Source organism: Pseudonocardia sp. Cha107L01, from assembly GCF_052566575.1.
In genome coordinates, this window is record NZ_CP199579.1 from 2,381,369 (window position 1) to 2,608,042 (window position 226,674).

Annotated in this window: 214 protein-coding genes, 4 tRNA genes and 2 pseudogenes (2 of these 220 only partly in view); 133 read left to right on the plus strand and 87 right to left on the minus strand. The window is 70.9% G+C overall.

Annotation, left to right across the window (positions count from 1 at the left end; genetic code table 11):
- From ACTXG6_RS11350 to ACTXG6_RS11370, 5 genes are all read right to left on the minus strand, one after another.
- On the minus strand, window positions 1–205 hold the start of the coding sequence (locus ACTXG6_RS11350) for a thioesterase family protein (protein ID WP_445187734.1). Its footprint begins 242 nt before the window's first position; the window shows 205 of its 447 coding nt (coding positions 1–205); it begins with the start codon at window positions 203–205; the stop codon falls past the left edge of the window.
- Window positions 198–1,154: a 3-hydroxyacyl-CoA dehydrogenase NAD-binding domain-containing protein gene (locus tag ACTXG6_RS11355; protein ID WP_445187735.1), complete on the minus strand. Its 957-nt coding sequence runs from the start codon at window positions 1,152–1,154 to the stop codon at window positions 198–200. The genes ACTXG6_RS11350 and ACTXG6_RS11355 overlap by 8 nt, the downstream gene beginning before the upstream one ends.
- A complete protein-coding gene (locus ACTXG6_RS11360) occupies window positions 1,147–2,040 on the minus strand; it encodes a 3-keto-5-aminohexanoate cleavage protein (RefSeq protein ID WP_445187736.1) in 894 nt (297 codons plus the stop codon). The genes ACTXG6_RS11355 and ACTXG6_RS11360 overlap by 8 nt, the downstream gene beginning before the upstream one ends.
- 42 nt (window positions 2,041–2,082) lie before the next feature.
- Entirely contained in the window at window positions 2,083–2,937 is an 855-nt protein-coding gene (locus ACTXG6_RS11365; RefSeq protein ID WP_445187737.1) for a TetR family transcriptional regulator C-terminal domain-containing protein, read from the minus strand.
- A 231-nt stretch (window positions 2,938–3,168) separates the two neighbouring features.
- Entirely contained in the window at window positions 3,169–3,789 is a 621-nt protein-coding gene (locus tag ACTXG6_RS11370) for a superoxide dismutase (protein ID WP_445187738.1), read from the minus strand.
- Window positions 3,790–4,217: 428 nt separating this feature from the next.
- Here ACTXG6_RS11370 and ACTXG6_RS11375 point away from each other — a divergent pair, with 428 nt between their 5' ends.
- From ACTXG6_RS11375 to ACTXG6_RS11400, 6 genes are all read left to right on the plus strand, one after another.
- Window positions 4,218–5,444: a DUF222 domain-containing protein gene (locus ACTXG6_RS11375; RefSeq protein ID WP_445187739.1), complete on the plus strand. Its 1,227-nt coding sequence runs from the start codon at window positions 4,218–4,220 to the stop codon at window positions 5,442–5,444.
- 92 nt (window positions 5,445–5,536) lie between these two features.
- Window positions 5,537–6,505 (plus strand): threonine ammonia-lyase, encoded by a 969-nt coding sequence (locus ACTXG6_RS11380; RefSeq protein ID WP_445187740.1) that lies wholly within the window; start codon window positions 5,537–5,539, stop codon window positions 6,503–6,505.
- 119 nt (window positions 6,506–6,624) lie between these two features.
- Window positions 6,625–6,945: a MarR family transcriptional regulator gene (locus ACTXG6_RS11385; protein ID WP_445187741.1), complete on the plus strand. Its 321-nt coding sequence runs from the start codon at window positions 6,625–6,627 to the stop codon at window positions 6,943–6,945.
- Between the two features lie 32 nt (window positions 6,946–6,977).
- Window positions 6,978–7,643: a GntR family transcriptional regulator gene (locus ACTXG6_RS11390; protein WP_445187742.1), complete on the plus strand. Its 666-nt coding sequence runs from the start codon at window positions 6,978–6,980 to the stop codon at window positions 7,641–7,643.
- 66 nt (window positions 7,644–7,709) lie between these two features.
- Window positions 7,710–8,720 carry a 1-aminocyclopropane-1-carboxylate deaminase gene (locus tag ACTXG6_RS11395; protein WP_445187743.1) on the plus strand — a complete coding sequence of 337 codons (1,011 nt, stop codon included), beginning with the start codon at window positions 7,710–7,712 and terminating at the stop codon, window positions 8,718–8,720.
- A gap of 103 nt (window positions 8,721–8,823) precedes the next feature.
- Window positions 8,824–9,627, plus strand: a complete 804-nt coding sequence (locus tag ACTXG6_RS11400) for a class II aldolase/adducin family protein (RefSeq protein WP_445187744.1) — start codon at window positions 8,824–8,826, stop codon at window positions 9,625–9,627.
- A 3-nt stretch (window positions 9,628–9,630) separates the two neighbouring features.
- Here ACTXG6_RS11400 and ACTXG6_RS11405 read toward each other — a convergent pair whose 3' ends face one another.
- Window positions 9,631–10,329, minus strand: a complete 699-nt coding sequence (locus ACTXG6_RS11405; RefSeq protein ID WP_445187745.1) for a TetR/AcrR family transcriptional regulator — start codon at window positions 10,327–10,329, stop codon at window positions 9,631–9,633.
- 128 nt (window positions 10,330–10,457) lie between these two features.
- On the opposite strand from ACTXG6_RS11405, the gene ACTXG6_RS11410 reads away from it, so the two are divergent.
- From ACTXG6_RS11410 to ACTXG6_RS11420, 3 genes are all read left to right on the plus strand, one after another.
- Window positions 10,458–10,910, plus strand: coding sequence for a nitroreductase/quinone reductase family protein (locus tag ACTXG6_RS11410; RefSeq protein ID WP_445187746.1), 453 nt, complete (start codon window positions 10,458–10,460; stop codon window positions 10,908–10,910).
- Between the two features lie 86 nt (window positions 10,911–10,996).
- Window positions 10,997–11,776, plus strand: a complete 780-nt coding sequence (locus ACTXG6_RS11415; RefSeq protein ID WP_445187747.1) for an SDR family NAD(P)-dependent oxidoreductase — start codon at window positions 10,997–10,999, stop codon at window positions 11,774–11,776.
- A 53-nt stretch (window positions 11,777–11,829) separates the two neighbouring features.
- Window positions 11,830–12,459: a methionine adenosyltransferase domain-containing protein gene (locus ACTXG6_RS11420; protein WP_445187748.1), complete on the plus strand. Its 630-nt coding sequence runs from the start codon at window positions 11,830–11,832 to the stop codon at window positions 12,457–12,459.
- Window positions 12,460–12,575: 116 nt separating this feature from the next.
- Here ACTXG6_RS11420 and ACTXG6_RS11425 read toward each other — a convergent pair whose 3' ends face one another.
- A complete protein-coding gene (locus tag ACTXG6_RS11425) occupies window positions 12,576–13,238 on the minus strand; it encodes an HAD-IA family hydrolase (RefSeq protein WP_445187749.1) in 663 nt (220 codons plus the stop codon).
- 69 nt (window positions 13,239–13,307) lie between these two features.
- Between ACTXG6_RS11425 and ACTXG6_RS11430 the strand changes: the two genes are divergently transcribed.
- Entirely contained in the window at window positions 13,308–14,534 is a 1,227-nt protein-coding gene (locus tag ACTXG6_RS11430) for an ROK family protein (protein ID WP_445187750.1), read from the plus strand.
- 18 nt (window positions 14,535–14,552) lie between these two features.
- Here the strand turns inward: ACTXG6_RS11430 and ACTXG6_RS11435 are convergent, their stop codons facing one another.
- The 4 genes from ACTXG6_RS11435 to ACTXG6_RS11450 all read right to left on the minus strand — a co-directional run bounded on the left by ACTXG6_RS11435 (window position 14,553) and on the right by ACTXG6_RS11450 (window position 18,207).
- Entirely contained in the window at window positions 14,553–14,816 is a 264-nt protein-coding gene (locus tag ACTXG6_RS11435) for a hypothetical protein (RefSeq protein WP_445187751.1), read from the minus strand.
- 147 nt (window positions 14,817–14,963) lie between these two features.
- Window positions 14,964–15,578 carry a L,D-transpeptidase gene (locus ACTXG6_RS11440; protein ID WP_445187752.1) on the minus strand — a complete coding sequence of 205 codons (615 nt, stop codon included), beginning with the start codon at window positions 15,576–15,578 and terminating at the stop codon, window positions 14,964–14,966.
- A 187-nt stretch (window positions 15,579–15,765) separates the two neighbouring features.
- Window positions 15,766–16,551, minus strand: a complete 786-nt coding sequence (locus ACTXG6_RS11445; RefSeq protein ID WP_445187753.1) for a hypothetical protein — start codon at window positions 16,549–16,551, stop codon at window positions 15,766–15,768.
- Window positions 16,552–16,611: 60 nt separating this feature from the next.
- Window positions 16,612–18,207 carry a phytoene desaturase family protein gene (locus ACTXG6_RS11450; protein WP_445187754.1) on the minus strand — a complete coding sequence of 532 codons (1,596 nt, stop codon included), beginning with the start codon at window positions 18,205–18,207 and terminating at the stop codon, window positions 16,612–16,614.
- 160 nt (window positions 18,208–18,367) lie between these two features.
- Between ACTXG6_RS11450 and ACTXG6_RS11455 the strand changes: the two genes are divergently transcribed.
- Window positions 18,368–19,018, plus strand: coding sequence for a TetR/AcrR family transcriptional regulator (locus ACTXG6_RS11455; RefSeq protein WP_445187755.1), 651 nt, complete (start codon window positions 18,368–18,370; stop codon window positions 19,016–19,018).
- A 33-nt stretch (window positions 19,019–19,051) separates the two neighbouring features.
- On the opposite strand, the gene ACTXG6_RS11460 is transcribed toward ACTXG6_RS11455, so the two are convergent.
- The gene (locus ACTXG6_RS11460) at window positions 19,052–19,597 is read right to left on the minus strand and encodes a TetR/AcrR family transcriptional regulator (protein ID WP_445187756.1); all 546 of its coding nucleotides are present in this window, start codon (window positions 19,595–19,597) and stop codon (window positions 19,052–19,054) included.
- 106 nt (window positions 19,598–19,703) lie between these two features.
- Between ACTXG6_RS11460 and ACTXG6_RS11465 the strand changes: the two genes are divergently transcribed.
- Window positions 19,704–20,453: a hypothetical protein gene (locus tag ACTXG6_RS11465; RefSeq protein WP_445187757.1), complete on the plus strand. Its 750-nt coding sequence runs from the start codon at window positions 19,704–19,706 to the stop codon at window positions 20,451–20,453.
- Here the strand turns inward: ACTXG6_RS11465 and ACTXG6_RS11470 are convergent.
- Entirely contained in the window at window positions 20,450–21,430 is a 981-nt protein-coding gene (locus tag ACTXG6_RS11470; RefSeq protein WP_445187758.1) for an NAD(P)H-dependent flavin oxidoreductase, read from the minus strand. The genes ACTXG6_RS11465 and ACTXG6_RS11470 overlap by 4 nt on opposite strands.
- A gap of 87 nt (window positions 21,431–21,517) precedes the next feature.
- Window positions 21,518–22,132, minus strand: a complete 615-nt coding sequence (locus ACTXG6_RS11475; protein WP_445187759.1) for a TetR/AcrR family transcriptional regulator — start codon at window positions 22,130–22,132, stop codon at window positions 21,518–21,520.
- Window positions 22,133–22,219: 87 nt separating this feature from the next.
- Here ACTXG6_RS11475 and ACTXG6_RS11480 point away from each other — a divergent pair, with 87 nt between their 5' ends.
- From ACTXG6_RS11480 to ACTXG6_RS11510, 7 genes are all read left to right on the plus strand, one after another.
- A complete protein-coding gene (locus ACTXG6_RS11480; RefSeq protein WP_445187760.1) occupies window positions 22,220–22,978 on the plus strand; it encodes a 3'(2'),5'-bisphosphate nucleotidase CysQ in 759 nt (252 codons plus the stop codon).
- Window positions 22,975–23,874, plus strand: coding sequence for a sulfate adenylyltransferase subunit CysD (gene cysD, locus ACTXG6_RS11485; protein WP_445187761.1), 900 nt, complete (start codon window positions 22,975–22,977; stop codon window positions 23,872–23,874). The genes ACTXG6_RS11480 and cysD overlap by 4 nt, the downstream gene beginning before the upstream one ends.
- Window positions 23,874–25,712, plus strand: coding sequence for an adenylyl-sulfate kinase (cysC, locus tag ACTXG6_RS11490; protein WP_445187762.1), 1,839 nt, complete (start codon window positions 23,874–23,876; stop codon window positions 25,710–25,712). Before cysD ends, cysC begins: the two co-directional genes overlap by 1 nt.
- A 114-nt stretch (window positions 25,713–25,826) precedes the next feature.
- Complete coding sequence (locus tag ACTXG6_RS11495) at window positions 25,827–26,906, plus strand: DUF1214 domain-containing protein (RefSeq protein ID WP_445187763.1); 1,080 nt, start codon at window positions 25,827–25,829, stop codon at window positions 26,904–26,906.
- The gene (locus tag ACTXG6_RS11500) at window positions 26,903–28,057 is read left to right on the plus strand and encodes a sulfotransferase family protein (RefSeq protein ID WP_445187764.1); all 1,155 of its coding nucleotides are present in this window, start codon (window positions 26,903–26,905) and stop codon (window positions 28,055–28,057) included. The genes ACTXG6_RS11495 and ACTXG6_RS11500 overlap by 4 nt, the downstream gene beginning before the upstream one ends.
- A complete protein-coding gene (locus ACTXG6_RS11505) occupies window positions 28,057–28,833 on the plus strand; it encodes an SDR family oxidoreductase (RefSeq protein ID WP_445187765.1) in 777 nt (258 codons plus the stop codon). The genes ACTXG6_RS11500 and ACTXG6_RS11505 overlap by 1 nt, the downstream gene beginning before the upstream one ends.
- On the plus strand, window positions 28,830–29,306 hold the full coding sequence (locus ACTXG6_RS11510; RefSeq protein ID WP_445187766.1) for an SRPBCC family protein: 477 nt from the start codon (window positions 28,830–28,832) through the stop codon (window positions 29,304–29,306). Before ACTXG6_RS11505 ends, ACTXG6_RS11510 begins: the two co-directional genes overlap by 4 nt.
- Before the next feature lie 7 nt (window positions 29,307–29,313).
- Here ACTXG6_RS11510 and ACTXG6_RS11515 read toward each other — a convergent pair whose 3' ends face one another.
- The 5 genes from ACTXG6_RS11515 to ACTXG6_RS11535 form a co-directional block, all read right to left on the minus strand.
- On the minus strand, window positions 29,314–30,108 hold the full coding sequence (locus tag ACTXG6_RS11515; protein ID WP_445187767.1) for an ESX secretion-associated protein EspG: 795 nt from the start codon (window positions 30,106–30,108) through the stop codon (window positions 29,314–29,316).
- Window positions 30,105–31,373, minus strand: coding sequence for a hypothetical protein (locus tag ACTXG6_RS11520; protein WP_445187768.1), 1,269 nt, complete (start codon window positions 31,371–31,373; stop codon window positions 30,105–30,107). Before ACTXG6_RS11520 ends, ACTXG6_RS11515 begins: the two co-directional genes overlap by 4 nt.
- 18 nt (window positions 31,374–31,391) lie before the next feature.
- On the minus strand, window positions 31,392–31,994 hold the full coding sequence (locus tag ACTXG6_RS11525; RefSeq protein WP_445187769.1) for a DUF3558 domain-containing protein: 603 nt from the start codon (window positions 31,992–31,994) through the stop codon (window positions 31,392–31,394).
- Entirely contained in the window at window positions 31,991–32,458 is a 468-nt protein-coding gene (locus ACTXG6_RS11530) for a hypothetical protein (RefSeq protein ID WP_445187770.1), read from the minus strand. The genes ACTXG6_RS11525 and ACTXG6_RS11530 overlap by 4 nt, the downstream gene beginning before the upstream one ends.
- A gap of 970 nt (window positions 32,459–33,428) precedes the next feature.
- On the minus strand, window positions 33,429–34,373 hold the full coding sequence (locus tag ACTXG6_RS11535; protein WP_445187771.1) for an SDR family NAD(P)-dependent oxidoreductase: 945 nt from the start codon (window positions 34,371–34,373) through the stop codon (window positions 33,429–33,431).
- Between the two features lie 172 nt (window positions 34,374–34,545).
- Here ACTXG6_RS11535 and ACTXG6_RS11540 point away from each other — a divergent pair, with 172 nt between their 5' ends.
- Window positions 34,546–35,139, plus strand: a complete 594-nt coding sequence (locus tag ACTXG6_RS11540; RefSeq protein ID WP_445187772.1) for a TetR/AcrR family transcriptional regulator — start codon at window positions 34,546–34,548, stop codon at window positions 35,137–35,139.
- Window positions 35,140–35,570: 431 nt separating this feature from the next.
- On the opposite strand, the gene ACTXG6_RS11545 is transcribed toward ACTXG6_RS11540, so the two are convergent.
- The 3 genes from ACTXG6_RS11545 to ACTXG6_RS11555 all read right to left on the minus strand — a co-directional run bounded on the left by ACTXG6_RS11545 (window position 35,571) and on the right by ACTXG6_RS11555 (window position 38,253).
- Window positions 35,571–35,864 carry an STAS domain-containing protein gene (locus ACTXG6_RS11545; protein ID WP_445187773.1) on the minus strand — a complete coding sequence of 98 codons (294 nt, stop codon included), beginning with the start codon at window positions 35,862–35,864 and terminating at the stop codon, window positions 35,571–35,573.
- 278 nt (window positions 35,865–36,142) lie between these two features.
- Window positions 36,143–36,805 (minus strand): maleate cis-trans isomerase family protein, encoded by a 663-nt coding sequence (locus ACTXG6_RS11550; RefSeq protein WP_445187774.1) that lies wholly within the window; start codon window positions 36,803–36,805, stop codon window positions 36,143–36,145.
- Between the two features lie 116 nt (window positions 36,806–36,921).
- Window positions 36,922–38,253, minus strand: coding sequence for an MFS transporter (locus ACTXG6_RS11555; protein WP_445187775.1), 1,332 nt, complete (start codon window positions 38,251–38,253; stop codon window positions 36,922–36,924).
- 183 nt (window positions 38,254–38,436) lie between these two features.
- Between ACTXG6_RS11555 and ACTXG6_RS11560 the strand changes: the two genes are divergently transcribed.
- Window positions 38,437–39,120, plus strand: coding sequence for a GntR family transcriptional regulator (locus ACTXG6_RS11560; protein WP_445187776.1), 684 nt, complete (start codon window positions 38,437–38,439; stop codon window positions 39,118–39,120).
- 27 nt (window positions 39,121–39,147) lie between these two features.
- On the opposite strand, the gene ACTXG6_RS11565 is transcribed toward ACTXG6_RS11560, so the two are convergent.
- Together ACTXG6_RS11565 and ACTXG6_RS11570 are read right to left on the minus strand one after the other, a co-directional pair.
- A complete protein-coding gene (locus ACTXG6_RS11565) occupies window positions 39,148–39,804 on the minus strand; it encodes an efflux RND transporter periplasmic adaptor subunit (RefSeq protein WP_445187777.1) in 657 nt (218 codons plus the stop codon).
- A gap of 79 nt (window positions 39,805–39,883) precedes the next feature.
- Window positions 39,884–41,581, minus strand: coding sequence for a DHA2 family efflux MFS transporter permease subunit (locus ACTXG6_RS11570; protein WP_445187778.1), 1,698 nt, complete (start codon window positions 41,579–41,581; stop codon window positions 39,884–39,886).
- A gap of 135 nt (window positions 41,582–41,716) precedes the next feature.
- Between ACTXG6_RS11570 and ACTXG6_RS11575 the strand changes: the two genes are divergently transcribed.
- Both ACTXG6_RS11575 and ACTXG6_RS11580 read left to right on the plus strand, forming a co-directional pair.
- On the plus strand, window positions 41,717–42,406 hold the full coding sequence (locus ACTXG6_RS11575; RefSeq protein WP_445187779.1) for a TetR/AcrR family transcriptional regulator: 690 nt from the start codon (window positions 41,717–41,719) through the stop codon (window positions 42,404–42,406).
- 426 nt (window positions 42,407–42,832) lie between these two features.
- Window positions 42,833–43,291, plus strand: a complete 459-nt coding sequence (locus ACTXG6_RS11580) for a hypothetical protein (RefSeq protein WP_445187780.1) — start codon at window positions 42,833–42,835, stop codon at window positions 43,289–43,291.
- Window positions 43,292–43,327: 36 nt separating this feature from the next.
- On the opposite strand, the gene ACTXG6_RS11585 is transcribed toward ACTXG6_RS11580, so the two are convergent.
- Entirely contained in the window at window positions 43,328–43,801 is a 474-nt protein-coding gene (locus ACTXG6_RS11585; RefSeq protein ID WP_445187781.1) for an ester cyclase, read from the minus strand.
- Window positions 43,802–44,128: 327 nt separating this feature from the next.
- Between ACTXG6_RS11585 and ACTXG6_RS11590 the strand changes: the two genes are divergently transcribed.
- The 3 genes from ACTXG6_RS11590 to ACTXG6_RS11600 all read left to right on the plus strand — a co-directional run bounded on the left by ACTXG6_RS11590 (window position 44,129) and on the right by ACTXG6_RS11600 (window position 46,547).
- Window positions 44,129–45,175: a lipid II:glycine glycyltransferase FemX gene (locus tag ACTXG6_RS11590; protein ID WP_445187782.1), complete on the plus strand. Its 1,047-nt coding sequence runs from the start codon at window positions 44,129–44,131 to the stop codon at window positions 45,173–45,175.
- A gap of 80 nt (window positions 45,176–45,255) precedes the next feature.
- On the plus strand, window positions 45,256–46,197 hold the full coding sequence (locus ACTXG6_RS11595; RefSeq protein ID WP_445187783.1) for a hypothetical protein: 942 nt from the start codon (window positions 45,256–45,258) through the stop codon (window positions 46,195–46,197).
- Window positions 46,198–46,346: 149 nt separating this feature from the next.
- Window positions 46,347–46,547, plus strand: coding sequence for a hypothetical protein (locus ACTXG6_RS11600; RefSeq protein WP_445187784.1), 201 nt, complete (start codon window positions 46,347–46,349; stop codon window positions 46,545–46,547).
- Here the strand turns inward: ACTXG6_RS11600 and ACTXG6_RS11605 are convergent.
- The 3 genes from ACTXG6_RS11605 to ACTXG6_RS11615 form a co-directional block, all read right to left on the minus strand.
- Window positions 46,544–46,732: a hypothetical protein gene (locus ACTXG6_RS11605; RefSeq protein WP_445187785.1), complete on the minus strand. Its 189-nt coding sequence runs from the start codon at window positions 46,730–46,732 to the stop codon at window positions 46,544–46,546. The genes ACTXG6_RS11600 and ACTXG6_RS11605 overlap by 4 nt on opposite strands.
- A 1,114-nt stretch (window positions 46,733–47,846) precedes the next feature.
- Entirely contained in the window at window positions 47,847–49,184 is a 1,338-nt protein-coding gene (locus ACTXG6_RS11610; RefSeq protein WP_445187786.1) for a glycosyltransferase, read from the minus strand.
- Window positions 49,181–51,418, minus strand: coding sequence for a glycoside hydrolase domain-containing protein (locus ACTXG6_RS11615; protein ID WP_445189975.1), 2,238 nt, complete (start codon window positions 51,416–51,418; stop codon window positions 49,181–49,183). The genes ACTXG6_RS11610 and ACTXG6_RS11615 overlap by 4 nt, the downstream gene beginning before the upstream one ends.
- A 187-nt stretch (window positions 51,419–51,605) precedes the next feature.
- Here ACTXG6_RS11615 and ACTXG6_RS11620 point away from each other — a divergent pair, with 187 nt between their 5' ends.
- The gene (locus tag ACTXG6_RS11620; protein WP_445187787.1) at window positions 51,606–52,685 is read left to right on the plus strand and encodes a DUF2855 family protein; all 1,080 of its coding nucleotides are present in this window, start codon (window positions 51,606–51,608) and stop codon (window positions 52,683–52,685) included.
- Window positions 52,686–52,716: 31 nt separating this feature from the next.
- Here the strand turns inward: ACTXG6_RS11620 and ACTXG6_RS11625 are convergent, their stop codons facing one another.
- Complete coding sequence (locus ACTXG6_RS11625) at window positions 52,717–53,547, minus strand: helix-turn-helix transcriptional regulator (protein ID WP_445187788.1); 831 nt, start codon at window positions 53,545–53,547, stop codon at window positions 52,717–52,719.
- Window positions 53,548–53,648: 101 nt separating this feature from the next.
- Between ACTXG6_RS11625 and ACTXG6_RS11630 the strand changes: the two genes are divergently transcribed.
- Window positions 53,649–54,356: an SDR family NAD(P)-dependent oxidoreductase gene (locus tag ACTXG6_RS11630; RefSeq protein ID WP_445187789.1), complete on the plus strand. Its 708-nt coding sequence runs from the start codon at window positions 53,649–53,651 to the stop codon at window positions 54,354–54,356.
- Between the two features lie 32 nt (window positions 54,357–54,388).
- On the opposite strand, the gene ACTXG6_RS11635 is transcribed toward ACTXG6_RS11630, so the two are convergent.
- From ACTXG6_RS11635 to ACTXG6_RS11660, 6 genes are all read right to left on the minus strand, one after another.
- Window positions 54,389–55,126, minus strand: coding sequence for a DUF899 family protein (locus tag ACTXG6_RS11635; RefSeq protein ID WP_445187790.1), 738 nt, complete (start codon window positions 55,124–55,126; stop codon window positions 54,389–54,391).
- Window positions 55,127–55,181: 55 nt separating this feature from the next.
- The gene (locus tag ACTXG6_RS11640) at window positions 55,182–55,325 is read right to left on the minus strand and encodes a hypothetical protein (RefSeq protein ID WP_445187791.1); all 144 of its coding nucleotides are present in this window, start codon (window positions 55,323–55,325) and stop codon (window positions 55,182–55,184) included.
- Between the two features lie 78 nt (window positions 55,326–55,403).
- Window positions 55,404–56,630 (minus strand): RNA polymerase sigma factor, encoded by a 1,227-nt coding sequence (locus tag ACTXG6_RS11645; RefSeq protein WP_445189976.1) that lies wholly within the window; start codon window positions 56,628–56,630, stop codon window positions 55,404–55,406.
- Window positions 56,627–56,959, minus strand: a complete 333-nt coding sequence (locus ACTXG6_RS11650) for a YciI family protein (protein ID WP_445187792.1) — start codon at window positions 56,957–56,959, stop codon at window positions 56,627–56,629. The genes ACTXG6_RS11645 and ACTXG6_RS11650 overlap by 4 nt, the downstream gene beginning before the upstream one ends.
- A 256-nt stretch (window positions 56,960–57,215) precedes the next feature.
- Complete coding sequence (locus ACTXG6_RS11655) at window positions 57,216–57,896, minus strand: neutral zinc metallopeptidase (RefSeq protein ID WP_445187793.1); 681 nt, start codon at window positions 57,894–57,896, stop codon at window positions 57,216–57,218.
- A gap of 41 nt (window positions 57,897–57,937) precedes the next feature.
- Window positions 57,938–58,075: a hypothetical protein gene (locus ACTXG6_RS11660; RefSeq protein ID WP_445187794.1), complete on the minus strand. Its 138-nt coding sequence runs from the start codon at window positions 58,073–58,075 to the stop codon at window positions 57,938–57,940.
- Window positions 58,076–58,200: 125 nt separating this feature from the next.
- Here ACTXG6_RS11660 and ACTXG6_RS11665 point away from each other — a divergent pair, with 125 nt between their 5' ends.
- Window positions 58,201–59,553 (plus strand): SLC13 family permease, encoded by a 1,353-nt coding sequence (locus tag ACTXG6_RS11665; protein WP_445187795.1) that lies wholly within the window; start codon window positions 58,201–58,203, stop codon window positions 59,551–59,553.
- 9 nt (window positions 59,554–59,562) lie between these two features.
- Entirely contained in the window at window positions 59,563–60,114 is a 552-nt protein-coding gene (locus ACTXG6_RS11670; protein WP_445187796.1) for a limonene-1,2-epoxide hydrolase family protein, read from the plus strand.
- 2 nt (window positions 60,115–60,116) lie between these two features.
- On the opposite strand, the gene ACTXG6_RS11675 is transcribed toward ACTXG6_RS11670, so the two are convergent.
- The 3 genes from ACTXG6_RS11675 to ACTXG6_RS11685 are packed head-to-tail and all read right to left on the minus strand — an operon-like array spanning window position 60,117 to window position 62,597.
- On the minus strand, window positions 60,117–60,911 hold the full coding sequence (locus ACTXG6_RS11675; protein ID WP_445189977.1) for a class I SAM-dependent methyltransferase: 795 nt from the start codon (window positions 60,909–60,911) through the stop codon (window positions 60,117–60,119).
- Between the two features lie 5 nt (window positions 60,912–60,916).
- Window positions 60,917–61,693: an LLM class flavin-dependent oxidoreductase gene (locus ACTXG6_RS11680; protein ID WP_445187797.1), complete on the minus strand. Its 777-nt coding sequence runs from the start codon at window positions 61,691–61,693 to the stop codon at window positions 60,917–60,919.
- A 55-nt stretch (window positions 61,694–61,748) separates the two neighbouring features.
- Window positions 61,749–62,597, minus strand: coding sequence for an alpha/beta fold hydrolase (locus ACTXG6_RS11685; RefSeq protein ID WP_445187798.1), 849 nt, complete (start codon window positions 62,595–62,597; stop codon window positions 61,749–61,751).
- Between the two features lie 96 nt (window positions 62,598–62,693).
- Between ACTXG6_RS11685 and ACTXG6_RS11690 the strand changes: the two genes are divergently transcribed.
- The gene (locus ACTXG6_RS11690) at window positions 62,694–63,590 is read left to right on the plus strand and encodes a LysR family transcriptional regulator (RefSeq protein ID WP_445187799.1); all 897 of its coding nucleotides are present in this window, start codon (window positions 62,694–62,696) and stop codon (window positions 63,588–63,590) included.
- A gap of 226 nt (window positions 63,591–63,816) precedes the next feature.
- Window positions 63,817–64,560 (plus strand): hypothetical protein, encoded by a 744-nt coding sequence (locus ACTXG6_RS11695; protein WP_445187800.1) that lies wholly within the window; start codon window positions 63,817–63,819, stop codon window positions 64,558–64,560.
- A gap of 3 nt (window positions 64,561–64,563) precedes the next feature.
- On the opposite strand, the gene ACTXG6_RS11700 is transcribed toward ACTXG6_RS11695, so the two are convergent.
- Window positions 64,564–64,668: transfer RNA gene (locus ACTXG6_RS11700), tRNA-OTHER, on the minus strand.
- A gap of 197 nt (window positions 64,669–64,865) precedes the next feature.
- Complete coding sequence (locus ACTXG6_RS11705) at window positions 64,866–65,204, minus strand: hypothetical protein (RefSeq protein WP_445187801.1); 339 nt, start codon at window positions 65,202–65,204, stop codon at window positions 64,866–64,868.
- A gap of 986 nt (window positions 65,205–66,190) precedes the next feature.
- Here ACTXG6_RS11705 and ACTXG6_RS11710 point away from each other — a divergent pair.
- Both ACTXG6_RS11710 and ACTXG6_RS11715 read left to right on the plus strand, forming a co-directional pair.
- Entirely contained in the window at window positions 66,191–66,406 is a 216-nt protein-coding gene (locus ACTXG6_RS11710) for a hypothetical protein (RefSeq protein WP_445187802.1), read from the plus strand.
- Window positions 66,407–66,862: 456 nt separating this feature from the next.
- On the plus strand, window positions 66,863–67,789 hold the full coding sequence (locus ACTXG6_RS11715) for an ATP-binding cassette domain-containing protein (protein ID WP_445187803.1): 927 nt from the start codon (window positions 66,863–66,865) through the stop codon (window positions 67,787–67,789).
- 225 nt (window positions 67,790–68,014) lie between these two features.
- Here ACTXG6_RS11715 and ACTXG6_RS11720 read toward each other — a convergent pair whose 3' ends face one another.
- Window positions 68,015–68,272, minus strand: a complete 258-nt coding sequence (locus ACTXG6_RS11720; RefSeq protein ID WP_445187804.1) for a hypothetical protein — start codon at window positions 68,270–68,272, stop codon at window positions 68,015–68,017.
- A gap of 550 nt (window positions 68,273–68,822) precedes the next feature.
- On the opposite strand from ACTXG6_RS11720, the gene ACTXG6_RS11725 reads away from it, so the two are divergent.
- Complete coding sequence (locus ACTXG6_RS11725; RefSeq protein WP_445187805.1) at window positions 68,823–69,623, plus strand: ABC transporter ATP-binding protein; 801 nt, start codon at window positions 68,823–68,825, stop codon at window positions 69,621–69,623.
- Window positions 69,624–69,632: 9 nt separating this feature from the next.
- On the opposite strand, the gene ACTXG6_RS11730 is transcribed toward ACTXG6_RS11725, so the two are convergent.
- Complete coding sequence (locus ACTXG6_RS11730) at window positions 69,633–70,697, minus strand: ATP-binding cassette domain-containing protein (protein WP_445187806.1); 1,065 nt, start codon at window positions 70,695–70,697, stop codon at window positions 69,633–69,635.
- A 561-nt stretch (window positions 70,698–71,258) separates the two neighbouring features.
- On the opposite strand from ACTXG6_RS11730, the gene ACTXG6_RS11735 reads away from it, so the two are divergent.
- The 14 genes from ACTXG6_RS11735 (at window position 71,259) to ACTXG6_RS11800 (ending at window position 87,468) form a co-directional block, all read left to right on the plus strand.
- Window positions 71,259–72,014, plus strand: coding sequence for an MlaE family ABC transporter permease (locus tag ACTXG6_RS11735; RefSeq protein WP_445187807.1), 756 nt, complete (start codon window positions 71,259–71,261; stop codon window positions 72,012–72,014).
- Window positions 72,015–72,026: 12 nt separating this feature from the next.
- The gene (locus ACTXG6_RS11740) at window positions 72,027–72,881 is read left to right on the plus strand and encodes an MlaE family ABC transporter permease (protein WP_445187808.1); all 855 of its coding nucleotides are present in this window, start codon (window positions 72,027–72,029) and stop codon (window positions 72,879–72,881) included.
- A gap of 143 nt (window positions 72,882–73,024) precedes the next feature.
- Complete coding sequence (locus ACTXG6_RS11745; RefSeq protein ID WP_445187809.1) at window positions 73,025–74,281, plus strand: MlaD family protein; 1,257 nt, start codon at window positions 73,025–73,027, stop codon at window positions 74,279–74,281.
- On the plus strand, window positions 74,278–75,714 hold the full coding sequence (locus ACTXG6_RS11750) for an MlaD family protein (protein ID WP_445187810.1): 1,437 nt from the start codon (window positions 74,278–74,280) through the stop codon (window positions 75,712–75,714). Before ACTXG6_RS11745 ends, ACTXG6_RS11750 begins: the two co-directional genes overlap by 4 nt.
- A 3-nt stretch (window positions 75,715–75,717) precedes the next feature.
- Window positions 75,718–77,031, plus strand: a complete 1,314-nt coding sequence (locus ACTXG6_RS11755) for an MlaD family protein (RefSeq protein ID WP_445187811.1) — start codon at window positions 75,718–75,720, stop codon at window positions 77,029–77,031.
- Window positions 77,031–78,497 carry a hypothetical protein gene (locus ACTXG6_RS11760; RefSeq protein ID WP_445187812.1) on the plus strand — a complete coding sequence of 489 codons (1,467 nt, stop codon included), beginning with the start codon at window positions 77,031–77,033 and terminating at the stop codon, window positions 78,495–78,497. Before ACTXG6_RS11755 ends, ACTXG6_RS11760 begins: the two co-directional genes overlap by 1 nt.
- A complete protein-coding gene (locus ACTXG6_RS11765) occupies window positions 78,494–79,903 on the plus strand; it encodes an MlaD family protein (protein ID WP_445187813.1) in 1,410 nt (469 codons plus the stop codon). Before ACTXG6_RS11760 ends, ACTXG6_RS11765 begins: the two co-directional genes overlap by 4 nt.
- Window positions 79,903–81,189 (plus strand): MlaD family protein, encoded by a 1,287-nt coding sequence (locus tag ACTXG6_RS11770; RefSeq protein WP_445187814.1) that lies wholly within the window; start codon window positions 79,903–79,905, stop codon window positions 81,187–81,189. The genes ACTXG6_RS11765 and ACTXG6_RS11770 overlap by 1 nt, the downstream gene beginning before the upstream one ends.
- 195 nt (window positions 81,190–81,384) lie before the next feature.
- On the plus strand, window positions 81,385–82,482 hold the full coding sequence (locus tag ACTXG6_RS11775; RefSeq protein WP_445187815.1) for a peptidylprolyl isomerase: 1,098 nt from the start codon (window positions 81,385–81,387) through the stop codon (window positions 82,480–82,482).
- Between the two features lie 253 nt (window positions 82,483–82,735).
- On the plus strand, window positions 82,736–85,156 hold the full coding sequence (locus ACTXG6_RS11780; protein ID WP_445187816.1) for an RND transporter: 2,421 nt from the start codon (window positions 82,736–82,738) through the stop codon (window positions 85,154–85,156).
- A 147-nt stretch (window positions 85,157–85,303) separates the two neighbouring features.
- Window positions 85,304–86,095, plus strand: a complete 792-nt coding sequence (locus ACTXG6_RS11785; protein WP_445187817.1) for a hypothetical protein — start codon at window positions 85,304–85,306, stop codon at window positions 86,093–86,095.
- 16 nt (window positions 86,096–86,111) lie between these two features.
- Entirely contained in the window at window positions 86,112–86,690 is a 579-nt protein-coding gene (locus ACTXG6_RS11790; protein WP_445187818.1) for a cytochrome c oxidase subunit 3, read from the plus strand.
- A 4-nt stretch (window positions 86,691–86,694) separates the two neighbouring features.
- Window positions 86,695–86,961, plus strand: coding sequence for a cytochrome C oxidase subunit IV family protein (locus ACTXG6_RS11795; RefSeq protein ID WP_445187819.1), 267 nt, complete (start codon window positions 86,695–86,697; stop codon window positions 86,959–86,961).
- 111 nt (window positions 86,962–87,072) lie between these two features.
- A complete protein-coding gene (locus tag ACTXG6_RS11800; protein ID WP_445189978.1) occupies window positions 87,073–87,468 on the plus strand; it encodes an STAS domain-containing protein in 396 nt (131 codons plus the stop codon).
- Here ACTXG6_RS11800 and ACTXG6_RS11805 read toward each other — a convergent pair.
- Window positions 87,449–88,339, minus strand: coding sequence for a PaaX family transcriptional regulator (locus ACTXG6_RS11805; RefSeq protein ID WP_445187820.1), 891 nt, complete (start codon window positions 88,337–88,339; stop codon window positions 87,449–87,451). The genes ACTXG6_RS11800 and ACTXG6_RS11805 overlap by 20 nt on opposite strands.
- Before the next feature lie 112 nt (window positions 88,340–88,451).
- Window positions 88,452–89,129: a TetR/AcrR family transcriptional regulator gene (locus tag ACTXG6_RS11810; protein WP_445187821.1), complete on the minus strand. Its 678-nt coding sequence runs from the start codon at window positions 89,127–89,129 to the stop codon at window positions 88,452–88,454.
- A gap of 248 nt (window positions 89,130–89,377) precedes the next feature.
- Here ACTXG6_RS11810 and ACTXG6_RS11815 point away from each other — a divergent pair, with 248 nt between their 5' ends.
- Together ACTXG6_RS11815 and ACTXG6_RS11820 are read left to right on the plus strand one after the other, a co-directional pair.
- Window positions 89,378–90,097 carry an SDR family NAD(P)-dependent oxidoreductase gene (locus ACTXG6_RS11815; RefSeq protein ID WP_445187822.1) on the plus strand — a complete coding sequence of 240 codons (720 nt, stop codon included), beginning with the start codon at window positions 89,378–89,380 and terminating at the stop codon, window positions 90,095–90,097.
- Window positions 90,098–90,105: 8 nt separating this feature from the next.
- Window positions 90,106–91,263, plus strand: a complete 1,158-nt coding sequence (locus ACTXG6_RS11820) for an acyl-CoA dehydrogenase family protein (RefSeq protein WP_445187823.1) — start codon at window positions 90,106–90,108, stop codon at window positions 91,261–91,263.
- Between the two features lie 605 nt (window positions 91,264–91,868).
- Here ACTXG6_RS11820 and ACTXG6_RS11825 read toward each other — a convergent pair.
- Together ACTXG6_RS11825 and ACTXG6_RS11830 are read right to left on the minus strand one after the other, a co-directional pair.
- The gene (locus tag ACTXG6_RS11825) at window positions 91,869–93,410 is read right to left on the minus strand and encodes a tyrosine-type recombinase/integrase (RefSeq protein WP_445187824.1); all 1,542 of its coding nucleotides are present in this window, start codon (window positions 93,408–93,410) and stop codon (window positions 91,869–91,871) included.
- A 67-nt stretch (window positions 93,411–93,477) separates the two neighbouring features.
- Window positions 93,478–93,553 (minus strand) — tRNA-Arg (locus ACTXG6_RS11830).
- 229 nt (window positions 93,554–93,782) lie between these two features.
- Between ACTXG6_RS11830 and ACTXG6_RS11835 the strand changes: the two genes are divergently transcribed.
- Window positions 93,783–94,088 (plus strand): GIY-YIG nuclease family protein, encoded by a 306-nt coding sequence (locus tag ACTXG6_RS11835; RefSeq protein ID WP_445187825.1) that lies wholly within the window; start codon window positions 93,783–93,785, stop codon window positions 94,086–94,088.
- A 126-nt stretch (window positions 94,089–94,214) separates the two neighbouring features.
- Here the strand turns inward: ACTXG6_RS11835 and ACTXG6_RS11840 are convergent, their stop codons facing one another.
- Complete coding sequence (locus ACTXG6_RS11840; RefSeq protein WP_445187826.1) at window positions 94,215–94,919, minus strand: winged helix-turn-helix transcriptional regulator; 705 nt, start codon at window positions 94,917–94,919, stop codon at window positions 94,215–94,217.
- A gap of 107 nt (window positions 94,920–95,026) precedes the next feature.
- On the opposite strand from ACTXG6_RS11840, the gene ACTXG6_RS11845 reads away from it, so the two are divergent.
- The 8 genes from ACTXG6_RS11845 to ACTXG6_RS11880 all read left to right on the plus strand — a co-directional run bounded on the left by ACTXG6_RS11845 (window position 95,027) and on the right by ACTXG6_RS11880 (window position 101,982).
- Window positions 95,027–95,485: a cupin domain-containing protein gene (locus ACTXG6_RS11845; protein ID WP_445187827.1), complete on the plus strand. Its 459-nt coding sequence runs from the start codon at window positions 95,027–95,029 to the stop codon at window positions 95,483–95,485.
- Between the two features lie 164 nt (window positions 95,486–95,649).
- Complete coding sequence (locus ACTXG6_RS11850) at window positions 95,650–96,126, plus strand: glycosyltransferase (protein WP_445187828.1); 477 nt, start codon at window positions 95,650–95,652, stop codon at window positions 96,124–96,126.
- Window positions 96,127–96,325: 199 nt separating this feature from the next.
- Entirely contained in the window at window positions 96,326–96,544 is a 219-nt protein-coding gene (locus ACTXG6_RS11855; RefSeq protein WP_445190352.1) for a hypothetical protein, read from the plus strand.
- A 222-nt stretch (window positions 96,545–96,766) separates the two neighbouring features.
- Window positions 96,767–96,997 carry a three-helix bundle dimerization domain-containing protein gene (locus ACTXG6_RS11860; RefSeq protein WP_445187829.1) on the plus strand — a complete coding sequence of 77 codons (231 nt, stop codon included), beginning with the start codon at window positions 96,767–96,769 and terminating at the stop codon, window positions 96,995–96,997.
- 818 nt (window positions 96,998–97,815) lie between these two features.
- Window positions 97,816–99,252 (plus strand): FAD-binding oxidoreductase, encoded by a 1,437-nt coding sequence (locus ACTXG6_RS11865; protein WP_445187830.1) that lies wholly within the window; start codon window positions 97,816–97,818, stop codon window positions 99,250–99,252.
- A gap of 287 nt (window positions 99,253–99,539) precedes the next feature.
- Window positions 99,540–100,430 (plus strand): bifunctional 5,10-methylenetetrahydrofolate dehydrogenase/5,10-methenyltetrahydrofolate cyclohydrolase, encoded by an 891-nt coding sequence (locus ACTXG6_RS11870; protein WP_445187831.1) that lies wholly within the window; start codon window positions 99,540–99,542, stop codon window positions 100,428–100,430.
- Window positions 100,427–101,083 carry a 5,6-dimethylbenzimidazole synthase gene (bluB, locus tag ACTXG6_RS11875; protein ID WP_445187832.1) on the plus strand — a complete coding sequence of 219 codons (657 nt, stop codon included), beginning with the start codon at window positions 100,427–100,429 and terminating at the stop codon, window positions 101,081–101,083. Before ACTXG6_RS11870 ends, bluB begins: the two co-directional genes overlap by 4 nt.
- A gap of 11 nt (window positions 101,084–101,094) precedes the next feature.
- The gene (locus tag ACTXG6_RS11880) at window positions 101,095–101,982 is read left to right on the plus strand and encodes a lytic murein transglycosylase (RefSeq protein ID WP_445187833.1); all 888 of its coding nucleotides are present in this window, start codon (window positions 101,095–101,097) and stop codon (window positions 101,980–101,982) included.
- Between the two features lie 63 nt (window positions 101,983–102,045).
- Here the strand turns inward: ACTXG6_RS11880 and ACTXG6_RS11885 are convergent, their stop codons facing one another.
- A complete protein-coding gene (locus ACTXG6_RS11885; RefSeq protein ID WP_445187834.1) occupies window positions 102,046–103,218 on the minus strand; it encodes a metallophosphoesterase in 1,173 nt (390 codons plus the stop codon).
- A 147-nt stretch (window positions 103,219–103,365) separates the two neighbouring features.
- Here ACTXG6_RS11885 and ACTXG6_RS11890 point away from each other — a divergent pair, with 147 nt between their 5' ends.
- The 4 genes from ACTXG6_RS11890 to ACTXG6_RS11905 all read left to right on the plus strand — a co-directional run bounded on the left by ACTXG6_RS11890 (window position 103,366) and on the right by ACTXG6_RS11905 (window position 109,220).
- Window positions 103,366–104,247 (plus strand): NAD(P)-dependent oxidoreductase, encoded by an 882-nt coding sequence (locus ACTXG6_RS11890; protein ID WP_445187835.1) that lies wholly within the window; start codon window positions 103,366–103,368, stop codon window positions 104,245–104,247.
- 270 nt (window positions 104,248–104,517) lie between these two features.
- Entirely contained in the window at window positions 104,518–105,210 is a 693-nt protein-coding gene (locus tag ACTXG6_RS11895; RefSeq protein ID WP_445187836.1) for a response regulator transcription factor, read from the plus strand.
- A gap of 7 nt (window positions 105,211–105,217) precedes the next feature.
- Window positions 105,218–106,984, plus strand: coding sequence for a sensor histidine kinase (locus ACTXG6_RS11900; RefSeq protein ID WP_445187837.1), 1,767 nt, complete (start codon window positions 105,218–105,220; stop codon window positions 106,982–106,984).
- A 253-nt stretch (window positions 106,985–107,237) separates the two neighbouring features.
- Entirely contained in the window at window positions 107,238–109,220 is a 1,983-nt protein-coding gene (locus ACTXG6_RS11905) for a trypsin-like peptidase domain-containing protein (protein WP_445187838.1), read from the plus strand.
- 357 nt (window positions 109,221–109,577) lie between these two features.
- Here ACTXG6_RS11905 and ACTXG6_RS11910 read toward each other — a convergent pair whose 3' ends face one another.
- Both ACTXG6_RS11910 and ACTXG6_RS11915 read right to left on the minus strand, forming a co-directional pair.
- The gene (locus ACTXG6_RS11910; protein WP_445187839.1) at window positions 109,578–110,363 is read right to left on the minus strand and encodes a class I SAM-dependent methyltransferase; all 786 of its coding nucleotides are present in this window, start codon (window positions 110,361–110,363) and stop codon (window positions 109,578–109,580) included.
- The gene (locus ACTXG6_RS11915; protein ID WP_445189979.1) at window positions 110,360–111,088 is read right to left on the minus strand and encodes a TIGR04282 family arsenosugar biosynthesis glycosyltransferase; all 729 of its coding nucleotides are present in this window, start codon (window positions 111,086–111,088) and stop codon (window positions 110,360–110,362) included. Before ACTXG6_RS11915 ends, ACTXG6_RS11910 begins: the two co-directional genes overlap by 4 nt.
- A gap of 231 nt (window positions 111,089–111,319) precedes the next feature.
- Between ACTXG6_RS11915 and ACTXG6_RS11920 the strand changes: the two genes are divergently transcribed.
- From ACTXG6_RS11920 to ACTXG6_RS11970, 11 genes are all read left to right on the plus strand, one after another.
- Entirely contained in the window at window positions 111,320–112,063 is a 744-nt protein-coding gene (locus tag ACTXG6_RS11920) for a response regulator transcription factor (protein WP_445187840.1), read from the plus strand.
- A 5-nt stretch (window positions 112,064–112,068) separates the two neighbouring features.
- Window positions 112,069–113,124: a sensor histidine kinase gene (locus tag ACTXG6_RS11925; RefSeq protein ID WP_445187841.1), complete on the plus strand. Its 1,056-nt coding sequence runs from the start codon at window positions 112,069–112,071 to the stop codon at window positions 113,122–113,124.
- Window positions 113,125–113,234: 110 nt separating this feature from the next.
- Window positions 113,235–113,729 carry a MogA/MoaB family molybdenum cofactor biosynthesis protein gene (locus ACTXG6_RS11930; protein ID WP_445189980.1) on the plus strand — a complete coding sequence of 165 codons (495 nt, stop codon included), beginning with the start codon at window positions 113,235–113,237 and terminating at the stop codon, window positions 113,727–113,729.
- Between the two features lie 16 nt (window positions 113,730–113,745).
- Window positions 113,746–114,180 carry a hypothetical protein gene (locus ACTXG6_RS11935; protein ID WP_445187842.1) on the plus strand — a complete coding sequence of 145 codons (435 nt, stop codon included), beginning with the start codon at window positions 113,746–113,748 and terminating at the stop codon, window positions 114,178–114,180.
- A 274-nt stretch (window positions 114,181–114,454) separates the two neighbouring features.
- Window positions 114,455–114,976 (plus strand): MSMEG_0572/Sll0783 family nitrogen starvation response protein, encoded by a 522-nt coding sequence (locus ACTXG6_RS11940; RefSeq protein WP_445187843.1) that lies wholly within the window; start codon window positions 114,455–114,457, stop codon window positions 114,974–114,976.
- Window positions 114,976–116,106, plus strand: coding sequence for an MSMEG_0568 family radical SAM protein (locus ACTXG6_RS11945; protein WP_445187844.1), 1,131 nt, complete (start codon window positions 114,976–114,978; stop codon window positions 116,104–116,106). The genes ACTXG6_RS11940 and ACTXG6_RS11945 overlap by 1 nt, the downstream gene beginning before the upstream one ends.
- A gap of 1 nt (window position 116,107) precedes the next feature.
- Window positions 116,108–117,622: an MSMEG_0567/sll0787 family protein gene (locus ACTXG6_RS11950; protein WP_445187845.1), complete on the plus strand. Its 1,515-nt coding sequence runs from the start codon at window positions 116,108–116,110 to the stop codon at window positions 117,620–117,622.
- 157 nt (window positions 117,623–117,779) lie between these two features.
- Window positions 117,780–118,643, plus strand: coding sequence for a carbon-nitrogen hydrolase family protein (locus tag ACTXG6_RS11955; RefSeq protein WP_445187846.1), 864 nt, complete (start codon window positions 117,780–117,782; stop codon window positions 118,641–118,643).
- The gene (locus tag ACTXG6_RS11960; protein WP_445187847.1) at window positions 118,643–119,905 is read left to right on the plus strand and encodes an FAD-dependent oxidoreductase; all 1,263 of its coding nucleotides are present in this window, start codon (window positions 118,643–118,645) and stop codon (window positions 119,903–119,905) included. The genes ACTXG6_RS11955 and ACTXG6_RS11960 overlap by 1 nt, the downstream gene beginning before the upstream one ends.
- A 15-nt stretch (window positions 119,906–119,920) precedes the next feature.
- Window positions 119,921–120,844, plus strand: coding sequence for a carbon-nitrogen hydrolase family protein (locus ACTXG6_RS11965; RefSeq protein ID WP_445187848.1), 924 nt, complete (start codon window positions 119,921–119,923; stop codon window positions 120,842–120,844).
- The gene (locus ACTXG6_RS11970; protein WP_445187849.1) at window positions 120,841–121,983 is read left to right on the plus strand and encodes an MSMEG_0565 family glycosyltransferase; all 1,143 of its coding nucleotides are present in this window, start codon (window positions 120,841–120,843) and stop codon (window positions 121,981–121,983) included. Before ACTXG6_RS11965 ends, ACTXG6_RS11970 begins: the two co-directional genes overlap by 4 nt.
- Window positions 121,984–122,579: 596 nt before the next feature.
- On the opposite strand, the pseudogene mscL reads toward ACTXG6_RS11970, so the two are convergent.
- Both mscL and ACTXG6_RS11980 read right to left on the minus strand, forming a co-directional pair.
- Window positions 122,580–122,978: pseudogene (mscL, locus tag ACTXG6_RS11975) on the minus strand (large conductance mechanosensitive channel protein MscL); the annotation flags it as partial.
- Between the two features lie 54 nt (window positions 122,979–123,032).
- Window positions 123,033–123,713: an SAF domain-containing protein gene (locus tag ACTXG6_RS11980; RefSeq protein WP_445187850.1), complete on the minus strand. Its 681-nt coding sequence runs from the start codon at window positions 123,711–123,713 to the stop codon at window positions 123,033–123,035.
- 132 nt (window positions 123,714–123,845) lie between these two features.
- Here ACTXG6_RS11980 and ACTXG6_RS11985 point away from each other — a divergent pair, with 132 nt between their 5' ends.
- Window positions 123,846–125,363 carry an amidase gene (locus ACTXG6_RS11985; RefSeq protein ID WP_445187851.1) on the plus strand — a complete coding sequence of 506 codons (1,518 nt, stop codon included), beginning with the start codon at window positions 123,846–123,848 and terminating at the stop codon, window positions 125,361–125,363.
- Between the two features lie 40 nt (window positions 125,364–125,403).
- On the plus strand, window positions 125,404–125,619 hold the full coding sequence (locus ACTXG6_RS11990) for a hypothetical protein (protein WP_445190353.1): 216 nt from the start codon (window positions 125,404–125,406) through the stop codon (window positions 125,617–125,619).
- A 14-nt stretch (window positions 125,620–125,633) separates the two neighbouring features.
- On the opposite strand, the pseudogene ACTXG6_RS11995 reads toward ACTXG6_RS11990, so the two are convergent.
- A pseudogene (locus ACTXG6_RS11995) lies at window positions 125,634–125,774 on the minus strand (FmdB family zinc ribbon protein); the annotation flags it as partial.
- Window positions 125,775–125,833: 59 nt separating this feature from the next.
- On the minus strand, window positions 125,834–126,472 hold the full coding sequence (locus ACTXG6_RS12000) for a 5-formyltetrahydrofolate cyclo-ligase (RefSeq protein WP_445187852.1): 639 nt from the start codon (window positions 126,470–126,472) through the stop codon (window positions 125,834–125,836).
- Between the two features lie 152 nt (window positions 126,473–126,624).
- Here ACTXG6_RS12000 and ACTXG6_RS12005 point away from each other — a divergent pair, with 152 nt between their 5' ends.
- From ACTXG6_RS12005 to ACTXG6_RS12025, 5 genes are all read left to right on the plus strand, one after another.
- Window positions 126,625–127,536, plus strand: a complete 912-nt coding sequence (locus ACTXG6_RS12005; protein ID WP_445187853.1) for a UTP--glucose-1-phosphate uridylyltransferase — start codon at window positions 126,625–126,627, stop codon at window positions 127,534–127,536.
- 188 nt (window positions 127,537–127,724) lie between these two features.
- Window positions 127,725–128,951 carry a molybdotransferase-like divisome protein Glp gene (gene glp, locus ACTXG6_RS12010; protein ID WP_445187854.1) on the plus strand — a complete coding sequence of 409 codons (1,227 nt, stop codon included), beginning with the start codon at window positions 127,725–127,727 and terminating at the stop codon, window positions 128,949–128,951.
- A complete protein-coding gene (locus ACTXG6_RS12015; protein ID WP_445187855.1) occupies window positions 128,948–129,619 on the plus strand; it encodes a GNAT family N-acetyltransferase in 672 nt (223 codons plus the stop codon). Before glp ends, ACTXG6_RS12015 begins: the two co-directional genes overlap by 4 nt.
- Window positions 129,620–129,736: 117 nt before the next feature.
- Complete coding sequence (locus ACTXG6_RS12020; protein ID WP_445187856.1) at window positions 129,737–130,831, plus strand: hypothetical protein; 1,095 nt, start codon at window positions 129,737–129,739, stop codon at window positions 130,829–130,831.
- A 50-nt stretch (window positions 130,832–130,881) separates the two neighbouring features.
- Window positions 130,882–130,954 (plus strand) — tRNA-Ala (locus ACTXG6_RS12025).
- An 877-nt stretch (window positions 130,955–131,831) separates the two neighbouring features.
- Here ACTXG6_RS12025 and ACTXG6_RS12030 read toward each other — a convergent pair.
- Window positions 131,832–132,458 (minus strand): malonic semialdehyde reductase, encoded by a 627-nt coding sequence (locus ACTXG6_RS12030; protein ID WP_445187857.1) that lies wholly within the window; start codon window positions 132,456–132,458, stop codon window positions 131,832–131,834.
- 75 nt (window positions 132,459–132,533) lie between these two features.
- Between ACTXG6_RS12030 and ACTXG6_RS12035 the strand changes: the two genes are divergently transcribed.
- Together ACTXG6_RS12035 and ACTXG6_RS12040 are read left to right on the plus strand one after the other, a co-directional pair.
- Window positions 132,534–132,890: a winged helix-turn-helix transcriptional regulator gene (locus tag ACTXG6_RS12035; protein ID WP_445187858.1), complete on the plus strand. Its 357-nt coding sequence runs from the start codon at window positions 132,534–132,536 to the stop codon at window positions 132,888–132,890.
- A gap of 408 nt (window positions 132,891–133,298) precedes the next feature.
- Window positions 133,299–136,226, plus strand: a complete 2,928-nt coding sequence (locus ACTXG6_RS12040) for a BTAD domain-containing putative transcriptional regulator (RefSeq protein WP_445187859.1) — start codon at window positions 133,299–133,301, stop codon at window positions 136,224–136,226.
- Between the two features lie 449 nt (window positions 136,227–136,675).
- On the opposite strand, the gene ACTXG6_RS12045 is transcribed toward ACTXG6_RS12040, so the two are convergent.
- Entirely contained in the window at window positions 136,676–136,912 is a 237-nt protein-coding gene (locus ACTXG6_RS12045; RefSeq protein ID WP_445187860.1) for a hypothetical protein, read from the minus strand.
- Window positions 136,913–136,943: 31 nt separating this feature from the next.
- Window positions 136,944–137,750: an SDR family NAD(P)-dependent oxidoreductase gene (locus ACTXG6_RS12050; RefSeq protein WP_445187861.1), complete on the minus strand. Its 807-nt coding sequence runs from the start codon at window positions 137,748–137,750 to the stop codon at window positions 136,944–136,946.
- Window positions 137,751–137,864: 114 nt separating this feature from the next.
- Between ACTXG6_RS12050 and ACTXG6_RS12055 the strand changes: the two genes are divergently transcribed.
- Window positions 137,865–139,010, plus strand: a complete 1,146-nt coding sequence (locus ACTXG6_RS12055) for a fumarylacetoacetate hydrolase family protein (RefSeq protein WP_445187862.1) — start codon at window positions 137,865–137,867, stop codon at window positions 139,008–139,010.
- Here ACTXG6_RS12055 and ACTXG6_RS12060 read toward each other — a convergent pair.
- On the minus strand, window positions 138,987–139,484 hold the full coding sequence (locus ACTXG6_RS12060; protein WP_445187863.1) for a nucleoside deaminase: 498 nt from the start codon (window positions 139,482–139,484) through the stop codon (window positions 138,987–138,989). The genes ACTXG6_RS12055 and ACTXG6_RS12060 overlap by 24 nt on opposite strands.
- A 288-nt stretch (window positions 139,485–139,772) precedes the next feature.
- Here ACTXG6_RS12060 and ACTXG6_RS12065 point away from each other — a divergent pair, with 288 nt between their 5' ends.
- A complete protein-coding gene (locus ACTXG6_RS12065; RefSeq protein WP_445187864.1) occupies window positions 139,773–140,981 on the plus strand; it encodes a hypothetical protein in 1,209 nt (402 codons plus the stop codon).
- A gap of 21 nt (window positions 140,982–141,002) precedes the next feature.
- Here the strand turns inward: ACTXG6_RS12065 and ACTXG6_RS12070 are convergent, their stop codons facing one another.
- Window positions 141,003–142,478 carry an MFS transporter gene (locus ACTXG6_RS12070; protein WP_445187865.1) on the minus strand — a complete coding sequence of 492 codons (1,476 nt, stop codon included), beginning with the start codon at window positions 142,476–142,478 and terminating at the stop codon, window positions 141,003–141,005.
- 194 nt (window positions 142,479–142,672) lie between these two features.
- Window positions 142,673–143,110, minus strand: coding sequence for a CBS domain-containing protein (locus ACTXG6_RS12075; RefSeq protein WP_445187866.1), 438 nt, complete (start codon window positions 143,108–143,110; stop codon window positions 142,673–142,675).
- A 235-nt stretch (window positions 143,111–143,345) separates the two neighbouring features.
- Here ACTXG6_RS12075 and ACTXG6_RS12080 point away from each other — a divergent pair, with 235 nt between their 5' ends.
- Window positions 143,346–144,176 (plus strand): hypothetical protein, encoded by an 831-nt coding sequence (locus ACTXG6_RS12080; protein ID WP_445187867.1) that lies wholly within the window; start codon window positions 143,346–143,348, stop codon window positions 144,174–144,176.
- A 459-nt stretch (window positions 144,177–144,635) separates the two neighbouring features.
- Here the strand turns inward: ACTXG6_RS12080 and ACTXG6_RS12085 are convergent, their stop codons facing one another.
- Entirely contained in the window at window positions 144,636–147,641 is a 3,006-nt protein-coding gene (locus ACTXG6_RS12085) for an ABC transporter transmembrane domain-containing protein (RefSeq protein ID WP_445187868.1), read from the minus strand.
- A gap of 114 nt (window positions 147,642–147,755) precedes the next feature.
- A complete protein-coding gene (locus ACTXG6_RS12090; RefSeq protein WP_445187869.1) occupies window positions 147,756–147,938 on the minus strand; it encodes a hypothetical protein in 183 nt (60 codons plus the stop codon).
- Window positions 147,939–148,408: 470 nt separating this feature from the next.
- Between ACTXG6_RS12090 and ACTXG6_RS12095 the strand changes: the two genes are divergently transcribed.
- Complete coding sequence (locus ACTXG6_RS12095; protein WP_445187870.1) at window positions 148,409–148,897, plus strand: hypothetical protein; 489 nt, start codon at window positions 148,409–148,411, stop codon at window positions 148,895–148,897.
- A 56-nt stretch (window positions 148,898–148,953) separates the two neighbouring features.
- Here ACTXG6_RS12095 and ACTXG6_RS12100 read toward each other — a convergent pair whose 3' ends face one another.
- Entirely contained in the window at window positions 148,954–149,538 is a 585-nt protein-coding gene (locus ACTXG6_RS12100; RefSeq protein ID WP_445187871.1) for a histidine phosphatase family protein, read from the minus strand.
- Window positions 149,539–149,669: 131 nt separating this feature from the next.
- Here ACTXG6_RS12100 and ACTXG6_RS12105 point away from each other — a divergent pair, with 131 nt between their 5' ends.
- Window positions 149,670–149,879 carry a CbtB domain-containing protein gene (locus tag ACTXG6_RS12105; RefSeq protein ID WP_445187872.1) on the plus strand — a complete coding sequence of 70 codons (210 nt, stop codon included), beginning with the start codon at window positions 149,670–149,672 and terminating at the stop codon, window positions 149,877–149,879.
- Between the two features lie 13 nt (window positions 149,880–149,892).
- The gene (locus ACTXG6_RS12110; RefSeq protein ID WP_445187873.1) at window positions 149,893–150,747 is read left to right on the plus strand and encodes a CbtA family protein; all 855 of its coding nucleotides are present in this window, start codon (window positions 149,893–149,895) and stop codon (window positions 150,745–150,747) included.
- 42 nt (window positions 150,748–150,789) lie between these two features.
- On the opposite strand, the gene ACTXG6_RS12115 is transcribed toward ACTXG6_RS12110, so the two are convergent.
- Entirely contained in the window at window positions 150,790–151,185 is a 396-nt protein-coding gene (locus tag ACTXG6_RS12115) for an ArsR/SmtB family transcription factor (RefSeq protein ID WP_445187874.1), read from the minus strand.
- Window positions 151,186–151,439: 254 nt separating this feature from the next.
- On the opposite strand from ACTXG6_RS12115, the gene ACTXG6_RS12120 reads away from it, so the two are divergent.
- From ACTXG6_RS12120 to ACTXG6_RS12130, 3 genes are all read left to right on the plus strand, one after another.
- Window positions 151,440–151,631, plus strand: a complete 192-nt coding sequence (locus tag ACTXG6_RS12120; protein WP_445187875.1) for a CsbD family protein — start codon at window positions 151,440–151,442, stop codon at window positions 151,629–151,631.
- A 116-nt stretch (window positions 151,632–151,747) separates the two neighbouring features.
- Window positions 151,748–153,577 (plus strand): metallophosphoesterase, encoded by a 1,830-nt coding sequence (locus tag ACTXG6_RS12125; protein WP_445187876.1) that lies wholly within the window; start codon window positions 151,748–151,750, stop codon window positions 153,575–153,577.
- Window positions 153,578–153,704: 127 nt separating this feature from the next.
- Window positions 153,705–154,157: a GNAT family N-acetyltransferase gene (locus tag ACTXG6_RS12130; RefSeq protein ID WP_445187877.1), complete on the plus strand. Its 453-nt coding sequence runs from the start codon at window positions 153,705–153,707 to the stop codon at window positions 154,155–154,157.
- Here the strand turns inward: ACTXG6_RS12130 and ACTXG6_RS12135 are convergent.
- Together ACTXG6_RS12135 and ACTXG6_RS12140 are read right to left on the minus strand one after the other, a co-directional pair.
- Complete coding sequence (locus ACTXG6_RS12135) at window positions 154,154–154,939, minus strand: methyltransferase domain-containing protein (protein ID WP_445187878.1); 786 nt, start codon at window positions 154,937–154,939, stop codon at window positions 154,154–154,156. The genes ACTXG6_RS12130 and ACTXG6_RS12135 overlap by 4 nt on opposite strands.
- Before the next feature lie 38 nt (window positions 154,940–154,977).
- Window positions 154,978–156,546: a dolichyl-phosphate-mannose--protein mannosyltransferase gene (locus ACTXG6_RS12140; protein ID WP_445187879.1), complete on the minus strand. Its 1,569-nt coding sequence runs from the start codon at window positions 156,544–156,546 to the stop codon at window positions 154,978–154,980.
- Window positions 156,547–156,643: 97 nt separating this feature from the next.
- Between ACTXG6_RS12140 and ACTXG6_RS12145 the strand changes: the two genes are divergently transcribed.
- Both ACTXG6_RS12145 and rsmI read left to right on the plus strand, forming a co-directional pair.
- A complete protein-coding gene (locus tag ACTXG6_RS12145) occupies window positions 156,644–157,612 on the plus strand; it encodes an endonuclease domain-containing protein (RefSeq protein WP_445187880.1) in 969 nt (322 codons plus the stop codon).
- A 175-nt stretch (window positions 157,613–157,787) separates the two neighbouring features.
- Complete coding sequence (rsmI, locus tag ACTXG6_RS12150; protein WP_445187881.1) at window positions 157,788–158,687, plus strand: 16S rRNA (cytidine(1402)-2'-O)-methyltransferase; 900 nt, start codon at window positions 157,788–157,790, stop codon at window positions 158,685–158,687.
- A gap of 11 nt (window positions 158,688–158,698) precedes the next feature.
- Here rsmI and ACTXG6_RS12155 read toward each other — a convergent pair whose 3' ends face one another.
- Window positions 158,699–159,730 (minus strand): LLM class flavin-dependent oxidoreductase, encoded by a 1,032-nt coding sequence (locus ACTXG6_RS12155; protein WP_445187882.1) that lies wholly within the window; start codon window positions 159,728–159,730, stop codon window positions 158,699–158,701.
- Window positions 159,731–159,786: 56 nt separating this feature from the next.
- A complete protein-coding gene (locus tag ACTXG6_RS12160; protein ID WP_445187883.1) occupies window positions 159,787–161,202 on the minus strand; it encodes an esterase-like activity of phytase family protein in 1,416 nt (471 codons plus the stop codon).
- A 173-nt stretch (window positions 161,203–161,375) separates the two neighbouring features.
- On the opposite strand from ACTXG6_RS12160, the gene ACTXG6_RS12165 reads away from it, so the two are divergent.
- Window positions 161,376–162,149, plus strand: coding sequence for a VOC family protein (locus ACTXG6_RS12165; RefSeq protein ID WP_445187884.1), 774 nt, complete (start codon window positions 161,376–161,378; stop codon window positions 162,147–162,149).
- 25 nt (window positions 162,150–162,174) lie between these two features.
- Here the strand turns inward: ACTXG6_RS12165 and ACTXG6_RS12170 are convergent, their stop codons facing one another.
- On the minus strand, window positions 162,175–162,753 hold the full coding sequence (locus ACTXG6_RS12170) for a MarR family winged helix-turn-helix transcriptional regulator (RefSeq protein WP_445187885.1): 579 nt from the start codon (window positions 162,751–162,753) through the stop codon (window positions 162,175–162,177).
- Between ACTXG6_RS12170 and ACTXG6_RS12175 the strand changes: the two genes are divergently transcribed.
- From ACTXG6_RS12175 to ACTXG6_RS12215, 9 genes are all read left to right on the plus strand, one after another.
- Complete coding sequence (locus ACTXG6_RS12175) at window positions 162,745–162,834, plus strand: hypothetical protein (protein WP_445187886.1); 90 nt, start codon at window positions 162,745–162,747, stop codon at window positions 162,832–162,834. The genes ACTXG6_RS12170 and ACTXG6_RS12175 overlap by 9 nt on opposite strands.
- A gap of 66 nt (window positions 162,835–162,900) precedes the next feature.
- The gene (gene metG, locus ACTXG6_RS12180; protein ID WP_445187887.1) at window positions 162,901–164,694 is read left to right on the plus strand and encodes a methionine--tRNA ligase; all 1,794 of its coding nucleotides are present in this window, start codon (window positions 162,901–162,903) and stop codon (window positions 164,692–164,694) included.
- An 85-nt stretch (window positions 164,695–164,779) separates the two neighbouring features.
- Entirely contained in the window at window positions 164,780–165,634 is an 855-nt protein-coding gene (locus ACTXG6_RS12185) for a TatD family hydrolase (RefSeq protein WP_445187888.1), read from the plus strand.
- Window positions 165,635–165,778: 144 nt separating this feature from the next.
- A complete protein-coding gene (locus ACTXG6_RS12190; protein ID WP_445187889.1) occupies window positions 165,779–166,903 on the plus strand; it encodes a transglycosylase family protein in 1,125 nt (374 codons plus the stop codon).
- Window positions 166,904–166,910: 7 nt separating this feature from the next.
- Complete coding sequence (rsmA, locus tag ACTXG6_RS12195; RefSeq protein WP_445189981.1) at window positions 166,911–167,798, plus strand: 16S rRNA (adenine(1518)-N(6)/adenine(1519)-N(6))-dimethyltransferase RsmA; 888 nt, start codon at window positions 166,911–166,913, stop codon at window positions 167,796–167,798.
- A gap of 19 nt (window positions 167,799–167,817) precedes the next feature.
- Entirely contained in the window at window positions 167,818–168,825 is a 1,008-nt protein-coding gene (locus ACTXG6_RS12200) for a 4-(cytidine 5'-diphospho)-2-C-methyl-D-erythritol kinase (RefSeq protein WP_445189982.1), read from the plus strand.
- A gap of 22 nt (window positions 168,826–168,847) precedes the next feature.
- A complete protein-coding gene (locus ACTXG6_RS12205; protein ID WP_445187890.1) occupies window positions 168,848–170,722 on the plus strand; it encodes an ATP-binding cassette domain-containing protein in 1,875 nt (624 codons plus the stop codon).
- Window positions 170,723–170,745: 23 nt separating this feature from the next.
- Window positions 170,746–171,987, plus strand: coding sequence for a serine hydrolase domain-containing protein (locus ACTXG6_RS12210; RefSeq protein ID WP_445187891.1), 1,242 nt, complete (start codon window positions 170,746–170,748; stop codon window positions 171,985–171,987).
- Between the two features lie 123 nt (window positions 171,988–172,110).
- The gene (locus ACTXG6_RS12215) at window positions 172,111–172,530 is read left to right on the plus strand and encodes a DoxX family protein (protein WP_445187892.1); all 420 of its coding nucleotides are present in this window, start codon (window positions 172,111–172,113) and stop codon (window positions 172,528–172,530) included.
- A gap of 220 nt (window positions 172,531–172,750) precedes the next feature.
- Here ACTXG6_RS12215 and ACTXG6_RS12220 read toward each other — a convergent pair whose 3' ends face one another.
- Window positions 172,751–174,100: a dipeptidase gene (locus ACTXG6_RS12220; protein ID WP_445187893.1), complete on the minus strand. Its 1,350-nt coding sequence runs from the start codon at window positions 174,098–174,100 to the stop codon at window positions 172,751–172,753.
- 180 nt (window positions 174,101–174,280) lie between these two features.
- Between ACTXG6_RS12220 and ACTXG6_RS12225 the strand changes: the two genes are divergently transcribed.
- The gene (locus tag ACTXG6_RS12225) at window positions 174,281–175,957 is read left to right on the plus strand and encodes a fatty acyl-AMP ligase (protein ID WP_445187894.1); all 1,677 of its coding nucleotides are present in this window, start codon (window positions 174,281–174,283) and stop codon (window positions 175,955–175,957) included.
- A 203-nt stretch (window positions 175,958–176,160) separates the two neighbouring features.
- On the opposite strand, the gene ACTXG6_RS12230 is transcribed toward ACTXG6_RS12225, so the two are convergent.
- From ACTXG6_RS12230 to glmU, 6 genes are all read right to left on the minus strand, one after another.
- The gene (locus tag ACTXG6_RS12230) at window positions 176,161–176,814 is read right to left on the minus strand and encodes a pyridoxine/pyridoxamine 5'-phosphate oxidase (RefSeq protein ID WP_445187895.1); all 654 of its coding nucleotides are present in this window, start codon (window positions 176,812–176,814) and stop codon (window positions 176,161–176,163) included.
- A gap of 153 nt (window positions 176,815–176,967) precedes the next feature.
- The gene (pth, locus tag ACTXG6_RS12235) at window positions 176,968–177,561 is read right to left on the minus strand and encodes an aminoacyl-tRNA hydrolase (RefSeq protein WP_445187896.1); all 594 of its coding nucleotides are present in this window, start codon (window positions 177,559–177,561) and stop codon (window positions 176,968–176,970) included.
- A gap of 19 nt (window positions 177,562–177,580) precedes the next feature.
- Complete coding sequence (locus ACTXG6_RS12240; protein ID WP_445187897.1) at window positions 177,581–178,207, minus strand: 50S ribosomal protein L25/general stress protein Ctc; 627 nt, start codon at window positions 178,205–178,207, stop codon at window positions 177,581–177,583.
- Window positions 178,208–178,391: 184 nt separating this feature from the next.
- Entirely contained in the window at window positions 178,392–179,876 is a 1,485-nt protein-coding gene (gene lysA / locus ACTXG6_RS12245) for a diaminopimelate decarboxylase (protein ID WP_445187898.1), read from the minus strand.
- Between the two features lie 277 nt (window positions 179,877–180,153).
- On the minus strand, window positions 180,154–181,134 hold the full coding sequence (locus tag ACTXG6_RS12250) for a ribose-phosphate diphosphokinase (RefSeq protein WP_445187899.1): 981 nt from the start codon (window positions 181,132–181,134) through the stop codon (window positions 180,154–180,156).
- A 15-nt stretch (window positions 181,135–181,149) separates the two neighbouring features.
- Entirely contained in the window at window positions 181,150–182,805 is a 1,656-nt protein-coding gene (gene glmU, locus ACTXG6_RS12255) for a bifunctional UDP-N-acetylglucosamine diphosphorylase/glucosamine-1-phosphate N-acetyltransferase GlmU (RefSeq protein ID WP_445187900.1), read from the minus strand.
- Window positions 182,806–183,035: 230 nt separating this feature from the next.
- On the opposite strand from glmU, the gene ACTXG6_RS12260 reads away from it, so the two are divergent.
- Window positions 183,036–183,590: a L,D-transpeptidase gene (locus ACTXG6_RS12260; RefSeq protein WP_445187901.1), complete on the plus strand. Its 555-nt coding sequence runs from the start codon at window positions 183,036–183,038 to the stop codon at window positions 183,588–183,590.
- A gap of 583 nt (window positions 183,591–184,173) precedes the next feature.
- On the opposite strand, the gene ACTXG6_RS12265 is transcribed toward ACTXG6_RS12260, so the two are convergent.
- A complete protein-coding gene (locus ACTXG6_RS12265; RefSeq protein ID WP_445187902.1) occupies window positions 184,174–184,698 on the minus strand; it encodes a winged helix-turn-helix transcriptional regulator in 525 nt (174 codons plus the stop codon).
- A 93-nt stretch (window positions 184,699–184,791) separates the two neighbouring features.
- On the opposite strand from ACTXG6_RS12265, the gene ACTXG6_RS12270 reads away from it, so the two are divergent.
- The 7 genes from ACTXG6_RS12270 to ACTXG6_RS12300 all read left to right on the plus strand — a co-directional run bounded on the left by ACTXG6_RS12270 (window position 184,792) and on the right by ACTXG6_RS12300 (window position 191,804).
- Entirely contained in the window at window positions 184,792–185,334 is a 543-nt protein-coding gene (locus ACTXG6_RS12270; RefSeq protein WP_445187903.1) for a PaaI family thioesterase, read from the plus strand.
- Window positions 185,331–185,924, plus strand: a complete 594-nt coding sequence (locus tag ACTXG6_RS12275; protein ID WP_445187904.1) for a GNAT family N-acetyltransferase — start codon at window positions 185,331–185,333, stop codon at window positions 185,922–185,924. The genes ACTXG6_RS12270 and ACTXG6_RS12275 overlap by 4 nt, the downstream gene beginning before the upstream one ends.
- Window positions 185,925–185,967: 43 nt before the next feature.
- The gene (locus ACTXG6_RS12280; RefSeq protein WP_445187905.1) at window positions 185,968–187,605 is read left to right on the plus strand and encodes a glutamate--tRNA ligase; all 1,638 of its coding nucleotides are present in this window, start codon (window positions 185,968–185,970) and stop codon (window positions 187,603–187,605) included.
- 298 nt (window positions 187,606–187,903) lie between these two features.
- The gene (locus ACTXG6_RS12285) at window positions 187,904–189,238 is read left to right on the plus strand and encodes a ferredoxin reductase family protein (RefSeq protein ID WP_445187906.1); all 1,335 of its coding nucleotides are present in this window, start codon (window positions 187,904–187,906) and stop codon (window positions 189,236–189,238) included.
- A 54-nt stretch (window positions 189,239–189,292) separates the two neighbouring features.
- Window positions 189,293–190,468 (plus strand): DUF4142 domain-containing protein, encoded by a 1,176-nt coding sequence (locus ACTXG6_RS12290; RefSeq protein ID WP_445187907.1) that lies wholly within the window; start codon window positions 189,293–189,295, stop codon window positions 190,466–190,468.
- Window positions 190,469–190,597: 129 nt separating this feature from the next.
- Window positions 190,598–191,263: a hypothetical protein gene (locus tag ACTXG6_RS12295; RefSeq protein WP_445187908.1), complete on the plus strand. Its 666-nt coding sequence runs from the start codon at window positions 190,598–190,600 to the stop codon at window positions 191,261–191,263.
- Window positions 191,264–191,399: 136 nt separating this feature from the next.
- Window positions 191,400–191,804: an ATP-binding protein gene (locus ACTXG6_RS12300; protein ID WP_445187909.1), complete on the plus strand. Its 405-nt coding sequence runs from the start codon at window positions 191,400–191,402 to the stop codon at window positions 191,802–191,804.
- 151 nt (window positions 191,805–191,955) lie between these two features.
- Here ACTXG6_RS12300 and ACTXG6_RS12305 read toward each other — a convergent pair.
- Window positions 191,956–192,026: transfer RNA gene (locus ACTXG6_RS12305), tRNA-Gln, on the minus strand.
- A gap of 212 nt (window positions 192,027–192,238) precedes the next feature.
- On the opposite strand from ACTXG6_RS12305, the gene ACTXG6_RS12310 reads away from it, so the two are divergent.
- The 5 genes from ACTXG6_RS12310 (at window position 192,239) to ACTXG6_RS12330 (ending at window position 200,826) form a co-directional block, all read left to right on the plus strand.
- Window positions 192,239–193,186: an acyl-CoA desaturase gene (locus tag ACTXG6_RS12310; protein ID WP_445187910.1), complete on the plus strand. Its 948-nt coding sequence runs from the start codon at window positions 192,239–192,241 to the stop codon at window positions 193,184–193,186.
- Between the two features lie 127 nt (window positions 193,187–193,313).
- Window positions 193,314–193,952 (plus strand): TetR family transcriptional regulator, encoded by a 639-nt coding sequence (locus ACTXG6_RS12315; RefSeq protein ID WP_445189983.1) that lies wholly within the window; start codon window positions 193,314–193,316, stop codon window positions 193,950–193,952.
- A 126-nt stretch (window positions 193,953–194,078) separates the two neighbouring features.
- A complete protein-coding gene (locus ACTXG6_RS12320; RefSeq protein WP_445187911.1) occupies window positions 194,079–194,762 on the plus strand; it encodes a PIG-L deacetylase family protein in 684 nt (227 codons plus the stop codon).
- 154 nt (window positions 194,763–194,916) lie between these two features.
- Window positions 194,917–197,271, plus strand: a complete 2,355-nt coding sequence (locus ACTXG6_RS12325; RefSeq protein ID WP_445187912.1) for a hypothetical protein — start codon at window positions 194,917–194,919, stop codon at window positions 197,269–197,271.
- A 60-nt stretch (window positions 197,272–197,331) separates the two neighbouring features.
- Complete coding sequence (locus ACTXG6_RS12330) at window positions 197,332–200,826, plus strand: S41 family peptidase (RefSeq protein WP_445187913.1); 3,495 nt, start codon at window positions 197,332–197,334, stop codon at window positions 200,824–200,826.
- A 36-nt stretch (window positions 200,827–200,862) separates the two neighbouring features.
- Here ACTXG6_RS12330 and ACTXG6_RS12335 read toward each other — a convergent pair whose 3' ends face one another.
- The 3 genes from ACTXG6_RS12335 to ACTXG6_RS12345 all read right to left on the minus strand — a co-directional run bounded on the left by ACTXG6_RS12335 (window position 200,863) and on the right by ACTXG6_RS12345 (window position 203,045).
- Complete coding sequence (locus tag ACTXG6_RS12335) at window positions 200,863–201,273, minus strand: VOC family protein (protein WP_445187914.1); 411 nt, start codon at window positions 201,271–201,273, stop codon at window positions 200,863–200,865.
- A 4-nt stretch (window positions 201,274–201,277) separates the two neighbouring features.
- The gene (locus ACTXG6_RS12340; protein WP_445187915.1) at window positions 201,278–202,147 is read right to left on the minus strand and encodes a helix-turn-helix domain-containing protein; all 870 of its coding nucleotides are present in this window, start codon (window positions 202,145–202,147) and stop codon (window positions 201,278–201,280) included.
- 466 nt (window positions 202,148–202,613) lie between these two features.
- Window positions 202,614–203,045: an ACT domain-containing protein gene (locus ACTXG6_RS12345; protein WP_445187916.1), complete on the minus strand. Its 432-nt coding sequence runs from the start codon at window positions 203,043–203,045 to the stop codon at window positions 202,614–202,616.
- A gap of 256 nt (window positions 203,046–203,301) precedes the next feature.
- Between ACTXG6_RS12345 and mfd the strand changes: the two genes are divergently transcribed.
- The 8 genes from mfd (at window position 203,302) to ACTXG6_RS12385 (ending at window position 214,074) form a co-directional block, all read left to right on the plus strand.
- Complete coding sequence (mfd, locus tag ACTXG6_RS12350) at window positions 203,302–206,889, plus strand: transcription-repair coupling factor (protein ID WP_445189984.1); 3,588 nt, start codon at window positions 203,302–203,304, stop codon at window positions 206,887–206,889.
- A 31-nt stretch (window positions 206,890–206,920) separates the two neighbouring features.
- Window positions 206,921–207,916, plus strand: coding sequence for a SurA N-terminal domain-containing protein (locus tag ACTXG6_RS12355; protein WP_445187917.1), 996 nt, complete (start codon window positions 206,921–206,923; stop codon window positions 207,914–207,916).
- 31 nt (window positions 207,917–207,947) lie between these two features.
- A complete protein-coding gene (locus ACTXG6_RS12360; RefSeq protein WP_445187918.1) occupies window positions 207,948–208,952 on the plus strand; it encodes a MazG family protein in 1,005 nt (334 codons plus the stop codon).
- Between the two features lie 138 nt (window positions 208,953–209,090).
- Window positions 209,091–209,942: an iron uptake transporter permease EfeU gene (efeU, locus tag ACTXG6_RS12365; protein ID WP_445187919.1), complete on the plus strand. Its 852-nt coding sequence runs from the start codon at window positions 209,091–209,093 to the stop codon at window positions 209,940–209,942.
- A gap of 127 nt (window positions 209,943–210,069) precedes the next feature.
- Entirely contained in the window at window positions 210,070–211,221 is a 1,152-nt protein-coding gene (gene efeO, locus ACTXG6_RS12370) for an iron uptake system protein EfeO (RefSeq protein WP_445187920.1), read from the plus strand.
- Between the two features lies 1 nt (window position 211,222).
- Window positions 211,223–212,476 carry an iron uptake transporter deferrochelatase/peroxidase subunit gene (efeB, locus tag ACTXG6_RS12375; protein ID WP_445187921.1) on the plus strand — a complete coding sequence of 418 codons (1,254 nt, stop codon included), beginning with the start codon at window positions 211,223–211,225 and terminating at the stop codon, window positions 212,474–212,476.
- A 138-nt stretch (window positions 212,477–212,614) separates the two neighbouring features.
- Window positions 212,615–213,403 (plus strand): alpha/beta fold hydrolase, encoded by a 789-nt coding sequence (locus ACTXG6_RS12380; RefSeq protein WP_445187922.1) that lies wholly within the window; start codon window positions 212,615–212,617, stop codon window positions 213,401–213,403.
- Window positions 213,400–214,074, plus strand: coding sequence for a QsdR family transcriptional regulator (locus tag ACTXG6_RS12385; RefSeq protein WP_445187923.1), 675 nt, complete (start codon window positions 213,400–213,402; stop codon window positions 214,072–214,074). The genes ACTXG6_RS12380 and ACTXG6_RS12385 overlap by 4 nt, the downstream gene beginning before the upstream one ends.
- A gap of 54 nt (window positions 214,075–214,128) precedes the next feature.
- On the opposite strand, the gene efeB (ACTXG6_RS12390) is transcribed toward ACTXG6_RS12385, so the two are convergent.
- From efeB (ACTXG6_RS12390) to ACTXG6_RS12405, 4 genes are all read right to left on the minus strand, one after another.
- Window positions 214,129–215,424 carry an iron uptake transporter deferrochelatase/peroxidase subunit gene (gene efeB / locus ACTXG6_RS12390; protein WP_445187924.1) on the minus strand — a complete coding sequence of 432 codons (1,296 nt, stop codon included), beginning with the start codon at window positions 215,422–215,424 and terminating at the stop codon, window positions 214,129–214,131.
- Window positions 215,421–216,587, minus strand: coding sequence for an iron uptake system protein EfeO (efeO, locus tag ACTXG6_RS12395; RefSeq protein ID WP_445187925.1), 1,167 nt, complete (start codon window positions 216,585–216,587; stop codon window positions 215,421–215,423). The genes efeB (ACTXG6_RS12390) and efeO (ACTXG6_RS12395) overlap by 4 nt, the downstream gene beginning before the upstream one ends.
- Window positions 216,588–216,636: 49 nt before the next feature.
- Entirely contained in the window at window positions 216,637–217,467 is an 831-nt protein-coding gene (gene efeU / locus ACTXG6_RS12400; protein ID WP_445187926.1) for an iron uptake transporter permease EfeU, read from the minus strand.
- A gap of 184 nt (window positions 217,468–217,651) precedes the next feature.
- The gene (locus tag ACTXG6_RS12405; protein WP_445187927.1) at window positions 217,652–218,110 is read right to left on the minus strand and encodes a tetratricopeptide repeat protein; all 459 of its coding nucleotides are present in this window, start codon (window positions 218,108–218,110) and stop codon (window positions 217,652–217,654) included.
- Window positions 218,111–218,251: 141 nt separating this feature from the next.
- Here ACTXG6_RS12405 and eno point away from each other — a divergent pair, with 141 nt between their 5' ends.
- From eno to ACTXG6_RS12420, 3 genes are read left to right on the plus strand one after another with little or no spacing between them, the layout of a single operon-like run.
- A complete protein-coding gene (gene eno, locus ACTXG6_RS12410) occupies window positions 218,252–219,538 on the plus strand; it encodes a phosphopyruvate hydratase (RefSeq protein ID WP_445187928.1) in 1,287 nt (428 codons plus the stop codon).
- A 7-nt stretch (window positions 219,539–219,545) separates the two neighbouring features.
- A complete protein-coding gene (locus ACTXG6_RS12415; protein ID WP_445187929.1) occupies window positions 219,546–220,211 on the plus strand; it encodes an FtsB family cell division protein in 666 nt (221 codons plus the stop codon).
- Window positions 220,208–220,708, plus strand: a complete 501-nt coding sequence (locus ACTXG6_RS12420) for a DUF501 domain-containing protein (protein ID WP_445187930.1) — start codon at window positions 220,208–220,210, stop codon at window positions 220,706–220,708. Before ACTXG6_RS12415 ends, ACTXG6_RS12420 begins: the two co-directional genes overlap by 4 nt.
- Window positions 220,709–221,107: 399 nt before the next feature.
- On the opposite strand, the gene ACTXG6_RS12425 is transcribed toward ACTXG6_RS12420, so the two are convergent.
- A complete protein-coding gene (locus tag ACTXG6_RS12425) occupies window positions 221,108–222,856 on the minus strand; it encodes an acyl-CoA dehydrogenase family protein (protein ID WP_445187931.1) in 1,749 nt (582 codons plus the stop codon).
- Between the two features lie 80 nt (window positions 222,857–222,936).
- Between ACTXG6_RS12425 and ACTXG6_RS12430 the strand changes: the two genes are divergently transcribed.
- The 3 genes from ACTXG6_RS12430 (at window position 222,937) to ACTXG6_RS12440 (ending at window position 225,952) form a co-directional block, all read left to right on the plus strand.
- The gene (locus ACTXG6_RS12430; protein ID WP_445187932.1) at window positions 222,937–224,511 is read left to right on the plus strand and encodes a lytic murein transglycosylase; all 1,575 of its coding nucleotides are present in this window, start codon (window positions 222,937–222,939) and stop codon (window positions 224,509–224,511) included.
- Between the two features lie 119 nt (window positions 224,512–224,630).
- Complete coding sequence (locus ACTXG6_RS12435; protein WP_445187933.1) at window positions 224,631–225,584, plus strand: Ppx/GppA phosphatase family protein; 954 nt, start codon at window positions 224,631–224,633, stop codon at window positions 225,582–225,584.
- Between the two features lie 56 nt (window positions 225,585–225,640).
- Complete coding sequence (locus ACTXG6_RS12440; protein WP_445187934.1) at window positions 225,641–225,952, plus strand: hypothetical protein; 312 nt, start codon at window positions 225,641–225,643, stop codon at window positions 225,950–225,952.
- A 13-nt stretch (window positions 225,953–225,965) separates the two neighbouring features.
- Here ACTXG6_RS12440 and ACTXG6_RS12445 read toward each other — a convergent pair whose 3' ends face one another.
- On the minus strand, window positions 225,966–226,674 hold the end of the coding sequence (locus ACTXG6_RS12445) for a S10 family peptidase (RefSeq protein ID WP_445187935.1). Its footprint extends 767 nt past the window's final position; the window shows 709 of its 1,476 coding nt (coding positions 768–1,476); the start codon falls outside the window, past its right edge; it ends in the stop codon at window positions 225,966–225,968.

The window sequence follows — 226,674 nt, forward strand, 5'->3', positions numbered from 1 at the left end:
ACCGCACGTGCGCCTCGACGGTGTAGAGCGAGGCGCCGGTGGCGGACCGGTAGGCTTCGCCGAGCCCGGAGACCTCCATCAGGTTCGTCGTCGCGTAGCCGAACACCAGCACGTAGTACGGCTCGCTGAGGTGCCCGTTGTAGTCGATCCACTCCGGCCGGACGGTGTCGGAGTAGGTCAGCTCAGTCCTGCTCAGGTCAGCCACGGCGGGCCTGGGCCACCGCGCGCTGCACGGCGATGATCGCCCGGTCGCGCTCGGCGACCAGCTCGGCGATCGAACGGCCGGCGGCCTCGGCGTCGCAACCGTCGACCATGGCGTTCCGGAGCTTGGGGGTCAGCTCCGGCGCTTCGAGTCGGGTCCACGGTGATTTCAGCGACGGCCCGAAGTGGTCGAGCATGTGCGCCATGCCGCCCTCGCCGCCGGCCAGGTGGAAGGTCAGGAGGGGTCCCTGTGCCGGCCAGCGCAGCCCCGGGCCGTCGGTGATCGCGGTGTCGATCTGCTCGACGGTCGCTTCGCCATTGGCGACCATGTGCAGCGCCTCCCGCCAGAGTGCCTCCTGCAGCCGGTTGGCGATGAACCCGGGCAGCTCGTTCTCCATGGTGATCACCGACTTGCCGACGTGGCGGTAGAAGTCGGCGGCCCAGCTCGTCGCCCACGCTTCGGTCAGTCGGCCGCCCACCACCTCGACCAGCGGGATCAGGTACGGCGGGTTGAACGGGTGCCCGACCACCAGACGCTCCGGGGTGGCCGTGTCGACCTGCATCTCCGACATCGAGTAGCCGGAGGTGGAGGACGCGATGACCACGCCGGCCGGGGTGGCGGCGTCGATCTCGGCGAGCAGCCGCCGCTTGAGCTCGAGGTCCTCCGGGGCGCTCTCCTGCACGAAGCCGGCCTCGGCGACCGCCTCGACCAGCGTCGGCACCACGGTCAGGTTCGCCTGGCTGGCGCCGTCGGCGAGGCCGAGCTCGGTCAGCGCCGGCCAGGCGTTGCCGACCAGGCGGGTGAGCTTCTCGGCGGCGTCCGGCGCCGGGTCCCAGGCCAGCACCCGGTAGCCGCGGGCCAGGAAGTGCGCCACCCAGCCGCCGCCGATCACGCCGGCGCCGATGCACGTCACCGTGCGCACGCCGGCCACCTCGTAGGTCGGTTCAGACATGCGCCGCCGCCTTCAGCTTGAGCAGCTCGCGGGCCCGGTCGGGGGTGGCGATGGTGGCGCCGAGGTCCTCGACGATGCCGACCGCGCGCTCGACAAGCTGGCCGTTGGTGGCCTTGACGCCCTTGCCCAGGTACAGGTTGTCCTCCAGGCCGACCCGGACGTGCCCGCCGAGCAGTACCGACTGCGCGACCCACGGCATCTGGTTGCGCCCGATGGCGAAGGAGGCCCACTGCGCGCCCGCCGGCAGCAGCTGGACCATGGCCTGCAGCAGGTTCGGCTCGGCCGGCGCGCCGTACGGGATGCCCATGCAGAGCTGGAACAGCGGCGGCGCGTCGATCAGCCCCTCCTCGACCATCTTGCTGGCGAACCACAGGTGGCCCGTGTCGAAGATCTCCAGCTCCGGCTTCACGCCCAGCTCCTGGATCCGCTTCGCGCCGATCCGCAGCATGTCCGGGGTGGAGATGTAGAGCTGGCTGCCCTCGCCGAAGTTCAGCGAGCCGCAGTCCAGTGTGCAGATGTCCGGCAGCAGCTCCTCGACGTGCGGCAGCCGGTCGTTCGCGTTGACCAGGTCGGTGCCGTCGATCGGCTTGAGCGGGTCCTCCTGGTCGATCACCAGGTCGCCGCCCATGCCGGCGGTCAGGTTGATCACGACGTCGACGCCGCTGTCCTTGATCCGCCGGACCACCTCGGCGTACAGCGCCACCTCGCGGGACGGCCCGCCGGTCTCGATGTTCCGCACGTGGATGTGCACCACGGCGGCGCCGGCGTTGGCCGCCTCGACCGCGCTCGCGGCGATCTGCTCCGGGGTGACCGGGACGTGCGGGCTCCGGCCGACGGTGTCGCCGGCGCCGGTGAGCGCGCAGGTAACGATGACTTCCTGGTTCAAGGCCGACCTCTCCTCAAGTCAGACGTGCTCTCGGACGTGCCTTCAGACTTGCTTGATGATGTTGCGATCGATGAAGTCGTGCAGCAGCTCGCGCATGGTGGCGACCGAGCTGCCCGGCCGGCAGGTGAGCACCTGGATGCCCAGACCGTCGATCATGGCGGTGAGCTGCGCGGTCACCTGCTCGGCGTCCAGCTCACAGAAGACCCGCTGTTGCTGCCCGGTGCGGATGGTCATCTCGACGGTGCGGTACCACCGGTTATAGGAGTCCCAGTAGAGCGAGCGCATCTCCGGGTTGACCGCACTCTCGTTCCAGACCTGTAGCCAGACCGACCACTCCGCCCGCAGCTGACCTTCGGCGGGCAGTTGCAGCTCGATCAGCCGCAGCAGCCGCTCGTGGGCGTCCGCGATGGTGTGCAGCTCGGCGACCTGGCGGTCGAAGGCCAGTTTGACGGTGTAGCGCAGCGCCTCGTTGAGGACGTCGTGCTTGGTCGGGAAGTGGTAGTGGATGGCGGCGGTGCTGGTGCCGCAGACCTCCGCGATGTCGGAGATGCGGACCCGGTGGTAGCCGCGCTCGGCGATCAGCCGCCAGGCGGTCTCCAGGATCCGGCGCCTCGGTTCGGTGTGCCCGAGCTGGCCGTTGGCCGCGCGCGACGCCGGTGCGGGCGCCGCCGCGACGGTGGCCGCGTCATCGCTGCCGTTGAGCAGCCAGTTGACCGTGACGCCGCAGTGCTCGGCGACCCGGATCAGCTCGTGCGGCGAGAACCGGCGGGTGCCGCTCAACGCCTTGGACAGTTTGGTTTCGTCCAGGCCGATCGCGCGGGCGAAGTCGCGCTGCGCCCCCGGCATGGTCCGGATGAGCACGCGGACCCGCTCCCGCAGCTCGTCCGTCTCGGCCATAGCGGCGACGCTAGCCGGAACTTGCGATTATCGCAATGCCTTGAGGGTGAAGTGAGATGGCTTTGCGCCGGTCAGTGGCTCGTTTCGGGTGAAGGCCCGAGCTCTCATGGTGGGGCGAACTGATTGATCAGTCAGTATCTTGCGAAGGCGGTCAATGATCGAGCTAGACCCGGTCCCGGTTGCGGGCCGTCATCCCTCGGGCGACCCACAACCGGACCAGATCGGTTCGCCTCAGGGCGTGATGAGCCCGGTGGTCGAGCGGGCGGCGTCGAAGCGGGCCTGCGCGTCGGCCCAGTTGACGACGTTCCACCAGGCCTTCACGTAGTCCGGCTTGACGTTCTTGTACTGCAGGTAGAACGCGTGCTCCCACATGTCGAGCATCACCAGCGGGATCTGACCGGCCGGCAGGTTGGCCTGCTGGTCGTAGAGCTGGTGGACCAGCAGTCGCGAGCCGAGGGTGTCCCAGCCCAGGATCGCCCAACCGGAGCCCTGGATCGTGGTAGCGGCCGCTGTGAAGTGGGCCTGGAAGGCGTCGAACGAGCCGAACTCGTTGTCGATGGCGGAGGCGAGGTCGCCGCTGGGCTTGTCACCGCCGTCGGCGGAGAGGTTCTGCCAGAAGATCGAGTGGTTGACGTGCCCGCCCAGGTTGAAGGCGAGGGTCTTCTCCAGCCCGACGATCGCGTCGAACGAGCCGCTGGACCGGGCCTCGGCGAGCTTGCCGATCACGCCGTTGAGGGCGGTGACGTAGGTCTGGTGGTGCTTGCTGTGGTGCAGCTCCATGATCTGCCCGGAGACGTGGGGCTCCAGGGCTCCATAGTCGTAAGACAGATCGGGCAGCGTGTACTCGGACACGTGTCTCCTCCCAGATGTGGACTTGTCGTCGATGCCATCATCTTGCAGTAGCCAGAAGTTCGCACTCGACAAAGGGGGTTCACTAGCGAGAAGGCTCTCGATCACCTAGGCTCTTGCCAGATGCTTGCAGTAGCAGCCGGTGCTGCGCGGTAAGGATCCGTGCTGGTGATCGTTCCGACAGACGGACGCCGGCATCGAGCGGGGCCGGACCGAGCGGGGCCGGCCCCGCTCGTATATCCCCCCTTGGTGTGGCTGGGCGCGGTTTGGTGGCTGGGCGCGCTTTACTGAAGCTTTGGACGGGACAGTGGTCGGTTAGGTCGTCGGGAATCTCACCTTTTGGTCTAGGTATCGGTCCGAAACTGTCGGGGTCCTTCGGCATAATTCTGGGTATGTCGGAGAGTTCGATTGTTGCGGCGCGGCGGGTGGTCATGGATTCCATGGCCGCGCTGCGCGCACTCGAACGCTCCGGTGATGCGGAGTGTCGGATTGATGGGTTGAAGAGTTACCAGGTTTTGCGGCGCCAATGTGAGTACGACTCGTTGATGCTGGTCGCGGGGTTGGATCGGGACGGGGAGTTTCTCGAGCGTGGGATGCATTCGGCGAATGCGGTCAGCGATCTGCTCGGGGTGAGTCAGCGGGACGGCCGTCGGATGGTCGCGGTCGCGTCCAGTGTGTTTCCGACGCGGTCGTTGGTGGGTGAGGTGTTGGAGCCGAAACTGCCGGCGACGGCGATGGCGTTGGGTGCGCTGGAGATTGATCTGGCGCATGCTGAGGTGATCGAGTCGGTGTTGGCTACGGATGCCGCGCGGCGGATCACGGTGGAGCAGTGGGTGGCGGCGGAGGTGTTGTTCGCCGACTGGGCGCGGCAGTACAGCCCGGAGTTGTTGGCCCGCAAGGCCCGCGAGGAGCTCGACCTGCTCGATCAGGACGGTGCGCCGCCCGGTGAGGACGATCCGCAGGTCAACGAGCTGCATCTGGCCAAGTCCCGCCACGGGGTGGGCGGGAAGATCAAGGGCCAGTTGGACTCGGCGACGTATGAGACGGTGGCGCGGGCGATCGGGGCGATCCTCAAACCGGCCGCCGACGAGAACAAGTCGTTGGGCCAACGCCAGGCTGATGCGCTCGGGGAGATCTGTGCGCACGCCCTGGACGAGGGCCGCCTCCCCGCACAGGGCGGCGAGCGCCCGCATGTGGCGATCACGATGGGTTTGGAGGCGCTGAAGGCCGGGTTGCGTGGGGCGAATCTCGAGTTGGGCGGGCACATCGGGCCGGGTGAGGTGCGCCGGCTGTGCTGCGACGCCCAGATCACCCCGATCGTGCTCGGGGCGAACAGTGAGCCGTTGGATGTGGGGCGGGAGAAACGGTGTGCCACGTTGGCGCAGCGGCGGGCGGTTGCGGTTCGGGATGGTGGTTGTGCCCATCCGGGGTGTGACCGGCCTCCGAGTTCCTGCGAGGTGCACCATATTGTGCACTGGGTCCACCATGGTGAAACAAAGCTCGACAATTTGGTGATGTTGTGTTGGACGCATCATCGGATGGTGCACCAGTCCGACTGGGAAGTCCGAATGCACGACGGACTCCCCGAATTCATCCCGCCCAAATGGATCGACTACTCCCAGACCCCCCGCCGAAACCCGCTCCTCCTTCGTACCTGAGCTGACGGTGGGGAATCTGTGCTGGCCTGCCGTGCCGGAGCGCGCTGAAATAGAACATGCCACCGACGTCGCAGCGACGGCATGATCGGGGCATGCAACTGGTGACGATCGAGGACATCCGCGCGGCGGCGCGGCGGATGAGCGGTGCCGTGGTGCGCACACCGTTGGTGCCGTGTGTGTGGTCCGACGACGACAGGCCGCTGTGGCTCAAGCCGGAGAACCTCCAGGCGATCGGTGCGTTCAAAGTGCGTGGTGCGCACAACGCACTGGCCAAGCTCGCTCCGGAGGTGCGGGCCCGAGGTGTGGTGGCCTACTCCAGCGGCAACCACGCGCAGGCCGTCGCTTATGCGGCCCGCGTTGCCAGCGTCACCGCGACGATCGTCATCGATGACACCGCCCCGGGGCTCAAGGTGGCCGCGACCAGGGCACTCGGCGCCGAGGTACGGCTGGTGCCACTGGACCAGCGGGAGGCCGTCGCCGTTGAACTGGCGCGTGACCTGGGAGCCACGCTCATCCCGCCGTTCAACCACCCGGACGTGATCGCCGGCCAGGGCACCATCGGGTTGGAAATCGCCGAAGACCTCCCCGACGTCGCCGTGGTGCTGGTCCCGATCAGCGGCGGTGGGCTCGCGTCCGGCATCGGCGTGGCGATCAAGGCGCTGTGCCCGGGCGCCGCGGTCTTCGGCGTCGAGCCGGAGTTGGCGGCCGACACCAGGGACAGCCTGCGGGCCGGCGAGCTGGTGCGGTGGCCGGCCGCGCAGCGGGTGCGGACCAGCGCGGACGGGCTGCGCGCCGAGCCGTCCGAATTGACCTTCGCCCACCTGCGCGAGGTTCTCGACGGCATCCTGACCGTGTCCGAGGCCGAGATCCGCTCGACCGTCGGCCTGCTGGCCCGGCGCGCCCGGATCGTCGCCGAGCCGTCCGGTGCGGTCGCACCGGCCGCCTACCTGCACCGGGCCGACGAACTGCCGGCCGGCCCGACCGTCGCGGTCGTCTCCGGTGGCAACATCGACCCCGTGTTGTTCGACGAGATCCTGCGGGAGACCCCCGCCACCGGCTAGACCGTATGTGGGGCCCGAGTCCGCCGGCGGCTCAGGCTCAAGCCAGTTTCACGCGGCGCCACCTCGACGCGGTGGTCGGTGCGCCAGATGTTGAACGTCAGCAGGCCGAACGCGGACCGATGGCGGTGGGGCAGCTGGCCGAGCGGGCCCGCGTCTCGCAGCCGACCGCCACCCGTGCGCTCAAACAGCTCGAGGCCAGCGGCATCGTGACCCGGACCAGGGTGCCCGGTGACGACCGCACGGTGCTGGTCAGCCTCACCCCGCGCGGGACCCTGGCCTGGCAGTCCGCCGTCGAGCAGATGCGCGCGCGGCTCGCCCTGGAGCACACCGCCCCCGAGCGCCGCGCCGGGCTGGTCGAGGCGCTGAGCGAGCTCGCGCAGGCAATCGACAAGACGAGCGAGAAGCCCCCGCGCACCGGCCGCTTCGCGGCGGCAGCTTGACACTGCTCGATGTGCAATGTGCAATATATTGCATGCCGGTGCCGGAACGCAGAGGTCTCGTCGCCCGGTCACTGTTGCGCGACGACGCCTACCGCGCCCTGCGCAACGCCATCGTGGACGGCACGCTCGCGCCGGGTGAACGGCTCAACGACGGCGAGCTGGTGAGCTGGCTCGGGGTGAGCCGGACGCCGATCCGCGAGGCGCTGGCCCGGCTGGAGCAGTCGGGGCTGGTACAGACCAGGCCGGGGCGGTTCACCATCGTCAGCCCGGTCGACCTCAGGGAGACCAGGGCCGCCCAGTCGGTCGTGGCGGCCATGCACGAGTTGGCGGTCCGCGAGGCGGTGCCGTTGCTCGGCGGGCGCGAGCTGGACGCGATGCGCGCGGCGAACCGGGACTTCGCGGCGGCGCTGCGGGGGAGCCGGGTCGACGATGCGCTGGCGGCCGACGACGCGTTCCACGCCGTCGCGGTGGACGCCTGCGCCAACCCGGCGGTCCGCGCGGTGCTCGAGCAGTACGGGCCGGTGTTGCGCCGGGTCGAACGGCTGCGGTTCTCCTCGCTCACCGGTCGGGCATCGGTCGCCCAGCACGAGAAGATCATCCAACTCTGCGCGGCCGGCGACGCCGACGGCGCCTCAGCTGCCGCGCGGGCCAACTGGCAGACACTCGCGCCACTGCTCGAAGTCGCCGCCGACGCATAACTCCAAGCCGCCACCGACTCATAGCTCGAAGCCGCCACCGAACCCTCGGTCGACAAAGGAACCGCCATGCCACTGAGCGACTTTCCGCGCCATCCCCTGACCTTCGGCCCGAGCCCGGTACATCCGCTGGAGCGGCTGTCCCGCCATCTCGGCGGCGCCGCGATCTGGGCGAAGCGGGAGGACTGCAACTCCGGGCTCGCGTTCGGCGGCAACAAGACCCGCAAGCTGGAGTACCTGGTGCCCGACGCGCTGGCCCAGGGCGCCACCCACCTGGTCTCGATCGGTGGCGTGCAGTCCAACCACACCCGACAGGTCGCGGCGGTGGCCGCCCGGATCGGGCTCAAGGCCCTGCTGGTGCAGGAGAGCTGGGTGGACTGGCCGGACGCGGTCAACGACCGGGTCGGCAACATCCTGCTGTCCCGGATCATGGGAGCCGATGTCCGGCTGGTCGACGCGGGTTTCGGCATCGGCTTCAAGTCCAGCTGGGAGCGGGCGCTGGCCGAGGTCCGCGACAGCGGCGGCGTGCCCTACCCGATCCCCGCCGGCGCCTCGGACCACCGGCTGGGCGGGCTCGGCTTCGCCAACTGGGCTGAGGAGGTGCGCCAGCAGGAGCGGGAGCTGGGGATCTTCTTCGACACCATCGTGGTCTGCAGCGTCACCGGGTCCACCCAGGCCGGCATGATCGCCGGATTCGCCGGGCAGGACCGGCCACGGCGCGTGCTGGGCATCGACGGCTCGGCGAAGCTGGAGGAGACGGCCGCGCAGGTCGCCAAGATCGCCCGCAACACCGCGGCGCTGATCGGGCTGGACGGTGAGCTGTCCGACGACGAGATCACCGTGCTGGCCGGCTGGGCCGGTGACCGCTACGGCATCCCGGTGGAGTCCACGCTCGACGCGATCCGGCTCTCCGGGCGGCTGGAGGGGATGATCATCGACCCGGTGTACGAGGGCAAGTCGATGGCCGGGCTGATCGACCTGGTGCGTACCGGCGAGATCGGCAAGGACTCCACAGTGCTCTACGCGCACCTCGGCGGACAGCCCGCGCTCAACGCCTACAGCGCGCTGTTCCGGAGCTGACCGCCGGTTCGAAACGGGCCGCGAGCTTGACTTCGGGGCATCGGAGAGCAGTCTGATGACCTGCTGTATTCGCCAGCGCAGGCCCGACGAGGGAGAGCGACCGATGAGCACGGCTGAGGTGCACCAGACGGATCTGGACGACGTCGAGCAGTTGGACCTCCCCGAGCTGGCCCAGAGCCAGCCGACCGTCGAGGCCGAGCGACTGCACCGCAAGCGTCAGCTCGCCGCCACCTTCCGGGTCTTCGCCCGGTACGGCTACGACGAGGGTATCGCCGGACATGTGACGGCCCGCGACCCCGAGTTCCCGAACCGGTTCTGGGTCAACCCGTACGCGGTGCACTTCTCTCGGATCAAGGTCAGCGACCTGCTTCTGATCGACGAGCAGGGACGGGTGATCGAAGGGGCGCGGCGGACCAACAAGGCGGCGTTCTGGATCCACTCCTCGGTGCACGAGGCGCGGCCCGACGTGGTCGCGGTGGCCCACGCGCACACCATCCACGGCAGGGCGTTCGCCTCGCTGAGCAAACCGCTGGCACCGATCATCCAGGAGTCCTGCGCGTTCTACGACGACCACGTGGTGTTCGACGAGTACAGGGGCCTGGTGCTCGAGCGCACCGAGGGCGAGGCGATCGCCTCCCGGCTCGGCGCCCGGCGGGCCGCCATCCTGCGCCACCACGGCCTGCTGACCGTCGGCCGCTCGGTCGAGGAGGCCGCCTGGTGGTTCATCTCGATGGACCGTGCCTGCCAGATGCAGTTGCTGGCGGACGCGGCCGGCAAGCCCAGGCTGATGAGCACCGAGGAGGCGACGCTGGCCCACCGCCAGTTCAGCAACGCGAACATGGCGCGGCACAACTTCGGGCTGCTTGCCGACCTGGTGTTCGAGCAGGAGCCGGACGTCCTGGACTGAGCTCTAGCCCGGCGGCAGCCCGACGAACGCGGCCATCCGGCCGACCGCGTTGGCGAAGAACTCGTCGCTGGGGTCGACGCTGCCGACCAACTGCCCGAACAGCTCGAAGCTGATCATGCCGAAGAGCTGGGTCCAGGCGATCAGTGCGCAGGTCAGTACTGGGCCGGGCAGTCCCTGCGCAGTCGAGGCGGCCACCTGGCGGATCTGCTCGGCGAGCAGCGGGCCCGGGGTCGGCACGTCGGCCGGTGGAGTGAGGGCTCCGGCGGCCAGGGCGTCGCTGAGCACGCCGACCATCACCAGTGGCACCCGGGCGGCCTGGGCGATGGTGGTTTGCGGCGCCTGGTACCCGGGGATCGGCGAGCCGTAGATCAGTGCGTACTCGTGCGGGTGGGCGCGTGACCAGGCCCGTACCGCCGTGCAGACGTCCCGCCAGCGCCGCGCGGGGTCGGCGCCGGCCTGGTCCGCCGTGGCGGCGGCGTCGCCGAGCGCCTCGTAGGCCTCCAGGATCAGGGCGGTGAGCAGGTCGTCGCGGCTGGGGAAGTACCGGTAGAGCGCGGACGACACCATGCCGAGCTCCCGGGCCACCGCGCGCAGCGAGAGGCCGTCCGCCCCGGCCTCGGCCAACTGTCGGCGCGCCGCGTCGGTGATCTCCCGGGTCAGCTCGGCCCGAGCGCGCTCCCGTGCGGTGCGACCTGCGTTCATGGTCGCCAGTATGCCTACGACGAGAGCAGTAATCAAATTAGAGAGCACTGCTCTTGACAGTCCCGAGCCTGCAGGTGTTCACTGCTCTCAAGCGAGAGCGCCGCTCTCCAAAGTCAAGGAGTCAGGTCATGACCGCTCAAGCCCGCTACGTCGCGCCGACGTTCACCGCGAACCTGTTCAACAAGGCCGTGGGCGCCCTCACGCGGCACGGCATGAGCGTCTGGGGTTCCCGGGTGCTGCGGGTCAAGGGCCGCAAGTCCGGTGAGTGGCGCAGCACCCCGGTCAACCTGCTGACCCTCGACGGCGCCGACTACCTCGTCGCGCCGAGGGGGCTCGCCCAGTGGGTGCGGAACCTGCGTGCGATCGGTACCGGCGAGCTGGTGGTCGGGCGGCGCGTCGAGACGTTCCGGGCCACCGAGCTGGCCGACGCCGACAAGCCCGCCGTGCTGCGGGCATACCTGAAGCGCTGGAAGTTCGAGGTCGGCGTGTTCTTCGACGGCGTCGGCGCGGACGCCTCCGATGAGGACCTGCTGCGGATCGCCCCCGGCTACCCGGTCTTCCTGATCACCATCGACGCGTGATCGCGCACGGCCCGGCAGACTGTCCGGGCGCGACCGACCAGTTCGGCCATGCGGGCCGAGGGGCGGCTTCAGTGGGAGGTCACACAATGGATCTCGGACTCGACGGGCGGGTGGCCGTGGTCACCGGCGCCAGCAAGGGAATCGGGCTGGCCGTGGTGCAGGCGCTGGTCGCCGAGGGGGCCACCGTCGTGGCCGGCGCCCGGACCGGCTCGGCCGAGCTGAGCGAACTGGTCGAGGCCGGTTCGGTGCGGGTCCTGCTGACCGACCTCGCCGAGCCGTCGGGGCCCGGCGACCTGGTGGAGTTCGCCGGCGATCGGATCGACGTCCTGGTCAACAACGTCGGCGGCGCGCCCGCTCGGACCGGCGGGTTCCTTAGTATCGCCGACGAGGACTGGCTGGCCACGCTCAACCTCAACCTGCTCGCCGCCGTCCGCGCGACCCGTGCCGCACTGCCGGTGATGCTCGCCGCCGGCGCCGGCTCGATCGTCAACATCTCCTCGGTGAACGCTTCCCTGCCGGATCCCGGGGTGCTCGACTACAGCGCCGCGAAGGCCGCGCTGGCTGGTTTCTCCAAAGGGTTGTCCAAGGAGCTGGGGCCACGCGGCATCAGGGTCAACACGGTCAGTCCCGGCCCGGTGGGCACCGCGCTGTGGCTCGGTGAGGATGGCGTGGCGCAGACGGTGGCCGGCGCGACCGGGCTGACGCCCCAGGAGGTCGCCGACAAGGCCGCCGCCGGCTCGGTGACCGGGCGTTTCTCCGAGCCGCGCGAGGTGGCCGACCTGGTGCTGCTGCTCGCCAGCGACCGGTCCGCCAACGTCACCGGCGCCGACATCCGGATCGACGGCGGCCTGATCGCCACCTGGTAGCGCCTCGTTACCGAGCGGCCGCTCGGTAGTCCGCTTGGCGCCGCGTCCGGCCGGTGTCGGTGCTGATCGAGACGTTCGGTACCGAGCGGGTGGGTCGGGATTTGATCGAGGCCCTGGTGAGCGAGCACTTCGACCTGCGCCCGGCCGCGTTCCGCGGCTACCTGGACCTGCACCGGCCGATCTACTCGCCGACCTCGGGGCCGTGGCCCGCGTTCGCTCTGTTCGCGCTTCGCCGATTGTGTGAGGCAGTCGGCTTTCTCTCAACAGGGGTGCGTTGCATCGATGTGCGAGTCGCAATAAAAGAGACCTCCCGGGTTCGGGAGGTCTCTTCGAGGCGGCTATCTACATTCCCAGCTCCACCAGCCGTGACGGAAGTGGTGGCTCCGGTGGCCGCGCCAGTGGTGGTGGCGGTCCCAGTTGCCGTCGTCGCGCCAGGACCACGAGCCCCCGTGCCACTCGCGACGGCAGTGACGGTTGTGGTCGCGGTCGGTCAGAGTGACGCTCGTTGGTGTCGCGACCTGCGCCATCGGGGTGGCGGCGGCAGGTGCGGCCGAGGCCGTACCGCTCGAACCGAGCATGAGGGCGCCGGACAAAACGGCCGATACGCCGAGCGCGGCGAACCTGCTTCTAGGTCTCGTGGACATACGGACCTTCCTCATTTGTTAATCACTCAGCTGACTTAGCAAAGCCTTCCTCGAAAGTGAGGCGCCAATTGTCGGATCACCGCCGAGCAACCGTCAAGAGAATTTAGGGTAGAGTTTTGGGCACAGATCGACTGTCGAAAGCGAGCCCGCTGCTGTCAGGCCGCCCTTGCCTGGGTCAGCAACGCGGCAAGCTGCTCCAGGTCGACGAGGCGGAGGTCGGCGGGCCGGCCCTTGACGGAGGCGACCGTGGCCCCCGCTGCCCGGCCGGCGGCTATCCCCGCGTCCGAGTCCTCCACCACCAGGCACCTGGCCGGGTCGATGCCCAGCCGCTCGGCCGCCATCAGGAAGCCCTGCGGGTCGGGTTTGCCTGAGGCCACGTCGTCGATCGTGATCAGCAGCGGCGGGGTGATGCCGGCCCGACCGAGGCGGGCGCGAGCCAGCCTGGTGTCGGCGGAGGTGACCACCGCCCAGGGCAACCCCGACTCGCGCAGGGTCTCGAGCAGTCGGTGCGCGCCGACCGTCGGCACCACATCGGCGAGATCGACGCACTCCCGGGCCAGCTGCCGGTTCGCGTCGGCCTGGGCGCGCTCGTCGGACCACTCCGGCCAGAACCGGCGCACCGTGCTGATCGCCGGCGTCCCCTGCGCGATCGCCAGCACCTTGTCCGGGTCGAGGTCGTAGTCCGCCGCCCAGGCCCGCCAGGCGCGCTCCACCGCCGCGTCGGAATCCACCAGCGTGCCGTCCATGTCCAGAAGGACGGCGGCGACCTCGCGGAGATCGATGACCAGCTCCGTGCCCGAATCAGTACCCAGTTCCATTGCGGCTCCCTCGCCAGTGGTCCCTACCCGGCTATTATCCTCGTACTGCGAGCTTATTGGGGTGGAGCTGTGCTGAACAGTGCCGTCGCGAAGAGCGGCCGGGCGGGTGACGCGCGCTGGCGTACCGCCAGTGCGGTGCTTGCCGAGGTGCGGCGCGCGCCGGGGGTCACCCGCGCCGAGGTGGCGCACCGACTGCGGCTGAGTACGGGTTCGTCGACCGAGATCACCGCACGGCTGCGCGAGCTGCGATTACTCGTCGAGTCGCCGGCGGTTCCGCGTGGCCGCGGCCGACCCACCGGCGTGCTGCGGCCGCACCCGTCCGGTCCGCTGGTGCTGTTGATCGAGCTGCGCCACGACGACTGGCGGGCCGACCTGGCCGCCCTGGACGGCGAGCTGCGGCCATTCGGCGCCGGCCGGCACGGCGGCGGGCGGGCCGACGGCCAGAGCGACGGCCAGAGCGACGGCCAGAGCGGCGGGCCGGAGCCCGTACTGACCGAGCTCGGCCAGCTCATCGCGCGCGCCAGGGAGCGCCTCGGCGGCCGGCTGCGTGCGGTGTCGCTGGCGGTGGCCGCGACCGTCGGGGACGGGCGCCTGGTTGATGCGTCCTCGCTGGGCTGGCCGCCGGTGGACCTGGGCACGCTGACCGACCTGCCGCTGCTGATCGGCAACGACGCCACCCTGGCCGGCGTGGCGGAGGCCCGCTCCGGGGCGGCCAGTGGCAGCCGTACCGGGCTGCACCTGCTGGTCGAGGCGGGGATCGGGGGCAGCCTGACGGTCGACGGGCGCCCGGTCAGCGGCGCCACCGGGGCGGCCGGCGAGTACGGCCACCTCCCGTTCGGGGACCATGCACTGCGCTGCCACTGCGGTGCCACCGGGTGCTGGGAACTCGCGGTCAACGGCATCGCGCTGGCGCGGCATCTGGGGGAACGGCGGCCGGCGAGTCCCCGGGCCTACACCGTCGAGGTGCTGCGGCGGGACAGCGCCGAGGCCAGGGCAGCCGTCACTGCCGCCGCGACCGCGCTGGGCGCCGGCATCGCGGGGCTGGTGAACCTGCACGACCCGGACGTCGTCACGCTCGGCGGGCTGGCCGGCCCACTGCGCGCCGGCGCTCCCGCCGAGTTCGCCTCGGCCTACCTCGGCGGCCTGATGGCGTTCCGCCGGGCCGAACCGCCGCCCGTTCTGGACGCCAGCCACGGCGAGCACGGCGCCCGGCACGGTGCCGCGGCGGTCGGGCTGGACCACATCACCACGGAGGCGGCGCTGGCCGGTTGGGCCGAGGAGCAGACGGCGCTGTAACAGGTGTCTGACCCGTGCTCAGACACGCACCTCGGCGCTGGCCGGCCGGTACGGCGCCGCCACCCGGACGCCGTACGCGATCGTCGACTCCAGCACCGCCACCCCGATCAGCACGGTCAGGATGGCGGCGGCGTACTTCGTGACCGGGGCGGCGCCGGCGTTCAGCGCGCTGAAGATCGGCCAGCCCACCAGTGCGCTGCCGGCCGCGTCCAGCGACACCGGCAGGAGGAGCACGGAGAGCAGCCGCCAGCCGCTGACCAGTTGCACGGCCCGAAATGTCACTCACGCCATATCCGGTGTCAATGCGGGCGCGCCTCGGTTTCGGTGGCCCAGTGAAAAGCGGAGGGCCAGGTCACCTAGGTGACCTGGCCCTCCAGTCTGGGCTCCCGGCTCAGTTCATGGGGTCAGCGGCGTTCCCGGGTCAGCTGATCAGTTGTCGCTGTTGTCATCGCTGTTGTCATCGCTGTTGTCGTCGCCGTTGTTGTCGTCGCTGTTGGCGGAGGGCGCGGGAGCGGCCTTCGGGCCGTCCATGACCTGGACGTGGTCGCCGATCTGCAGCGTGTTGAAGAACGCCTGCGCGTCGGCCATGCTCAGGTGCACGCACCCGGCGGACGCCCGCTTCGGGTCACCCGCGTGGAAGGCGATGCCGCCGTCCTCGAAGAACACCGAGTACGGCATCGGTGCCGGCTTGCCGTTGGGCAGCTTGAACTCGGCGGTCGTGTGGTGTTGGTCCTTGCGGTACACCCGGAAGACGTTGCCGGTCGGGGTCTCCTCACCGGGGCCGCCGGTGGCGATCGTCACGGGGCCGCGCAGGATCTTGCCGTTCTTGATCAGCCATGCCTTCCGCTTGTTCACGTCGACGCAGGCGGCGGCCGCGGCGGTGCACGGGGTGCCGGCAACCTTGGCGGACGTCGTGGCCGCGATCTCGGCAGGGGTCAGCGCGAGCGCGGGGACCGCGAAGAACACGCTGACCGCACCGGTCAGTGCCACGGCACCACTAACCACCGCGACCCGGCGCCTGCCTACCTGGCGAAACCTGGACATCCACAACCTCTCACAGCTTGCGGCGGGCGCATCAGCCCGCGCGCCGGGTTCGGGGGGTACCCGGCATTCACTGTGAATGACGCGCGAGGTGCCCAGAGGTTGCCCTTGAAACCTGGCGAAGCTGACAGGCGACTGAGGGCAAGGCCCCGGACAGCACTCCCGAACACCACTCCCGGACCCCGCCCGGCTAGGCGCTCACGGCCGCTCCGGTGGCCGTGACCTGCGCCGGAGTGGAGTTCGAGGGGGCGAGCTGGGTGGCCTCGTAGTGCGCGCGGCGCAGCAGTAGGGCAGTGGTCACACACATACCGATTATGAAAATGAGCACCGGGAGCCAAAACCCGACCACCCCGTTCCAGGCGAACGGGCCCGCCTTGAAGAACACCGCGAGCTGGCCGCCCGCACCGGTCACGGCGACCCACAGGTTCAGGTAGGCGGCCCAGCGGGGCCAGATCGGGTGCGGCCGCATGTCCATGAATCCGGCGATCGCCATGCAGATGTACTGGATCATGTATGTCGCGACGAGCATCGACCAGACGAACCAGCAGTAGTCGTTCAGGGTGCGCACGATGTCCGGGTCGATGTCGGAGCGGAAGCTGGCCAGCAGCCAGGCCAGCCCGATGATCTGGAAGAACGTCACCAGCACCACCGCGCCGCCGAACTGCATCGGCGCCAGCAGCGGGTTCGGGCCCTCGATCTTGCGGATCTCCGCCGACACCACGGTGAGGAAGGGCAGCAGCATCGCGGAGCCGAACAGCGCCAGGATGATGCCGACCCGGATGCCGTTGCGGTTGGCCGCGAACATGTCGGCGATCTGCTGGGCGCTGTTCGCCGGCGAGGGTGGCGGGACGAAGCCGGCGAAGAGTATAAAGCCGACCCCGAACACCACCAGCCCGACCGGCCAGGACCAGATGCACGCCTTCCAGAGCCGTCGTTTGATCGCCGCGTGCTGGGCCGCGCTGACTGGCTCGTTCATGGACACGGTCGCTCCTCCTCGTCTCGGGCGTGGGTTCCCCGGACTTCCCGGGGGTGCCGGTCAGTGCTTGCCGGGCCTGCGCAGCCGCCCGCCGCGCAGGCTGCGCAGCACGGTGCGTGCGGCCTGCTGGCCCGGGACACCGCAGATGCCGGCGCTCGGGTGGGTGCCGCCGCCGCTGATGAACAGCCCGTCGACCGGGGTCCGGTAGCCGGCAAATCCGGCCGCCGGCCGCAGCGGCCCGAACCGGGTGGCGGTCGGATCGACGTGGTAGACGTTGCCGTCCGGTGCGCGGAAGCGTTCCTCGAACCGTGGCGGGGTCATCACCTGGCGGTCGATCTCCAGCTCCTTCAGCCCATCGATGTGCTTCGACGCCGCCTCCAGCACCCGCTCGGCGGTCGGTTCGGCCAGTCGTGACCACGGCCGGTTCGAGTGCACGGGCGAGATCCCGGACCAGAACCAGAAGGTGTCCTGCCCGTCGGGCGCCTGCGTCGGGTCCACCGCCGTGGGCAGGATCGCGATACCCGGCAGCGGGTCCGGTACCTCGCCGGCGGCGCAGGCCCGCCAGGCTTCGACGTGCTCCTCGAAGCTCGTGTAGCAGAGCGCCGGTTTGCGCAGGTCGACACCGTCGCGACGGCTCTCCTGGTGCCGTGGCAGCTGAGCCCGGCCGCTCAGTGCCAGGTCGACCTTGAACGAGGACGCGTGCGTCGACGCGGTCGGGATATGGCGCACCCGCTCGGCGAGGTGATCCGGCAGGGCGCCGTCCGGCAGCCACTCGGTCAGCGGGACCTTGACGTTGTTCGTGGTGACCACCGCTCGGGCGGTGAGCTCCTCACCGGTGTCCAGTCGCACCCCGGTTGCCCGGCCGCCGCGCATGACGATTCCCTCGACCACGGCTCCGGTGCGCAGCCGCCCACCGGCCGCGGCGTAACACCGCGCCAGCGCGTCGGTGAGCGCACCGGTGCCACCGACGAACCGGCCCACCCCGGCCCGGTGGATCAGCCCGAAGTAGATCAACACCCAGGCGGTGCCGTCCTCGAACATCGGGGCGAAGCAGGGCAGTGCGGCGAGCAGCGCCTTGATCCGGCGGTCGGTGAAGCGCTCGTCGACGAACTCGGCGTGCGAGGTGGTGAAGAAATGGCCCATCGGGCCGAGCCGGGTGGGGTGCAGGGCGGACCTCGCGGCGCCGGCCAGGAGGCCGCCCGGGTTCGGCCGCACCGGGTTGGTGTTCATGAACGGCACGACCAGGTTCATCGCGGCGTCGAGGGTGTTGGCCAGCTCCAGGTAGGCGCGCGCGTCGCCGCGGTGGAACCGGCCGATCTCCTCGGCGGTGCGCACCGGGTCGCGGTGGATGCACAGCGACGACCCGTCCGGATCCAGGAACGCGTACGGCGGGTCGACCTCCAGCTCGCGCAACCCGAACCGGTGCAGCCCCAGGTCCTTCGGAATCGTGGTGGTGCGCCACAGCGAGGAGTCCATCGCTCCCTCATTGACCCGGTGCTGCGGCGCCCCGGCCAGCACGGGGTTGGTCGAGGTCATCCCGCCGACCTTGTCCGTGGACTCGACGACCAGCACCCGCAGGCCCCGCTTGGCCAGGTAGCAGCCCGCGGTCAGACCGTTGTGGCCGGCGCCGACCACGATCACGTCGGGGTTGGGCATAGGAGCCTCCTCGATGTGCCTCATATAGTGGGCACTAAACCAACGTAGGCCTGAGGGTTCCCGGGCGGCTCGCTGTTGTCAAGGCTGGATTAAAAAAGGCCGGTCGTTCGGGTCCCGGCAACGCCTCGCGGGCCCCGGCGTGGCGGGGATACCGTTGAGCATGCCCCGCGACGCCTCCGCCAAGCCGCCGAAGCCCAGCGTGCACGGGCACGGGCGCCGGCTGCTGCTCGCGGCGGCCGGTGAGCTGTTCGCCGAGAGGGGCTACGGCGGGACCTCGACCAGGGACATCGCGGACCGGGCCGGAGTGTCCGAGCCGATGCTGTTCCGGCACTTCGGCAACAAGGCGACGCTGTTCCAGGAAGCGGCGGTCACCCCGTTCACCGAGTTCATGGACCAGTACATCAAGGAGTACCGCAACCGCGCGCACGGCCAGCTGAGCGCGGCGGAGGAGGGTAGGCGGTTCTTCGACGGGCTGTTCCGGGTGCTCTTCGCGCAGCGCGAGCTGCTGATGGCGCTGATGTCGGCGCACCAGTTCGACGAGGTCGCCGACGAGATCTCCGCCCAGGCCAGGGACGCGTTCGGCCTGGTACTGGCGCTGTTCGAGGAGGTCGTCGAGACGGAGGCCGAGGAGCGCGGCTTCGCCGACTCCGACCTGCCGGCGATGGTGCGCGTCATGTTCAGCATGGCGCTGTCGGTGGCACTGCACGGGGACTGGCTGATGATCGGCGGCGAGGTGACCTACGACCGGATGCTCGCCGCGATGACCCAGATGTCCGTGCATGGCCTGCGGGTCCCGCCGAGCGCCGACTAGGCCCAGGCCCGGCGCGCTCGTCGTGAGGTTAGGTCACGGCTCCGCGAGCTGGGTGACCATCTCGATGAACCGGGTCAGCATCCAGTCCATCGCCTCCGGGTCGAACGGCTGGCGCAGCTGCTGCCACCCGACGATCATGCTGAGTCCGAGCTCGGCGAGCCGGTCGGCGTCCCGTTCGCTGCCGGTCGCCTCGACGACCGAGGTCCGGATGATGTCGAGACGGCGGCGGTCCACGTCCCGCTGGGCGGCGGCGACCATCGGGTCCATCGCGCTCCAGGTACGGATCGCGACCTCGGCGTCGTGCGGCACCGTGCGGGTCAACGCGCGCAGCAGCTCGAGCCGGTCGAACGGGTCCGGGGTGGCGCCGGCCTTCTCCGCGATCTGGTTGGTGTGCGCGGTCCAGTACGCCAGGAACGCGGCGACGAAGTCCGGCCAGTTCTTGAAGTAGTGGTAGAAGGAACCGCTGCTCACACCCAGTCGCTGGTGCAGCGCGGTCATCTTGAGCCGGCGGAAACCCTGCTCGGACAGGATCTCGATGGCCGCCGTGAAGTACTGCTCGCGCGTCACGTACAGCGGCACGACCACTCCCTCGGCAACGTCCGGAACCGGGCTGGACCCCAACCATAGAGTGCTCTATCTTGAGCGTCAGCATAGAGCGTTCTATGGCGATCGAGGGAGCCCGGCCATGACGTCCCGCCTGTCCATCGCCAGTGACCACCGCTGGCAGCGGTTCTTCGCCCTCAACGGCCTGGTGTTCATCGTGCTGTGCCTGATCGGGCTGGAGGTCTGCTGGCCGCAGCCGCCGGACTTCGCCTGGTCGCCGGTGCAGACCGCGCAGTACTACACGGTGCACCGGACCGGCTTCCTGGTCGGCATCACGCTGTGCGAGCTGGCGATGGCCGCGTACGTGACCTGGACGGTCCAGCTCGGCGTGATGCTCTGGCGGCTGGACGGCGGTGCGCGGGTGAAGGCGATCGCGGCCAGCGCGTGCGGGATCGCCACCCCGTTCCTGCTGGCGATGGACCTGGTCTTCTTCGCCGTGGCCGCCTACCGCCCGACCCAGACCAACCCGGACGTCACGCAGGCGGTCAGCGACGTCGCCTGGATCGGCTCGGAGCTTTTCTGGCCGATCCTGGCCACCGAGATGGTGCTGGTCGGCGCGATCATGCTGCGGTCCCGCGGCCGGGCCGGCGCCTTCCCGACCTGGTTGGGTTGGTACACGCTCTTCGCGGCGGTCGCCGAGGTCTTCCAGTTCGCGATCATCTTCACCAAGAGCGGGCCGCTGGCGCCGGACGGCCTGCTGTCCTGGTACACCGCCGTCGGCACCTGGGGGTTCTGGGCGATCGCCACCAGCATCACGATGTACCGGCTACTGGGCCGCGGCACCGCGGAGCGCCCGGCCGAGGAGCCGCTCCGCAGCCCCACAACCGTCTAGGCGCTGTACATCCGGGCGAGCCGGTTGCCGATGATCTCCTCGGCGTCCGCGACGATCCTGGCGACCACCTCGGCGCAGCTGGCCACCTCGTTGATCAGGCCCTGCGCCTGGCTGGCCCACCACATGCCGCCCTCCATGTCGCCCTTGCCCAGCACCTCGGCGCGGCCGCGCACCCCGGCGGCCAGTTCGGCGAGGTCCTCGAAGGTGGAGCCCTCCTGGCGCTCGATCTCGGCGATCTGGTCGGAGACGGAGTTGCGGGCCACCCGGGCGGTGTTGCGGAACTTGCGGAACACGACCTTGGTGGCGCGCTCGTCGTTGGCCACGATCTGCTGCTTGACGTTGTCGTGGATGGGCGCCTCGGTGGTGGCCATGAAGCGGGTGCCCATGTTGGCGGCGTCCGCGCCCAACGCCAGTGCGCCGGCCAGGCCCCGACCGTCCGCGATTCCGCCGCTGGCGATGATCGGGATCCTCAGCTTCGCCGCCGCGGCCGGGATCAGCACCAGGCCGCCGATGTCGTCCTCGCCGGGGTGCCCGGCGCACTCGAAGCCGTCGATGCTGATCGCGTCGACGCCGAGCCGCTCCGCCTTCAGCGCGTGCCGCACCGCGACCGCCTTGTGGATGACCTTGACGCCGGCCGCCTTGAACGACGGCAGGTGCGGCTCCGGGTTGGCGCCGGCCGTCTCGACGATCTTCACGCCGCTTTCGATGATGGCGTCGCGGTACTCGTCATAGGGCACCGGCTTGATCGTCGGCAGGATGGTCAGGTTCACCCCGAACGGCTTGTCCGTCAAACCCTGCACGCGGGCGATCTCCTTAGCCAGCGCCTCCGGGGAGGGCTGGGTGAGGGCGGTCAGACAGCCCAGCGCGCCGGCGTTGGCCACCGCGGCGATCAGTTCGGCGGTGCCGACGGCGGTCATCCCGCCGCAGACGATCGGGTGCTCGATGCCGAATGTCTCGGTGAAGCGGGTGGTCAGCACAACTGGCTCCTCGTCGCCGGCGAAGTCTCTCTCCGGGCACCCTAACTCATCTAGCACTAGAGTATTTGGCGAGCGGCCGACCGACGGTCAGCCAGGCGTGACGATGCCCCGTTCGATGGCCGCGGTGGCGAACTCGACCAGTCGCTTCGAGCGCACCTTGCCTTGCGCGGCGCCCCCGTGCAGCAGGTCGTCGGCCAGTCCGATCAGTGAGTCCCAGACCCAGAACGCCACCGCTGGATCGTCGACGAGGGCCTGACCGTTCGCCGCGGCGGTCTCCGTCAGGGCGCGGGCCAGTGCCTGGATCGTCCGCCGGTACACCGTCGCCGAGGTCACCAGGCCCCTGCCGCCCCGGCCGGCGAGCACCTTCGCCTCCCACTGCGGCGCGGACCGGCCGAGGCGGCGCCACAGCTCGGTGACCTGGGGGAGGATCTCGCACAGGACGCCGGTGACGCCGAGGCCCCGGTCCACCGTGTCCAGGGTGTCGCGCAGGTCGTCGAGGCGGCGCGCCATCAGGGCGGCGAACACGTCCTCCTTGCCAGCGAAGTACTGGTAGACGGTGCCCGAGCTGACGCCGGCGCCGGCGGCGATCGCGCGCATGGTGAGCGCCGGGTACCCGGACTCCGCCAGGATCTGCTCGGCCGAGGCGAGGATGTCCCGGTGGCGGCCCTCCGCGTCGCCCCAGGCGGTCCTGGCGACTTGCACGACGCTGTCCACGCAACGGATGTTACGCGTATTGGACGACGTTCAGAACAATCTGAACGCTGTCCAATGGCCGTGTTACCGTGCGGCATGCCCATCCCCGAGTACCGGTCGGACGCTGAGCTGGCCCGAGCGCTGGCCACCGAGGCCGGGATGGTGCTGCTGGACGTCCGTGCGCGTGGGGCCTCGCGGTACCCGGATTCGCTGCGTGACGAGGGCGACCGGGTGGCGCACGAGTTCCTCGCCGCGCGGCTGGCGGAGCACCGCCCCGGCGACGGTGTCCGCTCGGAGGAGGCCGAGGACTCGCCGACCCGGCACACCGCCGACCGGGTCTGGATCATCGACCCGCTGGACGGCACCCGGGAGTTCGGCGAGCGCGGGCGGAGCGACTGGGCGGTGCACGTGGCGCTCTGGGCGGGCGGCGAGCTGGTCGCCGGTGCGGTGGCGCTGCCGGCCCTTGGCGAGACCTTCGGCACCGACAAGCCGCCGGCGCTGCCCGCGCTGAACCGCCCGGTGCGCTTCGCGGTGAGCCGCAACCGGCCACCGGGGTTCGTCCGCGAGCTGGCCACCATGGTGGGCGCGGAGCTGGTGCCGATGGGCAGCGCGGGCGCGAAGACGATGGCGGTGGTGCGCGGCGAGGTGGACGCCTACCTGCACGCCGGCGGCCAGTACGAGTGGGACTCGGCCGCGCCGGTCGCCGTCGCGCTGGCCACCGGGCTGTACGCGGCGCGCCTGGACGGCAGCCCGCTGCGCTACAACCGCCGCGACCCGTGGCTGCCCGACCTGGTGGTCTGCCACCCGGAGCTGGCCGACCCGCTGCGCGCCGGGCTGACCGAGGTCTACTGGTGACGCTGGCGCAGCTCGACGAGCTGGAGGCCGACAGCATCGACATCTTCCGGGAGGCGGTCGCGGAGAGCGAGCGCCCGGTGCTGCTGTACTCGATCGGCAAGGACAGCTCGGTGCTGCTGCACCTGGCGCGCAAGGCCTTCTATCCCAGCCCGCCGCCGTTCCCGCTGCTGCACGTGGACACCACCTGGAAGTTCCGGGAGATGATCGCGTTCCGGGACGAGACCGCCGCGCGGCTGGGCGTGCGGCTGATCGTGCACCGCAACCCGGAGTGCCTGGCGCTCGGCATCAACCCGTTCGAGCACGGCTCGGCGACGCACACCGACCTGTGGAAGACCCAGGGGCTGCGGCAGGCGCTGGACGAGCACCGGTTCGACGTCGCATTCGGCGGCGCGCGCCGGGACGAGGAGGCGTCGCGGGCGAAGGAACGGGTGTTCTCCTTCCGTACCGAGCAGCACCGCTGGGACCCGAAGAACCAGCGCCCGGAGCTGTGGCGGCTGTACAACGTGCGCACCAACCCCGGCGAGAGCATCCGGGTGTTCCCGCTGTCCAACTGGACCGAGCTGGACGTCTGGCGCTACATCCGGCGCGAACGGATCCCGATCGTGCCGCTCTACTTCGCCGCCGAGCGCCCGGTGGTCGACCGGGACGGCATGCTGATCATGGTTGACGACGACCGGCTGCCGCTGACGGACGGGGAGCGGGTGCAGCGGCGCACGGTGCGGTTCCGCACGCTCGGCTGCTACCCGCTGACCGGCGCGATCGAGAGCTCGGCAGCCACGCTGGACGAGATCATCGACGAGATGCGCACCGCGACCACCTCGGAGCGCCAGGGGCGGGCGATCGACCGGGACCGGAGCGGGTCGATGGAGCGCAAGAAGCAGGAGGGCTACTTCTGATGGCCGCTCTGCTCCGGTTCATTACCTGCGGCAGCGTCGACGACGGCAAGAGCACGCTGATCGGCCGGTTGCTCTACGAGTCGAAGCTGCTGCACACCGACCAGCTGGAGTCACTGGCCGCCGACTCGAAGCGGGTTGGCAGCCGCGGCGGGGACCTCGACTTCGCGCTGCTGGTGGACGGCCTGGCCGCCGAGCGCGAGCAGGGCATCACCATCGACGTGGCCTACCGGTTCTTCGCCACCGAGCGCCGCCGGTTCATCGTCGCGGACACGCCGGGGCACGAGCAGTACACCCGGAACATGGTCACCGGGGCGTCGACGGCACACGCCGCGGTGATCCTGGTCGACGCGCGCAGCGGCCTGCTCACCCAGACCCGCCGGCACCTGCACCTGGTGTCGCTGCTCGGCGTGCGGCAGGTGCTTCTGGCGGTGAACAAGCTCGACCTGGTCGGCTACTCACCGGAGGTCTTCGCCGCGATCAGCGACGAGTTCCGCGCGTTCGCCAAGGAGCTCGGCGTCGGTGACGTGGGATGTGTGCCGGTGTGCGCGGTGGACGGGGCCAACGTGGTCAGCCGGTCCGGGCACACGCCCTGGTACGGCGGTCCGACCGTGCTGGACTGGTTGGAGAACGCCGAGGTCACGGCCGTTGACGACGCTGCCCCGGCCCGGCTGCTCGTGCAGTGGGTGAACCGGCCGACGGCGGAGTTCCGCGGCTACGCCGGCCGGGTGCTGCAGGGTGTGCTGCGCCCCGGCGACCAGGTCCGGGTGCTGCCCGGCGCGGCGGCGTCCACCGTGGAGCGGCTCGTCACCATGGACGGCGACCTGGCCGAGGCGGTCGCGGGCAGCTCGGTGACCGTGGTGCTGGCCGGCGAGGTGGACGTCAGCCGAGGTGACGTGCTGGCCGCCGCCGCCGCGCCGCCCGAGGTCGCCGACGCGTTCCAGGCGCACCTGGTGTGGCTGGCCGACGACCAGCTGCTGCCCGGTCGCAGGTACCTCGCGAAGATCGGTGCGCGCACCGTCGGGTTCACCGCCGACCAGCCGAAGTACCGGGTCGAGGTGGACTCGGATGGCCGCGCCCCGGCGAAGACACTGCGGCTCAACGAGATCGGCGTGGCCAACGTGCACTTCGACGTGGCGGTCCCGTTCGAGCGGTACACGGCCAACCGCGACCTTGGCTCGTTCATCGTGCTCGACCGGCTGACCAACGCGACCGTCGGCGCCGGCATGATCGACTTCGCGCTGCGCCGCTCGGCGAACGTGCGCTGGCAACAGCTCACCGTCGGCGAACAGTCGCGCGCCGAGCAGAACGGGCACCGGCCCTGCGTGGTCTGGTTCACCGGGTTGTCCGGGGCGGGCAAGTCCACCGTCGCCGACCTGGTGGAGAAGGCGCTGCACGCGGACGGCCGGCGCACCTTCCTGCTGGACGGCGACAACGTGCGGCACGGGCTGAACAAGGACCTGGGCTTCACCGACGCGGACCGGGTGGAGAACATCCGGCGGATCGCCGAGGTGGCCACGCTGATGGTGCAGGCCGGGCTGATCGTGCTCGTCTCGTTCATCTCGCCGTTCCGCGCGGAGCGCGAGCTGGCGCGCAGCCTGGTCGAGCCGGGCGAGTTCTGCGAGGTGTACGTGGACGCCCCGCTGGCGGTGGCCGAGCAGCGCGATCCCAAGGGCCTGTACGCGAAGGCGCGCCGCGGCGAGCTGGCGAACTTCACCGGCATCGACTCGCCGTACGAACCGCCGGAGCAGCCCGAGCTGCGGCTGGACACCACCGCGCTGGAGCCCGAGGACGCCGCCCGCGCGGTGGTCGCACGGCTCGCCGCCATGGGCGTCATCTGAGTGCTGAACGCAGTATTGAACGCAGTATTGAACGCTGTCCAAATTGCGGTATCGTCGTCGCCGTTGGACTAGAACTTGTTCTAAGTTCTGGCGCGGTGCGGCGAGGAGGCTGCGGTGACCGAACCCGGTGAGGCCTGGACCCAGTTCTGCCGGGCGCTGGAGCAGGCCGGCCAGGTTGTCCTCGCCGGGAGCGCGCCGGACACCCCGCTGGACCGCGCCGAGGGCTTCCGGTACCTGAGCCGGCTCACCCGGGAGATGTTGTATTCCTGCGTGGACAACGCCGACCCGGACTTCCCCCGGTTCCACCAGCTCGACCTGGTCAAGATCGGCGCGGACAACCCGGACAACGTCTACCTGTCCGCGACCATCCGGGGCAACCGCAGCTACCGGATCACCGGCCGCCGGGGCAGCATCGGCTACTTCAGCATCGGCTCGAAGGCCAACCGCTACGCCACCGACGGCACCATGGCCTCGACCGGCGAGCTGACCGACGCCGACCTGGTCGCCGAGCCAGACGGCAGCATCGAGATCGTGGCCAGCGCGACGCCCCACGGCGGCAACTGGCTGCCGCTCGCGCCGGACTCCACCGGTCTCGTGGTGCGCCAGACCTACCTGGACCGGGCCGGCGAGACCCTGGGCGACTGGCGGATCGAGCAGCTCGGCGGTCCGGCCGAACCCGCGCCGCTGACCCCGGAGCTGCTCGCCAGGTCGCTGAGCCGCGCCGCGCTCGCCGTGCACGGCACCGCGGCCACCTTCGCGCGCTGGACCGAGCTGTTCATGACCCGGCCGAACGAGCTGCCCGACTTCGGCCAGGAGATGTTCCAGCGGGCCGGCGGCGACCCGGAGATCTTCTACCTGCACGGCTACTGGGCGCTGCGCCCCGGCGAGGCCTGGGTGATCGAGACCGACGTGCCGGACTGCCCCTACTGGAACTTCCAGCTGGACAACTGGTGGATGGAGTCGCTGGATCACCGGCGCCGGATCACCGTCAACAAGCACACCGCGATGCTGGACGGCGACGGCCGGCTCACGCTGGTGGTGGCCGCGCGCGACCCGGGCGTCGGCAACTGGATCGACACCTGCGGGCACGACAGCGGTACCGCGCTGCTGCGCTGGCTCGGCGCGGCCACCCACCCGCTGCCGAGGTGCCGGGTGGTCTCGCTGGACTCACTGGTTCCCGTGGAGGCGTCATGACCTCGGTGTCCGCCGGACTGTCCGTCGATGCCCTGCTGGACGCGGCGCGCGCCAAGGCCGGCATGAGCGAGTTCGGCGACGAGTGGTTCACCGAGCCGCTGCGGGTGCTGGTGGCGAGCCTGAACGCCGAGGCCGCGCTGTCCCCGCTCGGCCTGGAGCTGAGCCGGCGCCGCCTCACCGCGCTGCTGGTCGACCGGCTTCGGCTGCGCGCGCTGCAAGGCGAGTACCCGGAGATCCGCGACGCCGAGGTCAGCGTCGCGGCGGTGATCTGCGGGCTGCCGCGCACCGGGTCGACGCTGCTGCACCGGCTGTTGGCCGCGTCGCCGAAGCTCACCTCGACGCTGTCCTGGGAGACGTCGTTCCCGATCCCGTTCCCCGGCGAGGGACCGGATGCGCCGGTGCGCAAACACCGCGCGCGGGAGCAGGCTCGACTGTTCCTGGAGCTGTCCCCCGACTTCGCCGACCTGCACACGGTGGTGTGGGACGGACCGGAGGAGGACGTGATCCTGGTCGACCGGTCGTTCGCCTCGATGAGCTTCGACTCGTTCTACTGGGTGCCCGGTTACGGCGACTGGCTGCGCACGGCCGACCAGACGCCCGCCTACCGCGAGCTGCGTGAATGGCTGCAGGTGCTGCGCTGGCAGGACCGGGCGCGGGCCGGCCGGCGGTGGGTGCTCAAGTCGCCGCACCACCTCACGGCGGTCGGCACCGTGCTGGACACCTTCGACGGTTGCAAGATCGTGATGACGCACCGGTCGCCGGCCAGCGCGGTGCCGTCGTACGCGTCCATGGTGCGCACGATGTCCGCGCAGTACAGCGAGTCGGTGGACCCGGTGCGGATCGGGCGGTACTGGCGCGACCGGTTCGAGGCCACCCTGCGCGACTTCGCCACCGTCCGCGCGGCCCGCCGCGACCGGTTCGTCGACGTCCGCTACGCCGAGATGCTGGCCGACCCCGCCGCGCAGGCCCGGCGGGTGCTCGACGAGGTCGGCCTGGCTGCCGACGCCCCGGACGACGCCGCGTTCGCCGCGTACCTGGGGGAGAACCGCAAGGAGTCGCACGGCGCGCACTCCTACGCGGCGCCGGACTTCGGGCTGTCGGTGGAGCAGCTCGAGCGCGACTTCGCCTTCTACACGGAGGTCTACCTGTGATGCTGTCCGACGAGGTCGTGGTGATCACCGGCGTTGGCCCCGGTCTCGGCGCCAAACTGGCCGCCCGGGCGGCGGCCGAGGGCGCCAAGGTGGTGATGGCGGCACGCTCGACCGCGGTGATGGACCAGGTGGCGAAGGAGGTCGCCTCGGTCGGCGGGGAGGCTGTCGGCGTGCCCTGCGACGTGCGCAGACCCGAGGACGTCCAGCGGCTGGTGGACACAGCGGTCGACCGGTTCGGCACGATCACCGGCCTGGTCAACTCCGCGTACTCGCACCCCGGGTTCTACGACCTGCTGGATACACCGGAGAAGCAGCTGCGGCGGTCGATGGACATCATCCTGTTCGGCACACTCGGGGTGACCAACGCGGTGGTGCCGCACATGAAAGCGGCCGGCGGGGGCTCGATCGTCAATATCGGCACCATGACCACCCGCAAGCCGATGCGCGGCGAAGGCGGTTACGCGGTGGCCAAAGCGGCGCTCACCTCGGCCACCCACTTCCTGGCCCTGGAGCTGGGCGAGCACAACATCCGGGCCAACCAGGCGATCATGGGCTGGCTGGACGGCCCCGGGGTGCGGTACTTCCTCAAGTTCACCGCCGAGCAGCGCGGTGTCACCGAGCAGGACGTGTACAACGAGATCGCCGCCCGCAACCCGCTGGGCCGCATCCCCACCGACGAAGCCTGCGCCGGCGCGGTCCTCTTCCTGCTGTCCCGCCTGGCGTCCGAGGTGACCGGCGCGACGCTGGACGTCAACGCCGGCGAGCACATGCCATGAGCACGAACACGGTCGAGCCGTTTGTGGTCGAGTCGGTCCGGGTGGAGATCGCCGCGCCGGCGGCGTTCGTCTGGGAGGTGCTCGTCGACTACCCGAGGTACCCGGAGTGGAACCCGTACACGGTGGCCGTGGCGACCTCCCTGGCCGTCGGTGCCCCGATCGACCTCACCCTGCCCAACCCCGACGGCTCGCCCGGCACCTTCGTCAACCGCGAGTACATCCGCGTGGTCGACCCGCCCCGGTTGCTGCGCTACGACACCGGTACCGAGCTGCCCGGCATCTTCGCGGTACGGGACCAGTGGATCGAGCCGCTGGGGCCGGACCGGTGCGGCTACCACACGACGGACACGTTCACCGGCGAGCACGCGGCTTGGGTGATGGAGAACTCCGGCCCGTGGGTGAAGGCCGGCTTCGACGCGGTGGCGCGCGCGTTGCGCGAGCGGGCCGAGCAGCTCCGGGTGCTCAGGCGGTAGGTCCCGGCTAGCGAACGGCCGGTTGCAGGTGGTCGACCAGCTCGCGCCACTGGTGCAGGAGGCGGGGCTTGTCCGTCGGGCACATCGTGACGGTGGGGCCTCGGCGCAGTTGGAGGAAGTAGCCGGTTTCGCCCTGGAGGAAGCCGACCACCCAGGGGCCCCGGCGGTCGGGGCCGGTGAAGCGGGCGGTGGCACCCAGTTGGCCGCCGGAGTTGATGCCGGTGCACATCCTGGCCAGTGACGATGCCTCCTGGCGGGAGATGCCGCGGTCCCGGAGCTGGTCGGCCAGGGACCAGATGCCGCCGTCCGCGGTGGCCGCGATCGCGTCGTCCAGTGCGGTGGCGGGGATGTTCACCGGCGAGCCGATGCCCGGCTCCACCTCGCCGAGCAGGTTGAGCAGGTTGGCAGCTACCCGGGAGCCGTCTACCGCCTGGAGGTCGAGCGGGGCGGCGCCGTCGTTGCTGATCACCACCACACCGTGGGTTCCGGCTACCGCCCCGAGGCCGAGGATCGGGCGCCGGGAGCCGGCGGGGTCGGTGAGCCGGATGTCCAGGTGGTGGTCGGCGTGCGCGAGGGTCCGAAGCAGGTGGGCCAGTACCGCGTTGGGTCGGGTGCCGTCGGAGAGGCCTCGGGCGGCTAGGGCGGTCATGGCCGTGCGGAGCAGGAGTCGGGCTTCGCGTTGGGCGGCCAGGGTGAAGCCGGGGCGGCGTAGGCGCAGCAGGAACGGTGGTTCGCCCAGGTCGAGCGACTCCCAGCTGGCGAGTAGCTCGGTCGGGGTCAGACGGATAGCGGACCCGGTCATGGCCGGTTCTCGTCGTCGTCCAGAACGGCGGGTACGACGTCGTCGTCCAGGTCGACCACATAGGGCTCGTCGCTGGGGATGAATGTGGTGTTGCGGTGTTCGCGGTCCTGACCGCCGGCGCCCGGTCCGCCCATCGGCATGCCGCCGCCCATACCGCCCGTGCCGCCGCCCGTGCCTGGGGCACCTCGGCCGCCGCCGGCTCCGGCCCCGGCCAGTTCGGCCCCGCCGGCCGGCGCGCGTCCGGCCAGGCCGCTGCCACCCCGCGGGGCGAGCTGGTGCTCGGGGCCGCCCAGGGCTGCGCTGATCTTGCTGGTGTCGAACCTGCCGGCACCCGGGTACGGGTTGCCGGTGGTGGGGGATATCGGGGGCAGGGGCGGTAGGTCCGGGGTGAGGGACGGTGTGGCGAAGCCTGCCCCGTAGCTCGGTGAGTGGCCGGTGGGCGCCGGTCCGAGCGGCGGTGGGCCGGCGGTCGCGGCGGGGTTGAGTGGGGTCCAGCTGCTCGGCGCGGTCACTGGTGCTCCGCCGGCGGGACCTGTGCCGGTGGGGTCGGCCGGGTGGGTAGCGGGTGCGCCGATGCCTGGGTGAGTGCCGCCTCCGGCGCCGGGTGTTGTGCCGCCGGGGTTGGTGTGGGCGCCGGGTCCAGCGTGCGTGCCGGTACCCGTCGCGCCGGGAGCCCCGCCAGTGCCGGGCGCGATGTGGTGGTTGGCGGCGGGGTGGATCGGGGCCGCTCCTGCCGGACCGGTCACCGGCGGCACCTGGTCGACCGAGGGGAAGTCGGCGATCGCCTGTTGGGTGTTCCGTTCGTGCGCCGCGTATGCCGCGAACGCGGCGGCTTCGGCTTCCTGATTCTGCTGGATGACCTTCGCGTGGTCCGAGTTGGTCCCGAAGATGTCGGTGACCCGGCCCCAGGTGGTCAGGTCCGGGACCTGCGCGGGAGCAACGATCTTCGGCTTCATCTCGGCGAACGAGCTGGCGTAGTCCTGTACGCGTCCACCGCCCGCCCCGGTGGCCTGGCCGCCCTTGTCCGCCCACTGGCCGACCTTCTGCAGTGCCGCCGCGGTGGCGTCAGCGGCCTGGCCGTGCCAGTCGACTCCCGCGCCACGCAGCGACTGCTGGATCCGGCCGGAGGAGCTGGTGACCCAGGGTTCGAGGACACCCAGCCCCTGGGCGGCGGACTCGACCACGCCGACGCCCGGTCCGCCGTAGACCTGGTCGTGCAACGCCTGAAGGGCCGATCCGTCGTCGTAACAGAGGTCCTCGGCCACTTCTCCTCCTCCTCGCCGCTAGTGGACCAGATTGCGCAGGTTGGCCACCATCAGCTCCGCGGCCTTGTTCGCCTGCTGACAGGCCACCTGATGACTGATACCGGGATAGTCACCGGCCAAGTTTCCGTACTGCACCTGGAGACTTTGCCCTGGAGCAACATCAACAAAAAGTGTGCAGTGTGTTTTCGGATTCTGGAGATTGGCTGTGGTCTGAACCGCAGGAAATCCGCCAACCGTGACTATCTGAGCGCCTGTGACGCTCCCCAAGTAGTACTCGGCGCCCTGCGTAAGGTTCGCTCGAGCAATCCAGATGTTGTCTGGCTTTTCCGCCGCGCCGTGCCAGAGACAGTCCTGACTACCGAGTCCGTCGTTATTCACGCTTGATACGCCGGGCTCGGTTCTGAACTGTCCGATCTGTGCCGGTATGAGCAAAGAACATGGGTCAAGCCCATTCAGTCGCAGTACCGACGGTCGGGGCGGCAGCAGTGACGTCGACGGCGAGGGAGTCGACGCTGTGGCGGGGGGAGCGGACGTGTTCGGCGGCGGAGGGCTTCCAGCGCATCCGGCGGTCACCATTACTGCCAGCGCCACCATGGCCCAGGCAAGCCGCCGCGCTGTCATCGACGGTCTCCATCGAGGCCGGGGAACAGGAAGCGCAGATCGCCGACAGCCGGCTGAGGCTGGGACGGTTCCGCGCTTGCTAGCGATTGGGCGAATGACAGCATCGCAGGGCCCGGAGCCGACGGCGAAGTGGGCACACTGTTCGGTGGAGGGTTGTCGAGCTGAAATTTTGTGAACGACGCGTTGATCTGGTCCTCGGTATGGCCGTAGCCCTTTGCCGTCTGCTCTAACTCGACGGCTGCCGCTTTCAACGCGTCTACGTAGGCGTGGCACTGGTTCATCAATGCGCTGATCTTGTCGTTGAATCCACCAGAGGCTTGCCTGGACACGTCGTCGAGCCCTGGTTCGCCCACCTGAACCCCCGAGGTTGCCATCTCGACTTTCCCTGACAACAGTCTCGACTCCGCGAGCAGGGCGTTGCGGATGTGCAGCACGTTCGCTGGGGTCACCTGCATCGCGCCCACGGTGGACCGCACCTCGGCGGCCGGGGACAGTCGACTGCCCATCGCACCAGTCATAGCCCGCAACGATAGAGCCCACCCGTCCCACGCAGGACCGTTTCGGTGGATCCGGGGGCCACCAGTGGGTCAGCGGCTGGATGTCGCCCGTGCATCGGCGACCGGGCTCACCCGCCCTGGCATTCCGCTGGCCGCTGCGTAGTTCGCGTTGGGGTCGGCCGCTCGGAATCGCCAACGCCTTGATTCTGACCGTATGAAACAGTCGGTTGTCAAGGCTGAACCTAAGGTATATCTGTCAATGTGAACGGTTGCCGCGGGACAGCTGCGCACCCGTTCGGCAGCAATGTCGACGAGAGAGGTGAGGCAATGCTCACTCTCTCGATCGGGTGAATCGACGTAGCATTGTCCACCTAGTGCTGGAGATCTTGATCACTGCAGGTCAAGCCTGTGGCGCGAAGTTCACACTCTGATAGTGGCAAGTGGCCCATTATTACGAGAGGTACTGTCCGTGTGAGTTCTGAGTAGCTCTCAGAATAGCGGATTTGATGTGGTTGAATCTGCACCGCTAAGTGGCGCACGCGGCGACGCTTAAGAAATTAAGGAGTGAGGTTGACCCGAGGTCTGAAGGCTACTGTTTCCAGCGTGGCTATTGCGCTGGCGATCACTGGCGTCGGCGCGGTGGGCACGGCCTACGCCGCCACCCCGGCCGATTCAGGAGCGTTGTCGGTTACCGCACAGGACCGGCCTCACCCGCCGCCCCCGCCGCCGCACAGGTTCCGGCAGCGGTTCAGGAGTCAGCAGGAGTGTCGGGCGCGCGCGGATCGCGACCACCGCGGCCGGCCGAGCGACTGGGACTGCCGGCGCGGGCGCGACCGGAACAACCCGTGGGAGTACTGGGGCCGCTGACTTCCAGTTCTCGTCCTGAGTTCCGGCCCTCGGCTTATCCAAGTCGGGGGCCGGAGCTCTTGGTGCGGTGTCAGCTGGCCAGGGTGTCTAGCGAGGCCTGCCACAGGCGGTCGGCCTTCTCGGGATCGAGAGCGTAGGCGGCGACGCCGCGGCGGATGCCGGGCTGGTGAGGGCCGGCCTCGTTGCAGTCCTCGAAGTAGTGGCCGCCGAAACCGTCGAGCAATGGTGAGCTGGCGAGCAGTACCGAGGTGGCCGCGCCCTGTTCGGGGTTCTTCCACGACACGCCGGTGCTGTTCGGCTCGAACGATGCTGGCGCGCCCGCCACGTCGCCGACATGGCGGCTGAGGTTGGTGCCGGGGATGCGGCCAGGGTTCAGCGCGTTGACGGTGATCCGGTCGGCGGACCACCGCTTGCTGGCCTCGACCGCGAACAGGATGTTGGCCGTTTTGGACTGGCTGTACGCCGCCCATGGCTCGTAGGGGTGGCGCTGGAAGTGGATGTCGTCGAACAGCACCTCGCCGTTGATGTGCCCGACCGAGCTCACCGAGACGACGCGGGCCCCGTCGGCCGCCGCCAGCGCGTGGTGCAGCCCGGTGGTCAGCGTGAAGTGGCCGAGATGGTTCGTGGCGAACTGCATCTCCCAGCCCTGGGGCGTGCGCATCTCCGGCGTGGCCATGATGCCGGCGTTGTTGACCAGGATGTGCAGTGGTCCGGCCCAGTTGGCGACGAACGCCGCGACCGAGGCCTGGTCGGAGAGGTCGAGCGGTGCGACCAGGACCTGTTTGTTGCCGGTGCTGGCGATGATGTCCTCGGCGGCGCGCTGACCCGCCTCGAGATTGCGCACGGCCAGTGTCACCTCGGCGTCTGCGCTGGCCAGGGCGCGGGCGGTCTCGATGCCGATACCGGACGCGCCACCGGTGACGATCGCGCGGCGGTCGGTGAGATCAATGCCCGCGATGACCTCGGCGGCGGTCGACTGCGCATCGAACGGGGTGGTGATGCGGTGGTTGGTCATGGGTGCTGCTTCTTTCCTGCTGGCGCGTCGCGGCCGATCGGTGTGGCTGCGCATCGGCGGTAGGCTGTTAAGCGGAGCCGGGTCCGGTAATTTCAGAATAAGTGGACGCGGCTCCGGATAGCAAGTGGAGTGCCGCCTCGGCCGTCCCAGCAGCCAGTGCCCAGGAGAGAACGTGTCACCCGAGAAGGTTCGGCCGCTGCGCGCCGACGCCAGGGTCAACCGCGACCGGCTGCTCGACGCGGCAGCTCGCGCGTTCGCCCGGGACGGCGCCGAGGCCTCGCTCAAGGCGATCGCCAAGGACGCGGGCGTCGGGATCGGCACGCTCTACCGTCGCTTCCCGACCCGTGAGCGGCTGGTCGAGGCGACCTACCGGAACGAGACCGCCAGGCTCTGCGCGGCGGCTCCCGATCTGCTGCGGGTCCGGCCGGCAGCTGAGGCGCTCCGCGTGTGGATGGACCACTTCGTCGACTTCCTGGCCACCAAGCGCGGCATGGCCGACGCACTGCGCGCCGTCCTCGTCGCCGACGGCGAACTGCGCATGCAGACCCGCGACCTGCTCACCGACGCACTGGCGACGCTCCTGACCGCGGGTATCGCGGAGGAGGCGCTCCGCCCGGACATCGATCCGAACGACGTGCTCATGGGACTGGGCGGCGTGACCCTCATCGCCGGCGAACCAGATCAGCGCGCGCTGGCCGGCCGACTGCTCGACCTGCTCATCGACGGCCTCCGATACCGGGGCCAGGACAACTCGCAGCCGGTCTAACCCCGTGAGCGCGCACGTTCATACGGCCGCAGTGCCCGAGAGATCTCGGTGGCCGGGAACGGTGTCTGCTTGCTCTCCTCGAGCAGGCGGCGCGGGGGTCTGCGCTCAGCTCAGAGGTAGCGGTGCGATGACCTGCCGACGCCGCCGACCGCCTCGTCGAGCCACCCGGAGAGCGCCCGCAACAGGCTCGCCGCGGATTCCGCCGAGGCGTCAGGTCCAAGATGCGGCTGAGCCCCTGAGCCCACCTCACTGGCCAACAATGTGGTCCGAGCGGTCGCTGTTCACGCGTAGTCCACTACTCGACTTCGCCGAAGTTGCTACTCGCGCGGACGGCCACGGAGATCTGCGCTCCGCGGTTCGAGGGGGTGTCACCACGGTGCGGAACCTCGGCGACCGCGGCTACCTTTCGCTGGGCCGCCGCCGAGCATGGTTTAACCCTGGTGGCGGGCGTGACCGCATGCGCGGTCGAGAGTCGTTTCGTGCGTGGTGGGCACCGTAATCAGCATAGGGAACCCCGCCGTGCTCAGCGCCCTGGCGATTGCCGTATTACGGGTGACCAGCACGGCAATAAGGTTGTCCAGGTAAGTGTAAAGTGTGGCCACCGCGGCGGACCCCATGAAATTGACCTGTGTCAGATCGATGATGAGCCGTGGGCAACGACTGATGGCACCCCGGACTGCATCGTGAAATGCGGTCGCATTGATCAGGTCGATCTCGCCGGTCACGACCACTCTCGGCTGATGGCCACGCTCGCGGAAGCTGACTGTCAATGGTCGCGTCATTACCCGCCCTTTCTGCCAACCACGCCTCTGCTCTCATGTAGCGGCAGAAGCGTTGCTGCGCTTAGATAGGGCATACCCGCTACTGCGGTATCTGAACATTTCTCTCGATGTTACTCGAGGTAGTCGCGTAGTCGCTGAGAGCAGGACTCTGAAACCGATCGCGGAGCAGGGGGTGTGATACCGCCTCGACGGCCACAACTACGCAGGTCACCGGCACGCCCTTACGCGAGCGCTCTGATGCCGCCGTCTGTTTGCGGGGTGCCGGACGCCAACAACTGGCCCCAGCCGGGGATGGTGGCGGGCGCACCGGCAACGTCGAGCGCCTTCCACAGGGTGGCCGAGACGCTGCAGAGAACCGGTATACCCAGCCGCTGTTCCAGCGCGGCCACGTGGGGCGCGCCGGCCACGTTGGTACAGACCACGGCGACCGCGTGCGGATCGCCTTCGGCGGCGGCCTGCTCGATCAGTTGCCGCACTCGCTCCGCCGGCACCCGACCGAAGTCGAGGTTGTCGGTAAGGCCCAGTTGTGCAGTGGTGACGCATTCGATGCCGTGTTCGCGATAGCGGGCCACGATGAGGTCGGTGACGTCGGCGGTGTACGGGACGGCGAGGCCCAGCCGGGTGACCCCGAATGCCCGAAACGCATCCAGCAACGCCAGCGTCGAGGTGGTCGCCGGGATGCCGGTGTCCTTCTCGATCGCGGCGCACAGCTCGAGATCGTGATCAATGCCGAGCCAGGAGCCAGCGGTGCCGTTCCACGCGATGACGTCCACCGCCGCATCCGCGAGCAGCCGGGCGGCGGTCAGCATGGGTTCGGTGTCGAACTGGCTGTTGGCATGGTCGTCCAGCGCGATGCGGGTCACCGGCACGCGGCTGACGTGCATCGACGTGTCGGTGCCGTGCAGGATCGCCGCGGTGACCGGCTCCAGGCTGGTGTTGGACGAGGGGGTGAGCATGCCGATGCGGGTGGGTCCAGCCATAACGTTGTGCTCCAACCGGCTCAGACGGGAAGGCGACGGGAATAGTCGAGTGACAGGTTGCACACTGTGAACAGCACGCCGGAACCGACGAAGAACAGCAGAGCACCGGTGTAGCTGCCGGTGGCGCCGACGATGAAACCGACCACGATCGGGGAGAGGATGCCGGCCACGTTGCCGCCCAGATTCATCGCGCCGCCCACGATCCCCGCGTTGGTCCGCCCGGCCAGAATGGACGGGACACTCCAGTACACGCCGGCCCAGCGCAGGAAGAAAAGCACCACGGACAGGAGGGCGACGGCTACCGGGGCGTTGGGCACGAAGGTGACGCCGAGCAGGGCGAGCACCACGAACACTCCGGCAGTGCCCAGCATGGTGCGCAGCACCAGGTTCGGCGACGCACCCGTCCCACGCCACCAGTCCGCGAGATAGCCGCCGACGAGTTCGCCGACGAATCCGGCGCCGTAGATGACCAGCGTGGAGAAACCGATGGCCTGAATGTTGAAGTGCTTGGTCTCCGACAGATAGAGCGGACCCCAGGTGAGCAGGCCGTAGAACACGCCGTTGAAGCCGCACCAGCCCAGGCACATCGCCCAGAACGAGCGGAACCGGGCGTAGCGAAGCAGGCTGACCCGTCCGCTCGGCTCGGGCGAGCCGGCGTCCTCCCGCGCATGTGCGGCCTCGATGTAGTCGATCTCGGCCGCGTTCGCACCGGGGTGCTCGCGTGGCACATTGCGGATGTACCAGGCAGCCAACAGCCCGATCAGGACGGTGGCAACGCCGGCGATCACGAACGCCATGCGCCAGCCGCCGGTCAGCACGATCAGCCAGGAGATCGAGATGCCGCCGATGGCGGCACCCAGTGGTGCTCCGCCGTCCAGCAGCACCGCACCGCGTCCCCGCTCGCCCGGTGTCATCCAGGTCGCGTTCAGCTTGCCGCCGGCCGGGTAGATCGGCGCCTCGGCCGCGCCGAGCAGCAGTCGGAACGACATCAGGCCGCCGAGACTTGACGCGCCGGCGGTGAGCGCTTGGGCGATGCCCCAGCCGGTGACCGAAGCGGCGACCATGATCCGAGGCTTGAGCTTGTCGACCAGCCAGCCGCCGGGGATCTGCATCAGTGCGTAGCTCCAGAAGAAGGCCGACAGGGCGATGCCGGTCGCTTCCTTGGAGATGTGCAGCTCCTTGGTGATCAGCGGCAGGGCCACCGAGATCGATCCCCGGTCGACGTAGTTGAGTGCGACCAGCGCGAGCAGCATGGTGAAGATCTTCCAGCGGACCCGGCTCCGCCTCCCGGTCGTCGCGGGGCGTGCGTCGTCGTCTGGGCGCTCGGTGGCCGTCTGGATCGGTTCTGCCATCGCTGAGGGTCCCTTCCGAGGCAGTTTGGTATCCCAAACTGTCCCTCCGAGACTTGCGAAGGGCACCGCCGCAGTCAAGGCGGAGACAATAAATCGAGGTAAAGTCCCGCTGCCGTCGGGCCGCGTCGCCGATCTGGAGATCGGTACCCTCGCGGAACCTATGCGCGATGCGGAGTGGCCAGAGTGACCAGTGAGCAGGTGCGGTCGCCGCTCGCCGCCGTGCGGGAGCGGGTGCGCGAGCAGCTCCGCGAGCGGATCGTGACCGGGGTGCTGCGCCCGGGTGACCGGCTGGTCGAACGTGATCTCGCCAAGGACCTCGGCGTCTCGCGGGTCCCGGTGCGCGAGGCGATCCACAGTCTCGAGGCGGACGGCTTCGTGGTGGTGCAATCCCCACGACGGGTGGTGGTTCGGCAGCTGTCCCGGGTCGACGTCGAAGAACTGTTCGACGTGCGGGAAGCGTTGGAAGTGCTCGCCACCGGGCTGGCCTGCCAACGCGTGGACCCACCGGCTCTGCGCCGCCTGAAGCACGAGGTCACCGAAGCCGCGCGAGCCCTCGCGGCTGGGAACGTCGCCCAGGCGGCGGAAGCCAATGTCCGATTCCACCAGGAGATCGTCACGCTGGCCGGGAACAGGCTGCTCCTGGCGATGCTGCGCCAGCTGGAAGATCGGCTGCGCTGGCTGTTCCGGCAGAACGAGGACTGGCACCGGCTGCAGAAGGAGCACCTGCGCCTGTACGAGGCGATCGCATCCGGGGATCCCGAGCTGGCGCGTGCCTGCTCGGCCGAGCATGTTCGGGTCAACCGCGCTCTCGTGTTGGCGCTGCTGTTCCCGGACGAGTCCGGCGCCGGCGATGCCAGGGCGGGCTAGGAGCGCCCTGGCCTCCGGGTCGGACCGTCAAGGTTTGTGGATGTGCACGTTTGCGTTCATGCCGGGCACCAGGGTGGCACCGTTGGGATTCATGATCGTGATCTTCACGGGTATGTACTGGTCAGTTTTCTGTGGGTTGGTCGGGTCGGTGTCCGGGCCGGGGAAGAAGGAGAACTCCCCGGCCGTGGAGGCCTGGATCTCCGCGACCCGGCCCGCGACGGTGATCCCCGGGAAGGCGTCGACCGAGATGTCGACCGGCCCGCCGACGCGGACGTCGCCGATTTCGGTTTCCGCCACCCGTGCGGTGAGGTAGATGCTGTTGAAGTCGTACGCGGTGGCCAGCCTGGTACCGGCGGTGACGTACTGGCCGGGAACGGCGTTTTTGACCGCGATGGTTCCCGCACCGGGCGACTTGATGACCCGCTTGGGTTGGGCGCCGGCGCCGACGTCCTGGATCCGCCCGACTACCTGGTTCTCCCGGATGGTCGATCCCTCCGTGACCGACCAATTCGCCAGCGTGCCGGTGCTCGGTGCGTTGATGTCGATCTGGTCGCCGTCGACCTGGGCGTTGTCGGTGGACACGTAGTGTCGTGAGTACGACAGATAGGTACCGGTGAACGCCGATGCTTCCAGCAGGCTCACCAGTGCAATGGCGACCAGCGCGACCTTTGTCGAGCGTTTCAACCTGCTCGACCGGTGTGGCGCACGCTTCATCATGTCCGAGCCCTCCGTGTACTGGCGCTGTGCAGTGAAGCCATGACTTCTAATGGACCATGGGCTTCTCGGCACCGGCCGTTGGCGCTCCCCGGCGAAGGAACAGCGCCAGCACCACGCCGGCCAACGTGACGCACCCGGTGAGAAAGAAGGCATTGCTGTAGGCCTCGGTCTGGACGTGCATGGAGAGTTGTTGCCACAGCGGAATCAGCCCGGAGGGTCCCTGTTCCTGCATGGCCACGATCCGCGGGTCGGCGCCCGCGCCGCTGCCCTGCAGCAACGCGGACCGGTCGGACATGAACTGCGCCTGGTTGGCGGTGACCATCGCGGTCAGCGCGGCCAGGCCGAAAGCCGAGCTCACCCGCTGCACGAGGGTGTTGACCGTGCTCCCGGAGTCCGCGACGTCAGGGGGCAGGGTGGAGAGCCCACCGGTCATGACCGGCATGAAGCCCAGCCCCAGCCCGGCGGCCATGATCACCATGCTGACGACCAGCTCGCCGCGACTGATGTCGACGTTGATCCGGGACAGCAGGAACAACCCGGTGGCGGTGAGCAGCAGCCCGATGATTGCCGGCCAGCGAGCCCCGAACTTGTCGTACAGCGTGCCGGCGAGCGGCATGAGCACGACCATCGTCATGGCCTGTGGGAGCAGGGTCAGCCCGGTGTTCCAGGGGGTCCATCCCTGCACGTTCTGCAGGAACGTCGGTATGTAGAACAGCTCCGCGAAGAACCCGACCGACAGCGTGCTGACCAGCAGCAGCGAGTTGACGAACGGCCAGTAGGCGAAGATCCGGATATTCAGCAGTGGGTGCTTGACCTGCAGCTCGACCACCACGAACAGTGCCAGCAGGTTGACCGCGAGTGCGAAGAGGATGAGAACCGGGTAGCTCGTCCAGCCCCAGCTCGAGCCCTCTTCCACGGCCAGCAGCAGGGAGAACAGGCTGCCAGCGACGCAGAGGAAGCCGACGAAGTCGAACGGCTTGCTCGGCTCACTGGGGACCTTCGCCAGCACAACTACGGCGGCCAGCGCGCCCACGATCCCGATCGGGACGTTGATGTAGAAGATCAGCCGCCAGTCGATGTACTCGACGAGGTAGCCACCGATCGTCGGTCCCACCCCCGGAGCGACGACCACGCCCAACCCGTAGAGGCCCATCGCGGCGCCGATCCGCTCCCTCGGCACCAGGCGGTACACCAGCGTCAGGCAGGTGACCGGAATCAGTCCACCCGGGATGGCCTGCATGATTCGGAAGAAGATCATGGTGCCCAGGTCGCCGGACAGACCACACAGCGCGGACGCCACGGTGAACAGGACCAATGACCAGATGTAGAGCCGTTTCAACCCGACGCGGGCGCCCAACCAGGCGCTGATCGGCACGATCACGCCCTCGGTCAGGGTGTAGGACGTGCTGATCCACTGAATGCTGTCGGTGCTGACCCCGAACTGCTTCTGGATCACCGGTATCGCGACGTTCACGATGCTGGTGTCCAGGATCGACATGAACATGCCGATGATCAGGACCACCAGGGGCAGGCCCCACCCCCTGGCCGGGCGCTGCACCTCCGGTTCGGGACTCAGCGGTGGCGGTGGTGGCGGCGACGGCGGGCCCGGTGTCCCGGACCTCGTCGACGCGGCCGGCGCCGGGCGGGCGACCACCGCGGTGGCGGTCCTCCCGTCGGTGCTCTCGGTCCGCTCGGTCTCAACGACTCCCGCGGCGCTGGCGCCACCGGTACCCGACGTTGACATAACTGCCCCTCGGTCAAGCTGCTGGAGCCGAGCGGCGCTGACCGGCAGGTATAAGTGGGGATGTAGCCCCGCTTACGCAACCAGTCTAATCACAGAAGTGGGGATGGGCCCACGTTTCGGGCTATGATGCAGATCATGCAGGTGGAGGGGAATTCAGGGCTGCGGCGAGACGCGGCGCGCAACCGGCAGCGGCTGATCGACGCCGCCGGCGAGGTACTGCAGGAACAGGGCCTGGACGCTCCGCTCGACGAGATCGCACGCCGGGCCGGGGTGGGCAACGCCACCCTGTACCGACACTTCCCGACCCGCGAGCGGCTGTACGAGGCGGTCTTCGCCCGGGCCGGCGAGGCGCTCGAGCGCGTCCTTGACCGGGCACTGCGGATGGACGACCCGTGGATTGCGCTCGCCACCTACTTCGACGAGGCCTGCGCGTTCATTGCCACCGACCAGGGCCTCTGCGACCTGATGATGCAGGGCATGCCCGGTTCCCCGGTGCTCAGCGAATTTCGGGTCAAGGCGGACACGCTCATGCAGACCCTGCTGGACCGAGCCCAGGAGCGGGGAGTGGTCCGTGCCGACATCCGCTTGACGGACGTGCTGTTCATCCTGTTCTCGCTGCTGCGAGTGGTCCCGGCGAGCGCGGCCATCTCCCCGGACGCCTGGCGCCGACACCTGGCGATCACGCTCGACGGTCTGCGTCCGCGCGCCGGCTCCGGCGAGCTTCCCCCGACCTCGCTGGACTACGAACAACTCGTCGAGCTCGGTCAACACTTCCATCAACGTCGGTTGCACCCGGTGCTGAACGGTTGCGCCCGGAGCGATTGAGCGGCGCCGGGCGACTCTGGCCGGTATCGGACTGACAACGACAACTGGCTCCCGCACGTCCTGGAGAACTGGGCCGCCGCTTAATGTGAAATGTGAACGAATTCGTGGCGCAGGGTCGGGTACAACAAATAACGCGTGGCCGGGCGATTGCCGATAAGTAAGAGGCGCGGCGAGCCGAGGACGATGGCAAATTAGCTACAGCGCATTGCGGAAGTTCCCAGTAGGGTTCCGGGGATGACGGGGGCTATGAGCAAGGTGACATCGTTGTCCAAGATTGCCGTTTTCTACGGCGTCCGACCTTACCGCGCCGGAGAGGTATTGCGGTGGGCGCGTCAACGTAGGCAGTCGACTATCGAATCGCGGCTGCCGTGGTGGCCGTTCGCCGCAATCAATGGCGTGGCCGCGGCGCTCCCGCCTGGTCCCGTCGTGTTCGAGTTCGGCGGCGGGGGCAGCACACTGTGGCTGGCCGACCTCGGCGCGCAGGTCACGGTTGCCGAGCACGACCGTGAGTGGTTCGAGGTCCTGCGCCAACAGCTCGGCGATACCGCAGAGACCCTAATGTCCGAGCCAGCCACTGACGGAACCATCGGCTCGGTGAAGACCCCGGGGAAGTTCTTCGACGACTACGTCGGCCTGATCGCGGCACAACCTGACGAACGGTTCGACCTGGTCATCGTCGACGGTCGAGCACGCGTCGAGTGTGGCCTCGCGGCCGTGCCGAAGATCCGTCCCGGCGGAATCCTGCTGCTGGACGACTCGCACCGCCCTCGGTACGAGCCGCTGTGGCAGGCGCTCAGCGGCTGGGTGCGCACCGACTATCGCGGGTTGAAGATCGGCAGCAACAAGGTGGCGCAGACCTCGACGTGGGTCAAACCTGGTTCGTGAACGACGGGCCCGCCGCGCGACCCGGCGGCGCGGCGCTCAGCCCTCAGGTGGGTTCATGTGACCGAGTTGGACCAGCATGGTCACCTGGTCGTAGAACAACTGTCCGCGCACGACCTTGCCGTCGGTGTTGTACTCGCGAATCTCGCAGAACCGCATCGAAACCTGTCGCCCGGTCGCGGGCAGCGGGCCCAGCGGACCGTCGTTGGTCCCGGACCCGGTGAACAGCAGCACCGTTTGCGAACCTCCGTCGATCACCTGCGCGTCGGTCATCTGCGCATCCGAGAAAGCGGTCACCCAGCCCTGTTCGAACTCCTGGACCTGCTCACGGCCCTTCGCGGTGGAGTTGCGGGCTTGGTCGATGTACTCGCAGTCGGCTGCATAGTCGGCAACGAAGCCGGCCCAGTCACGGTGGTTGAACAGGTCGGCGGAACGGCGGTGCAGGTCAGCGTTGCTCATGGTGAGCCCTTCTCCAGCGGCAGGCCACGGTACTGCACGTGTGGCGCCGGTCACACCTCCGACCGCGTGACCTGAGCTCCTGTTCGGTGGGCCGCTGAAGCCGCCGCCGTCTACCGGTCGTGCTCGGACAGCGTTGCCAGCTGATGAAACGTTCGTTGAGGACACCCATTTTGTGTCATTATTTCGCGCGTCCACGAGTCGATGGCCGCCAACGATGGCACGGGAGACGGCGAGATGAAACGGGGCTTGCTGCATAGGCTTCCCGCTGTGTCCGCTGTGCCCGCAGCGCGGGCCGGACCCGGTGCACTCGACATTGGTTCGGTTGCCGTATCGCTGAGCGAGCGACCGGCCGAGTCGATTCTGGCCGCGTGGGACCGGCTTGTGTCCGAGACGAAGGAAAGTGACGTCACCCAGCTCAGCGGTTGGGCGGCGGTGCGGCGCACGGTGGGGTACGAGCCGCTGTACGTGTTCGCCTGGCAGTCGGATGTGCTGGTCGGCGGCGCGCAGGTACTGGTCCGGCGGGTGCCGCTTCTCGGGCGGATCGGGTATGTCTCCTACGGCCCCATCGTCGCCGCGGCGGCACCGCGGGCGGCGGTGGTTGCGGCATTGGCCGACGCGCTGGAGGGGCTGGGCCGGACCCGGTTGTGTGCGTTGTTCGTGCAGCCGGTCGAAGGCGATGACGTCAGTGCCGCGCTGCTGGCCCGGGGGTTCCGGGACTCGATGGCGGGGGTGGCGCCGGCCGCGACCGTGCGGATCGACCTGTCGGCCACCGAGGAGGAGCTGCGGGCCGGGCTGAGTAAACGGATCCGGCGCTGGACGGGCAAGTGGGCCAGCTCAGGGGTGGCGGTGCGCCGCGGTGGGGTCGCGGACCTGGAAATACTTGCCGACCTGCTGCGGCGGACAGCGGAGCACCAGGGTTTCTCGGAGTTGTCCCCGGACTACGTGCGCACCCTGTTTCACCAGTTCGCCGACCACGGCCACGTGGACATCTTCGTCGGGGAGGTCGACGGCGAGCCGGTCGCGGCGGAGCTGTTCACGACCTGCGGTGGTGTGTTGCGGTGCCGGCTCACCGGACTGGACCGCTCGAGCCCGGCGGTGCGGCTCAGCGTCACCTCCGCGCTCGACTGGGAAGCGATGAAGTGGGCCAAGGCGAACGGCTACGCCGAGTTCGACCTCGGCGGCCTGTCCGCGGCGGCGGTTACCGCTCTGGCGAAGGAGGGGGTCAGCTCGTCCGCCCTCGACGGCGCCGCGCGGTTCAAGCTCGGCTTCGGCGGTCGGTTGCACCACTACCCCCGCGCGGTCGAACTGATCTCCTCACCGCTGCTGCGTCGGGTCTACGACCTGCTGAGCTCAGGGTCCGCCGGCCGGGCAGCACTCGACAAGGCGCGGAAGTGGATGCGACACGGGGTGCGAGGCTCCCGGACGTAACGGCCAGGGCGCGGGCAGCGCTTGTACCCATGAGATGGACCGACCGGGTCCATGAGAAGCCCTGGAAGGGGGTTTTCGCCGTGCCACGCGTTTTCGACGCAATCTCGCCGCGCGATATCCAGCTCTGGGGCAAACACACCGTCAAGCTGCGGCACAACCTGGCCGAGCGGGAGGACCTGTTCTCCGACGAGTCGCTGGCGAACCTGGTCGAGACCATCGATCTCAAGCGCATCGATATCACGACGATGGACGACGACCCCGCGATCTGGGGACACGTCGACCGCGCCGGACAACCCGGCGCCAAGGTGCTCGACGCCGTCCGCGGCGGCCGCGTGTGGATCAACCTGATGGCCATCGAGAAGGCCGACCCGCGCTTCGCCGACCTGCTCGCGCAGATGTACGACGAGCTCGAGACCATCATGCCGGACTTCAAAACCTTCAAACGCAAGCTCGGCCTGCTGATCTCTTCGCCCACCGCCCGGGTCTACTACCACTTCGACGTCCCCGGCCAAGGGCTCTGGCAGATCCGCGGCCGCAAGCGGATCTGGATCTACCCGCCCACCGAGCCGTTCCTGCAGCCCACCCGCATCGAGAACGTCGTGCGCAGCCTGACCACCGAAGGGCTGGACTACCAGCCGTGGTTCGACGACTACGCCGAAGTCCACGACCTCGGACCCGGCGACATGCTGCACTGGTCACTCAACGGCCCACACCGGGTCAGCAACCTCGACGGCTTCAGCGTCTCACTGACCACCGAACACTGGACGTCTCAGATCCGCCGCTCCTACGCCATGCACTACGGCAACGGCATCCTGCGCAACAAGGCCCACTGGGCGCCCAGGTCCAACTCACTCGACGGCCCCGCGTTCTGGACCAAAGCCGCCCTCACCGCCGCCTGGCGCAAGACCGGCATGGAGAAGAAGAACACCTACAAACGGGTCCTCAGCTACAAGGTCGACCCCGACGCCCCACTCGGCGTGGTCCCGGTCGCCGAGAAGGACCGCACCACCGTCATTCTCTGACCACACGGGCTCGCCCCATCGGGAGCCCGGCGCGGTGTGATGGTCCCGCGATCGGCGCCGGATCGCGGTGGCAGTGCTGAGGTAGCTCACCTATCCTCGACGTCCGGGTTCATGGCACGTGGAGTCAACACCGAAAGCGGCGAGAAACGGTGAGCGATTACCTGCAGCGCGTTCGCAACGCCCGCGCAGCCTTCCGTGACACCCAGACGGCTCGCCGGCACGCCGGTGGCGATGAGGAGTTCGAACGCCTCAATGACGAAACGTTGCAGGCGCTGGATGACCTGTGGACCGCAATCGTGCCCCGGCAACGTCAGAAAGAGCGTCCCCCACCGCGCCACCGGGACGACTAGTTTTCTAGGTTTACCTCATCCGCGCGGGTGGACGCCGGTGGCGGTTGGGCGAAGCTGCCGGCATGCAGCCCCGCCCGGTGGCCCTCGGCCCAGGCTCGCTCGCCAACCAGCCGAAACGCGGTAGCGGCGTCGAGGCGTTCCGACTCCAGGTCATCGAGGGCCTGGCTGACGAGCATCGCGACCACGCGATCTCTCTCGCGACCAGCCGATGACGCCAGGTCCGACATGCCAAAAGCCTACAAAGGATACTCTTTTATCTCTTCGTTACTTGTGAGGAATTCAAGACTCTCTCATGCTCGCCCTGGTGGGATACCACAGCTGGCCGACACCCTCGCCGGGCGTCAGCCGTCGGGCCGCGTTGCTGGCCTATGGACGGCTCGGGCCCGATGCCGGCTGAGCGGACTCGTGGGCGGCCAGCGTTTCGATCAAGAAACGATAGGTGCCCTGATTGATCTCTCCGGCCATCAGCTGCCTGGTGATCTCGCTTTCGACCCCGAGTCTGGTCGCGGCGGGTGCTTGCTGACCTCGCTGGGGCGTCGGTGCAGCTCCGGGTCGAGGAACGAACGCCGTGAGCATGGGCAACGGCGATAAGGCGATCAACCTTGCCAAGATCTTCATGGCTTCTCCAGGTACCTGGGTGCGCTCCGGCGAGTCCTGGTGCCGGGGGAGTCGACACCGTGGGTTGCGAAGGGGATGAACAGCCCTTCGCCGTTGGTACGCGCAGAACGCGGGCTTCATATGATCTCATGCGAGGCCCGTTCGGCCGCGACGGGGGGCCGGCCCGTCCGGTGTGATCGCGGTTCGGGTGGCGATCGGGATCGGCTCTACGCGAGGCCCGGCAACAAGCCCGCGGCTCCTGACCAGCCCCGTCGCCCACTCCCGGAAGACACCTCGTTGTGTCCTCAGCAACCGGCGGGCGACAGAACGACGCCGCTAAGCAAGTCCTCGAACCACCTGCGTCCCAATGATCTCTCAGGAAACTTCGGCCACAGCTGATGAGGCACAGTGCTCACCTGTCACTTGAAGCCCTACTCCACCCCACGGCTCAAGGAACCCACAAGATGCAGAGACAACCGAAGCGCGCTCTGGCCCCTGACGCCACGATGCGCACACTATGTCCCAACTGTTGCGGGGCCGGGCGCATCGCCAGTGGCCGCGCCACCCACAGCGACAACCCCGCCGTGATCGGCGGTTTCCAAACGCACCCGTGCCCGACCTGCGAGGGGCAACGGTGGCTAGCCGGCTTCCGACCCCCCGTCTAGGCCGGACCGCCGGTGCGCACGGGTAAGGACAGGTGGTTCAGCCGGTATCCGCGGCCGGCTCGTCGTGAGGCCTGAGGGCGGTGACCGTCGCGGTCCGCCGGTGCCGCTCCAGGCTCGGGAGGAAGAGGTCGTCGAAGACCCGGGCGCGATCGAAGGCCAGCGCATATTCGCGGCCGCGGCGCTCCAGGGAACGCCGCTCGTGCTCCGACATCTCCAGCACCACGTGATCCAGTGCCGCGGTGAGGGCCGCGACGTCGCCGGCCTCGACGATGACGGCCGTATCGCCGACAGCCTCACCGGTTCCACCGGTCAGCGTGGTGATCACCGGACCGCCACCCGCCAGCATCTTCTCGGCGAGGGCGATGCCGAACGTCTCGACGAAGTCGGGTTCCGGCTTGGTGGGCAGGGCGTAGGTCGCGCACCCCCGCATCAGCAGCGGCTTCTCGTCGTCGTCCACGTCGTCGAGGAAGACCACGCGGTCGCCCATGTAACCCAGGCCGGCGGCCAGCTTGCGGACGTCGCTCAGTGCCGGACCGGTGCCCGCGATGACGAGCTTGACCCGGTCCCGTGCGCGCGACGCGGCGTAGGCCGCCACGAGGTCGTGGATGCCCTTGGCCCGGGTCACCCGCGACAGGAAGAGCACGTAGCCGTCGCGTTCGAGCCCGCGCCGGGCCAGGGCGGCGTCCACGGCCAGTGGGTCCAGATCGATGTAGGCGGAGGTGTCGATCGGCGGGTAGCTGACGGTCACCCGGTCCTGGCACTCACTCGCGAACCGGGTGCCGCAGTGCAGGTCGACGGCCTGCGCGGAGAGGATGACCTGGTCGCGGGTGTACTCGGAGACCGCGACCACCTCGTCATGCGCGAGGTACGTGGCCAGGGTGACGGCGGCAGGGCCGAACCGCCCCTCCCGCAGGCAGGACCGGATGACGTTGGTGACGTCCGAGCCCACCGCCTTGGCGATCGTGTGGACATCGCTGACGAAACCGGCCGCACGTGCGGCGATCACGGCGTCCATGACGACGTTCGCGTGCGGCGCCAGGTACATGGAGAGACAGGTGGTCCGTACCGGCTCGGCGAGCAGCTCGACCAGTCGGCCGGTGAGACCGGCAAGATGACGGCCGTCCGGCACCCGGTAGTCCCCGACCGGCTCGGGGCGCTCCACGGTGATCCCGTCGCTGTAGGGCTGCAGGCGGTCCAGCGGCTTCAGTGGTAGGCCCGCGGCCTCCAGCGTCGCGATCGGCCAGGTGAGTAGCCGTACATCGTCGAAGCCCCGGGCCAGCGCCACCTCGGCGAGGTTTCGGGCCTCCCCGGAATGGCCGCAGATCACCGGGTCGGCTCGTACGACGATCACGAGCCTGCGGTCTGGGTAGCTCATGCTGTTCCTCCTCCCGTGCGTGCGTCGGACAACGACGGCGGTCGGACCGAACGCCCCCACGGCGCCGGTTCCGGGCCGAGCTCTAGATGCAGGACGCCACCGCGGTGCACGTCCGTCGCGCTGATATGGGTCGTCTCGAGCGGGCGTCCGTTGAGGGCCGCCGACTGCACGTACTGCGCCGGCGGTGTCTGCTCGATACCGTCCGCGCCGACCGGGGCCTCGCGGTGCCCGGTGGTCTCGATGACGAACTCGCCACCCTCGACACTCAGGGCGGCGTGGGCGAAGGCCGGCGCGTTGACCAGGAACAGGCTCTGCCCCGCGATCGGGAACAGCCCGAGCGACGCCCAGACGTACCAGGAGCTGAGACCGCCCGAGTCGTCGTTGCCCGGCAGGCCGCCAGCCCCGGTGCCGTACTGCCACGTCAGAGCCGCATGGACGACGTCCGCCGTCCGGTCCGGCCGGCCGGCGTAGTGGTAGGCCCACGGCGCTTCCATGTCCGGTTCGTTGTTCAACCCCTCGAACCGGTTGAGCGTGTAGCCGGCGGTCATCTCCTCGGCGGAGGGGCTCCGGCCGGGCTGGGTCACCGCGCCGGCGCCGAACCCGAAGAAGGCGTCGAGCATGGCGACGAAGGCGTGGTCACCGCCGGCCAGGGCGATCCGCGCCCGCATGTCGTGGATCAGCCGGAACGAGTAGTTCCACTTGCCGCCCTCGTAGAACTCGGAGTCGCGCAGCAGCCCGGTGGCCGGGTCGAAGGCGTTGACCCACAGCCGGCTCCGCGCTTCCATCTCGTCGGCGAGGCGCTTGTCACCCAGCGCCCTGGCGACCTGAGCCGTGCAGTGGTGGCCGTAGGCGAGGTCGAGCGTGTGTGTGATCGGGTGCACCAGGCCGTGCTCGATGAAGTCCTCGCCGTAGAGGCGGCGCAGGTCGTCCTCCATGTGCACCAGCGCCCAGCTCCAGTCCAGCCCGCCGAGCCCGAGCGCGTGCGCGTCGGCCAGGGCGGTGTGGGCCAGCGCGCTGCCCTGCCGGAAGAACCGGTCCGCGCCGCGGGCCATCCGGTAGCCGATCGGGAAGTTGCCCTCTTCCTCGCAGACCCGGATCAGCGACTCCAGCAGGCCGGCGGCCCGGTCCGGCGCAATCGCCATCAGCAGCGGGATCTGGGTCTTGTAGATGTCCCACATCGTGCAGACGTCGAACGCGAACGGCCCGGACGCCGGCCAGAATGGGCTCTCGTTTTCGCCGAAGCACGGCTTGATCAGCGAGTGGTAGAGCGCGGTGGCCATGACCTGCCGCCGCGCGGGTGTGCCGCCGTCCACCCGGACGCGGTCGAGGTGGTCGGCCCAGCGGGTCTCGGTGCGGGTTCGGATGAGGTCGAACGCCGGCTCGGCGTCGCCGCACTCGCGGTGCAGGTTCTCGCGGGCCTGCTCGCACCCGCGCATGGAGAAGCCGAGCCGTACCTCGACGGTCTGCCCGGCGCGCGCCGGGCCCATGAAGAGCAGCCCGAACGGGCGCAGCGTGGTCTGCCGGATGCTGTCGAAGTCGAGCCGGGTGCCGCCCTCGATCAGCCGGCGGTCGTGCCAGAGCATCTGTCGCCAGCCCGGGCTGTGGACCTCGACGTGCACCGACAGCGGCACACCCTCCAGGACCACCGTGCCGTGCGCCTGGCCGTGCCCCAAGCTCTCCACGTAGGCCCGCAGCGGGACCGTCCGGCCGTGCTCGATGGCGAGCCCGCCGCAGGACAGATCCAGCACCACGCGGGCGCTGCGGCTCTCCGGGAACGTGTACCGGTGGATGGCGACCTTCTCGCCCACCGTGATCTCACAGCGGACACCGGTGTCCAGGGAGGCGGCGTAGTACCCGGCCGACGCCACCTCGTCGTGCAGGGGCCACGCTTCGCCGAGGTCGTCCAGCGGCTGCACCATCGGCGTGACCCGCACGTAGTTGTAGTACTTGCGGATCGCGCCGGTGCCGGACTGCTGGAAGTGGGTGAACCCGGACGTCTGGAGCGTCTCGAACATTTCCTCGGGCACGCCCTGGATGTTCTTGTTGTAGCGCCCGTAGCCCGTCGGGTAGGCGCCCGAGTAGGCACAGGCCGACACCATGCCAAATGGCGAGGTGGCGCCCGGGTGGGTATTGCCCACCTGCGGCTTGGGCCACCACCACGTGGCTGCGAGCCCGCTCGCGAGCGGGAGACAGGTCGCGGCGGTGCCGATGAATGGATCAACCTCGTCAAGAATGGCGAAACTATAGGACGCCGACTGTCACCAAGCGGTTACGCAGGAGTAAACGTCGTACACCCCCCTGCGCAACGCTGTGGGGGCTGCCAGAACCGAAGATCACCACCCCTTGCCCGATGCACCGACAGTGCGGTGCGCTGATCCGCCGCGGCCGTCCCACGGGCGCGCGGATGCCTATACTCGTCGCGTGACCGACTTCCTCGTGCGGCGCGATGACCTGCGGATTCACCGGACCGACGACGGCGAACAGACCCTGGCGTCCGCCGCCGAGGGGACGGTGCAGTTCAGGGTGGAGGGGTTCGGCCTGACCGCCAACAACCTCACCTACGCGGTGTTCGGCGACTCGTACGGCTACTGGCGGTTCTTCCCCGCGCCGGAGGGCTGGGGGCGGATCCCGGTCTGGGGCTTCGGCGCGGTGAGCGTCTCCGGGGTGCACGGCATCGTGCCCGGCGACCGGTTCTACGGCTACTGGCCGATGTCCAGCTTTGTCACGCTGCGCGCGAGTCCCAACCGCGCTGGCTTCGTCGAGTCGTCGGCGGCGCGCGCGCCGCTCCCGCCGGTCTACAACTACTACCTGCGCGCGGTCCCGGAGGCCGGCTTCGAGCCCGGCCAGGATGGTGCCTCCATGATCATGCGACCGCTGTTCACGACCGCCTGGCTGATCGCCGACCAGCTCGCCGCCAACGGCTGGCACGGTGCCGAGGCGGCGGTGCTCGCGTCGGCGTCGAGCAAGACCGCGTACGCCACCGCGTGGGCAATCCGTGAGCACGACGACCCGCCGACACTGATCGGGCTGACCGCCGCGGCCAACGTCGAGTTCACCGAGGGACTCGGCGTTTACGACGACGTGCTCACCTACGACAACATCGGCGCGCTGCCGGCCGATCGCGGGATCGTGCTGATCGACATGGCTGGCAACGCCGACGTTCGCCGGCAGGTGCACGAGGTGACCCACCGCGTCCTGCGGGCCTCGATCATGGTCGGCGCGACGCACTGGGAGGGCGCGACGTTTGGTGTGGGCGACGGTCTGCCGGGCCCTCGGCCGGAGCTGTTCTTTGCGCCGACCGTCGGTCAGGAACGCGCCGCCGCGCTCGGGCCGGCGGCATTCGCGCAGCGCGTCGGTGCGGCTTGGCTGGCGTTCGCCGACCGGGTACCGGAGCTGATCAAGATCGAGCACGCGACCGGCGCCGACGCGCTCGCGACCGCCTACACCGGGTTCGTCGAGGGCAAGGCCGACCCCCGCAAGGGCCTCGTGTTCGCCCTGTAGCGGTCCTGTTCGACGGCGACGACGACCCCGCCTAGCCGACGAGTGTCTGGGTGCCGAGGACGGCGAGGAGCGCAAGTTGCTCAGCGTCGCGGGTGCCGGGTTCGGCCGTGTAGATCATGATGCGCAGGTCGCACCCCGCGACGCTGAGCAAGTCGCAATCCAGTGTCAAGGCGCCCACCCGCGGGTGATCGACGGTCTTGCACGATCCCTCGGGCTGGTCCACGCCTCCGGAATCCCACAGCTCGGCGAACCGGCCACTGTTCGCGCGCAGCTCCGCGACCAGGCGCCGCAGCCGCTGGTCGGCCGGATACCGGCTCGCGGACGCACGCAACCCGGCGACCTGCGCGGCCTCGAGCGCGCGCCGGGACCGCGGTGTGTGGCGGACACGGCTGCCCGAGCCGAGGAAGTTGCGCCATACCGCGTTGCGGTCGTTGCCGTGCCACTCGCCCATCAATGCCACGTACAGCGGGTTGGCCAGCAGTAGCGTCCACGCCGCGTCGAAGACCGCGACGGGCGTCCCGGTCAGCCTGTCCAGCATCCGCTGAACGCTCGGCGTGAGGTAGGCGGGCACCGTGCCCTGCCCCGGCGGCACGAGCCCGGCGACGGTGAACAGATGCTCGCGCTCGGCCCCGGACACGCGCAGAGCCCGGCCCAGGGCCTCGACGACCTGCACCGACGGGTTGGTCGCCCGGCCCTGTTCGAGGCGGGTCACATAGTCGACCGAGATCCCGGCCAGCAGGGCGAGCTCCTCGCGGCGCAGGCCGGCCGCGCGCCGCTGGCCGCCGACGGGTAGCCCGGCCGCCTCCGGCGAGACCCGGTCGCGCCAGCGTCGCACCGTGTGCCCGAACTCCGTGGTCGCCATGACACCACTGTGCACCGCCCGTCCCGGATCTTCCTGGCACTGACAGTCCCAGGAAGACGGGACTCCTGGCTGACCGCGCCGCCGCGCCGCATCCTGGAGCAATGACAGCAACACTGGTCACCGGAGCAAACAAGGGTCTCGGCTTCGAGACCGCCCGCCGACTCATCGCCGACGGCCACACCGTCTACCTCGGCAGCCGGGACGCCGGACGCGGGCGCCAGGCGGCCGAGCAACTCGGCGCGCGGGCAGTCCAGCTCGACGTCACCGACGACGCGTCCGTGGCGGCCGCGGTGACGGCCATCGAGGCCGACGGAGGGCTGGACGTACTGATCAACAACGCCGGTATCGAGGAGAGGAGTGACAACAACGTCGTGATCGGACCCGCCGACGCGACCGCCGACCTGATGCGGCGCACGTTCGAGACGAACGTCTTCGGCACCGTGCGCGTCCTCCATGCGTTTCTCCCGCTGTTGCGGCGGTCGGCCGCGCCGGTCGTGGTCAACGTCAGCAGCGGTCTGGCCTCGCTGACCGGGGTCAGCAACCCGGGTGCCCCGGCGTACGGCTACCCGGGTGTGGCCTACCCGGCGTCGAAGGCCGCGGTCAACATGATCACCGTGCAGTACGCGAAGGCGTTCCCGGGCATGCGGATCAACGCGGTGGAGCCCGGTTTCACCAAGACCGACCTGAACGGGAACACCGGCGTCCAGACCGTCGAGCAGGGCGCGGAGATCATCGTGCGCATGGCGCAGGTGGGCCTTGAGGGCCCCACCGGAGGGTTCTTCGACGCCGAAGGAACCCTTCCCTGGTAGCCGCCGGCCCGACATGGCTTCGTCGCGGATACTCAGGGCCCAGCGGTGAGGTCGTCAGAGCGTCCAGTTTCGAGTCGCGACCACTGGGCGATGGGGCGTCCGTTCGTCCGGATGTTGGAGCCGTCGACTTGCCACTGTTGTGGCCAGCCGGGGGGCGAGTCCTCCCAGGGCTCCTGGCGTCCGTAGGCGGTGAGGTCCATGAGTGCGTAGTTGTAATCCATCACCTCGACGCCGCGGTAGGTCGTCCAGTAGGTCTCGAAGACGCGGTCGGCGTCCCGCAGGTAGCACACGATGTGCATCATGCCGACGTGGCGCCCGACGAGGAGCGCGTCGATGGAGGCCTGTGCTGAGTACCACGGCACGTCCCAGCCCATGAATTCTTTGTAGCGGCTGCCTTCGTCGTAGGGACCCTGGCACAAGACCGCGTAGGTGATGTCTCGCGAGTGGAGGTAGGACAGCTCCGCGACCTGGGTGGTGACCCACGTGCAGCCTTCGCACTGCTCGGGTGCGGGATGGCCGGGGTGCCACATGAAGTAGTAGGCGATGAGCTGTCGGCGCCCTTCGAACGCGTCGAGCAGGGTGACCGGCCCGTCGGGCCCGGTCAGTTCGAGGTTGGGGTCGATCTCCACCATCGGTAGGCGCCGCCGGGCCGCGGCGATCGCGTCGCTTTCCCGGGTGTGCGCCTTCTCCCGGATCAACAGTTCATCGCGGGTCTGCTGGAACTGCGCCCTCGTCACGATCTCGGGTTGGGCCAGAGGTCGATCATTCATGACTGCATTCCTTTCGTTGATGAGTGTCGGTTGGGAATTCGGAACCTTCCGGCGCTCACACCGCCGCGAGCTCGTCGGCGCTCGCCTCGCGCGAATCGCTGGAGCTGCCGGAGTAGCTGGTGGCCGAGGGCCGGGGACGGAAGACCGTCAGCCGGTGCCGGCCGGTCAGCTCCGCCGTTTTCTTGCTCTGAAGCACCATGGTCCGTCCTCTCATCGGTTGGATCTGGCCACCGACGAACGGAGCACCGCGGCATTCGACACCGCCGCGAAAAAATCTTCAGAGCTTGAGTTCGTCCAGGCGCGCCTGGAGATATGCGCGCTCGACATCGGTCGACACGAGAGCCAGCGCTTCCTCGTACGCCTTCGACGCGAGCGCGTACGAGCCCTGCCGGCGCAGCAGGTCCGCGCGGGTGGCCGGCAACAGGTGGTAACCCGCGAGCTCGCCCGACTCGGCGAGCTCCTCGACGAGGGCGAGCCCGTTCGCCAGGCCGTCGGCCATTGCGACGGCGACGGCGCGGTTGAGCCGGACGACGGGCGACGCGGCGAACCGGAGCAGGTCGTCGTACAGCCCTACGATCCGCGGCCAGTCGGTCGCGCCGACGCTCGCGGCCGTCGCGTGGCAGGCGGCGATCGCCGCCTGGAGCTGGTACGGGCCAGGCGTCGCGGGCAGTAGCCGCAACCCCTCCGCGATCTCGGCGACGTCCCAGCGCGAACGGTCCTGCTGCTCCAGCGTCACGAACGCGCCGGCGGAGTCGACGCGGGTGGAGCGCCGAGCGTCGTGCAGCAACATCAGCGCGAGCAAGCTCTGCGCCTCCGGCTCGGGCAGCAGCCGCACCAGCAGCCGGGCCAGCCGGATCGCCTCGGCGCTGAGACTCTGCCGCACCAGCTCGGCACCCGCGCTCGCCGCGTACCCCTCGTTGAACAGCAGATACACAACGGCGAGCACGGCGTTGAGCCGGTCGGCCAGCAGATGCGCGGGCGGGACGCGGTACGGGATGCCGGCCTCGCGGATCTTCCTCTTCGCGCGGGTGAGCCGCTGGTACATGGTCGGCTCGGGCACGAGGAACGCGCGCGCGATCTCCGCGGTCGTCAGCCCGACCAGCGTGCGCAGCGTCAGTGCCACCCGCGCGTCGAACGGCAGCGCCGGGTGACAGCAGGTGAAGATCAGTCGCAGCCGGTCGTCGGGCACCTCGTCCGGTTCCGCCGGCTCGTCTGGTTTGTTGTGGCCACGAGCGAGAACGGCGGACCGCCGGAGCTTCGCGGCGCCGACGGCCTGGCGCCGTATCAGGTCCGTCGCTCGGTTACGTGCCGTCGTCGTGAGCCAGGCGCCGGGTTTCGCCGGAATGCCGTCACGCCGCCACCGGTCGACCGCCACCGCGAACGCATCGGCCGCGCAGTCCTCGGCGAGGTCCCAGTCGCCGGTCACCCGGATCAGCGTCGCGACGACCTGCCCCCACTCGGCGGCGAACGCCTCGGCGACCGCCGCCTCGACCGGGTCGGTCACTCCCACACCGGGCGCACCTCGATGGTGCCGAGCTTGGCGAACGGATGCCTCGCGGCGACCTCGATCGCCTCGTCGAGATGCGCGCACTCGATCACGGCGATGCCGCCGATCAGGTCCTTCGTCTCCGCGTACGGACCGTCGGACACCAGCGTCTCGCCACCTCGCACCTGCACCTTCGTGGTGACCGAGGGCCGGAGCCGTTCGCCACCCTTGAAGACGCCGCGCGACGTCACGTCCGCGAACCAGGACTGATGCTCGGGCAGCGCGTCGACCTCCTCCGGCGACAGCGAGTGCTCCTCGCCATGCCAGATCACCAATGCGTACCTCATCTCCGGCACCTCCTCGACTCGCAAGCCGCACCGACGGCGGTCAGGTGATGGCGTCGAGTGTGGCAGGCCGGTCACGCTGGGAGCACTGTTCTCAAACGTCCGAATGATTTGACCCGAGCGTGACGGGCCGCATCGGCGAACCCGACCGAAACCGCCGGGTGGACTACCGCGCAACGGGTCGAGGCGTCCGGCGGGCAGAGTCTGTAGCGCGGTCGTGCCGACTAGAGACGTACCGCCGGCGACAGGTCCGGACCGGTCAGCGCCAGGTGAGCGGACCGACGTCGCAGGCCGCCGGGTCCCCGCTGTGCAGGCCCTTGTCCAGCGACGCGAGCCGCTGGGCGGGGTCGCCGTGGGTGGCCACCTCGTCCGGGTAGGTCGAGAGTCGGTTCAGCTCGGCGGTCGCGGCGGCCCGGAACTGTTCGGAGTTGAGCTTGCCGTCGGCTGCTTCCTGATGAGCCCACACCCCGGAGTAGCAGTCGGCCTGTGCCTCCCGGTCGTTCACCCGGACGTCGGTCCCGGGGTGGAGCAGGGACTGGATGTGGTGGCCGATCTCGTGGCTCATGGTGAAGGTCAGGTTCATCTGGGCACGGGGGCCGTAGGCGGTGTGCACCGCCATGAGGTACCGGGTCGGGAGGTGGATACCGCTGCGGGGGCTGTAGAAGGCGCGGTCGGGGCCGCCGTCTCGGGTGCGGTCGCCGCGGGCGCCGTCGCCCACGGTGAGCCGGGGGGCGGTGTAGGTGCGCCCGGTGTCCCGCAGCTCCCGGGTCCACACCTGGTCGAGCTCCGTCAGCAGGCAGGTGGCGAACGGCAGGTCGTCGAGCTGAGACAGGCAGGGTGGCGGGGGCTTCGGCGCGGGGGTGGCCGAGGGTGGAGGGTTGTGCGCGCAGCCGACCAGCATCGATACCGCCAGCGGGAGGATCACCGCTGCCGCTCGCACTCCCACAGCGTCCCAGGTCGAGCGTGGTGTCTGCGTGCCGGTCAGCCGAACAGCAGGCTGGCGGGCGTGACCGGGCCGAACCGCCCGGTGTCGGCCTCGAACCCGGCGCCCAGCAGGCCGTCCGCCGTGCCGTCCACGTGGCGCAGCTTCTCGGTGTAGGTGCCGATGACCAGGCGCAACGGGGCGTCCAGTCGGGGTGAGTGGGTCGAAGTCGCGGGTGTCGCGCGGATCGTGGCGATGATGGTCGGATCGGGTAACGCCGGATACAGTTTGGATGCTTTGACCCGTCGTCAGGGGGCCGTCGGTGTCTGCAGTCCAAGCGTTGTCGCTCATTCTCCTGGTAGTTGTCCTGGTCGTCGCGATCTGGCGACGGATGAACATCGGCGTGCTGGCGCTCGCCGCGGCGCTGCCGGTCCTCTTGCTGTCCGGGCTGGACCCGAAGGTGATGTACCAGACGTTCCCGGGCGACCTGTTCGTGCTGATCGCGGGCGTCTCGGCGTTGTTCGCGCACCTGGAACGCAGCGGCGCGCTGGCCAGGGTGGTCGAGAAGGTCTACGCGACTGTCGGTGAGCGGCAGGCGCTGCTGCCGTGGACCGGCTTCCTGCTGGCCGCGCTGCTGTCCACGGCGGGCGCGTTCTCGACCGCGCCGATCGCGTTTCTGGTACCGATGGTCGCGCACGTGGGGGTGCGCTACCGCGCCAGCTTCTACCTGTGCGAACTGGCCGTCGTCATCGGGGCGAACTCGGCAGGGCTGTCACCGCTCAACCCCACCGGGGCAACGGTCCGGGCGGCCGCGACGAAGCTGCACGTCGACTACTCCAGCTGGGGACTGTGGGCGGTGTCGATGGTGGTCGCGGTCACTGTGGTGCTCGTCCTGCAGGGCCTGAACGCCCTGCAGCGGCAGCGCGGCCGGGCGTTCGAACTCATCCCGGCCCCCGCGGCCGCCGGCGACGACAACCCCCGAGCGGCCGTCGGCGATGACAAACCCCCAGCGGCCGCCGGCCTGGACAACCCCCCAGCGGCCGCCGGCCTGGACAACAAGGGCAGCGGCGCCGCCTCGGCGCCCAACCGGGCCTACATGTGGTGCTCCGGGCTGGGCTTCGTGGCGTTCGTGCTGCTCGTGGTGGTCGCCAAGGCGGACGTGGGGGTGAGCGCGATGTGCCTGGTCGCGCTGCTGCAGATCGCGTTCCACCCGAACGAACGGGCCCTGCTCTCCCGACTGCCGTGGTCGTCGATGCTGCTGCTGTGCGGCCTGCTCACCTACCTCGGGCTGATGCAGAAGATCGGCACGATCGACTCGATAGCGAAGGTGCTGCACGGTCTCGGCGCCGGAATCGCGCTCGTCCTGGTCCTCGCCTACCTGACGGCCATCCTGTGCAACATCGAAAGCTCCACGCTCGGGGTGCTCGGGCTGATGACGCCGATCGTGTACACCGCGTTCGCGCACAGCCCACTGACCTTCTGGGTCACCTGCGCGGTGACCGTGCCGGCGGCACTGATGGTGATGAACCCCATCCACGTCGCCGGGACACTCATCATCAGCAACAGCGCGGTCGAACAACAGGAGGCCCTGTTCCGCCGGCTGCTGACCCTGGCAGTGTCCCTGGCGGTCATCGTGCCCGGTCTGCTGGCCATCATCCCCATCGCCCTGCTGTAGCCAGACCTGGTGTCTCAGCGCCCGGATCGGCTCGGGTCCGGCCGGGTGGTGGTCCGCGAGAGGATCACCACCCGGCCGCCCTCTGCTCTCAACCTCTACGATCTTCCGATGCTCGCTACCCCGGATGCACTGGTCAAAGGGTTCTTCGGCCGGTGGGCAGTGACCTTCGACGAGATGTGCCGTTCGTTCGAGTCCACCCTCAGCCACGACTGCGTCTGGGATCAGCGACCGTTGGCCCGCACGGTCGGCCCAGGGGAGGCTGTCCGCTTCCTGGAACGCTCTCGGACCTTCATGGCCCTGGACACGATTGAGGTCGAGCTACTGAGTCTGGCGGTCAATCAGAACGTGGTGCACACCGCCCGGATCGATCACCTGCGCCGTGCGGACGGGAGCGTACTGGCCGCCGCGGCGGTGGCGGGAGTGCTCAAGGTGGAGGGCGACCAGGTCATCGAGTGGCGCGAGTACTTCGACCCGACGAATCTGGCATTCCAGGCGGTCGGCAGCGGCGTCAGGTCAGTAGCCCGGGCTGCCCGAGATCGTGTACTGAGCTTGCGCAACTGAGATCACTCGCCCTCTGTGAGTGCGGCTTCCTGCTGCTGGCGGGCTGTGACGATCCAGGCACGCGAGTCGAAGTACACGCCGCCGTCGGTGTCGTGGGCGTCGAGGGTGGTGCGTAGCCGCGTGCGTGCTTGCTCGGCCGCCGCGGCGTCGAAGTTGGCAAGCAGGTCATTGAACTTCAGTAGGCGGAGCACGGCATCGAAGGCGGTGGCGCTGTCCGGGCCGTAGTAGACGGGCTCGTGCACGTCGGTGAAGCTGACTTCCGCGAAGCCGGCCGCCGCCAGTATGCCTTCCGTGACGGTCGGGTCGGCGAGTGAGAACGGGTCCGGAGCGCGGGGTGTGGTTGCTGCGGCGGGAAGGGTCTGGCGGAGCGCGGTGGCCCACTCATTGCGGTCGCGCTCTTGCCAGACCAGCAGCACCAGGCGCGCCGCGGGGCGCAGAGCGCGCCCGATATTGGTGAACGCGGCGACCGGGTCGGCGAAGAACATCGTTCCGAACCTGCTGATGCAGAGGTCGAAATGCATCGGTGGAAAGCGGTGAACCTGGGCGTCCGCCTGCTGGTAGGTGATGTTGGCCAGTCCCTGGTCGTCGCTGAGCTGACGGGCCCGTTCGAGCATTGGTGCGGAGAGATCGACGCCTACCGCGCTTCCGGTGGCAGCGGCGCGGGCGGCCTCGCGCGTGGATTGCCCTGTGCCACAGCCGATGTCGAGCACACGGTCGCGAGAGCCGACGCGGGCAGCGGCGCGGAAGAGTTCGTTGTGCAGGCGAAGTTCCGCGTCGTAGTCGAACAGGTCGGACATCACCGTCACCGGGCCCTCTCGATATCGATGTCGACCGGGCCGTCGCGGAGTACGCCTCGCACCTGGTCCAGCGACACTGTTTCCGGCGAGAACTCCACCAGCCACCAGGTGGCGCCCGCCTTGGCGTAGGGCGCCACATCGGCGCCGGGTGGGAGGGGGATGGCGAAGTCGTACGGGGTCGTCCTTGCCTGGCGGAGATCGGTGATGGTGGTGACGATGTCGGCGACCTGGTCCGGGTGTTCGAGATTGACGGGGAAGAAGCCGTCGTGCCGCGCGGCGCGGCGCAGCGGTTTGACGTTACCGGGAAGTCCCGCGACCCACACCGGCACGCCGGGGCGCTGAACCGGTCTGGGCAGAAACGAGATGCCGTCGACGGTGTAGTGCCGGCTGTGGTGGTGCACCGGCTCACCGGACCACGCGGCGGCGAGAATCTCCAGTGACTCGTCGAGCATCTGCGCGCGCCGCCGATCGTCAAGTTCCTCGCCGGTCGCGCGCAGCTCGTCGCCGAAGCGGTTGCTGCCGAGACCGACGCCGAGGGTGAGACGGCCACCGCTGAGCCGGTCCAGCGTCGCGGTCTCCTTGGCGACTTTGGCCGGCCGGCGGCGGGCAAGTGGTGTGACCATGGGGCCGAACCGGAGGCGTTCGGTGGCGGTGGCGATCGCGGCCAGCGTGATCCACGGGTCGGCCACCTGCCGGACCGGCGCCCGCCAGCGCAGGTGGTCCCAGACGAACACGCCGTGCCAGCCGGCCTCCTCCGCCTCGGCGGCCAGCCGTGCGACCACCGCCGCCTCGGCGAGATCATCGAAATCGGCAACCAGAGTGCCGAACGCATCCGGGTCATGGTCGGCCGCCTCCGGTGTGCTGGAGCAGGGCCGGTACGAACACGTCCCACAGCGGCCTCGGCAGGTCGTGCCCGGCGCCTTGCAGGATCAGCAGCTGCGCGCCGGGAATCGCGTCGCGCAGCGCGTGGCCGTGGGGGAGGGGGAAAGCGGGGTCGTGGTCCCCGTGGACCACCAGGGTTGGCGCCTTGATGTCTCCGTAGCTGTGTGACGGTCCGTCGAAGGTCATCGCGTAGTGGTTGGTGAGGGTGGAGGCGATGTTGCGGGTGCGGGCCACGTCCTGCTCGACCAGCGCACGCATGGCGGCCTCGTCGAAGTAGGGCGAGCCGCCCGAGTACGCCTTTGCTGACGCGACAACGAAGTCCACCACCGCGGCGGAATCGGCGGGGTCCGGGTCGGCGGGGGTGAACTCGACCGACGACGGTGGGAGGCCGTCCTCGCCCGTGGAGGTGGAGACGAATGTCAGTGAGGCGACCCGGCCGGGGTGCTCCACCCCGAAGATGAGTCCGATTCCGCCGGCCATGGACCGGCACACGACGTGTGCGCGCTCGACATTCAGTGCGTCCAGGATGCCGAGCGCGTCCCCTGCCAGGTCCTTGTACGTGTACCCGGGCTGTCCGGGCGGGTAGCTGGTGGATCTGCCGGTGTCCCGGTTGTCATAGCGGATCACGAACCGGTCGCCGCCCGCGATCTGTTCGCACAGTTCGGCTTCCCACCACAGCATCGAGGCGGCCGCACCATCGACGAGCAGGACCGCCGGGTTCGCGGGGTTTCCGAAGGTCTCGACGCACAGTTCGACATCGCTGATCCCGACGAGCTTCTCGCCGTTGGAGAGGTGATCGGTCATGAACGCCACGCTAAGCCACACAGTTCATCGTAAAAAGCGATAATTTCCGATCAAGGCAATCGTATTCGGCGATGTTTATTGGCTATGCTGGCGCTCGTGTCTGACGTCGAACTGCGGCATCTCACCACGATGGCCGCCGTCGCCGACGAGGGCTCGTTCGGGCGGGCGGCCGGGCGGCTCGGGTACACCCAGTCGACGGTGAGCCAGCAGATCGCGGCTTTGGAGAAGTCCGTCGGCGGTGCCGTGTTCGACCGGCCGGGCGGGCCGAAACCGGTGCGGATCACCCCGCTCGGCACGGTGGTGCTGGCACACGGACGCGATCTGCTGGCGAAGGCCGAGGCGATGGCAGCAGCCGTCGACCGGTTCAAGGCCGGCGACGGCCGGGTCGACATCGGCACCTTCCAGAGCGTGTCCAACGTGATCTTGCCGCAGGTCGTACGCAGGCTTCTTGACGAGCACCCCGGCTGCGACATCAGGCTGTTCGACGAGGAGACCGACCGGCCACAGGTCCGTGAGCTCGACCTGATGTTCGTCGACGGCCGCATCGAAGGCGAGGTCGAACACCTCAAGTTGCTCGACGATCCCCACCTGCTGGTGGCCCGTCGCGGCACCTTCCCCGAGGGCCCGGTGCGCCTGGCCCAGCTCGACGGCGTACCGCTGATCGCGTACCCGCTGGTCTGCGACCAGCCCCGGGTGGAGCAGGCGCTCGCACGCCGCGGCGTCCGGCCGCGGATCGTGTTCCGCACCGTGGGCAACGAAACCCTGCTGTCGATGGTGCGCGCCGGCATGGGTTCGGCTTTACTGCCACAACTCGCCGCCCACAGCGCCGAGGTCGGCTCCGACGAGTCGCTGTGCGTCCACGAGCTGAAGCCAGAACTCCCGCCACGCGAGATCTTCCTGCGGTGGCAGGCACATCGCACCCACTCCCCACTTGCGGCACGGGCGATCGAGATCGCCGTGGAAGTCGCAGGCAAGATCGCCAATCGCACCTGACCCGCTCAAGTGCGTTCGGGCTCCCCAGCGCCTGGGGTAGTTGATTGACGCTGGCTTGCAGGCGACTACGTCCCAACCGCGCCTCGGTGTGGGTGGACGTGAGGGTCCGACATTGGAACTGCGCTATCCGTAGCCGCGACTGTCTAATACAGTGTCTACTAACTTCACGTGTCTCACGCGGCGCGGACGCTTCCAGACCTCGACCGGCTGATGAAGAAGGATGGCGATGGAGGCGAAGGTACAGCGGGTCCTGATCTGGTCAGGTCCGGCGATGGTGGTGCTCTGGGTCGGGGCGTTTCTGCTGATCGCTGGGTTCATCCCACCGCACGACCCGGGAAAGACCGCCGAGCAGATCGTCCGCATCTACGCCCAGCGGACCGACGCCATCAAGATCGGCATGGTGGTCTCGATGTTCGGGTCGGCCTTGTTGGTGCCGTGGGCCGTCGCTATTTCAGGACAGCTCAAACGCATCGACGGCGGGCACGCCCTCGCCAACGTCCAGATGGTCTCCTGCGCGCTGCTGTCGCTGGAGTTCATCACGCCGATCGGCGTGTGGATGGCGGCCAGCTTCCGCTTCGACGCCCGCTCAGCCGAGGTGACACAGGCGCTGAACGACCTCGGATGGATTCTGTTCATGACCGTGATCTGGTCGCTGTGGGTCCAGCTGATCGCTATCGGCGCGGCGATCCTGATCGACCGCCGCGACGAGCCGATCCTGTCGCGCTGGTTGGGCTACCTGAACCTGTGGGTCGCCCTGCTGATCATCCCGGCCGGTCTCGTCCTGTTCTTCAAGTCCGGTCCCTTCGCCTGGAACGGTGTGGTCGGGTTCTACGTCCCGCTCACGGCGTTCTGCATCTGGATGGCCTCGACGACTCTCGTGGTGCACAGGGCACTGACCCGACAGATCGCCGAGGGCACCGAGCCCGGCCTAGGCTCAGCATCCGACAGGACGCCGGCCACCACACCGTGACGGTGGTGTGCCCGGGGTGCGGCTCGAACGCACACCGGACGGATTTTGAGCGGATCCAGCTAAAGGCCGTTGACCTGCCCCTACAGCCGAGGACAGGTCTACCAGGCCACGAATGGATCGCACGCGGTCGGCCGGCCCTGGTGAGGTTTGGGTATTCGAAGCTTGACCTTCACACTGCCGGAGCTGCGCGAGCCGGTCCGGGTGGTGCGGCGCAGAGGTCTACAGCAGAAGGTCATGAACGCCGCGCCGCGACCAGGCCAGTTCACACCATGGCGACGGCCCGTTGCTACACGCGGCGGTCCCACTCAGTCAGCCGAAGAGTGACTCTGCCGCGCGCGGACGGCGATCGGAGCGCCGGCCAGGTCCTCCTCGTTGCACAGCAATTTCACCTCGTAGTAGGGACGTCCTGCGCGGTCGTCATAGTCGAGGTGTACCGCGATCACGTCGAGAGGCTCACCGAGCCACTGCTGGGCACTGCGCAGCCAGGCAGCGGACCGCTCCAAGGCTGTCGGCAGGTCGTCGTCGCGGAACTGCACGGGCCGGTATGGAACTGACTGGACTTCGTCGCGCGCGTGAGGGGGCCGGGGCAGACTTGCCGCCATACCGGTGTCATCGAGATCAAGTGCGATCGCCTGCTCACTCATCGCCCCAGGGTGGCCCTGAGTGACCACACAGGCAAGCGCAAGGACAGGCGCAGCGGCGCCAGCAGGACAACAGTTCCTAGCCGAGTCCACGGATAGTCCACACATACCGGGAAAGCCCAGGTCGCCGTGGCACGAGATGGAACATCACAGGAGCCCGAAACGAGACCGGACTCTCTCGGCGTTTCCGCGCGGATCAGGGGCCGGCTTCGGCTGGGTAACAGGTGAAGGATTCGAACCTTGCGTAGGCGTAAGCCGACGGATTTACAGTGAGCTGCCATCTGTCCTCTGACCTGCGGTGAGATGGAGAGAGGTCGTCCGCGTCCGTGCATAGTCCGTGGAGCGGATTTTGCCTGTCCACGCTGGGTGTTGGTGGTGATCTCCTCGTGACGTGCTCTCCGGACTCGGCTGCCGCATCGGGGAGCTGCTCGCGCTGGACTGGACGAAGGTCGACGAGAAGGCCGGAACCCTGGCGATCGAGGGCACGGTCATCAGGATCCCGGGCAAGGGGCTCACCGTGCAGAAGCACACGAAGTCAGCGGCTGGGATGCGCACGATCACGGCCGAGGACGTGGGAGCACCCTTGCGGTGCAAACGGAGCTGGGCTCGCCCCGGTGACGGTGCTCGGCTCCTGCTACGCCGCGTGGCGTCCCACTTGTGGCGGCGGTACCCCACCCCACTCGGCTCGGTTTGGTGGACGTTGAGGCGCCGAACCCGCCGGTGGTGGGAGAACCACGTCGTGCACCTGGGCCGGATTGCCGTTGCCCTGATCGTCAACGAAGTCGACGAGGTGAGATCAGGGAGAAGGGCAGGGAGGTGGCCAGGGACCCAGGGAGTTCTCCCTGGTACCTCCTCCCTGTCCTGAGCAGGCGAAACAGTGCTCAGGGAGGCAATTCAACGACCCGCCGGAACGTGCCGAATCAGCCTAGTGCGGCCTCGGTGCGGAACCGCCGTTGACTCCCTCCGCACTGGCCCTTCACGAGGAGCCGATGGCCGAGGGGGTCGGCCACCTGTGTGAGATGTCGGGCTTGCACAACAAGCGGGTCAGCGACGCGTGGCAGCGCGTCGGCAGCTGGCTGACCAGGGACTACGACAACGTGATCGACGACGAGGGGCTGCCCATGAATACTGGACGTCCCGCGGACCGGACCACGCCGCACAGCGCGCCGCGCGCTGTACCGGGTGAGGGAGCGACCCAGCCATGACGACACCGTTGCAGCGCCGCTGGCGGGACGGATCGCGCTCGACACGAACGACTCGGATCGCGCGATCGACCATCTTAACCAGGCATATCGGACGAGCTTGCGGGTCAGCGGCGCTCAGGACGGGTACCGGTTCCGCCATGTCCGGGCTGACCGTGCTCGTGCGCCTTAAACGGCCAGTCGACCTCGTGCACGAGCGTGGAAACTGCCTCGACAAGGGATGCCGTGCGATCGGACAGATGGGACAGGGTGTCCCTCGAACACGAGAGACTGCCCCGGTGCGGGTCCGAGTCCGCGAGATGTAGATCAGCGCAAGGAGCTCTTGCGCGGTGGTCCTTAGTCGCTGAGGGCCTGGTCGAGTCGGAGCTCGAGGCGGCGCCGTTGCCGATGTAGCTCATTCGGGTCAGCGTCATTTCGATGTAACCCATCTGGGGCTACAAAAGCCATATGTCTGAAAACATGGCGAAGCCAGCATCGCAAGCCGCACTGCCACCGGCGCCAGAGATCGAGTTCCGAGATGTGCATACCCGCTGGGGTGTCTACGGAGGGAAGCCAGCGACCGACGGATTACGAGAGGAGGCGCTGGCTGGGTTTTCGTTGACCCTGCCCGCGGGTAAGAGCACGGTGCTGCTCGGTGATCGCAAGTCGGGAAAGACGCTGGTGGCGATGCATCTGCTCCTCGAGGTACCGCTGGAGAGAGGGCAGCTGCTTTCCAATGGGGAGTCGGTGTGGGACATGCCCGAGGAAAAGCGAATGATGCTGCACTCTCAGGTCGGCACCATGATCGGCGATACCCATATTAGGAGAAGCCACATCGACCCGAATGTGACCGTGCGGGAGAACCTCATCGCGCAGCTGGGTCGAAGCACGAAGGTCGATGACCCCGAGGACGTCATCGAGGAATGGCTGCGCGACTACGACCTCGCCGGGATCGCGGACAAGGTCCCGGACAAGACGAGTTCAGCGGCGCGGCGCCGGCTCGCCATGGCTCTGGCCCTGGCGTGGGACCCGGCTCTGGTGGTGCTCGACGATCTCGGCGCCGCCATCGACTACGCGCATTTCAAGCCCCTCAACGACGCGGCCGTGAAATGGCACCAGCGCACCGGTGCCACGGTGTTGATCACCGTGCGCAGCCTGGCGATGGCCAAGCTCGTCTCGCACCAGGTGGCGATCCTGCGCGACGGGAAGGTCCTCGAATGCGGACCATCGGAAGAAGTGCTACGCGGGGTGACTGACGATGAAAGCTTCGAACGGCGGTTCCACACCGGGCTGGGTGGGTTCTCCGAATACGATCCGGAGCGGCTAGCAAGCCGAGGAAGCGACCCCGCCAAGATCTCACGCATCGGGTTAATGGATCTAGGGCGCCCCCTGCGCCGTGCCTGGTAGTTAACTTCGGCGCTTCGTCTGCGGCCTGTGGCAGCTACCTGCCGAACAGGCCCGGTAACCTTGATCAGGGGCGAGGATTCGGACATGACTGGGCGGGTATCGACGGACACCCCCGATATAGCAGGTCATCCGGGCTCGTCACTCATCCAACCGGCCATCAGTACCATTTGGACTTTGTCGCTTCGGCGTGCGGCGGTTCTCACACAGTTTGTCAAGCGGCCGAGCTCATTGGTCCCGGAGCTGGTTGTTCGATGGCTGGTCGCGGCAGGTTGGCGTAGAGCTCTCTGGCACGAGAGCTTCGAGCTGGCGGTTCAACGTCTTGATCTCGTCCTCGAGGACCTTCCATCGGCGTGCCAGACCACGCAGGGAGAGCTTCACCCCGGCGGTGACTAGTCGTTCGGGAACACCTGCCAGGACGATGAGGTTGTCGGTCTCGGGACGCAACCGCGGACAGGGGTTCACCAGCGTGCGTTTGCTGAGCACGACCAGTTCATCGCGCAGGGGTGACGGGGCTCGATCCTCTCCAACCCCGATTGCGGTGAGCTGGCCGTGGCCACGCATCCAGGCCGACAGTCGCAGGTAGCCGTGGTCGTGGGCCGGGCACTCTTGGTGGCCGAGTAGGCGCCCGTGTTCATCGACGATGGCAGCGGCCAGATGTGCATCTGATCCTCACCGACGAGCAGCCGCGCCTTGCCCACGATCCGTGTGGCGTCGTTGTAGAGGGCCTCTTCCGTACCCACGCGGTCTGAATCCGATGGGCGACCACTGCCGCCGTCCCCTGATGGGTGATTCTCCGAATGGGCCGAGATTCCCGTCATCGTGGCTAGTCGATCAACAGATGAACCGTCACCAGCGGAAAGTCCTACATTGATCGAAACTTAGGGGGCGCGGGTGTCCTATATGTGCGCCGACTCCGCTCTGTCCAGCGCATCCCGGGCGTGGTCAACTCGTTTCGCCTCGTGACCCCTCAACGGTGATGTGGAGCACGCCGACGAGTCGGGGACATTGTCAGGACGAGCTGTCGGGAGTGCGGATGAGCGTGCAGGCCGAAAGTTACGGCGGCGGTATCGCCGCAAGGTCGACGCACAGCATGGAGGTCCGAGGCGTTCACAAGGCGTTCGGAAGCTTCAGGGTGCTCCAGGGGCTCGACCTGATGTTCCAGGATGATGCGATCACCACGATCCTGGGGCCTTCGGGTACCGGCAAGAGCGTGTTGATCAAGCATCTGGTGGGGTTGTTGGAGCCGGACGACGGCGAGGTGTTGATCTTCGGTCAGGATCTGTGGCAGATCTCGGAGAAGGAGCGCTACGAACTGCGAACGCGGATGGGGGTGCTGTTCCAGGACGGGGCGCTGTTCGGGTCGTTGAACGTCTATGACAACACGGCGTTCCCGTTGCGGAAGCACACCGACAAGTCCGAGGACGAGATCCGCGAGATCGTGATGAAGCGGCTCACCGAGGTGGGGTTGGAGAAGTCGTGGGCGAAGCTGCCCAACGAGGTCTCCGGCGGTATGCGCAAGCGCGCCGGGTTCGCCCGTGCGTTGGTGATGGACCCCTCGATCGTGTTCTTCGACGAGCCGGACTCGGGTCTGGACCCGGTGCGGACGAGCCTGTTGAACGATTTGATCCTGGACATGCACGCCGAGCACAAGGGCACGTATCTGTTGGTGACGCACGACATCCGGACCGCGCGCAAGGTCAGCGACTACGTCGGGCTGATCTGGAAGGGCAAGGTCGTGCACTACGGCGAGGCCGAGGAGGCGTTCGCCTCCGAGGACCCGTTCGTCCGCCAGTTCCTCTCCGGTGAGTCCGCCGGGCCACTCGGTATGGACTGAGGTCGGTCGCTACACGGGCCGCCAGGCCGAGTAGTGCAACGCCGCCCATCCTGTGACCAGCGCGATCACCGCGGCAAGTAGTGCCAGGGCGAGCACAAAACCCCAGTGTCGGGCCGCGTCGTCGGCATGTGGATCGGGCAGGTCGAGGCGTTGGGCCAGCCGGGTGAGTGGGCGCGCGTTCGAATACGGCCGCTGCCCGGGAATGGGTGCCGGCGTCGAGCTCTCGTTCAGCCGGTAGTCGTCCTCCATCTCATACCAGGCCTCGATACCCCGCAGCGTCTCGCCCGGCGCGCCCTCGGCGACGATCCGGCCGGCGGCCAGCACCATCACCCGGTCGCTGATCTCCTCGGCGAGCGCGAGGTCGTGTGTGGTGACCAGTACCGTGGCCCCGGCGCGCACCTGCGTCTCCCGGAGTGTGTCGATGATCGCGCGCCGGTGCGTGCTGTCCAGCGCGCCGTCGGGATCGTCCAGCACGTACAGCGGGACATCGACCGTGAGCGTCGCCGCGAGCGCGGCGCGGCGCCGTACCCGTGCGGCGAGCTCGTCGGGCCGTAGCTCGGCGACATCCACCAGGTCGAACCGCTCCAGCACGGCGTTGGCCCGCTCGATCAACTCGCCCGGAATCGAACGACCGCGACTGCCCTCCAGGCCGGGGGTCCAGAGCTTCAGGTAGGGGTTCGAGCCGTGCTCGCGGGCCGGGCCGACCGCCTCACCGTGCTTCTCCCAGAGCACCGCGAGCAGGTGCTCCCGGACGGTCAGGGAGGCGTAGGTGGAGCCGTTGAACAGCGTGGGTCCGCTCAGCAGCGCACTGATCCCGCGTCGGATCTCGCGCAGCTCCGCCTCCGAGCTGTCCCACACGTCACGACCGCCGATGGTCACCGTGCCCCGGTACGGCGCCAGCAGGCCGAGCACGTGTCTCAAGAGGGTCGTCTTGCCGGCTCCCGAGGCGCCGACCAGGGTGGTGACCGATCGTGCCGGCACGGTCAGATTCAGCCGCCGCAGCACCAGCTGGCCGTCGAAGGTGGTGACGAGGTCGTGGCACCTGACCTCGGGGGCCTCCGGATTGCCGATCATCAGTGGATCGGCTCCTCTCCTGAACGGTGGCGGTAAGCGGCCGGCCGCACCGGTGCACAGCCTCGGGTACGACTCAGCTCACGGTCCACGAATCGGTAGGACGGCGAACCCCCGCGCGGGGTTCCGTTACCGAGTGTGAGGACCAGTGGTCACCAACGTGTGATGTCTTACCCGGAACGGCCCGGATCGACAACCGAATGTGTCAATTCGGCGGTGATCCCCATCACGGGGACGACCTGAAAGGGTTCGGATGTCCGCGTACCGTCGGCTGTCTCATATCGTTTAACACCATGCGGAACCGGGCGCCTTCACCTGTCACAGGTTGTGAGAGCGGGCCGGGGGTCACTGCCGGACCGAGCTACGACTGTGTCGTATGGACGCCGGCGTGGTGTCGCCTCGGGCGAGGGTAGCGCCGGAGCGCATCGATACGTGGGGAGGCTCGATGGGCAAGGTACTCCGAATTGTGGGTCAGGTCCTCCGATGACCCGGGCTGTCCAGGAACCGCTCGGCTTGGAGTTCAGTCGGGTCGAAGTACTGCCGAAGTGGGTGCGCCGTCCGATCGTGGAGACCGGACGCCCGTTCCAACTCCTGGGGGCGTTGCTCTACACGGCCGTGCGTGAGCCGGTGGGCTACTGGCGCGACACGCTGGACGAGATGTACGGCATGCTGCGCTTCTGCTTCCTGCCGGTCCTCCTGGCAGTGGGCGGGTTCACCTTCCTGATCGGCAACCTCGCCTACGGCACGTTGACCCTGGCCGGGGCGCAGTCCCGCGTCGGCACGTACTTCGTCATGGCCGATGTGCGGGAGATCGCGCCGTTCTGCACGGGCATGGCGGTGGCCGGCGTCATGGGCACGGCCATGTGCGCCGATCTGGGCTCGCGCCGGATCCGGGAGGAACTGGACGCGATGGCCGTGCTGGGCGTGAGCATCAACCGCACGCTGGTTCTGCCTCGCGTGCTGGCGGTGACCGTCATGATGGTCACGTTCAACTTCATCGCGATCCTGCTCGGGATCTCGATGGCGGTCTCGGCGGGCGCGGTTGCCGGCAACACCGCGGCCGGGTCCATCTTCTCCGTCTTTTTCGCCATCATGACGCCCTTCGACCTGATGAACGCGGTTATCAAGACGGGGGTTGTCGGCCTGTTCATCGGCACGGTGTGCGCTCAGAAGGGCCTGAATGCCCAGGGCGGCGCCCAAGGTGTGGGGCGGGCGGTCAACGAGGCCGTCGTGCAGTGCTTCGTGGCGATCTGGGTGGTCAACTTCGTGATCAACACATCGATGCTCGGGCTGTTCCCGGAAATTCTGATCAACCGGTAGGGACGACTCACCATGACCAGCGCAACTGACGCCGACAACAGCGCGGCGCCGTCGAAGACCGTGCGACAGGCCAAGGCCGAGCACTCCTACGGGTACGAGGAGGGCATCCTCCACGACCTCGGCGAGGTCTTCCGGTTCACCCTCCGAGTGGCCAGGGCCATGCCCCGGGCGTGGACCTACCCCTCAGAAGTCTTCCGCCAGGCCGGCATCCTCATCCTCGGCAGCAGCTCGGTGATCATCCTGATGGAGATCATCCTGGCCGCGGAGATCGCTCTGGAGGGCCACTACCTGCTGCGCCAGCTGGGGGTCGGGTCCTACACGGGACTGTTCACCTCACTGGGTGGGTACAACGTCCACCCAGTGATGTTCGGCTGGATCCTCTCCTCGAAGGTCGGCTGTGGTCTGGTCGCCGAGATCGGGGCGATGCGAATCAGCGACGAGGTCGACGCCCTCGAGGTGATGGGTATCGACTCCATGGTCTACCTGGTCGCCACGCGGGTGTGGGCACTGATTCTCTACATCCCGTTCATCTTCATGGTGTTCACCGCCCTGGCCTATGTCGTCTACTACGTGCTGAACGTCCTGTACTTCCAGAGCTACTCCTACGGCGCATTCCTGGACGTGCACTTCGGCTTCATCACCTGGCCGGACGAGTTCGCCCAGATCTGGCACATGTACATCACCGGAATCATCATCGTGCTGGTCTCGTGCTACTACGGCTACACGGCCAAGGGCGGCCCCGTCGGGGTGGGTCGGAACACGGCCAAGTCGATGATCATCAACCTCGCGGTGATCAGCCTCGTGGGTGCGGTCATCAACCAGTTCTTCTTCAGCGGATACGGGCCCCGCGCGCCGATCGCCCGCTGAGCTCCAACGGCAGCACCGGTGCCGAGCGTCCTTCGTAGAACGGATTCAGCAATGTCAACTCAGCTTCGCGCTGCCCTCGGCCGGGCGCATATGCCCAGTTCGGGCGCTGTTGGAGGCCGTTCGAAGAGCGGAACGGAACGGGCATGATGACCACACTGAAGAATTTCCGGTCCACCATTCTCGGTGTCGTGCTGCTCGCTGTCGCCCTGGTCGTCGGCTACAACAGCTGGCCCCGCGAGAGCTATGCCGTGCAGGTCGTGCTCCCTTCCGCGGAAAACCTCGCTGTCGGCGGCAAGGTCTGGATCAACGGATTCGACTCCGGCTGGGTGCAGGACATCAAGGTCAAGGACGGCAAAGCGGTCGTGACCGCCGGCATCGCCCGGGAGAACGCGCCGCTGCACACCGGCACGACCTCGCGGGTCCAGTGGTACGCCGCCCTCGGGGAGCGGATTCTGTCGATCTACCCCGGGCCGGCGACGAACCCGGAGATCCCCAACGGCGCTCTGCTGGAGGCCAAGGCCGACCAGGTCGAGGTCGACCAGGTGCTCGCCGCGCTGGACACGCCGACCCGGCAGAAGCTGAACGGGCTGATCCAGAGCCTGCACACCACAACCAAGGGCAAGGAACAGAACATCCAGGCCACCCTGCAGAGTGCCGGACCGACCGTGCAGGCTGCCGGGGCGATCTTCGACGCGGTCGGCCGGGACGGCCCCGCCATCCATGCCCTGGTCACACAGCTGCGCCAGATGATCGAGGTCACCGCGCGGCAGCAGAACGACATCCGGGGCACGGTCGATGGCCTGGACCGCTTCTCCTCCAACGTGGCCACCGCCCAGAGCCAGCTCAGCGACACCCTCAAGGAGCTCCCGCCCACGCTGCGCGTCGCCAATGACACCCTCGGCGACATCCCGCCGGCCGCCGACGCCGCCAGCAAGATGCTCAAGGACCTGCGTGGCGCGACGAAGAATCTGCCAGCCATCGCCGACGACCTGGAGCCGGTGCTGCACGACCTGCGCCCCACCCTGCACAAGCTGCGGCCCGGTCTGGTAGCGCTGGGTGACTTCCTGCAGCGCAGCCCCGAGCTGCTGGACAACACCCACCAGGTGCTGCCCCAGGCGCAGACGTTCGTCGAGGAGTACCAGCCGGCCATCTCCTTCCTGCGGCCCTACACCCCGGAGCTACAGGGCTGGCTGCAGAACTGGGGCAAGAACTTCGGCTCCTACGACTCCCAAGGGCACCTCTGGGCGGCCAACCTCGGCGAGGCGAGCACCCAGGCCTTCGACGACGACCCGGTGGCCCCGCCGCCGATCAAGCAGGTCGGTGAGCCGAAACCCGGCGCCACCATCGACCAGCCGTGGGACGACGCCAACCAGGACGCGAGCGGAGGACCGGTGCGATGAGCGCGGTTCGTGTGAAGGCACCACCCAGCGACTGGCGACGGCGAGGCATCCGGGCGATTGTGACCCTGGTGGTCGTCGGCCTAGCCTCGCTGGCGACCGTCGCGGCCACGGATGGACACAGCGGCCAGGTGACGATCAGCGTCACCATGGCCGACGCCACCCCGCTGCGCAACGGCAACACCGTCCGCGCCGCCGGCGTGGCGGTGGGCTCCGTCCAGTCGGTGGCCCTGGATCGCCAGGACCACGCGCTGGTGACCATGACTGTCGACCGCGACGTCCTGCCGCTGCACTCGGATGCCACGGCGACCCTGGTCCCGCAGGACCTGCTGGGGGAGCGGTTCGTGCTGCTCGACCCGGGCACCGCCTCGGCGCCGACGCAGTCCGAGCCCTACCGCATCGACATGGACCACTCCAAGAACGTCGTCGACCTGCAGAACGTGGTCGACATGGTCGACAACCCGACCGGTACCTCGCTGGCCATGATGCTCACGACCCTGGGTGAGGGCATCGGCAAGAACCCGGAGCAGACCCGGGATGCGATCGCCGCGCTCAAGCCGGCCATGGAGCAGACCAACGAGCTGGCCCAGGTGCTCAACGAGCAGAACCAGCTGCTCAGCCACCTGGTGGCCACCGCCCAGCCGGTGGCGTCGGCGGTGGCGGTGAACCGAGGCGCCAGCCTCGACCACCTCGTCGGTTCGGCGACCAACCTGCTGCAAGCCACCGCGGACAACAGCCAGCAGATCAACGACTCGCTGCAGCGGTTGCCGGCGACGTTGGTCAGTGCCCAGAATGCGCTCGCTCACGTGGCCGGGGTGTCCCCACCCACCACCGAGACACTCCGCAACCTGCGACCGGTCACCGATGACCTGGTCGACCTCAGTCACCAGCTGAAGCGGTTCTCCAAGGCCGGCGACCCCGCACTGGCTTCACTGCGGCCGGTGCTGGTCAAGGGCAAGGACATGCTCGACGAGCTCCGCCCCGTGGCGGAGGACCTGCGCGACGGCACCGGTGACCTGGAGACCATCTCCCGCTCCTACCACCGGCTGGCCGACGGCGCGCTGAGCAACCGGCTGGTCGACCTGATGGAGTTCATGAAGGGCTGGACGCTGTCCACCAGCGACTACGACGCGCTGAGCCACTACTTCCGGGCCGTCACGCCGTACACCCCGAAGACACTCGCCCAGACCGGGCTGGGTCCGATCCCGGGAGCGCCGAAGAACCCGATGCCCACGCTGCCGCTGCCCGGTGAGGGCCGGCTGCCCATCCCGGGCGGCGACGCTCCGGGAGCTCCCAACGAGCACCCGGCGCTGCCCGGCCTCGGCACCCCGGCGATCCAGGGGCACGGCAAGGACAACGACGACAACAACGCGGCCACCGGACTGACGCCCGGCCAGGAGGATTCCATGATGAACCAGTTCCTGGGAGGGCACTGAGCCATGGCGGTGAAGCCGGAATCCCGGGTAATGGCCCGCTCCTTCCAGGTGGGCATCGGCGGTGTGCTGCTGATCGCGCTGCTGACGTACCTCACGTTCGCCGCGCAGTACGGCAACCCGTTCTCCTCGAAGAACTACATCAAGGCCGTTTTCCACGACATCCACGCGCTGCAGGTGAAGGACCCGGTGCGCCAGAACAGCAAGGGCATCGGCCGGGTCAGCGACATCAGCTACGAGAACGGCAACGCCGTGGTGACCATGCAGATCGAGCTCGGCGGCGACTACCACGCCTACAAGGACGCCACCGCCTACATCGGCGACACCTCGGCGGTTGGGGCCAAGTTCATCGGTATCTCTCCGGGCCACTCCGAGTCCGGACCGCTGCCCGACGACACCATCCCAATCACCCAGACGCACGACTCGCAAGATCTGTACCACGTGCTCAACATCTTCGACCCGACCACCCGAACCGCCACCCAGACGTTCCTGCAGAACTTCGGTGGCGGCATGGGCGGCCACTCGGACGGCTTCCGCGATTTCATGCACAACGCGCCGGCCGACCTCAATGGGCTGGGCACCGTCTCCGACGACCTGGCCTCGAAGCAGGCCGACCTGCCGGCGCTGCTGCGCTCGGCCGACTCGCTCGCGGCCAGCCTGCAAGGCCGGGAGCGTGACATCGCCAGCCTCATCCAGCAGACCGACACCACGTTCAGCTCCATCGCGGTGGATAACGCGGTGCCGCTGAGCACCGTGCTGCACAAGGCGCCGGCCACCCTCGACGATGTCAGGACCGCCACCGACGCGCTCTCCGATCCGCTGGCCGACACCCAGCAGGCCATGACCGACCTGCGGCACGGGGCCGACTCACTGGGCCGGTCGGACGACGACCTGAAGGGCTCGTTCCGCGACGGCACCCCGGTGCTGGACAAGGTGCCGGACGTGGCCGACCAGACCTCGCCGGCGTTCGACGACCTGAAGCCCACGTTCGGTGACCTGCAGCCGCTGGCGCCCAGGCTCACCGAGTTCTTCAACCGGTTCGCCACCCCGCTGCAGGTGCTCGCGCCCTACAGCAAGGAGATGGGCGAGCTGTTCGTCCGAGGCCGCAGCTTCGTCTCCGAGGGCACGGCCAACGGCGTGCACTACGCCCGGCTCAACGCCGACGTCCAGGGCCCCTACTCGGTCACCGGCGGCGTCGTCAAGGCCTGCCACTTCCAGGCCGACCCCTACCCGAAGCCCGGCCAGGCCGACCGCGACCACCTCGGGCTGCTGAACGAGGTTCCGTGCGGCGTGCAGGCTCGCGGGCTAGGAGGCAAGTGATGGTCCGTCTCACTCGGATCTCTCCCAAGGCGTTCGGCGTCCTGGTGCTGGTGCTGTTCCTGCTTCTCGGCTGGGCGGCGTTCCAGAAGGAGAAGCTCGCAACGTGGCTGACCTTCGGCCACGAGACCATCGCGGCCGAGTTCGCCGGCAGGGCCAAGCTCATCGGTGACGACCTCACCTACGACGACACGGTCAAGCTGAACGGGGTGGTGATCGGCAAGGTCACCACAATCGAGCAGACGCCGAGCGGCACGATGATCGCCAACATGCAGGTGGACCCCGGCACCCGCGCCAAGCTGGGGTCGAAGCCGACCGCTTACCTGCAGCCCACGCTGGTCACCGACGGCGTCCAGTTCCTCGGGTTGCGCACCGGCGGTGACCCGAACCAGAAGTTCACCGATGACCTGATCCCGCTGGACCGCACCCAGATGCCCGTGGCCCTGGACGACGTGCTCAAGTCGCTGTCCAGCCAGGAGGCGCAGCAGGGCGTGCGGGCGTTCATCGGACAGACCGACGCCACGCTGCGCCAAGGCGGCTCGGACGCGATCCGGAACCTGGCCACCGACGCGCCGGCCACCCTGCAACCGGCCGGGGTAGTGCTCAGCGCCTTCCGTGGCTCCAACCCGGACACCGACCTCAACCGGTTCGTGGTCGGGTTCGAGTCGTTCGCCTCCGCGCTCAACGAGAAGCTCGGCCAGTTCCCGTCCACCATCGACGGGCTGGACCGCACGTCGCGGGCCTTCGGCGACGGTGGTTCCGCGGTCGCTGAGGCGGTCCGGATCGGCCCGGACACGTTGCGCACCACCCGGGACGGGCTGAAAGACCTGCAGCCCACGCTGCACAAGCTCAAGGACACCTCGGAGGACTTCCGCCCCAGCGCCCGCAAGCTGGCCGACCTGCTGGACGACTTCCGACCGGTCATCCACCGGGCCCGGCCGGTGTTCGCCGACCTTCGGGACGTGACTGAGGACCTCGAGCCGCTGCTGCGACAGCTGCCCGAGACAGCGGACTCGGGCATCGACGTGCTCGACGACGTCAAGGGCCCGGTGTTCGACCGGGTCAACGGGCCCATCAAGGACCGCATCTACGCGCCGTTCAAGCCCAGCCAGAACGGCGAGTACAAGAACGGGGCCGTCGACATCCCCACCTACAAGGAACTGGCCTACCTGCTGTCCGGCTCCAACAACGTATGGAAGCACTACGACGCTAACGGTGCACTGGCCCGACTGGAGGCTGGGGCCGGCGGGAACACCTTGGGCGGCACCAAGTTCCCGATGTCGGTGGAGCAGTACCTGGAGTCGTTCGGCCTGCAGCAGCCGCCAGGGCCGAACCCGCCGGGCCCCGGCCCGCTCCCCGCGCTGGGCAAGCCGGGAGGTAAGCCCGATCCGGGTGGGGACGTGCCGACCCTGATGCACTCGGGCACCCGGGACAACGCAGGTATCCCGATGTTGGGGGGCAGCAAGTGAGCACCAAGAAGAAGTTCTCCGTGCGCCGCGCCTGGCAGCGCGTCCGCACCGTCCCCGGCTTGAAGCGGGACGTCGGCGCACTGGTCGTGCTGATCGCCCTGGCCGTCGTCGCCACCCTGGGTATCCAGAGCTTCCTGGGCGGCTCCGGGCTGTTCTCCCACAAGGTGGAGTACAAGGCGGAGTTCGCCGACGTCACCGGTCTCAACCCGGACGCCACGACGCACTTCGTCTCGGTCGCCGGTGTGCGGTTGGGTCGGGTGTCGAGCTGGGAGCCGACCAACCGGGGTACCGCCATCGTGACGATGGAGCTGACCCCGCCGTTCGGCACGATCTATGACAACGCCACGGCGGTGCTGCGGCCGAAGAACCCGCTCAACGACATGTCGATCACCATCAGCCCGGGCGGCCCACCGGGACGACCGCTGCCTGAGGGCGGCCTCATCCCGGTGCAGAACACCAAGCGTCCGATCCAGGTCAACGAGGCGCTCAGCCACCTGGACGAGAAGACCCAGGCGGCGGTCAACGAGCTGATGACCGCTTCGGACATCGCGCTGGCCAGCGCGCCGACCACGCTGCCCGGCGGCTTCCAGGCCACCGACGCCACGCTAGCCACGTTGCGCCCGGTGATGACCGCGCTGCAGACCCGCCGGGACAACATCGCCCAGTTGGTCACCGCCCTGGGTGACATCGCCTCGGCGTTCGGCGCCGACCACCAGCGGGCGGTCACCCTGGCCGACACCGCCGAGCGGACGCTTCGGGTACTGGCCGACAACGACCGCAACCTGGCCAGCAGCCTGCGTGAGCTGCCCGGGCTGAACTCCAAGCTGCGCGACGCGATGTCGGAGACCCAACATCTGACCAAGCAGCTCAACCCGACCCTGGACAACCTGCGTGAGGCCTCCGACGAGCTGCCCGACGCGCTGGACAAGTTCCACGACACGACGAAGCAGCTCGACAAGACCATCGACGTGGCCAAGCCGTTCCTGGCGGTGGCCAAGCCTGTGATCGCCGACCTGCGCCCGATCATCTTCGACGTGCACGACTCGCTGGACGAGCTGCACCCGGTGACCAAGAACCTGGACCGTGACACCAAGGTCGTCGGCACCTACCTGACCATGATCCAGGCGTTCATCATGAACACCGCCTCGGTATTCGGCGTGCACGACGCCCAGGGCGGGAACATCCGCGGCCATGTGGAGTTCAAGGCCCCGGACGGACCGCACTTCCTGCCCGGCGGAGACCCGGGCTTCACGCCGCGGCCGCCGGACGCCGGCACCGGGCCCGGCCCGATCTCCGGAGCCACCCCGCTGCCGCACTACGTGCCCGGCGCCGATGACTACGACCCGGGTTACAACGAGCGGCACGGCATGAACAACGACGCCAACCGCACCTACGGGAGCTACTGATGAGGATCTTCCAGACGTTCTTCGGGCGGATGGTCGTCCTGGGGGTGTTCCTGTTCGTCAGCCTGAGCATGTTCATGTACATGCTCCTGCAGACCGGTATCCAGGTGCCGCTGCTGAAGGAGACCCCGAAGACGCTGACGATGTACACGCCGAACATCGACAACCTGGTCGCGGCCAGCCAAGTGCAGATCGCTGGGGTGCGAGTCGGTGAGGTGCTGTCCAGTGACGCCACTCCCCAGGGCGGCCAGGTGATCTTCCGGGTCGACTCGGCGCAGTGGCCGCTGCACCAGGGGGTGAAGGTCCGCATCGGTCAGCGCTCACTGGTCGGCGAGAGCTACCTGGACATCAAGGACGGCACGGGAGCACCCATCGCCGAGGGCTCCACGTTGCCGTCCGACACCGTGGTTCCGGTGGTCAACCTGTACGACGTCTACAACAGCCTCGACGCCGGTACCCGCACCGAGGCCAGCCAGATGCTGCAGGGCCTGGGTGCGTCCACGATGCAGACCAAGGACCAGGTATCGCAGACCTTCGACGGCCTCACCGCGCTGGGCCGGGGCGGGCACAACGCGATCGACGCCATCGTGGCCCAGTCACAGGACCTGCGGGAACTGACCGGCGACACCGCCACTCTGCTCAATGCGTTGGACACCAACCAGGGTCAGATCGCCCGCATGGTCAGCGCGGCCAACCGGGTCACCCAGGCCACCGCCGGGCAGCACGAGGCGCTGGAGGACAGCCTTCGGCTGCTGCCCACCACCGAGGACCGGGCCCGGGACGCGTCGCACTCGCTGACCGAGTTGGCCGGCCACCTGCGACCGGTAGCCCGCGACCTGCGCGAAGCCGGGCCGAAGCTCAGCGACGCGCTCGACGAGCTCCCGGACACCACGAAGGATCTGCGCGGGCTCATGCCGTCGGCGTCGGACGTGCTGGACCGGGCGCCGAGGACCCTGGACAAGGTCGGCGACTTCTCCGACGACGTGGACCACATCATCGACCCGGCCCGCGACGTGCTGGCCGACGTCAACCCCGTGGTCGGCTACCTGCGGCCCTACGGACCCGACCTGGCCGCGTTCTTCGCCAACTTCAACGCGGCCCTGCGGCCGCACGACGAGGCCGGCCGGTTCAACATTCGGGCCATGCTGTTCATCAACGAGAAGACGCTGACCTCCCCGATCCCGTTGTCGGTGGGCATGTACGTGAACCCGTTCCCGAAGGCGGGCGCCGGGAACAACCCGGGCCCGTTCGTCGGGAACTACCCGCGGGTGGAACGCGAAGGGCGCTGAGCCGCGCATCAGCACACCTGACGGGCCGGCCCGGTAGTCACCGGGCCGGTCTGTCGTGTGATGCCGAGAGGGACTTGGTCACCTGTGCTGTCGGGGGTGCCTCGGGGGCGCGGTTGGCGGTGGCCTACTGTCTGGAACTCTCCCCGTGTTCGTGCTCACACCCGTCGGTTCGCCCGGGCGGGTCAGGAGGAGCCGATGAAGAAGTTCGCCTTTCCGTGGAACGTGGCCCTCGGCCTGGTCGCCACTCTGCTCACCCCGATCGTGCTCGGCGGCGCGGCCGTGCTCTTTGCCGTGAAGGTGACGGCGCTGCCCGCCGACGCGGCGTTCCGGGCCTACGGGACCGTCGTCACTCGGGCGGAGCTGGAGCATCGCCTTGGGGTGCTCAAGGCGCTCTACGGAATCGCCCCGCCCTCGGACCCGGCCAAGCTGGACGCCTACCACCGCCAGTCGGCGGAGGCGGTCGCGGTCAGCACGGTGCTCGATCACGCCGCCCGTGCGCAGGGCATCGTGATCGAGGAGAAGGACGCCCGGGACCAGCTGGGCCAGCTGATCGGGGGGCGCTTTCCGGACGGGATGACCGGGTTCGCCCGGCTGCTGGGCCAGGTGGGCGCCTCCGAGAAGGACGTGGTCGACGAGATCAGTCGCCAGAAAGCCGTTGCCCTGCTGTTCGACAAGGTGGAGGCCATGCCGCCGGGTCCGGTCGCCCCGGCGACCGAGGGGGACGCGCGCACCTACTACGACAAGCACCCGGCCGCCTTCGCCCAGCCGGTCATCCGCCACCTGCGCAACATCGTGGTGGCCACCCGCTCCGACGCGGACGACGTGGTCAACCAGCTGCGCGCCGGGGCCGACTTCGCCCAGACGGCTCAGCGCACGTCGTTGGACCAGAGCACCCGGGATGCCGGAGGCGACCTCGGGTTCGTGGCCCGCGACCAGCTGGAGGATCCGGTGGCGGGACCGGCCTTCAGCACGGCGGTGGGCGGGGTCTTCGGCCCGGTGCAGGCCACGCACGGCTGGAACGTGGGCCAGGCGCTCGAGGAGCGCCCGGCAGGCATGCCCAGTTTCGAACAGGTTGAGCCTGAGCTGGTCACCGAGCTGACGTCGGCGCGCAAGGCGGGGCGGTGGCGCGAGTGGGTCCGAGAGCAGATGAGGCAGGCCGACATCACCTACGCCGACGATCTCGCGCCTGTGACGTCCGGCAACGTTCCAGGGCCCGCCAGCGAACCCGCCAGCGGGGCGGCCGGTCCGCCCGCCGCGCAGGCTGAGCCGCCCGCCGGCCCGGAGCGACGCTGATGGTCTTCCTACTTGTCACCGTCCTGGCCATGGGGATGTTCCTGCTCGGCCAGTGGGGGGCGGGCCGGGTCGGCGAGCTCAGCTCCGACCAGCTCACCCCGGACCTGCGCCAAGCAGGAGCGGAGCATGCGGCGCGGCACCTGGGTGCTGCGGATCGTCGCCGTGCTGCTGGTTGTCGCCAGCCTGGTCGGGCTGGTCCACCAGCTGTCGTCCGGCTGAGGCTCGGCCCCGACCGAAGAGGAGTTCCCACCCGATGCCTTTCCCGCGACTGCCGCGCCCCCAACTGCCGCGCCCCCAACTGCCGCGACCGCGACCGTCGCGGCCCGGCCCCCGGTTGGTCGCCGCTGTCCTGGTGACCCTGCTGCTCGCCGCCTTCACCGCGCTCGGCCTCGCCCGGGTGCGCATGGACACCACCGTCGCCTCGTTCCTGCCCGCCGACGATCCCGCCGTGCGCTCGGTGCGCGAGACCGCCCGCTGGTTCGGCGGTGACCCGATCGTGGTGCTGGCGGAGTCCGCGAACGCCCGGGAACTGCTGGGCGGCGACCAGTTGCCCCGGTTGCTCAAGCTGGAGGCGGGGCTGGCCCGGCTGCCCGATGTAGCCGTGGTCTACGGGCCGGCCACGGTGCTCAACCAGATCGCCGGTACCGCCCAGAACCTGCTGGCCACGATCAGCGGCACCCGCGATGCCATCCGGGCCAAGACCGAGTCCGACGCACGGGCCGCCGGGGCGAGCCCACAGGCCGTGGCCGATGCGGTGACTCGCTCCACCGCCGACTTCGATGCCCGCTACGCGGCGCTGCTGGTGCGGGGCCTGCCCGCCGGCCTGCCCACGCTGCGCAATCCCGCATTCATCAACCAGATCGTCTTCTCCGACGGAGACTCCCCACGTCCGGAGTGGGCCTATGTCATCCCCGCGCCGAATGCCGTGGCGGTCCTGGTCCGGCCCCGGGAGGGCCTTGATCAGGGCGGCACCGAACGGCTGGTCACCGCCACCCGAGCGGCGGCCCAGCAGGCGGGCCTTGCCACCACCCGGCTGACTGTGAGCGGCAGCCCGACCGTGGCCGCCGAGGTGGGGGCGACTGTGGCCCGGGAGATCCCGCTGCTCGGCGCGGTCGCCGTGCTGCTCATCGCCGGCAGCTACCTGCTGGTGCCGTGGACGCGCCGGCGCGCGCACCGGCTGCTGCCGCTGGCCGCCACGCTCACCGCGACCGCGCTGACCCTCGCGGTGTTCGGCTGGCTGAACCGGCCGTTGTCGCTGGGAGTGGTGGCCTTTCTGCCCATCGTGACCGGCATCGGGTCCGACTTCCCCGCCTACCTGATGCACCGAGGCACACCCCGGGGCCGGATCGCGTTGGTGGCGCCGGCCAGCGCGGTGGGGTTCGCCGCGTTGGCGCTGTCGCCGCTGCCGTTCGTGCGCGATCTGGGTCTCGCCCTCGCACTCGGGGTGCTGCTGGCGGTGGCGGTTGCGTTGGGCCTGCGCGCTCTGGTGCGCCCCGAGGTGGACCCGGGCGACGCCGAGGTCGCCCCGGAGACGGGAGCGACCGGGGGAGCGGACCGGTGGCTAAGGCTGGGGCCGGGCCGTCCGGGGCGCCTGCCCATCGTGGTGGCCGCCGTGTTGACGGCGGTACTGGGTTGGGTCGTCCTACCCCGGATCGACATCGAAGCGCGGCCGGACATGCTGGCCGCCGGGCTCAGCTCGGTGACCGACGCCCGACATGTCGAGGACGTGCTCGGGTCCTCCGGCGAGGTCGAGGTGCTGCTGTCCGGGCCGTCGGTGCGCACACCTGAGGCGCTGGCCTGGATGCGCACCGCCGAGGACACCGCGGTCCTGCGGCACGGCAGCCAGGTGCGGCCCGTCGTGAGCCTGCCCGATCTGCTGCGCTTCCTCGGCCCGACGCCCACCCAGCCGCAGTTTGACGCCGCGCTGGGCCTGCTGCCGCACTACCTGGTGGCCGCGGTACTGAACGACGAAGGCACCCGTTCGGTGATCAGTCTTGGGCTCTCGCTACAGGATCTCGCAGCGCAGCGGGTGCTGCTGGACGACCTGCGAGCCGCGTTGCCTCCACCCCCTCCCGGGATGACGGTGCAGCTGGTGGGCCTGCCGGTGGCCGCGGCGCGCGGTTTCGAGCTGGTCTCGCAAGGCCGGTACCTGACCAACCTCGTCGGCATCCTGGCAGCCGGGTTGGTGCTGTTGGCCGGGCTGTGGCGGCGGCCTGACGGGGTGCGCACCGCCGGGCGGGCCGTGTTGGCGGCGGCGCTGGCCACGGGGTGGGGGCTGGCCGGGGCATGGCTGCTCGGGGTCTCGCTCAGTCCGCTGAGCGTGGCGTTGGGTTCGCTGACGACTGCCACCGCATGCGAGTTCACCGCCGTGCTGAGCGTGGCCGCACCGCGTACCGACACCCCCGACCGTCGTCGGCTGCGCCTCACCGTGGGTGTGGCGGCGCTGGCGGCGTGCCTGGGCTACCTGGTCCTGACCGCCTCGCGGTTGTCGGTCATCCGCGACTTCGGGTTGCTGCTCGCCGCCACGGTGGCGTTGTCCCTGCTGGCCTCACACCTGGTCGTGCGGGCATTCCCGCCGCGCCGGGGCGGCGGCAGCCAGGGGGCCGCGCCCGACCAGCCGGGCGGCACGGAGCCGACCGAGCGAGCCCCGATCGTCGACGCCGCCCGCATCTGACACATCGGCTCCCGCATCTGACACATCGAAGGTACCGGTACGTGTCATTGACAACATACAACGCCGGCAATACCGTCACCTCAGGTGTAGAGCATTGGAGCTCACGCTCGCGAGGCCCGGACTTCGATGAAGAAGGAGCGACGTCTGATGGCAACTGATGCGGACACTGGAGCGCAACGGACGACTACCGGCGCCTGGAACGCGGGTCCGGTGGGCGCTCGCGCGACCGACTACCGGTCCTGGAAGTTCCTGGCCTGGATGGGACCGGTCTTCCTGGCCGCCTTCACCTGCCTCTGGGGCATTCTCGCCGGCAACATCCCGCCGTTCTCGCCCAATGCCGATCCCCAGGCCGTCTGGCAGCACTATCACGACCAGCGCCTGCCCATTCTGATCGGCATGTCGGTCTGCCTGACGCTGACCGCCTGCTACATGGCGTGGAGCGTGGCGGTCTCCCGGGTGATGGAACGGATCGAGGGTCCGGCCGGCGTATGGTCCAAGATTGAAATCATGGGCGGCACCATCACCTGCGCCCCGATCATGACGGCCTGTGCGATGTGGCTGGCCGCCGCCCACGAGATCGACTACATCACGCCGGGCGTAGCCCACCTGCTGTACTGGATGGGCTGGTTGCTGATCGACCTGGCGTACATGGTGACGTCGTTCCAGATCGCCGGCGCGGCCATCGTCTTCATGAAGGACCGGCGGCCCAAGAAGCTGGTGCCCGACGTCGTCAGCTGGTGGGGCTGGGTCACGGTGGCCTCGTTCTTCGTGGTGAATGCGATCCCGTTCGTGACCACCGGCCCGCTGGCGTTCAACGGCGCGATCAGCTTCTGGTTCGCCTTCTTCACCTGGTTCTTCTGGATCCCGAGCATGTCCTACTTCGTCATCAAGGCCGTCGACCGGATCAAGGTCGAGGACGCGGCCGGCCTCGCTGGTTGATGCCGCCGTGGGAGTGATGACATCCTCCCCGACCACGACACCCAGACGCCTTCCCGGAGTGGACGGCGTCTGGGTCGTGATCGGGGCCGACGCGGTGATGTTCTGCGTGCTGTTCGGCTCGTTCATGCACGACCGGCGCACGGATCCCGCCCTGTTCGAGACCGCGCGACACGCGCTGAACTACAACTTCGGCGGGATCGACACGCTGATCCTGCTGACCAGCTCGTGGTTCGTGGCGCTGGCCGTGGCGGCCGCCAAGCGCGAGGACATGCCTGGGGTGACCCGGTTCCTGCTCGGCGGGTTCCTCACCGGCCTGCTGTTCATGGTGTCCAAGGCCGTCGAGTACACGCAGAAGTTCGTCTCCGGGATCACTCCGGCGACCAACCAGTTCTTCATGTGGTACTTCACCCTGACCGGCATCCACTTGTTGCACGTGGTCGCAGGCACCTTCTTGCTCATCGCGCTGTGGGTGAAGTCCCGCCGCGTTACGGCGGCCGGGGGGATGCGCCGGTTCCTGGAGAGCGTGGCGTCCTTCTGGCACCTGGTCGACCTGCTGTGGATCTTCCTGTTCCCCTTGCTCTACCTGACGAGGTGAGCTGATGGTTGCCCTGCTGCGCCGGCCGGTGAGCGTCGTGTGGATCGTGCTCATGGTGCTCACCTGCATCTCCACCTGGTGCCTTTCCAAGGACGCGTTCAGCCCGCTGGTGGCCACCGTGGGTATCTTCCTGATCGCCGCGTTCAAGGTGTGCCTGGTCGTGCTGCACTTCATGGAGCTGCGCCACGCGCCGATCCCGGTCCGGCTGGCCTTCGAAGCCTGGATCGTGGTGGCCACCGGTGTGATCCTGGGCTTCTACGTCGCCACCTGAGTTCACTGGGTGTGACCCCTACCTCACTCGAACGTGCTCTGCCGCTTGTGATTAGGTTCATCACATTGCGGGGGAGTGCGTCTCGCCGAGGGGGTCCATATGACCGTGAGCATGGCTGCGTGGCCGGTGTCCGAGACCTGGAACGCCTGGCTGCGTTACGAGGACGGCGGCGCGGACGTCGTTGTGGTGCGGGTCGTCGGTGGAGTGTCCGACACCCGCGCCGATGAGCTCTGGTCGGCCATCGAGTCAGCCCTGGAGCACGCCGATGGCCGGGTGGTGGTCGTCGACCTCTCGGCTGTCACCGCCTTCGACGTGGAGACCGTCGAAACGCTGATCCGGATCGGCCGCGCGGGGCGGCGGCGCCACGCTGATGTGCGCGTGGTGGCCCGTCCGGCGAGCGCCATCGACTGGTACCTGCGCACCCGAGGGATGCCGAGCTTGCTGCCGATGGCCGGATCGGTGTGCGCGGTGCTGGCTGCGTCGATGCTCAGCGTGCCGGGTCGTTGAGCTCGCGCCACCGGGCAAAGGCGCGACCTGACCACTCCCGGCGTCGGTCGGCGAACAGGTCAATGCCGCGCCGGCCGACCCAGTTGGGCAGTAGGTCCTCCGGAAGCTGGGGGTCCACCAGCGGGAACTGGTGCCATTCGTGGACCAGCGACACGTACGCGAACAGCAGCTCGTCACCGTCGGCCGGCTCCAGATCACCGAAGGTCTCGAGGAGCGTCTCGTAGCGAGCGGCCACGCCGTCGAGGTCCCAAGCGCGTCGGACGATCTCCGGATCGCTCAAGCCGGCGGGGAAGGTGCCCCCGACGAAGCCGATGGTCGAATCCTGCAGGCCCAGCTCGGAGATGACCGCGGTGATCTCCTCGGCGCGGTCGACGTGCGGGCTGGCCCACAGGCCGGGCATCGGATTGCCGAAGCCGGCCCAGCTCAACGCACTGTAGAGACGCTTCCGGACAGCCTTCTGCTGTTGGGGGATCGTGATGAACAGGATCAGGCAGTTGCCGTCCCAGGCCGGCCCGAGATGACTCAGTGACTCGGCGCGGTGAATGATCTCGTCGGTCAGCTCGCGCCCGGCGGCCGTGAGAGTCCAGCGGACCTCGCGCCCGCGCTTCTCCCCTTCCATCCACCCGGCGCCCGCGCCACGCGCGATGGCCTGCCTGGCGGTCTGCTCCTCCAGTCCGAGGCCGGTGAGTACATGCAGGATCGTCGACGTCCAGGCGGGCACACCGGACGGCCCCACCAGCTCACCGAGCACGGTCAGCAACTGGGAGCGTGCACTGCCGGAGGGCATCGCCCGCATCTGGCCCAGGCTGGGCGAACCGCCGTTCAGCGATGCCGTCAGATGGTCCGGGGGACCAGCCAGGGCGGACGCCATGGTGAACTCCCGTAGGTGGTGGGCTCGTACTACAGGATATCGGCCCCGCAGCCTCACTAACGTATCAAGTGCCACCTTGCCGCCCCGCACGGTGGTCCAGTGATGATCGCGCTCAGTCCGTCGGGCGCGGGTGGTTGGCACCGTTCTCGGCGCCAGGCGAGGATCGGCGCGGTTCGGCGTACAAGGTGTTCCACACGATGGCCGCGTAGGCGTCGATGAGCCGCGCCGTCCCTACCGCCGGTTTGGCGCGGCCGAGCTGCTGAAGTCCCCGTTCGGCCATCCACTGAAGCCAGTACGCGGTCTCGGCCGGCGGCAGTGACGGGTCAACGAATCCCGTGGCCTGGCCGTGCTCGATGTGTGCTTGCAGCCCTTCGATGTAAAGGCGCATCGCCGACTCGACGACATGACGGACCTCGCGGTCGTACCCGACGGCCTCGTGGGTCGCAGCGATGAGCTGTGGGTGCGACTGAAAGGAGCGCACGATCCCTTCCAGCGCCGCGCGCACGTCCGACCGGGTCGCCGAGCCGTCAAGCCGCCACCACTCACGCGCGGCTCGCAGGATCACGTCCGTGGAGTCGGCGTACCAGGCACGAAGCAGGTTGGCCTTGTCGATGAAATAGGCATAGAAGGTCGAGCGCGAGATCCCGGCCTCGGTGGCCAACTCGGCGACGCCCAGGTCGGCGAACGACCTCCCGGCGCGCAGATGCTCCTCGACGATGGCCAGTAGGTGCGACCGCAGTTCGTCCCGCCGCGCCCGGCCGCTCTTCGGCTTCGCTTCCGCTGGAGACATTGAAGAACCTACCGGGATCGGCGGGACAGGGCGTATGGCGTGTTCAAACAGTGCTCGGGTGGATGGGGACTGATCCTACACTCATGTCTACGCACACGTCTAAACATATGTCTGGACACGTGTCCAGACGTATGTTTAAATGACCACGGTCGAAACCGATCGCTGAGGGTTGGCCTCGCGTCCGGGTACCAAACCCGCAGGGGGAGACCGTGAGTGTGCAGATTGACCTGAGTTCCGATGTTGCGGTAGTGACCGGCGGCGGCAGCGGCGTCGGAGCGGGAATCGCCATCCTGCTGGCGGAGGCAGGTGCTCGGGTTGCCGTGCTGGGCACGCCCACCGGGGCGGCACAGGCGGTGGCCGAGCAGATCAACTCCACCGGCGGCGTCGCCATGGCGGTCCCGGCCGACATCGTCGAGCAGGTCAACGTCGAGCGGGCGCTCGCCGAGGTCCGCGCGCAGCTGGGCCCAGTGTCAGTACTGGTCAATAACGCCGCTGTCCGGACGTCCAAAGACTTTGCCGAGACGACAGCCGTGGAGACAGACCGGCTGGTGGGCGTGGCGTTTCTCGGCATCCTCAACGTCCTGCGGGTCGCCCTGCCGGATCTGCTGGCAACTCAGGGCCGAATCGTCAACGTCGTGCCGGATTCGGCGCGCAGCGGAGCGCATTCCATGAGCGTCTACGCCGGAGCCGGCGCCGCCGTCGTGGCGGTGACCAAGAGCCTGGCCAGGGAGGTTGGGCGCAGAGGCGTGCGAGCGAACGTGGTGGCGTTCGGCACCACAGTGACCCCGGGCGACTCGTCGTCCATCGAGCAGCTGGCGGAGGCGGTCGAATCGGCCCGGGCCTACCCGCTGGGCAGACTCGGTACTCCGGCCGACATCGCCGGCGCGGTGCTTTGTCTGACATCCCCGTTGTCGGCGTGGATCACCGGACAGGTGCTCTCCGTCAACGGCGGCTACACAATGATCTGAGGCAGCTGATGATTTCGTTCGCGTTCACCGACGAGCAAGAGGCATACCGGGCCGAGCTCGCTCGCTACGCCCGCACACGGCTGCTGCCGGCCTACCGGCGACGGGCGGAGAGTACGGAGTTCTCCTGGGAGGCCCACAAGGAGCTGGCCGCCCTCGGCGTACTGGGCATCGGCCTGCCGGAGGAGTACGGCGGCGCCGGAGCCGATTCGCACGACCCGGTGACGCTGGGCCTGGTGACCGAGACGCTGGCCTACGGCGACGTCAACGTGGCCGCCGCGCCGGTGCAGAGCGGGCTGGTCGCCGCGCAACTGGCCGAGGGTGGCTCGCGGGAGGCCTGCGAGCGCTACATCCCTGAATTGGTGGCCGGCGACGCGGTGTCGGGTATCGCGGTCACTGAGCCGGGCTCGGGGTCCGACGCGGCCGGGATGCGGACCGTGGCAGTGCCGGTTGCCGGCGGGTGGTCGTTAACCGGGGAGAAGATCGCCATCACGCATGCCATGTGCGCATCGACCATGCTGGTCTACGCGCGGCACCCCGGCTCGACCCGTTCGCGGGGCATCAGCTGCTTCCTGCTGCCGATGGACGCTACCGGGGTGACTCGGGGCCACATGCCCGGTATGGGGTGCCTACCGCTGGGCTGGGGCTCGATCGCCATGGACGGGGTGTTCGTGCCGGAGGAAAACCTGGTCGGTGAGGAGGGCCGGGGTTTTGCCTCGGCGATGCATCACTTCGAGTTCTCCCGCTCCGCGTTGGGCCTTCTCTGCCTCGGTGCCGCCAGGGCGTCCCTTGATGAGGCGGCACGCTATGCCCAGCAGCGGGAGGCATTCGGGCAGAAGATCGCCGAATTCCAGGGCGTGTCGTTCCCGCTGGCCGAGCACGCAACTTACCTGGAGGCGGCCCGCTGGCTGTGTTACCGGGCCTTGTGGGCCCGCCAGGTCGGCCAACCGCACACCGACCTGGCCGCGATGAGCAAGTGGTGGGCGCCCCAGGTGGCGCTCGATGCGATACAGGCAGCCATGAAGATTCACGGCAATCTCGGCTACTCCTGTGAGTTCCCGATCCAACAACGTTTCCGCGACGTCATGGCCTACCTGGTCGCGGACGGTACGTCAGAGATCCAGAAGCGGATCATCGCCCGGGCCGTCCTGGCGAAGACTGTGAACTGATCGCGGGACCCGAGCCTCGGCACCGGGCCGCTCGGGGTCTGTGGCGAGCAGGCCGTGGTGGGTAGGGAGGTGCTAACCTTTCGCGCGATTGATCATGCTGGGCTGCCCCGGGTGCTTTGGACCGACGTGGTCGCGCCCGGGCGGGCTGTCGCCGATCGCGGAGTGAAATGTGTCGGGGGAGTCCGCGGCGTTGGCTGCGGCGCGGACAACGCAACCCATTCGTACCGCGCGATAGCCGTGAGCACGTTCGTGCTCGCCGAGTTGAGTTCGTGACCAATCGGCGGCTCTGCCACTGTCCGCGACTCGTGGTGCTCTGGTCACCCGATGCTGTCGTCGGCACTCCCTCGAGTGTCAGATAAGGATGAGGTGGGGCCGCGTCCTACGGCCCCACCTCGATGTCGTGACCAATCAGCATGCGCCTGCTTCGAAGTCCTCGACCGCAAGAACGTAGCAGATTACCTACATTATGGGCAACGGAGTCGCGTTGAATGTAGGCGATCTGCACGAGTCAGAGTCTCCGACGGAGGCCGCTGAGCCGGCCCGGATGTGAACCGCTTTGCCTGACAGGCTGGGCGTCATCGCGCAGTTGACGTCCGGTGGTGGGCCTATGACTGAATTGCTGCCACGGTGGCTCGTCGGCCTCGGCTGGCGGCCGCGAGGCCCGCGGCGGTGAGGTGCGCCATCGCGCGGTGGGCGGTGCCGACGGAGACGTTGTAGCGCGTGGCGATGTCTTTGATGGTCGGTAGCTGGTCGCCCGGCTTGAGGGCCCCACAGGTGATGGCGCCGCGTAGGTCGGCGGCGATGCGCTGGTAGGGGGCGTCGCTCTCGTCGGATTGTGCTGGGCCGCGGCCAACGGCAGGAGTCGTCATCGCGTCGAGGTCAAGCGGTACGGCCGGCATACGGCTGCTCCAACTCCCAGCCGCTCGTTGGTCCGCCTCGGAGACCCATGCGGAGTAGACGCGCAACGTGGTCGCCCCGCCACCTCCGTGGCCGAGGCGGCCGGCGACGGTTCGGACATCCGCGCCGGCGGCGATGAGTTCAGTTGCTGAGTAGTGCCGCAGTTGGTGCAGGTGCATGTCCCAGCCGAGGCGGGCGCACATCCGCCGGTATCTCTGGGTCACTGTGCTGGGCTTGAGCCACGTGCTGTGGTCGAGGTCCGGGGAGAAGACTCGCGCGTCGGGAGCGATGGTGACGCCGAGTTCGGCGGCGGTAGCGCCGCAGTGTTCGCGGTACGCGCGCAGCACTGTCACGGTGGCCTGGTCGAGGGCGATCCGCCGATGCTGGTGGTTCCTGGTGTCCTTCTCCCAGGTCTTCGCGTCGAGCTGAGCGATGCTGGTACGGATCGAAAGGACGGCGTTGTCGAGGTCGAGCCGGTCCCAACGCAGCGCGCACAGCTCACCGCGGCGAGCTCCGGCCGTCATGGCGAGCCAGACGAATGTGCCCCAGGCGGGATCCTTGAACGCCTCTTTGATGATCGCGGCGGCTTGTCCGGGACTGGGCGGGTCCGGGTCGTGGTGCACTGTCCTGGGGGGCTCTGCCTGCTCGAGCGGGTTGACCGTGAGCCAGCGCCAGCGCAGCGCCCTTGTCAGCGCGCCGCTGAGTATGCCGTGGACTTGGCGGATCGACGAGGTGGCGAGCGGTCGGCAGACATGCGGCTTGCAGCGCTCGTCGCAGTCGTGTTCGCCTTGCGAGCTGTGTTCGAGGAACGGTCGACCGGAGCAGTGGGTCCGGCAGGTGCGCAGGATCAAGTAGAAGGAATCGAGGGTCTCGCCGTCCAGCCGGCCGACCGGTAACTCGCCGAGTAGCGGGCGGATGTGGTTACGGATGTAGCCCTCGTAGCTTCGTCGTGTGGTCGCGTCGACGTTGAGCAGCTCGAGATACCGGTCCATCAATTGGTCGACCGTGGCTTTGGTCCGCGGGTTGCGCTGTTCGTTCACCTGATTGACCAGCCGGGTGCGCGCCTTCTCCGCTTCCTTTCGCGCTGTTGGGCCGGCTGGGATCACCTCGGTGAGGTAGTGCCGCTTATCTGTGAGGGGGTCGATCCCGGCGTATACCTTCACTCGCATCGAACCGCTCGGGAGCGCCTCGATCTCGCCGCGCTGGCGGCGGCTAGCCGACCTGGTCCGTGGTGCAGCCAGGATGCGCATTCTAAGCGGTTCGCACCACGTATAGCACCATGAACTTGGCTCAAGATCGACGATCAGTGCTCTGAACTGGTGCCCCCGGCAGGATTCGAACCTGCGACGCACGGTTTAGGAAACCGATGCTCTATCCCCTGAGCTACGAGGGCCTACGGCGAACATCCTAGCTGCGTAGCGGGGGTGTCCTGTCTCGGCCGGGGTGGTCGCGGGGGAGGCGCTGGTCACGGCCGTTTCGCAATGGTTTCGCGCTCTCCGTGTTTGTGATCCCGCCACGCGCCTCGGCCTCGGTGGTGATCTCCGCGCGGCGCGGTGCAACCCTACCGGGCTGCGATCGGCCTGCCGGTTGACGGATGGGGAAGGCGGGTGTGTTGTTGGGCTGTGCCGGTCGTCTACAAGATCACCTATCCGAACGGGAAGATCTACATCGGCCAGGATCGCACGGACACGTTCAACTACTTCGGCAGTGCGGATAGCAAGTTGATCGAGAAGGATTTCACGGCCGATCAGCGGCGCGACTTCACCATCAGGAAAGAAATCCTCTGGGAGTCGTCCACCGCGTCGCGTGCCGAGGTGGCACAGATTGAGTTGCAGTTCATCCGGAGCATGCGATCCAACGACCCGTTGGTGGGCTACAACCAGTGGCCCAGATATAGCGGCGCGTCGGAGATCTCCCCGGTGCGGTGAGCCATCAGCTTGGGAACCAGGGTGATTGCCCGGCATGCCGGCGCTGACCTGCGGCCGGTGGTGGACCTGGTTGTCCGTGAGTGACCCCAGTTGGCCGCCCTTCTGGGCGCGTTGTGGGCACGACCGTCACCGACTTCCGGTGAGCGTTGCACGGTGAGCGGAGGTGCCCGGAATGTGGGCGGCGAACGGGCTGTGCCGGATCCAGGTCGTGAAATCGTGGGCCAGCGATGGTGGACCTTCGAGCTGGAGGCGGCCGCACCGCATGGCGTCGGGATAGCTGGTCCGGGTGAGGTGGAGGTCGACCAGGCAGGCGGTGTCCGTACGTGCCACCAGGTCCTCTGTGTAGCCGATCCCTCGGGTGCACAGTTCCGGTGTCGGCCGGCGCAGGATCAGCCAGTAGTGCTCTGCGGGCCGGTCGCGCAGATCGAAGCGGACGACCACGGTGCGGTCGGGAAGCCGGTCCACATCGACCAGCTTCGTCGTCGCCCACAGCGCGTACGACGGTTCCAGATGATGTGGCTGAATCTCCAACCAGCGGGCGCCCCATTGACCCAGAGCGTCGCACACCGGCTTCATGGCGAGGCCCATCTCGGTGAGTCGATACCACCGGCCCCGACCGGTCTGCGCCGGCTCGCTGGCCACCAGCCCGGCCCGTTCGAGCGCGTGGAGCCGGTCGGCGAGGAGGGCGGTCGAGATACCCGGCGCGCCCTGCCGGATCTCGGTGAAGGTGCGGCAGCCGACCATCAGGTTGCGCAAGATCACCGGTGTCCAGCGCTGCGCGAACAGCTCTGACGCCCGGGCGATCGGGCAGAACTGACCGTAGGTTGGCATGCCGCCAGCGTCCGCCGGTCGGTCCGACCGCACAACTTCAGTTTTTGAGCATTGGGTACCGCAGCCCCCGCGCGAAGCTTGTGCCGACTCGAAAGGCGGTGGGCCGGATGCTCATCTTAGGACAGGGACATGTCGTGCAGCCCGGCGACGGGCGGATCGTCGAACTAGGCGTGACCCGCATGCGGGTGCTCGCTGCCGGGCAGGACGTCACCCGGGGATCGTTCACTCTCGCCGAGTTCACCGGCCCGAAGGGCCCGTGGACAGTGCCCCATCTGCATCGCGGGATGGAGGAGTCGTTCTTCGTGCTCGACGGTGAGTTCACGTTGACCGTCGGGGACCAGGAGGTCACCGCCGGCCCCGACGGGTTCGTGATGGTCCCACGCAACACCCCGCACGTGTTCGCCGCCACCACCGATCAGGCGCGCTGCCTCGTGTTGATGGTGCCCGGCGGGTTGGAGGAGATGTTCTACGAGCTCGGCGGGCTGGGCGCGGACAGCATCCGTGATCCGGCCGTGCGTGCGGCGATCTCCGCACGATATGACTCGGTCCCCGTGCAGATGGGTTGATTCGAGTCGCGCCAGTACCCGAAAGCCCAACTCTGACCCGGGCTTTCGGGTGTGGAGCGGATGACGGGAATCGAACCCGCGTTCTCAGCTTGGCAGGGTGACCGCCCGCCGAACAGGGCCTGACCTGCATCGCGGCTTTGTCCCGGCTGTCCGTGAGTGACCCCGTGCGACCCGCCCTCGAGCAGGGCCAGGCCGACCTGCTGCAGAGGTGCGTCGACGCGGTCGCGCAGTTGCCGGTGAACGCCGTCGTGACGACCGGACCGGCGATCGACCCCGCGTCCGTGACCGCAGGCGCCACCACCCAGGTAGTGCGGTACGTGCCGCACGCGGAGATCCTGCCGTCGGCGTCACTGGTGATCACCCACGCCGGCGCCGGCACCACGATGGCCGCGCTCGGCCACGGTGTGCCGCTGCTGTGTACGCCGATGGGCCGCGACCAGTTCTTCAACGCCGAGCGGGTCCACGCCCTCGGGGCAGGCCGGATACTGATGCCGGATGCCGACAGCGACGCCATCGCGAAGGCCGCAACAGACATCCTCGCGGACAGCCGCTTCACCGCCGAGGCGAAGCGCATGGCCGACGTGATCAGCGGCTACGGCGGTGCCGGACGCGCCGCCACAGCGCTCGAAGCCCTCACCTGACGAGCCGAATTGCGCATAGCCGACGAGGACACCGGGCGCCGGGACACCGTTCACTTCCGCGCCCGAGTCCCGCCGCGGCGAGGACGACCCGCACGACCCCGAGCGCGGCCATCCAGGAAGTCGCGTCCGCGAGCGTCCTGATCGTGAGCGCCGCGAGCAGCACCGCGAAACGACGTCGCCCCCACCGCTCGTGCCCGCGGTGATCGCCGCCTACCACGACCTGTGGAAGGTAGAGAAGTCGTTCCGGATGAGCGACAGCGACCTGCGCGCCCGCCCGATCTTCCACCACCAGCGTGACCCGATCGAGGCGCACTTGGCCGTGGTGTTCGCCGCGCTCGCGGAGGCCCGATCGCCGGGTGGGCCACGCGCAGCCTGGGCGGGTAGGCGGCTGAGCACTGTCGATGAACACTCGTCGTAGCGGGCACGGGACGCTGTGGGCGCTGGCGGGCATCCATGAATTCCTGCTAGCTGGTAGGGCAGATGGGCACTGACCGCAACGACACATCTCCGGCGGATCGTCAGTCTGGGCCGTGACAAGTGGCGTACCTCGGAGCGGCGTCTTCCGCTCGGCTGAGCTGCGCGGTGTTCGTTCCGAGTCGTCCACTGTCGTGGCACCTCTTCAACCGGCAGGACGCCCCCGATGACACAAGCGCTCAGGCCGTCCATCAGAGATCCAGAAGCGCAGATCTCGCAACAGCTCAGCGAGGCCCAGGATCGGCTAGTTGATCACTACGCTGAGCGCAGTGACATCACCGAAGATCATGTACGCCAGACATTCCGACTAGTGTCCGAACGCTTTCTGCGCGCCAAGATTCGCACGTTTCTCCCGATCTTGATCGAGCGCGCAACCCGGCAAGAGTTGGAACACTGATGTTCGAACGCTTGTTTCCACCCCGCGATTCTGGTCGGCAACTGAGCCTTGAGCCGGCCCGTTTTGGAAAGCGATATGAAACAATTGGCACTTAGCTCCCCGCGAGTCCCACTGGACTACTCCGTTACCTATCTACCGATCTTCATCACCGATGCCGTCGGCCCGATCGCGGCGGCCCCGGGCGCGCTCACGTTCAAGGTTCGAGACTGGATCCGTTCCACGGCGGACCGGGCCTCTCCGGGGGTGAGGCGCAGGTCGGCGGCTCGACTACCGCTCCCCGTCGCGGTGTCCGAGACAGCGCACCCCACGCCGCCGGTGTCTGAGTTCGTCTACTTCCTCGCCGAGGAGGGCCACGTTGAAGGCCTACTCGACCAGCACGTCTGTAGCGATTCCGGCGTGTGTACCGGCTGTGGTAAGGCGTGGCCATGCAACTGGCGCAGACTGACAGATCAGGCCCTTGAAATTAGCTCCGCTACGCGCATAGGCCGGCACTCGGTAGGGCTGCTGGAGGCGCGCAGATCTGCGAGGGTCGAACTCATCGTAGGTAGCGAAGAGACACGTGAGCGTCCTAAGTAGATTCTTCTGGGCGCCGACCCGCGGGCCCCTTCGGGATGCCCGCTCATGAAGCGGGCGGTCCGCCGGCAACCCCCCTCTGCCGGCGGACCGCCCGCCTCCCCCGAACAGACGATGACTCGGCGTTTATCTGCTCGGTACTCTCAGCCGTTCACGGTCCGTGACTGCGTTCAATCCCTCGCCGCCGCCCGGTGGCGTGATCACTCACACCCTGGCTCGCGTAGCCAGGCAAGGGGATGACCAGCGTGACCGTGACCGTGACCAAGCCTGACGGCTCGCAAGAATCATTGTCCGACGACACCCTGAACGAGCTGAATACGCAGCTCAGGGGCCAGCTCGTGACGTCCACCGATCCCAAGGCCGCTGAGGAACCCACGGAGACTTGGAACGCGATGTACCAGGACAGGGCCGCTCTGACTGCCCGGTGCAGCGGAACGGCCGACGTGGTGGACGCGGTCAATTTCGCCCGGGAACGCGGGCTGCTCGTCGCGGTGCGTGGTGGCGGGCACTCGGTGGCAGGGCTGTCGACCGTCCGTGACGGCATGATGATTGATCTGTCCGCCATGCGCGGTGTGCAGGTCGACCCGGAGCGCCGGCTGGCTCGGGTGCAGGGCGGCGCGTTGCTCGGCGACGTCGATCGGGAGACGCAGGCATTCGGGCTGGCGACGCCGCTGGGCAGGGTGTCCGAGACCGGCGTGGCCGGCTTGACGTTGGGCGGCGGCTACGGTCATCTGAACGGCAAGTACGGGCTGTCCTGCGACAACGTGGTCGAGGCGCAGGTGGTGTGCGCGGATGGCGAGGTCCGCACCGCCTCAGCGGAGAGCAACCCGGATCTCTACTGGGCAATTCGCGGCGGTGGGGGCAATTTCGGTGTCGTCACTTCGTTCACCTTCCGGCTGCACCCGGTGGGCCCGATCGTCGGCTTCGCCGGGGTGTTCTACCCGCTGGAAGATCTCGCCGATGTCGAGCGGCGTTGGCGCGACCACGTCAGCACAGCGCCGGACGAGGTGACCTCCTTCATCGTCACGATGACGTTCCCGGCCGCGCCTGAGATGCCCGAGGTCATCCACAACCGGCCGGTGGCGATCGTGGCCGGCGTGTACTCCGGGGACGCCGAGGAGGGCATGCGTGTGCTGCAGCCGCTGCGGGAACTCGGGACGCCGCTGTTCGACCTCTCTCAGCCCATGCCGTACGCGGCGGTACAAGCCGCCTTCGACCCGTTCTTCCCCCGCAACACGCTGCGCGCTTACTGGAAATCCCAGTACCTCGACGAGCTCTCGGACAACGCCATCGACGCCATCGCCGCTCGCGCTCAGGACCGTCCGGGCCCGATGACCCTGGTTAACACGTACCGCCTGGGTGGCGCGGTGCACGCCGTCCCGCCCGAAGACACCGCCTTTGCGGAACGCTCGTCGCCGTACATGGTCTCCTTCGACACCATGTGGTCGGACCCCAGCCAGGACGCCACGGCGATCGCCTGGGGTCGGGCCGCGTGGGACGAGATGACCAAGTACGGCAACGGCAGCGTCTTCCTCAACTTCACCGGCCGGACCGATGAGCCGCTCCAGGCAGGCGTGGACAGCGCGTTCGGACGCAACGTTCGGCGACTGGGCCGGATCAAGGCGGCCTACGATCCGGACAACCTCTTCCAGCTCAACAACAACATCATCCCCACGGGGTAACGAACAACGGCGGACCGGGCGCGCGGCTGCGTGCCTTGATCGACGGGGCCTGAGCGCGCCGTTCTGTCAAGGACGCGCGGGTCGCGCACCTGTTCGCACCCACCCGATCGAGGCAGTCAGCTCGTTCTTCCTCCCCTGGCTGGCGTCCAACTTCCTCTCCGGCCCCACTCACGTGCCGGTCCGGTCCACCCCGAGCGCACTTCTCGGCGGCTGACCGACCAGCCGGCCTGGGCCCTTCGCGCCCGCGACCCCTACGGTGACGGGGAGTCCCACGCCGAGGAGCCTGAATGCCTGACCCCGCCAACCCCGAACCGACCACCGCACGGATGCTCGCCGGTGCCCCCGTTGCCGAGCGCGTGCTCGCCGACGTCGCTGCCCGGGCCGACGCGCTGCGCGCCCGAGGCGTGACGCCGAGCCTGGCCACCATCCTGGTCGGCGACGACGACGCGAGCGCCGGTTACATCCGGATCAAGCAGCGGCAGGCCGCCGAGCTGGGCTTCACCTCCCCGCACGCGCACCTGCCGGCCGACGCCACCCAGGCCGACCTGCTCGCCGCCGTCGGGGAGTTCAACGACGACAAGACCGTGCACGGGCTGCTGGTGCAGTACCCGGTGCCAGGCCACCTCGACTACGACGCGGCGCTGTCCGCGATCGACCCGGACAAGGACGTCGACGGCATGCACCCGGTCAACATGGGCCGCCTCGCGCTCGGGCTGCCGGGCCCGCTGCCGTGCACCCCGGCCGGCATCGAGGAGCTGCTCGCGCACTACGAGATCCCGGTCTCCGGCAAGCACGTCGTCATCCTCGGCCGCGGCCCGACACTCGGCCGCCCGCTGGCCATGCTGCTCGCGCAGAAGCGGCCGACCGCGAACGCCGCGGTCACCGTCGTGCACACCGGTGTGCCGGACTGGGCCGAGTACACCCGCAAGGCCGACATCCTGGTCGCCGCCGCCGGCGTGCCGGGCATCATCCAGCCCGAGCACGTCAACCCGGGTTCGGTCGTCATCGGCGGTGGGGTGCGCTACTCCGGCCGGCGACTGCTGCCGGACGTCGACGAGGCCTGCAACGAGGTGGCCGGCGCGATCACGCCACGGGTCGGCGGGGTCGGCCCGACCACCGTGGCCATGCTGTTCCGCAACGCGGTGAGCGCCGCCGAGCGGGCCGTCGGATCGACGTGAGCGTCACGCCGACCCAGCTGTCCCGCGACCTATACGACGTGATCAACAGGCGGCGGGACGTGCGGGGCCAGTTCACCGGCGAGCCGTTGGCGGCAGGTGTGCTGGACCGGGTGCTCGAGGCGGCGCACGCCGCGCCCAGCGTCGGCCTGAGTCAGCCCTGGGACTTCGTGCTGGTCAGTGACGATCGGACGAAGCTCACGTTCCGGGACCACGTGCGGGAGCAGCGGGATAGCTTCGCCGAGACGCTGGACCGCGAGCGCCGCGAACGGTTCGCCGGGATCAAGATCGAAGGGATCCTGGAGTCGACGCTGTCGGTGGTGGTCAGCTACGACGCGAGCCGGGGCGCGCCGGCGGTGCTCGGCCGGCACTCGATCCCGGACGCCGGCCTGTACTCGGTGTGCCTGGCCATCCAGAACCTGTGGCTGGCGGCCACCGCAGAGGGTCTCGGGGTCGGCTGGGTGTCGTTCTACCGCGAGCCGTTCCTGGCCTCGCTGCTCGGCATGCCGGCCGGGGTACGCCCGCTCGCCTGGCTCTGTCTGGGGCCGGTGACCCACCTGGAAACGGTGCCTGACCTGGAACGACACGGCTGGCGCTCCCGGCGGCCATTGGCTCAGGCGGTGCACCACGGGCGGTGGGGTGAGCACACCGACTAGCGTCGGCGTACGTGGTTGTCCCTGTGGTGCGCCGGTTCGCCGGTGCGGTTGCGTTGGTGCTGTTGGTGGCGGGTTGCTCGTCGGGCGGGGGGCCCGTTGCGCCGCCGGAGGGGTGCCCGGCCGCCGGCCCCGCCGCGCTGGCCTGTGAGATCCGCGCCGGGGACGCCGTGGTCCACGACCCGGCCGCCAGTCCTGAGGCACTCGCCGACGCCGGCCGGCGCACCCAGGACGCCTACCAGGACCTCGGTGACCACCCGGAATGGGACGCCGCCGTCATCGCCGCCGTGGGCCCGGGGCTCGGCGGGCAGACCCAGCACGCCGTCACCGCGTACCGCGCGCTGACCTCGCTGAACGGTGGGCCGAGCGCGCTGCTGCCGGCCTGGCGGGTGGTCGACCCACTGCCCGCCGGGCAGCTGCGCGGTTACTACGACGCCGCGCAGCACCGGTTCGGGATCCCGTGGACCGTGCTCGCCGCGGTCAACCTGGTGGAGACCCGGATGGGCCGGGTGGTCGGGTTGTCGTCGGCCGGGGCGCAGGGGCCGATGCAGTTCATGCCGGCCACCTGGGCGGCCTACGGCCTCGGCGGCGACGTCTGGAACCCGCGCGACTCGATCATGGGGGCGGCGAACTACCTGGCCGCGAATGGTGGGGCTTCGGCCGGCGGGCTGGACCGGGCGCTGCGGCGTTACAACAACGACGTCCGCTACGTGCGTGCCGTCCGCGAGTACGCCGCGATGATGGTCGCCGACCCGCGCGCGTTCATCGGGCTACGTGCCTGGCCGGTGGTGTACCGGACGGTGGCCGGCGACGTGCCGTTGCCCACCGGGTACGCCTCGGCCCGCCGGATCCCGGTCGCCGAGTGGCTGGCCACGCACCCGGTCACCCCCGGCTCGCGGTGACTCGGGCTGACGGAATCCCCGACTCGGGCTGACGGAATCCCCGACTCGCGGGGGTCTGGCGGGTCAGACCTTGCGGCCGGAGCGCAGGGTGAGCAGGGTGATCTCCGGCGGGGCCCCGACCCGGACCGGCGGGCCCCAGAAGCCGACACCCCTGGTGACGTACAGCCAGGTGCGGCCCACCCGGGTCAGCCCGGCGAGCACCGGCTGGTCCAGTAGCACCAGGTAGCCGAACGGAAGCAGCTGCCCGCCGTGGGTGTGCCCGGAGATCTGCAGGTCCACGTCCGCGCGGGAGGACTGGTCGATCAACACCGGTTGGTGCGCGAGCAGTACCACCGGGCGTGCCGGATCCCGCCCGGCCAGCGCCTTCGCCAGGTTCGCGCCGTGTCCCGGCTCGCCGGAACGCGCCGCCGTCCGGTCGTCGATGCCGGCCAGGTCCAACGTCGGCGAACCCGCCCCGCCGCCCCACCGCCCGACCGGCACCCGCTGGTTGCGCAGCACCCGCACCCCGAGCGTCGGCAGGAACTCGCACCACTGCTCGGCGTCGTAGAAGTACTCGTGGTTGCCGGTGACGAAGAACGTCGGCCCGACCAGGTTGCGCAGCGGGGCCGCCGCCGGGCCGAGTTCGGCCACCGTGCCGTCGGTCAGGTCGCCGACGATGGCCACCAGGTCCGGGCTCTCGTCGTTGACCCGGCGCACCAGGTCGGCCAGGAAGGGGCCCCGGTTGATGACGCCGAGGTGGATGTCGGCCAGCACGGCGATGGTCATCCCGTCCAGCGCGGGGTCCAGCTTGTCCAGGGTGACCTCGCGGCGGACCAGCTGGGGCACCCGCGCCTGCTTCACGCCGTAGCCGACGGTGCCGCCGGCGATCAGCACCGCGGCGCCGCCGAAGATCCTGGCCATGGCGCGCCGCCGCCCGGGGTCCAGTCGCCGCCGGATCAGGCGCCGGGGGATTTCGACGATCACGAGCACCAGCGCCGAGTACAGCCCGACCGCCAACCACAGGTAGCCGACCCAGTTCAGCACCACGATCTCGGTCGGTGTGACCCTCGCGGCCATCGCCGGCGGCAAGACCCTGAGCAGCAGGAACGCGGCGACCGTGCTGGCCCCGAGCACCAGCAGCAGCAGAAACCCGAGCACCCGCCAGCGCGCGCGGGCCGCCGTGCTGTGCACCAGCCGCCAGTACAGATACAGGTGCAGGAGGACGACAACTAGCGCGACGACGAGCAGGAAGGTCACCCTCCCGATCATGCCGGTGGGGGTGTCGCCGGCACAGACCCAGTACCACCCGCACAGCCCGTGCAGGGTCTGTGCGGCCTGTACGAGGTCTGTGCGGCGGTTCGGGCGGTTCGGGCGGTTCGGGCGGGTCGGCCTAGGGTCGGGGGTATGAGTGACAAGGTGACTGTGGCGCTGCTGGGGACCGGGATCATGGGCGCCGGGATGGGCCACAACCTGCTCAAGGCGGGCCTGCCGCTGCGGGTGTGGAACCGTTCCCCGGAGAAGGCCGAGCCGCTCGCGGCGGCCGGCGCGCGGCTGGCGGACACGCCCGCCGAGGCGGTGACCGGCGCGGATGTGATCGTCACCATGGTGAAGGACGGGCCGGCTGTCGCGCAGGTGATGGACGACGCGGCACCCGGCCTGCGCGCGGGCCAGGTGTGGGCGCAGACCACCACGGTCGGGGTGCGCGCCGCCGAGGAGCTCGCCGCGCTGGCCGAGCGGCACGGACTGATCGTGGTCGACTCCCCGGTCATGGGTACCCGGGCACCCGCCGAGTCGGGCGACCTGCTGGTGCTCGCCGCCGGGCCGCGGGAGGCCCGCGAGCCACTGACCCCGGTGTTCGACGCGATCGGCCGGCAGACCCTCTGGCTCGCCGAGGACCCGGCCGGTGCGGCCGCCAGCCGGCTCAAGCTGGTGCTCAACGGCTGGGTGTTGACGGTCACCGGCGGCGCCGGCGAGGCGCTCGCGCTGGCCCGCGCGCTGGGCGTGGACCCACAGGCGTTCCTGGACGGGATCGCCGGCGGCCCGCTGGACTCGGGCTACCTCCGGGCCAAGGCGGCGGCCATCCTGAACGAGGACTGGGCGCCGAACTTCACCGTCACCAACGCGGGCAAGGACGCCGACCTGGTCGTCGAGGCCGGCCGGGACAACGGGGTGCGGCTGGACATCGCCGAGGCCGTCGCCGCCCGCATGCACCGGGCCGAGGACCTGGGGCACGGTGAGAAAGACCTGGCGGCGGCCTACTTCGCCAGCTTCGGGCCGGACGCGTAGGGAGTGTCTGGTGGATCTATGCCGAGCGAGCGGTGATCCAGGCGGTGGCTCGCAAGGCTTGTGTCGTCTTCGGAGGGGGCGATACCGGGGTTGTATCGGCCCCGACGAGAACGCCGCGAGGCGTCGCCTGGGCGCCGCGCAGCCGGCTGGATGATCCATCAGACGCTCCCTAGGACCGTTACCCGGTCGGATGGATCTCACGGCAACCTCGTACTTCAATCGAGGCATGCTCTCAGGCGACTCACAGATGCCCGGTTCACACTGAGTGTCATGCGCATTCTCGTGGTCGACGACGACCGGGCCGTCCGTGAGTCGTTGCGCCGTTCGCTGGCGTTCAACGGCTACCAGGTCGACCTGGCAACCGACGGCCAGGCGGCGCTCACGGCGGTGAGCATGGCCCGGCCGGACGCAATGGTGCTGGACGTGATGATGCCCAGGCTGGACGGTCTGGAGGTCTGCCGGCGCCTCCGTGGCACCGGGGACGACCTGCCGATCCTGGTGCTCACCGCCCGGGACGCCGTGTCCGACCGGGTGGCCGGGCTGGACGCGGGCGCCGACGACTATCTGCCCAAGCCGTTCGCGCTGGAGGAGCTGCTGGCCCGGTTGCGGGCGCTGCTGCGGCGCCAGCTGGGCGGCGGCGAGTCCGGCCCGGAGTTCACCCCGCTCTCCTTCGCGGACCTCTCGCTCGACCCGGAGACCCGCGAGGTGAAACGGGGCGAGCGGCAGATCAGCCTGACCCGCACCGAGTTCTCCCTGCTCGAGCTGCTGCTGGCGAACCCGCGCCGGGTGCTCACCCGCAGCCGCATCCTGGAGGAGGTCTGGGGCTACGACTTCCCGACCACCGGCAATGCGCTCGAGGTCTACATCGGCTACCTGCGCCGCAAGACCGAGCTGGAGGACGAGATCCGGCTGATTCACACTGTCCGCGGTGTCGGCTACGTCCTGCGCGAGACCGCGCCCTGATGTGGTGTTGAGAGCGGGTACCGGCGGCCTGGGGCCGCGCACCGACGGCGCCGAACCGGGAACCGGCGGCCGGGCGTCGAGGTCGGACGGCTTCGAACCGGAGACCGGCGAGTTCGACCTGGAGACGGGCGACTTCCGTTGCGACGACGGCGAGTTCGACCCGGAGACCGGTGAGTTCACGCCGCGCCCCGGCGGTGCGGCGGGGGACCGGGACACGCTGCTCGGTGCGGTTCCGCCGGCGGCTGCCGGCCCGGGGACGCACTCCGGCGGTCTGGCGTCGCGGGTCAGGTCACGGATTCGCGGCCTCCGCCCTCGGGTCGGCGCTGCGTGGCGCGGCGGCGGGGGCCCTAGATCACCCCGGCACCGCGCCAGGTCCGAGAATGCTGGCGTGCGATTGCGAGGCGTCGAGCTGCGGGCCCGCGCGTCCGAACAGATCTCGCTGCGGATGCGGGTGGCGCTGCTGGCCGCGATCATGGTCGGGTTGGCCACCGCGGGGATCTCGGCCGCCGCGTTCTGGGTGGTGCGCGCCTCGCTGTTCGCCGACCTGGACACCCAGCTGCACCAGCGCGCCGAAACCGTGGTGAACAGCGGCCTGCTGGCCAACCCGGCGAACCTGCCGGCCGCCGCGCTGTACGGCTCCGACGTGCGGGTCGCCCTGATCAACGCCCAGGGCACCCTGATCACCATCGCGCACTCACCGCCGCCGCCGGTCGGGGAACCGGAGCTGGAGGTCGCCTCCGCCGAACACCCCGACTCGCTGCGCACGGTCAGCGACGAGCGGGTGCTCGCGGTACCCACCGGCTCCAACGGGTTCGCCCTGGTGCTGGCCCAGCCGCTGGACCAGATCCGGCACACCCTCGGCGGCCTCGGCGTGGTGCTCGCGCTGGTCGGCGGCGCCGGTGTGGTGCTCGCCGGGCTGGCCGGGGCGACCGTGGCCGGCGCCGGGTTGCGTCCGGTGCAGCGGCTCACCGCGGCCACCGAGCGGGTCGCCAGCACCGGTGACCTGCGGCCGATCCCGGTCACCGGCAACGACGAGCTGGCCAGGCTGACGCACAGCTTCAACCTGATGCTGGGCGCGGTGGCGGCCGCGCAGGAACAGCAGCGCCGGCTGGTCGCGGACGCCGGGCACGAGCTGCGTACCCCGTTGACCTCGCTGCGCACCAACGTCGAACTGCTCGTCGCGTCCAGCGAACCCGGCGCGCACGCGCTGCCCGAGGCCGACCGCAGGGAGATCTTCGACGACGTGCGCGGCCAGATCGAGGAGCTGACCACGCTGGTCGGCGACCTCGTCGAGCTGGCCCGCGACGATGCGCCGCAGGCCGTGCACGAGCCGGTGGAGCTGGTCGACGTGGTGGAGCGGTCGCTGCAGCGGGCCAAGCGCCGCGCCGGCGAGGTGCGCTTCGAGAGCCGGCTGGTGCCCTGGACACTGCTCGGGGACGCCACCGCGTTGGAGCGCGCCGTGCTGAACCTGCTGGACAACGCGGTGAAGTGGAGCCCGCCCGACGGTGTCGTGCGGGTCGGGCTGCATCCGGTCGGCGACGGCACCGCGATGCTGGAGGTCGCCGACGGTGGCCCCGGGATCGCCGACGACGACCTGGTCAAGGTGTTCGACCGCTTCTACCGGGCCACCGAGGACCGCAGTCGGCCCGGTTCAGGGCTCGGCCTAGCCATCGTGAAGCAGGTCGCGGAGCGGCACGGCGGTTCGACGAGGGCCGGACGCAGCGCACAGGGCGGTGCGCTGCTCGCGGTGCAACTGCCCGGTCAGCCCGGCTGAGCCGGTCGGGACGGCAGCGCGGGCCCGGATGGGCCAGCGCAGGGGAGACAGGAGGGTGAGCGCAGGTCACCGCGACCGCACGCATGCCCTAACACCGGGCTGGGCGGGTGATGTTTGCAGGGTCTGCGTACGCGCGGCCGCACGGAGTCCTACTCTCGGCGGCTAAGGCTTGTCCGGTGCTCCACGCATCTCGTTGTGTGCGGGCGTCGGCTGGGTCGTCCATCCAGCCGCTTTCGCGAACCATGGTGAGGGTATGGCCCACGACGAGACACCAGGGCAGCGCGACGACGCGGTCCAGCCCGTAACGCCCCCCGCCGGTACGCCGGCCGGGGCCGAATCCGGTCCGGGATCCGGGACCGGGGCGAGCGCCGCCGCCGGGTCCTCGGCCGAGTCCGATGCCGTGACCGGCTCGTCGGAGCACGGCGACGAGGCCGCCCCGTCGGCCGGGTCCGGCTGGGCCGCCCCAGCCGCTCCCGGTGGGGCTGACGAAGCCGCGCCGGCCGCCGGCTCCGGCTCCGCCACTACCGACGCCGTCAGCAGCTCGGGCGTCGCGGCGGACTCCGCCCCGGACGCCGGCGGTGACCCGCGCCCGGCCGACCCGACCAGCTCGATCGACGCGACCGGGCCCATCGAGTCGAGCGGGGTAGACGGCTCGACCGGTGCCGCCACGGACCACGCGTCGCCGAGGGCCGAGCCGCCGTCACCGTGGGCACCTCGGGCGCAGCACGACCCGTCGGCTCAGCAGGGTGGGTCGCCTCAGGGGGTGGCGCCGCAGGTCGGCGCGCCGTCCCCGTACGCGCCGCCGTACCAGTCTCCGCCCGGTTCGCCGGCGTACCAGCCGGCGCCGGCCGGCGCGGCCTTCCAGCCGTATCCCAACTTCGACGGCCCGACGCAGCGCTACCCGGGCGGGCCGTACCAGCCGACCCAGCAACTGCCCGGCACCGAGACCGGCCAAGGCACCCAGGGCGCGGCAGATCCCACCCAGGGCGGCGTCGCCGGCAATGGCCAGCCCGGCCCGGGGCAGCCCGGCTACCGGCTGTTCAGCGGCCCCGCCGAGCAGGACCGCCAGCCCGACTCCCGGCGTAAGTGGATCTTTGCCGGTCTGGCGCTCGCGCTGGTCGGCGCGCTGGTCGGCGGGGGGCTCGGCGGCATGATCGGCTACCAGGTCGCGGCCAACGGCGGCCGGCTCAGCGTGCTCGATGCGCCGTCGCCGGATGCCGACTCCACCGCCGCGCCGCCGACCGCCGTGGAGCAGGTCTCCCAGCGGACGCTGCCGACCGTGGTCCAGATCCGGGTCACCTCCGGGCGGCAGGCCGGCGCGGGATCGGGCATGGTGCTCAGTCCGGACGGCCTGATCCTGACCAACAACCACGTCGTGTCGTTGGCCGCCAACGGTGGAACCCTGAACGTGCTGTTCCAGGACGGCAAGGTCGTGCCGGCCAAGATCATCGGTCGGGACAAGACCTTCGACATCGCGGTGGTGAAGGCGCAGAACGTGTCGGGCCTGCAGCCGATCACGCTCGGCAACTCGGACTCGGTACGGGTGGGTCAGGCGGTGATCGCGATCGGTTCGCCGCTCGGTCTTGGCGGCACCGTGACCAGCGGCATCGTGAGCGCGCTGGACCGGGCGGTCTCGGTCGGCGGTGACGACGACACGCCGCCGCCGCCGGCCCCGAGGCTGCAGCCGGGCCCCGGGCCGGGCCTCGGCGTCCCCACGCCGGACCCGAACCAGAACAGCAGCGAGGTACTGAACGCGATCCAGACCGACGCATCCATCAACCCCGGTAACTCCGGCGGACCGCTGGTCGACCTGGAGGGCAAGGTCATCGGCATGAACACCGCGATCGCCAGCCTGGCCTCCAGCGGGCAGGGTGGTTCGGTCGGCCTTGGCTTCTCCATCCCGATCAACCAGGTCAAACGGGTCGCCCAGGAGCTCGAGCAGACCGGGCACGCCACCAAGGCGGTGATCGGCGTCAAGATCGAGACCCGGAACCAGTCCGGTCAGTCGGGTGGCATCTCCCAGGCCGTGGTCGTCGACGTCGGCCCGGGCAGCCCGGCGCAGCAGGCGAACCTCAAGGTGGGTGACGTGATCGCCAAGGTGGACCAGCGGCCGGTCACCTCGGCCGACGAGGTGGTCGCCGCGGTGATCAGTCATGCCCCCGGGGACAAGGTGGTCATGACGCTGGGCGACGGCCGCACGCTGCCGGTCACGCTCGGCGGACAGCCGAGTAGCTGATCAGAGCGGGGCGCCGGGCGGGTCCCGGCCCAGCGCCGGAGCAGTCCGGCACCTGAGAGGCATGTGGCGGACGGTGGCGCTGAGACAAAACCTGAGGCCACCGAGGTCACCTTTCGAAAACACCCTCAATTTCGTTGCGCCGAATCCGCCATTTGCGGGTACCGTGAGCGTTATCCAGCCAGTCCAGGCCCGCTAGCGCGGTTTCTGGGCGCACAGACGCCGCGCCGGCGTAGGTCCCCCCTCCCCACGCCGGCGCGGCTCCTTAATGTCTGGGGCAGGTTCCCCCGCGTGACGTCCGCCGCGTTTGCTCCTCCGTCGTGCCTGGTCACAGCCTTGCCGCCAGCATGGCTGAGCTGCTCAGCCGGCTGGGCGCAGCTCGGCGAAGGCACGGCGGCGGTTGCGCACCCGGCACAGTCGCAGGCCGGCGGCCGAGGCGACGTCACCGATCGCGTCCACCCCGACCACGGCCCACGGGAACCAGGTGCCCGTCGTGCCACCGGGCTGGACCACCCGGGCCGGGCCGCACCAGAGTCCGGGCTCGGTGGCCAGTTCGACCAGTACCGAGCCCCGAGGGTCGAGCAGCCGGCGCACCCGGCTCAGCAGCGTCACCGGGTCCCCGCCGATGCCCACGTTGCCGTCGGCCAGCAGGGCGTGATGCCAGCGACCCTCGCCGGGCAGCGCCTCGAACAGGTTGCGGCGCAACGCCACCGCGCCCCGTCGGGCACACAGCTGCACGGCCAGCGCCGAGCTGTCCACCCCGAGCGCCGGTACGCCACGTTCGCTGAGGGCACGCACCAGCCGGCCGGGTCCGCAGCCGAGGTCGACGGTCGGGCCCCGGCAGCCGTCCAGCAGCCACCGGTCGGACCGCCCGGCGTCGGCCCGCCAGCGCCGCACGTGAAGTGTCCTGGTCCGCGCGCCGGCCCGGTCCAGTCGGCACGCCCGGCCGGCCAGCCCGGCGTCGAACTGGTCGATCCTCAGCTCGTCGGTGCCGTCGTTCTGGTTCACGTTCTGGTCGGTGCCGGAGACCTCGGCGAGCGGGAACTCGGCCCGGGAGACGTGGGCGCGGCTGTGGTGGGCGCGGCTGTGGTCGATCCAGGTGTGGTCGATCCAGGTGTGGTCGGCCCGGGTGTGGTCGAAGGTCACCGAGCTACCCCGGCGGGCCGGGACAGGAGGGCTGCGACCTCGGCGCTGAAACGGCGGCCGGCGCCGGCGGCGGCCACCGCGAGCGCGTCCTCGGCGGTGTCCACGTCGCGCAGTTCGGGCAACACCGCGACGGACAATCCGGCGGCGCGCAGGGCACGCAGGGTGGCTTCCCCGGTGTCCGGCCGCGAGGTCGGCACCGACGCGATCGCCTTGGCGGCCCGGGGGTCGCGCAGCCCGAGCGCCCACCAGCCACCGTCGGCGGCCGGGCCGAGCACCGCGTCCGGACCGACGGCGGCGGACAGCGGTGCCAACGCCTCGGCGAGGTTGGCGGCGGTGACCTGCGGGGTGTCCATGCCGATCTGCAGCAGCGGGCTGCCGGGTGCGTGATCCGCCCCGTCCGCGTGCGCCGCCGCGATGCGCTCGCCGAGGGTGTCGCCGCGTTGGTCGAACCGGGTCACCCGGCGCAGCGCCCTGGTCAGCTCGGCGCGGGACTCGGCGGCGGCGAGCGAACCGGTCCAGGCCACCAGTGGGAGTGCCCCGGGTACCGCGCACACCGCGTCGAGGGTGTCCAACAGGGCGGCCGCCGCGATCCGGGCCGCCTCGCGAGGGCTGGCCGGCGGACACAGCCGGGTCTTTGCCCGGCCGGCCACCGGTGACTTGGCGAGTACCAGCAACGCCGGGCCCGGTTGCCCGGACCGCCGGCCGCCGGGCGAGCCGGTGATCATTGACCTGATCATTCGCGCAGCCTATGAAGCGGCACCGGTTTCGGGGCGTGTTCCGATGCTTACGGAGTGATGACGTCGGGGATGCTAGCGGCCGCCGCGCCGGACCAGGTCGTAACGTGCCGGCGTGACCCCAGTGCCACCCGTTCGACACCTCGGTGACCCGCCCCGCTCCGCACCGGAGGGCCGCGGGGCCATGCTGACCTCGGTGAACCGGCCGAGGAGGATCGAGCGATGAGCACAGCCACCGGGCACATCCTGGTGATCGACGACGACCCCACGGTGCTGGACGTGGTCGCCCGCTACCTGAGCAGGGCCGGGTACCAGGTGTCGGTGGCACCGGACGGCGAGCTGGGCCTGAAGCTCGCGGCCGCCCGGTTGCCCGACCTGGTGGTGCTGGACCTGATGCTGCCCGGGCGCTCCGGGTTGGAGGTCTGTGCCGAGCTGCGGGCGCGCGCGCCGATCCCGGTGATCATGCTGACCGCGCTGGGCGAGGAGGAGGACCGGGTGGTCGGCCTCGAGCTCGGCGCCGACGACTACGTGACCAAGCCGTTCAGCCCGCGTGAGCTGGTGCTGCGGGTCGGTTCGGTGCTGCGGCGGTCCAGGGACGCGGTGGCCCCGGCGGTCGCCGCGCCGACCGTGATCGACGGCAACCTGGTGGTCGACGTGTCCGCCCGCCGTGCCGTGCTGGACGGCGGGGACCTGGCGCTCACGGTCCGCGAGTTCGACCTGCTGGCCTTCCTGATCCGCCATCCCGGCCAGGCGTTCGGGCGCCCTGAACTGCTGGAGAAGGTCTGGGGCTGGAGCTTCGGGGACCAGTCGACGGTGACCGTGCATGTGCGGCGGCTGCGCGAGAAGGTGGAGGTCGACCCGACCAACCCGCGCCGGATCAGCACCGTGTGGGGCGTCGGCTACCGCTACGACCTGCTGGACGGTTCCAGTGCCGGCTCCAGCGCCGGCGACGCCGAGGAACGGTGAGCTAGATGTTGACGGAGTTGGGTGCGGTCTGGTGGCCGGCGCTGATGTTCACCCTGCCGGTGGCGGTCGCCGGTGCGGTGGTGCTGCACTTCATGCGTCGGTACTCGATCACCGTCGCGGTGACCGTGCTGGTGCTCATCCCGGTAGTCGCCTCGCTGGTCGGGGTGCTCGCGGTGGGCAAGTTCATGCTCGACCCGCAGCTCAAGGACACCCTCGCGGTGTGCCTGGTGGTGGCCGCCGTGTCAGTGCCCGCCGGGCTGCTGCTCGGACGCGGGCTGGCCAGGGACAGCGTCTGGGAACGGGAGGCGCGGGAGCGGGAGCGCGCCGCCGAGTCGGCCCGCCGCGAGCTGGTCACCTGGATCAGCCATGACCTGCGCACCCCGCTGGCCGGCATCCGGGCGATGTCCGAGGCGCTGGCCGACGGGGTGGTCAGCGACCCCGCCGAGACCGAGCAGTACGCCCGCCGGATCGGCCGGGAGACCGAGCGGCTGGCCGGCATGGTGGACGACCTGTTCCAGTTGTCCCGGATCACCTCGGGGGCGTTGCGACTGACCCTGAACGCGGTGTCACTGGGCGAGGTGGTCTCCGAGGCGGTGGCCGCCGAGTCGGCCGGGGCGGCGCGCAAGGGCGTGAAGCTGGTCGCCGATCCCGACACCGACTGGCCGGTCGTGCGGGGCAGCGACCCCGAGCTGGCCAGGGTGGTGCGCAACCTGGTGTCCAACGCCGTGCGGCACACCCCGCCGGACGGCTCCGTGGTGCTCGCCGCCGGCGCCGAGGACGGCCAGGCGTGGCTGCAGGTGCAGGACGGTTGCGGCGGCATCCCCGAGCACGACCTGGACCGGGTGTTCGACGTGGCGTTCCGGGGCAGCGTGGCGCGCACCCCGCAGGACACCTCCGAAGGGCAGGCGGACATCGGCGCCGGGCTCGGGCTGGCCATCGCGCGTGGCCTGGTGGAGGCGCACGACGGGCGGATCGCGGCGTCCAACCACGGGCCGGGCTGCCGGTTCGAGGTGCGGTTGCCGCTGGCCGAACAGCTCACCGCCGGGACCCGAACATCCTGACCGGCCGGTCGAGAGCGTGTCGCGGGCCGCGCCGGAACCGGGGCGCGGTCGGTGACCATGAGGCGCGCCCGGGCGGCTCAGAGGCACCGACTACGGTATTCGACATGGAGATGGCACCACCTCGGATCGGGCGCGCGCTGGTCGTAATCGTGGACGATCGGGCGGCCCACGGTGAGCAATCTGACACCACAGGACCGCTGGTCACCGAGCTGCTCGAAGAGGGCGGCTTCGTAGTGGACGCGGTGGTCACGGTGCCCGGTGAGGCAGTGGCCATCCGCAACGCGCTGAACACGGCGGTGATCGGCGGGGTGGACCTGGTGGTCACGGTCGGCGGCACCGGGGTGTCCCCGCGCGACGTCACCTCGGACGCCACCGCCGGTGTGCTGGACCGCCCGATCCCGGGCATCGCGGAGGCCATCCGGGCGTCCGGGCTGGCCGCCGGTGCGATCGATGCCGGGCTGTCCCGTGGCCTGGTCGGCGTGTCCGGCAGCACCCTGGTGGTGAACCTGGCGGCGTCCCGCGCGGCGATCCGCGACGGCATGGCCACGCTCACCCCGCTGGCCCCGCACGTGATCGAGGAGCTCTCCGGGCTCGACGACGCCTGAGTTGAGGCGTCCCGCGTTGGCTACCGAACCCGGCGAGCGGAGCGAACGCGGCGAACCCGCTGTGGAACCGGCCGCGACGGCTGAGCTGGCGCCCCAGCTGGGCGGGCCTGAGGTGGGCGATCCCGCCGAGGTGACCGAGCGCGAAGTGGCCGGGGCCGAGGTGACCGAGCCCGAGGTGGCCGGACCCGAGGTGGCCGGACCCGAGGTGGCCGGGCCCGAGGTGACCGGGCCCGCCGAGGTGACCGAGCAGGCTGAACTGGGCGAGCCCGAGCAGGCTGGGCCTGAGCTGGGTGACGCGGTGCGGGCGGCCGCGAGGCGCCGTCGGCTGGCCGAGGTGTTCGGCGACGTATTGCCGGAGGCGACCAGTGACGACCGGTCCGAGAGTGGCCCGCCGGCCGGCGCGGATGACCGCTGGTACACCGAGAACCGGCCGCCGCACCACGGCGGCTAGGAGTTGATACCGCCGCACACATCGCGGTGCCGCCGCACACACTGCCCATCGTGTGTCCGGTGCTACCGGGATGTGTGCCGTGGCGGGGTGCGGAGGCGCGCGGGTTTGCGCTGGTCGGCGCGCTCCGCTGGATTTGGTAAACGGGATGTTTCGCGAAAAACGGGTCTACAGGGATCTTGGTAACGCCCGTTTGTTCCGGATGTCATCGGCCGGACACAGCTGAGCAGTCTCCTTGCTAGGAGCCAACCGCAGCTACCCAGCCAAGGAGCCCTTCATGACCAGCACGACCGCCCTGAGTGACGTCGAGCAGAAGAGCCTGTCCGAGATCCCGCACCCGTCGCTGCCCGAGGGCTCCTCGATCTACGGCGGGACCAAGGTCTTCCCGGACTACCAGGCCGAGGACGGCGAGGTCTACTTCACGCTCGTCCACGGCATCGCACACGAGTCCAGCGTGAGCTTCGTAGCCATTCTGCAGGCCACCCGGGCTCTGCGGAAGGGTTTCGAGTCGGCCCTTTACTTCTACGGCCCCGGCTCGCTGAACTGCCTGGCCACCCGGGGCTTCCCGACCACCGGCACGTCCGCCTTCCCCGGTGAGCACAACATCAACAACCAGTTGGCCACGTTCATCGCCGAGGGCGGCAAGGCGTTCTGTTGCCGGTTCGGGCTGTCCCTGCACGGCGCCCGTGAAGAGGACCTGATGGACGGTGTCATCCCCACCCACCCGCTGGACGTGCAGGACGCGCTGATCCACTACGCCCGCAAGGGCGCGATCATCAACTCGACCTACATGTTCTGATGGCCGAACTCGCTGATTCACCGGCTCAGGTCGAGACCGCCGAACCGGTGATCCTGGCCAGCCGGACGGACCTCGCGGTGCGCGGGGTCCGGCTGGAATCAGGCGAGGGCGGCCACGACGCCGATGCTCCGGTTCAGCGCCGCGCCGGAGCCGGCCCCACCGACGACGGGCATCTCGTCATCGGCGGCCGGAGCGCGGCGCTGCCCATCGTCTCCACCAGCCCGTACTCGTTGCGCGGTCGCCGGCTGCTCTACGAGGGCACCGACACCGGGCTGGAGGTCGAGCCGGTCCGCCGGCCGAAGTTCTACGACCTGTCGACCGCCGAGGGCGTCCGCTACGAGCAGCTCGCCAGGCTGCACGGATCGGACGTGCTGGCCACCACCGTGGTGCAGACCTGTATGCGCTACGACCCGGAGACCCGCTGCCGGTTCTGCGCCATCGAGGAGTCGCTGCGCGCCGGGTCCACGGTGGCGGTGAAGTCCCCGGCCCAGCTGGCCGAGGTGGCCGAGGCGGCCGTCCGGCTGGACGGGGTGCGTCAGATGGTGATGACCACGGGCACCAGTCGCGGCCGTGACCGCGGCGCCACCCACCTGGCCCGCTGCGTGGTCGCGGTCAAGGCCGCCGTGCCGGAGCTGCCGATCCAGGTGCAGTGCGAGCCGCCGGCCGACCTGGACACCATCGACGCACTGCACGAGGCCGGCGCCACCGCGATCGGCATCCATGTGGAGTCGCTGGACGACGAGGTGCGCCGCCGCTGGATGCCGGGCAAGTCGACGGTGCCGCTGGCCGAGTACTGGGCGGCGTGGGACCGCGCCGTCGAGGTGTTCGGCCGCAACCGCGTCTCGACGTACCTGCTGGTCGGCCTCGGCGAGAAAGCCGACGAGCTGGTCGCAGGCGCGGCCGAGCTGATCGAGCGCGGCGTCTACCCGTTCGTGGTGCCGTTCCGCCCGGCCGCCGGCACGCTGGCGGTGGACGTGGACGGCGCGCGGGCGCCCGCTCCGGCGCTGCTCGCCGAGGTGACCTCCCGGGTGGCCGGGCTGCTCAGCGCCGCCGGTATGCGCGGCGCGGACCAGGGCGCCGGCTGCGCCGCCTGTGGGGCGTGCAGCGCGCTGTCCACGGTCGGGGGCTGACGTGCTCTCCGGAGGTACCGAGCCGTACGCCGCCGCCCACACCGTCACGCACACTTCCACCCGCACCGCCATCCCGTCGGCGCGCGTGGCGCGGGGTGCCGCGGTGGACGTCTGCGAGCTGCTCATCGGCCGGCCGCCGCGTACCCCACCCAGGCCGGCGCTGTTGATCGAGCGGGTGGACAGCGGCGCCGACCCGGCCGCGCTGTCCCGGTACCGCGAGCTGCGCCGGGAGGTGTTCGTCGCCGAGCAGGGGCTGTTCCGGGGCCATGACGGCGACGACATCGACGACGACCCGCGCACCGTCGTGCTGGTGGCGCGGGACACCGGGGACCCGGAGCACCCGGTGGTCGGCGGGGTGCGGTTGGCCCCGGTCACCGAGACCGACCTCGGCTGGTGGGCCGGCAGTCGGCTCGCGGTGCACCCGGCCGCGCGGCGCGGGGGTGCCCAGCTCGGGGCGGCGCTGGTACGTGCCGCTTGCGCGACCGCCGAAGGGGCCGGCGCGCTTCGCTTCGAGGCCACCGTGCAGGCGGCCAACGAGGTGTTCTTCGGCCGGCTGGGCTGGCAGCGGCTGGCCCCGGTGGACGTGTTCGGCGCTCCGCACGTCCTGATGCGCTGGCCGGTGCACCGGATCGCCGCGCTCGTCGCCGCCACGAAGGCTCCGCTGCAGGCCCTGTTGGCGGGAATGTCCGGCGCACCGGCGGGTTTCGTCGGTGACGACGGCGCCCCGGTACCGGGCAGCGACCTGATCGCCGCCTGCGACGCGATCCTGCCGTCGATGGTGGAGCGGGACCCGGAGTGGGCCGGCTGGTGCTCCGTACTGGTGAACGTGAACGACCTGGCCGCGATGGGCGCGGTCCCGGTCGGGCTGCTGGACGCGGTGGGTGCGCGGGACGCCTCCTTCGCGGCCAGGGTGCTCACCGGGCTGCGTGCGGCGGCGACCGCCTGGGGTGTCCCGGTGCTCGGCGGCCACACCCAGCTCGGGGTACCCGCCGCTCTCTCGGTCACCGCGCTGGGCCGCACCGAGCGCCCGGTACCGGCTGGCGGCGGTCGGGCCGGCGACGAGGTGCGGGTCACCGCGGACCTGGGCGGCGGCTGGCGCGAGGGACACACCGGCCGGCAGTGGGACTCCACCAGCCACCGCCCGCCGGCCGTGCTCCGCGAGCAGCAGCGCGCGGTGGCGCTCGCCGGGCCGGCGGCCGCCAAGGACGTCTCGATGGCCGGGCTGGCCGGCACCCTCGGCATGCTCGCCGAGGCCTCCGGCTGTGCCGCCGAGCTGGATGTCGCGGCCGTGCCCCGGCCGGCCGGGGCGACCGTCGGCGACTGGCTGACCTGCTTCCCCGGCTACGCGATGATCACCGCGGACCGGGTCGGCGAGACCACGCCGCCGCCCGCGCCGGGCACCACCTCGACGGTCTGCGGGCGGCTGCGCCCGGGTGCCGGGGTGCGACTGCGCTGGCCGGACGGCGAGTACACCGAGGTCGTCGCGGATGCGGTGACCGGGATGGGAGCGGCATGAGGACCCGAAGCCGACAGCGAGCGAGCATCGCAGCGAGCGCTGGCGAGCGAGGAGCGGAACGAGCGCGGAGGCGAGGCATGGGCACCGAAGCCGACAGCGAGCGAGCATCGCAGCGAGCGCTAGCGAGTGAGGAGCGGAACGAGCGCGGAGGCGAGCGATGAGCATCCGCATCTCCGCCGTCGCGGCCGAGTACGGCCGTGGCCTGCGACGCAGCCTGGACCAGGTCACCGGGCAGATCCAACAGGCCCGCGAGGACGGCGTCGACCTGCTGGTACTACCCGAAGCGTGCCTCGGCGGCTACCTGGTCGACCTGTCCGACTCGGACAGCACACTGGAGAAGGACGATCCCGGTCCGCCGGAGCTCAGCGTCGACGGTCCCGAGCTGGCGGAGCTGGCCGCCGCCGCCGGTGACCTGGTGGTCTGCCTCGGCTACTGCGAGATCGCCGACGGTCGCCGGTTCAACAGCGCGGTCTGTTTCTCCGGCGCCGGCGTACACGGGGTGTACCGCAAGGTGCACCAACCGTTGGCCGAGGACTCGTACTACTCGGCCGGCAGTGGCTTCGCCGCCTTCGATACGCCGGTCGGCCGACTGGGCATGCTGATCTGCTACGACAAGGCGTTCCCCGAGGCGGCCAGGGCGCTGGCGCTGGACGGTGCACAGATCATCGCCTGCATGTCCGCCTGGCCGACCAGCCGGACCGCGCCGGCGCCCGACCTGGCCCAGGACCGCTGGACGAAGCGGCACAACCTGTTCGACGCGGCCCGCGCGCTGGAGAACCAGGTGGTGTTCGCCTCGGCCAACCAGGCCGGCAGCTTCGGATCGCTGCGCTTCGTGGCCAGCGCCAAGGTGGTCGGCCCTGGCGGGGACGTGCTGGCCAGCACCGGGGTCACGGCCGGCGTGGCGACGGTGGACGTGGACGTGCCGTCCGAGCTGGCGCTGGCCCGGCGCTTCATGTGCCATCTGGCCGACCGTCGCCCGGACACCTACTACGCGCCGCATTCGATGCGGGCGGTCAGCTGATGCGAAACCCGGAGGAGATCCCGATACCCCGTACCGAGATGACGACGAGCTCGTCGAGAGTGCTTGTGCTCGGCGCCGGAGTGGCCGGGCTGACCACGGCGATCGCGCTGGCGCGCCGCGGCGTGCCGGTCGACGTGCTGGAGCGGGACGCCGCAACCGCGCCCAGCGGCCGCCGCGGCGCCGGCAGCTGGTACCGCGACGGTGCGCCGCACGCCGGCCAGGGACACGTGTTCTCGCCCAAGTCCCACCAGGTGCTCGCCGACGAACTGCCGGACGTGCTGCGGCAGCTGCTCGAGCTCGGCGCCCGGGAGTGGTCGGTCGGCCCGTCCGCCGGCCGGTGGGACGGGCCCACCTCGGCGGAGTCGGGTACCGCGCTGGCGGTGCGTCGGCCGGTGTTCGACTGGGTTCTGCGCAGGGTCGCGGAGCGGGAGTCACTGCTGCGGGTGCACAGCGGGGCGGCCGCCACCGGCCTGCAGACCAGTGGCGGCCGGTTGTCCGGGGTACTCGTCGGCCGCGCCGTGGTGCCGGCCGACATCGCGGTGGACGCCACCGGGGCGTTCGGGCCGGTCAGCAGCTGGCTGGACGACCTGGGTCACCCTCGGCTGGCCGAGCCCCGGGCGGACCCGGACACCGCGCCGACCGGCGCCGACTTCTACACGCGCTGTTACGCGCTGCACTGGCCGGGCGAACCGGGCGAGCTGAACCTGGGCCTGGCCGCCGGTGGTGACTTCGGCGACTACTCTTGCCGGGTGGTGCCGGCGGACAACAACACGTTCACTGTGATGTTCACCGTGCCGGTCGGCGCAGCGAACGGGGCCGGCGAGTCCCGGCTGGCACCGCTGAGCTCCCCGGACGGCTTCCAGGCCGCCGCGAGCAGCATTCCGGCGATCGCCGACTGGGTGGATCCGGCCGCGGCCGAGCCGATCACCGGGGTGACTTCGCTGCGACTGCCGCCGGTGCGCCGCGGCGGTGCCTCGGCGATGGCGCGGCTGCCCGGCCTGGTCGCGGTGGGCGACGCGCTGCACACCGGCGATCCGGTCTGGTGTTCCGGGATCGCCGTGGCGCTCGCGTCCGGGCTGGCGTGTGCGGGTGCGGTGTCGGCCGCCCGGGACGGCGAGACCGTGGACGTCGCGGCGCGGGTGTGGGACGCGGCGGCGGACCTGGCGGCGTATCCGGCCTGCGCCTGCGCGCGGATGTCGGGGCCGAGTGCCGGTGACCTCGCCGAGGTACTCGCCGGCTCCGCTCCGGTGCCGGTGGGATAGCGCGGACCCGCGACGGTGGTATTTCTCGCGGCGGCGGCCGCACAGTTCGGGCGCGACCTGGACTTCGACCTGGACCGGGTGGCCTCGATCGTCGAGGCCGCCAAGCGGGCCGGGGCCGGGCTGCTCGTGCTCCCCGACGGCACGCTCGGTGGCTACCTGGAGGACCTGCGCGGGCAACCGGGCCCGGACGAGCTGCCGCCGGCGTTGGACGCGGACGACCCGGTGTTCGAGCGGCTCGCCGAGCTGGCCGGCGATCTGGTGCTCTGTCTCGGGTACCGGGAGCGGGTCGGCGCGCTCACCTACAACGCGGCGGTGTGCCTGTCCGGCGCCGGTGTGCACGGTCGGCACCGCAAGGTGCACCTGGCGCCGGGTGAGCGGGAGAGCTACGCCTCGGGTGAGCGGTTCGCCGCGTTCGACACACCGATCGGCCGGCTGGGCATGCTGATCGACTACGACAAGACGTTCCCCGAGGCGGCCAGGGCGCTCGCGGCGGACGGGGCGATCCTGCTGGCCTGCCTGTCCGCCTGGCCGACCAGCCTGACCGACCCGGCGCGGCGGCTGGTCAAGGACCGCCAGGCGCGGCTGTTCGACCTCTACGACTGCGCGCGGGCGGCGGAGAACCAGGTGGTGCTGGTCTCGGCGAACCAGACCGGCCGCAGCGGCGCGCTGACCTTCCTCGGCAACGCCAAGGTGGTCGGGCCGGGTGGTGACATCCGGGCCCGTACCTGGTCCAAGGCCGGCCTCGCGGTGGCCGAGGTCGACCTGGCCGCCGAGGTGGCCAGGTCCCGCCGGGTGCTGCACCACCTGGCCGAGCTGCGCCCGGCCGCGTACCACTCGGAGCCGATGGTCGACCCGGCCGGTGAGCCGGCGGTCACCCAGGCCGACGAGCCGGCCGGTGCCGAGCCCGAGGTTGCCGAGCCGGTTGTCGTCGAGCCGTGAGGATCGCGCTGCTGACCTACTCGACCAAGCCGCGCGGGGGTGTGGTGCACACCCTGGCGCTTGCCGAGGCGCTGGTCGAGCTGGGTCAGGACGTCGAGGTGTGGACGCTGGGCCGTGGCGGCGATGCCGGCTTCTTCCGGCCGGTGGACCCGGCGGTGCGGGTCCGGTTGGTGCCGTTCGAGGACCGGGACGGCGAGTCCATGGGACCGCGCATCGTCCGCTCGATCGCCGAGCTCACGGCCGCGCTGCGGGCCGACGGGTTGACCGCCGACGTGGTGCACGCCCAGGACTGCCTGAGCGCCAACGCCGCCCTCGCCGTCCGGCCGGACGTGCTGCGCACCGTGCACCACATCGACCAGTTCAGCACCCCGGAGCTGGTGGCCTGCCACGAGAAGGCGCTGCGGGAACCGGCACGGCACGTGTGTGTGTCCCGGTCGGTGGCCGCCGAACTGGCCGCCGGGTGGGGCATCCGGGCCACGGTGATCCCGAACGGGGTGGACGCCGACCGGTTCGCCTCGGCCGCCGACCCGGCGGACCCGGTAGCCGCCGGGCAGCGCGCCGGCTGGCGACACAAACTCGGCCGCTACGTGCTCGCGGTCGGCGGCATCGAACCCCGCAAGGGCACCGCCGACCTGGTCGAGGCGATGGCGCTGCTGCGGTCGAGGGCGCCGGACGTGGCACTGGTGCTCGCCGGCGGTGACACCCTGTTCGACTACCGGGGGTACCGGGACGACGTACTGGCCAGGGCGGCGGAGCTGGGCGTCGAACCGGTGCTGCTCGGCCCGGTGGCGCACGACGAGCTGCCGGCACTGATGGCCGGTGCCGACGTGTTCGCGTTCCCGTCAACCAAGGAGGGCTTCGGGCTGGCCGCCATGGAGGCGCTGGCCGCCGGGGTGCCGGTGGTGCTGCGCGACCTGCCGGTGCTGCGCGAGGTGTTCGGCGGGACCGCCCGGTTCGCCGACGGCCCCGAGACGCTGGCCGACGCGCTCGCCGGGGCCCTGTCCGAGACGCCGCCGCCCGTCGCTGCCGTGGAGCGGGAGCGGGCGCTCGCCGGGGTGGCGCTGGCTCGGCGGCATACCTGGTCGGCGGCCGCCGAGGCACACCTGCGGCTCTACCGGGAGCGCCCCGGCGGCTGTTGAGGCGGTTGCTGGGTGGGCTGTGCGGGCGCGCTGTGCCGCCCGCCGCCGGAGTCCTGACCACCGGGTGCCTGCTGGCCGCCGTCGCTGCCCGGTCCGGGATCGGTCGGTGCGCCGTACGCGGTCCCCGACCCGTATCCCGGTCCGACCGGGTGCTCGGGTCCACCGATCGGCCTGATGGCGCGGCCGGTGCTCCCGATGGAGCCCGGCGTCCCGCTGCCCGATCCGGACCGCGCCGGCGCGGCCGTCGGCGCCACGCCCGGTGACACGGGCACCGGGGTGTCCGGCTGGGTGAACAGCGCCGGTTCCTCGCGGGCCGGGGAAGCGACAGCGTGCTCGGCCCGCTCGGTGGGCCTGGCTCCGTCCGGGGAGTGCCCGTCCCGGACCTGCCCGTCCTGAGCCTGCCCGCCCTGCACCTGGCCGTCCTGAGCCTGGCCGCCCTGCGCCTTGCCGTCCCGAGGCTGGCCGTCCTGAGGCTGACTGGCCTGGGACTGGCGGTCCCGGGACTGGCCGTCCCGGGACGGGAGACGTTCGGGCTGACCGTCCCGGGCCAGGTTGTCCCCAGCCTGCCCGTCCAGCGAGCCGTCCCGCGACCCTGACGACCTCGACCCGGCCTGCACACTGAGCAGGTCGCGGATCTCCTTGAGCAGCTCGATGTCGGTCGGCTCGGCGGGGCCGGGCTCCTCACCGCGCCTGCGCCGTTGCTGGATGGTCTTCATCGGCAGCACGATGACGAAGTAGACCACCACGGCCACCATCACGAAGTTGATCGCGGTGGTGATCAGGGCGGCGAAGTCGATCTGCGTGCTCGGCTTGCCGGCGACCAGCTGCAGGCTCAACCCCGGACTGCTCGGCGGGGTGATCGCGTTCAGCAGCGGTTTGATGATCTTGTCGGTGAACGCGCTGACGATCCCGCCGAACGCCGCACCCATGACCACCGCGACGGACAGATCGACGACATTGCCGCGCAGCAGGAAGTCCTTGAAGCCCTTGAGCATGGCATATACCCCCTCGAAAACCGTGCGACCAGCAGCGTGTGGACGAAGACAACTTCAGCGGAGGGTAACCGTCACGTCCTGACCCAATGTCGCCGCGGCCAGTCTGCTCGCCACCGCCCTCGGTACCGCGATCAACACCAACCGCCCCCGACCTGCGGATTTGGCCTCCGCGGGCAGCACTGTGAGGACCACCGCACCGGTCGCGAGCACCGTGGGCTGGTCGGATCGCTGGCCAACCGTGACGACATCCACCACCCGACCCGGGCTCAGCAGGCCGGCCACGTCGGCATCGGCGAGCCGGATGGGCACGCTGACCCCGTCGCGCCCGCCGGTGGCCCGGGCCGCCAGCTCAGGCCCGGCGAGCCGCACCGAGGTGAGCGGTTCGCCGAGGCTGGCGGCGCCGGCCAGTACCCGCCCCTCGACGTCGCCGAGCCCGCGCAGCGCACCGGCCGGCACCAGCTCGGGCGGCCACCGCCGGACCTCGACGTCGCCGGGGCGCACCGTGGTGCCCGAGGCGAGCTCGCGCACCGCCACCACGACCGGTGCACTGCCGGTCGCCGCATCGGGGGCGCTCACCGCCAGGATCAGCGCGGTCACCACCAGCATCCCGGCCGCGACCCGGCGGGCGAGCATCATCCGGCGCCAGCCGAAGCCGCCGGCCAGGTCGAGACGCCGGCCGGGGCGCAGCGCCCTGAGCGAGGCGCCTCGTTCGGCGCGTTTGTCGGTGTCGTCCACCTGAGCCACGCTAGGAGCCGGACAGCACCCGCGCGGTGACCGAGCGCCGGCCTGTGGACAACCGGGGGCCCTGTGGACAAGCTGGCGGTCGCACCGGAACGAGCCGGCGCCGGCAACGAGCGGAGTGCGCAGATGCCAGAGCCGGGTCCGTTCGACGCGCTCGTGCCGCCACCGCCGCCGGCCGGTCGCGAGCCGCACGCCGAGCTGCTGGCCATGCCGATGGTGGCGCTGGCCGCCGCCATCAGCAGCGGGAAGCTGAGCAGCCGCGAGCTCACGGCCGCGTGCCTCGCGCGCATCGACGAGCTCGACCGGCCGGCGGCGTTGAACGCATTCCTGCTGCACCGGGGCGAGCAGGTCCTCGCCGAGGCCGCCCACCTCGACGACCTGCAGGCGAAGGGCACGGTCGTCGGGCCGCTGCACGGCATCCCACTCGGGATCAAGGACGGGCTGGCGACCGCCGGGGTGCCGACCACCGGCGGCACCGCGCTGTTGCGGGACTGGGTTCCCGAGCGCGATGCGACGGCCGTGCACCTGCTCAAGGGGGCCGGCGCACTGGTGCTGGGCAAGACCAACATGCACGAGATCGGCCTCGGCATCACCTCGAACAACCCGCACTACGGGGCGGTCCGCAACCCCTACGACCCGTCGCGCATCCCCGGCGGTTCCAGCGGCGGCTCCGGGGCGGCGGTGGCCGCGCGGCTCTGCCCGGCCGCCATCGGGACGGACACCGGCGGCTCGGTGCGGATCCCGGCCGCGCTCTGTGGTGTCGTCGGCCTGAAACCCACACTCGGGCGGGTCGGCCGGGGCGGCATGCTGGGCCTGTCCTGGAGCTTCGACGTCATCGGGCCGATCACCCGCACCGTCGCGGACGCCGCCGCGCTGCTGCGGGTGCTGTCGGTCGGTCCGGATCCCCGGGACCCGTACGCCCGGCACGATCCGACCGGCCGGACCCTCGCGGCCCCGACCGTGGACGACCACCGGGCCCTTCGGGGCCTGCGCATCGGCGTGCCGGAGGGGTACTTCGCCGAGGACAACACCCCGGATGTCGACCGGGTCCTCGGCGAGGCCTACGCACGACTGCGCACGGCCGGCGTCGAGCTCGTCCCGGTCACTGTGGCCGACGTCGAGGTGGCGATCGAGACCGGGTTCCTGACGGTCGTACCCGAAGGCGTGGTGCTCGCGGAGAACATGCTCACCGAGGCCGGCATCGCCGGCGGGCTGGCCGGGTCACTGGCCGCGTTCGGCCCCGATGTCCGGGCGGTGATCGAGGGCCAGATCGGGCCGGCGGCGACTCCGGTGTTGGGTCACCAGTACGCCCGTGCGCTGGCCGAGACCGTGCCGGCGATCAGGCGGGGGTTCATGGCCGCGCTGGACGGGGTGGACGCGTTGCTGACACCGGCGACGCCGGCGACCGCGGTGCCGATCGACGAACACGTCGAGATGCGGCACAACGGCCGGACCGTCGACACGTTCACGACGTTCATCCGCTACACCTTCCCGGTCAGCGTGGCCGGGCTGCCGGCGATCTCGGTCCCTGGTGGGGTCGGTGCGGACGGGCTGCCGGTCGGCCTGCAGCTCATCGGGACGCCGTGGAGCGAGGCGCGGCTGATCGAGATCGCGCTCGCGTTCGAGCGGCTCGGCGCCGGCTGATCCGGACCCGGGCGGGCGCCGGCCGCGCGCTCAGGAGGCCTTGGCGGCCGTCGTGCTGCTCGACCCCGAGGAGCCCGACGAACCGGAGGACCCCGACGAACCGGACCCCGACGAACCGGACGACGAACTCGACTTGCCCGACGACGAGTCGCCCGAACCGGACGACTCCGACGACTTGGACTCCGACTTCGACTCCGACTTGCCCTCCGAGGAGCTGCCGGCGACGACCGGGGCGGACCGGCTGTCGGTGCGGTAGAAGCCGCTCCCCTTGAAGACGATCCCGACAGAGGAGAACACCTTCCGCAGCCGGCCGGAGCACTCGGGGCACTCGGTCAGCGTTGCGTCCGTGAAAGCCTGCTGTGCCTCGAACCGGTGTCCGCAGGACGTACAGGCGTACTGGTAGGTCGGCACCTTTGATTCCTCCGCACCGTGCCATCTGTAGCTGGCACTCGTACCCAACGAGTGCCAGTCTAGTCCAGACTGAGCGGTATCGCTCGCAGCCCGTGCTGTGGCGTGAGCACACCGGTCATGAGTATGTCGTGCCGCTCCATCGGCAGTGCCGGGAGCACCTCGCAATCGCGCACCACGGCAACGAGCGGCGTGGTCGGCCTGGCAAGTGGCAGGGTCCGGTCGTACCAGCCCGCGCCCCGGCCCAGCCGCACCCCTCGGCGATCCACACCCAGCGCCGGCACCAGCACCAGGTCGGCGGTTGCCACCGCGGCGGGCCCCCACCCGGGACCGGCCGGCTGCCGCAACCCGTACGGGCCGCTGAGCAGGGAATCCACCCCTTCGTACGGCGCCCAGTTCATCGGGCCCCGGGGACCGAGGGACCCGGCCCGGTCGATCGGCACCACCGGTAGCAGCACCTCGTGCCCGGCCTCGCGCAGCGCGTCCAGCATCCTGATCGACCCGGGCTCGCCGGCGATCGGCACGTAACAGCACACCGGGTCGGTGGCACCGGCCGCGGCGGCCACCGCGGCGGCGGCGAGCAACTCGGCCTCCGACTCGTGCAGCTCCGCGGGCAGCGCGCGCCGTTCGTCCAGGAGTTGGGTACGCCACACCTTCTTGCTCGTCCGGGTGGCGTTCGGGCTGTCGCCGGGTGTGGTCATGGTCTCCGGCCCGTGGCTCGGGGCGTCAGTGCTCCGGCCGCCTCGGCGAGGCATGGCTCGGCTCGGTAGGGGACGGTTTCGGTCACACCGCACGAGTCAGTCAGGTCGGCCACCAAGACCCCAGGCTACCGGCGCGGATAGGCTCGCCGACCATGCAGGCATCCCAACCTTTCCGAACCGCGATCGTCCCGGCCGCTGGCTTGGGGACGAGGTTCCTGCCGACCACCAAGACGGTGCCCAAGGAGTTGCTCCCGGTCCTCGACACGCCGGGCATCGAAATGGTCGCCGCCGAGGCGGCCGCGGCGGGCGCGGCAAGGCTTCTCATCGTCACCTCACCGGGCAAGGACGCCGTGGCCGCGCACTTCGCGCCACAGCCCGAGCTGGCCGCCACCCTGGAGAAACGGGGGAAGGGCGAGCTCGCCGCGAAGGTCCGCCGGGCCGCTGAGCTGCTCGAGGTCGACACCGTCACCCAGCACGAGCCGAAGGGCCTCGGCCACGCGGTGGGCTGCGCCGCCGACGCGCTCGGGCCCGATGAGGACGCGGTTGCCGTGCTGCTGCCCGATGACCTGGTGCTGCCGTCCGGGGTGTTGAGCCGGATGGCCGAGGTGCGGGTGCGCTACGGCGGCAGCGTGCTGTGCGCGATCGACGTGCCCCGCGAGCAGATCAGCGCCTACGGCGTGTTCGACGTGGAGGACACGGCCGACCCGGACGTCAAGATCGTTCGCGACATGGTGGAGAAGCCGCCCGCCGACGAGGCGCCGTCCACCTACGCCACCGCCGGGCGCTACCTGCTGGACCGGCAGATCTTCGACGCGCTGAAGCGGATCACCCCAGGTGCCGGCGGCGAGCTGCAGCTGACCGACGCGGTCGCGCTGCTGATCTCCGAGGGCCATCCGGTGCACGTGGTGGTGCACCGGGGCGGTCGCCACGACCTGGGCAACCCGGGCGGCTACGCGCGCGCCTACGTCGACTTCATGCTGGCCGACGAGGACTACGGGCCGGCCTTCAAGGAGTGGCTGGCCGACCGGCTGGCCTGGACCGGCTCGGGCGTCCGAGGCGCCTGAACCGGCTCGGACGGGCTGTCAGCGGGGTTCTGACGGCCCGCGCGGGCCGTGCGGAAGTGGGTGAGGTCTACCCACAACCGGTGTGCGGAGCGTGACTTCGACGCATGCCGACAGTTGGGCAGGGTAAGACGTCCGTGCCGCCGGGTGCGGGCCGCTGGGCCGCGCGACGAGGGAGGGGTGTCCAGGGCGTGAGATCTGTCGACGAGCAGCTCGCTCGGGTGCTGGCCACCGCTGTCCGCCCAGCCCCGGTCCGAGTCGCGATCGCCGACGCCCAGGGCATGCTCTGCGCCGAGGAAGTGGTCGCCCAACGCGCGCTGCCCGGGTTCGACCAGGCCGCGGTGGACGGCTACGCGGTGCGCAGTGTGGACCTCAGCGGGGCCGGCCCGGACAACGCGGTGCAGCTCCCGGTGGTCGGCGAGATCGCCGCCGGCTCGCGGCAGCCGCACCGGTTGCAGCCCGGCCAGGCCGTCCGGCTGGTCACCGGTGCGCCGCTGCCCACGCTGGCCGACGCGGTGGTGCCGACGGCCGACACCGACGGCCACGCCGCACTGGTGTCCATCTACCGGGCGGTCCCCTCGGCGGCCTTCGTGCGGCGCATCGGCGAGGACGTGCAGCCCGGCGACATAGCCGTCCGGCGTGGCTCGGTCATCGCCGCCGCGCAGGTCGGGCTGCTCGCCGCCGTCGGCCGGGAGCGGGTGCTGGTGCACCCCAGGCCGAGGGTGGCGGTGCTCTCGGTCGGCGACGAGCTGGTGGACGTGGCCCGCGACCCGGGCGCCGGTGAGGTGTACGACGTGAACTCCTACGCGCTGGCCGCCGCCGCCAGGGACTCCGGCGCCGACGCCGTCCGGGTCGGCCTGGTGCCCCGGGACCCGGAGCGGCTGTGCTCGGCCGTCGAGGACCACCTGTCCAACAGCGAGATCCTGGTGATCTCCGGCGGGATCGGCGGCTCGGCCGGCCAGCAGATCCTGGACGCGCTCAGCGAGCTCGGTGACGTGGACGGCGGCCGGGTCGCGATGCACCCCGGTTCGGTGCAGGGTTTCGGCCGGCTGGGCCGGCACAAGGTGCCCACCTTCCTGCTGCCGGCCAACCCGGTCAGCGCGCTGGTGCTGTTCGAGGTACTGGTGCGCCCGCTGATCCGCACCACGTTGGGCCGCAACGACCCGAGGCGGCGGCGGATCAACGCGCGGCTGCTGTCCCCGGTGACCTCGATCCCCGGGCGGCGCGGCTACCTCCGGGCCCGGCTGCTGCGCGAGGAGGCCACCGGCGAGTACCTGGTGCAGCCGCTCGGCGCGTCCGGCACCCAGCTGCTGACCGCGCTGGCGGAGGCGAACTGTTTGATCGAGCTGGCTGAGCACGTCACCGAGGTCACCGTGGGTGAACACGTCACGGTGGCGTTCCTGGCACCGCGCAGTTGAGCTCAGTGGCCCACTCCGCCGAATCCGGGCGCCTCGGCCGCCACCCGGGATGGCCCGCCACGCTGGGCCAGCTCCGGGTGCCCGGCGGCCTGGTCGGGGTGCGCCCGGTGCGGCTGCGCGACGGCGGGGCCTGGGCGGCGATCCGGTCCCGCGACGAGCGGCACCTGGCGCCCTGGGAGCCGGACATGCCCGGCCTGTGGACACAGCGCAACACGCCGGCCGAGTGGCCGGCGCGGTGGAGCGCGCTGCGCTCGATCGGCCGGCGCGGGTTGGGGTTGCCGTTCGCGATCACGGTGGACGGCGAGTTCGCCGGCCAGGTCATGGTGGGCAACGTGGTTCGTGACCCTCTGTGGTCGGCCTACATCGGTTACTGGGTGGGTAGCCACGCGGTGCTCGGCGGGGTGACCACGGCGGCCTGCGCGCTGGTGCTCGACCACTGCTTCGGTCATGTCGGGCTGCACCGGATCGAGGCCACGGTGCGCCCGGAGAACACCGCCAGCCGTCGGGTGCTGGAGAAGCTGGGCTTTCGGGAGGAAGGCCTGTTCCGGCGGTATCTCAACGTGGACGGAGCCTGGCGGGACCACCTCTGCTACGCGCTGACCCTCGAGGACCTCGAAGTCGGCCTCGTCGAGCGCCTGGTCAGGAAGGGTCAGGCCGCGCGCCCGTAGCTCCGGGGCACGGGTCGGTGAAGGTGTCATAACGCTACCGGTCTCGGCGCGCCGCCATGATCGCGACCACTTCGCTGGTTACCGTGAGCTACGCCTGTACGACCGGGGGAGGCGCGCGTGCCCAGCTCACTGCTCTTCGCTGGGCTGGTCGCAACCTGGTTGGCCGTGCTGGTGCCGATGGCCGCGCGACGTCGACAGCCGACGCCGCGCCCGAGTGATGCGGCGTTGTCCGGCCGGGTCCTGCAACGACCCCGGCGCCGCGATTCGGAGGTGACCGCAATGGACGCCGCCGCGAACGACCCTGTCCCGAACGACGCCGACCGGGACTACTACGACGAGGATTCCTACGGCACGGATTCGTACGGCACGGATTCGTACGGCACGGCGGCGCCCGATTCGGACTACCACTCGCCGGCGCCTCGTTACCGGCCCGGCCGGGGCGGCTACGACGCCGAGGCAGCCGAGGCGGCCGCCGCGGCCCGGTACGTCTTCCGGCAGCGTCTGGTGCTCGGGCTGGCCCTGCTCGCGGTGGCCACCGGGTTGGCCGCCGGCGGGTTGGCGCTGGCCAATGGCTGGTACGTGCACGCCGCCGTGGACCTGTGCCTGATCGGATACCTGGCCTACCTACGTCGCCAGGTGCGGCTGGAGCAGTCCATCCGGACCCGGCGAGCTGCCCGGATGGCCGGCAGCCGCTACTCGGGCACGGCCGGCTCGGCACTGGGCAGCCCGCTGCTGGAGGACCCGCTCGGCGACGAACCGGAGTGGGACGAGGTCCGGCCCGAACGCCGGCGGGGCACCGACCGACCCTCCCGGCGCGGCCGCTCCCGCCGCCGCCCCACCGTGGGCGAAGAGGTTGCCGCCCGGGCCGCCTCCCGCCGCCGGGGGGAGGCCGATGCGCGGTACGCGAACGTCGACTACGACTCGGATTCGGACTCGGACGGCGACTATGACTCGGACGCCGACTACGACGACGCCGACTACGACGAGACCGACTACGACGACTACGACGAGACCGCCGACCGGGAGGTGGCCGGCGCGCTCGGGCAGGACGACTTCACCGACCAGGTGCCCGCGCTGCCCCGGCTGCGCCCGACCGCCCCGCCCGAGCGCCCGCGCGGCACCGTGGTGCTCGAGCTGGACGACGAGGACCCCGAGCTGCACGAGCTCGACTCGCAACTGCTGAGGGGATACCGTCGCGCGAGCGGTCAATGACCGCTGATAGGCTGCTCAACGCGTCCCGGTCCGGCCGGCACGACGCACCTGGGGCTGTGGCGCAGTTGGTAGCGCGACTCGTTCGCATCGAGTAGGTCAGGGGTTCGATTCCCCTCAGCTCCACTCGTCAAATTGGCTATCCATGTTCGCGGAGTGCGCGAACCGGGGGTTTCCTCGTCTGCCTCGTGGGGGCGGAGCCCCCACACCCCGCCCCGAGGGGCTTCGCCCCCGGACCCCGTGCGGTGGTCACCTTTGGTTCCCTGCCGGCGGGCTTTGGGGCTTCGCCCCTTGCCCCCGTGCGGTGGTCACCCTTGGTTCGCCGGCTGGGGGCTTTGGGGCTTCGTCCTTTGCCCGGTGCGGTGGTCACCTTTGGTTCCCTGCCGGCGGGCTTTGGGGCTTCGCCCCCGGACCCCCGTGCGGTGGTCACCTTTGGTTCCCTGCCGGCGGGCTTTGGGGCTTCGCCCCTTGCCCCCGTGCGGTGGTCACCCTTGGTTCACCGGCTGGGGGCCTTGCGGCTTCGCCCCTTGCCCGTGCGGTGGTCACCCCTGGTTCGGCGAGTTCAACCGTGGCGGGCTCCGAACGCGTCGTCGACCCGGCTGTGGTTGAACTCGGTGGACGAGCCCTCGAGTGGCACAGCTCCAGCTCCGGCCCACCGCGTGCTGGCCCAAGGTCAGCTAGGCGACGGTTGGGTGGATCAGGTAGGTCGCCAACACGGCGGCGGCCAAGTGCGAGCGGGGCTCCGGCAAGGACCTGCTGGCCAACGCCGGAACCCGGGACGTGGTCACGGACATGGAGCACCTGCGCCAGGCGCTAGGTGACCAGAAGCTGGCCGGAACCTTCGGTTCTCTGCCGGGCTTTGGGGCTGCGCCCCTTGCCCCCTGTGGCGGGTGGGGGCGGGCGGCGCGATGGGAGGTCGGCCAAGTGTCGCGCCGCCCGTGGGGGCCGATGGCCTGCTCCTGGGGTCAGTCCCGGGTGGGCAGGCGCTGGTGACCGCCGCCGGTCAGGCCCACTGGACGACCTCGGAGTGGTCCAACCGGGGGAGCCGCTCGAACCACGGGTTCTGGCCGGGCCGGCCGATGTTGACGACGAGGAGCGTGTGCCAGCGACCGTCCGGGAAGAACTCGGCGTCGATGCCGGCCGCGTCGAAGCCGGCCATCGGGCCGGCGGCCAGGCCGTGCGCCCGCACCGAGAGGATGAAATAGCCGGCTTGCAGGGTTGCGCTGAACTGGCCGGTCTCGTTGCGCGCTGTCTCGTCGGCCTCGAAGTACTGGGCGAGCTCGGGCTTGATCGGGAACACCGTGGGGATGTGCTCGTGGAAGCGGGTGTCCACGGCGAGCACCGCCACGGCCGGCGCGGCGAGGGTCTTGGCCTTGTTGCCCTCGGCCATGTGCTCGACAAGCCGCTCCCGGCCCTGCTCGGTGCGGACGTAGAGGACCCGCAGCGGCTGGGTGTTCGCCGCGGTCGGGGCCCACTTGGCCAGTTCCCAGATGGACGCCAGCTCGGCGTCGGCCACCGGGCTCGGGTCGAAGCTGTTCGCGGTGCGGGCCTCGGTGAACAACGCGGCCCGGGCGGCAGTGTCCAGCTGGGTCAGGGTCGGTACGACCAGGTTCTCGGCCAGGTCAGTCATGAAACTCTGTTCTCCCTTGTTACTTCTAAAAAAAGAGCGACATAGGGAAAACTAGCACGACGCTATGATGGTGTCATGGCGCGGGAACGTGACGAGGCGCACGAGCCGAGGGTTTGTGACGCGGCGTTGTCGCGTGCGTTCGGCTTCCTGGGCAAGCGATGGAACGGCGTCCTGCTGGGCACCCTGCTCGAGGGGCCGCTGGGCTTCTCCGAGCTGCGCCGCGCCGTGGCCGGAATCAGCGACTCGGTGCTCTCTGATCGGCTCGCTGAGCTCGGCAGGGCAGGCCTGGTGCGGCGCTCGGTGGACGAGGGCCCGCCGGTCACCGTCGACTACCGACTGACCCCGGCCGGGCAGGCGCTGCTCCCGGCGTTGCGCGAGCTGACCACCTGGGCCGAGGTGAACCTGCCCGCGTCGGGCTGCCCCGGTTCCTGAATCGGATCGCGGGCATTGATGAATATGGACCTGGGTCCATCGTTATGTGGACAGTGGCCGGCGGCGGTCGTCATTGACGGTCGCACGGTAACGGTGAGGTTTCTATTGTTCTGTCAGAAGATGCCGGCCGTTGCGCTATGCGATGACGTGGGGCCCCAACCGCAACGGTTAGGATTGTTAACGTTTGCCCAGGTCGGGACGGCATGTCACCGTCGCGCACCCCCTGACGTGCCCGTGAAGCGACCGCCGGCGTGTTGACGTAAGACCTCGCCATGATCGATGGGTCGGACACATGCGATTTCCCGCATTGTCGCGGCCGCGGCTTGAGAGAAGGCGCACAAGCATTCTCGGGGAGTCCGTGGAAAACTTGTCCTGACAGGATCCACACCTATCCGAGGGGGAATGGTCGTGGTCGCTGCAGAGGTGCGATTCAGTGTGCTCGGCCCGGTGCGGGCGTGGCGCGAGGGGCGTGAGCTCGACCTGGGGTCCCCACAGCAGTGTGGGGTGCTCGGGCTGTTGTTGCTCGGGGGCGGCCGGCCTGTCGCGGTGGAGACGTTGGTCGACCAGCTCTGGGGCGAGCTGGCGCCCACCTCGGCGCGGGAGACGGTGCGCACGTATCTCTCCAGGTTGCGCCGCGCGCTACCCGGGCCCGAGGGTGGGTCGCTGATCGAGTCCGGCCGCGGCGGCTACGCGCTGCCGGTGGCGCCGGAGGCACTGGATCTGGCGGTCTTCGAGGATCGCGTCGCGCGGGCCCGGTCGTCGCGGGCCGAGGGAGACACCGCGCCGGCTGCGGGACTGCTGCGCGAGGCGCTCGCCCTGTGGCGGGGGCCGGCGCTGGCCGGGGCCCGGGGCAGGTTCGTGGCACACGAGCGGACCCGGCTGGACCAACTGCGCCTGGTCGCCCTGGAGGAGCGGCTCGCACTGGACCTCGACCTGGGGCGGCACGGCGAGGTCCTCGCCGAGCTGGCCAGCCTGGTCATCGGCTACCCGCTGCAGGAGCGGCTGCGCGAGCTGCAGATGCTTGCGTTGTACCGGTGCGCCCGCCAGGCCGAGGCACTCGAGGTCTACCGCGGTGTGCGCAGCCTGCTGGACCGCGAACTGGGTATCGAGCCGGGGCCGGACCTGCGCGCGCTGCACGAGCGGATGCTGCGCGCCGACCCGGTGCTGGACCTGCCGGCCGCCGGACGGGCGCCCACCAGCCCGCCGAGCGGTCAGCGGGCGGCTGTGCGGGAGGGTGCCGGTCAGGTGGGCACCGGGCTGGCGAGTACGGCGTCGGCGAGTACGGCGCCGGCGACCACGGCGCTGGTGAGCACGGCGCCGGCGAGCACGGCGCCGGTGAGTACGGAGCTGGTAAGCACTGGGCCGGTAAGCACGGAGCCGGTGAGCACGGAGCCGGCGGGCACCGGGCTGGGCGGCACCGGACTGGCCCGCCGGCGCGCCGGCGAGCCGGACTACCCGCCCACCCCCGCGGTGGCAGCCTGGCCGAGCTCCCGCCCTGAGCGCGCGCCGGGCACTGCATCGAACCTTTCACCGACCGCGCCGCCGAGCACCGCGCTGCCGAGCACCGCGCCACCGAGCACCGCGCCACCGAGCACCGCGCCGCCGAGCACCGCGCCGCCGAGCACCGCGCCGGCCGGCCCCCCGCCGGTGAACTCCGGACCGAACTCTGCGCCGGGTGCCGGGCGGGGTGTGCTGGCCGACCGCCTGCAAGCGGTGCGCGAACGTGGCTTCGTGGGCCGGGCCGCCGAGCGGGCGCTCTTCGGGTCGGCGCTGGCCGGCTGGCCGAGCGCGTTCGTGGCGCTGTTCCTGCACGGGCCCGGCGGGGTGGGCAAGTCGACCCTGCTGCGGCGGCTCGCCGACGACGCGGTGACGGCCGGGCGGACCGTCGTGCGGGTGGACGGGCGCCTGGTGGCGTCGTCGACGGCGGCGTTCACCGCGGCGGCCGGTGCGACGGTGGTGACCTCCGACCTGGTGCTGCTGATCGACAACTTCGAGCACTGCCGGGCGCTGGAGAGCTGGCTGCGGGAGGACTTCCTGCCCCAGCTGTCGGAGGACGTGCTGGTGGTCATCGCCGGCCGCAACCCACCCAGTCCGAGCTGGCGGACTGACCCGTCCTGGGCCGGTGCGCTGCGGGTGGAGCAGCTGCGCGACCTCGCACCGTCCGACGCGGCGGCCCTGCTGCTGGTCCGGGGGGTGGCACCGGAGCTGCACGAATCGCTGCTGCAGTTCGCAGGTGGGCACCCGTTGGCGCTGACGCTGGCCGCCGAGGTGGCCGCCCAGGCCGGAGCGACGACGCCCACCGTGCTGGCGCCGACCCGCGACGTGATCGAGACGATGCTGGCCGAACTGGTCGGCACCGTGCCTTCGCCGAAGCACCGCCTCGCGCTGCAGGTGTGCGCGCACGCCTACAGCACCACCGAGGACCTGCTCCGCGCCGTGCTGCCCGGCGGCACGACGGACCCGGACGCCAGGGCGCTGTTCAGCTGGCTGCGTGGCCTGTCGTTCATCGAGACCGGCAGTGACGGGATCTACCCGCACGACGTGGTCCGGGACGCGCTGGAGATGGACCTGCGCTGGCGGGACGCGGCCGGCTACGAGGAGATCCACCGCCGGGTTCGCAACTACGTACTCGGTGAGCTGATCGCGCGCAAGATCACCGGCATCGACGCCATCTGGATCGCCCGGTCGCTGCGCCGGCACAACATCGCGGTGCCCATGGCGATCCTGGCCCGTCTCGACAGCCTGGTCGACGAGCGGCCGCTGCGCCCCGGCGACCGCGCGGACATCCTGGCCATGGCCGCAGAGGTCGAAGGTGTCGAGACGGCCCGCACGGTCAGCTTCTGGCTCGATCGGCAACCCAGCGCCTTTGTGGTCTTCCGCCACCGCGGGCTCGGGCAGCTGATCGGGTTCGCGACGCGGCTGGTGCTCGATCGGCCACGCGCGGACGAGATCGCCGCCGACCCGCTGGTCGCGGCGGCCTGGGAGCAGAGCCTGGCGGCCGCGGCGCCCGGGGAGGGCGATCACATCGCGGTGGCCCGCCAGGTCGTCCGCCCGGACGCCCGACTGCTGCCCTCGGCGCCGGTCACCGACCCCGAGCCGATGACCGCCGTCCCGGCCTGGCCCAGCGACCGGCGGCTGGCCTGGTCCTACCTCGGCGTCTCCGACCCCGAGTTCTGGCAACCGCTGATGTGTTACCTGGACCAGATCCGTATCCCGGCCGCGCCGCTGGTGGACGGCCGCCCGTTCGGGATGTTCGCCCACGACTGGCGGGCCAACGGCGCTCTGGTCGCGAGTGTGTCGGCCCGACCCGGCGCGCCGCGCCCCTTCCGGCGGTGAACCTCACCATTGCCGGGCCGCTCGGGGCGGCCTGACCATGGTCTGACCGCCCGAGGCGGGAACGTAAACGCAGGGTCCATCGGTTGTCGTGCCGGCTTCACCGTGGGTTCGTGGTGGCACGGCGCGCTCGTCCTCGAGGACCTGTGGTCGCCGCCGTACCGGCCCGGTTCGGTGACGTTGCTGGCCGCCCCGGGCACCCGATGGCTGCACTGCGCCGACACCAACCTGATCGCGATGGTCATCGAGCGGACGAGCGGTTGTCCTCGGCTACCCGAGCTTCTACTCCACACCGAGGGACTACTCGAGTTCGTCGAGGCTTTGCTGTGGCGGGACGAGTCGCTGCTGTCCCCGGCGGCGTCCGAGCTGCTGCGCAGCAACCAGACCGCCTCGCTGAGGGTGCCGAAGGTGGTGGACCTGGCCGGGGTCCGGACGGCCGGTGACATCAACGTCTACCCGGAGATGCGGCTGTACCCGAACATCGGGGCCCAGTGGAGCCTCGGGTTCATGCTGAACGCCGAGGCGGTGCCGGACGGGCCGCGTGCGGGCAGCCTGAGCAGCGCCGGCAACTCGCACACGTTCTGCTGGATCGACCCCAGCTCCGAGGTGGCCGGGCTGGTGTTCCTGCAGCCGACCGAGTGGCGCCCGGCGGCCGGCGAGCAGTTGTTCGGCGAGTTCCAGCGGTCCATCTACGCCGAGCGCGACGCCAGGGTGCGACCCTCACGAGCCCAGCCAGCCGCCGTCGACGTTGATCAGCTGACCGGTGACGTAGCGCGCCGCGTCGGAGAGCAGAAACACCGCCACTCCGGCCAGGTCGGCCGGCGTGCCGAGGCGGCCCATCGGGATGCGGCCGAGGATGCGCGTGCGGTGCGCCGGGTCGCTCAGCAGGTCCGCGGTGAGTTGGGTGGGGAAGTAGCCGGGGCCGAGCACGTTCGCCCGGATGCCCAGTGCGGCGAGCTCGGTGGACAGGGTGCGGGCCACCCCGAGCAGGGCGGTCTTCGACGCCGCGTACGCCGCCCCCCTGGGCAGCCCGATGGTACTGGCCAGCGAGCCGACGAAGACGTGTGAACCGGGCCGGCCGGCGGCCTGCTGGGCGCGGGCGAGCGCGGTGCTGAGGAAGAACGGTGCCTCCACGTTCACCGTCTGCACCTGGCGCCACTCGGCGACCGAGTACTCGACCGCCGCCTTGCGGATCTGCACCCCGGCGGCGTGCACGATGCCGTCCACGGGCTGGTGCCGGTCGAGGGCGGCCGCGAGCGCCGGGATGGCGTCGAGGTCGGTGAGGTCGGCGACCTGGGCGACGCAGTCACCGCCCCGGTCCTTGATCAGCCGTACCGTCTCGTCGAGCTGGTCGGCGGAGCGGGCCACCGCGGTGACCGAGGCGCCGGCCAGCCCGGCGGAGACCGCGATGCCCTGGCCGAGCCCCCGGCCGGCGCCGGTCACCACGACGTGCCGGCCGGTCAGGCTGAACGCGGCGGGCGCGGCGGCGATCTCGGCGTAGCGGTCCGGCTCGGCGTCGCTGGTCATTGCTGCTCCTCGGTGCGGTTCACGGGCTGTATCTGCAGGTCAGGAGCGGTATGGACGCCGATCGGCGCAGGTCGCGAGCTCGCTGGCACCCAGTGCTGATGTTACGTTGACGAGATGCCCAGTGCTCGGGAGATACTGCCGACCGACGCCGACCGGGCGACCCTCATCGGCCGGGTTCTCGACCCCGGGGTGGGCCCGTGTGTCGTGCTGGTCGAGGGGGCCGACGCCGTCGACATCACCGATCTCGCGCCTGTCGTGTCCGCCCTGCTCGAGCGGGACGACCTGCCCGAGGTGATCGCTACCGCGAGGCGGGACAGCGCCGCCCGGCGCCGGTGGCCGGTGGCCGGGCTGCTCGACGGGTCCGGACCGGCGCTGCTTGCGCCGATCGACCTCCAGGTGATCAAGGCCGCCGGAGTCACCTTCGCCAGGAGTCTGCTGGAGCGGGTGGTCGAGGAGTGGGCCCGGGGCGACGCGACCCAGGCGGCGGCGATCCGGGACCGGCTCGGCGCGACCATCGACCTCTCGACGATCGAGCCGGGTTCCGCCGAGGCCGGCCGGTTGAAGACGTTGCTGGTCGGCGAGGGGCGCTGGTCGCAGTACCTGGAGGTCGGTATCGGGGCGGACCCGGAGATCTTCACCAAGGCGCCGGTGCTGTCCTCGGTCGGGTGCGGACAGTCGATCGGCGTGCTGTCCCGGTCGGTGTGGAACAACCCGGAGCCCGAGGCGGTGCTGGTGGTGCGCTCGGACGGCACCGCGGTCGGCGCGACGCTGGGCAACGACGTCAACCTGCGGGACTTCGAGGGGCGCAGCGCGCTGTTGCTCGCGATGGCGAAGGACAACAACGCCTCGTGCGCGGTCGGCCCGTTCGTCCGGCTGTTCGACGAGTCCTTCGACCTGGACGACGTGCGCGGCATGGACATCACGCTGACCGTGACCGGTGCGGACGGCTTCGTGCTGACCGGGGCCAGCTCGATGAAGGAGATCAGCCGCGACCCGGTCGAGCTGATCCGGCACGCCTGCGGGGACCACCACCAGTACCCGGACGGCTTCGTGCTGTTCACCGGCACGGTGTTCACCCCGACGCAGGACCGGTCGGTCGAGGGCGGCGGGTTCACCCACGCCGTCGGTGACGTGGTGCGGATCGCCAGCCCGAGACTGGGCGCGCTGGTGAACACCGTCGAGCACGCCGAGACCGCCCCCCGCTGGGAGCTCGGTATCTGGGCGCTGGTCAGCAACCTACGAGCCCGCGGCCTGCTCTGACCGCCGGAAGCGGCGCCGGTGCAGTGCGCGCATCTCGTCGGCGAGCTCGGGGACGGGGCCCTCGACCACGAGGTCGGGTGAGACCTCCCGGATCGCCAGCGGCCGCACCGGCGACGCTGGTACCCCCCACTCGGTGAGCCAGCCGGTCAACTGTGCGGCGGAGCAGACGTAGACGATCCGGCCCAGCCCGACCCAGCCGTGCGCGGCCGAGCACATCGGGCAGTGCTCGCCCGAGGTGAACACGGTCGCCGCCGCCCGCTGCCGCGCCGTCAGGTTCGCCGCGGCCCACCGAACCAGATCGAACTCCGGGTGCCGCGTCTCGTCGCCGGCGGTCACCACCCGGTTGCGGTCCTCGGCGAGGACGGTGCCGTCGGCGTCGACGAGTACCGAGCCGAACGGTTCGTCACCTTCGGCCAGCGCTTCGGCGGCCAGCTCGACGCACCGGCGCAGGTGTCGCATGTCGTCCGGCTCCATGCCGACCTCCCGGGGTGCGTTCCGCCGGCCTCACCGATCCGGCCGCGCACATGTTAGGCCCGGTCGGTAACCTGCTGGAGATCGAGGACGGAGCGCCGCAATACGTGGATCCGGCCGCCGCTCCGGGCAGGAACCCCCGAGAGGGCTAGCCCTACCTGAGCGGTGGGGTCGGCGCCGCTCATTGTCGGGCTGGCTCCATCGTCTCGGGCCCCCATTCGGCCGCATCCTTACTCCTAACGGAACGGCATGGGTGTCCGGGTGTAGGACACCGAGGGGGAGGGGACGGCGATGATCGTCAGGTCTCGCGACGACGAGCTGAGCCCGGCATACGAGCTGCTCGAGCACACTCTGGCCGGCGCACGCGCCAACGACCGGCCGGACCTGGTCCGTCGGCTGCTCGCCGTACAGGAAGAGCTCGACGCACTGGCCGATCGGGACGGCGAAGCCAAGGCCGTCGAGATCGCGGCCCGCGAGGCGCTGCGCGCGCTGGACTCGCTGGAGGCCGACCTCGGTTCCCGGCGCGCCATGTTGGCCGACCCCGCGCACGCCCCCCGGCTGCGGGCCGAGCTCGCCAGCACCAAGGCCCGGTCCGAACAGCTCGCCGCCACCGCGGGCAACTGGCAGCCGCTGCTCGACAGGAGCGCCGCCTCGGGCGGTGCCAACCTCGAGTTCCACCTGCGGGCCCGGCTCGCCGCGGTACTCGCCGAGGCCGAACTGACCATCAACCGGGGGGACCCGGGCAACGGCCGCGCACAGCTCAACGGCTGGCTGCGCCACCAGCTCGTGCGGGAGGCCGACGCGACCTACCGGTTGCTGCACGCGGACGTCAGCGGGGTGGCCGGTCAGGTCGCCGGCCAGCTCGGACTGCCCGCCGTGCACCGGGTCCCGGCCCCTCGGGTGGTCGCACCGGATCTGCTGGTCGACGCGTTGCCGTACCGGCCGCCGGCCGCCACCGCGGCGCCGGGTCCGGCCGGGTTGCTCAGCGTGTTGATCCCCGGGTTCGCGGTGCTCGCGGCCGCGCTGGTCGCGGTGTATCTCCTCGGTGTCACCCTGCCGGTCTGGTTGCTGATCGCGGTCGGCGGGGTGGGAGCCCTGACCGTCACGGGGGTTGCGGTGAGCGGTGAGCGCAAGCGTCGGCTCGCCCGCCGCCGCGCCGACGCGCTGGGTGTCGTCCGGAGCATCGTCGGAGAGTTCGGGGTGGCCCTCGGCAGGCAGGCGCACAACGCCGTCGGCGGGCTCCATCAGGAGCTGCGCCGGGCCACGGCCGCCTCGGTCGTCGCGCGGTTCGCCGCCGTGGCCGAGGAGCTGGACGCCATCCAGGGCGCCGCTGAGACCGCCGCCCGCGGCCCCGCCGAGCTCGCCGCAATCTCCGAGGACCTGGACACGCTCACCGACCTGCGCGGGCGGGCCGCGCGGCTGCTGGAGTCGCGGTCGGTGGCGGGTTTGACACTGCTCGCCGGTGGCCAGCACCAGGAGCCGGTCCGGGCTATCGCGTAGGTGCTCAGACGGTGCCGAGTCCTACCCGAGCTCGGCCGGGTTGGCCGAGCCGATCGGCACCCGAGCACCGGCCGACCGTGAACCGGGAGCTGGTTGAGCACCGTCGGCGCCGAGTGCGTCGTTCGCGCGGGGCAGCGTCAGACTCAGCGCCGCGGCGAACAGGGCGAGCGCGGCGCCCACCCACCAACCCCGGATGAACGACTCGCGCAGCACCGCCGGATCGGTGCTGGTACCCAGCAGGGTGACCAGCGTCGCGACCCCGAAGTTGGCGGCCACCTGGCGGCCGGCGTTCACCACCGCGGACCCGGTGGCGACCCGGTGCGCCGGCAGCGCGGTGGCACCCGCCCCGATCAACGTGGACAGGGCCAGCCCCACCCCGATGCCGGAGAGCACCATGCTGGGCAGCAGATCGCGTACGTAGTCCGGCCGCGGTTCGGCGAAGGCGACCCGCCAGAGCATGGCCGTCATGAAGAGCAGCGCGCCCACCGCGGCCACCGGGCCACCGCCGAACCGGCGCACCGCGCGCGCCGAGCCGATGGTGACCAGCGGTACCAGGGCCGGCCCCGGCGTCATGGCCAACCCGGTCTGCAGCGCGGAGAAGTGCCACACGTTCTGGCACCACAGCGCGTTGGACACCAGCATGATCGAGAAGCTGATGCTGAACGCGAAGGTCGCCACGTTGGCCACCGCGAACCGCCGGATCCGCAGCAGCGGCAGCTCCAGCAGCGGCGCCGGGTGGGTCGCGCAGCGCCGGACGAACACCGCGGCGGCGGCGGCGGCGAGGATCAGCAGGCCCAGGGTGCGCGCATTGGCCCAGCCCCACTGCGGCGCCTGCACCAGTGAGCCGGTGAGCGCGGCGATGGACACCGTCAGCAGCGCCGCGCCGATCAGGTCGGGACGCCGTTCGGTAGTGACGGCCGCCGGGCGGGGCAGGACCCGCGCGCCGACGACCAGAGTGACGATGCCGATCGGGATGTTGATCAGGAACACCCAGCGCCAGTCCACCTGTACCAGCACGCCGCCGAGCACCGGGCCCATCGCGGCGGCCAGGCCGCCGACCGCGGACCAGTTGCGTGCGGCCTCGGTCCGGCGGTGTGCCGGCGCCGCGGTCAGCAGCAGGGCGAGCGAAGCCGGCAGCTGGGCCGCGGCACCGGCGGCCTGCAGCGCTCTGGCGGCGATCAGCACCGGCAGGTTGGGCGCGGCCGCGCAGAGCGCCGAGCCCAGGGTGAACAGGGCGACGCCACCCAGGAACACCGGGCGGTGCCCATGCCGGTCGCCGGTGCGCCCGGCCACCACGAGCAGCGCGGCCAGCACGATCGCGTACGCGTTGAGGACCCACGACAGCCCGGACAGTGCGCTGCCGGCGAATTCCTCGCCGATGCTGTCCAGTGCCACGTTCGCCACCCAGAGGTCCAGGTTGGACATGAACACGGCGGCGGTCACGGTGACGAAGACGACCGCGAACGGAAACTCACGGTTGGATTTTCCAACTGTCACCGCTGAACGGTAACCAGGGCGGGTGACCCGGAGCAACCCCATCGGGTGATGACCTGGGTCTCTCTTCGCTACTGCTGATCGGGTGCCGGCACAAGAAACGGCCCCGGCTCGGGGCCGGGGCCGGTCGCGGGGCATTAGTGGCTAGGTGACTAGTGGCTGGGTGACTAGTGGCTGGGTGGCTAGTGGCTGGGTGGCTAGTGGCGGGCCATGTAGAGGTCGCGCAGTACGCCGGTCTCGAGTTCCATCTCGTCGACCCGGGCACGCACCACGTCGCCGATGCTGACCAGGCCCACCAGCTCACCCTGGTCGAGCACCGGCAGGTGCCGGTAGCGCGAGCGGGTCATCGACATCATCACGTCGGCGAGCGAGTCGGTCGGGACGCAGGTCGGCACCCGGTGCGTCATGATCGTGGAGACCGGCTTGGCGAGCAGCTCGGCGCCGTGCATCTTCATGCCGTGGATGATGTCCCGTTCGGTGACCATCCCGGTGAAACCCTTCGGCACCCCGGTCACCACCAGCGCGCCGATCTTGGGTGGACCGAGCAACTGGCTGACGGCCTGTTGGACCGTCGACCATGGCTGGATCGTGGTGACCTGACGGCCTTTGGCACGCAAGATCGTTTCCACCTTCATGCTGACCTCCGATCGGCGTCGCGGCCCTTCCGAAGGTTGTCCGGTCCGGCAGCGTTCGCGGTGGTGCAAGCGCCTTCGAGGCTAGGCTTGCCCGCCGAGCGCCGGCAATGTATGCGGGCGCACAACCGCCAGAAAGACTGAGATTTTTCCTCAGGATGATCATCCGGTCGGTTGATCATCGACCGCTGGCTATTGACGTGGGCGCTCCGGTACCGGTTCACCATAGGCTGATCCGGTGAGGCAGTTGCCGTCGCGGGTGCGCCGCGGCCTGGTCGTGGTGGCGGTCGCCGTGTTCCTCGTCGGTGGGATCACCTGGCTGTACCGGACCAGCCCGCTGGCGCACCCACCGCCCGGCTGCACGGTCACACTCGCTCCGGTCGACGATCCGGGTGGGGTGCAGTCGTACTCGATGACGCCCGAGCAGGCGGACAGCGCGGCCACCATCGCGGGCGTCGGGAGCAAGCTGGGTATGCCGTCGCACGCGGTCACGGTGGCCATCGCCACCGCACTGCAGGAGTCCGGGCTGCGCAACCTGCCGAACGGTGACCGTGACTCGCTCGGGCTGTTCCAGCAGCGACCCAGTCAGGGCTGGGGCACCGAGGCACAGATCGCCGACCCGGTGTACGCCACCACCGCGTTCTACCGGCGGCTGCACCAGCAGCCGAACTGGACGTCGCTGGAGGTCACCCAGGCAGCGCAGCTGGTTCAGCGCTCCGCCGCCCCGGAGGCCTACGCACGGTGGGAACCGCAGGCCCGGGCCACCGCCGCCGCGCTGACCGGCGAGGACGACGCGACGTTGAGCTGCCACGACCTGAAACTGGGCGCGCCGGCCGACTACCTGGTGACGGTCGCCAAGCGGGAGCTCGGCAGCGCGGCCCTGAGCGGCCCGCAACCCGCCGGTCGGGGTCGCGCGCGGGCGAACTGGCTGGTCGCGCATGCCGCCCGGCTCGCGATCGACCGGGTCACCGTGGACGGCAACACGTGGACCGCCGAGTCCGGCGAGTGGGCCCGGACCGGACCGCCGGACGGACTACTGAGCCTGCACCAGCTCATCCCGCCGACCTGACCGCCGAGGTCCGTCGAGCGATTGCCCGGCGCGCCGTGTTGCCGGGGTGTCGGCTGTTACTGGGGTGCCGGCTGTCGCAGTGCCGGCTGTTACTGAGGTGCCGGCTGTCGCCGGGGTGTCGGCTGTTACCGCAATGCCGGCTGTTACCGCATTGCCGGCTGTTGCGGGAGTGCCGGTTGTTACCGGGCTGCCGGCTGTTACGGAGCTGCCGGCTGTTACCGAGCTGCCGGCTGTTACCGGGGTGTCGGCTGTTGCTGGGGTGTCGGCTGTTGCTGGGGTGTCGGCTGTTACCAGGTGGCGCTGTTACCGGGCTGCCGGTTGTAACCGGGCTGCCGGCTGTTACGGAGCTGCCGGCTGTTACCGAGCTGCACAGGAGGCAGGCTGTTGGGCCGCTGGACCTGCCTGGTGTGCAGCTCGGTAACGGGAGGCTGGTCGGGTGGCGTTGGTCGGCTGCCCGGGTCAGCCGGTGCCGGTTGTTTTCGCCGGCTCGGTGTCGTACGGGTCGTCGGTGGGCCAGCGCAGCGGCGTGCCGTTGCCGGCCGTGGGCGTGCCGGCCGTGGGCGTGCCGGCCGTGGGCGTCGGACGTTGCCGCGGGATGGGGAGCGGGGCGGGGGTCGACCGGGTGACCGCGATCGGCCGGGGCGACGGCAGCGATTGACCGGTCGGGAGCGGCGCCACTATCGGCTGTGGCGCGGACACCGGTTGGGGTGCCGACAGCTGCTGCATCGACACCGGCATCGGCATCGACACCGGCATCGGCCGCTGGCTGTGTGCGGCGGGCATCGGCTGGGAGATATGTGCGGCGGGGGGCGGCTGGGCGGTGAGCCCGGCGGGCAGGGAATGCGAGGCCTGCATCGGCGGCGGGGTGTGCGCCAGTTGCGCGGCGGGGTGGGAATGCGGCGCCGGCATCGGTCGGGGAGTGTGCGCGGCCCGCTGGGCGGGAGTTACCCGGAGCGTCGGTGCCGACAGCGGATCGGGTACCGAAAGAGGTTCGGGCGCCGATCGGTGCGCGGGGTGCTGGGCGAGCGCCGGGTGCTGGGCGACCGCGGGGTGCTGGGCGACCGCGGGGTGCTGGGCGAGCGCGGGGTGCTGGGCGAGTGCGGGGTGCTGGGCGAGCGCCGGGTGCTGGACGAGCGCCGGGTGCTGGGCGAGCGTCGGGCGGAGGTTGGGTGCGGACTGGGAGCTCGGCGCGGGTGTCGGGCGCTGAGTCGGTGCCGGCGCCGGTCGGGGGCTGGACGACGGCCGCGCCGCCCTGGTGCGCGGGCGGGGCGCCGGTGGGCCGGTGGGCGCAGGGTGCGCGGCCGGTTGGGGGCGGCCGGTGGCCTGGCCGCGGCCGGTCGGCTGCAACCGCGGTCGAGGCGAGGGCCGCTGGTCAGGTCCCACGGGCTGCGAGGGTCCGACGGGCTGCGAGGGTCCGACGGGCTGCGAGGGTCCGACGGGCTGCGAGGGTCCGACGGGCTGCGAGGGTCCAACGGGCTGGGAGGGTTCGACGGGCTGGGACTGTCCGGCCTGCTGGGACTGTCCGGTCGGTTGGGACGGCACGGGCTGGGCCTGGCCCACCGGCTGGGTCGGTGAGACGAGCGGGGCGGGGCGTCGAGGCCGCCCGTTCGGGGCGCGGCGCGCGATCGGCCGCCTCGGCTCCGGGTGGTGCAGCCGGTACAGCTCTGCGTAACCCGGAGCGTCGGCGAGCAGTTCCTGGTGCGTGCCGTAGCCCGCGACCCGGCCGCGCTCCAGGTAGACGATCCGGTCGGCGTCGCTGACGGTGAGCAGGTTGTGCGAGATCACGATGGTGGTGCGGCCGGCCATCGCGCGCCGCAGCGGGACCATCACGCGCTGGGTGGACACCGCGTCCAGCCCCGTAGTCGGCTCGTCGAGCAGCAGCACCGGGGCGTTGCGGATCATTGCCCTGGCCAGTGCGATGCGCTGGCGCTGGCCACCGGAGAGCATCATCCCGCGCTGGCCGACCCGGGTCTGGTAACCCTGCGGCAGCCCGGTGATGAACTGGTGCGCGTCGGCGTCGCGGGCCGCCTGCACCACGTCGTCCGTGGTGGCGTCCGGCCGTCCCCAGCGGATGTTCTCCGCAACCGTGCCGTCGAACACCAGGGTGTCCTGCAGTACGACGGCGATGTTGGCGCGCAGGTCACCGAGCCGCAGCCGGCGGATGTCGATGCCGTCCAGGGTGACCGTGCCGGCGTGCGGGTCGTGCAGCCGCAGCAGGATGCGCAGCAGCGTCGACTTGCCGGCCCCGCTCGCCCCGACCACTGCGATCGTCTCGCCGGGCTTGGCGGCGAAGCTGACCTCGGCCAGCGCCGGGCGCCCGCCGTCCGGGTAGCGGAAGCCGACCCGGTCCAGCCGGAACTCGCCGCGGGCCTGGCCCAGGGGCACCGGGTCGTCCGGGCTGGTGACCTCGGGTTTGGTGTCGAGCACCTCGATGATCCGCTCGGCACCGGCGCTGGCCGCGTAGATCGAGTTCGCCAGGCTGCCGATCCCGCTGATCGGGCCGTAGAGCTGGGACAGGTAGCCGATGAACACCAGCAGGCCGCCGAGAGTGATCCGGCCGGCGACGAGCTCGCGGATACCGAAGCCGATGACCGCCAGCACGCCGACCGCCTGCAGCAGGTCGGTGAACGGGGCGAACAGCGCCTCGAGCCGGATGGCCACCATCTGGGCGGTGAAGCTGCCCAGGTTCTCCTTGTGGAACCGGATGGACTCGTGGGCCTGCCGGTCGTAGGCCTGCACCAGCGCGGTGTTGTGCAGGCTCTCCTCGGCGACCGCGGTGATCGAGCCGGACCGGCGGCGCTGCTCCTGGGACGCGGTCTTGATCCGCTTCGAGAAGAACCGGGCGAGCAGCAGGAAGGCGGGCGCGGCGACCAGCGCGGCGAGGGCGAGCCGCCAGTCCAGGACGAACAGCGCGCCGGCGAAGAAAATGATCTGGAACAGGTAGGTCAGCGCCTGGTTGAGACCGGAGAGGATCAGACCCTCGATCGCGCCGACGTCACCACTGAGGCGGGCCAGAATGTCGCCCAGCTGATTTCTCTCGAAGAATGTCAGGGAGAGCCGCTGCAGGTGGGTGAATACCCGCGAGCGCAGGTTGAGCACGAATCGCTCGCCGACCCACGCGGTGAGGTACTCGTCGAAGAACGAGACGACGCCCTCGACCACCGTGACGGCCACGAAGGCGGCCGCGATGAGTGGGAAGCGCGCCACATCGCGCGTCGTGAGCACGTCGTCGACAAGGATCTTGAACAGCCAGATCCCGAGGGCGGCGAGTGCCGGGGGAACACCGAGCAGCGCCAGCCCGAGCACGAGCCGGCCGCGGAAGCCCCGGGTGTCCGGCCAGAAACGCTTGAAGATCGAGCGCAGCGGCACCGTGGGAGCGGTGCTGACCAGAGCGTTGGGCGAGACGACGGGGAGCAGCGTGGTGGGCGAGTCGGTCACCGGCTGGGCGCCGGAGGCGCTCGCCACGGACCTGACTTTCTGCCTGCGATGTGACGCCATAACCTGCTCAAAGCTGGGCCGTCGGCCCCACCCGGTCTAGCGCGGGTGGGGCCGACGGAGGTGTGCGTGCGGAGGTGCTGACTAGCGGTCGCAGCCGCCGCCGTGGTGCTTCTTGTGGTGGCCGCCGTGGCGCTTGGTCTTGCGGCAGTCGTCGTCGCCGCCGTGGTGCCGACGGCCCTTGGAGCGGGAGTCGCAGTCATCGCCGCCGTGGCCACGGCTGCGGCCACCGAAGAAGCCGCCTGCCAAAAAGAGTCCGTTAGACATGAGGGAGCTTTCCTTTCGAATCGGAACACGGCCTCGGGGACGGCCGTTGCCAGGGTTATCAGCGCACATCACGAGTTCGTTTCACGTCTTTGTGCGCTCCACCCGAACAGACCAGGAGTAATGATTCGAGGCAAAAGGCCTAATACGCGTTCTATTCTTCGCGGAAGGACGCATCGACCTCGGGAAGATGCACTCCGGAGCCTGGGCGGGAGATCTTCGGCCGCGCCGGGCGCTCACCCGGTCGCCCGCGGTTTAGTCCATTGGAGACACTGCTCCCGCTCCTCACCAGGGCGAACTGTCAACTCCCTCGGCGGGCGTGTCCCGGATGGCACCCGGAAGTGGCGAGGCCCTAACATCCGTCCCACGTCACTCGTCCAGGTGGGAGCACCGGGATTCGGACACGCTCGGTCATCGCGGGTCGATGGAGACATCGGGTCCGAAACGATCAGGCGGCAGGGAGAGAGAGCGGAATGGCACAGGGTGCACGGAGGTCTCAGCCGGACGGTCCGGGGTTCGAGGCCGACCTGTCCGCGCTGGACTGTCCCACCGCCTGGGAGCACCAGGTCGAGATTCCCGGCCCCGGCGGCTCCGGCATGGTGAGCGTGATCGCGCTGTGCTGCCCGAACTGCGACCTCCGTTCCGTGTCTTCGGCCACCGACGAGCTCAGTCAGGTGGTGGCCGCCCGCCGGCGCACCATGGCGGGGTTGGGCGGGCTGCCTGCCCGGACCCGCGCCGATCTGGCCGCCACCGGCACCTTGGACCGGGTCTACCTGGGCACGGTGGACGAGGTGTTGGAGGCCGCCGAGCGCTGCCGCCGGCGCCTCGGGGTGGACCTGCCGGCCGGGTTGGGCGCCGAGCCCACCGTGGCGACGGACCGCGGGGTGGGCCTCGAGCGGGCCGTCGCGGTACTGGAGGCGGCCACCGCCTGGGTCACCGAACTGGACGCCACAGCGCGCTGACCGAGCACAGGTCACGTCGTACTCGGTCACGTCGTACTCGGTCACGTCGTACTACGTCACCTCGCCGCCGGCTCGATCGAGCGCAGTGACCACCGCCCGGCCGATCCGGTCAGCACGGTCCGGCTCAACGGGGCGACGTCGATCCGCCAGATGGAGCGCGGCCGCGCGTCGATGGCGTGTATCACCGCCGCCCTGATCACCGTCGGGTCGGTGACCGCGACCAGCGTGCGCACCGGGTCACCCCGCTCCGTGACCGCGGTACCGGCGACGTCCAGCCACCGCCCGACCCGCTCCAGCAGCGCGCTGAGGCTCTCGCCGCCGTGTGGGCAGGCCGCGGGATCGGTCAGCCAGGCGGTGACCGCGTCCGGGGTGGTGGCCAGTACGTCGTCCAGGGTGCGCCCGGTCCAGGCGCCGAAGTCGCAGCTGGCGAGCTCGGGGTCGGGCACCGCGGCGAGCCCGATCGCCTCGGCGGTCTGCCGGCAGCGCCGGGACGGCGCGCACCGGACCTGGTCCGCCCTCGGCGCGGTGCCGGCCAGCTCGGCGGCCCTGGCCAACCCGGACTCCTCCAGCGGCTCGTCGCCGGCGAACGCGGTCGCCCGGGTGGCACCGGTGGCCGCGTGACAGAGCAGCACGACCCGCATGCGCCCATTCCCTCCCGCATACTGAGACATCTGAATACATGGACGACTATGGAGCTGTTGACCCTCGGCGATGGCAGACGTACCGTCCGATGCGACCCGACCGGCGTGCCGGCCGCAGGAGAGGATCCACCATGTCATCATCCGCGATCACCCAGAGCAGACCGGTTCCGGTCTCGGTCTCCGAAACGCTGCCCTGGCTCATCGGGGCGCTGTTGTTCGGTCTGGTGCTCTACTACTTCATCGGCATCGACGAGGGTGCGACCTCGGTCTTCGGCAACTCCATGGTGGTCCACGAGTTCGTGCACGACGCACGGCACTTCCTCGGCTTCCCCTGCCACTGAGCCGGGCAACTCAGTGGTCAAGAGTCTCGTACTGCGAGGAGTCGGTGCCGGCGCGCTCGCCGGGCTGATCGCCTTCATCTTCGCCCGCATCTTCGCCGAACCGGTGATCCAGGCCGCGATCGAATACGAGGGCGCCAGGGACGACGCCCGCAACGCGATCGCGGCGGCGGCCGGCCAGGCGGTCGATCCGGCCGAGGCCGACATCTTCAGCCGGACGGTCCAGGCCAACATCGGCATCGGCGTCGGCGTGATCCTGTTCGGCGTGGCGATGGGCGCGCTGTTCGCGGTGGTCTACAGCCTGGCCTGGGGGCGCACCGGGCGGCAGACCCCGCGCCAGCTGTCGCTGCTGGTCGCACTGGCCGGATTTGTCACGCTGTACCTGGTGCCGTTCGTGAAGTACCCGGCCAACCCGCCGTCCATCGGGCACCCCGACACCATCGCCGACCGCAGCGGTCTGTACCTGGTGATGGTCCTCGGGTCGGTGGTGGCCGCGCTGGTCGCGGTGTGGGCCGGTCAGCGGCTCGCGGAGCGGCTCGGCAACTGGAACGCCACGCTGGTCGGCATCGCCTGCTTCATCGTCCTGGTGGGAGTGCTGATGGCGGCCCTGCCCTCACTCGGTGAGCTGCGGACCAACGTCGAGCAGTACGGCAACCTGGCCACCGAGACGCCGCAGCCACTGCGCAACCCAGCGGGCACCATCGTGCTCGGCGGCTTCGACGCCGACCTGCTGTACCGGTTCCGGCTCTACTCGCTGGGCGCCCAGGCGCTGCTGTGGGCGGTGCTCGGGCTGGTTTTCGCGCCGTGGGCCGAGCGGGTTATCGGCAAGTCCGACCGGACCACGTCTCCGGTGGCGGAAACCGTCGCCTAAGAAGGGTCCTCGCTCAGGCAGGTCCGACGAGCACCGGTCGGCTCAGGCTGGCCGGTGCTCTTTGCTGTGTCCGTGTACCGCGTCCGCCGGGCCGGCGGGCAGCTGCCCGAGCAGGGCCGGGATGGCGTCGTCGGTCAGGTGGTAGTGGATGGTGCGCCCGTCCCGGCGGGTGGCCACCACACCGTGCGCGCGCAGCAGCCGCAGCGCCTGCGACACGGTGCTGTCCTTCACCCCGGTCGCCGCGGCCAGGTCGGAGACGCAGATCTCGCCGGCGTGCTGGATGCACAGCAGCAGCGCCAGCCGGGTCTGGTCGGCCAGGAGTGCGAACCGGGTGACCCAGTCGTGCAGTGCATCCGGGTCCGGCAGGTGCGCGATCGCCTCACAGACCCGGTCGCCGTCGACGATGGTGTGCGGGTCATTGGGATCCAAAAGGTGCACGGCTCCATTCTGGCCTGATCCGCGCTCCGGTGTCGGTTGCGGTCCGGATCGGGGGGATCGGGCGCTGTACGGCGGCAGGTGTGACGACCCTCACGGAAGTCGCGGCCCCGGGCTTGACCTGCGGCAACGGCGTACCGGACAGCTCATTCCCTCGGCTGCAACGTTGAAGGGTTTCGTTCGAACCCGCGCTGGTAACCCTTCAGCTGTGCAGCCGGGCGCCACCAGCCCGGCCAAAGACCAGGAGGCGACTCGGGATGGGCTTCATCGACAAGGTGAAGAACAAGATCGACGAGACGGTGGGCAGGGCCAAGGAAGGCACCGGCAGGGCCACCGACGACCGGCACCTCGAGTACGAAGGCAAGGGCGACCAGGCGAAGGCGAACCTGAAGCAGGCCGGCGAGCACGTCAAGGACACCGGCCGCAAGCTGGGCGATGCTTTCAAGTAACGGCTTTCAAGTAACGGCTTTCAAGTAGCCGCTCCGCGGTACCCCCTAGACGGTTCCCCCACCGGCGGACCCCCGCTCGCCCACCGGGCGGGTGGGGGTCCGTACTTTTTGCGTTCATGCCGCAGTTGCCCAGCCCCGGCGCGGAACCGCCCGCGCGCCCCCGGTCCGACCAACCCGCCGACCTGGGCTTCACCCCGCGGCCGAGGGTGCGGTGGCTGGCGCCCGGGATGCTGGCCCGCACCGGCCTCGCGGTGGCCATCTCCGAGGTGTTCGGCGCTTTCGCGGACCGGCGTGAGCTGCAGCGCGCCGAGTCGGGGGCGCCGCTGGACCTGTCGACCGGGAACGCGGCGACGGGGAACGCAGTGACGGGGAACGCGGCGAGCGGCGCCGGGGACGAGTTCTGGCTGGACTACGTGGCCGACATCGGCGATGGCTTCGACGGTGCCACCACGGTGGCCAGCCAACTCGCCGCCGACGAACTCGAGCTGCCACTCGGCGACCGGAGCTACCCGACCCGGGCCGGCACACTGCTGGTCCTCGGTGGCGACGAGTGCTACCCGGTCGCGACCTCGGCCAACTACGCCGACCGGCTCGTCGGGCCGTACCGGATGATGCTGCCGTGGAGCGAGTCGCCGCGCTGGCTGCTCGCGCTGCCCGGCAACCACGACTGGTACGACGGGCTCACCAGCTTCCTGCGCCAGTTCTGCCAGCAGCGCTGGATCGGCGGTTGGAAGACGGTGCAGTCCCGCAGCTACTTCGCGGTGAAGCTGCCGGGAGGCTGGTGGCTGTGGGGGATCGACGTGGCGCTGGGAGACGACCTCGACAAGCCCCAGCTGGACTACTTCCGGGCGATCGCCAAGGGCCTCGGACCGGACGACTCGATCATCCTGTGCTGGGCGATGCCGTCCTGGGTGGAGTCCGGCCCGGAGAACCCGGAGGGCTACGCGCCGCTGGAGTTCTTCGAGCGCACGGTGATCCCGGACCGGGCCATGCTGCGGCTGTCGCTGTCCGGGGACCTGCACCACTACGCCCGCTACCAGGGTCAGGACGAGGCCGGTCAGCAGAAGATCACCGCCGGCGGCGGCGGCGCGTACCTGTACCCCACGCACAAGCTGCCGGACGAGTTGGAGCTGCCGCCGGCCGAGTCGCAGGACCCGAACAAGCGCCCACCGGTGCCGTACCGGCTCGAGCAGTGCTACCCGAGCAAGCAGACCTCGCGCGGGCTGCGCGCCGGCGTCGTGGGGCAGGTGTACCGCAACCCGGGGTTCTGGGCGGTGTCGACGGCGCTGTACCTGGTGATCGGGACGACGCTCGGGCGGGCGTTCCCGTTCCTGGGCCGGGATCGCTGGTGGGTGGCCAGCATCCCGGCGCTGCTGCTGGCGCTCGTGCTGGTGGCGGGGGTGTGGCTCGGGCTGGATGCGTTCAGCGGCGTCGGCCGGCGGCGGAACCCGCTGCGTCGGCGGCTGGTCGGCGGCGGCCACACCCTGGCCCACCTGCTGGTCATCGTGGCCACCGTGATCGGTGTCGAGCTGGGTACGGCCGCGGCCGGTTGGGAGTCGCCGTGGCCGTCGGTCGCGATGCCGGTGGCCGAGGCGCTGGTCGGTGCGCTGCTCGGTCAGCTGGTGGTCGGGCTGTACCTGCTGGTGGCCGACGGCATCGGGCCCGGGGTGAACACCGACGAGCTGTTCTCCGCGCAGGCCATCCAGGACTACAAGTGCTTCCTGCGGATGCGCATCGCGGCCGACGGGACGCTGACCGTGTTCCCGGTGAAGATCGAGCGGGCGGTGCGCTGGAGCTTCTCCCCGGAGGACGGGCCGGGCGCGGACCGGCGGTGGTTCCGGCCGGCGGACGGCGTGGAGCCGGTGGCCGAGTTGATCGAGGAGCCGATCGTGGTCACCAAACGCCCGGTACCGGACAGTTCGCGGCGTTCCGTCAACCCGGTCTGAGCCGGGTGCGACACCTCGTTGTTGATCATGTGTCGATTTGTGACGTGACGAACTGCGGTCGGTCGTTGTCTGATAGTAATCATGGGTGCACGGAACGTCGGATCGTCCCGAGGTCGAATTTCGGGCCATGGAGTATCGCGCCGCCCGTCAGGGCGTGTTGCGGTTGATGGCGGAGCTCGCCGGCGCTGAACTGCCGGGACACCCGGACCTGGATCTGCCGGAGGGCACGGAGCTCGAGCCGGTCAGCCGGGGCCTCTTCGTGATCGCCTACGTCAACGGTCAGCCGGCCGCGTCCGGCGGGTACCGGACCTACCCCGGCGACCAGAGCGGTGCGACCGCCGAGTTCGTCCGGATGTACGTCCGCCCCGGGTCGCGGCGCTCCGGCGTCGGGCGGGCCCTGCTCAGCGAGCTGGAGGAGCTGGCCCGCGACGACGACTACCGCCACGCGGTGCTCGGGGTCGCCGCCGAGCAGCGCGGCGCGCAGGCGTTGTACGAGATCAGGGGCTACCGGCGGGTCCCCGGCGACCAGGATCCCCAGGGCCGCTACACCTACCTCAAGGACCTCCCGGACGGGGACTAGTTTCCCTGTGCGGTGGCGACGAACAGGTAGCGGTTGAGGCTGAAGAAGTAGTCCTCGCCCAGCGTGACCAGGTCGTCGGCCCATGCGGTGACGTCGGCGGCGGTGAGCCCGTCGCGGCCCGGTACGAAGGCGGAGATGAAGCCGATCAGCCCGGCGCTGTAGGTGTCGGCCCGGTAGCCGGCGTTGAGCAGCGGCAGTACCGAGCGGTGTGTGGTCTCGAACCCGGCTTCGGTGAGCAGCCCGGTGAGCCGGCGCGGCAGGTACGGGTCGGCCAGGTGCTGGTCCCAGGCGGTGAGCACCCGGCGCATCCGGTCCGGGTCGCCGCTGCGCCAGACGATGGAGTCCCAGTCGGTGTCCAGCACCAGCAGCCGCCCGCCCGGCCGCAGTACCCGGCGGGCCTCGGTCAGCGCCGCCGCCACCTCGGCGACGTACTCGTACACCTGGGTCACGGTGACCACGTCGAAGGACCCGTCCGGGAAGGGCAGGGTGTTGGCCTCGCCGGCGCTGAACTCGACCGGTGCCGACGTTCCGGCCGGCGCCGGCCCGGTCGTACGGGCGATGGCCAGCATGTGCTCGCTGATGTCGACGCCGTGCACCGTGCCGCCCGGCCCGACCAGCTCGGCCATCTCGCGGGCCAGGTAGCCGGGCCCGGAGCCGATGTCGAGCACCCGCTCGCCGGCCAGCAGGTGCAGCGCGGCGCGGATCGCCGCGCGCTGCGCCACGATGTCCGGCGTGGTGTAGGTCGCCGCCAACCGCCGTGAGGTGGCCTCGTCGAACCGCATGGCGCCCTCCCTCGTACCCGGCTGACCGAGTGCCCGGCTCACCGCCACGACGGCAGCCACATCTCCGCGTCCCAGTGTGCCGGGGTGATCGAGTCACCGACCATGACGGGCCACAGCCAGGCGAAGTTCGCCACCGCCAGCCCCAGGTAGATCGCCACGATGAGCAACCCGGTGGACCGCCGCTCGACGCCGCCCCGGGCCCTGCCCAGGATCTCGCCGAGGCACAGCGTGAGCGCGAGTACCAGGAACGGCGCCATCGGGGTGGCGTAGAAGAAGTACATCTGCCGGTCGATGTCCAGGAACCAGGGCAGGTAGCCGGCGAGGTAGCCGACCAGGATCGCCGCGTAGCGCCAGTCGAACGCGGTGACCGCCCGCCAGAGCGCCCAGCCCAGCGCCGCCGGGCTGGCCCACCACAGCACCGGGGTGCCGATCAGCATGGTGGCCGCGACGCACTGGCTCTCGCCGCAGGCCTGCCCGCTGTTCGTGTAGTAGTAGAGCATCGGGCGCAGGCCCATCGGCCAGGTCCAGGGCTTGGACTCCCACGGGTGCGGGCTCGTGTGCGAGGTCTTCAGGCTCGTGTGGAACGACAGCACGTGGCCGCTGTAGTACCAGAGCGAGCGCAGCCCGGCCGGCACGAACGAGAACGGCCCGCCGGTGCCGATCTCGCGGCCCACCTCGTACCGGTCGGTCGCGGTCTCACTGGCGAACCAGGCCCACCAGGCGGCCAGGTAGGTCAGGATCGGGATGGCGGCGAGCGCCCACAGCGCCGGCCCGACATCGCGGACGAACACCCCGGCCCACGGCCGGCGCACCCCGGCGGAGCGCCGCGCGCACAGATCCCAGACGACCGAGAGCACGCCGAACGCGGCCACCCAGTAGACGCCGTCCCACTTCACCGCGCTGGCCATGCCGAGCAGGACGCCGGCCGCGAACCGCCACCAGCGCACCCCCATCCGGGGGCCGAACGGCGAGTCGTGCACCCGTCCCTGCGCCACCACCCGGGCCATTCGGGTGCGCATGTCGTCCCGGTCCACCACCAGCGCGCCGAACGAGGCCAGCACGAACAGGGTCAGGAAGATGTCCAGCATCCCCATCCGGGACTGCACAAAGCTGACCCCGTCGCAGATCAGCAGCACTCCGGCCACCACACCGAACAGGGTGGACCGGGTCAGTCGGCGGGCGATCCGGACGATGAGCAGCACGCAGATCGTGCCGGCCAGCGCCGCCGACAGCCGCCAGCCCACCCCGTCGTAGCCCTGCCACCACTCGCCGAGCGCGATCAGCTGCTTGGCCAGCGGCGGGTGCACGACCAGCTCGTAGGCCGGGTTGTCCTCGACCCCGCCGTTGCGCAGCATCTGCCAGGCCTGCGGCACGTAGTGCTTCTCGTCGAACACCGGGGTGCCGTCGTCGGTGGGGTAGCCGAGCCGGTAGAACCGCAGGATCCCGCCGATGATCGCCAGCGTGATCGCCAGCAGCCAACTGAGCAGCCGGTCCTGCGGCAGCGGGCGGTCCAGTGGGAATGCGGCGGAGCCGGGGCGCGCCGGCAGTGGTGGCCGGCCCACTGGCCATGCGCCACCCCGGGCCGTCCGCTGAAGCACGCTCACCACGGGGACCGATCGTAGAGGGTGACCGGATCCGGGGGCTGAGAGTAACGCCAGTCTCAGTTGATCGCGCCGTCTACCAGCCTGAGGTTACTCTCAGTGGGTGACTTCGGAGCGTGACGTGTTGGGCGAACCATTTCGGGGCACCGAGGCGCTCGCCGCCGGGCTGCTGACCCGGGCGCGGCTCTACGGTCCCCGGTACCGGCGGGTGTACCCGGACGTCTACCTGCCCGCCGACCGCGAGCTGGACCTGGCGACCCGCTCGCGGGCGGCCTACCTGCTCGTCCGGGACCGGGGCGGGGTGCTGGCCGGGTACGCCGCGGCGGCCGTGCTCGGGGTGGACTGCGCGCCCGACGACGCGCCGGCCGAGGTCCTACTGGCCACCAACTCCCGCCCGCACCCGGGGCTGCTCATCCACCGGGGCACCGCGACGGGCGCCGACCTCACCGTGGTCGGCGGCGAGCAGGCGGGCGGACTGCGGGTCACGTCGCCGCTGCGCACGGCCTGGGACCTGGCCCGCCGGTTGCCACTGGTGGAGGCGGTGGTGGTGGTCGACGCGCTGGCCGGGTGTGTTCGCGGTGGTGGTGGGGCGGCTGGCGGTGACCCGGCGGCCGGCACAGGTGCGGTGACTGGCGGAGGTGCGGTGGCCGGCGGGTTCGCGCCGGCGGAGTTGCTGGCCAGGCGGGCGGCTGAGCCCGGGGCGCGGGGGTCGCGGCGGCTGGTCGAGGCCGTCGCGCTGGCCGACCCGCGCGCCGAGTCGCCCCCGGAGACACGGCTGCGGGTGGCGCTGATCCGGGCCGGCCTGCCGAGGCCGGAGGTGCAGTTCCCGGTACTCGACGAGTACGGGTTCGAGCTGGCCAGGGCGGACCTGGCGTATCCGTCAGCGAAGCTGGCCATCGAGTACGACGGCTCGACCCACTTCGAGCCGAGTCGGGCGAGGCGGGACCGGGAGCGGGACGGCGAGCTGGCCGGGATCGGCTGGCAGACACTGCGGCTGGCGGCCGACGACGTCAGCATCGGGATGCTGCAGACCACGCAGCGGGTGGCCCGGCTACTCGAGCTGCGCGCCTAGGGTGCCGTACCGCCCGGCGCCGAGACCAGTCACGAGTCGAAAGTAACTGCAGTCCTGTTCAATCATGAAACAAGCCGTACTGGGGTTACTCTCGACGGCGAGAAGTCGGACCAGGCCCCGGACTGCGCGAAGGCGCCCGGCACGGCGTCACAGCGGTGCCAGTTAGGCTGCTGGGATGCGGGACGGGGACTCAGCTGATGTCGAGCCGAGTGGTCGGCTGCTGCTGGCCGCCACCCCGCTCGGTGATCCCCGCGACGCGTCCGCCCGGCTGCTCACCGCGCTGGCCAGCGCCGATGTGATCGCCGCCGAGGACACCCGCAGGCTGCGCAACCTGGCCAACGCGCTCGGCGTCAAGATCAGTGGTCGGGTGGTCAGCCACTACGACGCTGTGGAGGCGGCCCGCGCGCCCGTGTTGGTCGACGCGATACGGCAGGGTCAGACCGTGCTGGTGGTCACCGACGCCGGCATGCCGTCGGTGTCCGACCCTGGGTTTCGGCTGGTCAGCGCCTGTGTGGCGGCCGACCTGCCGGTGACCTGCCTGCCTGGGCCGTCGGCGGTGACCACCGCGCTGGTGCTGTCCGGGCTGCCCTGCGAGCGGTTCTGCTTCGAGGGCTTCGCGCCGCGCCGGCCGGGGGAACGGCGGCGCTGGCTGGCCGCGCTGGCCACCGAGCCCCGCACGGCGGTGTTCTTCGAGTCGCCGCGCCGGCTGGCCACCACCCTGGCCGACGCCGTCGAGGTGCTCGGCGAGGACCGCCCGGCGGCGGTCTGCCGGGAGCTGACCAAGACCTACGAGCAGGTGCTCCGGGGCTCGCTCGCCGAGTTGGCCAAGTGGGCCACCGACGGCGAGGTGCGCGGCGAGATCACCGTGGTGGTGGCCGGCGCGGAGCCTTCGGTCGCGCCGTTGGACGCGCTGGTCGCCAGGGTCCGCGAGCGGGTCGACGGTGGCGAGCGGATGAAGGACGCGGTCAGCGCGGTGGCGGCCGGCTCGGGGGTACCGAAGCGCGAGCTCTACGCGGCCGCGGTATCCGAGGAGTCCGCGGAGTCCGCCGAGGACGGCGCCCTGTCCGACGACTGAGCCTGCCCGCTCTACTGGGCCGGGCCGCTCGCTGGCGCCGGCGGGGTCAGCTCGGCGAGCTCGGCGATCAGCTCGTAGCTGCGCCGCCCGTCCGCCGGGTCGTGGACCATGGTGGCGATCATCAGCTCGTCGGCCTGGGTCTGCTCGAGCAGCGCGGTGATCCCCTTGAGCACGGTGTCCGGTCCGCCGATGATCTGGTTGGACATCCGGTCGGCCACGAACGCCTTCTCGACCTCGTTGTAGTCGTAGGCCGCGGCCGTCTCCGGGCTCGGCATCGTGGTGGGCTTGCCCTGGCGCAGCTGCAGGAACGACAGCCCGCCGGGGCCGGCCAGGTAGCGCGCCCGCTCGTCGTCCTCGGCGGCGACCACCGAGGCGCAGACCATCGCGTAGGGCTCCTTGAGCCGCGCGGATGGGCGGAACCGCTCCCGGTACAGCGCCAGCGCGGGCAGCGTGTTCGCCGCGCTGAAGTGGTGTGCGAAGGCGAACGGCAGCCCGAGCAGTCCGGCCACCTGCGCGCTGTAGCCGCTGGAACCCAGCAGCCAGACGTCCGGCGGGTTGCCGAGCGCGGGAACCGCGTGCACGCCGCGCTCGCTCGGTCCGGTGAAGTAGCCCATCAGCGCGGTGAGCTCCTCGGGGAAGTCGTCCACCGAGAGCCCGTTGGCGCTGCGCCGCAGCGCCTGCGCGGTGACCGAGTCGGTGCCCGGCGCGCGGCCGATGCCCAGGTCCACCCGCCCGGGGTGCAGCGCCTCGAGCATGCCGAACTGCTCGGCGACCACGAGCGGTGCGTGGTTGGGCAGCATGACGCCGCCGGAGCCGACCCGCAGGGTGCTCGTCGCGGCGGCCAGGTGCGCGATCAGCACCGGCGGCGCGGAGCTGGCGATCCCCGGCATGTTGTGGTGCTCGGCCACCCAGAACCGCTGGTAGCCGAGCTGCTCGGTGCGTCGGGCCAGCTCGATGGTGCCGTTCAGTGCGGCGCCGGCGTCCGAGCCGGTGCCGATCACAGCGAGGTCGAGTACGGAGAAGGGGATGTCAAAGCGCGCCACCTAAGGAACAACGCCGGGCCGCGCCCAGACCTTCCCGTGTCCCAGCCCTGGAAGCCTCAGCCCAGGTGCAGCACCAACAACCGGGACGGGATGCCCGAGTCGCGCAGCCGCCCGTCCGGGCCGAGCGCCTTCTTGCCGTCGGTCATGCCGAAGTCGTTGTCGTTCGCGACCACGATGGTGTGCTGGTCGCGCACCGCGATCCCTTCGACCTTCTTGGGCAGGCCGGGAACCTTGGCCGTCAGGTCCAGCAGCAGCGTCTTGACCATTGGCTTGACCGAGGACGCCGCGAGGTCGGCCTGCTCGAGCGCCGGGCTGTGCCGAGGGTCGTCGAACGGGCCGCCGAGCACGTTGGTCGCCCCATCGAGCTTGAGCAGAGACAGTTTCGCCACGTCGTCGGTGCGCTCGTCGACCAGCAGTGTGTCCGGGCCGAACCAGGCCAGGCTGCTGATCTTCATCTCGGACTGGTCGCCGTCCGCGCCCGGGTCGAACCCGGTGACGTCGGCCAGCGGGCAGACGTACTCCGCGGTGGCCCGGCCGGTCGCGGTGTCGAAGGCAATCACCCGGACCACCTTCGACTGGCCGCCCGCGTCGTCGTTCGGCAGGGCCAACGGGCTCTGCAGCGCCGCGTACAGCGTGTGGCCGTCCGGGTTCATCGCCAGCGACTCGAAGCCCCGGTTGATCTGCCGGTGCCCGAGGATGGCGGGCAGGGTCGGGTTGACCGGATAGTCGGCGCCGGGCAGCACGAGGCCGGCGGGCACGTACCGGGCCAGCACGGTGCCGGTCGCGGAGACCCGCAGGATCGACGGCGAGTACTCCTCGGACAGCCAGAACTCGCCGTTGGCGGTGCGGACCATGCCCTCGGTGTCCAGCCCGGACGGGTTGACCGCCAGCCGCTTGCCGGCGGTCCAGTCGTACGGCGGTTCGTCGCGGCTCTCCGAGTTGGACAGCCCGGTCACCGGCCGGCCACTGGCGGTCTTGATCGGGATCGCCTGCTCGATGTGCAGCGCCTTGCCGGTGACGCTGACCCGCAGGATGGCCGGGTCGAACCCGGGGACCGGGAACGTGCGCCGCTTGTCGCCGTCCACCTTGATCTGCCCGTTCGGGCCCCGGTCGGTGACCATCCAGTACTGGTTCGGGGCGTCCGCCGGGTAGATGTCGCTGCCGATGCCGCCGAGTGTGACGCCCTGGTCGTCGCCCACGGTGCCGGGCAGCAGGCCGTTGGAGAACTGGGCGAGCGGGGTGCGCGGCAGGGTCGCGTCGGTGGTCACCGCCGGCGCCGGCTGATTCGGCCCGGCCGGTATCGGGGGCCGCGTCGAGGCGTCCGACAGCGGCGGGACTGCCGATGGGGAGGCCGGCGCCGGAACCGGGGCCGATGCCGGTGGGGCGGCCGGGGTCGGCGCACAGCCGGTCGCGGCGGCGAGCAGCGCGGCGACGGTCAGCGCGATGCCGGCCAGCACAGGGCGAGGTCTCATAAGCGATCACACTGACATCCCATGTTGAACTCTGGGTGACTTCGGGCGGGTCCGTTTTGCGCGACCGACCGAGGACAGGTCCAACGCCACCCGAAAGGCGGCGCGGGTTGTCGGGGGTCGATGCTTTGATGGGCGACCCCATCTCCGGGCGGTTTTTCCGAAAGGTGCAGGCCATGCCCACTCGAGACATCCCCTGGCCCGTCGGCACTCCCAGCTGGGTCGACATCGCGGTCCCGGACGTCGACGCGGCGCTCGCGTTCTACGGTCCGGTCATCGGCTGGAGCTTCGTCGACACCGGCGACGAGTTCGGCAACTACCGGATGTGCCAGGTCGACGGGCGTGCCGCCGCCGGCATCGGTCCACAGCAGTCTCCCGAGCAGCCCACGGCCTGGCTGATCTACCTCGGCTCCGACGACGCGGACGGCACCGTCAAGCTGATCACGGACAACGGCGGCACGGTGCTGTTCGGGCCGACCGACATCGGTGAGATCGGCAGGATCGCGGTCGCCCTGGACAACACGGGCGGCGCGTTCGGCGTCTGGCAGGCCAAGAGTGAGGTCGGCGCCGAGGTCTACAACGAGCCGGGTTCGCTGGTCTGGGAGGACTGCCGCCTCACCGAGCCGGAGGCCGGCAAGGCGTTCTACACCGCCGTGTTCGGCTACGGCTACGAGGCGGTGCCCGGTGCGCCGGGCGACTACAGCGCATTCACGGTGAACGGCGAGGTCGCCGGCGGGATCGGCGGCATGACGGGCGTCCCGGAGGGCACCCCGAGCCACTGGATCCCGTACTTCTCGGTCGCCGATGTGGACGCGTCGGTGGCCGCCGCGACGAGCGGTGGCGGCGCCGTGCTGCACCCGGCGGAGGACACCCCGTTCGGGCGGATGGCGCTGCTGACCGACCCGTTCGGCGCGGTGTTCTCGGTACACGGAGAGATCGAGGAGGCTTAGGCGCCCTCGGGCGGGGGGCGGGTGGTCACGGCGATTCGGGCGCCTCGCCGTGGCCGCCCCGGTCGGCGGCGGCCAGCAGCGCGGTGAGCTCGGCCGGGTCAGGCAGCGGATCGGTGCGGCCGGTCACGTCCCGCAGCGCCGCCCAAAGCGCCTCGAACCGCTCCGCGCCGAGCCGTCGCAGCCAGCTCAGGTGCACGCGTGCCGAGGCGGCCCGCAGCTGGTCCTCCACGTCGCGCCCTGCCTCGGTGAGCCGTACCAACATGGCCCTGGCGTCGGCCGGGTCGGGCTCGCGGTGCAGGTACCCGTGCCGTTCCAGGTGACCGACCAGCTCGTGCATGGACTGCTTCGTCATGCCTGAGCGGGCGGCCAGCTCGGTCACCCGGACCGCCTCCAGCGACCCGGCCCGGAACACCCGTAGGTGCGCGGGCCGCAGCTCGGGGTGCCGCGGCGCGACCTCGGCCATCGTCTCGGCCAGCCCGGCCTCCACCGCGAACCGCATCAGGCCGACCGCCCGCACCGACCAGCCCGCGCCGCCGCTGTCGTCGCGGGTGGGGTTCGCGGGCTGCCCGGCCGGGGTCGCCCGGTGCGGTTCCGGATGCTGCACGTCTTCGAGTTCCGGGGCGGGCGGATCAGCCGGGAGAACGTCTGGATGGACGCCGCGACGGTGCTGGCGCAGCTCCGGTGACCCGGGGCGCCCGTTAGTGGCGATGCCGGAGATACCCGGTGGCGCGGTGCGCATAGGCTGGTCAGCATGAGTTCCCGCGTGCTGACCGCCGTGGCGTGGCCCTACGCCAACGGCCCCCGGCACATCGGCCATGTTTCCGGTTTCGGTGTGCCCTCCGACGTCTTCTCCCGCTACCAGCGGATGGCGGGCAACCAAGTTCTGATGGTGTCCGGCACCGACGAGCACGGCACGCCGATCCAGGTGCAGGCCGACGCCGAGGGCCTGACCGCCCGGCAGCTCGCGGACAAGTACAACCGGGTCATCGTCGAGGACCTGCAGGGGCTCGGGCTGGGCTACGACCTGTTCACCCGCACCACCACCAGCAACCACTACCAGGTGGTGCAGGACCTGTTCCTGGCGCTGTACCGCAACGGATACGTGGTGGCCAAGACGGCGATGGGCGCGATCAGCCCGTCCACCGGGCGCACCCTGCCGGACCGCTACGTCGAGGGCACCTGCCCGATCTGCGGCTACGACAGTGCCCGTGGCGACCAGTGCGACAACTGCGGCAACCAGCTCGACCCGGCCGACCTGATCAACCCGCGGTCGAAGATCAACGGTGAGACCCCGAAGTTTGTCGAGACCGAGCACTTCTTCCTCGACCTGCCCGCGTTCGCCGAGTCGCTCGGGAGCTGGCTCAGTACCCGCACCGACTGGCGGCCGAACGTCATCAAGTTCGCCACGAACCTGGTGAACGACCTCAAGCCGCGGGCGATCACCCGAGACCTGGACTGGGGCGTGCCGATCCCGCTGGACGGCTGGCGGGACCAGTCGATGAAGCGGCTCTACGTCTGGTTCGACGCGGTGATCGGCTACCTCTCGGCCTCCGTGGAGTGGGCCCGTCGGTACGGGCAGAGCCCCGATGCCTGGAAGCAGTGGTGGTGCGACCCGGCGGCCACCGGCTTCTACTTCATGGGCAAGGACAACATCGTCTTCCACTCGGTGATCTGGCCGGCGCTGCTGCTCGGGCAGAACGGCGCCGGGGACCGGGGCGGTGAGCCCGGCGCGTTCGGCACGCTGAACCTGCCGGACGAGATCGTGTCGTCGGAGTTCCTCACCATGAGCGGCTCCAAGTTCTCCACCTCGCGCGGCACGGTGATCTACGTCCGGGACTTCCTGCGTGACTTCGGGCCGGACGCGCTGCGCTACTTCATCTCGGCGGCCGGCCCGGAGAACCAGGACACCGACTTCACCTGGGACGAGTTCGTCCGACGGATCAACTTCGAGCTGGCCAACGAGTGGGGCAACCTGGTCAACCGGTCCGTCTCGATGGCGCACAAGAACGTCGGCGCCATCCCGAAGCCGGTCGCGCCCACCGAGGCCGACGCGGCGCTGCTGGCGACCTCGAAGGCCGGGTTCGACACGGTCGGCGACCTGCTCGCGCGCAGCCGGTTCAAGCAGGCGCTCGGCGAGGCGATGCGGGTGGTCGGCGCGGCGAACAAGTACATCTCCGACCAGGAACCCTGGAAGCAGAAGGACGACCCGGACCGCCGCGACACCATCCTGCACACCGCGCTGCAGGTCGTACAGGACGCGAACACGCTGCTCACGCCCTTCCTGCCGCATTCCGCGCAGCAGGTGCACGAGGCGCTCGGCGGCGCCGGGGTGTGGGCAGCGCAGCCAAAGATCCACGAGGTCGACGACCTGGGGGACGGCCCGGCGTACCCGGTGCTGACCGGCGACTACGCCGGCGAGCAGGCTCGCTGGGCGTCCACCCCGATCGAGGTGGGCCGGCCGCTGCGCAAGCCGTCGCCGCTGTTCACCAAGCTCGACCCGAAGCTCGGCGAGACCGGCCCCGAGTGGGCGCCGATCCAGCCGTGAGGACGGCGGACCGGGATAACCCCTGCTCAGACGTCGTGAGTGGCGAGTGGTCCGAGAGGACCACTCGCCACTCACGGGGTGTCGGGTGAGCGGGGCGTACGGGCGGCGGGAGCGGCCGCCGGCCCCGGAACCGTTGCCCGGCGCCGGCACCATCGACTCGCACACCCACCTGGACGCCTGCGGCTGCGTGACCGCCGAGGATGTGCGGGCGGCGATGGACCGGGCGGCGGCGGTCGGCGTGCACACGGCGGTCACCGTGGCCGACGACATGGACTCGGCGCGCTGGGTACTGACCGCCGCCGCGGCGGACCGGCGCGTGGTGGCCGCCGTCGCGCTGCATCCGACCAGGGCGAACGTGCTGGACGAGGCGGCCCGCGCGGAGATCGAGAAGCTGGCCGCGGCGCCCCGGGTGGTCGCGGTCGGCGAGACCGGGCTGGACTACTACTGGCCCGAGCACGACGCCGACTGTGCCGACCCCGGCGTGCAGCGTGAGGCGTTCGCCTGGCACATCGACCTGGCCAAGCGGCTCGGCAAACCGGTCATGATCCACGACCGGGACGCGCACGACGACGTGCTGCGCGTGCTGCGCGAGGAGGGCGCACCGGAGCAGGTGATCTTCCACTGCTTCTCCGGGGACGCCGAGATGGCCCGGGCGTGCGCGGACGCCGGCTACTACATGTCGTTCGCCGGGCCGGTCACCTTCCGTAACGCGGTGGCGCTGCGGGAGGCCGCGGTGCTGGCGCCGGCCGAGCTGCTGCTGGTCGAGACGGACGCCCCGTTCCTCACCCCGCACCCGCACCGGGGCCGGGCCAACGAGCCGTACTGCCTGCCCTGGACGGTGCGCGGCATCGCGGCGGCCCGGGGCGTCGACGCCGAGGTGGTCGCCGAGGCCACCCGGGCGAACGCCGAGCGGGTGTTCCGCCTCGCCGAGCTGGCCTGAGCCGCTACACCGGGTGACGCCATCCGCACAAGGCCGCCCCAGCGGCTACTCCGTTCGGCGCACTGCTCGTCAAACGCCCACGGGGTCCGTCGGCGCCTCGTTACGGTCCCGTGATCACTCCGGTAGGACACGGGACGGGACGCTGTGTACCGACGGCCGCTGGACCAGGCGCTGGTCATCGCGCTGTTCGTGGCCATGCTGCTGGCGAGCCTCGCCGCCGTCGCGCTGAACAAGTCGATCACGATCACGGTGGACGGCACGGACCGCACGGTGCACACCTTCGCCTCCGACGTGCGGGGAGCGGTCGAGGCGGCCGGCGTGGCGGTGGGCCCCCGGGACCGGCTGGAGCCCAGCGGCGGCACCTCGATCGACAGCGGTGACCACATCATCCTGAAGCGGGCGCGCGCGCTGACCCTGGTCGAGGACGGCTACCGGAGGCAGTTCTGGACCACCGCCGCCTCGGTACGCGACGCGCTGGCCGGCCTCGACCTGGATGCCCAGCCGACCGTGCTCTCCGCCGCGCCGAGCACCCAGATCCCGCTGGACGGCCTGTCGCTGGAGATGACCGTGCGACGCACGGTGACCGTGGTCGACGGTGCCAGGCCCGCGCGGCGGGTCACCACCGACGCGGCCACCGTTCGCGCGCTGCTGGACGACCTCGGCGCGCCCCTGCGGCCGGCCGACATCACCATGCCCGACCCGGACACCCCGCTCGAGGACGGCGACCGGGTCCAGGTGGTGCGCAACGGTGACGGCGAGATCACCGTGATCACGCCGATCCCGGCGCCGGTCGTCGAGGTGCCGGACGCCAAGCTCGCCAAGGGACAACGGGTCGTACGGGATCCGGGGCGCCCCGGGCAGCTCGCGGCGGTGTACCGGATACTGGTGCGTGACGGCACCGAGATCGCCCGGCGGAAGGTCAAGGGCGGGGTGGTCACGGAGCCTCGGCCGCGCGTGGTGCGCATCGGTACCAACCCGGACGCGGTCGCGCCGGCGGTGGCGTTCGGTGCGGTGTGGGATCGGCTGGCCGCCTGCGAGTCCGGGGGCAACTGGCAGGCCGACACCGGCAACGGCTACTACGGTGGCGTGCAGTTCGACAGACAGACCTGGCGGGCGAACGGCGGTACCGACTACGCCCCCACCGCGAGCCAGGCTAGTCGTGAGGAGCAGATCGCGGTTGCCCAGAAGGTCCGGGACTCCCGAGGCGGGTACGGCGCGTGGCCGGCCTGCTCCCGCAAGCTCGGGCTCTCCGGGGACACCGCCCCGTGAGCCGGTGCTGACCCCCGACTCGCGGCTGCTCGGCCCGGCGGACGTCCGCGCGCTGGCCGCCGAGCTGGGGCTGCGGCCGACCAAGCGGCTCGGGCAGAACTTCGTGCACGACGCCAACACGGTGCGCCGGATCGCCCGCCTCGCCGAGCTGGAGCCGGACGAGGTGGTGCTGGAGATCGGCCCGGGGCTCGGCTCGCTGACCTTGGCGCTGTTGCCGGCCGCCGCCTCGGTGCTCGCGGTCGAGATCGACCCGGTGCTGGCCGGAGCACTGCCGGCGACGGTGGCCGCGCGGGCGCCGACGCTGGCCGACCGGCTGACCGTGCTCACCGAGGACGCGCTGCGGCTGCGCCCCGAGTCGTTGCCGCGCCCGCCGACCGCGGTGGTGGCCAACCTGCCCTACAACGTCGGCGTGCCGGTGTTGCTGCACGTGCTCGAGGTACTCCCGTCGCTGCGGCACGGGCTGGTGATGATCCAGTCCGAGGTGGTGGACCGGCTGGCGGCGGGCCCGGGTGGCCGGGAGTACGGCGCGCCGAGCGTCAAGCTGGCCTGGTACGCCGCCGCCCGCCGTGCCGGTCCGGTGCCGCGCGCGGTGTTCTGGCCGGTGCCCGGGGTGGACTCGGCGCTGCTGTCGGTGCGCCGCCACGCCGAGCCCACCGGTCCGGAGGCGATGCGGAAGGCGGTGTTCGCCGTGGTGGACGCGGCGTTCGCCCAGCGCCGCAAGTCGCTGCGCGGCGCGCTGGCCGGGTGGGCGGGCTCGCCGGTGGCCGCGGAGCAGGTGCTGCGGGCGGCGGAGGTGGACCCGGGCACGCGGGCGGAGCGGCTCTCGGTGGCGGAGTTCACCAGGATCGCGGCGGCGCGCGGACCGTGTGGGCCTGCCGCCGGTACGCGCACGTAGAGTGATCGACGTGCTCGCCATCGTCCCGCCGCCGGTCACCGTGCGTGTCCCGGCGAAGGTCAACCTCCATCTCGCGGTCGGTGAACCGCGCGAGGACGGCTTCCACGACCTGGTCACGGTGTTCCACGCGGTGAGCCTGTTCGACGAGGTCACGGTGGCCGCCACCGACCAGCCGGGTGTCGACGTACACGGCGAGGGCGGGACCGGCAGCCCGGTCGAGGTGCCCACCGACGAGCGGAACCTGGCCTGGCGGGCGGTGCTCGCGCTGGCCAAGCTGGCCGGTCGCGACCCGGACGTGCGGGTGGTGCTGCGCAAGGGGATCCCGGTGGCCGGCGGCATGGCGGGTGGCAGCGCGGACGCGGCCGGCACCCTGGTCGCACTGTCCGCGCTGTGGAAGCTGGACCTGCCGCGCGACCAGCTCGCCGCGCTGGCCGCCGACCTGGGCAGCGACGTCACCTTCGCGCTGTACGGCGGAACCGCGCTGGGCACCGGTCGGGGCGAGCAGCTGGTACCGGTGTTGAGCCGGCACCCCCAGCACTGGGTGATCGCGCTGCACCACCGGGGCCTGGCCACCCCGGCCGCGTTCGCCGAGCTGGACCGGCTGCGCGGGCTGTCCGGCTCGCCCACGGTGCCGCCCCGGGCCGGCGGTGTGGAGCCGGTGCTGGAGGCGCTGGCCACCGGCGACCCACGCCAGCTCGCGCTGCTGCTCAGCAACGACCTGCAGGCCGCCGCGGTGAGCCTGGAACCCACACTGCGCCGTACCCTGCGCGCCGGGGTACAGGCCGGTGCGCTGGCCGGCATCATCTCCGGCTCCGGCCCGACCTGCGCGTTCCTGTGCTCCGACGCCGAGACGGCGGTGAGCGTGGCGACCGAGCTGTCCGGCGCCGGGGTGTGCCGCACGGTGCGGGTGGCGCACGGCCCGGTGCCCGGCGCCCGGGTGGTGGGCGACGACGAGCTCGGTCCGAACGGGGCGCCGCCCCCCGGCCCGCCCACCCCGCCGTACTTCCCGCCGCCAGCCCGAGCTTGAGACCGAAGGGCCCGCCCAACTGATGGCCGACGGAACGAACCTGATCAACTTCGAGGCGGTCACCGCGACCGTGCCGGGGGATGGCTCCCGGGTACTGCTGGACCGCGTGTCGCTGGGGGTGGCCGCCGGCGAGCGGATTGGCGTGGTCGGTCTCAACGGCGGCGGCAAGACGACCATGCTCGACGTGCTCACCGGCGCCCGCGAACCGGACGGCGGCCGGGTCAGCCGGATGCGCGGCGTGCGGATCGCGGTGGTCGGCCAGCACAACATCCTGCCGGCCGGTGCCCAGGTGCGTGACGTCGTGCTGGGTCCGCTCGGGGTGACCGCCGACTCGGCCGACCACGAGTGGGCCGCCGACCCCCTGATCCGCTCGGTCCTCAACGGCCTGGGCATCACCGACCTGGACCGCACCGTGGACGGCATGTCCGGCGGCGAGCGGCGCCGGGTGTCGTTGGCCGCCGCCCTGGTGGCCGAGTCCGACCTGATCGTGCTCGACGAGCCCACCAACCACCTCGACGTGGAGGGCATCGCCTGGCTGGCCGAGCACCTGGTCGCCCGGCGCTGCGCGGTGCTGGTGGTCACCCACGACCGGTGGTTCCTGGATGCGGTGTGCACCCGTACCTGGGAGGTCGGCGGCGGCGACACGGCCGGCCGGGTGGAGTCCTACACCGGCGGCTACGCGGACTGGGTGTACGCCCGCGCGGAGCGCGCCCGCCAGTCCGACGCGGCCGAGGAGCGGCGCCGCAACCTGGCCCGCAAGGAGCTGGCGTGGCTGCGCCGGGGCGCTCCGGCGCGGACGTCGAAGCCGAAGTTCCGCATCGAGGCGGCCGAGGTACTGATCGCCGACGTGCCGGACCCGCGCAACGCCCCCGAGCTGATGGCATTCGCCTCGGCACGCCTGGGCCGCCAGGTGCTGGAGCTGGAGGACGCCACGCTGCGGGTGCCGGACCGCACCCTGCTGGACCGGGTCACCTGGCGCCTGGGCCCCGGTGACCGGATCGGGCTGGTCGGGGTGAACGGGTCGGGCAAGACGACGCTGCTGCGCGCCCTCGGCGGCGAGCGCGAGCTGGACGGCGGCCGGCTGGTGACCGGCAAGACGGTCCGGCTGGCGCACCTGACCCAGGAGCTGGTCGACCTGCCGGCCAGCCAGCGGGTGCTGGAGGCGGTCGAGGAGATCGCCCGGTTCGTCACCGTCGGGCGCAACGAGCTGACCGCGTCCTCGATGTTGGAGCGCCTCGGTTTCCCGGCGGCCCGGCAGTGGACCCCGGTGGGCGAGCTGTCCGGCGGCGAGCGGCGGCGGCTGCAGCTGACCCGGCTGCTGATGGCTGAGCCGAACGTCCTGCTGCTCGACGAGCCGACCAACGACCTGGACATCGACACGCTGCAGCGCCTCGAGGACCTGCTCGACGGCTGGCCGGGCACCCTGGTGGTGGTCAGCCACGACCGGTACCTGATCGAGCGGGTCTGCGACACCGTGGTGGCGCTGTTCGGCGAGGGTCGGATCACCCACCTGCCCGGTGGCATCGAGGAGTATCTGAAGCGCCGGGCCGCGCTGCCCACGCCGGCCGGCCCGGCGGCCATGTCGTCACCGGCCCGGTCCGAGGGCCGATCCCCGGCGGGATCCCCGGCGCGGCAGGCGGCACGGTCGGCCGGCGAGCCCGCCCAGCCCGCGGCCAGCTCCGGCGAGCGCCGCGACGCGCAGAAGGAGGCGCGGCGGCTGGAGCGGCGGCTGGAGACGCTGAACACCCGCGAGGCCAAGCTGCACACCGCACTGGCCGAGGCCGCCACCGACCCGCCCCGGCTGCTCGAGCTGGACGCCGAGCTGCGTGCCCTGGTGGCCGAGCGGGCCACGGTCGAGGAAGAGTGGCTGCTCGCCGCCGAAACCGCCGAAGGCTGACCGCGCTACCTGGGAGGCTCGCCGTGACTGACTACGAAGGGTTTGTCGAACCCGGCTACGAACCGGTGGCGCGGCTGTTCACCCGGCTGTTCCGCTCACCACGCCGCGGCGGCGGTTCCTTCGTCGTGCGGTACCGGGACCGCACCGTCGTCGACATCTGGGGTGGCGTGGCGGACCCGGGCACCGGCCGCCGGTGGCAGCGCGACAGCCTCGGGCTCTCCTTCTCCACCACCAAGGGCGTCGCGGCCACCGTGATCCACCGGCTCGCCGACCGCGGGCTGCTCGGCTACGACGAGCCCGTCGCGGCGTACTGGCCGGAGTTCGCCGCCGGCGGCAAGGGCCGGCTCACCGTCCGGCACCTGCTCACCCACCAGGTCGGGCTGGACAAGCTCGCGCCGATCGCGCCGAACGGCGCCGCGATGCTGGACCATCTCGCCGCCGAACAACGCCTCGCCGCGCACACCCCCGACCACCGGCCCGGCACCTCGGCGTACCACGCCATCACCTTCGGCTGGCTGCTCGCCGGGCTGGCCAGGGCGGTGACCGGTAAGGGCATGGCGGAGCTGGTGCAGACCGAGGTCAACGAGCCGCTCGGCATCGACGGGCTGCACATCGGCCGCCCCCGCACCGGCCAGCAGCAGCGGGTCGCCGCCACGGTGGGGCGGTTCCGGCCGCTGTCGCCGCTGGTGTCGCGGCTCGGCTTCGCGCCGTTCCCCGGGGTGCTGCCGCCGCGCCGCGGCCTGGAGAGTTTGTTCGTACCCGGTGTGCACGAGCTGTTCCAGGGGCCACGGCCGGCGATCCTGGACACCGAGATGCCGGCGGCCAACGGTGTGTTCAGCGCCGAGTCGCTGGCGGTGCTGTACGGCGCGTTGGCGAACGACGGCGTCGCGGGCGGCAAGCGGCTGCTGTCCGGTGCCGCGGTCCGCGGCCTCAACCGGGTGCACACCCGCGCCCCGGACCGCTGCCTGGGCATCCCGATGTTCTGGCGGCTGGGCTACCACCAGGCGTTCGTGCCCGGGGTCTGGCTGCCGAGGGCGTTCGGGCACTTCGGCTACGCCGGCTCCGGCGGGTGGGGCGACCCGGTGTCCGGGATGTCGGTCGCCTTCGTCAGCAACCGTATCTACCCGGTGACGACCGCCATGGGCGATCTCGCGCTGACCCGGCTGAGTCGCCTCGCGGTCGCGGCCGTCCGGCGCGCCGAGGGCCGGGACGCCGCGCTGCCCAGGCCGGCCCCGCTGCCGGACGACCGGCGTTCCGCCGGGTAGCGGGGAATTTCGGAGCCGGCCCGGTTAGTTTGCCGGGCGCTGTCGGTCTGCCCCGTTGTTGTTCGACGCACTGACGAACGCCGGGATCGACCCGGCGCGGGCCGCCCCGGAAGGACCATCCCGATGACCACAAACACCGACTCCGCCGCCCGGACCGACGTCCCCAGCCGCGCCGCTGCCCGCACCGGGTTGGTGCTCACGGTCGTGGTCGGCCTGTTCCTGCTGTTCGACTCCGTCACCAAGCTGCTGCGGCTGCCGCCCGTGGTGGCAGCCACCGTCCAGCTGGGCTTCCCGGCCGGTCAGGTCGCGGTCATCGGCGGGGTGCTGTTGGTCTGTCTGGTGCTGTACCTGGTCCCGCGCACCGCCGTGTTCGGCGCGGTGCTCCTGACCGGTTACCTCGGCGGCGCGGTCTGCACCAACATGCGGGCCGAGCTGCCGTTGTGGGGCTACGTGCTGTCCCCGGTGTACACCGGCGTGCTGGTCTGGCTGGCGCTGTACCTGCGCAGCACCGCACTGCGGCGGCTGGTCCGCGGCGGCGGCTGACAGCGGCGCCGGCGTCTGGCGCCTGCACACCCAGCCGCGCGGGCAGTGGGACACCGAACTGCTTTACAGCGGGCTCGCCCCGGCGGCGGGTTGAGGCCGCTCACCGGGTCAACGGGTGAGCAGCGCGAAGCCGTCCTCGGCCGAGAGTGCCCGCCCGCGCTCGATCGCCTCGGCCAGTCCGGCGGCGCCGAGCGTTGCGGTGACCCCGGCCAGAGTGCAGCTACTTCCCGGCGCTACCGAGTTCCGCGAGCAACAGTGCCTCGGCGAGCACCGCGTGACCGAACATGCCCAGGTGCAGGCTCTCGTCGATGCCGTGCCAGCGGCTCTTCGGGTCGCCGACGCCGGTGACCAGCACCGCGGCGCCGGGGAAGGTGCGGGCGAACTCCCCGATGAACGGGATGGAACCGCCGATGCCGACCTCGACCGCGTCGTTGCCGTAGGCGGCCGAGAACGTCCGCCGGGCCGCCTCGTACACCGCGCCGACCGGGTCCAGCTCGAACGGGTCGGCGGCGGCTCCCGGGGTCACCGTCACGGTGGCGCCCCACGGCGCGTGCCCGGTCAGGTGCTCGGTGAGCGAACGCTGCGCCACGGCCGGGTCCTGACCCGGCGCCAACCGCATGCTGACCGCCGCGCGCGCCGAGGGCAGCAGCACGTTCGACGCCTCGGACACCTTCGGCGCGTCGATGCCGAGGACCGCGATCGCCGGCTGTTGCCACAACCGCTCGACCAGTGTCCCGGTGCCGAGCAGCTCGACGCCCTCGAGCGCGGAGGCGTCCGCGCGGAAGGTGGCCTCGTCCAGGTCGGGGGCGTCGGAGGTGTTGTGCACCAGACCCGGGATCGCCACCCGGCCCTTGTCGTCGTGCAGCGTGGCCAGCAGCCGGCACAGCGCGGTCAGCGCGTCGCCGAGCGGGCCGCCGTACACCCCGGAGTGCGCCGGGCGCTCCAGCATCTTGACCTCGACCGTGCAGTCCACCAGGCCGCGCAGGCTGGTGGTCAGCGCCGGCACGTCGACGGCAGGGTTGGACGAGTCGGCGATGATGATCACATCGGCGGCCAGCTTCCGGTGGTGCTCGGCGAGCAGCGCGGTCAGCGTCGGTGAGCCGGACTCCTCCTCGCCCTCGATGAACAGCGTCACGCCCACCGGCAGGCCGCCGGGCAGCGACCGGAAGGCGCGCAGCACCGCCAGGTGCGTCATCACGCCGGCCTTGTCATCCGCCGCGCCACGCCCGTACAGCCGGCCGTCCCGCTCCGTGGGGGTGAACGGCGGGCTGGTCCACTTCTCGTCGCCGCCGGTGGGCTGCACGTCGTGGTGCGCGTACAGCATCACGGTCGGCGCGCCCTCCGGAGCGGGCCAGTGCGCCACCACCGCGGGGGCGCCGCCCTGCGCCGCGAGGATCTCGACCGACTCGGCGCCGGCGCCTCGGGCCAGCTCGGCCACCGCCTCGGCGCTGCGCCGGGTGTCCTCGCGGTGTGCGTGGTCGGCCCAGATGCTCGGGATGCGGACGAGATTCTCCAGGTCAGCGCGGGCCTGGGCCATTTCCTGATCAACAGCGCTGCGCAAGTCGGACACGCCTCCGAAGCTTAGTCGCAGATTCGCGCGATGCCAGATCATTGGCATCAGCCGGATCAGCCAACCGCTCGCTCGACACACCCTGTGAGGGGTATTGGTCGCCATGGCAACCAATACCACTCACAGCGGTGGGCTCAGATCCCGCGCGCACGTAGCTACTCGCCCGTAGGCTGCGGACCTGTGAGCCGATTTGTTGATCTGCTGCTGCACAGCGCCGCCGAGTCGCCCCGGGGCATGACCACCGGTGAGCCGCGCGATCCGGTCCGGCGGAGCTGGGCCGAGGTCCACGCGACCGCGCTGCGGATGGCCGCCGACCTGATCGATGGAGGATTGGCACCGGGTACCGCGGTGGCCGTGCTGGCCGGTGAGCCGGCGTTGATCGCGCCGGCGGCGCAGGCGGTCTGGCTGGCCGGCGGCAGCGTCACCATGCTTCACCAGCCCACCCCGCGCACCGATCTCGCCGCCTGGGCCGAGGACACGGTGCAGGTACTGGGGATGATCGGCGCCGGGATGGTGCTGCTCGGGCCGCCGTTCGACCCGCTGGCCGATGTACTCACCCAGCGCGGCATCACGGTCCGCCCGATCGCCGAGCTGGGTGCCGCGTTCGCCGACGTCGACCCGCCGGTACCCGACCTGCCGCACGGCGAGGACGACACCGCGCTGCTGCAGCTGACCAGCGGCTCGACCGCCGAGCCGAAGGCGGTCCGGATCACCCACCGCAACCTCTTCGCCAACCTGACCGCGATGGTGCAGGCCTCGGAGCTACGCAGGGAGCGGGACGTCATGGTGTCCTGGCTGCCGCTGTTCCACGACATGGGCATGGTCGGGTTCCTGACCGTGCCGATGACCGTGGGCCTGGAGTTGGTCACCGTCACCCCGGTGGACTTCCTCAGCCGCCCGCTGCTGTGGGCCGAGCTGATCAGCAAGTACGGCGGCACGGTCACCGCCGCGCCGAACTTCGCCTACGCGGTGCTGGGCCGCCAGCTGGGCCGGGCCGACGACGGCGCTCTGGACCTGTCCAGCATGCGGTTCGCGCTGAACGGCGCCGAGCCGATCGACCCCGACGCGGTGGCCTCGTTCACCGCTGCCGGCGCCCGCTTCGGGCTGCGCGCGGAGTGCGTGGTGGCCGCCTACGGGATGGCCGAGACGGCGCTCGGGGTGTCGTTCGCGCCGGTCGAGACCGGGCTCGAGGTGGACACCATCGACGCGGACGAGCTCGAGGCGCACCGTCGCGCGGTGGCGGTCGACGTGCACGCCGAGCCGGACCGCGCGGTGCGCCGCTTCCCGCTGCTCGGCCGGCCGCTGCCCGGGCTGACCGCGCGGGTGGTCGACGACGAGGGGCGGGTGCTCGGTGACCGCGAGGTCGGCGCGATCCAGCTGAGCGGCGAGTCGGTGACCCCCGGCTACCTGACCGTGCACGGCCCGGTGGCCACCCAGGATGCGGACGGCTGGCTGGACACCGGCGACCAGGGTTACCTGACCGGCGGGGTGGTGGTGGTCTGCGGCCGGCTCAAGGACGTGATCATCATGGGCGGTCGCAACATCTACCCGACCGACATCGAGCGGGCCGCCGCCGAGGTGGACGGGGTGCGTGCCGGCAACGTGGTCGCGGTCCGGTTGGACGCCGGCAGCGGGGTGGGCACGTCGAAGCGGGAGTCGTTCGTCGTGGTGGTGGAGTCGCGCCGGGCCGGTGACACCGAGGCGGAGGAGCTGATCCGCAAGCAGGTCACCGCCCGGGTGGTGTCCTCGGTCGGGGTGCGCCCGGCCCGGGTCGTGGTGCTCGCGCCGGCCTCGTTGCCCAAGACGCCGTCCGGCAAACTGCGCCGCGCCGCCACCCGGGAACTGTTGGACGCCTGAGCGGGGAGCACGGCCGGCGGGTTGACCGGGCGACGGTTCAGCGGCGACCAGCTGGACATGGAGCTGGGCCGACGGCCGGTTCTGGTCGGGTCAGCTCCGGCCGTCGACCCATGCCTGAACTCAACACCCTCAGCGAGGACCCGTCGATACGCATATTGCGCACTTCGTACGTTTTACGCACTTCGACGGGGCGATTGGTGCGGTTACGGCCAGAGCAGCTCGGTGTGCCAGCGGTTCCCGGTGTGCAGGTTCTCGGTGCGCAGGTAGCGCAGCCGGACGTGCCTGCGGTCGTGCCGCGCCTGCCAGAACTCCACCGCCAGTGGTGAAACCAGGTAGCGGGTCCAGCCGGGCGGCACCAGGTCGGGGTCGGCGTCCACCCGCCGCTGCGCCTCCTCGCCGGCGGTCACCAGCTCGGCCGGGTCGTGCAGGACCTCGGACTGCCGCCCGACGAACCCCTCCGCCCGGGATGCCGGCGGGCGGGCGCGGAAGTCGGCGGCGGACACCTCCGGGTCGCACGGGCTGACCGGCCCCCGGACCCGTACCTGGCGCCCCCGGCCCGGCCAGAAGAAGGTCAGCGCGGCGCGCGGGTCCTTGTCGAGCTGGACGCCCTTGGGGCTGTCCGCGCTGGATGCGACGTAGAAACCGGCGGCGTCGACGTCCTTGAGGATGACCACTCTGGCGTCCGGGGCGCCGTCCGGATCGACCGTGGACAGGGTGACCGCGTGCGGGGCGAGCACGTGCTCACCGGCCTCGCTCAGCCAGCTCAGGAACAGCTCGTGCGGCGCGGACGGGACATCGGTCGGGTCGAAGGTCGGCAGCTCGTCGGGGAAGGACGGCCAGCCGCGAAGTTGGCTCACGGCCGCGATGCTGCCACCCGGGGCGCCGCAGCACCGCCCACACCGCACACCCTCTTCGGGTGCCGCGCACCCACTGCGGCGGGTGTGCGGCACCCAGAGAGGGTGTGTGGCACAGGGGCGGCTGAAGTGCGTGTGCGGCCTAGGCGGGTCTGGTTACGAGGTGAGTGCGTGGAACCGGTTCTGCGCAGGCTCCAGGCCTTCGGACAGCAGTGCCTCCACCGCGTCCGCGCACAGGTCGACGGCCAGGTCGGCCTCGGTGCGCTCGCTGCCGGAGAACCGGCGCAGTACGAAGTCGGCGGGATCCATCCGGCCGGGCGGTCGGCCGATGCCGAACCGCGCGCGCAGGTAGTCCTTGGTGCCGAGGGACTGGCTGATCGAGCGCAGCCCGTTGTGCCCGCCCTCACCGCCGCCGCGCTTGAGCCGGATGGTGCCGAACGGCAGGTCCAGGTCGTCGTGCACCACGATCAGCTCGGTGGCCGGGACGTGGAAGTAGCGCAGCACACTGGCCACCGGGCCGCCGGAGACGTTCATGTACGAACGGGGCTTGGCCAGCACCACCCGGCCGCCGCCCAGCCGACCTTCCGCCACGTCGGCGACGCCCTTGTGCGGGCGGAACTTGGCGCTCGCCCTGGCGGCGAGCAGCTCGACCACCGCGAAGCCGACGTTGTGCCTGGTGTCGGCGTATTTCGGACCGGGGTTGCCGAGCCCGACCACAAGGCCGGGCCCGGACGCCCCCGTATCGTTCATCGTCTTGCGGTCGGGCCGGTCAGTTGTCGTCGGAGGCGGAGGTCGGCGCGTCCTCGACGACGCCAGCGCCCTCGGCGTCGACCTCGCCCTCCATGGCCTCGGCGGTCGGCGAGGCGACCACGTTGACCACCAGGTACTCCGCGTCGGTGCGCAGGTTGACGCCGTCGGGCAGCGGGACCTGGCCGGCCAGGATCTGGGTGCCGATCTGGACGCCGTCGACGGAGACCTCGAGCGAGTCCGGGATGCTGGAGACGTCGGCCTCGACCTCGAGGCGGTCCAGCTCCTGGGTGATCAGGGCGCCGGAGACGGCGTCGCCGACGACGTGCACCGACACCTCGACGACGACCTTCTCGCCGCGCTTGATGACCAGCAGGTCGACGTGCTCGATGTAGTCGCGGATCGGGTGGGTGACCACGGTCTTGGGCAGCGCCAGCTGCGGGCCACCCTCGAGTGCGATGGTGAGCACGGCGTTACGGCCGTTGTCCCGCAGCGCGCGGGCGAAGTCCAGGGCCGGCAGCGCGAGGTGCACGGGCTCGCTGCCGCGGCCGTAGAGCACGGCCGGGATCTGGCCGGCGCGGCGCGTGCGACGGGCCGCGCCCTTCCCGAATTCGGTACGGGGTTCGGCGTTGATACGGACCTCGGCCACGGCGGTGCACTCCTCGACTAGCAAACGAACGGTCTACTGGGGCGGGCCACGGCACGACAGGGCGCCGGATCACATCCGCCGACCCACGTCGATCACGGCGGATTCGGTGGTCCGCCCTCGCCGAGGCAACCTGAAAATCATACGTCAGACTCGGCCGGCGGGTGGCATCGACCCGGAGTAGCTGTCAACCCCCCAGCTGGGCCCCGCTGTGAGCCCGCCCGGGTGCCCCGTCGGCACTCGCGGTGAGCGCCGTGTCGGGCTTCGTGCCGAGCCCTGTGCCGGGCCCTGTGCCGGGCGCCGTGCCGGGCGCTGTGCCGTGCGCTGCGTCGAGTTCCATGTCGCGGCCGAGCAGGTCCGTCTCGGTCTCCCGGCGGATGAGCAGCCGGCTGGCCCCGCCGCTGACCGCGACCACCGGCGGGCGGCCGACCAGGTTGTAGCTCGACGCCATCGAGACCTGGTACGCACCGGCCACCGGGACCGCGAGCAGATCGCCGGCCCGGACGTCCTCGGGGAGCAGCACGTCGGTGGCCAGCACGTCGCCCGCCTCGCAGTGCCGGCCGACCACGGTGACCGGGCGAGGCAGCGCGCGCAGCGGGCGGCCGATCAGCCGGGCGGCGTACCGGGCGCCGTACAGCGCCGGCCGAGGGTTGTCGCTCATCCCGCCGTCCACCGCGACGAACGTGCGCAGCCCGGGCCGCCGCTTCACCGCCGCCACCCGGTACAGCGCCACGGCGGCCGGCCCGACGATGGCCCGGCCGGGCTCGACGGTCAGCGCGGGCCTCGGCACCCGGTGGTCCAGGCAGGCGGCGCGGACGGCCTCGGGCACCCGGTTGGCGAAGCTGACCAGGTCCAGCGCCCGGTCGGTCCGGGTGTAGCGCACCGCGTGGCCGCCGCCCAGGTTGAGCTGCGCGGCCTGGAAGCCGAACCGGTGCCCGAGCTCGGCGAGCAGACCCACCATCCGCCGCGCGGCCAGCTCGTAGGCCGCCACGGTGCTGATCTGCGAGCCCAGGTGGCAGTGCAGCCCGACCAGCCGCAGCCCGGGGTGGCCGAGCACCCGGCGCACCGCGTCCACCGCCGCGCCGTCGCTCAGCCCGAAGCCGAACTTCTGGTCAGCCACGCCGGTCGCCACCGCCTTGTGCGCGCCGGCGTCCACCTCGGGGGTGACCCGGATGAGCACGTCCTGGCGGTGTCGGGCCAGTGCGGCCAGCTGGTCGATCTCGTCGGTGGAGTCGAGCACGATCCGGCCCACCCGGGCGCTCAGTGCCGACTTGAGGTCCTCGACGGTCTTGACGTTGCCGTGCAGCACGATCCGCTCCGCCGGGAATCCGGCGGCCCTGGCCAGTGCGAGCTCACCGGCCGAGCAGACGTCCAGGGTGAGCCCCTCCTCGGCGACGAGCCGGACCATCGCCGCGCACAGGAACGCCTTGGACGCGTAGGCGATCTCCACCCCGGGCAGCGTCTGGCGGTACTCCTGGCAGCGCAGCCGGACGTCGTCGATGTCCAGCACGTAGGTCGGGGTGCCGTGCTGGGCCGCGAGGTGGCTCAGCGGCACGCCGCCGACGGTGACCTCGCCGGCACAGTCGGCGTGCGCCGAGGAGGGCCACAGCCCGGGTTCCAGCCGGGCGGACAGCGAGGTGCGCAGGGATGGGACCAGCTCGGCGAGCGTCACCGAATTCCTCTTCTCAGGAACGGCTGTGCGCCGGCGGGCGCCGGCGCTCCTGACCGGTATGCACCGCCAGAGCCGGCGCCGGGAGGGGCTCGGTGGTTTCCTTCGCGCGCCGGAGGCGTTCCTTGGCGGGCTCTTGACGAATCCGGTGATGTGGATCACAGCGCGTACGGCGGCGGGCGTACCGCGGAATCCAGCGACTCAGCCCGCGGAATCCGGCGACCCGCCGGGAGGTCTGGTGCGGCGCGCGCGGTGCGATCGCGCCTGCGCGGTAGCTCGCTCAGGCGTTGCCGTTGAACAGGCTGGTCACCGAACCGTCGTCGAACACCTCGTGGATCGCGCGGGCGAGCAGCGGGGCGATGGACAGCACGGTCAGCTGCGGGAAGCGCTTGTCCTCCGGGATGGGCAGCGTGTTGGTCACCACGACCTCGCGGGCGCCGCAGGTGGACAGCCGCTCGCGGGCCGGCCCGGAGAGCACGCCGTGGGTGGTCGCAATGATCACGTCGGCGGCCCCGTCGGCCAGCAGTGCCTTGGTCGCGCCGGCGATGGTGCCACCGGTGTCGATCATGTCGTCGATCACGACGCAGGTCTTGCCGGCGATCTCACCGACCACCCGGTTGGCCACCGCCTGGTTGGGCCTGAGCGGGTCGCGGGTCTTGTGGATGAACGCCAGCGGGGTGCCGCCGAGCATCTCCGACCACTTCTCGGCCAGCCGCACCCGCCCGGAGTCCGGTGAGACGACCGCGAGGTCGCGGTCGGCGTAGGAGTCCCGGACGTACTCGGCCAGCAGCGGCATCGCCCACAGGTGGTCCACCGGGCCGTCGAAGAAGCCCTGGATCTGCGCGGTGTGCAGGTCGACGGTCATGATCCGGTCCGCGCCGGCGGTCTTGAACATGTCCGCCACCAGCCGCGCCGAGATCGGCTCGCGGCCGCGGTGCTTCTTGTCCTGCCGGGCGTACGGGTAGAACGGCATCACGGCGGTGATCCGCTTCGCCGAGGCCCGCTTGAGCGCATCCACCATGATCAGCTGTTCCATCAGCCAGTCGTTGATCGGGTGGCAGTGACTCTGGATGACGAACGCGTCGCAGCCCCGTACCGACTCCTCGAACCGGACGAAGATCTCGCCGTTGGCGAAGTCGTGCGCGGTCTGCGGGGTGATCGTGACGTCCAGGTGCTTGGCGACCTCTTCGGCCAGTTCTGGGTGCGACCGCCCGGCGAAGAACATCAGGCTCTTCTTCGGAGTTGCCGTCATCGCGGTCATCGTCGCGCCCGCCTCCTAGCAGTGGCTGTTGCCCCCGTGTGGTGCCGTCGGGGTACCTACAGTGTCGCCTGGCTCCACTGAGCCCACCTGTTCGGGTGTCCCCGAAGTCGGGGAGGCGTCACTGTGCGATTGTGCGGCAAGGGCCTGCTCGGCGGCCATAGCGGCCGGGGTTCCCGGTCGTCGGCGGATCACCCACCCCTCGATATTGCGCTGATCACCAGCGGAGACGGCTAACGCGCCGGGTGGTACATCCTCCCGCAGCACGGTGCCGGCGCCCACGTAAGCGCCGTCGCCGACTGTGATCGGTGCCACGAACATCGTGTCCGAGCCGGTGCGTGCGTAGGAGCCGATCACGCTGTGGTGCTTGGTCACCCCGTCGTAGTTCACGAACACCGAGGAGGCGCCGATGTTGGTGCCCTCGCCGATCGTCGCGTCGCCGACATAGGTCAGGTGCGGCACCTTGCTGCCCCGGCCGATCGTGGCGTTCTTGGTCTCAACGAAGCCGCCGATCTTGCCGAGCTCGCCGAGCCGGGTGCCGGGGCGCAGGTAGGCGAACGGGCCCACGTTGGCCCCCGCACCGACCTCGGCCCCGTTGGCGTGGGTGCGCACGACCCGGGCGTCGGAGCCCACCCAACAGTTCGTCAGGGTGCTGTCCGGGCCGATCTCCGCGCCGCTGCACACCGTCGTCGCGCCGTGCAGCTGGATGCCGGGGTGCAGCACCACGTCGCGCTCCAACCGGACCCCGACGTCCACCCACGTGCTCGCCGGGTCGATCACGGTCACCCCGGAGCGCATCCAGCTGGCCAGCAGCCGCCGGTTCAGCTCGGCGCCGATCTCGGCCAGCTGCACCCGGTCGTTGACGCCGCACACCAACCACGGGTCCGGGCAGCGCAGTGCGCCCACCCGGCGACCGGCCGCGTGCGCGAGGCCCACCACGTCGGTCAGGTACTGCTCGCCCTGCGCGTTCGCCGGAGCGAGCTCGGTCAGCTTGGCGAGCCCGTCGCGCAGCACGTCCGCCTCGAACACGTAGACCCCGGAGTTGATCTCCTGGATGGCCAGTTGTTCGGGGGTGCCGTCGCGCTGCTCGACGATGCCGGTGATGGTGCCGGCGAGGTCGCCGCTGCCGCGCAGCACCCGCCCGTAGCCGGTGGGGTCGGCCAGCTCGGCGGTCAGCACGGTGATCGCGTTGCCGGCGGCCGCGTGCTCGGTGAGCAACCCGCGCAGGGTGCCCGAATCGAGGAGCGGTACGTCACCGTAGGTAACCATCACCGGCCCGCTGATGGCCGGCAGCGAGTCCAGCGCGCAGGCCACCGCGTGCCCGGTGCCGCGCTGCTGCTCCTGGATGGCCAGCAGTGCTGACCGGCTCAGCTCGACGGCCAGCTCGGACAGGTACTCGCGGACCTGGTCGCGACCGTGCCCGGCGACGACCACCAGATGCTCGGGCGCGAGCGCGGCGGCGGCGTGCACGGCATGGCCGAGCAGCGGGCGCCCGGCAATCGGGTGCAGCACTTTCGGCGTCGCCGAATGCATCCGGCGTCCCTCACCGGCGGCAAGCACGACCACTGCGGCCGGGTTGGGTGCCTCCGGTGACCCCAGGGCGTTGAGCTGCGCCCGGTGGTCGGCCCGGTCATCCGGTCGATCGGTGTTGCCGGCCTGGCTGGCCTCCAGCATCGGTTTCCCCCTGCCTCGTCGCGTACGTGGGCTCGTCGGCTGGACCGGTGAATGGTAGGGCTCGGCGGCCGCCCCCCGATCCTGTGACCCCGAAACGACCCGGACGGGATGCCGGGGTTGCGCACAGTCACCGTCCGTATGCCCGATAAGGTCGCCCCGGGATTGGATCTCAGTGGTTTATCAGAAGTGCGGCGGGGGCTCCTTGCCTCCAGATGGGAAGGGACCACCGCATGATTGAGCTGCTCGGCCGCCACCGCAACCGGCGGCCGGCGCGGTGGGGGGTGTGCGTCGCCGCGGCGGCGTTGCTCGGCACCGTCCCGTTCGCCGGCCCGGCGCTGGCCGACGACGAGTCCGAGGACTCAGGGTCGGGGTCGAGGTCCTCGAAACTGGCCGGTCCGCCGGCGAACCTCGTCGAGGGCACCCCGTGCACGGTCGGGACCGTCGCGTGCGTGTCCATCAGCGACCACACGGCCTGGCTGTTCGACAACGGCGCGATCGCCTACGGCCCGGTCGACGTGGCCACCGGCGGCCCTGGCCAGGAGACGCCGGTCGGCGAGCACCTGGTGCAGTGGAAGGACAAGAACCACAAGAGCTCGGAGTTCAAGACACCGGACGGGCAACCCTCACCGATGCCGTTCTCGGTGTTCTTCGCCGACGGCGGGGTGGCGTTCCACGAGGGCACGCTGGAGCGGCGTTCGGCCGGCTGCGTTCGCCTGGAGATGGAGGACGCGCAGCACTTCTACACGTTCCTGCAGCTGGGCGACAAGGTTCAGATCACCAACTAGCCCCGTGACGCGCGTGGCGGGCGTGGTGGCGGGGGTGCGCGTGGCGGGCGTGACGCGCGGGGCGGGCGTGGTGGCGAAGTGCGCGTGGCGGGCGTGACGCGCGGGGCGGGCGTGGTGGCGGGGTGCGCGTGAGGCAGGCGTCCTCGGCCTATGCGCGTCGCGTGGTGGCGGTCGTCGCGGGTGGGCCGTCGTCGCCGACTCGCCGGTGGCGATCGGCCGCCGCCCTCTCTGTCGCTGGCACAGACCCCGTGTAGTCGGCACAGCCTGTGCAGGGGCTGTGCGAGCGGTAGCCGGTCTGTGTCGGCGGATCAGTGGGGCGGTCGGCGCGGCGGCGGGCGGCGGGGCGCGGCGGCGGGCGTGGGCGGCGGCTTTCGTCGCTGGCACAGACCCCGTGTGGCCGGCACAGCCTCTGCAGGGTCTGTGCGAGCGGTGGTGGGTCTGTGCCGGCGGCTCAGTGCGGCGGCGGCGGCGGCACAGTGCCGGCGGCTCAGTGCGCGGCGGCGGCGGTGCGGCCGACCTGTGTCCGCGATCGGGTGGCGGCCGTGTGCTGAGGCGCGCGACTCAGTGTGCTGAGGCGCGCGACTCAGTGTGCTGAGGCGCCCGACTCGCGGACGAAACCGGCGCCCGACTCGCGGACGAAACCGGCGCCCGGGCCGGGGATCGCGCGCAGCCGGCTGTCGCTGTCGATCGGGTGGCCGTTGGCGCACTCGAGACGGACCAGGACCTGCCCGCCGCAGTCCGCGTGCCCCACCCGCAGCGGCGGTCCGTCCGGGCCGGCCAGGTGGTCGTCGCCGTAGGCCATCACGGCCAGCAGTACCGGCCGCAGGTCCCACCCGGCCCTGGTCAGGCGGTACTCGTGGCGGGCGCGCTGGCCCGGTTCGCGGTAGGACACCTTCTCGACCAGCCCGGCGTCGACCAGCCCGGCCAGTCGCCTGGTCAGCACGTTGCGGGCGATGCCCAGATGGTCGGCCAGCTCGTCGAACCGGCGCACCCCGTTGAACAGGTCACGCAGCACCAGCACGGTCCACGGATGGCCGATCAACTCCATGGTGCGGGCGATCGAGCACACCGCGCTGTCGAGCTCTCGAGGATCCATCACGGCCGGCATGACACACATCATACGCCTGGTCAGTTGCGCATCGAAACCCAGCGGGACACCCTGGATACAGGGTTTCGTTTCGAAACTCAGATGGAGGGCGAGATGACCCGGCGGACCGTGGTGGCGCGCGAACGGGAGTACGACTGGGGCGACCCGGCGGACCTGGCGCGGGAGGCGGCCGGCCGGGACGGGCTCAGCTTCCTGCGCGCGCTGGCCAGCGGGGAGGTGCCGGCGCCGCCGTTCGCCCGGACCACCGGGAGCCGGCTGGTGGAGGCGGAGGCCGGTCGCGTGGTGTTCGAGTTCCGGCCGGCCGAGTACCACTACAACCCGATCGGCGCGGTGCACGGCGGCATGTTCGCGACCCTGCTGGACTCCGCCGCGGGGTGCGCGGTGCACTCGCTGCTGCCCGCCGGCGTGGGGTACACCAGCCTCGACCTCACCGTGAAGTTCGTGCACGCGATCACCGTCGAGTCGGGTGCCTCGGGTCCGCTGCGCTGCGTCGGCACGGTGACCCACCTCGGCGGCCGCACCGCACTGGCCCAGGCCGAGCTGCGCGGCCCGGACGGCCGGCTCTACGCGACCGCCGTCAGCAGCATGCTGATCCTGCGCCCGCCGGCCGGCACGGCCGGGGCGGTGACCGAATGACCGCCACCCTGGCCGGACGGGCGGCCGCGACCCGCTCCGTCGCCGCGCTGACGATCGTCGAGGTGTCCGGCTGCGCGGAACGGGGACTGGTGGCCCGGCTGGCCGCGCGGTGCAGCCCGGCGTCGCTGGCGGCCCGGTTCTTCCGCCCGGTGTCCGGGGCGGCGGACCGCAACCTGCTGACCCTGCTGCTCGGGCCCGCGAGCGGCCGGGCCTTCCTCGCGCTGGACGCGGGCCGGCCGGTCGGGCTGGTGAATCTGGCGCCGAGCGATGCGGGCGAGGTCGAGGTCGCGCTGTTGGTGGCCGACCGCTGGCAGCACCGGGGCGTCGGCCGGGCGCTGCTCGAGCACGCTCTCGCCGACCCGAGGTGGGCGGCGGAGACCGTGCACGTGACGGTGCGCCCGGAGAACACCGCGGTACTCGCCCTGCTGCACACGCTGCCCAGGGTGATACACCTGGTGGACAGCGCGCCGGGGGAGCTGTACTTCGAACTGTGCCCGTCAGCGGTCGAACCGCGCCCGTCGGCCGGCGGACCGCGCCCGCCGGCCGAGGAACAGCGTCCGGCGGCGGCTGAGCTCCTGCTGGCCGGATAGTCTCGACGGCGTGTGTTACCGCTGCTTTGGAGACTGCTGAGCCATGCTCGACCGCGCCCTGATTGACGGACTCTTTCCCGCCGACCTGCCTGACCCGGACCACTGGGAGCAGCTCTACCCGGCCAGGGAGCTGCCCGAGGGCGCCCGGGTCACCCGGTTCGCGCCCAGCCCGACCGGCTTCGTGCACATCGGCGGCGTGTACACCGCGACCATCGCCAAGGACGTTGCGCACCACAGCGGGGGCGTCTACTTCGTCCGCATCGAGGACACCGACCAGTCGCGCGAGGTGGAAGGGGTGGCCGCGCAGTTCGGCCGCGCCTTTGAGTACTTCGGCATCGCCTCGGACGAGCCGACGGACGCCCCGTGGGGCCCCTACCTGCAGTCGAAGCGGGAGCTGATCTATCTCAGCTACGTGCGCGAGCTGATGCGCCAGGGTCTGGCGTACCCGTGCTTCTGCACCCGCGAAGAGCTCGCCGAGATGACCAAGCGGCAGCAGGCCACCAAGATCCCCACCGGCTACTACGGCTCCTGGGCGCGGTGGCGGGACGCCGACCCGGACGAGGTAGCCGCGAAGCTGGCGGCCGGCGACGACTACGTGGTGCGGTTCCGCTCGCCCGGTACCGAGGGGCGGGTCAGCTTCGTCGACGCCATCCGGGGCCGCCTCGAGCACGAGGCCAACCGCAACGACGTGGTCATCCTGAAGTCGGTGACGCAGAGCCCCCGGCTGCCCACGTACCACCTCGCGCACGCGGTGGACGAGCACCTGATGCGGGTGAACCTGGTGGTCCGCGGTGAGGAGTGGATCTCCTCGGTACCGCTGCACCTGCAGCTGTTCGCCGCGCTGGGCTTCGAGCCGCCGACCTACGCGCACGTCGCGCCGCTGATGAAGCAGGAGAGTGGGTCCCGGCGCAAGCTGTCCAAGCGCAAGGACCCCGAGGCCTCGGTGGACTTCTACGTCGACGCCGGCTACCCGGCGCCCGCGGTGCTCTACTACCTGCGCGGGCTGGCCAACGGTCGCCTCGCCGAGCTGCCCCTGGAGCAGGCGCTCACGACCGCGATCTCGCTGGACGAGTGCGGTGTCGCCGGCCCGCTGGTGGACATGGTCAAGCTGGCCGACATCAGCGGCGACCACATCGCCACGCTGTCCGGCGCGACGGTGCTGGACGCGGTGCTCGACTGGGCCGCCCAGCGCGACCCGGAGCTCGTCCAGGTGATCACCAACAACCGCGCGCTTGCCGAGCGGGCCATCGACGTGGAGCGGGTCGGCGTGGAGAACCCACGCAAGGACCTGGTCCGCTGGTCGGACTTCCGCCCGGTGTACGGGTTCTTCTTCCCCGAGCTGTTCGACCTGGTCAGCGACCCGGCCGACGAGCGCCTCGGTGGCCTGGACGCCAGCCTGGTGCGCAAGCTCGCGGCCGACTTCGCGGACAGCTACCGCTACGACGCGGACCAGCCGACCTGGTTCGGCCAGATTCGGGAGCTGGCCGGGCGACACGGCTTCGCACCCAGCCCGAAGGCCTACAAGCAGGATCCGGACGCCTACCCGGGCATGCTGCGCGACGCGGCGAACGTCATCCGGGTTGCGCTCACCGGTTCCACCCGCAGCCCCGACCTGCACGCGGTGGCCGCCGCGCTGGGCGAGGACGAGGTGGTCCGCCGGGTCCGCGCGCTGGTCGGCTGAAGCCCGTGCGTGGCGAGTGGTCCCCCAGGACCACTCGCCACTCACGACACCTCGCCGGCTTCGGCAGCTGTGGCTCGGCGGCCGTGCGTGGACTGTCGACGAGTGGCTGGCGTCGCTGTGACCGGTCACACACAGCGACCGAACCTGAACGGCACCCCGGCCATTCGGCCCAGTTCACACCGCCACACGGTGCAGTCCGGCGGCGCTGGGCGCGTACCCCGACCCCGTGAACGACAACCGGGGTGCTCAGCTCTCATCTCGGCCGTCGCACCGCGGCTCCCGCCATACAGTCGCCGGCATGCTCCCCAGCAAGGCCCGGATCCTGTGGGCCGCCGCTTTTCTGATTACCCTGCTCGGCCCCGTTCTACTCAGCCTGGTGACCGGTAGCGACAACCCGCTCGCGTCGCAGCTCGCTGTCCAGACCGGCGTGCTGGCCACCGGACTGCTGGTCGCAACGGTGGTCGCGCCGTCCCGGTTGCGGTCGATGACCAGGGCGCTCGGCATCGAAGGTGTGCTCGGAGTGCACCGGGTGCTCGGGCTGTTGGTGACCCTGATGGTGCTCGTGCACGTGATCCTGGTGCTCGCCGCCAACCCCAACGCGGTCACCCTGTTCGACCCTCGACAGGCGACGAAGGCCTCCCGGGCGGCGGTCGGCGCCACCGTCGGGCTGATCGCGCTGATCGGGCTCGCCGTGCTGCGGCACCGGGTCCGGCACCGCTACTCGCTCTGGCGGTGGGTGCACCTGCTGCTGGCCGGTTCGGTGCTGGTGCTCACCGCGCTGCACGTGTACTGGCTGCAGCACCTGGTCAACGATCCGGTGCTGCGGGCGGCGTTCGGGCTGCTGCTCGCCGGGCTGCTCGGCGTGCTCAGCTACCGCTGGGTGTGGCGGCCCTGCTTCGACCGGCGCAGCGCGTACGAGGTGCTCGAGATGCGCGCGGAGACCGACGACGTGCACACCCTGGTGATCGGCCCCCGCCGACCCCGGCACGGCTTCGACGTGTCCACCATGGCCTTCGAGCCGGGGCAGTTCGCCTGGCTGCGGGTGAAGCGCGCGGTGACCGCCGAGGAGCACCCGTTCACCATCACGTCCTGTCCCCGGGAGTCCGAGGCGGTCGAGTTCACCATCCGCAACGTCGGCGACTTCACCTCCTCGATCGCCACGCTCCAGCCCGGCGACCCGGTCTGGATCGACGGCCCGCACGGCGCCTTCACCTGGGACGACCGGGTGTACCGGCGGGCGCTGGTGCTGATCGCGGCCGGCGTCGGCATCACGCCGATGATCAGCATGTTGCGCACCCTGGCGTTCCGGGGCGATGGCCGCCCGGTGCTGCTGCTCTCCGGCGCGCGCACCGTCGAGGAGCTGCTGTTCCGCGACGAACTGCGCGAGCTCGGCGACGAGCTCGACCTGACCGTGGTGGAGGTGCTCAGCCGGCCACCCGCCGACTGGGCCGGCCGGTCCGGGCGGATCGACCGGGTGCTGCTGCGCGACGTGCTGCCCGAGCGGTCCGGCAGACACAAGATCGAGTACTTCATCTGTGGCCCGTCCCCGATGGTCACCGACGTGCTGGCGGCGCTGCACGAGCTGGGTATCGACTCGGCTCGGGTGCACACCGAGCAGTTCGACATGGTGTGAGACAGCGAGTTTGAGACAGCAGAGTTTGAGACAAGACGAGAGAGGTTGTTGGTAGTGCTCCCCGCAGTCCGCTTCGTACGCTGGGCGGTCCTTGGCTCGGTCCTGATCGCGATCGCGGTGTCGGTGGTGCTGGCCGGGCGATCCCCGTCCTCCCCACAGTCGGTGTCCGCACTGTTCGGCGGCGGGACCACGGACACCCGCTGGGGCCCGCTCGGCGCGTCCGACCGGGACATGCTGATCAAAGTTCGGCAGGCCAACCTCTGGGAGGCGCCGGTCGCCGAGCAGGCCGCCCAGCGGGCCACCAGTCCCGCGGTGCGTGAGGTCGGCCGGAAGATCGCCGTCGAGCACGCCCAACTGGACGGCGACCTGCGCGTCGTCGCCGAGAAGCTGAACCTGCCGCTGCCCAGCCAGCCCAGTGACCAGCAGAAGGTCTGGATGGCCGAGATCTCCGGCGCATCCCCGCAGACCTACGACAAGACCTTCATCAACGTCGTCCGCTCCGCGCACGGTGAGGTGATGCCGCTGGTCGAGGGCGTCCGCTCGGGTACCCAGAACGAGCTGGTGCGCCAGTTCGCGATCGAGGCCGCCCAGTTCGTCGGCCGGCACATGGACTACCTGGAGAGCACCGGGCTGGTGGACTACGCACTGTTCCCGCCGTCCACCGCGCCGGCCGCCCGGCTGACCTCGATCGGCGGCTACAACGTGCCGATCACCCTGGTGCTCTTCGTGATCGCGGTACTGGTGTCGGCGGCCCTGCTGCGCGGGGTGGGCCGGTCCCGACCGGGCACGGTGGGCCGCGCGGGCGGCGCCGGCCGGTGGGCCCGGGTCGCCGCGCTGTTGGGCCGGACCCGGCCAGCGGCCCGTCCGGGTGGCCGGTCGGCGGAACCGAGCTCGGTCACCACCGCCGAGCTGATCGCGGTGCTCAACCCGCCCGACCCGGACGAGGAGCCGGCCCCCTCCTCAGCGCGCCGGGGCGCGCGGGCCGCGGTTCGGCTGTCCAGCATCCCGACCCAGCGGGCCGAGTCCCTGCCGAGGGTGACGCGCCTGCCGGAGCCGGGGTCCCTGCCGGACCCGAGGCGCTCCGAGCCCGGTTCCGGGAGGGTGCCGGCCCGGGCGAAGTCCCGACCGGCGGAGTCCCGATCGGCGGAGTCACGGCAGCCGGTGGCCGTGGCCAGCCCGGAGCGGCGGCCCCCCAAACTCGGCAGGACCAGCGGCAACAGACCCTGGTAGGTCGCGTCCGCCGCTGGCCCGGATACCCCCATTCGTGTGACGGCCAAGCACGTGATGTGTGACACGATTCACAGCTCTGGAGAGTCGGGCTCAGGGACGAGCTCGCCGAGCTGTACGGGGGATTCAACGATGAGTGTTGTTCTTGATCATCCATTGGCACGGACCCTGGATGAGGCCGCGCACGGGGACTTCCCCGCCGCGGACGGGGTGGTCGCCTCGGTCGGGGCGCTGCCGGGGCCGTGCGACGCGGTGGCCTTCTTCGCCGATCACGTGCTGGTGGCCGCGGCGGTCGAGCAGGACTGGGTGGACGGCCATCTCGCCGAGCGAGCCGCCGCCGGGTCCACCGATCCGTCCGGCGGTCTCGGTCTCTTCCTGGCCGCGTTGTCCGAGCGGTTGGGCCGGCCGCCGATGTACGCCAGCCTGCTCACCTCCGCGCCGCACCGGTCCGGCTACCTGCACGGCCGGGTCGAGCCCGGTGGCGAGCCCGAACCGGGCTGGGCCGCGTACCGCACCGATGTGCGCTGCTACCGCTACCGGGGGCTGGGTGCCTCCGGTGCGTTCGCCATCGGCCGGGGACCCGGTGACCGGTGGGACGTGCACATCCGGGTCGACGAGGGTTCCGGTGGCCGGGTGGGGCGCGAGCTGCTGTCCGCCGCGAAGACGGTGATCCCGGAGCGCGGCATGCTGTTCGGCTCCGCGCCGCTGCACGACGCCCGTGTCCTGCGCACCCTGCTGGCCAGCGGATTCCAGCCGATCTGCACCGAGGTGCTGCTGCTGACCAGACCGGGGAGCTGAGCGGGGGTCCACCGCCCGGGGTCGGCGGCCAGCGCGCCGAGATGTCCTGCGGACCGGGTACCGGCACACTGGTGACAACTGCTGGCTCTCGCGTCGTCGGCGCCGGGTGGCGGGCCCTCGTGGAAGGCGTGCGTGGATGGGTGAGGCGGTGCGCCAGGTGCTGCCGGCCAATGCCGTCGCGCCGTCGCTGGTCCGCCGGCACTTCCGCGGTTGGCTGGCCGCCCTTGGCTGGCCGCCCGCCGACACCGACGACCTGCTGCTCGCGGTCAGCGAAGCGGTGTCGAACGCGGCCGACCACGCCTACCCGCCGCACCGGCCGGGCGATGTGGTCGTCGAGGCGGAGTGTGTGCCGGGCGCCAACGGCAGCCGCCGGGTTGTGGTCACCGTGCTCGACGAGGGGGCCTGGCGGCCGCCGCCGGCCTGGCACGAGAACCGGCGGCGCGGGGTGCCGCTGATGCGCGCATGCACCGAGTCGGTGGACATCTGGGGCAGCCCGTCCGGTACCCGGGTCCGGATGGTCAGCAAGCCCGTACCGGTTTGAGCGGATTTCTCAACAGACAGTAGCCAAGCCGCCACGCAGTGTCATAGTGTGCGCGGCGATGCTCGGTACGTCGGGCTGGCCCTCCCCCTTCGGGGTCCGCCCGGCGTGCCGAGCTGCCGGTTGTGTGGGGCCGGCCGGGTTCGCCGATGAGCTCCGCCGCCAGGATTCGAACCTGAACCATCAGAACCAAAATCTGAGGTGCTGCCATTACACCACGGCGGATTGTCGGGGAGCATCGATTCTCCCACCGCCACATGGTGGCACGCCGCCCGGGCGCCCGGTTCGCGGCCCGCCGCGTGCTCGTGACACTCCGGATGCCGGCGACACGCCGGGAGTTCACTGAGAAAGGGTGGAGACCTAGGCCCACCTAACCTACGCTGGCGTAGGTTACGGTGCCGTAACCGGTTGCTTACCGACGCTCATCGACCTCCGAGGTGACCATTCCATTGGCCAGCACCGCCGAGGCCCTCGCCGGCCCAGAACCGATCCTGGCGGGCGAGCGCGCCACCTGGCAGCACGTCCTCATCTACTTCTTCGTGATCGTGCCGATGGTGGCATTCTTCGCCGCCGTCCCGCTGGCATGGGGCTGGGGCGTCCACTGGCACGACCTGGGCATGATGGTCGCGTTCTACGTGATCGGCTGCCTCGGCGTCACCGTCGGCTACCACCGGCACTTCACCCACAAGTCGTTCAAGGCGCAGACCTGGCTGCGGGTCGTGCTGGGCATCGCGGGCTCGCTGGCGGTGCAGGGTTCGGTGGTGCGCTGGGTAGCTGACCACCGCCGCCACCACGCCTACTCCGACAAGGAGGGCGACCCGCACTCGCCGTGGTTGTTCGGCACCACGCCGGTCGCGGTCGTCAAGGGATTCATCCACGCGCACTTCGGCTGGCTGTTCGTCAAGGGCGAGACCAACGAGCGCCGCTTCGTGCCCGACCTGCTCGCCGACCGGGCGATCATGCGGGTCAGCAACAGCTTCGCCTGGCTCGTGGTGGCGAGCCTCGTGCTGCCGGCCATCATCGGCGGACTGGTGACCTGGTCCTGGTGGGGAGCGCTCACCGGCTTCTTCTGGGGCGGCCTGGTCCGGATGGGCGTGCTGCACCACGTCACGTGGTCTATCAACTCGATCTGCCACATGATCGGGCGGCGGCCGTTCGCGTCCCGCGACAAGTCCCGCAACTTCTGGCCGCTGGCGATCCTGAGCATGGGCGAGTCCTGGCACAACCTGCACCACGCTGACCCGACCTGTGCCCGGCACGGCGTGCTGCGCGGCCAGATCGACATCTCCGCGCGGCTGATCTGGCTGTTCGAGAAGTTCGGCTGGGCGAGCGACGTCCGCTGGCCCACCACCTCCCGGTTGGCCAAACTGCGCACGTCGCGCTGACGCCGGGCAACGGGATCCGCTCGCCGATGGCCGGCCACTGATGACACTGTCCGGCGCACCGGGCCCGCCCGGTGTCGGCGCCGCTATTGCCGGCGCCGCCGAGGGCCCGGTGCCGCAGCGGGTTCGGATGACCGGCACCGAGCGCCGCGAGCAACTGATCGAGGTAGCTCGCGAGCTGTTCGCGGAGAAGGGGTTCGCCGGCACCTCGATCGAAGAGGTCGCCCTGCGCGGGCACGTCAGCAAACCGGTGGTCTACGAGCACTTCGGCGGCAAGGAAGGCCTGTACGCCGTCGTGGTGGACCGCGAGATGCGGCGCCTGCTGGACGGGATCGAGTCGGCGCTGTCCGCCGGCCACCCGCGTGAGCTGCTGCGCCAGGCGGCGAACGCGTTCCTCGGCTACATCGACGAGAACGCGGGCGGTTTCCGGGTGCTGGTGCGGGACTCGCCGGCCTCCGGTGGGACCGGCATGTTCTCCAGTCTGCTCGGCGACATCGCCGGGCAGGTCGAGCACGTGCTCGGCCGCGAGTTCGACCGGCGCGGGGTGGACCGCTCGCTCGCGGCGCTGTACAGCCAGGCGCTGGTGGGCATGGTCGCGCAGACCGGCCAGTGGTGGCTGGATGCGCGCGGTCCGGGACGCGACGAGGTTGCCACGCACCTGGTGAACCTGGCCTGGCACGGGCTGTCCGGCATCGACGGGCCGGACGGGGACCGGTCGGCGCCCTGGTTCGACGGTATCTCCCACTTGGGTGACACCCGTTCGAATTAGACCACGGGCCTTGCAGGGCAAACTCGTCAAGTTAGTCGATGTAACCATCCCTCGACGGGGTGACATACTGCCGCCTGGACAGGCGGAGAGACCGCCGTCTTTGCTCGCCCTAGGTGGTTCCCCGACGTGCTCACCCTGCTGCCGGAGCGGCTGGACACCGTCGTTCTGATCGGTGCGCACTGCGACGACATCGTGGTGGGTTGCGGCGGTACCTTGCTCGAGCTGTGCCGGGCCCGTCCGGGTGTCGAGGTCACCGCGATCACCTTCACCGGCGGCGGCAGCCTCCGCGAGGAGGAGGAGCGCGCGGCGCTGACTTCGTTCTGCCCCGGCGCGCGATTACAGGTGACGGTCCTCGACCTGCCACTCGGCCAGCTCCCGACCCGTTGGGAGCGGGTCAAGCGAACCTTGGAGGACCTGCGGGCCAAGTCCGACCCGAGCCTGATCTTCGGTCCGACCGTGCTGGACGGGCATCCCGATCGCCGCCTGGTCGCCGAGCTGGTGCCGGTGGCGTTCCCGGATCACCTGGTACTCGGTTACGAGATCGTCCAGCACGACAGCGACCTGCACCAGACCCGGCTCTACTCGCCGCTCGCGGAGCCGGTGCTCCGGGAGAAGATCGACAAGATGCTGGAGCACTACGGCTCACAGCGGGACCGCCCGACCTTCGACGCGGAGTCCACCGCGGGACTGGCCCGGCTGCGCGGCGTGCAGTGCCACGCCCGGTATGCCGAAGCATTCCACGTGAGCCGGCTGGTGCTCGGCATGGCGCCGCTGACCAGCGACAGCCCCTACAGCCACGGGCAGGCCTGAGTGTCGTGCGGTGGCCCCGGATTCGCAGCGGCGCCGGAGCCTGACTACGCTAAAGCGAGGGCCCTGTGCTACCCCCTGTGAGTGATCGGGTACTCTACGCGTTCGTAGTCGACCCGAAAGGGGTGGACGGGTGGGCGTGATCCGGGCTCTGAGGATGGCAGCCCGACGCTGGTACCTCCTGGTGCCGTTGGTGCTGGCGTCTGTCGGCGTCGCCTATCTCGCGTACACCCAGATGCCCGCCGTCTACACCGCGACCGTGGTGCACCAGATCAACAGCACCGCGAGCGGGTCGTCCGGCGGCGATTCGGGCGATTCCGGCGCATCTGCGGGCAGCGGCTCCGGCGATTCCGGTGACACTGGTGACACAGCCGGGGACGGTTCGCAGAGCTCGTTCGGCACCTCCTCCGCGCTGGCCGGCCAGTTGGCCCAGGCCGTGCAGCCGCCGGCTACCCGGGGCCGCCAGGCGCCGCCCTACACCGTGACCGCGCGCCCGGACGCACCGATGATCACGGTTCGGGCCGACGGGGAGAGCCCCGCGAAGGCGCTGGACACGGTGAACGCGGTCAGCGACCGGATGATCACCGAGCTCGCCACCCTGCAGAACGACCAGCGGGTGCCCTCGGGCGCACAGCTGAAGCTGGACACCCCGGTCCCGCCGTCTGTCGCCCCGCCGGTGCGCACCACCGGGATCAAGGTCTTCGCCGCCACGCTCCTGTTCGGGCTGATGCTCTCGATGCTGCTCGCGGCCGCCGTCGAACGCAGCGCCCGGCAGCGCCGCGCGCTCCTCGAGGGTGATGACGACCTGGGCGAGGACTCGGGCGACGAGCTGGACGACGTCGACGGCGCCGAGGACTTCGAGCCGGCCGACGACGCGAACGACGTAGGGGACGGCCCGCCGCGGTCCGGCGAGGCCGCCGAATCCGGTACCACCGGCGCCGACGCGGGGCGGGGCGACTCGCCGGCGGCCGGGCCGCGCCGGGGCGACGTACCCCCCGGCGACGAGAACCCGACCGAGGTCGTGGTCCTGCCCGGCCTGCGTCGCACCGAGCCGGCCGAGGGCGCGACCGAGGAGGACGCGCCCACCGAGGTGGCCGCGATGGCCCCGGTCCGTGACCAGCCGGCGCGTGACCAGCCCGATCGCCGGCGTTCGACACCACCGGGACCGCCGCTGGTCCCGGCCGGTGCTCCGAGCCGCTCCGGTGCACTCGTCCGATCCCTGGTCGCGCCGCCGCCGAGCGACGGACGGTCGGTCGGCGGAGGTGCCCTCGGCCAGCTCAGGGCGGTACCGCCCGGCGGCCCGGCAAGTCGCGCCGGCGCGGCCGCCGTGCTGGGGCAGGGCCCGCCCGGCGGTGGCCCGGCCGGACCACCGCCCCGGTTATCGCCCTCGGCGGCATCGGCATCCGATCGGGGTCTCCGGGCCCAAGGGGGACCGCCGCTCGCCGGTCCGCCACCGGCTGGGCCGCCGAGAGGCCGCCCGGAGCTCTCGGGGCCGTCGGCCGGCCTCGAACCGTCTCGCCGGGACCAGCCGCGGCCGGTGGACCCGCTCGGCGGGCCGTCCTCCTCGACCGGTGGACTGGGCTACCACCCGCCACTGGCCAATCCGTTCGGTGGCCCGGACTCCTCCACCTTCGACTCCTCGTCGCTCTGGGCGCCGTCCACCGACACCGGCGGTACCAGCGGCTGGCTGCCCGCGACCCCGCTGCCGGCCGGTGCCCCGTTCCCGGGGAGCGGACCGGACGAACGCGACGACCAGCCGCTCCAGGACTGGCTGGCCGAACCCGAGCGGGCGGAGATGTCGGTCGCCTCGCTGGGCGGCGATCCGCTGGGCATCGGGGCCGACGACATGCCGATCGGCAACCTGTTCGACCGCGAACTCACCGCTGACCGGGACGGGGACGCCGGCTGGGCGGACGCCCCGCTGGGCGCCGGGCTGAGCGAGGAATCCCCGGCCGAGCGGTCGGAGCCGTCCGGGGGGTCCGGACCCGGCTACCCCGGCGACGAGTCGGGCTACACCGACCAGGAGTTCGGCATTGGCGCCGGCGGCTATCTCGACGACGCCGAACCGGCCTCGGACTTCCTCGGTACCGAACGGGATGCCGACTACTCCGACGGCGGCCCGGGATACGCCGGCACCCGGGCGGAGCACGACGAGCCCGCCGGGTTCGACGATGAAGCCGCCGAGTACGCCGACGACGAGGCCGCCGAGTACGGCCGGGACGACACGGACGACCGGGACGACACGGACGGCCGGGACGACACGGACGGCCGGGACGACACGGACCGGGGTCGGGACACCGGCCGGGGACGCAACGCGGCCGCCGAGACCGAGGACGACGACGGGTTCGGCTGGCCCGAGTTCGACGACCCGGACACCGACGACGCGACGGCCGACGCCGGCCCGCCGGCGGACGACGAACCTCCCACGAACGGATCCCCGCCCGGCTCGCGGCCCACCGGCGATCAGCGCGGCGGCCGCCGGCAGCCCCGGGAAGCCGCCGCCGGGTACTGACCCGGCCGAGTCGCGGTCCTGCTGCCGCACGCCCGGCGGCGGCCGATTACCGTCGTGGTCATGACCCCCGGTTCCACCAGCTACCTGCGCTTCCCCCATCTGTGCGGCACGGCGCTGGTCTTCGTCGCCGAGGACGACATCTGGCTCGCTTCGACCGACGGTGGACGCGCCTATCGGCTGTCCGCGGACCAGGCACCAGTGGCGAACCCCCGGCTCCACCCCAGCGCCGAACGGGTGGCCTGGACATCCTCGCGGGACGGCACCCCCGAGGTTCTGGTGACCGACGTGGAGGGCGGCCTGGCCACCCGGCTGACCTACTGGGGCGACCGCAAGACCCTGACGCTGGGTTGGACCGAGCTCGACGAGGTCATCGCGATCACCTCCGCCGGTCAGCCGTCGGGGCGCCGGACCTGGGCGCACGCGGTGCCGACGGACGGTGGCCCGGCCCGCGCGCTGCCCTACGGGCCGGTGTCCGGCGTGGCCGTCGGTGGGCGGGGCACCGCGCTGGTCAGCGCCGTGATGTCCCGTGAGCCGGCCTGGTGGAAGCGGTACCGGGGCGGCACCGCCGGCAAGCTGTGGTGGCGCCCCGACGGTGAGACCGAGTTCTCCCGGCTGCTCGCCGAGCTGGACGGCAACATCGAGGCGCCGATGGTGGTCGGTGACCGGGTGGCCTTCCTGTCCGATCACGAGGGCTGGGGCAACGTCTACTCGGTGGGCGTCACAGCTGACGGTGGGATCGGTACCGACCTGCGCCGGCACACCGACCACGGCGCAGAGGGCGCTGCCCGTGATGGCGCTGCCCGTGACCGTGCCGGTGACAGTGCCGCCGGGGTCCCCGCGTTCTACGCCCGGCACGCCACCAGCGACGGCACCCGGGTGGTCTACGACTGCGCCGGCGAGCTGTGGCTGCTGGACTCCCTCGACGCCCCGGCGCGCCGGCTGGACGTGCGCCTCGGCGGCCCGCGCACGGCACGGGCCCGTTACCAGGTCACTCCGGAGCGGCACCTGTCCTCGGCCGCCCCGGACCACACCGGGCGGCTCAGCGTGGTCGGGGTGCGCGGCACCGTGCACCGGGTGGTGCACCGGGACGGCCCGGCCAGGACGCTGCTCGCCGAGGACGGGGTGCGCGCCCGGCTGGCCCGTCCGCTCGGCACCGACCGGGTGGTCTGGATCAGCGACGCGAGCGGTGAGGACGCCATTGAGGTCAGCGCGCTGTCCCCACCGCTGGACGGGCCGCTGAACGGCACCCCCGCCGAGCCCCGGCGCTACGGTGCCGGCGAGATCGGCCGGGTGCTCGAGCTGGTCTGCGCGCCGGACGGCTCCCGGGTCGCGCTGGCCTGCCACGACGGCCGCCTGCTGGTGCTGGACGCCGGGTCCGGCGAGCTCACCGAGCTGGCGATGGGCGCGGACGGCGAGGTCACCGGGCTGGCATTCGCCCCGGACAGCGAGTGGCTGGCCTGGTCCGACCCGGTGGAGTCCGGGCTGCGCCGGATCCTGATCGCGCGGCTGACGGACGAGTCCCCGGTGCCGATCGCGGTGACCCCGACCCGCTTCGTGGACACCTCCCCGGTGTTCACCACCGACGGCCGGCACCTGGCCTTCCTGTCCTACCGCAGCTTCGACCCGGTCTACGACGCGCACTCGTTCGACCTGTCCTTCCCGAACGGTTGCCGCCCGTTCCTGGTGCCGCTGGCGGCCCGCACGCCGTCCCCGTTCGGTCCGTCCCCGGACGGCCGCCCGGTCGGGAGTGGCGCCGAAGCGCCGCCGAGCGAGCCGGCGAGCGGGCCGGAGAGCGGCGCCGGGAGCGGTACGGAGAGCGGTGGGGACGCCGGCCCGGAGGGATCGGACAGCGACGGGGACCAGGGCGGTACCGCCGCGGAGTCCGACGCTTCGCGGGCGGCGAAGGCGGACGGCAAGGACGGCAAGGACGGCGCTGACGCGGCGCCGAAGGTGGTGGTGGACCCGGAAGGACTGGCCGACCGGGTCGTCGCGCTGCCGGTCGGCGAGGCCCGTTACTACCGGCTGCGTGCCGGCAAGGACTGCCTGCTCTGGCTGCGCAGCACCCCGACCGGTGTGCTCGGCGACGGGCTCGCGGAGGGTGCCGAGGGACCGCGACCGGTGCTGGAGCGCTATGACCTGGCGCGCCGGCGGCACGACCGGATCGCCGACCCGGCGGACAGCTTCGAGGTCAGCGGGGACGGCACCCGGCTGGTGGTGCGGGACCGGCGCGCGCTGCGGGTGCTGCGCGCCGACCGGTCCGGCTCGGACAAGCCCGGCGACGACAACGCCGACGAGTTCGACATCGACCTGAGCCGCATCTCGGTCACGGTGGACCCGACCGCCGAGTGGCGCCAGATGTTCGACGAGGCCGGCCGGCTGATGCGGGACCACTTCTGGGTCGCGGACATGGCTGGCGTGGACTGGGCCGGCGAGCTGGCCCGGTACCGCCCGCTGGTGGACGCGGTGGGCAGCCACAACGACCTGGTCGACCTGCTCTGGGAGGTACAGGGCGAACTGGGCACCTCGCACGCCTACGTGACCCCGGCCGGCTTCTACGGCACCGGCGCCCGACCCGGGCTGCTCGGCGCCGACCTGGAGCGCGACGACCAGGGCCGGTGGCGGATCGCGCGGGTGTTGCCGGGTGAGTCGTCGGATCCGAGGGCCCGCAGTCCGCTGACCGCGCCCGGGGTGGACGTGCGGGCCGGTGACGTGCTGCTCGCGGTCGCCGGCCGACCGGTGGACCCGGTCACCGGGCCGGCCCCGCTACTGGTCGGCACCGCTGGTCAGGCCACCGAGCTGACCGTGCTGCCCGCCGGTGAGACCACCGCGCGCCGGGTTGTGGTGCTGCCGCTGGCCGACGACGAACAGCTGCGCTACCAGGACTGGGTGGCCGGCCGGCGGGCGTTCGTGGCGGACCGCTCGGAGGGGCGGCTGGGCTACCTGCACCTGCCGGACATGGTCGCCAGCGGCTGGGCGCAACTGCACCGCGACCTGGGCCGGGAGTCCGCCCGGGAGGGGCTGATCGTCGACGTGCGGGACAACGGCGGCGGCCACCTGTCCCAGTTGGTGATCGAGAAGCTGGCGCGCCGGGTGATCGGTTGGGACGTCGTGCGGCACGGCCAGCCCACCACGTACCCGCTGGAGTCGCCGCGCGGGCCGGTGGTGGCGGTGGCCAACGAGTTCTCCGGTTCGGACGGCGACGTGGTCACCGCCGCGTTCCAGCGGGTGGGCATCGGGCCGGTGGTCGGCGCCCGCACCTGGGGCGGCGTGATCGGCATCGACAGTCGGTACCGCCTGGTGGACGGCACCGCGGTGACCCAGCCGCGCTACTCGTTCTGGATGGACAACCACGGCTGGGACGTGGAGAACCGCGGAGTCAGCCCGGACGTCGAAGTGATCATGACGCCGTCCGACTACGCGGCCGGCCGGGATCCACAGCTGGCCACCGCGGTCGACCTCGCGCTGGCCGCACTGGCCGAGCGCGCCGCGGCGACACCCCCGGACCCGGCCAGCCGCCCGTCCCGCTCCCGCCCCGTCCTCCCGCCCCGCCCCTGACCGCCGGATTCCGACTCGCCGGGTGGTTGGGCACGGTTACGGGGCGCCGCGGTAGCTGCCGATCGTCCAGAGGTTGCCCTCCGGGTCGCGCACGGTGAAGGTGTGCGAGCCGTAGTCGGTGTCCTCCAGCTCACGGGCGATGCTCGCGCCGGCCGCCTGGACCCGCGCGTGGACCGCGTCCACCCGGTCGCTGACCAGGTACACCGAGGTCGTCCCGGGCCGCATGTCGGCGTGCGCACCGTCGGTGTACTTGCACGAGCCGAGCATGACGCCGCCGCCCTCGGGCCAGCGCAGCTCGGCGTGCGTGATGTCACCGGTGTCGTCGGGCACCACCAGCGCCTCGCGGAACCCGATCACGTCGACCAGGAACCGCAGGCCACCTGGCGCGTCGTCGTAGCGCAGCGCCGGCCACACGGTGGGTGGGGGCGGGTTCTCCGAAGTTGCCATGGTCTCACTCTGGGCCGGTGAAGACCTCGGCATCTTGGAGAAACGGGAGCTCCTCGCGGATCCAGGTGTGCGGGGTGCAACCGGCCAACGCCCGCCACTCGTTGGTCAGGTGCGCCTGGTCGAAGTAGCCGCACAGCTGCGCCACCTCGGCCAGCCCACCGGGCGGCAGCCGCCGCAGCAGGGTGGCGGCCCGACCGAACCGGACCACCCGGGCGGCCTGTTTCGGGGCTAGCCCGAACTCCCGGGCGAACCGCTCGGAGAAGTGCCGCCGGCTCCAGCCGACGTCGCGCGCGAGTTGGCTGACCGGCACCGCGCCACCCTCGGTGAGGATCCGCCGCCAGGCCCACCGGACCTCACCCGGCGGCTGCTGGGCCGTCGCGCGGCTGTCCCGGCTGGCTGAGCTGGTGGCGCAGGCCAGTAGTACCTCGTCCAGGATCTCGAACCGGCGTGCCCAGCTCGGCGCCTCGACCAGCCGCTCCGGCAGCTGGGCCAGCTCCGGCCTCGGCAGGTCGGTGAGGTCGATCACCCGGCCGGCCAGCTCGGACGCGGGCACCCCGAGCAGCGTGCGCACGCCCAGCGGGCTCACCTCGAGGTGCACGCCGGCCTGCAGCCGGTCCTGTGCGATCAGCGCCGGACCGGTGTGCAGCCCGCCGACGAGGCCCTGACAGCGCGCCGCTCGCTGGTCCGACCCGGGCATCTCCAGCAGCCGGACCGGCGCCTCGAGGCTGACGATCAGCGTCACGTGCTGGCTGGGCAGCCCCCGGTGCACCTCCAACAGCACGCCGTCCTGGCGGTAGCCGATGTACCGGCTGATCAGCGCGCGCAGCGCCGGGTGCGGGCGACTCACCGCCCAGTCCAGCTCGGCCCCGGCCATGGCCACAGGGTAGGCGCGCCGGCCGACAGCACCGAGCGGAAAGCGGGTGCCGGTTACAGAGCTGGGCGCGCAGGCGGCGGCGCGCACGGACCAACCGGCCTGTTGTTACCGAGCTGCACACCAGGCAGGTTTTCGGGCCGTTCCACCTGCACCGTGTGCAGCTCGGTAACACGCCGCTGGCCGCGGGTGCGTACTTGCGGTGCTCGCGGGTGCGGTGCGCGCGGGTGCGGTGGCGGCGGCCCAGGTGCGGTGCTCGCGGGCGCGCACGGACCAACGGGCCTGTTGTTACCGAGCTGCACACCAGGCAGGTTTTCGGGCCGTTCCACCTGCACCGTGTGCAGCTCGGTAACACGCCGCTGGCCGCGGGTGCGTACTTGCGGGTGCTCGCGGGTGCGTACTTGCGGGTGCGGTGCTCGCGGGTGCGGCCGCGGGCGGGTGTGGCTTGCCGGTGCGCGGCGGCTCGGGGTCAGCTCGCCGCGGCGCCGTCCGACTGCGGCGTGGCCAGCGCGGTGAGCAGGGCCAGGGCGTCGGCGGCCCGGTCGGCCGGCACGAACAGGTGGTCGTGGTGGTAGCCGGCGACGACGTTGCAGCTGATCCCGCCGGTTGCGAGCTGTGCGCTGACCGCCGCGGTGAGCCCGACCGCCGCGAGGTCGGAGTGCACCCGCAGGGTGATCCGCGCGGCGACGTAGGAGTACGCCAGCCCGGCCCGGTCCGCCTCCTCCCTGGGCAGCACGAGCGTCAGGCCCTCGTCCTCGGCGACGGTGACCACCGGGTGCAGCCCGGCCGGCACCCCGGTGACGGCGGCGTCGGACGGGGCCAGCACGAACACGTACTCACCGGGTACCTGCTCCGGGGTCATCCCGTCCAGTAGCCGCCGCAGGTCCCGCTCTCCGCTCATCGACGCAATCATGCTCCAGGGTTTCGGTGCGGGGCCACCTAGGCGCGCGAGCACCGGTGTGCTGAGATCCCCGACTCGGTGTGCTGAGACGCCCGACTCGCGGGTACGGCGGCGAGCCCGTACCGGGCGCGCGGCGAGCATTGCCGGCGAGCCCGTACCCTTGGTAGGGAGGCTCCGCCGGGGTGCTCGACCCGGGCAGGGGTCTGTTCGGTGTGCGCGTTTCCCCCTGCTCGTGAAGGAACCCCCAGTGTCCGATGTGCCCACCGCTTCCCCCGGACTGCTGGCCGCCGCGCTGGCCGACCCAGGGCTGGCCGCCGTAATCGAGTCACTCGATGTGCCCAGCCTGCGCATCGAGGGTCCGGCCGCGCTGCGTCCGCTGGTAGCCGGCGCGCTGGCCGGCGCCGCCACCCCCACCACGCTGGCGATCACCGCCACCGAGCGCGAGTCCGAGGACCTCGGCGCCGCGCTCGGCGAGCTCATCGGCCCGGAGCTGGTGACCGTGCTGCCGTCCTGGGAGACGTTGCCGCACGAGCGGCTGTCCCCGCGCAGCGACACCGTCGGCAAGCGGATCGCGCTGTTCCACCGGCTGGCGCAACGTGACACCGGGCTGCGGGTGGTGGTCGCCGCCGTGCGCAGCCTGATCCAGCCCATCGCCCCCGGCCTCGGCGAGCTCGAGCCGATCGGGTTGGCGACCGGTGACACGCACGACTTCGACGAGTTGCTGAAGCGGCTGGTCGAGCTGGCCTACACCCGGGTCGACATGGTCACCGGGCGCGGCGAGTTCGCGGTGCGCGGCGGCATCGTGGACGTGTTCCCGCCGACCGCCGTGCACCCGATCCGGGTGGAGATGTGGGGCGACGAGGTCAGCGAGCTGCGCCAGTTCGCGGTGGCCGACCAGCGCACCATCGGCGCGGTGGACCGCCTGGACGCTCCGCCGTGCCGGGAGCTGCTGCTCACGGACGCCGTCCGGGCCAGGGCGGCCGAGCTGGCGCGGGAGCACGCGAGCAACCGGGCGCTGGTCGAGCTGCTCGCCAAGCTGGCCGAGGGCATCCCGGTCGAGGGCATGGAGTCGCTCATCCCGGTGCTCTGCGAGGGCAACCTCGACCTGCTCACCGACCTGCTGCCGCCCGGCGCGCACGTGTTGCTGATCGACCCGGAGCGGATCCGGACCAGGGCCCGTGACCTGGTGCGCACCGGCCAGGAATTCCTCGAGGCGTCCTGGCTGGCCGCCGCGACCGGGCCGGACGCGAAGGCCCCGATCGACCTCGGCTCCTCGGCCTACCGGGACCTGGACGAGGTGTCCGAGCACGCGCTGGCCACCGGCCGCCGCTGGTGGACGCTCAGCCCGTTCGGCACCGACGCCCAGACCAGCACCGACGACAACGTCGTCCGCCCGGGTTTCCAGGCCGTCGAGTCCTACCGCGGTGAGCTGCCCAGGGCACTGGACGACCTGCGCAAGCACACCGCCGAAGGTGGCGCCGCGGTGCTGTTGCTGGCCGGCGCCGGTACCGCGCAGCGGGCCGTCGAACAGCTCGGTGAGGCCGAGGTGCCGGCGCGGCTGATCGCCGACGGGCTGCCGGAGGTGCCGGAGAAGGGCGTCGTCACGGTGAGCCGGGGCGTGCTGTGCGACGGCTTCGCGGCCCCCGGGCTGGGTCTGCTGGTGCTCACCGAGTCCGACCTGACCGGCAACCGGGTAGCCACCGGCGAGCCCCGCAAGCTCGCCACCCGGCGGCGCAACGCCGTCGAGCTGGAGACGCTCAAGCCCGGCGACTACGTGGTGCACAGCCAGCACGGCATCGGCCGGTTCGTGGAGATGCGCGAGCGCACGGTGAGCGGCGCCAAGCGCGAGTACCTGGTGCTGGAGTACGCCTCGAGCAAGCGAGAAAGGCACAGTCAGCCGGACCGGCTCTTCGTGCCCACCGACCAGCTCGACGAGATCAGCCGCTACGTGGGCGGTGAGCAGCCGACGCTGAACAAGATGGGCGGCGGCGACTGGGCGAAGACCAAGAGCAAGGCACGCCGCGCGGTCCGTCAGATCGCCGCCCAGCTGGTCCAGCTCTACGCCGCGCGCAAGGCCAGCCCGGGGCATGCGTTCGCCAAGGACACCCCGTGGCAGCGGGAGATGGAGGACGCGTTCCCGTACACCGAGACGCCGGACCAGCTGGCCGCGATCAACGAGGTCAAGGCCGACATGGAGCTGCCGGTGCCGATGGACCGGGTGGTCTCCGGCGACGTCGGCTTCGGCAAGACCGAGATCGCGGTGCGGGCGGCGTTCAAGGCGGTGCAGGACGGCAAGCAGGTCGCCGTGCTGGTGCCCACCACGCTGCTGGCCAGCCAGCACCTGCAGACCTTCGCCGACCGGATGCGCGCGTTCCCGGTGACCGTGCGCGGGCTGTCCCGGTTCACCGACAACAGCGAGGCCGCCGAGACCATCAAGGGGCTGGCCGACGGCACCGTGGACGTGGTGATCGGCACCCACCGGCTGCTGCAGTCCTCGGTCCGCTGGAAGGACCTCGGCCTCGTCATCGTGGACGAGGAGCAGCGCTTCGGGGTGGAGCACAAGGAGCACATCACCGCGCTGCGCGCGCACGTCGACGTGCTGGCCATGTCCGCGACGCCCATCCCGAGGACGCTGGAGATGAGCCTGGCCGGCATCCGCGAGCTGTCGACCATCGCGACCCCGCCGGAGGAGCGGCACCCGGTGCTGACCTACGTGGGCGCCTTCGACAGCAAGCAGGTGGGCGCCGCGATCCGCCGCGAGCTGCTGCGCGACGGCCAGGTGTTCTACGTGCACAACCGGGTGTCGAGCATCGACCGGGCGGCCGCCACGGTGCGCGATCTGGTGCCCGAGGCACGGGTCGCGGTGGCGCACGGGCAGATGAACGAGGACCTGCTCGAGCGCACCGTCGCCGGCTTCTGGCAGAACGAGTACGACGTCCTGGTCTGCACGACGATCGTGGAGAACGGGCTGGACATCTCCAACGCCAACACGCTGATCGTGGAGCGCTCGGAGAACCTGGGGCTGTCCCAGCTGCACCAGCTGCGCGGCCGGGTCGGGCGGGGGCGTGAGCGCGGCTACGCCTACTTCCTGTACCCGCCGGAGTCGCCGCTCACCGAGACCGCGCACGACCGCCTGGCCACCATCGCGCAGCACTCCGAGCTGGGTTCGGGTACCGCGGTGGCGATGAAGGACCTGGAGATCCGCGGCGCCGGCAACATCCTGGGTGCCGAGCAGTCCGGGCACATCGCGGGCGTCGGCTTCGACCTCTACGTCCGGCTGGTCGGCGAGGCGGTCGCCGCGTTCCGCCAGCAGGGCGGCGCGGGGGCCGGCGAGGAGGCCGAGGTGCTGGCCGACGTGCGCGTCGAGCTGCCGGTGGACGCACATGTGCCGCACGACTACGTGACCGGCGAGCGGCTGCGCCTCGAGGTGTACCGCAAGATCGCCGAAGCCGGCGACGAGACCGCTCTGACCGCCATCTCCGAAGAGCTCACCGACCGGTACGGCACGCCGCCGGAGCCGGTGCGCAACCTGATCTCGGTGGCCCGCTTCCGGCAGACCTGCCGCCGCCTGGGGGTCGGCGACGTGGCACTGCTCGGCAGCTCGGTCCGGTTCACCCCGCTGGAGCTGCCCGACTCCGCCCAGCTGCGGCTGCGCCGGCTGCACCCCCGCTCAATCTACAAGGCGGGGGCGAAGACCGTGGTGGTGCCGCGCCCGGCGGCCGGGGCGGACGGTGGCGGGCAGCGCATGGGCGCCGCTCCGATGCGGGACACCGAACTGCTCGACTGGTGCGCCAAGCTGATCGCCGACCTGCAGGTGCGGCCGCCGGTGCCGGCCGGGTCATAGCACTCATGACCGGGCGTGAGACAGTACGGCCGTGCTGATCGACCAGTTGCCTGTTCGACGCTCAGGTCGTATCTCGGGTCCCTGGGCGGTCCAGAGGGCCCGGGGTGCCCGCCGTCGCGCCCCGGTCCTGTTCCTGGCCCTCGGTGCCGCCTGCGCGGTGCTGACCGGCTGCGGCAGCGGGCCGAACCAGGCCGGCGCGGCGGTCATCGTCGGGTCCAGCTCGGTGTCCCTGACCGATGTGCAGGCCCGAGTGGACGACGTACTGCGCCGCTCCGACGTGATGAGCCAGCTCACCGGGCAGGGCAACACACCGGGCGACATCGCCCGCTTCGTGGCCACCCGGGAGGTGCAGCACCTGCTGCTCACCCAGTCCGCCCAGCGGGACGGCATCAGAATCGACGACCAGCAGGTGGACGCGGAGCTCGCCAAGCCGGAGACCACCCAGATGCTGGACGGCGACCTGGTGTTCGACCCAGGCGCCGCCCGGGAGGCGGTCCGCGACCAGCTGATCGCCGAGGCACTCACCACCAAGTACCTGGACCGGCTCGCGGTCACGGTGGACGTCACCACCGCGACGTCGCGCCCCGACGCGCTGAACAAGGCGCGGCTGCTCGCCGCCGGCCCGGTGCAGGCCTCCGCCGTGCTGGCCGCTGACGGCCCGAACGCGCAGAAGAACCTGCAGCTGCGGGCCGCGCTGGTGCCGCAGTCGGCCGCGCTGTTCCTGTTCGGCACCCCGGCCGGCCAGGTGGTCGCCACCCAGACGTCGGCGTCCCCGGACGTGTGGACCGTGGTGCGGGTGACCAGGCGGAGCATCGACGCCCCGCCCGTCGGCGACCCGACTGCGACCTCGGTCGCCCAGCTCGGCGAGCAGACCATGGACCAGATCGGCCGCCGGCTCACCCAGCCGTTGGCCGAGGAGCTGGGCGTGCGGGTCAACCCGCGCTACGGCACCTGGGACCCGCTGTTCCTGTCCGTGCTGCCGCCCGGCCAGCAGCCCAGCGTCGTGTTGCCCGCGGTCCTTTCCTGAGACTGGATCTTCTGAGACTGAACTGAGAGTCATGGCCCGAACGCTCGTGGTGCTGTCCGGCCGGCTGGGCGCGGTGCTCCCGGCCGCCGCGCTGCCCGCCCTGCGCGGCGCCGAACACGTGCTGGCCGATGTCTCGGTGCCCGCCGAGGTCGCCGGGGCGGCCGGGGCGGCGCCCGTTCCCGACCCGACGCCGGGCTCCGTCGGCTGGCCCGCCGACTCATGTGTGCTGCTCACCACCGACCCCGCCCACCCGTTGCTGGCCAGCGCGGATGCGGTGCTCACGGTGCCCGAGCCGCCCGGCGCGGCGCTGCTCGACGCCGTCGCGGTGATGGACCGGCTGCGCTCGCCCGGCGGCTGCCCGTGGGACGCCGAGCAGACCCACCTCTCGCTGCTGCAGTACCTGGTCGAGGAGTGCTACGAGCTGTACCAGGCGGTGGAGGACGCCGACCGCCCGGCACTGCGCGAGGAGCTCGGCGACGTGCTGCTGCAGGTGCTGTTCCACGCCAGGGTCGCGGCGGAGGGCGGGGTCAAGCCGTACCCACCCGACGCGGGCCCGTTCGGCATCGATGAAGTGGCCGCTGACCTGGTACGAAAGCTCGTCGACCGGCACCCGCACGTGTTCGCCGCCGAGGTCGCGCCGGCCGACAAGGTGCGTACCGCGTCCGATCAGGAAGTGCGCTGGGACGAGCTCAAGCGGGCGGAGAAGCGCCGGGAGTCCAGCGTGGACGGCGTGGCGCTGAGCCAGCCCGCCGCCGCGCTGGCCGCGAAGCTGGTGTCGCGGGCTGGCAAGGCTGGCCTACCTGCCGCGCTGACCGCCGAGGCAAGCCTTGGCAACGGGCCGGGCGAGCGACTGTTCGCGCTGGTGGCCGAGGTCAAACTGGCCGGTACGGACCCCGAGCAGGTGTTGCGCGCGGCGGCCCGGCGGTTCGCCGCCGACGTGCGCACCGCCGAGCGGTCGGCGCGCGTGGCCGGCCTGGATTCGCACCAGCTGGGCGCCGACGACTGGAACCGGTTCTGGCCGAACGGGCAGCGTTGAGGGTAGTTGACCCACTCACTCTGTTGGGTAAGCCTATGCTCCGGCGAAGTGTTCTGAGCCTTGGCTCACCAACTGATTGACACCTTTGATTAGCCGAGCCTAGCCTGATCGCGCCAATCGGAGGAGGTCGACCGCGCGATGCTGCCCACGTTTGTCATCGGGCTCCGTGAAGGTCTCGAAGCATCACTCATCGTCGGCATCGTCGCTGGGTTTCTCGGACGGCAGGGACGGCGTGACGCGCTCCGCCAGGTCTGGCTCGGGGTCGTCGCGGCGGTGCTGATCTGCATCGTGGTCGGAGTCGTGCTGGAGATCATTTCCGCCGACCTGCCGCAGGCGGAGCAAGAGGGCCTCGAGACGGTGATCGGGCTGTTCGCGGTCGCCATGGTGACCTACATGGTCATGTGGATGCGCAAGCACTCGCGGGATCTCAAGGGCGAGCTGGAGGGCCAGGCCGGCGCGGCGCTGGCCCGGGGCTCGGCCACCGCGCTGGTGGTCATGGCGTTCCTCGCCGTGCTGCGCGAGGGCTTCGAGACCGCCGTCTTCCTGCTGGCCGCCTTCCAGGCCAGCACCTCGCCGCTACTGGCCGGCTCCGGCGCGCTGATCGGCGTCGTGCTCGCGGTGGTGCTGGGTTACGGCATCTACAAGGGCGGTGTCCGGCTCAATCTGAGCAAGTTCTTCCGGATCACCGGCGTGGTGCTGGTCGTGGTGGCCGCCGGCCTGGTGATGACCGCCTTCCACACCGCGCACGAGGCCGGCTGGGTGAACTTCGGCCAGCAGCGGGTCGCCGACCTGTCCTGGCTGGTGCTGCCGGGTACCCCGGTCTCCTCGCTGGTCACCGGCGTGCTCGGGATCCAGCCGTACCCGGTGCTGATCGAGGTGGTGGCCTGGTTCGTGTACCTGGTGCCGCTGATGGTGTACCTGCTCTGGCCGCAGGGCGGGCCGGCCCGCCGGGTGCCCGCCGAGGAGCCCAGCCCGGCGTCGGCCGGCTAGCCGGCCCGTCTGACCGCGTGCCCCGCCCGCTGTTTCCGCACTGACCCCGGCCAGGACGAGTCCCACCCCTGATCTCGCGATGGCTGCCGACCGCCGATGTTCGAACGAGCTAGAAAGGCTCCACCTCATGACTTCGATTCGAGCGGACAGGCTCGCGGGAGCGGCGGCGCTGGTCTGCGCCGCCACCTTGCTGGCCGGTTGTGGGAGCTCAGGCGGATCCGGCGCGGCCGCCCCGAGCGGGCCGACCGCGGCGGTGAAGATCGCGCTGTCCGACGCGGGCTGCGAGCCGACCCCGGCCAGCGTCCCGGCCGGCCCGGTCAAGTTTTCCATCACCAACTCCGGCTCCGCCAAGGTCACCGAGGCCGAGCTGCAGAAGGACGGCAAGATCCTCGGCGAGAAGGAGAGCCTGACGCCGGGCCTGAACGGCGACTTCTCCCTGCGCCTGGACGGCGGCGGCGCCTACAGCATCTACTGCCCGGGCGGGGCCAAGGACACCTGGACGTTCACCGTGACCGGCGGCGCCCCGAGCACCCCGGCCGACACCTCGCTGGCCGTCGCCACCAAGGGCTACCACGACTACATCGTGGCCGAGGTGGACCAGCTGGTGCCCACCACCAAGACGTTCACCGACGCGGTGCGGGCCGGTGACATCGCCAAGGCCAAGGCGGCGTTCGCCCCGGCCCGGGTGCACTACGAGAGCGTGGAGCCGGTGGCGGAGAGCTTCGGCGACATCGACCCGGACGTCGACGCCCGCATCGACGACGTGAAGGACCCGTCCCAGTGGACCGGCTTCCACCGCATCGAGAAGGCGCTCTGGGTGGACAACTCGCTGGCCGGCATGACGCCGATCGCGGACAAGCTGGACGCCGACGTGAACACGCTGAAGACCAAGGTCGCTACCGAGACCTACCAGCCGGCGCAGCTGGCCAACGGTGCCGGTGACCTGCTCACCGAGGTCTCCACCTCCAAGGTGACCGGCGAGGAGGACCGCTACTCGCACACCGACCTGTGGGACTTCCAGGCCAACATCGACGGCGCGCGCAAGTGCTTCGAGCTGCTCAAGCCGGCTCTCGCGGCGAAGAACCAGGACCTGGCCCAGCAGCTCGAGGCCCGGTTCACCGACGTGGTCAGCGGCCTGTCGCGGTACAAGCAGGGCTCGGGCAACAACGCAGGCTACGTCGACTACAGCACCGTGCCGCAGGACCAGCGGCGCAAGCTCGCGGACGCGGTGAACGCGCTGGCCGAGCCGCTGTCGAAGGTCGCGGGCCAGGTGGTCTGACTTGACCGTCTCGTCGGACCGCGCCAAGGGTCCCAGATTTTCCCGGCGGGGTCTGCTCGGCGGAGCCGCCGGGCTCGGGCTGGCGGGCGTCGCGGGCGCCGGGCTGGTCGGCTGTGCCGGCCAGCCCGACCCGGCGACCGGCACCGTGCCGTTCTACGGGGGCAACCAGGCCGGTGTCGACACCGACGTGCAGGACCGGCTGGCGTTCGCGGCGTTCGACGTCACGAGCACCAGCCGGGCCGACCTGATCGACATGCTGAAGACCTGGACCGCCGCCGCCGAGGCGATGACCAGGGGCGTGATGGTGCCCGGGGAGTCCAACGCGGGCGAGGTGCCGCCGGCGGACACCGGGGAGACGATCGGGCTGCCGCCGTCGCAGCTGACCGTGACCATCGGCTTCGGGCCGTCGCTGTTCGACCAGCGGTTCGGGCTCGCCGCGCACCGGCCGGCGGCGTTCAGCGCGCTGCCGGCGCTGCCCGGCGAGATCCTCGACCCGAACCGAACCGGGGGTGACATCGGCATCCAGGCCTGCGCCAACGACCCGGCGGTGGCCTTCCACGCGGTGCGCAACCTGGCCCGCCTCGGCAAGGGCACCGCGGTCACCCGGTGGACCCAGCTCGGCTTCGGCCGGACCGCGTCCACCGGCACCGACCAGCAGACCGAGCGCAACCTGATGGGTTTCAAGGACGGCACCCGCAACATCAAGAGCGACGACAAGAACGCGCTGGAGCAGTTCGTCTGGGTCGGCGACGAGGCGGCCCAGCCGTGGATGAAGGGCGGCAGCTACCTGGTCTCCCGGCGGATCCGGATCTTCGTGGAGGCGTGGGACCGGGACCGGCTGTCCGACCAGGAGGCGGTGTTCGGCCGGGAGAAGTACACCGGCGCCCCGCTGACCGGCAAGGCTGAGTTCGACGTCCCGGACTTCGCCGCCAAGGGCCCGGACGGCACGACCACGATCGCCGACGACGCGCACATCCGGCTCGCCGCGTTCGAGAACAACGACGGCCTGCGCATCCTGCGCCGGGGTTACTCCTTCACCGACGGGATCGACGAGCGCACCGGGGACCTCGACGCCGGGCTGTTCTTCATCGCGTACATGAAGGACCCGGCCCAGTTCGTAACCCTGCAACGCAAGCTGGGCAGCCAGGATGCGCTCAACGAGTACATCCGCCATGTCGGCTCCGGCCTGTTCGCCTGCCCGACAGGTGTCCCCGACGCCACCAGCTACTGGGGCAAGCAGCTCCTCGAAGCCTGACCCTGTGACCCCTCACCTCCCTCGCCGGCTCCCTGTCGGCATGTGCAACTCGTTTGACTAAATGTCATGTCTCGCAACACATTGGCATCGATGTAACATTTGTCTGGATGGACAACGGCCAGACGGAATGGGGTAGCGATGCCGACGGTGGAGCGCGCGGGGGTACGGACCTACTACGAGGTCCGGGGCGCGGGCGAGCCGGTGCTGGTGTGGGGGCACGGTTTCCTGGTGTCCTCGCGGTTCTTCGGCGAGGTGATCGACCGGCTGCCGGGCTACCGGTCGATCACGGTGGACTTCCGGGGTCACGGCCGCTCGGCGGGGGTCACCGAGGGGGTCACGCTGGCCGAGATCGCGGACGACATCGCCGCCGTGCTGCATGAGCTCGGCGTCGAGAACGCGGTGTACATCGGCCACTCCACGGGCAGCGCGGTCGGCATGCGGCTGGCCGCGCGGCACCCCGGGCTGGTGCGCGCCGCGATCGGGCTGGCCGGGGTGCCGGTGCAGGGCAACCCGCCGGAGGTGCTGGAGTTCACTGCGGCGCTGTCCGCGATGCAGGGCGACCCGGCGGCGTTCGCGGGGGCGCTCGGCCAGCTCACCGTCCACCCGGGGCAGGAGGAGATGGTCGCGGCGGCCGGGCGGGAGGCGGCGCTGGTACCGCTGGCCGCGCTGAAGAGCATCGGCGAGGTCGAGCTGTTCCTCGACGAGTCCGAGCAACTGCTGCCGAAGCTGACCCAGCCCTGGCTGTTCGTCATCCCCGGCGACGACCGGTCGGTGGACCCCGAGCTGCAGCTGGCCGGCGCCCGCCGGTTCCCGAACGGCCGGACACTGGTGCTGGACGGTGAGGGGCACCTGGTGCCGCAGGAACGCCCTGCCGAGATCGCCCGGATCGTCGAGGACTTCGTCTCCGGGCTACCGTCGGAGGCATGAGCCGGGATGGGTCCGCGCCGGGCGAGCCGCCGACCCCGCTGCAACGCCAGCTCACAGGCACCCGCGCGCCGGCCAGGCCCACCCCGCTGGACGCGCTGGCCGCCGCGCGGCACTGGTTCAACCAGGGCCGCAAGCTGGACATCCAGGCGCTGGCCGCCGAGCTCGGCGTCAGCCGGGTGACGCTGCACCGCTGGGTCGGCACCCGGGAGCAGCTGCTGGTCGAGGTGCTCTGGGTGAGCTCCGAGCGGGCGCTGACCCGGCTGCACGAGCAGGTCGAGGCGGAGGGGCCGGCCCGGCCGCGTCAGCCGGGTCAGCCGGGTCAGCCGGGTCAGCCGGGTCAGCACAGCCACACCGCCGAGGTGCTCGGCCGCTGGGTGCGGGAGGTGCTCGCCCACCCCGGCCACCGGCAGCTGGCCTCGGAGGAGAGCGAGATGTTCGTCCGGCTGCTCACCCACGACGCGAGCCTGTTCCAGCGCCGGCTGATCGAGCTGGTCCGGGAGCTGCTCGTCGAGGACATCGCGGCCGGCCGGGTCACCATCGACCTCGAGCCCCTGGAGCTGGCCTACACGGTTGTGCGCATCGTCGAGTCCTTCGTGCACACCCCGGCCATCACCGGCTGCGCCCCCGACCCGGACGGCAACGCCCGCGTGCTGCGCGCCCTGCTCAGGTGACCGGTGAGTGGCGAGGTCCGATAGGACCACTCGCCACTCACGAGCTAACCAGGGTCAGCCGAACAGGGTGTCGGCCCAGAAGCCGTCCGGGCCGACGCCCGGTGGCACGGCAAACAGCCCGGACCCGGTGTGCTCGACGTACTCCATCAGCTTGTCCTGGCTGGCCAGCGCGCGCTGCATGGGGACGAACTGGCGGTGCGGGTCGCGGGCGAAGCACAGGAAGAACAGGCCGGCGTCCAGGTGCCCGCTGCCGTCCGCGCCGTCCACGAAGTTGTAACCCCGGCGCAGGATCCGGGCCCCGCCGTTCGCCGCGGCGGAGGCCAACCGGATGTGTGCGTTCTCGCCGATCAGCGGGCGGCCGTCGTTGGCGGCCATGGCGAAGTCGCTCGGGTCGAACTCGCCCGGCTTGCCCGGCGGCGCCCCGCTGCCCTTCTGCCGGCCGATGATGGACTCCTGCTCGGCCAGCGAGGTGCGGTCCCAGATCTCGATGTGCATCCGGATCCGGCGGGCCACCAGGTAGCTGCCCCCGGTCAGCCAGTCCGGCCCGTCGCCGGGGGCCACCCAGACGTGGTCACCCAGCGCGGCCGGGTCCTCCGCCTTGATGTTGTTCGTGCCGTCCTTGAAACCGAACAGATTGCGCGGGGTGAGCTGGGCGGTCGAGGTGGAGGAGGTCCGGCCGAAGCCGAGCTGGGACCACCGGACCGACGTCGTGCCGAACCCCATCCGGACCAGGTGCCGGATCGCGTGTACCGCCACCTGCGGATCGTTCGCGCAGGCCTGGATGCACAGGTCACCGCCGCTGCGCTTGGGGTCGAGCTGGTCGAGCTGGAAGTGGGGCAGCTCGGCCAGCCCCGCCGGCTTGGCGCCGGCCAGCCCGAACCGCCCGTCGAACAGCGAGCCGCCCAGCCCGAGGGTGAGGGTGAGCTGGGACGCCGGCAGGCCGAGCGCCTCCCCGTTGTCCGCCGGCGGCGCGTCCGGGTTGCCCCCGAGCGCGCCGAGCGGGCTGACCTCGGCGCCGGCGGTCATCCGCTCGGCCGCCCTGGTCCACCGGCGCAGCAGGTCGACGAGGGCGGCGCGTTCGGTGGTGGTGACGTCGAGGGCGACGAAGTGCAGCCGGTCCTGCGCCGGGGTGACGATGCCGGCCTGGTGCTGGCCCCGGAACGGCACCGAGTCCCGGGCCGCCTCCTCCCGGGCGGCGGCCTCCATGGCCGGCTCGGCCGAGCGGGACACCACCGTGCCGGCGATCGCGGCGCCCGCGCCGGCCAGCGCGGCCCCGGCACCGGCCAGCCCGAACAGGCGCCGCCGGGACATCGCGGGCGAGCCGGTGGTGTCGGGCCCGGGCGAGCTCACGGTGTCGTCACCACCCCCGCGACGTGGCTGACCGGCTCGCCGAGCGCGTCCACGGCGGCCGCCATCTTCTTCGTGTCGTCGGGGGTCAGCTGGGTGTACAGCTTGAAGCCGTCGCCGTCGCGGTAGCCCTCCAGCAGCGTGTCCACCGCGGCGAAGCGCTGATCCAGCGTCGGGCCGAGGTTCTTGTCCTTCTCGTCGATCACGGGGCGCAGCGCGGCGACGGCGGCCTGGGACCCCTCCACGTTGGCCTTGAAGTCCCACAGGTCGGTGTGCGAGTAGCGGTCCTCCTCACCGGTGATCTTGCCGGTGGCGACCTCGTCCAGCAGCTCCTTGGCGCCGTTGGCCAGCTGCACCGGGGTCAGCTCCACGGTCGCGACCCGGGCCTGCAGCTCCTTCATGTCGGCCAGCAGCTTGTCGGCGATGGCGGGCGAGTCGGCCTTCAGCCCGTCGACCCAGAGGTCCTTCTCCAGCCGGTGGTAGCCGGTGAACTGCTCGCCGGGGGCTCGCTCGTCGTCCTCCCGGCCGTCCATCTTCGGGTCCAGGTCACCGAACGACTCGGCGACCGGCTCGATCCGTTCCCAGTACGTCCTGGCCAGCGGGAACTGCGCCTTCGCGGCCGCCACGTTGCCGGCCTTGACGGTGGTCACGAACTCCTCGGTCTTGGGCACCAGCGCCTCGATCTGCGAGGTCACGTAGCGCTTGTAGCTCGCGGTGGCCTCGGCCAGCCGGGCGTTCGTGTCCACCGACCGGTTCGCCTGGCCGCTCACGGTGAACGGGGCGCGGATGCCGTCGCCGACCATGCCCGGCTTGCAGGCGGTGGTGTACGTGCCGCCGTCGGGCGCCTCCACGATCAGCCGCCGGGTCAGCCCGGGGCCGATGTTCTCCACCTCGCCCATGATCCGGTCGCCGGTCCCGTAGAGGTAGAACTCGGTGACCTTGCTGCCCTTGTTGGCGATCTCGAAGGTGATCTTGCCGGCCGGCGCCTCCTGCTTGGTCAGCTCGCAGGCGGTGTCCGAGGCGTTCACGGTAATGGAACCGGCACCCTCGGCGGTGCCGCTGCCTGAGCTCGCCGGGCCGCCGCCGGAACAGCCGGCGAGCAGCGCGAGCGAGGCCAGCGACGCTAGCGAGACGGGTATGGAGCGTGCGGCGGTCGGGCGGGGCACGGTGAACTCCTTGACGCTGCGGGAGTACTGCTTCGGGGGTACTGGCGGGTCAGGTCGCTGCCGAGGCGGTGGCCGCGGTGCGGGCGCGGCCCGGGAGCAGGAACAGCGTGAGCACGACGCCCACGTAGAGCACCCAGACGGCGGCCTCTAGCACCGAGGTCCGGGGGGAGAGGTTGAAGATGCCCTTCAGTAACGTCCCGTACCAGGAGTCGGCCGGGACGGCGGCGCTGATGTCGAACGCCAGTGTGTTCAGGCCCGGGAGGATGTCCGCCTCCTGCAGGTCGTGCATGCCGTAGGCCAGGATGCCGGCCGCGACGAAGATCAGCAGGATGCCGGTGACCTTGAAGAACTTGGCCATGTTGATCCGGACCGCGCCCCGGTAGATCAGGTACGCCAACCCGACCGCGACCGCGATGCCGACGAGGAAGCCGAGCAGCGGCGAGGCGGTCGATCCGGCGGCCTGTGTGGCGGCCCAGAAGAACACGGCCGTCTCGAGCCCTTCCCGCCCGACCGCGAGGAAAGCCATCAGCACGACGGCCCACGAGCCGATCTGGAGTGCCTGCTCCAACCTGTCGCGCAGCTCGCCGGACAGCGCGCGTGCGGTGCGCCGCATCCAGAAGATCATCCAGGTGACGAAGCCGACCGCGACGATGGACATGCCGCCGCCGAACGCCTCCTGGGTCTCGAACGACATCGCGTTGGAGGTGAAGGTGAGCAGGGCGCCGACGGCGATGCTGATCACCACCGCGACCGCGACGCCGGCCCACACCCAGGGCAGCGACCGCCGGCGGTCGCTGCGCACCAGGAAGGCGACCAGGATGGAGACCACCAGGGCCGCTTCCAGTCCCTCGCGGAGGCCGATCAGGGCGTTGCTCAGCACCCCACGTCACCGGGGACGGGCCGGCCCGGATGGGGCCGCGGCCGTGGCGATTCGATCCGCGCCGCTGCGCTAGGCCAGGCTAACCTCATGGCGCTGAGCCTAACCTGACAGATTATTGAGAATCCAGGCTTGACAAGTGTCCGGAACCAATTCGTCGTTTCCGGGACGGTCGTGACCGGTCGGCTCAGGCCTCCGGGGGTGGGTCGGGATCGCCGATCGCAATCCGCGCCCGGACCTCGCCGATGGCGTCCTGGTACTCCGGCCGGGGCTCCATGGCGAACGCCATCCGCAGCTGCGCGAGCGCCTCGGTGAAACGGCCCTGGCGCTGCAGGGACTTGCCCAGCGCGAACCGCGCGTAGTGGTCGGCCGGGTCGATCTCCAACACCCGGGTGAACGCGGTCTCGGCCCTGCGGAGCTGGGCGGAGTCCAGGAACGCCCGGCCGGCGAGCAGCTGCACCGAGGCGTCGTCGGGTTGCGCGGCCAGTACCGGCAGCAGCGCCTGCACCGCGTCCAGCGGGCGGCGCTGGGACAACAGCGTCTCCGCCCGGCGGTAGGAGGCGAAGGTGGACTCGCTGTCGCGGTGGCCTTCCGGCGGGTGGCCTTCGTCACGGCGGCTGGGATCGGAGAAGGGAGCGCTCGTCATGGTCGTGCCAAGGTTAGGTGGCGCGGCGGTGAACCGCGAGCCCGCCTCGGCGGTTAGGCTTCGGGGGACGCTGATGCCTCGGCCGGCGACCGCCGGCGCAGAACATCCCGACGCAGGCCCCGTGCCAGGCAAGGAGCAGATGTGGCCGTCATCGAGCAGGTCGGTGCTCGCGAGATTCTCGACTCTCGGGGTAACCCCACCGTGGAGGTGGAGGTGGCCCTGGACGACGGGACGCTGGCCCGGGCCGCGGTGCCGTCCGGAGCATCCACCGGGGAGCACGAGGCGGTCGAGCTGCGCGACGGCGACGCCCGCCGCTACGGGGGCAAGGGTGTCGAGCGGGCGGTAGCCGGTGTACTGGACGAGATCGGCCCCGAGCTGATCGGCGTCGAAGCGGTGGACCAGCGGATCGTCGACCAGAAGCTGGTCGATCTGGACGGCACCCCGGACAAGTCCCGGCTGGGTGCGAACGCGCTGCTGGGCGTGTCGCTGGCGGTGGCGAAAGCGGCCGCCGAGTCGTCCGGGCTGGAGCTGTTCCGCTACATCGGCGGGCCGAACGCGCACGTGCTGCCGGTCCCGATGATGAACATCATCAACGGTGGCGCGCACGCCGACTCCTCGGTCGACGTGCAGGAGTTCATGATCGCGCCGATCGGCGCGGAGTCGTTCCGGGAGGCGCTGCGCTGGGGCGCCGAGACCTACCACTCGCTGAAGTCGGTGCTCAAGGCGCAGGGGCTGAACACCGGACTGGGCGACGAGGGCGGCTTCGCACCCGACCTGCCCGGTACCCGGGCCGCGCTGGACCTGATCGGCACCGCCGTGGAGAAGACCGGCCTGGTGCTGGGCCGCGACGTGGTGCTCGCGCTGGACGTGGCGGCCACCGAGTTCCTCAGCGACGGCAGCTACGCCTTCGAGGGCGGCAAGCGCAGCGCCGAGGAGATGAGCACGTTCTACGCCGAGCTGGTGGCGTCCTACCCGCTGGTGTCCATCGAGGACCCGCTCGGCGAGGACGACTGGGACGGCTGGCAGGCGCTCACCGCCGCGCTCGGGGCGAAGGTCCAGCTGGTCGGCGACGACCTGTTCGTGACCAACCCGGAGCGCCTCGAGGAGGGCATCTCGCGGCAGATCGCCAACGCGCTGCTGGTCAAGGTCAACCAGATCGGCACGCTGTCCGAGACGCTGGACGCGGTCACCCTGGCGCACTCCTGTGGCTACCGCTGCATGATGAGCCACCGTTCCGGTGAGACCGAGGACACCACGATCGCGGACCTGGCGGTGGCCACCGGCTGCGGGCAGATCAAGACGGGCGCGCCGGCCCGGTCCGAGCGGGTGGCCAAGTACAACCAGCTGTTGCGGATCGAGGAGACCCTGGGCGACGCCGCCCGCTACGCCGGTGAGCTCGCCTTCCCGCGCTTCACCGCGGAGGACTGAGTAGAGGGTGTGTCCTGCTGGCGACCCAGGTCGGGCCCGAGCCGGCCGGAGCCGCTCCTCCGGCGGTGAGCGGTCGGCCGGGGCCCGGTCGACGACTGCCCGGTCCACAACGGCCCGGTCCTCGGCGGCCCGGGCACCGGGGACCAGGCCACCCGGCGGTGCCCGCGGCGACGGCGGCGCGGCCGGCCCGGGGCGCGGTGCCCCGCCGGCGCCGGGGGAGAAGGTCCGGGTCGGTGCCTCCGGTGCCGCCTCCGACACGATCCGGGTCAGCCGGGCACACCGGATGGCACTGGCCACCTCCGGCATGCTCGGGGTGTCCTCGACCAGGCGGGCCGCGATCCTGGCGCTGGTGGTCTGCGCGTTGGCGCTGACCGTGGCGGTACCGCTGCGCAACTACCTGACCCAGCGCCAGGAGCTGTCCGCGCTGCAGGCCAAGCAACACCAGCTGGCCGGTCAGGTGGACGACCTCACCCGCCGGCGCGACCAGCTGAGTGATCCCGGGCAGGTGCAGGCGGAGGCGCGGGACCGGCTGGGCTACGTGCGCCCCGGCGAGGTGCCGTACGTGGTGCAGCTGCCCAACGACGCCGGTGCGGTGCCCACTGGCGCGGGCGAGGGCGGCGGGGCACCGTGGTTCGACGTGCTGTGGAGCGATGTGCGAGGAGTACAGAGGTGAGTGGCACCCCGGTGGACGAGGTAGCGCAGGCGGACCGGGATGCGGTGGCCGCCCAGTTGGGTCGCCGACCCCGGGGGGTGCGCGCGGTGGCGCACCGCTGCCCGTGCGGCCTGCCGTCCGTGGTGCGCACGAACCCGAGGCTGGAGGACGGCACCCCGTTCCCGACGCTGTACTACCTGACCTGCTCGCGGCTGTGCTCGCTGGTCGGCGGGCTGGAGGGCGGCGGGCGGATGCGGGAGATGACCGAGCGGCTCAGTGCCGATCCCGAGCTCGCTGCCGCCTACCTCCGTGCGCACCGGGAGTACCTGGCCGAGCGGGACGCCCTCGAACCGCTGGGCACCGAGGTCAGCGCCGGCGGTATGCCGGACCGGGTCAAGTGCCTGCACGTGCACGTCGGGCACGCGCTGGCCGCCGGCCCCGGGGTGAACCCGTTCGGTGACGAGGCGCTGGCCGAACTGGGCGAGTGGTGGCGCCCCGGCCCCTGCGTCCACCCCTAGCTACCGGGACCCGGGAATCCCGCGTTGCCCGCGAGTCGGGGTTTTCCGCGCGAGTCGGGAATCACAGCACACTGAGTCGCGCTTCTCGGCACACCGGGGCCTGACGGCGCGCGGTGTCTTCAGCGCGCGCTCGCCGTGGATCCGCAAGCTCGCGCCGTTGTTACCGAGCTGCACACCAGGCAGGTTTTCGGCGCTCACGACCTGCCTCCTGTGGAGTTGGGTACAACAGGCCGGGTAGCTGCTCGCGCCCGGCCTCGGTGCCCGGCGAGCTCGGCTGCCGGGCGAGCTCGGCTGCCGCCCTGGCTACCGGCTCGCCGCACACCCGCTCGGTACGCCGCACACCCACTGAAGGGGGTGTGCGGCTCACAAGCGTGGTGTGCGGTCGGAATTCGCCGGCGGTCAGACCGTCGGGGTGACCCGGGCCAGCACGGCGGCGGTCGCGGCGTCCGAGGCGATGTGCGTACCGGCCGTGCGCCAGCCGGCGCCGTCGCCGAACCGGCTGGCGAGGAACACCTCGGCGACCTCGCTCGGTGCCTGGCGCAGCAGCACGGAGCCCTGCAGGCAGGTCCCCGCGAGCTCGGCCAGCCGGCGGGCCCGCCGTTCGTCCGGCGCGGCCAGCTCGGCGCGCAGCGCGGCAACCCCCGCGTCGAACCCCGCGTCGGCACCGGTGGCGGCGTCCACCTCGGCGAGCAGCGCCTCCACCGACTCGGGGGACCGAGCCATGGCACGGAGCACGTCCAGCGCGTTGACGTTGCCGGAGCCCTCCCAGATCGAGTTCAGCGGCGCCTCGCGGTAGAGCCGGGGCATCCCGGACTCCTCGACGTAGCCGTTGCCGCCGAGGCACTCCGACGCCTCCGCGACCACCGCCGAGGTGCGCTTGCACACCAGATACTTGGTGACCGGCAGGGCCAGGCGCAGCAGTGCCGCTTCCTGAGCCGACGCACCGCGGCGGTCGAACGCGCCGGCCAGCCGCAGCGCCAGCCGGGTCGACGCCTCGACCTCGGCACCCAGCTCGGCGACCACCGCGCGCATCAGCGGCTGGTCGGCCAGCCGGGCGCCGAACGCGGACCGGTGCGCCACGTGGTGGGCCGCCTCGGACAGTGCGATCCGCATCAGGGCGGCGGAGCCGAGCACGCAGTCCAGCCGGGTCACCGACACCATGTCGATGATCGTCCGGACGCCCCGCCCCTCCTCACCGAGCCGCCAGCCCACCGCGTTCTGGTACTCGATCTCCGCCGACGCGTTGGACCGGTTACCCAGCTTGTCCTTCAACCGTTCGAGCCGGATCGGGTTGCGCGTCCCGTCCGGCAGGATCCGGGGCAGCACGAAACAGGTCAGTCCGCCCGGGGCCTGCGCGAGGGTGAGGAACAGGTCGTTCATCGGCGCCGAGGTGAACCACTTGTGCCCGACCAGGGTGTAGCTGCCGTCCCCTGTCGTTCCCGAGGGGGTCGCCACGGTGGTACCGGAGCGGACGTCGGAGCCGCCCTGCTTCTCGGTCATCGACATGCCGGCCAGCAGCCCGGCCTTGCCGGTGGGTTCGGACAGCCCGGGGACGTACACCCGCGAGCGCAGCCCGGGCTCGTAGCGGGCGGTCAGCTCCGCGTTGTGCCGCAGCGCCGGGACCGCAGCGTAGGTCATGGTGATCGGGCAGCAGTGGCCCTGCTCCAGCTGGCTCATCAGGTAGAACGACGCCGCGCGAGCGACATGCGCGGCCGGGCCGGCGTCCGGTGCCCAGGGAGGTGCGGTGTTGCCGGCGCGCACCGAGACGTCCATCAGCCAGTGCCAGGACGGGTGGAACTCGACCTCGTCGATCCGGTTGCCGTAACGGTCGTGGGTGCGCAGTTCGGGCTCGTTCTCGTTGGCCAGCCGGGCGTGCTCACGTCCCTCGGCGGATCCGACGATCCTGGCCGTCTCGGTCAGTGCGGGCAGCGCGGCGGCGGCGCCCTCCCTGGTCAGGGCATCGGCGACGGCCGGATCGCAGGCCAGCGGGTCGTACCCGTCCAGCGGCGGAACCTGATTGGCAACCTGATGGGTCCGGAACCGGTTGTCGGCGCTGGATCCGGCTGCCACGGCCGGGTTATCCGCCACCCGTTCGGAGGCATCAACGTTGCTGGCTGGAACACCGCGCTGGTCCAGAAGGTCGGTCATGACCTGAGACTAATAGCGTTTGAGTGACACCTACAGCCCCTCTCAGGCAGGGTATTGCCGTGCCGTTCCGGGGTGGTGGGATGCGACCGGTGGCCTGGGTGCTGCTGGTCGCGGCTCTTGCCGTGGGCGGGGTGGCGGTGGAGGTCCACGCGCACGAGCAACCGGAGGTGGTCCCGGCGGCGGATGCTAAGGCGCCGGCGCGCGCTTCGGTGCCGCTTCCCGGGTCCGTCTCGCTGGCCGCGATACCCCAGCCGCTGCCCGAGGAGTCGGCCACCGGCAGCTCCTCGGCCGGCGAGCTGACGTTCACCGATCCGCCGCCCGGGGCCGCCGCGGCCCCGGCAACCGCGGCGCCGGGGCCGAACGGTGTACCCGGTGTGCCGCTGGCCGCGTACAGGCACGCCGAGCAGGTTCTCGGGCTGTCCCAGTCGGCCTGCCAGCTGCACTGGCCGGTGCTCGCCGCGATCGGGCGGGCCGAGTCCGACAATGCGCGCGGCGGCCGGGTGGACGGCACCGGGCGGACCATCGGGCAGATCCTGGGGCCCCGGTTGGACGGCTCGCCGGGGCTGGGCCGGGTGCCGGACACCGACCACGGGCAGTGGGACTCGGATCCGCTCTGGGATCGCGCGGTCGGTCCGATGCAGCTGCTGCCGTCGGTGTGGCAGCGCTACGCGGCGGACGGTGACGGCGACGGCCGTACCGATCCGAACGACCTCTTCGACGCCGCCCTGACGGCGGGCCGCTACCTGTGCGCGGGTGGGCCGAACCTCGGCGACCCCGCCCAGCTCGCCACGGCGTTGTTCCGGTACCGGCACTCACCCAGTTACGTGACGGCGGTGCGCACCTGGGCGGCCGGTTATGCCGGCGGTGCGCCCTCGGTACCCCTGCTGGCCCCGGCGCCGAAACCCCCTGTCGTTCTGGCCGCCCCCGGTGCGGCCGGCCCGCTGCCCGGGCCCGCGCCGGTGGTTCGCCAACCGGCCCGCCCGGTGTCACGCCACCGCCCAGCCGTCCGCCCGGCTCCCGCGGTCCGAGCTGCTCCGGCGGTCCGAGCTGCTCCCGGCGCCCGGTCGGCACCGGGGGCGCGGGCTGCCTCCAAGCCCCGCGCCGTGCCCGACGTGCGGGCCGCCCCGGCAAGCCGGCCGGCGCCCGCCGCCGAGGAGAACCTGCCCGGTTCGACGCAGGCGCCGACGCAAGGGACCGGGTCAGGGCGGTCGGCTGGCTCGCCGCCCGGGACCGGCTACGTGATCGTGATCCCGGAGTCCGCGGCGTCGGGCTCCTCGGCCGCCGGTTCCCCGACACCGGCCACGGGCGCCCAGCCCAACGCCGCGGCGCCCGGCTACACCGGACAACCCAACGTGAGCGCACCCGGGTATGCCGCCGGCCAGAACAACGCCGGTACGCCGGGCTACAGCGGCCAGCCCAACCCGACCGGCTACAGCGGCCAGCCCAACCCGGCCGGCTACAGCGGCCAGCCCAACCCGGCCGGCTACACGGGCCAGCCCAACCCGGCCGGGTACACCGGCCAGCCCAACGCCGCCGCGCCGGGAACAACGGGGAACCCGGGGCAGGCCGCACCGGGGACCACGGGCCAGAACGGCACCGCGCCGCCCAACTACCCCGGAGCCGCCTACCCGGCGAACTCCGGGCAGCCGAGGTAGGTCAACTCCGCACCGCCGCCGTCCGGGTGCGCGCCGTCCTCGGTAACGTTGCCAACATCGGAGCCCACATCGGAGCCCGGACCGGTCGAACGACCGTCGGCGACCAGCGAGGAGCACGCATGCCGAGAGTGGCCGCCATCGACTGCGGGACCAACTCGATCCGGTTGCTGGTGGCGGACGCCGCACCCGGTCCGGACGGTCGGGCGCACCTCACCGACGTGCACCGGGAGATGCGTATCGTCCGGCTCGGCAGGGGCGTGGACGCGACCGGCGTGCTCGATCCGGACGCCATCGAGCGCACCCGGGTGGCACTGGCCGACTACACCGAGATCCTGCGCGGTGCCGGCACCGAACGGGTGCGGATGGTGGCTACCTCGGCGACCAGGGACGCGGCCAACCGGGAGGACTTCTTCGGCATGGTCCGCGCGACGCTCGGCACCGACGCCGAGGTGATCAGCGGTGACACCGAGGCGCGGCTGTCCTTCACCGGCGCGGTGGGTGACCTGCCGGCCGAGGACGGCCCGTTCGTCGTGGTGGACGTGGGCGGCGGCTCGACCGAGGTGGTGGTCGGCTCCCGGACCGAGGGCGGGGTCGAGGTGCACGCCGCCCGCTCGGTGGACATCGGCTGCGTCCGGATCACCGAGCGCTGCCTGAGGTCGGACCCGCCCACCGAGGACGAGCGCGCCGCCGGGCGTGAGCTGGCCCAGCAGGTCCTCGCCGAGGCGTTCGAGGTGGTGCCGGTGGAGGGCGCCCGGACCTGGGTCGGCGTGGCCGGCACGGTCACCACGCTGTCCGCCGTGTCGATGAACCTGCCGGAGTACGACCCGGAGAAGATCCACCTGTCCCGGCTGGACCTGCCGGAGCTGCACCGGGTCGCCGACGAGCTGCTGACCCGGACCCGGGACCAGCGGATGGAGTTCGGTGCGATGCACCCCGGCCGGGTGGACGTGATCGGCGGCGGCGCGCTGATCGTGACCGTGCTGGCCGAGGAACTGGCCAAGCGCGCCGGGATCACCGAGCTCGTGGTCAGCGAGCACGACATCCTGGACGGGATCGCGCTCTCGCTGCTCTGACCCGGTTCTCCGACGGACGGCTCGACGCCTCGGCGTTCTCCGTACGATCACCAGTCGTGAGCGAACAGACCTCCGCCCAGCGACCCCGCCGGATCGTCAAGTTGTACAGCCGCTGGTACCGGGCGCACCTCTTTCTGTACGTGTTGCCGTTCTTCAGTTTGTTCTGGCCGGCCGCGTTTCTCGCGGAGCGGTTCGACTGGCGTGCGCTGTGTGCACTCGCCTGCGGTCTGCTGTGCACCGCCGCGCACGTTCTCGGCGGGCGGGTGACGACGAAACGGGCGTACCTGTTGGCTCTGTTGGCCATGTTCGGTGCGCTGGTCGGCGGTGGTCTGTTGCTGGAGGCCGCCAAGGGCGAAGCCGGGCTGTGAGCAGTGCCGCCGGCTACCCGGCGGTGACGAACGCGGCCAGGTCCGCGGACTGGGCCAGCCGGGACGGTTCGTGCACGTAGGTCATGTGGCCGGCCTCGTAGTAGTGCATCTCGATGTTGTCGCGCAGCTCGTCCGGGATGGCCAGCCCGGCAATGGTGTGCTGGGCGGCGTAGTACGGCGTCGCGCAGTCGTAGTAGCCGCAGCCGACCTGCACGCGCAGGTGCGGGTTCGCCCGCATGGCCGCGCCGAGCGTGCCGACGACGGTCACCTCGCGGCCCTCGAACTCCTGATACGACCAGGGGTGCACCCGGTCGGTGAGGATCTCGTACGGCAGGTCGCTGGCGTAGCCGAGCGTGCCGCGCACGTGCGCGTTCAGCGCCGCCGCATACGCCCCGTCGACCGCCGCGATCGACGGGTCGTAGCTGTTGCGGTCGCCGGCGTCGTCCGGCTCCCAACCGGTGAACCGGGCGTCCAGCCGACCCACCGTGAGCCCCCGGTCGCGCAGCACCTCGCGGAAGAACCGCTGGTTCTCCAGCCTCAGTCGGGTGCGGCGCACGTAGTCCTCGGACAGACCGGTGACCGCCGCCAGCCGGGTCACCATCCGCTCCCGGTCCCCCGGTGCGAGCCGGGCACCCCGGGCCAGCGCCCACGGGTAGTCCCGCTCGGCCAGCTCCTCCGCCTCGGCGAGCACGTCGCTCAGCTCCCGGGAGCCGTGCAGGCCG

Coding starts and splice junctions, on each gene's coding strand:
- ACTXG6_RS11355 (WP_445187735.1), bottom strand. CDS start 1,154: ATGTCTGAACCGACCTACGAGGTGGCCGGCGTGCGCACGGTGACGTGC.
- ACTXG6_RS11365 (WP_445187737.1), bottom strand. CDS start 2,937: ATGGCCGAGACGGACGAGCTGCGGGAGCGGGTCCGCGTGCTCATCCGG.
- ACTXG6_RS11375 (WP_445187739.1), top strand. CDS start 4,218: ATGGATTCCATGGCCGCGCTGCGCGCACTCGAACGCTCCGGTGATGCG.
- ACTXG6_RS11380 (WP_445187740.1), top strand. CDS start 5,537: ATGCAACTGGTGACGATCGAGGACATCCGCGCGGCGGCGCGGCGGATG.
- ACTXG6_RS11385 (WP_445187741.1), top strand. CDS start 6,625: ATGGCGGTGGGGCAGCTGGCCGAGCGGGCCCGCGTCTCGCAGCCGACC.
- ACTXG6_RS11390 (WP_445187742.1), top strand. CDS start 6,978: ATGCCGGTGCCGGAACGCAGAGGTCTCGTCGCCCGGTCACTGTTGCGC.
- ACTXG6_RS11395 (WP_445187743.1), top strand. CDS start 7,710: ATGCCACTGAGCGACTTTCCGCGCCATCCCCTGACCTTCGGCCCGAGC.
- ACTXG6_RS11400 (WP_445187744.1), top strand. CDS start 8,824: ATGAGCACGGCTGAGGTGCACCAGACGGATCTGGACGACGTCGAGCAG.
- ACTXG6_RS11405 (WP_445187745.1), bottom strand. CDS start 10,329: ATGAACGCAGGTCGCACCGCACGGGAGCGCGCTCGGGCCGAGCTGACC.
- ACTXG6_RS11410 (WP_445187746.1), top strand. CDS start 10,458: ATGACCGCTCAAGCCCGCTACGTCGCGCCGACGTTCACCGCGAACCTG.
- ACTXG6_RS11415 (WP_445187747.1), top strand. CDS start 10,997: ATGGATCTCGGACTCGACGGGCGGGTGGCCGTGGTCACCGGCGCCAGC.
- ACTXG6_RS11425 (WP_445187749.1), bottom strand. CDS start 13,238: ATGGAACTGGGTACTGATTCGGGCACGGAGCTGGTCATCGATCTCCGC.
- ACTXG6_RS11440 (WP_445187752.1), bottom strand. CDS start 15,578: ATGTCCAGGTTTCGCCAGGTAGGCAGGCGCCGGGTCGCGGTGGTTAGT.
- ACTXG6_RS11445 (WP_445187753.1), bottom strand. CDS start 16,551: ATGAACGAGCCAGTCAGCGCGGCCCAGCACGCGGCGATCAAACGACGG.
- ACTXG6_RS11450 (WP_445187754.1), bottom strand. CDS start 18,207: ATGCCCAACCCCGACGTGATCGTGGTCGGCGCCGGCCACAACGGTCTG.
- ACTXG6_RS11455 (WP_445187755.1), top strand. CDS start 18,368: ATGCCCCGCGACGCCTCCGCCAAGCCGCCGAAGCCCAGCGTGCACGGG.
- ACTXG6_RS11465 (WP_445187757.1), top strand. CDS start 19,704: ATGACGTCCCGCCTGTCCATCGCCAGTGACCACCGCTGGCAGCGGTTC.
- ACTXG6_RS11480 (WP_445187760.1), top strand. CDS start 22,220: ATGCCCATCCCCGAGTACCGGTCGGACGCTGAGCTGGCCCGAGCGCTG.
- cysC (WP_445187762.1), top strand. CDS start 23,874: ATGGCCGCTCTGCTCCGGTTCATTACCTGCGGCAGCGTCGACGACGGC.
- ACTXG6_RS11500 (WP_445187764.1), top strand. CDS start 26,903: ATGACCTCGGTGTCCGCCGGACTGTCCGTCGATGCCCTGCTGGACGCG.
- ACTXG6_RS11505 (WP_445187765.1), top strand. CDS start 28,057: ATGCTGTCCGACGAGGTCGTGGTGATCACCGGCGTTGGCCCCGGTCTC.
- ACTXG6_RS11510 (WP_445187766.1), top strand. CDS start 28,830: ATGAGCACGAACACGGTCGAGCCGTTTGTGGTCGAGTCGGTCCGGGTG.
- ACTXG6_RS11515 (WP_445187767.1), bottom strand. CDS start 30,108: ATGACCGGGTCCGCTATCCGTCTGACCCCGACCGAGCTACTCGCCAGC.
- ACTXG6_RS11525 (WP_445187769.1), bottom strand. CDS start 31,994: ATGACAGCGCGGCGGCTTGCCTGGGCCATGGTGGCGCTGGCAGTAATG.
- ACTXG6_RS11535 (WP_445187771.1), bottom strand. CDS start 34,373: ATGACCAACCACCGCATCACCACCCCGTTCGATGCGCAGTCGACCGCC.
- ACTXG6_RS11550 (WP_445187774.1), bottom strand. CDS start 36,805: ATGCACGTCAGCCGCGTGCCGGTGACCCGCATCGCGCTGGACGACCAT.
- ACTXG6_RS11555 (WP_445187775.1), bottom strand. CDS start 38,253: ATGGCAGAACCGATCCAGACGGCCACCGAGCGCCCAGACGACGACGCA.
- ACTXG6_RS11570 (WP_445187778.1), bottom strand. CDS start 41,581: ATGTCAACGTCGGGTACCGGTGGCGCCAGCGCCGCGGGAGTCGTTGAG.
- ACTXG6_RS11575 (WP_445187779.1), top strand. CDS start 41,717: ATGCAGGTGGAGGGGAATTCAGGGCTGCGGCGAGACGCGGCGCGCAAC.
- ACTXG6_RS11610 (WP_445187786.1), bottom strand. CDS start 49,184: ATGAGCTACCCAGACCGCAGGCTCGTGATCGTCGTACGAGCCGACCCG.
- ACTXG6_RS11625 (WP_445187788.1), bottom strand. CDS start 53,547: ATGGCGACCACGGAGTTCGGGCACACGGTGCGACGCTGGCGCGACCGG.
- ACTXG6_RS11630 (WP_445187789.1), top strand. CDS start 53,649: ATGACAGCAACACTGGTCACCGGAGCAAACAAGGGTCTCGGCTTCGAG.
- ACTXG6_RS11635 (WP_445187790.1), bottom strand. CDS start 55,126: ATGAATGATCGACCTCTGGCCCAACCCGAGATCGTGACGAGGGCGCAG.
- ACTXG6_RS11640 (WP_445187791.1), bottom strand. CDS start 55,325: ATGGTGCTTCAGAGCAAGAAAACGGCGGAGCTGACCGGCCGGCACCGG.
- ACTXG6_RS11650 (WP_445187792.1), bottom strand. CDS start 56,959: ATGAGGTACGCATTGGTGATCTGGCATGGCGAGGAGCACTCGCTGTCG.
- ACTXG6_RS11675 (WP_445189977.1), bottom strand. CDS start 60,911: ATGTCCGACCTGTTCGACTACGACGCGGAACTTCGCCTGCACAACGAA.
- ACTXG6_RS11685 (WP_445187798.1), bottom strand. CDS start 62,597: ATGACCGATCACCTCTCCAACGGCGAGAAGCTCGTCGGGATCAGCGAT.
- ACTXG6_RS11695 (WP_445187800.1), top strand. CDS start 63,817: ATGGAGGCGAAGGTACAGCGGGTCCTGATCTGGTCAGGTCCGGCGATG.
- ACTXG6_RS11705 (WP_445187801.1), bottom strand. CDS start 65,204: ATGAGTGAGCAGGCGATCGCACTTGATCTCGATGACACCGGTATGGCG.
- ACTXG6_RS11710 (WP_445187802.1), top strand. CDS start 66,191: ATGGCCGAGGGGGTCGGCCACCTGTGTGAGATGTCGGGCTTGCACAAC.
- ACTXG6_RS11715 (WP_445187803.1), top strand. CDS start 66,863: ATGGCGAAGCCAGCATCGCAAGCCGCACTGCCACCGGCGCCAGAGATC.
- ACTXG6_RS11725 (WP_445187805.1), top strand. CDS start 68,823: ATGAGCGTGCAGGCCGAAAGTTACGGCGGCGGTATCGCCGCAAGGTCG.
- ACTXG6_RS11730 (WP_445187806.1), bottom strand. CDS start 70,697: ATGATCGGCAATCCGGAGGCCCCCGAGGTCAGGTGCCACGACCTCGTC.
- ACTXG6_RS11740 (WP_445187808.1), top strand. CDS start 72,027: ATGACCAGCGCAACTGACGCCGACAACAGCGCGGCGCCGTCGAAGACC.
- ACTXG6_RS11745 (WP_445187809.1), top strand. CDS start 73,025: ATGATGACCACACTGAAGAATTTCCGGTCCACCATTCTCGGTGTCGTG.
- ACTXG6_RS11750 (WP_445187810.1), top strand. CDS start 74,278: ATGAGCGCGGTTCGTGTGAAGGCACCACCCAGCGACTGGCGACGGCGA.
- ACTXG6_RS11755 (WP_445187811.1), top strand. CDS start 75,718: ATGGCGGTGAAGCCGGAATCCCGGGTAATGGCCCGCTCCTTCCAGGTG.
- ACTXG6_RS11760 (WP_445187812.1), top strand. CDS start 77,031: ATGGTCCGTCTCACTCGGATCTCTCCCAAGGCGTTCGGCGTCCTGGTG.
- ACTXG6_RS11770 (WP_445187814.1), top strand. CDS start 79,903: ATGAGGATCTTCCAGACGTTCTTCGGGCGGATGGTCGTCCTGGGGGTG.
- ACTXG6_RS11775 (WP_445187815.1), top strand. CDS start 81,385: ATGAAGAAGTTCGCCTTTCCGTGGAACGTGGCCCTCGGCCTGGTCGCC.
- ACTXG6_RS11780 (WP_445187816.1), top strand. CDS start 82,736: ATGCCTTTCCCGCGACTGCCGCGCCCCCAACTGCCGCGCCCCCAACTG.
- ACTXG6_RS11785 (WP_445187817.1), top strand. CDS start 85,304: ATGGCAACTGATGCGGACACTGGAGCGCAACGGACGACTACCGGCGCC.
- ACTXG6_RS11790 (WP_445187818.1), top strand. CDS start 86,112: ATGACATCCTCCCCGACCACGACACCCAGACGCCTTCCCGGAGTGGAC.
- ACTXG6_RS11795 (WP_445187819.1), top strand. CDS start 86,695: ATGGTTGCCCTGCTGCGCCGGCCGGTGAGCGTCGTGTGGATCGTGCTC.
- ACTXG6_RS11800 (WP_445189978.1), top strand. CDS start 87,073: ATGGCTGCGTGGCCGGTGTCCGAGACCTGGAACGCCTGGCTGCGTTAC.
- ACTXG6_RS11805 (WP_445187820.1), bottom strand. CDS start 88,339: ATGGCGTCCGCCCTGGCTGGTCCCCCGGACCATCTGACGGCATCGCTG.
- ACTXG6_RS11810 (WP_445187821.1), bottom strand. CDS start 89,129: ATGTCTCCAGCGGAAGCGAAGCCGAAGAGCGGCCGGGCGCGGCGGGAC.
- ACTXG6_RS11820 (WP_445187823.1), top strand. CDS start 90,106: ATGATTTCGTTCGCGTTCACCGACGAGCAAGAGGCATACCGGGCCGAG.
- ACTXG6_RS11825 (WP_445187824.1), bottom strand. CDS start 93,410: ATGCGCATCCTGGCTGCACCACGGACCAGGTCGGCTAGCCGCCGCCAG.
- ACTXG6_RS11840 (WP_445187826.1), bottom strand. CDS start 94,919: ATGCCAACCTACGGTCAGTTCTGCCCGATCGCCCGGGCGTCAGAGCTG.
- ACTXG6_RS11845 (WP_445187827.1), top strand. CDS start 95,027: ATGCTCATCTTAGGACAGGGACATGTCGTGCAGCCCGGCGACGGGCGG.
- ACTXG6_RS11860 (WP_445187829.1), top strand. CDS start 96,767: ATGACACAAGCGCTCAGGCCGTCCATCAGAGATCCAGAAGCGCAGATC.
- ACTXG6_RS11870 (WP_445187831.1), top strand. CDS start 99,540: ATGCCTGACCCCGCCAACCCCGAACCGACCACCGCACGGATGCTCGCC.
- ACTXG6_RS11890 (WP_445187835.1), top strand. CDS start 103,366: ATGAGTGACAAGGTGACTGTGGCGCTGCTGGGGACCGGGATCATGGGC.
- ACTXG6_RS11895 (WP_445187836.1), top strand. CDS start 104,518: ATGCGCATTCTCGTGGTCGACGACGACCGGGCCGTCCGTGAGTCGTTG.
- ACTXG6_RS11905 (WP_445187838.1), top strand. CDS start 107,238: ATGGCCCACGACGAGACACCAGGGCAGCGCGACGACGCGGTCCAGCCC.
- ACTXG6_RS11915 (WP_445189979.1), bottom strand. CDS start 111,088: ATGATCACCGGCTCGCCCGGCGGCCGGCGGTCCGGGCAACCGGGCCCG.
- ACTXG6_RS11920 (WP_445187840.1), top strand. CDS start 111,320: ATGAGCACAGCCACCGGGCACATCCTGGTGATCGACGACGACCCCACG.
- ACTXG6_RS11925 (WP_445187841.1), top strand. CDS start 112,069: ATGTTGACGGAGTTGGGTGCGGTCTGGTGGCCGGCGCTGATGTTCACC.
- ACTXG6_RS11930 (WP_445189980.1), top strand. CDS start 113,235: ATGGCACCACCTCGGATCGGGCGCGCGCTGGTCGTAATCGTGGACGAT.
- ACTXG6_RS11940 (WP_445187843.1), top strand. CDS start 114,455: ATGACCAGCACGACCGCCCTGAGTGACGTCGAGCAGAAGAGCCTGTCC.
- ACTXG6_RS11945 (WP_445187844.1), top strand. CDS start 114,976: ATGGCCGAACTCGCTGATTCACCGGCTCAGGTCGAGACCGCCGAACCG.
- ACTXG6_RS11955 (WP_445187846.1), top strand. CDS start 117,780: ATGAGCATCCGCATCTCCGCCGTCGCGGCCGAGTACGGCCGTGGCCTG.
- ACTXG6_RS11960 (WP_445187847.1), top strand. CDS start 118,643: ATGCGAAACCCGGAGGAGATCCCGATACCCCGTACCGAGATGACGACG.
- ACTXG6_RS11985 (WP_445187851.1), top strand. CDS start 123,846: ATGCCAGAGCCGGGTCCGTTCGACGCGCTCGTGCCGCCACCGCCGCCG.
- ACTXG6_RS12000 (WP_445187852.1), bottom strand. CDS start 126,472: ATGACCACACCCGGCGACAGCCCGAACGCCACCCGGACGAGCAAGAAG.
- ACTXG6_RS12005 (WP_445187853.1), top strand. CDS start 126,625: ATGCAGGCATCCCAACCTTTCCGAACCGCGATCGTCCCGGCCGCTGGC.
- ACTXG6_RS12030 (WP_445187857.1), bottom strand. CDS start 132,458: ATGACTGACCTGGCCGAGAACCTGGTCGTACCGACCCTGACCCAGCTG.
- ACTXG6_RS12035 (WP_445187858.1), top strand. CDS start 132,534: ATGGCGCGGGAACGTGACGAGGCGCACGAGCCGAGGGTTTGTGACGCG.
- ACTXG6_RS12045 (WP_445187860.1), bottom strand. CDS start 136,912: ATGGACCGCTGGAACTCGCCGAACAACTGCTCGCCGGCCGCCGGGCGC.
- ACTXG6_RS12050 (WP_445187861.1), bottom strand. CDS start 137,750: ATGACCAGCGACGCCGAGCCGGACCGCTACGCCGAGATCGCCGCCGCG.
- ACTXG6_RS12055 (WP_445187862.1), top strand. CDS start 137,865: ATGCCCAGTGCTCGGGAGATACTGCCGACCGACGCCGACCGGGCGACC.
- ACTXG6_RS12060 (WP_445187863.1), bottom strand. CDS start 139,484: ATGGAGCCGGACGACATGCGACACCTGCGCCGGTGCGTCGAGCTGGCC.
- ACTXG6_RS12065 (WP_445187864.1), top strand. CDS start 139,773: ATGATCGTCAGGTCTCGCGACGACGAGCTGAGCCCGGCATACGAGCTG.
- ACTXG6_RS12075 (WP_445187866.1), bottom strand. CDS start 143,110: ATGAAGGTGGAAACGATCTTGCGTGCCAAAGGCCGTCAGGTCACCACG.
- ACTXG6_RS12090 (WP_445187869.1), bottom strand. CDS start 147,938: ATGTCTAACGGACTCTTTTTGGCAGGCGGCTTCTTCGGTGGCCGCAGC.
- ACTXG6_RS12095 (WP_445187870.1), top strand. CDS start 148,409: ATGGCACAGGGTGCACGGAGGTCTCAGCCGGACGGTCCGGGGTTCGAG.
- ACTXG6_RS12100 (WP_445187871.1), bottom strand. CDS start 149,538: ATGCGGGTCGTGCTGCTCTGTCACGCGGCCACCGGTGCCACCCGGGCG.
- ACTXG6_RS12105 (WP_445187872.1), top strand. CDS start 149,670: ATGTCATCATCCGCGATCACCCAGAGCAGACCGGTTCCGGTCTCGGTC.
- ACTXG6_RS12120 (WP_445187875.1), top strand. CDS start 151,440: ATGGGCTTCATCGACAAGGTGAAGAACAAGATCGACGAGACGGTGGGC.
- ACTXG6_RS12125 (WP_445187876.1), top strand. CDS start 151,748: ATGCCGCAGTTGCCCAGCCCCGGCGCGGAACCGCCCGCGCGCCCCCGG.
- ACTXG6_RS12130 (WP_445187877.1), top strand. CDS start 153,705: ATGGAGTATCGCGCCGCCCGTCAGGGCGTGTTGCGGTTGATGGCGGAG.
- ACTXG6_RS12135 (WP_445187878.1), bottom strand. CDS start 154,939: ATGCGGTTCGACGAGGCCACCTCACGGCGGTTGGCGGCGACCTACACC.
- rsmI (WP_445187881.1), top strand. CDS start 157,788: ATGCGGGACGGGGACTCAGCTGATGTCGAGCCGAGTGGTCGGCTGCTG.
- ACTXG6_RS12160 (WP_445187883.1), bottom strand. CDS start 161,202: ATGAGACCTCGCCCTGTGCTGGCCGGCATCGCGCTGACCGTCGCCGCG.
- ACTXG6_RS12165 (WP_445187884.1), top strand. CDS start 161,376: ATGCCCACTCGAGACATCCCCTGGCCCGTCGGCACTCCCAGCTGGGTC.
- ACTXG6_RS12175 (WP_445187886.1), top strand. CDS start 162,745: ATGCTGCACGTCTTCGAGTTCCGGGGCGGGCGGATCAGCCGGGAGAAC.
- metG (WP_445187887.1), top strand. CDS start 162,901: ATGAGTTCCCGCGTGCTGACCGCCGTGGCGTGGCCCTACGCCAACGGC.
- ACTXG6_RS12205 (WP_445187890.1), top strand. CDS start 168,848: ATGGCCGACGGAACGAACCTGATCAACTTCGAGGCGGTCACCGCGACC.
- ACTXG6_RS12215 (WP_445187892.1), top strand. CDS start 172,111: ATGACCACAAACACCGACTCCGCCGCCCGGACCGACGTCCCCAGCCGC.
- pth (WP_445187896.1), bottom strand. CDS start 177,561: ATGAACGATACGGGGGCGTCCGGGCCCGGCCTTGTGGTCGGGCTCGGC.
- ACTXG6_RS12250 (WP_445187899.1), bottom strand. CDS start 181,134: ATGACCGCGATGACGGCAACTCCGAAGAAGAGCCTGATGTTCTTCGCC.
- glmU (WP_445187900.1), bottom strand. CDS start 182,805: ATGCTGGAGGCCAGCCAGGCCGGCAACACCGATCGACCGGATGACCGG.
- ACTXG6_RS12260 (WP_445187901.1), top strand. CDS start 183,036: ATGATTGAGCTGCTCGGCCGCCACCGCAACCGGCGGCCGGCGCGGTGG.
- ACTXG6_RS12265 (WP_445187902.1), bottom strand. CDS start 184,698: ATGCCGGCCGTGATGGATCCTCGAGAGCTCGACAGCGCGGTGTGCTCG.
- ACTXG6_RS12270 (WP_445187903.1), top strand. CDS start 184,792: ATGACCCGGCGGACCGTGGTGGCGCGCGAACGGGAGTACGACTGGGGC.
- ACTXG6_RS12275 (WP_445187904.1), top strand. CDS start 185,331: ATGACCGCCACCCTGGCCGGACGGGCGGCCGCGACCCGCTCCGTCGCC.
- ACTXG6_RS12280 (WP_445187905.1), top strand. CDS start 185,968: ATGCTCGACCGCGCCCTGATTGACGGACTCTTTCCCGCCGACCTGCCT.
- ACTXG6_RS12285 (WP_445187906.1), top strand. CDS start 187,904: ATGCTCCCCAGCAAGGCCCGGATCCTGTGGGCCGCCGCTTTTCTGATT.
- ACTXG6_RS12295 (WP_445187908.1), top strand. CDS start 190,598: ATGAGTGTTGTTCTTGATCATCCATTGGCACGGACCCTGGATGAGGCC.
- ACTXG6_RS12300 (WP_445187909.1), top strand. CDS start 191,400: ATGGGTGAGGCGGTGCGCCAGGTGCTGCCGGCCAATGCCGTCGCGCCG.
- ACTXG6_RS12315 (WP_445189983.1), top strand. CDS start 193,314: ATGACCGGCACCGAGCGCCGCGAGCAACTGATCGAGGTAGCTCGCGAG.
- ACTXG6_RS12325 (WP_445187912.1), top strand. CDS start 194,917: ATGGCAGCCCGACGCTGGTACCTCCTGGTGCCGTTGGTGCTGGCGTCT.
- ACTXG6_RS12330 (WP_445187913.1), top strand. CDS start 197,332: ATGACCCCCGGTTCCACCAGCTACCTGCGCTTCCCCCATCTGTGCGGC.
- ACTXG6_RS12335 (WP_445187914.1), bottom strand. CDS start 201,273: ATGGCAACTTCGGAGAACCCGCCCCCACCCACCGTGTGGCCGGCGCTG.
- ACTXG6_RS12340 (WP_445187915.1), bottom strand. CDS start 202,147: ATGGCCGGGGCCGAGCTGGACTGGGCGGTGAGTCGCCCGCACCCGGCG.
- ACTXG6_RS12345 (WP_445187916.1), bottom strand. CDS start 203,045: ATGAGCGGAGAGCGGGACCTGCGGCGGCTACTGGACGGGATGACCCCG.
- ACTXG6_RS12360 (WP_445187918.1), top strand. CDS start 207,948: ATGGCCCGAACGCTCGTGGTGCTGTCCGGCCGGCTGGGCGCGGTGCTC.
- efeU (WP_445187919.1), top strand. CDS start 209,091: ATGCTGCCCACGTTTGTCATCGGGCTCCGTGAAGGTCTCGAAGCATCA.
- efeO (WP_445187920.1), top strand. CDS start 210,070: ATGACTTCGATTCGAGCGGACAGGCTCGCGGGAGCGGCGGCGCTGGTC.
- ACTXG6_RS12380 (WP_445187922.1), top strand. CDS start 212,615: ATGCCGACGGTGGAGCGCGCGGGGGTACGGACCTACTACGAGGTCCGG.
- ACTXG6_RS12385 (WP_445187923.1), top strand. CDS start 213,400: ATGAGCCGGGATGGGTCCGCGCCGGGCGAGCCGCCGACCCCGCTGCAA.
- ACTXG6_RS12405 (WP_445187927.1), bottom strand. CDS start 218,110: ATGACGAGCGCTCCCTTCTCCGATCCCAGCCGCCGTGACGAAGGCCAC.
- ACTXG6_RS12425 (WP_445187931.1), bottom strand. CDS start 222,856: ATGACCGACCTTCTGGACCAGCGCGGTGTTCCAGCCAGCAACGTTGAT.
- ACTXG6_RS12430 (WP_445187932.1), top strand. CDS start 222,937: ATGCGACCGGTGGCCTGGGTGCTGCTGGTCGCGGCTCTTGCCGTGGGC.
- ACTXG6_RS12435 (WP_445187933.1), top strand. CDS start 224,631: ATGCCGAGAGTGGCCGCCATCGACTGCGGGACCAACTCGATCCGGTTG.